This window comes from Streptomyces sp. NBC_00122 (assembly GCF_045160845.1).
GTDB lineage: Bacteria > Actinomycetota > Actinomycetes > Streptomycetales > Streptomycetaceae > Streptomyces.
On sequence record NZ_CP108191.1, the window covers coordinates 3,040,036 to 3,264,403 of the forward strand.

The following is a 224,368-nucleotide window of genomic DNA, read 5'->3' on the forward strand; positions in this document are numbered from 1 at the left end:
GCTCTATCCGTAGCAGGCTCTCCTCCGTTTGTGCCGGCGCCCGGGTCTACGCGGGCAAACCGGCCTCCACGGAGCATCGGGGGATGCACATGACCAGCGCTCCGCACCTGCTGACCGAAGACCGGCCCGAGTTCGATCGGCTCCTCGACGAGGCGCTGCGCACCGCACACGAACGGCCCGAGCTCGCCACCCTCGGCGAACGCCTGAACGCCGAACAACTGCGCACCATGGCCCTGGGGGCCAGCGCACTGCTGACGGCTGCGGCCGCCGCGGAGTACGACTACTACGTGAAACTCCGCGAGGAACGACGCGACGAGGCCCTCTCCGCTCCCGGGACCCTGGACGAGGAGGACGGCGGACAGGGAGGCGCGGGCCTCGGCGCCGTGATCGCGGTCCTCGCGCCCGTTCTGGCGGGCACCGCCATGCTGATCTTCCTGCTCGTGGGCTACATCCTGAAGATGATCGAGCCCGAACCGGCCTTCGCCGAGACCATGCTGACGGCGGGTTCGTTCTTCGGGGTGCTCACCGCCGCCGCCCTGATCTTCGCCGTGATCGGCCTGCTGGTGACCGCGCTGCGCAACAGCGCGACCGAGGTGGCCGTGGACGGGGCGGAGGCGATATCCGACGAGGTCGCGCAGGCCCGGGAGGCCTGGCGCAACGCGCTGCTGGAGCGCGGGATCATGCCGTTCCTGCGGGACGCCCTGGCCGATCCGGGTATGGGGCCGGAACATCCGGCGCCCCGCACGCCAGGGGCCGGGCGCATCCCCAACCTGGGATACACCCGGCCCGACTTCACCAGTCCGGGATCCCCGTCACAGGGTCCCCGGCCGGGCTACACGCCTCCGGACTTCACGGGCCCGAAGTTCACGGGCCCGGACTTCGGCGGCCCGGAGCACGAGCCGGAGTGAACCTCCCGGCCGCCCGGCCTCGCGCCCCGCTTACCTTCCTCTGCTGCCCCTACTTCATTGCTTTCGGCAGGTAGTTGGGATCCATCGGCCGAATCGGCGGCGCGTTGGCCGCCCGGCGGGCGACGTCCGGGTCACCCGGGTCGGGCTGGGGGTTCGCCTCGGTCCACACCCCGTTGCACGTGAGGGTGCCGGGACCTGGGTTGACGGCGCAGTTGGTCTCCCAGATCACCCCTTCCGTCGTCACCACCTCGACCAGCAGCTGGTTGGCCTGATGGCTGATGGAGATCGCACAGGCGTCGTCCGGGAAGTCGCCCTCCTGGTTGAGGGTGAGGTCGTACCAGGTCCAGAGACCCGGGGTCGGCTGAAGCCCGCGGATGCCCGCGTACGCACGGGTGTCGCCGGGGAGTACCGCCTTGAACTCCCGTGCGTTGCTGTCCCGGACGGAGTCGATGTCCACGCACTGGGACGCACCGGTGGCTCCGGTCGCACCCGTGGCTCCCGTGGCCCCGGTCGCGCCCGTGGCACCCGTCGCGCCGGTCGCGCCCTGGGGACCCCTGGGGCCCGTCGGACCCGTCGGACCCTGCTTGCACTCGTCGTCGCCGCCACCACCGCGCGGGCCGGCTTGGGCGGCCACTCTCGGATCGTAATCGTGCTTGTCCGACTTTTCGTGCTTGTCCGACTTGCAGTGGTCACCCGTGGGGGCCGCCGCGCGGACCGCCGCGGTCGCCTGGATGGCCTGAGCCGTGGCGAACGCGGGGCTGGAAATTCCCGTCACCACCAGGGCGAGTGATGCGAGGGTGCCGCCAGTCAGCCAACCGCTCCGCCTGGGCAGCGGACCAAGGCGTGACCTGGTCCTGTTCTCGGGGCTCATATACGCCGCTCCTTCTCGAAACCGGATCGAACGATGTGCGATGGGCCGTCTCGGGCCACCTCGGTCATCGTGGGTATCGCGGTCGCAAGTGGTGGAACGCCTCGCGGATAAGTCAACTTATCGGACCAGCAGTATGAGCCCAATGGAGTCTTTTGGGAGGTGGCGGACGCGACGCGCCCAGGCGCGGACGAACCGTGGCCTACCGTCGGCTCACGGTCGTTTTCATCACCACAGGGGATGGAATCCTTGAGAGCAACAGTCTGCCTGAACATGATCGTCAAAAATGAGGCACCGGTGATCCGGCGCTGTCTCGAATCGGTGCGCCCTTTGATCGATACATGGGTGATCGTGGACACGGGCTCGACGGACGGCACCCAGGACATCATCCGGGAATTCTTCGGCGATCTGCCCGGTGTCCTGCACGAACGGCCGTGGAAGGGATTCGGCGACAGCCGCAGCGAGGCGATCGACCTTGCCCGCTCCAGCGCGGACTACCTGCTGTTCATCGACGCCGACGACGTGATGCAGGTACAGCCCGGCTTTCGCATGCCCGACCTCACTCTCGACGCGTACCGCATCGCGGTGCACCACGAGCCCGTCATCCACTGGCGGCCCGCTCTGGTCTCCACCCGCTTGCCGTGGAAATACGTCGGCGTACTCCACGAGTACATCGACTGCGAAGTCCGGCACAGCAGCGGCGTGCTCGAAGGCGCCAATATCCTCATCATCGGCGGCGGGGCACGCCTCAGGGAATCGGGCGAGCGGGAAAAGTACCTGCGCGACGCGGCGGTACTCGAACAAGGTCTGGCCAAGGAACCCGGAAATGCCCGGTACGCGTTCTACCTGGCCCAGAGCTGGCGCGACGCCGGAGAACCGGAGAAATCCCTCGCCGCCTACGACCGCCGCGCGGACATGGGCGGCTTCGCCGAGGAAGCCTTCTGTGCCCAGCTGTACGCGGCACGCATCGCGGCGAACCTCAAGAAGCCGTCGGCCGAGGTGATGGACCGCTTCCTTCGCGCACACGAGAGCCGTCCCACGCGCGCCGAGGCGATCGGCAGCCTCGCCCGCGTCTGCCGGCTCGAGAGCCGCTGGCCGCTGGCGTACATGTTTGCCCGGCAGGCGGTCCGGATCCCCCGCCCGGACGACATCCTGTTCGTCGAGTTCGACTGGCACGACTGGCGCGCGCTCGACGAACTCGCCGTGGCCGCCTACTGGGTCGGCGAGTACCAGGAGTCGCTGGACTGCTGCGAGCGCCTCCTCCAGGACGGCAGGCTTCCCGTCGAGCAGCACGACCGGGTCACTGCCAACCTCGAATTCGCACGGCGCAAGCTGGACCCGCAGTACCAGGTGGTCGCCTGACCGCCGCTCCCACGCACGAGACTGGAGGGCGTCGCCCCGGCCGACAGGCCGTGGAGCGGCGCCCTCCAGTCGTCCCGCCGGGCCGTCGCGTCGGCCCGGGCTTCCCTAGCTAGGGGAGGCGGTTCCGGGAGGCTCCGCGCACCAGGTCTCCCTTGAACTCCTTGCCGCGCAGGGTTCCGGGAGTCGGGGAGGGGGTCAGTTCGATCCACCCCTCGTCCCAAGTGAAGTTGGCGCCGTTGGTGTCACCGTGAGTCTGGAAGATCTTGCCGTCCGTCGTCACGACCTTGATGTACGAGTTGCTGCCCTGCTCGATGATCGAGATGCCGCAGGCCTTGCCGAAGGGGAATCCCGGGTTGTCCGCGTTCGTAATGTCCTGCCAGACGGGCACACCTCCGGCCGTGGTCGCGCGGCCTGCGTAGGCGATGCCGTTCGTGAGAGCGGCACTGAACGACAAGGTGTTCGAAGGCGCGTAGCTGTCCATGTCGTCGCAGGGCCCGGTACCCGTCGCGCCCGTACCACCTGTCGCGCCCGTGGCACCTGTCGCACCCGTAGCGCCCGTCGTACCCGCACCGCCCGTTGCACCGGTCGCACCCGTACCACCCGTCGCGCCGGTTGCGCCCGTGGCACCGTCCGCGCCGTTCACACCCGGAGCGCCCGTACTGCCTGTCGCACCCGTCGCACCGGTCGCGCCCGTGGCACCGTCCGCGCCGTCCGCGCCGTCCGCGCCCGGGGCGCCCGTCGCACCCGTACCGCCCGTCGCACCGGTCGCGCCCGTGGCGCCGTCCGCGCCGTCCGCGCCATCCGCGCCGTCCGCGCCATCCGCGCCATCCGCGCCCGGGGCGCCCGTACCGCCCGTCGCACCGGTCGCGCCCGTGGCACCGTCCGCACCGTCCGCGCCGTCCTCGCCCGGGGCGCCTGTACCGCCTGTCGCACCCGTCGCGCCTGTCGCACCCGTCGCGCCCGTGGCACCGTCCGCACCATCCGCACCCGGAGCACCCGTCGCACCCGTCGCCCCGCCACCCAGACCCGTCGCGCCCGTGGCACCCCTGGCGCCGGGTGCACCGTTCAGGCCCGGCGCACCCGTGGCGCCGGTCGCGCCGTCCACGCCGTCCACGCCCGGAGCACCCGTCGCACCCGTCGCACCCGTCGCGCCCGTCGCACCGGTCGCGCCCGCGGCACCCCTCGGCCCCGTCGGCCCTGTCGGCCCCGGCCTGCCCTCTTCGCACCTGTCGTCACCGTCGGGCCCGGCCTCGATGCCCGCGGCCTTCGGGTCGTCGTCCGGATCCTGGTCCGGTCGCTGGTCCGGGCGATGGTGATGCCCGTTCGGCTTGCAGTGGTCCCCACCCGTGGGGCTCGCCGCGTTCACCCGCTCGGCCGCCCGGATGCTCTGAGCAACGGCGAAGGCGGGGCTGGCGACTCCCATCATGACCAGGGCAAGCGAGGCGAGGGTGCCGCCCGTCAGCCATCTGCTCCTTCTCGGCAGCGGTCCAAGCGTCGTTGACCTGGTCCTGTTTTCGGGGCTCATACCACTCCTACTCGAAACCGATCGACCGATGTGTGGTCGGGCCTCCCAGGCCACACATCGTCAGCGTGGGAAGCACTGCCGCGAGTGGCGGGACAACTCGCAGATAGGTCCACTTATCGGATTAGCGATGCGACACCAACGGCCGCCATGACGGACACGAAGGGCGCGAGCCGTCAGGACGCGGTGGGCGACGACCAGCCGGCCGTGGCGAGTGGGAGCACTCCGGCACCAAAAAACGGAGCGGACCCGCGACTCCCCCCTTGGGTCGCGGGTCCGCTCCGTGGCTCCTGTCGAACGGCTCAGTCGGCCAGCGGCAGGTAGACGCGGTTGCCCGAAGCCGCGAACTCGGCGGACTTCTCCGCCATGCCCGCCTGGATCTCCTCGGCCTTCAGGTCGCCGCCGTGCTCACGGCGGATGTCCTGCGAGATCTTCATCGAGCAGAACTTCGGACCGCACATGGAGCAGAAGTGCGCGGTCTTGGCCGGCTCGGCGGGAAGCGTCTCGTCGTGGAACTCGCGGGCCGTGTCCGGGTCGAGGGCCAGGTTGAACTGGTCCTCCCAGCGGAACTCGAACCGCGCGTCCGACAGGGCGTCGTCCCACTCCTGGGCACCGGGGTGCCCCTTGGCCAGGTCGGCCGCGTGGGCGGCGATCTTGTACGTGATGACGCCGGTCTTGACGTCGTCGCGGTTGGGCAGGCCCAGGTGCTCCTTGGGCGTGACGTAGCAGAGCATCGCGGTGCCCCACCAGGCGATCATCGCGGCGCCGATGCCCGAGGTGATGTGGTCGTACGCGGGCGCGACGTCCGTGGTCAGCGGGCCGAGCGTGTAGAACGGCGCCTCCTCGCAGATCTCCTGCTGGAGGTCGATGTTCTCCTTGATCTTGTGCATCGGGACGTGGCCCGGGCCCTCGATCATCGTCTGCACGTTGTGGCGCTTGGCGATCGTGTTCAGCTCGCCCAGCGTCTTCAGCTCCGCGAACTGCGCCGCGTCGTTGGCGTCCGCGATCGAACCGGGGCGCAGGCCGTCACCCAGCGAGTACGTGACGTCGTACGTCGCGAGGATCTCGCAGAGCTCCTCGAAGTTCGTGTAGAGGAAGTTCTCCTTGTGGTGCGCCAGGCACCACGCGGCCATGATCGAGCCGCCGCGCGAGACGATGCCGGTCTTGCGGCGGGCGGTCAGCGGCACGTACGGCAGCAGCACGCCGGCATGGACCGTCATGTAGTCGACGCCCTGCTCGGCCTGCTCGATGACCGTGTCCTTGTAGATCTCCCAGGTCAGGTCCTCGGCGCGGCCGTCGACCTTCTCCAGCGCCTGGTAGAGCGGGACGGTGCCGATGGGGACGGGGGAGTTGCGCAGCACCCACTCGCGCGTGGTGTGGATGTTGCGGCCCGTCGAGAGGTCCATGACCGTGTCGGCGCCCCACTTGGTCGCCCAGGTCATCTTGTCGACCTCCTCCTCGATGGAGGAGGTGACCGCGGAGTTGCCGATGTTGGCGTTGACCTTCACCAGGAACCGCTTGCCGATGATCATCGGCTCGATCTCCGGGTGGTTCACGTTCGCCGGGAGTACCGCGCGACCTGCGGCGATCTCCTCGCGGACGACCTCGGGGGAGACGTTCTCGCGGATCGCGACGTACTCCATCTCCGGGGTGATCTCGCCCCGGCGGGCGTACGCGAGCTGCGTGACGGCGGCGCCGCCACGGCCCCGGCGGGGCTGGCGGGGACGGCCAGGGAAGACGGCGTCGAGGTTCTTGAGCCCGCCCCGCGGCGAGGTGTGCTTGATGCCGTCGTCCTCGGGACGCACGGGACGTCCCGCGTACTCCTCGGTGTCCCCGCGGCCGATGATCCAGTTCTCGCGCAGCGGCGCGAGACCCCGGCGCACGTCCGTCTCGATCTGGGGGTCGGTGTACGGACCTGACGTGTCGTAGAGCGTCACGTCCTTGCCGTTGGTGAGGTGGACCTGGCGGACCGGCACCCGGATGTCGGGGCGGGAGCCCGCCACGTACCCCTTGTGCCAGCCCGGCTGGCGCTCGGTCTGGCCGTCGGCGTCCTGGCTGACGGCAGGCGTGCGTGCGTCCTGAATGGTCATGAGACCTATCTCCCTACGCCGGCATTACCCGGTAACAGGTTCGGCGGTCGACGCAGCCTCCTCCCGTACGCATCCGTGATGCGCGTACGGTGATCAGCGTCCTCTCAGCCCGGTGCTCCGAGCTCCCGCGTTGTGCAAAGTAGCCCCCACGCTAGCGCCATCCATGGCGTGCTGAACAGTGGGCCCCCGCATCTCTTGCGATGATCTGCTGGTGACGATCTCGCCGCAGCCCCCCACTGAGCCCGTGGACCCCACCAGCCACGCTGACCACGCGCACTCCCACGAGCCTGGCCATGGACACGGTCACGGGCACAGCCACGGGCACGGTCCGGCGGCCCCCGTCTCGAAGCACCTGCGCAAGGTCATCGCGGCCGTGCTGATCCCCTTCACCGTGGCCGTCTTCGCCGGCATGGTGGTGCTCTGGCCGGGCGGCGCGCCCGCCCACGAGCGCACGGGTGTCGGTTTCGACCGGCAGACGCAGCAGGGCTCGGTCGTGTCGCTCGAACAGGTCGACTGCAAATCGGTGAACGCCTCGCAGGTGCCGCCCACCGGTGACACGTCCACGCCCGAGGGCCGCGAGGCCCAGGCCGCGCAGACCGGCGAGTGCAAGAAGGCCACCGTCGAGGTCGGCACCGGACCGGACAAGGGCCGCACCTTCGTGGAGATCGTCCAGCCGGGCGCGCCACGGCAGTTGGCGAAGGGGCAGGAGGTGGTGGTCGCGTACGCGCCGGACGCCCCCCGGGACCTCCAGTACTCGGTCATCGACGTGAACCGCAAGTTCCCCCTGGCGCTGCTGGCCGGGATCTTCGCCCTCGCCGTCGTGCTGGTCGGCCGGATGCGCGGGGTGTTCGCACTGATCGCGCTGGTCATCAGCTTCGGCGTGCTGACCCTCTTCATCCTCCCGGCCATCCTGCAGGGGTCGAACCCGCTCGTCGTCGCCGTCGTAGGGGCGAGCGCCATCATGCTCATCGCCCTGTACATCTGCCACGGGCTGACCGCCCGCACCTCGGTCGCCGTCCTCGGCACGCTCGTCTCGCTGCTGCTGATCGGGCTGCTGGGCTCGGTCTTCATCGACTGGGCGTTCCTCAGCGGCAACACCGACGACAACACGGGCCTGATCCACGGGCTGTACCCGGACATCGACATGAGCGGTCTGCTGCTCGCGGGCATCATCATCGGATCGCTGGGCGTGCTCGACGACGTGACGGTCACCCAGACCTCCGCGGTCTGGGAACTCCACCAGGCCGACCCCTCCATGGGGTCGCGCGCCTTGTACCGGGCGGCCATCCGGATCGGTCGCGACCACATCGCGTCGGTGGTCAACACGCTCGTACTGGCCTATGCGGGTGCCGCGCTGCCCCTGCTCCTGTTGTTCTCGATCGCGAACAGCAGCATGGGGTCGGTGGCCAACAGCGAGCTGGTCGCGGTGGAGATTGTACGGACCCTCGTGGGCTCGATCGGCCTCGTGGCCTCGGTTCCCGTGACGACGGCGCTGGCCGCCCTGGTCGTGTCGGCCGACCGGCCGAGGACCCCGGTCGCCGGGACGGCCTCGGGGTAGCCCGCGGCGGCCGGGGCCGCCGTCGCAAGCGCTGAAAGGTGTTCGCGGGATGGTGGGATTGCGGGAGAACTGAGCGGCCGGCGCCGCGCGTCGGTGGGCGCGGCACGCGTCAGTGAACGCGGCAGCGCGTCAGCCCGCGTTCTGCTCGTTCTGCCGGGATTCGGCCAGGATCTTGCCGAGCGCCTCGTCGAGGTTCTCCTCGAAGTCACCCAGGTTGCGCTCCTGACCGAGCGGAACGAGCCGGTCGGTGCGGTCGAGGAACGCGACGAGCGGGGCCGCGCTCGCGCGGAACAACGCCCGGTCGCCGCCGACCTGGAGGCGGATGTGGACATCGGACAGGTCCTCGGGATCGGTCGGGGCGATGTGCACATCGCCGTCGCCGCACGGCTTGTTGATGCCGTCGAGGAGGAGCTCCCGGCCGAACGCCCAGGTCACGGGCGCGTCTCCGGGAAGGTGGAAGGTCAGGCGGACTGCGTAGGGGTCCCGAGCGTCGTACCGGAGTTCCACCGGAATCCGGAACGAGAGCTCCTCGGAAACGAGGAAGCTCATCATGACCTCTGCCTGTACCGACTCGCGCATTGCCTACCCCGCTGTAGTGGAAGTGGCCAGGAATGACCCCCAGGGCCCTCTTGACAAGGGTGGTGGAAGCGCTGCCAGATCACAAGGAGTGAGTTTTCAGATACTGATAGAGAACGAGAGGGTGCTCAACAGCGCGCCTACTTCACTCCGTAGCCGATCGACCACACACAGCAATCGATTTTCCTGGTGCAGGGGGAGGGAAATCGCCATGGTCGCGACGGTGTCGCCCGCGGTGATGGGGATCGCCGCACATACCGTGCCCAAGGCATATTCCTGACGCTCGATCACGGGCTGCATTCGCTCCAGGGAACCGATCCGGTGTTCCAGGGAACGTTGATCCGACACGGTGTACGGAGTGATGGCCTCGACCGGGTGCCGGTCGTAGTAGTCCTTGCGCGTCTTCTCGTCGAGCTGGCCGAGCAGGCACTGCCCGATGGCGTGCGCATGGCCGGTCTCACGGAAATCGGCCCACTCCTCGCAGGCCGGGCTGGCCGGGGTGTCCGAGACGCCCACGACCTCGATCTCACCGTCGCGGAAGACCGCGAAGTAGACGGGGGCCCCGACCGCGTCGCGGAAGTGCGCGAGGGAGTCGAGGATCATGCTGCGACGTTTCTGCTGGAGCCCTCCGCCGACCAGCCGCTCAGCCGCGTCGCCGAGGACGAAGACTCCGCTCTCCCGGCGCAGATAGCCCTCGTGCGTGAGGGTGCGCAGCAGGTGGTACGCGGTGGGGAGCGGGAGGCCGGCCTCGCGGGCCAGCTGTTTCGCCGGCGCTCCCGCTCCGTGCGAGCCCGCCGCTTCGAGCAGCCTCAGCGCCCGCTGAACCGAACCGATCAGAGTCGGCACACCGGCGTTGGGAACCGAAGACACAGCTCACCCCCAGGCGTGGCGGCGGGCTTTGGGGGCCCGCCCTGCGGGGGCCTCCCCCGCGCATGCCGTGACTCCTGGGGGTTGTGCTCGGCGGGTGCTCAACGCGACCGCAGGTCAGAGCGGTGGTACCGGCTTTCGGTGCCCAGGGAACGGCACAGATTGCCACTCTATCCACCGACTCCCGGAGTATGAGTGGTTTCGCGCGCCATGTTCCCCCGCTTGGCTCAATCCCGGGAGCGCCCGGGCCGAGTCCTCCTACCACTCACCGGAGGAGGACTTCGTACCGCCGCCGACCTTCTTCACCACGAAGATCAGGCCGCCGACGAGGGCGACGAAGAGCAGCAGCTTGAAGACGAAGCCGATCAGGGCTCCCAGGATGCTCGTGATCACACCGCCGAAGACGAACAGCGCCAGCAGCGGAACGGCGACCCACTTAACCCACCAGGGCATGCCTGCGAAAATCTGTCGGATGCCGTCCATGTCCTCGTCCTCTTCCTCGTCCGTGACTTCCTGCTCTCGATGCTAGGAGTCCGCGGACTGCCCCGGGGGCCCGCGAGCCCCCGCAGTCCCCTGATCCGCCCCCTAGGGGGACCAGGGGCGCGACCCTCATCCGGCCGTGGCCGCTCAGCTCTCCGGCGGGGAGAAGACGACCATCACGCGCAGGTCCTCGCTGATGTGGTGGAACTTGTGCGGGACTCCCGCCGGGACGTAGACGACGCTGCCGCGCGCCACCGTCGTCGTCTCCTCCCCGACCGTGATCGAGGCCCGGCCGCTCACGACGAAGTACACCTCGTCCTGACGGTGCGGCTGCTGCGGATCGCTCTGTCCGGCGTCGAGCGCGTACAGCCCGACCGACATGTTCCGCTCGCGCACGAACTGCAGATAGGCGCCGTCGTTGGCGACCCGCTCCGCTTCGAGCTCGTCAAGGCGAAAGGCTTTCATCGTCGTTGCGCCCCTTGTACTCAATCGTTCCCGCACATCCGCTGATCTGCGGATGTCCCACCGGGATCTTCTCTGCCACGATCAGACACATGACCAATTTCGTAGTCAAGACGCTCGCCAACGCGGCGGCCCTGGCCGTCGCCATCTGGTTGCTCGCCGGCATCACCCTCGACGACGGCAGCAGTCTGGGCCGCAGGACGCTCACCCTGTTGCTGGTCGCCCTGGTGTTCGGCCTGGTCAATGTCATCGTCAAGCCCGTGGTGAAGCTGCTCTCGCTGCCGCTGTTCATCCTCACCCTCGGCCTGTTCACCCTGGTCGTGAACGCCCTGATGCTGCTGCTGACCTCCTGGCTGGCCGACCTGCTCGACCTCAGCTTCCACGTCGACGGTTTCTGGACGGCAGTCGTCGGCGGCCTGATCATCTCCATCGTCTCGTGGGCCGTGAACATGGTCCTGCCCGACAAGAACTGAACGGGCTGACATGTACCGCGTGTGCTTCGTCTGCACGGGCAACATATGCCGCTCGCCCATGGCCGAGTCCGTCTTCCGTGCCCACGTCGCCGAAGCCGGGCTCGACGCCCTGGTCGAGATCGACAGTGCCGGAACCGGTGGCTGGCACGAGGGCGACGGCGCCGACCCGCGCACCGTCGCCGTCCTGGAGGCCGCCGGATACGAGCAGGACCACCGGGCCCGGCAGTTCCTGTCCTCCTGGTTCGACCGCCTCGATCTGGTCATCGCGCTCGACGCCGGGCATCTGCGGGACTTGCGTGCACTCGCGCCCACCCCTCGGGACGCCGCCAAGGTCCGGCTGCTGAGGTCCTACGATCCGTCGGCCGCGGCCGACGAGACCGACGTGCCGGATCCCTACTACGGCTCGCTCGACGGGTTCGAGGAGTGCCTGGAGCTGGTCGAGGCAGCGAGCCCGGGCCTGCTGGACGCCGTACGCGAGGCCATGAAGGAGCACACCGCGTGAACTCCCCCCACCACGACGACCACGACCACGGCCCCGGGGCGGCCCGGCTCGGCGACGGCACCCTGGCCGTCCGCGCCGGGCTGCCCGAGCCCGTCAAGAACGAACCGCCCGTGCCCGGACCGGTCTTCGCCGCGCACTTCCACCTCCCCGGCGACGTCGAGGGTCCGTACACCTACGGCCGTGACACCAACCCCACCTGGACCTTGCTGGAAGGGGCCGTCGGGGAGCTGGAAGCCCCCGGCCAGGACGTGCACACCGTCGTCTTCGCCTCCGGCATGGCCGCGGTCTCCGCCGTCCTCCTCTCCCAGACGCACACCGGCGACACCGTGGTCCTTCCCGACGACGGCTACCAGGCCCTGCCCCTGCTGCGGGAGCAGCTGGAGGCGTACGGGATCCACGTACGCACCGCCCCGACCGGCGGCGACAGGCAGCTCGCGGAGCTCGACGGCGCCCGGCTGCTGTGGATCGAGACGCCTTCCAACCCCGGGCTCGACGTGTGCGACGTACGCCGCCTCGTCGACGCGGCGCACGCCGGCGGAACCCTGGTCGCCGTCGACAACACCCTCGCCACCCCGCTCGGCCAGCGGCCCATCGAACTCGGCGCGGACTTCTCCGTCGCCAGCGGCACCAAGGGCCTCACCGGCCACGGCGACCTGCTGCTCGGGTACGTCGTCTGCCGCGACGCGGAGCTCGCCGCCCGCGTCCGCAAGTGGCGCAAGATCGTCGGAGCGATCCCGGGTCCCATGGAGGCCTGGCTCGCCCACCGCTCCCTGGCCACCATCCAGTTGCGCGCGCAGCGCCAGTGGGCCAACGCGCTGGCCGTCGCCGAGGCACTGGCAGGCCGCACGGACGTGACGGGGCTGCGCTACCCGGGCCTGGCCTCGGACCCCTCCCACAAGACGGCCGCCCTGCAGATGCGGGGCTTCGGCTCGGTGGTCTCCTTCACGCTTCCCGACCGCGCGCACGCCGAACGGTTCATGGCGGCCCTGCACCTCGTCGAGGACGCGACGAGCTTCGGCGGCGTACGGTCCACCGCCGAGCGGCGCGGACGGTGGGGCGGTGACGCCGTGCCGGAGGGCTTCATCCGCTTCTCCGCCGGAGCCGAGGACACCGCGGACCTCGTCGCGGACGTCCTGCGCGCACTCGATCTCGCGGCGGACGGCGGCTGACCAGGCTGTTGAACGGCGGTCCGAGCCTCCCCCCTCGTGGCTCGGACCGCCCCGGGTTCCGCATGTGAAGAACCACGCGACAAGGCTAGTTGACTCTGTGTCAGAGTCCAATCACGGTAAAGACAGGGGGCTATCGGCATATTTATAGTTGAAGGCCCCCACCGAGAGGTGCCGCGATGGATCTGGCACTGCTGCGCACCTTCATCGCCGTGCACCGGGCGGGCTCCTTCACCCGGGCCGCCACGCTTCTGGGACTGTCCCAGCCGGCCGTCACCTCGCAGATCCGCACCCTCGAACGCCAGCTGGGCCGACCCCTGTTCCACCGCCGCGCCCGCGGTGTCACCCCCACCGCCGTGGGCGACGAACTCGCCCACAAGGCCGCCCCGCACCTCGACGCCCTGCTGCGGATCACCGAGGCCGGACGGGAGGCGGCCGGCACCCTGCGCTCCCTGCACGTCGCCGGGCCCCCGGAGTTCCTGTGCCTGCGGGTGCTCCCGGCGCTGGCGCCCCTCGTCGGCCAGGGCCACACCCTGCGCGCCGCCCTCCAGAGCGGCGCCGAGGAGACCCTCGACGGGCTCGCCGCCGGCCACCACGACCTCGTCGTCACCACCGCCCACCCCCGGGGCGGGCTGTTCACCGTCACCGCGCTGTGCGACGAGGAGCACGTCCTGGTCGCCGCGCCCTACTGGGCCGCCCTCGTGGGCCAGGACCGGGTCCGCGAAGAAGGCCCCGCCGCTCTCGCCGGCGTCCCGCTCGTCGAGGTCCACGAGACCCTGCCGCTCGTCACCCGCTACTGGGCCGCCGTCTTCGACACCCGGCCCGATGCCGGCGCCCTCGCCGCCACCGTGGTCGCCCCCGACCTGCGGGCCGTACTGGAATGCGTCCAGGCCGGCGCCGGGCTCGCCGTCCTTCCCCGCTACCTCTGCCAGGACGCTCTCGACAGCGGCCGGATCGTGGCCCTGGCGGATCCTCCGGTCCCCCCGCTGCGCACCTGGTTCCTGGTCGTGCGGACCGGCAGCCTCGCCCTCGCCCACCTCGCCCGGGCCCACGACCGGCTGCTGCGCGCCGCTGCGCACTGGTAAGCCTCCGTTTCCGGCCCCTGGCGCGTTTCAGAAGCGGAGTGGTGGGCCACGCTTCTCCCATGACCGAACGTCCCGTGGTCAAACGCACCGCCCGCGCGATCCTGCTCGACGGTGACGACCTGATCCTCATCAAGCGCACCAAGCCCGGCGTCGATCCGTACTGGCTCACCCCCGGCGGCGGAGTGGAGTCCACGGACGCCACCGTCGTCGACGCCCTCCACCGGGAGGTCCACGAAGAACTCGGCGCGAAGATCACCGATGTGGTGCCCTGCTTCGTCGACACCGTCGAGCACATCGCCGACGGGGGAGTGACCGGCGTCAAAGTGCAGCACTTCTTCGTCTGCCACCTCGAATCGATGGACCCAAGCCAACGGCACGGCCCCGAGATCGACCATCCCGAGGGCGAGTACGAGATCGTCCGCGTGCCCTTCAGCCGGGTCGGCATCGCAGCCGTCCACCTCGTCCCGCTGTCCCTGCGGCACTACCTCGACGGGAACATCGAGGGCGTCCGCGCCATGCACGCACCCGACCTGGGCTGAGGACCCGGACCTACCGAGACCGGCGGAACGCCCGCCGGTCTCAGCCGGCCACGCCCGCCAGCCCCTCGACCGCGTCGTACCGGATCCGCTCACCCGGTATCCCGATCCGCTTGAGCTCGTCCACCCCGCTGCGGATCATCGCGGGCGGCCCTGAGATGAACGCGTCGTACGAACTCCACGGCCCGTGCTCGCCGACCGCCTGCGGCAGCTGCCCGGAGAGCCAGTCGCCGATCACCGGGCGCACCGACAGCCACGGAAGCGACCGCTGCAACCCCAGCAGCGTGTCCTTGTCGTACAGGTCGTGGTCACTGCGCGCCCCGAAGAACACCTCCACCGGCCGCCGCTCACCGTGCTCGGCCACGTCCTCGATCAGCGCCTTGATCGGGGCGATTCCGGTGCCCCCGCCCAGGCACAGCATCCCGTTGTCCGTCGTGTGGTCCACCACCATCGAACCGGCCGGCGGACCGAGGCGCAGCACGTCCCCCGGGCGGGCATGGCGTACGAGCGCGTTGGAGACCCACCCCGCGGGCACGGCCTTGACGTGAAAGGACAGCAGTCCGTCGGCGCGCGGCGCCGAGGCGAAGGAGTAGTGCCGCCACACCTGGGGCCACCACGGGGTCTCCAGGCTGGCGTACTGGCCGGCGACGAAGGCGTACGGCTTGTCGGGGCGGACGGTCAGCACGGCGATGTCCGAGGTGCGCAGATCGTGCGAGACCACCTCCGCGTGCCACCACGCCGGGGTCCTGGCCTCGTCCTCCGCCGCCGCGTCGATCATGATCTGGGAGATCGCTGTGTAGACCCGCACCCACGCGGCCTCCGTCTCCGGCCCCCAGGTGGCCACCGCGTAGCGGGCCAGCGCACTCACGAGGGCCTCACCCACCGCCGGATAGTGGCCCGCCATGGTGCCGTACTTGCGGTGCCCGGTGCCCAGTTGGCGCAGATAGGGGGTCAGTACCGCGGGATTGTCGATGTGCTCGGCGGCGGTCAGCAACGCCTTCAGCAGCCGGTCGCGCTGGGTGTCCATGGCGGCGGGGAACATGCCGCGCACTTCGGGGTGTCCGGTGAAAACCAGGGCGTAGAAGTATGAGGTCACCTTGTCGGCGACGGGTGCGATCTCCGCGAGGGTCCGGCGGATGAGCACGGCATCCGGCGAGGGCTGGATCGCACCGCCCTCGACGGGTATCCGGGACGTCACCCGGCTGGCCGATCTGGTGGGCGGAACGTCCATGCGGTGCCTCGCTTCGAGCATCTCGGTCGGTCTGCACACGCCACGGCCTGTGATTCCGTGGTTCCGGGCTCCACAGCGTGCCAGCCGACTCGGAGGCCTGCGGGGAAACGCGGAAAATCTGCGCTTCGAACCCACTTTCCTCCTAAGATGCCTCAACTCCCGGGCGTGGCACCCCGACAAGCTGGTATGCCTCCCGAAGGTCCCGCCCCTGGTAGACGTGTGTCGCGCGCTCCGCCAGATAGGGCCTCGCGTTGACCGCCACCGAGACCGGCACCGCTTCGAAGAGCACCGCGTCGGTCATCGAGTCCCCATACGCGACGCAGTCGCCCCGGCTCAGCCCGAACCGCTCGCACAGCCGGTCCGCGACCGTGACCTTGCCCTCGGGCGTGAGGATCCCGGACACCTCCATGGGCCCGGTGAACGGCACCGCCGGGAAGACCGATCCGTGTGCGGCGTGCGCGCCCCACTCCATCAGCAGTTCCACGAAGAAGGACGGCGACAAGGAGATCACCGCGCAGTAGTCCCCACGCTCGCGGATCTCCCGCCACACGTCCTTGATGCCCGCCAGCCAAGGGGAACCGTCGAACGCCGCCCGGACATGCGCGGGCGTCAACTCGGCCCACAGCGCATGCACCGCCACCGAGAACTCCTGCGGCCCGATCTCCCGTGCGCCGAAGGACCGCTCCAACTCTGCGATCTCGGTACTCAGTCCGAGCTGCCGGGAGATCTCGACCGGGGCCGCCGAGCCGAACATCAGCGTCCCGTCGAGGTCGAAGAGGTGCAGGGTGGTCATAGCCGTCGAGGCTAGCTCTCCCCCGCCCGCCGCGGGGAGACCGAAGCCGATGTTTCACGTGAAACATCGGCTTGTTTCACGTGAAACATCGACGCGCAAATCCCCTGGACGGCTCCTGATCGATGATCCAGTCTGGGCCGGTGACACCACCACACCTCAACAATCTGCCGATCCGCGCGCTGACCATGGACGATCTCCGCCTCTGCGCCGACCTGTCCGAAGACCGAGGCTGGCTCCGCGAGGACCACAAATGGGGCCTCCTCCTCGCCGCCGGAAGCGGCTACGGCGTCGATGCGCCGGACGGAGTAGGACTCGCCGCCGCCTGTGTCGTCACCCGGTACGGAGGAACCCACGCCGAACCGGAGCTCGCCGCCATCGGGATGGTCCTCATCGCCGACCGCTACTCCCGCCAGGGCCTGGGACGCCGCCTGATGACGTACGTCTGCGACGACGTACTCAAGGGCATCCCCCTCACCCTGCACGCCACCCCGTACGGCCGCCCCCTCTACGAGGAGCTCGGCTTCGAGACCACGGGCCGCGCCGAGATGCTCCGCGGGGACTTCCAGGCAGCGGGCACCCCTGGCACCTACGGCACCTCCCGAGTACGGCCGGCCCGCGCCGAGGACCTCCCGCGCATCCTGCGGCTGGACGCCGAGGTCTTCGGCAGCGACCGCACCCACATGATCACCCGGCTGCCGGCCTTCGCCGACCAGCTCATCGTCGCCGAAGACCGCAGCGGCGACGGCACCCTCACGGGCTACGCCGCGGCCTGGCCCAACATGGACACCCACGTCATCGGGCCGCTGATCGCCCGCGACACCGCCACCGCCCAGTCCCTCGTCACCGCACTCGCCCAGGGCACCGACCGGCCGCTGCGCACCGACGTCGATGTACGCCACGAGGAACTCCTCGCCTGGCTCAAGGACCGCGGCCTCGGCTCCGTGGCCTTCAACGACGTCATGACCCGCGACATCCCCGGCCTGCCCGGTGACTGGACCCGCCGCTGGGCACCGCTCACCGTGGCCGCAGGCTGAGACAAGGAGCACCCCGACGTGACCGACGCTCCCGAACTCACCATTCGTCCCGCCACCGAGGCCGATCTGCCCGCCATCGTCGCCATGCTCGCCGACGACCCCCTCGGCGCCACCCGCGAATCCCCGGACGACCTCACCCCGTACCGCGCGGCCCTGAAGCGCCTCACCGACGACCCGAACCAGCACCTGGTCGTCGCCGTCCGCGCGGACCGGATCGTGGGCACGCTCCAGCTGACGATCGTCCCGGGCCTCTCCCGCAAGGGATCCACCCGCTCCATCATCGAGGGCGTCCGCGTCCACGCCGACGAGCGCGGCAGCGGCCTGGGCACCCGCTTCGTCAAATGGGCCATCGACAAGTCCCGCGCCGAGAACTGCGACCTCGTGCAGCTGACCTCGGACGTGAGCCGTACCGACGCCCACCGCTTCTACGAGCGGCTCGGCTTCGCAGCCTCCCACGTCGGGTTCAAATTGCGGCTCTGACCGGCCCGATCGGCAGGCCGGGCCCCTGTGTCGGCGGCCCGGCCTACGATCGGGAGGATGAGCCCCAGCCTCCCCCTCATCAGCACCGCCGAGCGCCGCCACCGCCTCGGCCGGCGCCACCGCCTGGCTCCCTCGACCCGCGCCACCACGGTTCCCGAGGCCGCGGACGCCGTCGTCGCCCTGCACGCGACCGACGCCGCGACCATCTTCCTGTCCGCCCGCGCGCGGCTCACCGAAGGCGGACCCGGCGCGATCGAGCGGGCGCTCTACGAGGACGTGAGCCTGGTCCGGCTGCTGAGCATGCGCAACACGCTCTTCGCGGTCTCCACCGACCTCGCCCCGTACGTCGATTCCTCCACCGCCCGGGGCATCGCGGTCAAGGAGCGCCGCACCCTGGTCAAGCACCTCGAAGAGGACGGGCAGGGCCTCGACGCCGACTGGCTGGCCCAGGCGGAGGCCGCCGCGCTCGACGCCCTCGACAGCCGCGGGCCCTCCACCGGCAGCCAGCTGTCCGCCGCCGTCCCCGCCCTGCGGCAGAAGATCACCGTGTTCCGGGGCAAGAAGCACGAGACGCAGACCGGTGTGGCCAGCCGCGTCATCCGGCTGCTGGCCGCCGACGGCCGGATCCGCCGCGACCGCCCGCGCGGATCATGGACGTCCAGCCAGTACCGCTGGGTCCACACCGCCCCCTGGCCCGCCGTACCCGCAGCCGAGGCTCGCGCCGAGATCGCCCGCCGTTGGCTCCACGCATACGGTCCGGCAACCGAGGCCGACCTCAAGTGGTGGACGGGCTGGACCCTCACCGATGTCCGCAAGGCCCTCGCCGTCGTCGGCCCCGACCAGGTACGCCTCGACGACGGGACCACCGCCCTCGTCAGCCCCGGCGACACCGCGCCCGAACCGGCCCCGGAGCCCTGGGCCGCCCTGCTGCCCGGCCTCGACCCCACCGGCATGGGCTGGGCCGACCGCGCCTTCCACCTCGACCCCGCCCACAAGCCCGCCCTCTTCGACTACGCCGGCAACATCGGCCCCACCGTGTGGTGGAACGGCGAGATCGTCGGCGGCTGGGCCCAGCGCCCCGACGGAGAAATCGTCTGGCGGATGCTGGGCAGCCCCGGCGGCGCCGCCGAGAAGGCGATCGCGGCCGAGGCCGCCCGTCTCGGCGCATGGGTGGGCGACGCCCGCATCACCCCGCGCTTCCGCACCCCGCTGGAACGCGAACTCGTCGCATGAGCGGAGGCTTCAGCCGATGCCCCGCCAGCCCTGCGGGTCCACCCCGCCGGGCACCGGGGCCCCGGCCTCGTAGGGCTCCCGCGTGAACACGAAGGACGCCAGATCGAGGTGGCTCACCGAGCCGTCCTCGCGGCGCACCGCCCGCAGCGTCTCCCCCGCGTAGTAGCCGTTCAGGCCCGTCCAACTGCCGTCCGGCTCCGCCCGGAAGCGGGCCGACCGCCCCATCGCGCCGACCGGTCCCAGCTCCAGCGACCCGTCCGCCTTCAGTCGCACCACCTGCGCGGAAGTCCCCCAGTACCAGGGGCCGCACAGCTCCAGCGGCACCTGGTCGGACTCCGCGAAGGGCCGCCACGGCTTCGGGATCCGCGGCTCGGCCTCCGCGACGATGCCCACGAGGTCCGCTGCCAGCGCCGCGGCCGCGAGCCCCGAGGTGCAGTTCGCCAGCGCCACCGCCGCCACGTCGTCCGCCTCGCTCAGCCACAGCCCCGCGACGAACCCGGGCAGTGATCCGCTGTGCCCCGCCAACCGGTACGCGCCATGGGCCACCAGTTGCATCCCCAGCCCGTAGCCGAGATCGGCGGAACCGGGCTCCGGGGGCGCGGCCGGCGTACGCATCTCCCGTACCGACTCCACGTTCAGCACCCGCTCGTCACCCCGGAGCAGGAAGTCCGCGAACCGCGCCAAGTCCCTTGTCGTGGACCACAGCTGACCCGCCGGAGCCATCAGCCCGAGGTCCTCCAAGGGCTCGGGCATCATCACGTCGGCCCACGGATGCACCGCCCAGCCGCCCGCGTTCGGCGCCTGCGGCAGCACACTCGTCCGGTCGAGCCCGAGCGGCTCCAGGACCTCGGCCCGCAGCACCTCTTCCCACGGCTTCCCGCGCAGCGCCTCGACGAGCGAACCCAGCAGCGTGTAACCCGGGTTGGAGTAGTGGTGCCGGGTCCCCGGCGTGTGCTTGAACGGCTCTTCACCCAGCACGTCGGCGAGCTCGGGCCGCAGTTCACCGGGCGTACGCTCCCACCACGGGCCGGGCGTCTCCGCCGCCAGTCCACCGGTGTGGGACAGCAGTTGGGCGATGGTCACCTCACCGGCGCCGGCGCCCGGCAGGTGCTTCTCCAGCGGATCCGCGAGCGCCAGCAGCCCCTCGTCGCGCAGCCGCATCACCAGTACGGCGGTGAAGGTCTTGGTGATCGACCCGATCCGGTACTGGACGTTCCCGTCCGGGCCGTGGCCCTCCACCGAGGTCCGGGAGCCCTCCCAGACCACCTGCCCGCCGCGAGCGACCGCCGCCACCACGGAGGGCGCCCGTCCTTCGCTCTGCGCGACGGCGATCCGGTGCCTCAGCGCACGCCGGGTGGAAGGGAGAAGTTCCAGGTCCTCAGAGAGCTCATCCATGATCGGATGCTACGTGTTGGCCATGTCCACGAACCGCGAATAATGGCCCTGGAAGGCCACGGTGATCGTCGCCGTCGGGCCGTTACGGTGCTTTGCCACGATCAGGTCCGCCTCGCCCGCGCGGGGGGACTCCTTCTCGTACGCGTCCTCACGGTGCAGCAGGATCACCATGTCCGCGTCCTGCTCGATCGAACCCGACTCACGCAGGTCGGAGACCATCGGCTTCTTGTCGGTGCGCTGCTCGGGACCACGGTTCAGCTGGGAGAGCGCGATCACCGGGACCTCCAGCTCCTTCGCCAGCAGCTTGAGGTTTCGGGACATGTCCGAAACCTCCTGCTGCCGGCTCTCGGGACGGCGCGAGCCACCCGACTGCATCAGCTGGAGGTAGTCGATGACCACGAGGGAGAGGTCGTTGCGCTGCTTGAGCCGACGGCACTTGGCCCGGATCTCCATCATCGACAGGTTGGGGGAGTCGTCGATGTACAGCGGCGCGGCGGACACGTCCGGCATCCGGCGGGCCAGCCGGGTCCAGTCGTCGTCCGTCATCGTGCCGGAGCGCATGTGGTGCAGCGCCACCCGGGCCTCCGCCGAGAGCAGGCGCATCGCGATCTCGTTGCGCCCCATTTCGAGGGAGAAGATCACGCTGGGCAGGTTGCTCTTGATGGAGCAGGCACGGGCGAAGTCCAGCGCGAGCGTGGACTTGCCCATCGCGGGACGGGCGGCGATGACGATCATCTGGCCCGGGTGCAGGCCGTTGGTCAGCGAGTCGAGGTCCGTGAAGCCGGTCGGCACGCCCGACATCTGGCCGCTGCGCGATCCGATCGCCTCGATCTCGTCGAGCGCGCCCTCCATGATGTCACCCAGCGGCAGGTAGTCCTCGGAGGTCCGCTGCTCGGTGACTGCGTAGATCTCGGCCTGGGCGCTGTTGACGATCTCGTCGACGTCGCCGTCGGCCGCATAGCCCATCTGTGTGATCTTGGTGCCAGCCGCGACCAGCCGCCGCAGGACGGCCCTCTCGTGGACGATCTCCGCGTAGTACTCGGCGTTCGCGGCCGTCGGGACGGACTGCACCAGCGTGTGCAGGTACGAGGCCCCGCCGACCTTGCTGATCTCCCCGCGCCGGGTCAGCTCGGCGCCGACGGTGATCGGGTCGGCCGGCTCGCCCTTGGCGTACAGGTCGAGGATGGCCTGGTAGATCGTCTCGTGCGAGGGCCGGTAGAAGTCGTGGCCCTTGAGGACCTCCACGACATCGGCGATCGCGTCCTTGGACAGCAGCATGCCGCCGAGCACCGACTGCTCGGCGTCGAGGTCCTGCGGGGGGACGCGCTCGAAGCCGCCGGCACCACCGCCGCCGTCCCAGGAGCCGCCCTCGCGGCCCCGGTCGTGCTGTTCGTCCCCGCGGCCACGGCCTTCGCTGTTGCGGCGGGTACGGGCGGGCAGACGGTCGCTCGGACCACTGTCGGCCCAAGGGTCGTCCATGGGCTCGGGCATACTCACCGGGCCGCCTCCTCCCGTCCGCAACGCGGACCTCGCCGTGCCATTCTTTCTACGACACGGCTCTGACATATGGGGCACCCGAATCGGCTGTCGTCGAGTCGGGCAACGCACCACGGTAGGGCCGCGAGCGGCGTCAGCCAATCTTGTTATCCACAGGGTGTGTGGATGAGATGTGGACGACGGCGCCAATGCTGTGGGTAAGTCCCCGGAAGCTGTGCACGGACCGGGGGACGAGGCTGTGGACAAAATCACCTGACCCACCCCGACACCCCACCTGACCTGCAATTTCCTTCTCCACGGACCGTGGGTCGGAAAATTCTTGGCCACTGTCTCAAGATCGCCTCCAACGGGTTGCGGAGAACGCGCAAGTCAGCGGCCCGGTAAGGATCCAAAGGGCCTTGCATCTATTACCTGTGGAAGATTAGATTGAGCACATGACACAGGCCCCCGTCGCACCGAAGGCTGCTCCGAGACGGCACGACCGAGAGATCTTCGCGCTCGCCGTCCCCGCCTTCGGCGCCCTCGTCGCCGAACCGCTCTTCGTGATGGCCGACAGCGCCATCGTCGGGCATCTCGGGACACCCCAGCTGGCCGGCCTCGGCATCGCCGCCGCTCTGCTCACCACCGCCGTGAGCGTCTTCGTCTTCCTCGCCTACGCCACCACCGCGGCCGTCGCCCGCCGGGTCGGAGCGGGCGACCTGCAGGCGGCGATCCGGCAGGGCATGGACGGCATCTGGCTCGCCCTCCTGATCGGCGCGGTCGTCATCGCCGTGGTCCTGCCCGCGGCCCCCGGGCTGATCTCTCTGTTCGGGGCGTCCGACACCGTCGCCCCGTACGCGATCACATATCTGCGGATCTCCGCGCTCGGCATCCCGGCCATGCTCATGGTCCTGGCCGCCACCGGCGTCGTCCGGGGCCTCCAGGACACCCGTACGCCGCTCTACGTGGCCGTCGGCGGCTTCGCCCTCAACGCTGCCCTGAACGTCCTCCTGGTCTACGGTGCGGGACTCGGGATCGCCGGCTCCGCCTGGGGCACGGTCATCGCCCAGTGCGCCATGGCCGCCGCCTACCTCGTCGTCGTCGTACGCGGCGCCCGGCGGCACAGCGCCTCCCTGCGCCCCGACATCGCGGGAATCCGGGCCTGCGCACAGGCCGGCGCGCCCCTGCTCGTCCGCACGCTGTCCCTGCGCGCCATCCTGATGATCGCGACCGCCGTGGCCGCCCGGCTCGGCGACGCCGACATCGCGGCCCACCAGATCCTGCTCGCGCTGTGGAGCCTGCTCGCCTTCGCCCTGGACGCCATCGCGATCGCAGGCCAGGCGATCATCGGCCGCTACCTGGGCGCGAGCGACACCGAGGGCGCCAAGGCCGTCTGCCGACGGATGGTGCAGTGGGGTATCGCGGCGGGCATCGTGCTCGGCCTGCTGGTCGTCCTGGCCCGCCCCGTGTTCATTGCGCTGTTCACCAGCGATCCGGCGGTCGAGGACGCCCTGCTGCCCGCACTCCTGGTCGTAGCCCTCTCCCAGCCCGTCTCCGGCATCGTCTTCGTTCTCGACGGGGTCCTGATGGGTGCGGGCGACGGCCCCTACCTGGCCTGGGCGATGCTGCTGACACTGGCCGTGTTCACCCCGGCGGCGCTCCTCGTGCCGGCCCTGGGGGGCGGCCTGACGGCGCTGTGGTGGGCCATGACGCTGATGATGCTGGTCCGGATGGTCACCCTCCAGCTCCGGGCCCGCTCGGGCCGGTGGCTGGTCGCAGGAGCCACCCGCTAGCCGACGGCCGCCAGCCGCCGGCGATGTTTCACGTGAAACATCGCCGCCCCGACAACGACGAAGGGCCGCACCCCGGTGGGGTGCGGCCCTTCATGCGCAGCCCTTAGGCGGCGACGACCTCGATGCCCACGTTCGCGGCCACGTCGGCGTGCAGACGCACGGAGACCTGGTACGAACCGAGGGTCTTGATCGGGGAGCCCAGCTCGACGCGGCGCTTGTCTACCTTCGGGCCGCCCGAGGACTCGATCGCCGTGGCGATGTCGGCCGGGGTCACGGAACCGAAGAGACGACCGGCGTCACCCGCGCGGGTGGCCAGACGGACCTTCACACCCTCGAGCTTGGCCTTGACCTCGTTGGCCTGCTCGATGGTCGCGATCTCGTGGATCTTGCGGGCGCGGCGGATCTGCGCCACGTCCTTCTCGCCACCCTTGGTCCAGCGGATCGCGAAACCACGCGGGACCAGGTAGTTGCGAGCGTAACCGTCCTTGACGTCGACGACATCGCCGGCGGCACCGAGGCCAGAAACCTCGTGGGTCAGGATGATCTTCATTAGTCGGTCACCCTTTCCTTATCGCGCGGTGGACGTGTAGGGCAGCAGCGCCATCTCACGGCTGTTCTTGACGGCCGTGGCGACGTCACGCTGGTGCTGCGTGCAGTTGCCGGTAACGCGGCGGGCACGGATCTTGCCGCGGTCGGAAATGAACTTCCGCAGCATGTTCGTGTCCTTGTAGTCCACGTACACGGTCTTGTCCTTGCAGAACGCGCAGACCTTCTTCTTAGGCTTGCGCACAGGCGGCTTCGCCATTGTGTCTCTCCTGTGAAATCAAGAAGTGGGGATGCGAGCTGCCCTAGAAGGGCGGCTCGTCCGAGTAGCCACCGCCGGAGCCGCCGGAGCTTCCGCCCCAACCGCCCCCGCCGCCGCCCTGCTGCTGGCCACCGGCCGGCGCGCTGGACGCCCACGGGTCGTCGGAGGGAGCTCCGCCGCCCTGCGGCTGCTGGCCACCGGGGGCTCCGCCCCAGTTGCCACCGCCGCCGCCCTGCTGCTGACCGCCGCCGAACCCACCCTGACCACCGCGACCGGTGGTCTTGGCGACCTTGGCCGTGGCGTTCTTCAGGCTGGGGCCGACTTCCTCGACGTCCAGCTCGTAGACCGTGCGCTTGACACCCTCACGGTCCTCGTACGACCGCTGCCTCAGCCGGCCCTGCACGATGACGCGCATGCCCCGCTGAAGGGACTCGGCGACGTTCTCGGCCGCCTGCCGCCACACCGAGCAGGTCAGGAACAGGCTCTCGCCGTCCTTCCACTCATTGGTCTGGCGGTCGAAGGTGCGGGGGGTGGACGCGACACGGAACTTCGCGACCGCCGCACCCGAGGGGGTGAAGCGCAGCTCGGGGTCGTCGACGAGATTGCCGACGACCGTGATGACGGTCTCGCCTGCCATGGATGAACCTCTCGGCGGGGATTGCTGCTGGGCTGCTGTGCTACTCGGTCCCGATTACCGCTGAACCGAAGTTCAGTGGGTCTCGGGGCGAAGGACCTTGGTCCGGAGAACCGACTCGTTCAGGTTCATCTGTCGGTCAAGCTCCTTGACGACCGCAGGCTCGGCCTGAAGGTCGATGACCGAGTAGATGCCCTCGGGCTTCTTCTTGATCTCGTAAGCGAGACGACGACGGCCCCAGGTGTCGACCTTCTCGACCTTTCCGTTGCCCTCACGGACGACGGAGAGGAAGTTCTCGATCAGCGGGGAGACAGCGCGCTCCTCGAGATCGGGGTCGAGGATGACCATCACTTCGTAGTGACGCATGTGGAACCCACCTCCTTTGGACTCAGCGGCCACGGTCGTTCCGTGGCAGGAGGGTCGTGATGCGTGCGCACGGCATCCGCAGAGCAGACACCGCGCAGACCGTACAGACTACCTGCTCGACTCCTTCCGGTTGAAATCCGGCAGGGGGAGGCCACAATCTGTATCCATCGGGTGTGCTCGGTGCTATGCCTTCGGCCCCCGCCGGAGACAGCCCGCAGCACCGCTCTGCTTCAGCCAGGAGGTGCCTTCCGATGGCACAGGCAATGCGGCCCCAGTCCTCGCCCCAGTCCCCGCCCCCGTCGATCTCCCTCTTGTCCACCGACGGCAAGCCCCACCCGCTGCAGGACACCCTGATGGCGGCCACCTTGATCCTCGGAGCCGTGGCGTTCGTCACGGCGTTCTTCCACAACCTGCACCTGCTCACCACGTGGGCCGGACTGATCGGGATCCTGACCGGCGCGTACGGACAGTTCGTCTCCGTCACGACACGCGAGCGCTTCGCGCTGATCATCGGCCTTGGCGCGTCTGCCATCGGCTTCTTCCTCGGCATGTTCCACGGCGGCCTTTTCGGCGGCTGACCGGGCTGACCGGGGTACCTCCGCGACGGGGCACCGGCCGCAGCGCGGCCCGGGCCCCGGCCCGTCCCCCAGATGGGTGGCGCCCCTGTCGCAGTAGGCTTCGCGCCATAGCCAGCGAAGTCGCCGGAGGAGCACCCCGCATGAGCCTGTCCCTGAGGACCATCAGCCGAGAGCAGCATCTGGCCTACCTCCAGAGCCTGCCGTCGGCTAGCCACTGCCAGGTCCCGGCATGGGCCGACGTCAAGAACGAATGGCGTTCGGAGAACCTCGGCTGGTTCGACAAGTCCGGCGAACTCGTCGGTGCCGCACTGGTGCTGTACCGGCAGCTGCCCAAGGTGAAGCGATACCTCGCGTACCTGCCAGAGGGCCCGGTCATCAACTGGTACGCCCCGAACCTGGAGGAGTGGCTCCAGCCGATGCTGGCGCACCTGAAGAACCAGGGCGCCTTCACCGTGAAGATGGGCCCGCCCGTCGTCATCCGCCGCTGGAACTCCACCGCCATCAAGGCCGGCATCCAGGACCCGGAAGTCAAGCGCCTGCGCGACGTGGAGGCCTCGCACATCGAGCCCCGCGCCTTCGAGGTCTCCGACAAGCTGCGCCGCATGGGCTGGCAGCAGGCCGAGGACGGCGGCGCCGGATTCGGCGACGTCCAGCCCCGCTACGTCTTCCAGGTGCCGCTGGCCAACCGCTCGCTGGACGATGTCCTCAAGGGCTTCAACCAGCTGTGGCGCCGCAACATCAAGAAGGCCGAGAAGGCCGGCGTCGAGGTCGTCCAGGGCGGCTACGAGGACCTGCCGACCTGGCAGCACCTGTACGAGATCACGGCCGAGCGCGACAAGTTCCGCCCGCGCCCGCTCAGCTACTTCCAGCGCCAGTGGACGGCCCTCAACTCCGAGGACCCCAACCGGATGCGGCTGTACATCGCCAAGCACGAGGGGGAGCCGCTGGCAGCCGCCACGATGCTCACCGTCGGCCAGCACGTCTGGTACTCGTACGGCGCCTCCGCCAACCACAAGCGCGAGGTACGTCCCTCGAACGCGATGCAGTGGCGGATGCTGCGCGACTCCTACGCGCTCGGTGCCAGCGTCTACGACCTGCGCGGTATCTCTGACACGCTGGACGAGAACGACCACCTGTTCGGCCTGATCCAGTTCAAGGTCGGCACGGGCGGCGAAGCCGTCGAGTACGTCGGCGAGTGGGACTTCCCGCTCAACAAGGTGCTGCACAAGGCGCTCGACATGTATATGTCGCGTCGCTGACCCCACCCCTCACCCCCACCCACCCACGCACCGCTGCATCCCGCAGCCATTCAGGAGAGGTTCCGGACGGGCATGGCGCTCACGCTCTACGTCGACACCGCGCGCTGGCGTGCGCACCAGAAGCAGATCCAGGACCAGTTCCCCGGGATGATCCCGGTCTGCAAGGGCAACGGCTACGGCTTCGGCCACGAGCGGCTGTGCGAGGAGGCGACCCGGCTGGGCGCCGACGTCCTGGCCGTCGGGACCACGTACGAGGCCGCCAGCATCAAGGACTTCTTCGGCGGCGACCTGCTCGTCCTGACCCCGTTCCGGCGGGGCGAGGAGCCGGTGCCGCTGCCCGACCGGGTCATCCGATCGGTGTCCTCGCTGGACGGGGTCCGCGGCCTGGTCGGTGCCCGCGTGGTCATCGAGTGCATGAGCTCGATGCGCCGCCACGGCATCTCCGAGCAGGACCTGGGACAGCTGCACGCGGCGATCGAGGACGTCCGGCTGGAGGGCTTCGCCCTGCACCTGCCGCTGGACCGCCCCGACGGCTCGGACGCCGTCGAGGAGGTCATCGGCTGGATGGACCGGCTGCGCGCGGCCCGGCTGCCGCTGCACACCATGTTCGTCAGCCACCTGCGGGCCGAGGAGCTGGCGCGGCTTCAGCAGCAGTTCCCGCAGACCCGCTTCCGCGCCCGCATCGGCACGCGCCTGTGGCTGGGCGACCACGACGCGACCGAGTACCGCGGCGCGGTCCTCGACGTCACGCGCGTGGCCAAGGGCGACCGCTTCGGCTACCGCCAGCAGAAGGCCGCGTCCGACGGCTGGCTGGTCGTCGTGGCCGGCGGAACCTCGCACGGCGTGGGCCTGGAGGCCCCCAAGGCCCTCCACGGCGTGATGCCGCGTGCCAAGGGCGTCGCCCGGGCGGGCCTGGCCACGGTCAACCGGAACCTGTCGCCGTTCGTGTGGGCGGGCAAGCAGCGCTGGTTCGCGGAGCCGCCGCACATGCAGGTGTCGATCCTGTTCGTGCCGTCGGACGCGACCGAGCCGAAGGTCGGCGACGAGCTCGTGGCGCACCTGCGCCACACCACCACGCAGTTCGACCGGGTGCTCGACGCCTGACAGCCGTGTGCCGGTCCAGGGCCGGCACACGGGGTCAGTCCTCGGGGTGCGTGCCCCAGTCGACCCGCTGTCCGTCCGAGGGCGTCGCGTACCGCGGCGCCCTCGCCGCGTCCGACAGCACGAACACGTCCCGGGCACCGTCCAGGACCCCGCCGGAGGGGTCGTCCGAGCCGTCCCGGCGCACGACGTCCCGTTCGGGCATCAGGATGTCGCGGACGATGACCGCGCACAGGTAGAGGGTGCCCAGCAGGTGGGCAGTGATCGCCAGCTGGTAGCCCTCCACGGGCAGGCCCTGGTGCTTGTCGCCGCTGCTCGTGTAGGCCAGGTAGAACCAGATCCCGAGGAAGTAGACGACCTCGGTGGCCTGCCAGATCAGGAAGTCCCGCCAGCGCGGCCGGGCCAGCGCCGCGAGCGGGATGAGCCACAGCACGTACTGCGGCGAGTAGACCTTGTTGCACAGGATGAAGGCGGCGACGACCAGGAAGGCCAGCTGCGCGAACCGGGGGCGCCGGGGCGCGGTCAGGGTCAGCAGGCCGATGGCCCCGCACAGCAGGAGCGTCAGCCCCGTGGCGTACGTGTTGGCGTCCTCCAGCGGGTTGCCCGAGCGCTGGGAGATCAGCAGCCACACGGAGCCGAAGTCGATGGGGCGCTCTTGGCTGAAGGTGTAGAACTTCGTCCAGCCGTCCCAGGCGAAGAGCATGACGGGCAGGTTCACCAGGAGCCACGCCCCGGCCGCGCCGAGGGCGGCGGCGCCGAAGGCCCGCCACTTCCCGGCCCGCCAGCAGAGCACGAACAGCACCCCGAGCAGCAGCACGGGATAGAGCTTCGCGGCGGTGGCCAGGCCGATGAAGACGCCGAAGAGCACCGTGCGGCCCCTGGACCACATGAGCATCCCGGCGGCGGTCAGGGCGATGGCCAGCAGGTCCCAGTTGATCGTCGCGGTGAGCGCGAAGGCCGGTGCGAGGGCGAAGAGCAGGGCGTCCCAGGGCCGGCGGCGGTGGGTCCGTGCGACGCACACCGCGATGACGGCCGCGCAGGCCATCAGCATGCCCGCGTTGACCATCCAGTACATCTGCTCGCGGTGCTGCATGGAGCCGCTGCCCGGGGTCAGCCAGGAGGCGATCTCCATGAACAGCCCGGTGAGGACGGGGTACTCCAGGTACTCCATGTCGCCGGGGAGCCGGTCGAAGTAGGGCGTCAGGTTGTCGGCGAAGCCGCGTACCGCGTAGAGGTGCGGGATGTCCGAGTAGCAGGCGTGGGTGTACTGCGAGCCGGCCCCGCGGAACCACGCCCAGTCGTAGCAGGGCAGCTTCTGCACCATGCCCAGCGCGAACATGCCGATGGCGATCAGGGCCACCACGCGCACCGGTCCCAGCCAGTGCCCTCCCAGCCGGGCGTAGCGGCCGAGCGGGCCGCCGATGAACTCACTGCCCGCCGCGGCGACCTCGTCCTGCTGCGTGGGCAGTACGGGGTGGTCCTCGTGCACCTTGGTCATGGGCTCATCCTGCCGTACCGGGCCGGACATGGGGGAAGGCCGTCGCACCCTGTGCGACGGCCTTCCCTTACTCGATCACTCGGGCACTCGGTCCGCGGTCAGTTGGCCGCCATGCCGGTCGGCCAACCCGTGGTGCCGCCCGGGCGACCGGGTCTTCCGGTGGGCGTCGGGGACGGTGATCCGCTGGCTCCGCCGTCGGCGCCTCCGATGACCCCGGAATTCGTTCCCCCGTTGTTGTTCCCGCCGGTGGTGTTCGGGTCGCAGTACAGCTCCCACGACGGCTTGCACGACGGCTTGCCGCCCTTGGACGGGGACGGGGACGGGGACGGGGAACTCGACGGAGACGGCGACGGAGACGTGGAAGGCACCACAGGGGCCGAGGGGGTGGGGGAGGGCGCGCCGGCCGAGTCGGCCACCACACCGATCTCCTCGGGCTCGGGGAACTGCTTGACCGGGGCGCCCTTGAGCGCCTCGCGCATGTACTCGGTCCAGATCACGGTCGGGATGTCACCACCGTGGATGGAGTCGGTGCCACCCACGCCGTTCATGGACATCAGCTTCTTGTCGGCCGAGTTCGGGTCGGTGCGGAAGAGGGTGACGGCGGTCGACAGCTCCGGGGTGTATCCGACGAACCACGCCGACTTGTTCTGGTCGGTGGTGCCGGTCTTGCCCGCGGCGGGCCGGCCCAGAGCCTTGGCCTTCTTGCCGGTGCCGTTCTCGACGACGTTCTCCAGGACCTTGGTGACGTTGTCCGCGACGGCGTTGTCCAGCGCCCGTTCGGCCTTGGGCGCCTCGAAGCCGGACAGCTTCTCGCCGTTCTTCATGACCTCGGTCACGGAGTAGGGCTCGTGGTGCGTGCCGGACCCGGCGAAGGTGGCGTACGAGTCGGCCATCCGGATGGCGCTGGGCGTCGAGGTACCCAGGGCGAAGGAGGCGTCGTCGCCGGGGCTCATCGTCTCCTTGAGGATGCCGGTGGACTTGGCCACGTCGCGGACCTTGGTGTGGCCCACGTCGAAGACGAGCTGCGCGAACGGCACGTTGATGGACTTCTCCATCGCCTCGTTGAGGGTGACGTAGCCGAAGGCGGCGGAGCTCTCGTTCTTCTGCCGGAACGGCTTGCCGGAGTTGTCCAGCAGGGGCTTGCCCTGACGGTTCTTGATCACCGTGAGGTCGTCGGCCATGTACTTGCTGTTGGCCGACAGTCCCTGGCCGTTCGAGTTCTGGGTGCCGTACTCCATCGCCGCCGCCAGGACGTACGGCTTCCAGGTCGAGCCGACCGGGACACCAGTGGTGTTGGCGTTGTTGCTGAAGTGCTTCTTGTCCATGCCGGCACCGCCGTACAGGGCGACGATCGCCCCGGTCTTCACATCGACGGAGGCGGCGCCGAACTGCACGAAGGTGTCCAGGTCGGGGCGCTTCTTCTCGTCGAGGAAGTCGTTGCGGGTGTCCTCGACGGACTTGACCAGGGCGTCGACCCTGGGCTTCTCGAAGGTGGTCTTGATCTGGTAGCCGCCTAGGGCCATCTGCTCCGGCGTGATGCCCTTGGTCTTCATCACGTACTGCTTGGCCGTCTCGACCAGGTAGCCGATCTGGCCGGACATGGCGCGGGCCTGCTCCGACTCGACCCGGGCGGGGAACTCCTTGTACGTGGCCCGCTCGGTCTTGTCCATCCGGCCCACCTCGACCTCGCGGTCGAGCACCCAGGCCCAGCGCTTCCGGGCACGGTCCTCGTTGAGGACGGGGGTGGCCGCGGACCCGATGCCGCCGTCGGGGTTGTACAGGTTGGGGCCCTTGAGCACCGAGGCCAGGAAGGCGCTCTCGGACGGGTTCAGGTCCTGGCAGTCCTTGCCGAAGTAGGCGCGGGCCGCGGCCTGGATCCCGTAAGCGTCGCGACCGTAGTACGCGGTGTTGAGGTAGCCCGCGAGGACCTTGTCCTTCTCCTCGGAGACACCCAGCTTTATCGCGATGAAGAGCTCGGTGACCTTCCGCTTGAGCGTCTGCTCGGAGTCCAGGTAGGTGTTCTTCACGTACTGCTGGGTGATGGTCGAGCCGCCCTGGGTGGAGCCGCCCGTGGCCATGTTGTAGACGGCCCGGGCGATGCCCATCGGGTCGACGCCCTTGTCCGTCTCGAAGGACTCGTTCTCCGCGGCGATCACGGCGTCCCTCATCGACCGGGGGATCTTGTCGATGGGCACGATCTGCCGGTTCATCGACCCGCCGGTCGCGACCATCTGCTCGCCGTTGGCCCAGTAGAAGACGTTGTTCTGCGCCTGGGCCGCTTTGTTCTCGTCGGGCTTGTTGACCATCGCGATGCCGATGCCGGCCCCGGCGATGATGACCGCGAAGAAGCCCAGGACCGTGCCGGAGACGAACTTCCAGGACGGTACGAAGCGCTTCCAGCCGTCCCTGTCGGACCGCGGGTAGTTGATGAGGCGCTTGTCCGGGCGGCCCGTGCCGCGAGCGGCTCTGCCCGAGCCCCTTCCGGGGCCCGCGGGCCCTCTCTGCGCGGACCGGCGGGTGTCGGCGCGGCTGCCCTGGGGGGGCCGCTCGGCATGGGGCCCACTGGGTGACGCCGTGGGGACGTCACGCCGGGCATCGGCGCCCCGGCCGGGGCGCGGCTGGGCGGCCCGGCGGGCCGAAGCTCGCCCGCCACCTTGGGGCTGCGGCGGTTTGCGGCGGTGCTCGCTCATCGAACGACTACTCCTCGGGCAGGCGAGTGGCCTGGAAGCGGCAAATGAATTCCGGTTCCCCCGGTGTCATGGCGCACAGACTACGCACGGTCAAAACCTAACCAGTGCCGAAGTTCACCCCAAAACGGGCAACTTGCCTGGCACGAATTCGCGATGTGACGCCGGTCACCATGTCACCCCTTGTCGCCGGACGCGCACCGTTCTATCGTCTGGATGTATCGAGTCGATACATCAGCTCGGTATAAAGACTCAGAGTCGGAAGAGAGGCAGGCGGATGAGCAGGCGCTCAGGCATCCTCGAATTCGCCGTCCTCGGCCTGCTTCGCGAATCCCCCATGCACGGGTACGAGCTGCGCAAGCGGCTCAACACCTCACTGGGAGTGTTCAGGGCCTTCAGCTACGGGACGCTCTACCCCTGCCTCAAGACGCTGGTCGCCAACGGCTGGTTGATCGAGGAGCCGGGCAACGCCCCGGAAGACGCGCTCGCCGCTTCACTCGCAGGGCGCCGCGCCAAGATCGTCTACCGGTTGACGGCCGCGGGTAAGGAGCATTTCGAAGAGCTCCTCTCCCACACCGGCCCCGACACCTGGGAGGACGAGTCCTTCGCCGCCCGCTTCGCCTTCTTCGGCCAGACCGAGCGAGACGTACGCATGCGGGTACTGGAGGGCCGCCGCAGCCGACTCGAGGAGCGCCTGGAGAAGATGCGCGCCTCACTGGTCCGCACGCGGGAACGCCTCGACGACTACACGCTTGAGCTGCAGCGGCACGGCATGGAGTCCGTGGAGCGCGAAGTGCGCTGGCTGAACGAGCTCATCGAGAGCGAGCGGGCTGGACGGGATCGCAGGCGACCCGGTCCGTCCGACGAAACTGCAAAATGAGGCCTGCATCTCGCAGACCTCGTCCGAGAACAAACAGGGAGCAACCGGAATGGGTTCGGTTCGCGTAGCCATCGTCGGCGTGGGCAACTGCGCCGCCTCGCTGGTGCAGGGCGTCGAGTACTACAAGGACGCCGACCCGGCGGCCAAGGTCCCCGGGCTGATGCACGTCCAGTTCGGCGACTACCACGTGCGTGACATCGAGTTCGTCGCCGCGTTCGACGTCGACGCGAAGAAGGTCGGCCTCGACCTTTCGGACGCCATCGGCGCCAGCGAGAACAACACCATCAAGATCTGCGACGTCCCGAACGCCGGCGTGACCGTGCAGCGCGGCCACACCTACGACGGCCTGGGCAAGTACTACCGCATGACCATCGAGGAGTCCGCCGAGGCTCCGGTCGACGTGGTCCAGATCCTCAAGGACCGCCAGGTCGACGTCCTGATCTGCTACCTGCCGGTCGGTTCCGAGGACGCGGCGAAGTTCTACGCCCAGTGCGCCATCGAAGCCAAGGTCGCCTTCGTCAACGCCCTCCCGGTCTTCATCGCCGGCACCAAGGAGTGGGCCGACAAGTTCACCGAGGCCGGTGTCCCGATCGTCGGCGACGACATCAAGTCGCAGGTCGGCGCCACCATCACGCACCGCGTGATGGCGAAGCTGTTCGAGGACCGCGGTGTCCGTCTTGAGCGCACCATGCAGCTCAACGTCGGCGGCAACATGGACTTCAAGAACATGCTGGAGCGCGACCGCCTGGAGTCGAAGAAGATCTCCAAGACGCAGGCCGTCACCTCGCAGATCCCCGACCGTGAGCTCGGCGAGAAGAACGTCCACATCGGCCCGTCCGACTACGTCGCCTGGCTCGACGACCGCAAGTGGGCCTACGTCCGCCTTGAGGGCCGCGCCTTCGGCGATGTCCCGCTGAACCTCGAGTACAAGCTCGAGGTGTGGGACTCCCCGAACTCCGCCGGTGTCATCATCGACGCCCTGCGTGCCGCCAAGATCGCCAAGGACCGCGGTATCGGCGGCCCGATCCTGTCGGCGTCCAGCTACTTCATGAAGTCCCCGCCGGTGCAGTACTTCGACGACGAGGCCTACGCGAACGTCGAGAAGTTCATCAAGGGCGAGGTCGAGCGCTAGTCGAGCCCCCAAGGTCGTCGATGACACCTGGGCTTCGGCTGTTCTTCCGCGGAGGGTCCCCGGGCAATGTGCCCGGGGACCCTCCGCGTATGTGACCCTTGCCCTCATGCCTGTCGTACGTGATCTGCGCGTACTCCTGCGCCTGAGGGACTTCCGCAACCTGCTCGCCGTACGGCTGCTCTCCCAGGCCGCGGACGGCGTCTACCAGGTCGCGCTCGCCACCTACGTGGTCTTCTCACCGGAGAAGCAGACCTCGCCCGCGGCCATCGCCTCGGCCATGGCGGTCCTGCTGCTGCCGTATTCGGTGATCGGCCCCTTCGCCGGGGTGCTCCTCGACCGCTGGCGCCGCCGCCAGGTCTTCCTCTACGGCAACCTGCTGCGCGCGTTCCTCGCCTGCATCACCGGCATGCTGATCGTCGCGAACGTGCCCGACTGGCTGTTCTACGCCTCGGCACTGTCCGTGACCGCCGTCAACCGCTTCGTCCTGGCGGGGCTCTCCGCGTCCCTGCCCCACGTCGTCGGCCCCGGGCAGCTGGTCACCGCGAACGCACTGTTCCCCACCGCCGGAACCCTCGCCGCGACCGTCGGCGGAGGGCTGGCCTTCGTCGTCCGGCTGCTGGCCTCCGACTCCAACGCCGTCGTCGTCCTCCTCGGGGCCGGGCTGTACCTGTGCTCGGCCCTCGTGTCCCTGCGGCTGGCCGTCGGCCTGCTCGGGCCCGACCACCCTCCTGGCCGGCTCAACCCTTCGGTCGCCGAGGGGATCGCCCTCACCGTCCGGGGCATGGCCGAAGGCCTGCGGCACCTGGCCACCCGTCGGGAGGCCGTCCGGGCGCTCACCGCGATGACCATGATGCGGTTCTGCTACGGAGCGCTGTTCGTGATGCTGCTCACGCTCTGCCGCTTCTCCTGGTCGGACAACGAGTCGGACGGACTGGCTCTCCTGGGCGTCGCGGTCGGTGTCTCCGGGGCCGGGTTCTTCACGGCTGCCGTGATCACTCCCTCGCTCGTGGGCCGATTGGGACCGTTGGGCTGGATCACCGCCTGCTCAGCGGGAGCCGCGGTCCTGGTCCCGGCGCTCGGCCTGTTCTTCGCCCCCGGCCCGATGGTGATCGCCGCGTTCGTCCTCGGCCTCGCCACCCAGGGCGCCAAGATCTCCACCGACACGGTCGTCCAGTCCCGCGTGGACGACGACTACCGCGGCCGTGTCTTCTCCCTCTACGACGTGCTCTTCAACGTCGCCTTCGTCGGCGCCGCGGCGGTGGCCTCGCTCATGCTCCCGCCGGACGGGCGGTCCGCGGCCCTGATCCTCTCCGTGGCCGCCCTCTACGCAGCCACCGCTGCGCTGCTGGCACGGCAGAGCCGACGATTCACCGGGGGCGCCTCCAAGCGGTAGCCGCGGGCTCCGCCGCCCCATGCGTCCGGGTCGATGGGTCGATGTTTCACGTGAAACATCGACCCGGACGCCCTGCGTCAGGCCTGAGCGGCCCACCACTCCTTGAGCGCGGCGACAGCGGCATCGCGCCCCATCGGGCCGTTCTCCAGCCTCAGCTCCAGCAGGAACGCGTACGCCTTCCCGATCACCGGGCCGGGGCCGACCTCCAGCACCTGCATGATCTCGTTGCCGTCCAGGTCGGGCCGGATCGCGTCGAGCTCCTCCTGCTCCTGCAGCTGTGCGATGCGCTCCTCAAGCCCGTCGTAGGTACGGGAGAGGGCGTTGGCCTTGCGCTTGTTGCGCGTGGTGCAGTCGGACCGGGTCAGCTTGTGCAGGCGCTCCAGCAGCGGACCGGCGTCGCGGACGTAGCGCCGCACCGCGGAATCGGTCCACTCGCCGTCCCCGTAGCCGTGGAAGCGCAGGTGCAGCTCCACCAGCCGGGACACGTCCTTGATCATGTCGTTGGAGTACTTCAGAGCGGTCAGGCGCTTCTTGGTCATCTTCGCGCCCACCACCTCGTGGTGGTGGAAGGAGACCCTGCCGTCGCTCTCGAAGCGGCGGGTACGGGGCTTCCCGATGTCGTGCAGCAGTGCCGCGAGCCGCAGCACCAGGTCCGGCCCGTCCTCCTCCAGCGCGATCGCCTGCTCCAGCACGATCAGCGAATGGTCGTAGACGTCCTTGTGGCGGTGGTGCTCGTCACGCTCCAGCCGCAGCGCGGGCAGCTCGGGCAGGATCCGGTCGGCCAGCCCGGTGTCCACGAGCAGGCCCAGGCCCTTGCGCGGGTTCGCGGAGAGGATCAGCTTGTTCAGCTCGCCCTGCACCCGCTCTGCCGAGACGATCTCGATCCGGTCGGACATGGCCTTCATCGCCTCGACGACCTCGGGAGCGACCTCGAAGTCCAGCTGCGCGGCGAACCGCGCCGCCCGCAGCATGCGCAGCGGATCGTCGGAGAACGAGTCCTCCGGGGTCCCGGGGGTGCGCAGCACACCGGCGGCCAGGTCCTCCAGACCGCCGTGCGGGTCGATGAACCGCTGCTCCGGCAGGGCCAGCGCCATGGCGTTGACCGTGAAGTCGCGCCGGACCAGGTCTTCCTCGATCGAGTCGCCGTAGGAGACCTCGGGCTTGCGCGACGTGCGGTCGTAAGCCTCCGAGCGGTAGGTGGTCACCTCGATCTGGAAGTTCCGGTCGACGTCTCCGACACGGGCGTGCTTCTGCGCCCCGACGGTGCCGAAGGCGATGCCGACGTCCCACAGCGAGTCGGCCCACGGGCGGACGATCTTCAAAACGTCCTCGGGGCGGGCATCGGTGGTGAAGTCCAGGTCATTGCCGAGACGCCCGAGCAGCGCGTCGCGGACGGACCCGCCGACCAGGGCGAGGCGGAAGCCCGCCTCCTGGAAACGGCGGCCGAGCTCGTCGGCGACAGGGGCGACCCGCAGCAGTTCACTCACCGCCCGGCGCTGCACGTGATTCAGGGCACTGAGGTTGTCTTCGTTGGCGTTCGGCACAACAGAAAAGGGTACGTGCCCCGCCCGGCGCGGGCTTCCGCGTTTTCGGCGACCCCGGTACACGGCCGTCCCCGGGCTGCGCCGATCATGTGGAGCAAGGTGCGGCACTCGCGCACGGCGGTCCTCGTTACCATTCGTGGACGCACAGACGACGACCACTGACACTTCGAGGGACGGGCTAGCGCGTGGCCGAGGCGGCAGACATCCTGGGGGCCTCACCCGCCCCTGCCCGGCGCCGATGGCTGCGGCGCGCAGTCGTCCTGCTCGCCGGGACGCCGGTGATGGCCGCTCTCGTCTACTCTCCCGCCCCCAAGGCCCAGGCCGCGCAGGCGGCCTCCGTCGACATCCAGCTGACCTCGATGACCCCCGCCGCCCCGGTCAAGAGCGACACCCTGACCATCTCCGGCACCGTGGTCAACAACAGCTCCGAGACGATCAACGACGCCCACGTGGGCCTGCGGGTCGGCCCCCTCCTCGCGGACCGGTCCTCGATAGACGAGGCGGCGGAGCGCACCGGCTTCCGGGCCGGCACGGACCCCGGGGAGATCGACCCCGCCTACGCCGTGAAGATCGACTCGCTGCCCTCCAAGGTCGGCCGCCAGTTCAGCCTCACGGTCCCGGTGAACAAGCTGGACCTGGACAAGGACGGCGTCTACCAGCTCGGCGTCTCCCTGTCCGGCGTGACCGAGAGCCGCCCCTCCGAGCAGGTCCTCGGCATCAAGCGGACCTTCCTCCCCTGGCAGCCTGAGGCCGCCGCCAAGCGCTCCCAGCTCACGTACGTGTGGCCGCTGATCTCCACCACCCATGTGACCGCGGAGACCGGCTCGGACGAGACCCAGACCCCCGTGTTCCTCGACGACTCCCTCGCCGACGAGCTGAAGCCGGGCGGCCGTCTGGAACGGATGGTCGCGCTCGGCAAGGAACTGCCCATCACCTGGGTGATCGACCCCGACCTGCTGTACACGGTCGACGCGATGACCAAGGGCTACCGGGTCCGCGTCCCGGGCGGCAAGCCCGTACAGGGCAAGAACAAGGCCGTCGCCGAGCAGTGGCTGAGCTCCCTGGAAGCCGCCGTCCAGGGCAAGAAGGTCGTCGCCCTTCCCTTCGCCGACCCCGACCTGGCCTCCCTCGCCCACCACGGCAAGGACGTCTCGGGCACCCTGGGCCAGCTGCGGCCCGCCACCGACAAGGCGAAGCAGGCCGTCGAGACGGTCCTGCACGTCCCCGCGTCCACCGACTTCTCCTGGCCCCTGGACGGCGCGATCGACCCCTCGATCGTCAACGTCGCCACCTCGGCCGGCGCCCACAACATCCTCACCCGCAGCGACAGCCTCTCGGAGAGCGGAGCCCTCGGGTACACCCCCTCGGCCGCCCGCCCCATCGGCGCGGGCGCCACCGCCGTCGTCGCGGACGCGGAGCTCTCCACGGCGTTCGAGGGCGACATGCTGAACGCCGGGAACTCCACCCTCGCCGAGCAGCGGTTCCTCGCCCACACCCTCGCCCTGAACCTGCAGCACACCGACGAGCAGCGCAGCTTCGTCGTCGCCCCGCAGCGGATGCCCACCGCCAGCCAGGTGGAGACTATGGCCCGGGCCGTCCGCGCCCTCCAGGCGGGCCGCTGGACCCAGCCCGGGGACCTCGAAGCCGCAGCGGCCGCCAAGCCCGACCCCGCGGCCGCCACCCAGGTGCCGGGCGCCGGCCAGTACCCCGAGGCCCTGCGCAAGCAGGAGCTCCCCGTCACGGCCTTCGAGAAGGTCCGCACCACCCAGAACACCCTCGATCACTTCAAGGTGATCCTCGCCGCACCCGACCGCGTCGAGATCCCCTTCGGCAACACGACCAACCGGGAGATGTCCACCTCCTGGCGCGGCCACCCCGCCGAGGCCGACCTCTACCGGGACCAAGTCCAGAACTACCTGATCGGTCTCACCGAGAAGGTCAAGGTCATCCCGAAGTCCGACGCCACCCTGTCCGGACACAGCGCCACCATCCCGGTGAGCGTCCAGAACAGCCTCGTCCAGGACGTCCACAACCTCGTCCTGCGGGTGAAGTCCGCCAACCCCACCCGCCTGATGTTCGGCGACAAGGGCGAGGCGGAACAGCAGGTCACCGTCCAGGGCGACCACACCCAGACCGTCAAGTTCCCCGCCAACGCGACCGCGAGCGGCCCCGTCGAGGTCACCGCGCAGCTCTTCACCAAGGACGGCGCCCCTTACGGCAAGGAACGCAAGTTCACCGTGAATGCCACCGAGGTCACCCCCACTGTCATGCTCGTCATCGCCGGCGGTGTGCTCCTCCTGGTCCTCGCGGGCATCAAGATGTACGCGAGCCGCAAGCGCGTCGCGGCCCGCGCGGCCACCGAGGAGAGCACGCAGCCGAGTGACGAGTCCCCGGACACCGGACCGCAAAGCACCGAGGGGTCCGGCACGAGTGAGACAGTGGACCGTTGAGCGATGCCGTGGCCGGTCGGCCTGGGGACGATGAGGTGGGGTTTCGATGAACGCGCCGTACGACGGTGACCGCGCGCAGGGCACTGGTGGGCCCGCGCCCTCCCAGGGCACTGCCCCGAGCACTCCGGTGCCCGGGCAGGTTCCCGCGCCCGCGCCCGCGCCGGACCACGACCCGTACGTCCAGGACGCCTACGACCACGACCCCTACCGGTCGCAGGACCTGTCCGCCCAGGACCCCGTCGCCGAGGTCCTCTACGACCGGGCCGCACACCCCCCGCCGCCGCCCGGTACCTACCAGGAGCCCGGCCCGCTCTACGCCGCCCCGACCGCGCCCTCCTACTCCCCCGACCCGCGCGTCTGGGCCCAGACCCCGCCGCCCGAGCCGGACGGGCCCTCCCGCCACCTGCCGTACGGCGACCACGCCACCACCACCGAGTTCGTCGGCGTGGACTCCCTCGTCACCAAGGCGGCGGACGCGCCGTCCGAGCCCGACGCCTTCGCGCACCTCTACCGGGACCAGGAGGCGGCTCCCCGTACCCCCGCCGAGGACGCCCCCGTCGCCGCCCCGGCGCCGAGCAAGCCCGCCGGACGCGCGTCCAGCCTCCTGAAGTCCAGCGCGCTCATGGCCGCCGGCACGATCGTCTCCCGCATCACCGGATTCCTGCGCACCCTGGTCATCGCCGGCGCCATCGGCGTCGGCACGTTCAACGACACGTACCAGATCGCCAACACCCTGCCCACGATGATCTACGTGCTGGTCGGCGGCGGCGCCCTGAACGCCGTCTTCATCCCGCAGCTGGTCCGGGCCATGAAGAACGACGACGACGGGGGAGAGGCGTACGCCAACCGGCTGCTGACCCTCGTCGTGGTCCTCCTGGCCGCCATCACGACCATCTGCGTCCTCGCGGCACCGGTCTTCATCACGATGATGTCGCCGAAGATCGCCTCCGACCCCCAGCAGATGGACGTCGCGGTCGCCTTCGCCCGCTACTGCCTGCCCACGATGTTCTTCATGGGCGTCCACGTGGTCCTCGGTCAGATCCTCAACGCCCGCGGCCGCTTCGGCGCGATGATGTGGACCCCGGTCCTCAACAACATCGTCGTCATCGCCACCTTCGGCGCGTTCATCTGGGCGTTCGGCGGCTTCACCACCTCCGGCGTCAACGCCACCACGGTCACCGCCGAGGGCGTCCGCCTGCTGGGCCTGGGCACCCTGCTGGGCCTCACCGTCCAGGCCCTGGCCATGCTCCCCTACCTGCGCGACGCGGGCTTCAGGCCGCGCCTGCGCTTCGACTGGAAGGGCCACGGACTCGGCAAGGCCGCCGGCCTGGCCAAGTGGACGTTCTTCTTCGTCCTCGCCAACCAGATCGGGCTCGTCGTCGTCACCCAGCTCGCCACCTGGGCCGGATCCGTCGCCGAGCAGCAGGGTCACCCCGGTACCGGCATCACCGCCTACAACTACGCGCTTCTGCTGTGGCAGATGCCGCAGGCCATCATCACCGTCTCCGTCATGACGGCCGTCCTGCCGCGCATCTCCCGCTCCGCCCACGACGGAGACGCCGCCGCCGTCCGCGACGACATCTCCTACGGGCTGCGCACCTCGGCCGTCGCGATCGTGCCCTGCGCCTTCGCGTTCCTCGCCCTCGGCGTCCCGATGGCCACCCTGCTCTACGCGGGCTCCGGCGCCGGCGCACAGAACATCGGCTACGTCCTGATGGCCTTCGGCCTCGGCCTCATCCCGTACTCGGTCCAGTACGTGGTCCTGCGCGGCTTCTACGCCTACGAGGACACCCGCACGCCCTTCTACAACACCGTCATCGTCGCCGCCGTCAACGCGGCGGTCTCAACAGCCTCCTTCTTCGTCCTCCCCGCCCGGTGGGCCGTCGTCGGCATGGCCGCCGCCTACGGCCTCGGCTACACCGTCGGAGTCGGCGTCGCCTGGCGCCGGCTGAAGACCCGCCTCGGCGGCGACCTCGACGGCGCCCACGTGATGCGCACCTACGCCCGCCTCACCGGCGCCTGCGTCCCGGCCGCCGCCGTGGGCGGCGCCGCCGCCTACGCGGTCACCCAGTGGCTGGGCAGCGGAGTCGTCGGCTCCGCCGCCGCCCTCGTGGCCGGCGGCATCGCCCTCGCGGCCGTGTTCCTCATCGCCGCCAAGCGGATGCGAATCGAAGAGCTCAACTCGATGGTCGGAATGGTCCGCGGACGTTTGGGGCGCTGATGCGCACAACCGTCGCCCCCCTTCGTGTGTCGTGCATAGCGTCGGACTGTGGGCACAATTGGCATGGCTTCGCAGACTGGCCGACAGCGTGCAACGGATGGGGAGGCGGGAACGACGGTGGCGGAACGTAGCACGGCCGCCGTCGACGTGGCCGACAACAGTGGCGACAAGCCGCTGGCCGCAGAAGCGGACAAGGCCACGGCCGACGGGGTGGACATCCAGAACGGACGAGCCGCGGACGGACCCATGCCCGAAAAGGACGGCGAACGCACGACCGCGGCCCCCGCGGCCGCACCCGAACTCCACAGCGGCCACAAGCTCGCCAGACGCTACCGGCTCGAAGAGTGCGTCACCCGTGTGGACGGATTCAGCAGCTGGCGCGCGATGGACGAGAAGCTGCGTCGGGCCGTGGGCGTGCACCTGATCCCCGCCGACCATCCGCGGGCCCGTTCCGTCCTGGCCGCAGCGCGCTCCTCCGCCCTGCTCGGCGACCCCCGGTTCGTCCAGGTGCTCGACGCCGTGGAGGAGAACGACCTCGTCTACGTCGTCCACGAGTGGCTGCCCGACGCCACCGAGCTCACCGCGCTCCTCGCCGCGGGCCCCCTGGAACCCCACGAGGCCTACCAGCTCGTCAGCCAGATCTCCCAGGCCATGGCCGCGGCACACCGCGAAGGCCTGGCCCACCTGCGCCTGACGCCGAGCGCGATACTGCGCACCTCCACGGGCCAGTACCGCATCCGCGGCCTCGCGGTGAACGCCGCCCTGCGCGGGATCACCAGCGAGACCCCCCAGCGTGCCGACACCGAGGCCATCGGCGCACTCCTGTACGCCGCCCTCACCCAGCGCTGGCCGTACGAGAGCGACGCCTACGGCCTCACCGGCCTGCCCAAGGGCGTCGGCCTGATCGCCCCCGACCAGGTCCGCGCCGGTGTCCACCGGGGTCTGGGTGAGCTCGCGATGCGCGCCCTCGCCAACGACGGAGCCACCGCCTCCCGTCAGGAACCGGCCTGCACCACCCCCGAGGAGCTGGCCAAGGCCGTCGCCGCGATGCCCCGCATCCGGCCGCCGGAGCCCGCCTTCACCGCCCCGCCCGAGTACCAGCACACCACCTACCAGCAGGGCAGCTACGGCCGCCCCACGCCCCCCGGCGTGCCCTCCTCGCAGACCGTCACCGTCGCTCCCCCGCCGCCCCCGCTGCAGAGCCGCACCGGCCGCGCCCTGAAGTGGGGCGTCGCCGCCCTGCTCATCGCCGCCCTCGGCCTCGGCAGCTGGCAGCTCGCGGACACCCTGCTGGGCCACGGCACCCAGAAGGGCAACAGCGGCACCACCAACAACAACACCAAGACGGGCCCGGACGACACCCCGAAGGAGCCGGAGCGTACCCCTCTGTCCATCAAGAAGGCCGAGGAGTACTACCCGGACGGCAAGCCTCAGAACATCGAGGGCGCCTCTAACAGCCACGACGGCGACCCGAACTCCTTCTGGCGGACCTACGCGTACACCGACGGGCCCGACCTGGGCGCCTACAAGGAGGGGGTGGGGCTCGTCTTCGACCTCGGCTCGGAGCAGGATGTGACCGCCGCCTCGATAGCGTTCAAGTTCAGCGGCGACCACACAACGGCGACGATCTACGCGGCACCCAACATGTCGCCGTCGACCCCGGTCAGCAGCCTGCAGAAGATCGCCACCGGGACCACCTCCGACAAGCAGCTCGACCTCGTCACGAAGACTCCGGTCAAGACGCGCTACGTGGTCCTGTGGCTCACCGCCATGCCGAAGTCCGGCGTCTCCGACTACAGCGGCGCCGGCTACAAGCAGGGCATCACGAACGTCTCGTTCTCTCGAACCTCATAGCGAAGGGGGGCTGCGAGAGCAAAGCTCTCGCAGCACGGCGCCAACCAGGAGGGGAATCATGAGGCCTGCGGCTGAGGACCCCGTCTCGGCACAGGACCAGGAACTCCTGGCGATGCACGTCGCCGGAGACCCCGACGCCTTCGGTGAGCTCGTGCGGCGGCACCGCGACCGGCTGTGGGCGGTGGCCTTGCGCACGCTCGGCGACCGGGAGGAGGCCGCCGACGCGGTGCAGGACGCCCTCGTCTCCGCCTACCGGGCCGCCCACACCTTCCGCGGAGATTCCGCCGTCACCACCTGGCTGCACCGCATCACCGTCAACGCCTGCCTGGACCGGGCCCGGAAAGCCGCCTCGCGCAGGACCGCCCCCCTCGACGACACGGACCGCCTGGAGCGCCTCCTGGAGCCCCATGAGTCCGCCGAGGCCCCCGCGGAGCGCCAGGACCTCCATCGCCAGCTCCTGGCCGCCCTCAGCACCCTCCCGGCCGAACAGCGGGCCGCACTCGTCCTCGTCGACATGCAGGGATACCCCGTCGCCGAAGCCGCCCGCATCCTCGACGTGCCCACCGGCACCGTGAAGAGCCGCTGCGCACGCGGCCGGGCGAAACTCCTGCCGATGCTCACTCATCTGCGCACGAATGCCGGGGATAACACCGCCACCGAGCGGGGAAGGAACCGGACGCCGGGCGCAGCCGTCCCACCAGCGGCAGACCCCAGGCACCCAGACCCAGACGCAGTGAAGGGCGGAGGTGGACGACCGTGACCCCCCCGGCAAGCACGACCGGCACGACCGGCGCCATTCGGCACCCGGACGTCTCGGAGATCTCCGACCTCACCGAAGGACTCCTCTCCCCGGCCCGCAGCGCCGAAGTCCGGCGCCACCTCGGCGACTGCGCCCTGTGCGCCGACGTCCGCGCCTCCCTGGACGAGATCCGCGCCCTCCTGGGCACCCTCCCGGGCCCCGCCCGGATGCCCGCCGACATCGCCGGCCGCATCGACGCGGCCCTCGCAGCCGAAGCCCTCCTCGACTCCACCACCCCCCAGGCCTCCGACGAGGACACTCGGCCCGCGTCCGCCGCCCGTCCCCGGCCGACCTCCCGCGATGTTTCACGTGAAACATCGCCCGCCGGCCACCCGAACGGCCCAAGCGGACCCGGGCGACGCCGCGCCCGCCGCCGAATCGCCGTCCTCACCGGCCTGGCCGGGGCCGCCGCCTGCGCGCTCGGGATCTTCCTGTTCGGCGACCTCTCCGGCCCGTCCTCCCACGACGCCACAGCCCGCCATGAAACAGCGACCTCCGCCGCCCAGCCCCCCACCGACGGTGCCTACACCGCCCAGGGCCTGCGCGGCAGCGTCGAGCAGCTCCTCGGCTCCGGGCAGGGCGCCAAGGCAGCCACCCAGGGGGAGCAGAACAACACCTACGGGTTGGAGAACACTCCGGCCCCCGGGATCGCCCCCAACGACCGCCAGGCGGCCTCCGTCCCCGCCTGTGTCCAACGCGCCACCGGCCGCCCGGAGACCCCGATCGCCTTCGAACGCGGCAGCTACCAGGGCACTCCCGCCTACCTGCTCGTCCTGCCGCACCCGGGCGACGCCTCCCTCGTCGACGCTTACCTCGTCGACACCGGCTGCGAGAACACCGCTCCGGCGACCCCTGGAAAACTCCTGCTGACGAACACCTATCCCCGTTAGCGACACGTAAGGCCGCACCGGGACAGGCAGGGAATGCATGCGCCGTAGGATCAGTTGGGTGGGGTGAGAGTCCGCACCGGCCCCCGGTAGGCAGCACGCAGTCCGCAGAAACGAGGAAGAAACCCGTGAGCGACGTCCGAACCGTGATCATCATCGGCTCCGGGCCGGCCGGTTACACCGCCGCCCTGTACACCGCACGCGCTTCGCTCAAGCCCCTGGTGTTCGAAGGTGCCGTCACCGCCGGTGGCGCCCTGATGAACACCACCGAGGTGGAGAACTTCCCGGGGTTCCAGGACGGCATCATGGGCCCGGACCTCATGGACAACATGCGTGGCCAGGCCGAGCGCTTCGGCGCCGAACTGGTCCCGGACGACATCGTGTCCGTGGACCTCACCGGTGAGATCAAGACCGTCACCGACACCGCCGGCACCGTCCACCGCGCCAAGGCCGTCATCGTCACCACCGGCTCCCAGCACCGCAAGCTCGGCCTCCCCAACGAGGACGCCCTCTCCGGCCGCGGCGTCTCCTGGTGCGCCACCTGCGACGGATTCTTCTTCAAGGACCACGACATCGCCGTCGTCGGCGGCGGCGACACCGCGATCGAGGAAGCCACCTTCCTCTCCCGGTTCGCCAAGTCCGTCACGATCGTCCACCGTCGCGACAGCCTGCGCGCGTCGAAGGCCATGCAGGACCGCGCCTTCGCCGACCCGAAGATCAAGTTCGCCTGGGACAGCGAGGTCGCCGAGATCCACGGCGAGCAGAAGCTCTCCGGTCTCACCCTCCGCAACACCAAGACCGGCGAGACCTCCGCGCTGCCCGTCACCGGCCTCTTCATCGCCGTCGGCCACGACCCGCGCACCGAACTGTTCAAGGACCAGCTGGACCTCGACGACGAGGGCTACCTCAAGGTCGACGCCCCCTCCACCCGGACCAGCGTGACCGGCGTGTTCGGCGCCGGCGACGTCGTGGACCACACCTACCGTCAGGCGATCACCGCCGCGGGCACCGGTTGCTCCGCGGCCCTCGACGCCGAGCGCTTCCTCGCCGCCCTCGCGGACGCCGAGAAGGCTCACGCGGCCGTCTGACCCTCACACCAGCCCCACCCCACACCCCGCAGGAAGAAGAAGGAGGCCGCTGTGGCCGGCACCCTCAAGAACGTGACCGACGCTGACTTCGACGCCGAGGTCCTCAAGAGCGACAAGCCCGTACTGGTGGACTTCTGGGCCGCCTGGTGCGGACCGTGCCGCCAGATCGCGCCGTCCCTCGAGGCGATCGCCGCCGAGTACGGCGACCAGATCGAGATCGTCAAGCTCAACATCGATGAGAACCCGGCCACGGCCGCTAAGTACGGCGTCATGTCCATCCCGACGCTGAACGTCTACCAGGGCGGCGAGGTCGCCAAGACCATCGTCGGTGCCAAGCCGAAGGCTGCCATCCTGCGCGACCTCTCGGACTTCGTCGAGGTCAAGAGCGCCTGACGTCCAGGGGCCCCACCCAGCGGTAGCCAGGGAGGGTTTCACGTGAAACGGGGCCGCCCCCTGTCAGGGGGCGGCCCCGTTTCACGTTCCCCGGTTCACAGGGGACGCAGCGCCGGCTCCTTGCGCGCAGCCCCCAGCAGCCGGTCCAGCGCCAGCTCCACGTCTTCCTTCCACGACAGCGTCGACCGCAGCTCCAGCCTCAACCGCGGATGCAACGGGTGGGGACGCACGGTCTTGAAGCCCACCGAGAGCAGATGGTCCGCCGGCAGGAGGCACGCCGGCCCTTCCCAACGCGCATCCCCGAAAGCCTCGATGGCACGGAACCCCCGGCGCAGCAGGTCCTTCGCCACCGTCTGGACCATCACCCGCCCCAGCCCCTGCCCCTGGTACCCCGGCATGATCCAAGCGGTGATCAGCTGAACGGCATCCGGCGAGACCGGACTGGTCGGAAACGCCGTTGCCCTCGGTACGTACGCGGGCGGCGCGTACAGCACGAACCCGACCGGGACCTCGTCCACGTAGACCACACGGCCGCACGATCCCCACTCCAGGAGGACGGCGGAGATCCAGGCCTCTTTCTCCAGCGCCGGCGTACCCGCCTTCACGGCGGCCTCACCACTGACCGGATCCAGTTCCCAGAACACACAGGACCGGCAACGACGGGGCAGGTCCTGGAGGTTGTCCAGCGTGAGCGGTACCAGCCGACGACCCATGGAGGCATCGTATCCACTGGCCCCCGCTCTTTCGACAGCAGCAACACGGCGAAGGGGCGGACCGCGACGGTGGGAACCGCCACGATCCGCCCCTCGGCGGCTGCGGGATCACTCCCCCGACAGCCCCTGCTCCAGAACGCGGCCCTCACCCGGCGCCAGCGTCCCCAGAATCCGCTCCAGATCCTCCATCGACGCGAACTCGACGGTGATCTTGCCCTTCTTCTGGCCCAGATCCACCTTCACCCGCGTCTCGAACCGGTCCGACAGCCGCGTCGCCAGCTCGCTGAGCGCCGGAGCTACCCGGGTACCCGCACGCGGGCCCTTCGGCTTCGCCACACTCGCCGGATCCGAATCCATCAGCTTGACGATCTCCTCGACCGCCCGCACCGACAGCCCCTCGGCCACGATCCGGTGCGCCAGCCGGTCCTGCTGCTCGGTGTCCTCCACCGACAGCAGCGCCCGCGCATGTCCCGCCGACAGCACTCCGGCCGCCACCCGACGCTGTACGGGAGCCGACAGGTTCAGCAGCCGCAGGGTATTCGTCACCTGCGGACGCGAGCGACCGATCCGGTCCGCCAGCTGGTCATGCGTGCAGTTGAAGTCCTGCAGCAGCTGGTCGTACGCCGCCGCCTCCTCCAGCGGGTTCAGCTGAGCCCGGTGCAGGTTCTCCAGCAGCGCGTCCAGCAGCAGCTTGTCGTCGTCCGTCGCCCGGATGATCGCCGGAATGTTCTCCAGACCGGCCTCCCGGCAGGCCCGCCAGCGCCGCTCACCCATGATCAGCTCATAGCGGCCGGGCGACGACTGCCGCACCACCACCGGCTGGAGCAGACCCACCTCCTGGATGGAGGTCACCAGCTCGGCGAGCGCGTCCTCGTCGAACACCTCGCGCGGCTGCCGCGGGTTCGGCGTAATCGCGTCCATCGGAAGCTCCGCGAACGTCGCTCCCGCCACCACATTGGTCTCCGGCGCCGCCGGCACCGGCTCCTCCACCGGCGCGACGACGGATGTTTCACGTGAAACATCCGCCTGCGTCAGCGAAGCCAGCTTCGCCGCCGCGATCCCACGCTCCGAGGTCAACACCGGCACCGCCGCCGGAGACGTCGACCCGGCAGCGATCACCGGCGGCGTCTTCTCCTGCGGCGCAGCGGGAATCAGCGCACCGAGCCCTCGTCCCAGACCTCTACGTCGCTCGCTCACTGGATCCCCTCCGCCGCACTCTGCGTGCTGTTCATGCCCGCGCCCAGATGGGCCTGCTGGGCGTCGTACTGCATCCCCACCCCTCGGAACGCGATCTCACGCGCCGCCTCCAGATAGGAGAGGGAACCACTGGACCCCGGATCGTACGTGAGTACCGTCTGCCCATAGCTCGGCGCCTCGGAAATACGCACCGATCGCGGAATGCTCGTCCGCAGCACCTCCTTGCCGAAGTGGCTGCGCACCTCCTCCGCCACCTGCGAGGCCAGCCGGGTCCTGCCGTCGTACATCGTCAGCAGGATCGTCGACACATGCAGCGTCGGGTTCAGATGGGCCCGCACCAGATCGACATTGCGCAGCAGCTGACCCAGACCCTCCAGCGCGTAGTACTCGCACTGGATCGGGATCAACACCTCCGCTCCGGCCACCAGGGCGTTCACCGTCAGCAGCCCGAGCGACGGAGGGCAGTCGATCAGGATGTAGTCGAGCGGCTGCTCGTACGCCTGGATCGCCCGCTGCAGCCTGCTCTCCCGGGCCACCAGCGACACCAGCTCGATCTCCGCACCTGCCAGGTCGATCGTGGCCGGAGCACAGAAGAGCCCCTCCACATCCGCCACGGGCTGGACGACCTCCAGCAGGGGGCGGCTGTCCACCAGCACGTCGTAGATCGACGGCACGTCCGCGTGGTGGTCGATACCCAGCGCCGTCGAGGCATTGCCCTGCGGGTCGAGGTCGACCACCAGGACCCGCGCCCCGTGCAGTGCCAGCGAGGCCGCCAGATTCACGGTCGTCGTGGTCTTACCCACGCCGCCCTTCTGGTTGGCGACCACGATGACCCGGGTCTGCTCCGGCCGGGGCAGACCCTGGCCGGCACGCCCCAGGGCCTCGACGGCCAGCTGGGCGGCTCGGCCGATGGGGGTGTCGTTGTCTACAAGGGGGGTCGATGTTTCACGTGAAACATCCTCGCCCGCCGATTCAGAGCGGGGACCGGGGACCGGGTCGGCCATCGGCCCCGCGAGGTTGGCGTCGGACCGCACGGTGTCACTCTCCTCGACATCAGGCTCGCGATGAACAGAGCCTGCCATGTCACCCGGGTCGCGAACCAGCGGGGCCCGTACTCCTGTGGATGAATCCACCGATGTGGACAACTCCGTCCCCCCTTCGTGCTTGCGGTGACGGGGGGACGCGGCCGCACGACCGCGGCTGATGATTCCGTGCAGCAGAGAGCGACGTTTCACGTGAAACACGATGCCGGGACGGAGTCACCAGGCCGCTACGACACTCCGAAATCCATACCTATAGGGCCCAACACACCCTAAATCTCCGCAGGAAACGCCGACTGTCGGCGCCTCAGCGGCGCCGACGTGTACGGCTGGTCCGCGCAGCCTTAGCCCGCTTGGCCGCGAACCTCACCCCACCGGGGCTCTCTCCGACCTCGACCCGCACCACTGTCGACAGCGGGTCCACCACGCCCTCGCCCACCTGCAGCACCGAGGTCTTCACCACACCGAGCTTCGTCAGTGCCGTCTTCGCCGACACCAGCTCCTCCTCAGCGGTATCGCCCTTGAGCGCCAGCATCTCTCCGTACGGACGCAGCAGGGGCACGCCCCAGCCGGCCAGCCGGTCCAGCGGAGCAACCGCGCGGGCCGTCACCACGTGCACCGGCTGCAGCTTGCCGAGAACCTCCTCGGCCCGACCGCGCACCACCGTGACGTGGTCCAGGCCCAGCAGCTCCACGACCTCCTGGAGGAAGGTCGTCCGCCGCAGTAGCGGCTCAAGCAGCGTGATCTTCAGATCCCGCCGCACCAGCGCCAGCGGGATTCCGGGCAGACCCGCACCCGAACCCACGTCGCACACGGTGACGCCCTGCGGCACCACCTCCGACAGCACGGCGCAGTTCAGCAGATGCCGCTCCCACAGCCGCGGAACCTCACGCGGCCCGATCAGGCCGCGCTTGACTCCCGCATCGGCCAGCAGCTCCGCGTACCGCACAGCTTCCGGGAAAAACTCACCGAACACCGCGCGCGCCTCTTCAGGCGCCGGGGGAAGCTCAGCTGCCTCCGTCACGGGGACCGTCCCTTCCGTACCGCATGGTTCTGAAGAACCACGTCTTCAAAATGGCGCGTCGTTCACATGCCAGGCTGACAAACATCGGCCCCGCCTGCGACACAGACGGGGCCGAACACTCGCACTACAGGTCAGGCCGGGAGCACAACGACGAAGCGCTGCGGCTCCTCGCCCTCGGACTCGCTCTTCAGACCCGCGGCCGCCACGGCGTCGTGGACGACCTTCCGCTCGAACGGGGTCATCGGGGCCAGCTTCAGCGGCTCGCCGGACGCCTTCACGTCCGCCGCCGCCTGAGCGCCCAGCGCCGCCAGCTCCTCACGCTTCTTCGCGCGGAACCCGGCGATGTCCAGCATCAGCCGGCTGCGGTCCCCGGTCTCCCGGTGCACGGCGAGGCGGGTCAGCTCCTGCAGAGCCTCCAGAACCTCACCGTCGCGGCCCACGAGCTTCTGCAGGTCGCGGCTGGCGGAGTCACTGACGATCGACACCGCGGCCCGGTCGGCCTCGACGTCCATGTCGATGTCGCCGTCGAGGTCGGCGATGTCCAGCAGACCCTCAAGGTAGTCGGCCGCGATCTCACCCTCCTGCTCGAGGCGGGTCAGGGTGTCGCCACTCTCAGCGGCGGCGGTGGTGGTGCCTTCCGTCACGGGAGGGACTCCTTCTTACTTCTTGGAGGGCTTGCTGGGGGGCGTCTGACGCTTCGACTTCGACTGCCGCTTGGGCTGCTGCCGCTTCGTGGCGACACCGCCGCTCGCCGCGTCCGCGTCGGCCGTGGCTTCAGAACTCTTGATCACCGAGCCGTCCGTCTGAGCGGCCATGCCCTGCTTGGTCAGCGCGGTGATGAACTTGCGCTCGTTGTCGTTGCGGTCCGGGCCCTTGGCCACGATCGCCGCGACGATCTTCTTCTTGCCCCGGCCCTTGACCTCACCGTGCGAGCTGACGTGCTTCAGCAGGCGCGTCAGGTACTGGTCCTGAGCCTTGCTGCCCGGCGTCGGGTTCTGGTTGATCACGTACATCTGCTGGCCCATGGTCCACAGGTTCGTGGTCAGCCAGTAGACGAGAACACCGACGGGGAAGTTGATGCCCATGACCGCGAAGATCACGGGGAAGATGTACATCAGCATCTTCTGCTGCTGCATGAACGGCGTCTTGACCGACAGGTCGACGTTCTTCTGCATCAGCTGACGCTGGGTGTAGAACTGCGACAGCGACATCAGGACGATCATGATGGCGGTGACGACACGCACATCGGTGATCGAAGCGCCCAGGGAAGCGGCCTTCTCCGCGCTGTCAGTGAACTTCGCGGCCAGCGGCGCCCCGAAGATGTGCGCCTGACGCGCGCTCTCCAGCAGCGACTGGTTGATGACGCCGATGGTCTTCCCGTTGGCGATGGCCGACAGCACGCTGTAAAGCGCGAAGAAGAACGGGGACTGCGCCAGGATGGGAAGGCACGAGGAGAGCGGGTTGGTACCCGTCTCCTTGTACAGCTTCATCATCTCTTCGGACTGACGCTGCTTGTCGTTCTTGTAGCGCTCCTGGATCGCCTTCATCTTCGGCTGGAGCGCCTGCATACCGCGCGTCGCCTTGATCTGCTTCACGAAGAGCGGGATCAGGCAGATACGGATCAAGACCACCAGGGACACGATCGACAGGCCCCAGGCCCACCCGGTGTCCGGGCCGAAAATCGCGCCGTACAGCGAGTGGAACTGGACGATGACCCACGAGACGGGCGTGGTGATAAAGCTGAACAGATTGGCAATCGTGTCCACTAATCAGGCTCCTTGAGCATTGCGAGATCTACGCAACGCACTGCGCAGCTGCTCGTGCCAACGCGGGCGTTTACGGGGTGGGACATGGTCCACGCCACCGGGGGACCACGGATTGCACCGCAGGATCCGCCAGGCGGTCAGGACCGTCCCCTTGACCGCACCATGCCGGTCGATGGCCGTGTATCCGTAGTGCGAGCACGACGGGTAATAGCGGCACACCGGCCCGAGCAGCGGACTGATCGTCCACTGGTACAGCTTGATCAAAGCGAGCAGCGGGTACTTCATCGAGCCACGCCTCCCAGGAGCCGCACCAGAGCGGCATCCAGGTCCCGGGCCAGCTCGTCGGGGCCGGCATCACCCGCTCCGGGCAACGCACGTACCACCACCAGGCTACCGGCGGGCAGCTGAGACAGCCGCTCCCGGACCAGATGGCGCAGACGGCGCTTCACCCGGTTACGTATGACGGCGTTGCCGACAGCCTTGCTGACGACGAAACCCGCACGCGTCGAGGGATCGATCTCCCCCGGCTCGTGCGGGTCCGTTGCACCGCTTGTACGTAGGTGGACGACGAGGAGTGGGCGACCGGCCCGACGTCCTCGACGTACCGCGCTCGCGAAGTCCTCGCGCCGCCTCAGCCGATTTTCGGGAGACAGCACGACGTCACGACCTGCGTGCTTGTTACGCGGAAAGGGCGGCGCGGCCCTTGCCACGACGGTTCGCGAGGATCGCGCGACCGGCACGGGTACGCATCCGCAGGCGGAAGCCGTGGGTCTTGGCGCGACGGCGGTTGTTCGGCTGGAAGGTGCGCTTGCTCACTCGGGGGCTCCAGAGAATGAATCGTTGTGGCGGGACATCGCCTGGCTGTCACCGTGCGCCCACGAGGAAACTCGCGTGTTCGCCCGAGTGGCACCGCTAAACGATCACTAAAAGTGATCTTCGCCCATCGGTAGGCAGGCGGCAGCAGCCATCGACAACTCGACCTCGTTACGGTACGCGCGGCTACGCCATCCGGTCAAACCGAGGCGATGCTGCCCCACACTGTGCACAGGCTGTGGACAACGACTTGAACCGTACCCGCTGGCCTGACTACCGTTGTCTGATCCCGGATTTTTCGTCCCGACCGTCCCAAAGAACCACACATTCGTGGGACCCCTGTGAGAGAGCGTGCTCTGTGGCTGACGTACCTGCCGATCTTGCCGCAGTGTGGCCAAGGGTGCTCGAAAAGCTCCTCGGGGAGGGACAGCCGGGGATCGAGCCCAAGGACAAGCAGTGGGTCGAGCGGTGCCAGCCCCTGGCACTCGTCGCCGACACCGCACTGCTGGCCGTCCCCAACGAGTGGGGCAAGCGGGTCCTCGAAGGCCGCCTCGCCCCGCTGATCAGTGATGCCCTCAGCCGGGAATGCGGCCGCCCCATCCGGATCGCCATCACCGTGGACGACTCCGCCGGCGAGCCCGCGCCCCCCGCCCCGCCCGTCCAGCAGCCGGGCGGGTACGAGCCGTACGCCGGCCAGCGCCCCGGCGGAGGCCCCGACGATCAGCTCCCCACCGCCCGCCCCGCCTACCCGGACTACCAGCAGCAGCGCCCCGAGCCCGGCGCCTGGCCCCGGGGCGGTCAGCAGGACGACTACGGCTGGCAGCAGCCCCGCCTCGGCGGATTCCCCGAGCGCGACCCGTACGCCTCCCCGCAGCCGGGCTACCTCCAGCAGCCCGAGCCCTCCGGCTACGACCAGGGCTCCTACGAGCAGCAGCAGTACGAGCAGTCCCCGTACGACTCCCAGCAGCACCAGCCCCATCAGTACGAACAGCAGAAGTACGAACAGCCCGCGCCCCGCCAGGCTCCCGGCCGGCCCTCCCCGGCCCCGGCCCCGTCCGGCGGTTCCTCCTCGGGCCCGCTCGAACCGACCGCCCGGCTGAACCCCAAGTACCTCTTCGACACCTTCGTCATCGGTGCCTCCAACCGCTTCGCGCACGCCGCCGCGGTGGCCGTCGCCGAGGCGCCCGCGAAGGCGTACAACCCCCTTTTCATCTATGGCGAGTCGGGTCTGGGCAAGACGCACCTGCTGCACGCCATCGGGCACTACGCGCGGAGCCTGTACCCCGGCACCCGCGTGCGGTACGTGAGCTCCGAGGAGTTCACCAACGAGTTCATCAACTCCATCCGCGACGGCAAGGGCGACGCGTTCCGCAAGCGCTACCGCGAGATGGACATCCTGCTCGTCGACGACATCCAGTTCCTCGCGAGCAAGGAGTCGACGCAGGAGGAGTTCTTCCACACCTTCAATACGCTCCACAACGCCAACAAGCAGATCGTCCTCTCCTCCGACCGGCCGCCCAAGCAGCTCGTCACCCTGGAGGACAGGCTCCGCAACCGCTTCGAGTGGGGCCTGATCACCGACGTCCAGCCGCCCGAGCTGGAGACCCGCATCGCCATCCTGCGCAAGAAGGCGGTCCAGGAGCAGCTCAACGCCCCGCCGGAGGTACTGGAGTTCATCGCCTCCCGCATCTCGCGCAACATCCGCGAGCTGGAGGGGGCGCTGATCCGGGTCACCGCCTTCGCGAGCCTCAACCGGCAGCCGGTCGACCTGGGCCTGACGGAGGACGTCCTCAAGAACCTGATCCCGGGCGGTGAGGACAGCGCACCGGAGATCACGGCCTCCGACATCATGGCGGCCACCGCCGACTACTTCGGGCTCACCGTGGACGACCTGTGCGGATCCTCGCGCAGCCGGGTCCTGGTGACCGCACGGCAGATCGCCATGTACCTGTGCCGGGAGCTCACGGACCTCTCCCTGCCCAAGATCGGGGCGCAGTTCGGCGGCCGCGACCACACCACCGTCATGCACGCGGACCGCAAGATCCGCGCTCTGATGGCCGAACGCCGCTCCATCTACAACCAGGTCACGGAGCTCACCAACCGCATCAAGAACGCCTGAGCCGACTGCCCCGGACCGCCGGGGAGAGTCACGCCAAGGCCCCTTCAAACGCATTCAGAGGGCGCTCCCGGACCACAACGGGGGCGCCCTTCTTCGTTCGCGCGCCCCTGGCCTGTTCGAATACGCCCCCTCCGGAGCAACTCATCCACAGATTGGGGGACTTTCTTCCGTCCACACCCTGGGGACGGGTTCCGTCGCCCACAATCTGTCCACAGGGGTGCCTCATGAGGCCCCATCAGGCCAGGTCAACGGGCTGTGGAATTGTGCGCAAGCTTCATCCACAGGCTGTGGACAGATTTTTCGTCCACAGCACTGTCCACCACGTTGTCCACCGTCCGCCCACAGCTTCGCCGATCCTGTGCACAGGATCCGATGCCTTCTCCACACCCTTGTCCACTGTTCGGCAACGCACCACCCCATCTCACTGCCCCGAGTGAAAGCCGTCACACGCAGGTGGACGTTTGGGTTGTGGAGTACCGGGGGAAAGCTGGGGACACACCTGTGGAGTAGTCGGGGTCGCCTGGGGACGGCCTGTGCAGAAGTTTTCGTTCTCCACAGAGACACCGTGTTGTCCACCGGTGCCACCCACAGGCTGTGGGGATAAAAAACGGGGGGTGACCTGGGAAAACGGGGTTATCCACCGTTTCCACAGGCCCTACTACTACCCCCATAGAGAGTTAGGCCGGTTTCGGTTTTCAAGCAGGTCCTGTGCACAACTCGGTGGGCAGCCGTCCCAGGCACCTCGCTCCCGACTTGACCGCCAGCCGCACCGACTGTCGGCGCCGTACGTCAGACTGGTCCCCGGCATCGGTCGAGGCATCGACGAGCCGACGACGAAGGCCGGCAGACGAGCGAGCAACAGCAGGAGGCGGTTCCGGTGAAGATCCGGGTGGAGCGCGACGTACTCGCGGAGGCGGTGGCCTGGGCTGCCCGTAGCCTCCCGGCCCGGCCGCCGGTGCCCGTTCTCGCGGGCCTGCTGCTGAAGGCCGAGGAGGGCACGCTGTCCCTCTCCGGCTTCGACTACGAGGTCTCGGCCCGCGTGTCCGTCGAGGCGGACGTCGAGGAGGACGGCACCGTCCTGGTCTCCGGCCGGCTGCTCGCCGACATCTGCCGGGCCCTCCCCAACCGCCCGGTGGAGATTTCCACAGAGGGTGTACGGGCGACCGTGGTCTGCGGCTCCTCGCGATTCACACTCCACACCCTGCCTGTGGAGGAGTACCCGGCGCTGCCGCAGATGCCGACCGCGACCGGCACCGTGCCCGGCGAGGTCTTCGCCTCCGCGGCCGCCCAGGTCGCCATCGCCGCCGGCCGTGACGACACGCTGCCCGTGCTGACCGGTGTCCGCATCGAGATCGAGGGCGACCGCGTCACCCTGGCCTCCACCGACCGCTACCGCTTCGCGGTCCGCGAGTTCCTGTGGAAGCCGGAGAACCCGGACGCCTCCGCCGTGGCCCTGGTGCCCGCGAAGACCCTCCTGGACACCGCCAAGTCCCTGACCAGCGGCGACACGGTCACCCTGGCGCTGTCGGGCTCCGGTGCCGGTGAGGGCCTGATCGGTTTCGAGGGCGCCGGCCGCCGCACCACCACCCGCCTCCTCGAAGGCGACCTGCCGAAGTACCGCACGCTCTTCCCGACGGAGTTCAACTCCATCGCCGTGATCGAGACCGCCCCGTTCGTCGAGGCCGTCAAGCGCGTGGCCCTGGTCGCCGAGCGCAACACCCCGGTGCGCCTGAGCTTCGAGCAGGGCGTGCTGATCCTGGAGGCCGGTTCCAGCGACGACGCACAGGCTGTGGAGCGCGTGGACGCCAAGCTGGAGGGCGACGACATCTCGATCGCCTTCAACCCGACCTTCCTGCTCGACGGACTGAGCGCGATCGACTCGCCCGCCGCGCAGCTCAGCTTCACCACGTCCACCAAGCCGGCGCTGCTCAGCGGCCGCCCGGCGGTCGACGCGGAGGCCGATGAGGCCTACAAGTACCTGATCATGCCGGTACGCCTCTCCGGCTGATTCTTCGCAGGTCAGGCCCGGTCTCGCACACCGCGAGACCGGGCCTGACCACGTTTGGAGCAGCCGGGTAGGGGCACCGCGCGCCCCGTGGAGCCGGGCAGCCGGGCAGCCCGGCCCGGCGTAGGCTCGGGGCCTGGGATGTCCTCCGGGCAAGCAGGGGGCCCCGGCAAAGACGGCCACAACGCTTAAGGAACCACCTGATGGAGCTTGGTCTCGTCGGTCTCGGCAAGATGGGCGGCAACATGCGCGAGCGCATCCGCCGCGCAGGCCACACCGTCATCGGATACGACCGCAACCCGGACCTCGCGGATGTCCACAGCCTGACGGAACTTGTGAACAGCCTGCCGGCCCCCCGCGTGGTGTGGGTGATGGTCCCGGCCGGCGAGGCCACCCAGTCCACCGTCGACGAGCTCGCCGAGCTGCTCTCGATCGGCGACATCGTCGTCGACGGCGGCAACTCCCGCTGGACCGACGACGAGAAGCACGCCGCGGAGCTGGCGGCCAAGGGCATCGGCTTCGTCGACTGCGGTGTCTCCGGCGGCGTGTGGGGCCTGGAGAACGGATACGCGCTGATGTACGGCGGCGAGAAGGACCACGTGGCACGGGTCCAGCCGATCTTCGACGCGCTGAAGCCCGAGGGCGACTTCGGCGCCGTGCACGCCGGCAAGGTCGGTGCGGGCCACTTCGCGAAGATGGTTCACAACGGCATCGAGTACGCCATGATGCAGGCCTACGCCGAGGGCTGGGAGCTCCTGGAGAAGGTGGACTCGGTGACCGACGTCCGCGAGGTCTTCCGCTCGTGGCAGGAAGGCACGGTCATCCGTTCCTGGCTGCTGGACCTGGCCGTGAACGCCCTCGACGAGGACGAGCACCTCGAACAGCTGCGCGGCTTCGCGCAGGACTCGGGCGAGGGCCGCTGGACGGTGGAGGCGGCGATCGACAACGCCGTCCCGCTGCCCGCGATCACCGCCTCGCTGTTCGCGCGGTTCGCGTCGCGCCAGGACGACTCCCCGCAGATGAAGATGATCGCCGCGCTGCGCAACCAGTTCGGCGGCCACGCGGTCGAGAAGGCGTAGCCGAGAAGGCTCCGTCGGGAAGAGACGACGGAGCAGAGAAGAGAACGGTGCAGCTCACAGTGGCTGCACAGCACCACGCAGAGCAGTAGGGAAGCCGGGGGAGGTCGGCGCCGTATGCATGTTTCGCATCTCTCGCTGGCCGACTTCCGCTCGTACGCCCGGGCCGAGGTTCCCCTCGACCCGGGCGTCACGGCTTTCGTGGGCCCCAACGGGCAGGGGAAGACCAACCTCGTCGAGGCCATCGGTTACCTGTCGACGCTGGGCAGTCACCGGGTCTCCTCGGACGCTCCGCTCGTACGGATGGGCGCGGACCGGGCGATCATCCGGGCGGCCGTCACCCAGGGCGAGCGCCAGCAGCTGGTCGAGCTGGAGCTGAACCCGGGGCGGGCGAACCGGGCCCGGATCAACCGGTCCTCGCAGGTCAGGCCGCGGGATGTGCTGGGGATCGTACGGACGGTGCTGTTCGCGCCGGAGGACCTGGCCCTGGTGAAGGGCGACCCCGGGGAGCGGCGCCGGTTCCTGGACGAGCTGGTCACGGCGCGTTCCCCGCGGATGGCGGCGGTCCGCTCCGACTACGAGCGGGTGCTCAAGCAGCGCAACACCCTGCTGAAGTCGGCGGCGATGGCGCGCCGGCACGGCGGGCGCTCCATGGACCTCTCCACCCTCGACGTGTGGGACCAGCACCTCGCGCGCGCGGGCGCGGAGCTGCTGGCGCAGCGGCTGGATCTGATCGCGACGCTGCTGCCGCTGGCGGACAAGGCGTACGAGCAGCTCGCGCCCGGCGGTGGCCCGCTGGGGCTGTCGTACAAGTCCTCCGCGGGCGAGCCGGTGGACAGCGGGGCGGCGCGCGGCCGTGAGGCGATATACGAGGTGCTGCTGGAGGCGCTGTCGCAGGTGCGCAAGCAGGAGATCGAGCGGGGTGTGACGCTGGTCGGTCCGCACCGCGACGATCTGCTGCTGCGGCTGGGGGAGCTGCCGGCGAAGGGGTACGCGAGCCACGGGGAGTCGTGGTCGTACGCGCTGGCCCTGCGGCTGGCCTCGTACGAGCTGCTGCGCTCGGAGGGTGCCGAGCCCGTGCTGATCCTGGACGACGTGTTCGCGGAGCTGGACGCGCGGCGCCGGGAGCGACTGGCGGAGCTGGTGGCGCCGGGTGAGCAGGTGCTCGTGACGGCGGCGGTGGACGATGACGTTCCGGGTGTGCTGGTGGGGGCGCGGTTCGGGGTGTCCGGCGGTGAGGTGACCCGGCTGTGAGCGATCAGGGCGGTCAGGGCGGTCAGGGCAAGGAGCCCCGTAAGGCGCCGGAGCCCTCCGGTGTGGATCTGGCGCGGCAGGCGCTCGCCGCGGCGCGGGAGCAGGCGCGGGCCCGGGGCAACGCGGCGGGCGGGAAGAAGCGCCAGCAGGGTCCGGGGCTGCGCTCGGGGGCCCGTGCGGACGGCCGGGACCCGATGCCCTTGATGGCGGCGCTGGACCGGTTGCGCACGGAGCGCGGCTGGGAGATGCCGATGGCGGTGGCGGGTGTGATGGAGCGCTGGCCGGAGATCGTCGGCCCGGAGATCGCGGCGCACTGTGAACCGGAGCGGTACGAGGACCGTGAGCTCGTCGTGCGGTGCGATTCCTCGGCGTGGGCGGCGCAGCTGAAGCTGCTCGCTCCGCAGCTGGTGGCGCGGCTGAACGCGGACCTCGGGCAGGGCACCGTACGGCTGATCAAGGTGCAGGGGCCGGGCGGGCGGCCGAAGCGGTACGGGCCGTGGCGGGCGCCGGGGAGCACGGGTCCGGGGGACACCTACGGGTGAGGGCGGCGTCGGCGCGGGTGGTGTCCCTCACGGTAGTGGGAGGTTGACAGGCCGAAGCGCTGGGTGCCCGCGTGAGCCTCTTTGAGCCCCTTCCCGGATATGGGGAGTCGGAAGGTAGAGGTTCAGGGCGGCACATGCGGACTCAGGTACCGGCAAACCCCCATTCATGTCGGTGGTACCGGTAGACTGGAGCCAATCCCGCCCATTCGCGGGATCACGCAGACAACGCAGATCGACGCGGCCGCTCCTCCGGCGCACTCGCTGGTCCGGAGTACGGGCTGCGCTGTGCCAGAGAGGGCGCTTCGTGGCCGATTCCGGCGACTCCAACGAGAAGAATTACGACGCCAGTGCGATCCAGGTCCTCGAGGGCCTGGACGCGGTCCGCAAGCGGCCAGGCATGTACATCGGCTCGACCGGCGAGCGCGGCCTGCACCACCTGGTCCAGGAAGTCGTCGACAACTCCGTCGACGAGGCGATGGCCGGTCACGCGGACACGATCGACGTGACGATCCTGGCCGACGGCGGCGTCAGGGTGGTCGACAACGGTCGCGGTATCCCGGTCGGCATCGTTCCGTCCGAGGGGAAGCCGGCCGTCGAGGTCGTCCTGACGGTCCTGCACGCGGGCGGCAAGTTCGGCGGTGGCGGTTACGCCGTCTCCGGCGGTCTGCACGGCGTCGGTGTGTCCGTCGTGAACGCCCTTTCGACCAAGGTCGCGGTCGAGGTCAAGACGGACGGCCACCGCTGGACCCAGGACTACAAGCTGGGCGTGCCGACGGCTCCGCTGGCCAAGAACGAGGAGACGGAGGAGACCGGCACCTCGGTCACCTTCTGGGCCGACGGCGACATCTTCGAGACGACCGACTACTCCTTCGAGACGCTGTCGCGGCGCTTCCAGGAGATGGCCTTCCTGAACAAGGGCCTGACCCTGTCGCTGACCGATGAGCGCGAGTCGGCGAAGGCCACGGTCGGCGCCGACGACCCGGACGCGGAGGCGGCCGAGCCCGCGGCGCGCACGGTGAAGTACCACTACGAGGGCGGCATCGTCGACTTCGTGACGTACCTGAACTCGCGCAAGGGCGAGCTCATCCACCCGACCGTCATCGACGTCGAGGCCGAGGACAAGGAGCGCATGCTCTCGGTCGAGATCGCGATGCAGTGGAACTCGCAGTACACGGAGGGTGTGTACTCCTTCGCGAACACGATCCACACGCACGAGGGCGGTACGCACGAGGAGGGCTTCCGCGCGGCGCTGACCGGTTTGGTGAACCGTTACGCGCGCGACAAGAAGCTGCTGCGCGAGAAGGACGACAACCTCGCGGGCGAGGACATCCGCGAGGGTCTGACGGCGATCATCTCGGTGAAGCTGGGCGAGCCGCAGTTCGAGGGCCAGACGAAGACCAAGCTGGGCAACACGGAGGCGAAGACCTTCGTGCAGAAGGTCGTCCACGAGCACCTCAACGACTGGTTCGACCGGAACCCGAACGAGGCCGCGGACATCGTCCGCAAGTCGATCCAGGCGGCCACGGCGCGCGTCGCGGCCCGCAAGGCCCGTGACCTGACGCGTCGCAAGGGTCTGCTGGAGAGCGCCTCGCTGCCGGGCAAGCTGTCGGACTGCCAGTCGAACGACCCGACGCAGTGCGAGATCTTCATCGTCGAGGGTGACTCGGCCGGCGGCTCCGCGAAGTCCGGCCGCAACCCGATGTACCAGGCCATCCTGCCGATCCGCGGCAAGATCCTGAACGTCGAGAAGGCCCGGATCGACAAGATCCTCCAGAACACCGAGGTCCAGGCGCTGATCAGCGCCTTCGGTACCGGTGTGCACGAGGACTTCGACATCGAGAAGCTCCGCTATCACAAGATCATCCTGATGGCGGACGCCGACGTCGACGGCCAGCACATCAACACCCTGCTGCTGACCTTCCTGTTCCGCTTCATGCGGCCGCTGGTCGAGGCCGGTCACGTGTACCTGTCCCGTCCGCCGCTCTACAAGATCAAGTGGGGCCGCGACGACTTCGAGTACGCGTACTCGGACCGCGAGCGCGACGCCCTGGTGGAGCTCGGCAAGCAGAACGGCAAGCGGATCAAGGAAGACTCGATCCAGCGCTTCAAGGGTCTGGGCGAGATGAACGCCGAGGAACTGCGCGTCACCACCATGGACGTGGACCACCGCGTGCTCGGCCAGGTCACCCTGGACGACGCGGCCCAGGCCGACGACCTGTTCTCGGTGCTGATGGGTGAGGACGTCGAGGCGCGGCGCTCCTTCATCCAGCGCAACGCCAAGGACGTTCGGTTCCTCGACATCTGAGTCGGCTCAGCTGACTGCCTGAAAGGACTTCTGACCAGCAATGGCCGACGAAACCACCCCCACCGCAGAGAACCCCGCGGAGGAGCAGCCCGTGCTGCGCATCGAGCCCGTCGGGCTCGAGACGGAGATGCAGCGCTCCTACCTCGACTACGCGATGTCCGTCATCGTCTCGCGCGCCCTGCCGGACGTGCGTGACGGCCTCAAGCCGGTGCACCGCCGTGTGCTGTACGCGATGTACGACGGCGGCTACCGGCCGGAGAAGGGCTTCTACAAGTGCGCCCGCGTCGTCGGTGACGTCATGGGCACGTACCACCCGCACGGCGACTCCTCGATCTACGACGCCCTGGTCCGCCTGGCGCAGCCGTGGTCGATGCGCATGCCGCTGGTGGACTCGAACGGCAACTTCGGCTCCCCGGGCAACGACCCGGCGGCCGCGATGCGCTACACCGAGTGCAAGCTGATGCCGCTGGCCATGGAGATGCTCCGGGACATCGACGAGGAGACCGTCGACTTCACGGACAACTACGACGGCCGCAACCAGGAGCCCACCGTCCTGCCGGCGCGGTTCCCCAACCTGCTCATCAACGGCTCGGCCGGTATCGCTGTCGGCATGGCGACCAACATCCCGCCGCACAACCTCCGCGAGGTCGCGGCGGGCGCGCAGTGGGCGCTGGAGCACCCGGACGCCTCGCACGAGGAGCTGCTCGACGCGCTCCTGGAGCGCATCAAGGGCCCCGACTTCCCGACCGGCGCCCTGGTCGTCGGCCGCAAGGGCATCGAGGAGGCGTACCGGACCGGTCGCGGCTCCATCACGATGCGCGCGGTGGTCGCGGTCGAGGAGATCCAGAACCGCCAGTGCCTGGTGGTCACGGAGCTTCCGTACCAGACCAACCCCGACAACCTCGCGCAGAAGATCGCGGACCTGGTGAAGGACGGCAAGGTCGGCGGCATCGCCGACGTCCGTGACGAGACCTCGTCGCGGACCGGCCAGCGCCTGGTGATCGTCCTCAAGCGCGACGCCGTCGCCAAGGTCGTGCTGAACAACCTGTACAAGCACACCGACCTGCAGACGAACTTCGGCGCGAACATGCTGGCGCTGGTGGACGGCGTGCCGCGCACGCTGTCGATCGACGCGTTCATCCGTCACTGGGTGCAGCACCAGATCGAGGTCATCGTCCGGCGGACGAAGTTCCGCCTGCGCAAGGCGGAGGAGCGGGCGCACATCCTGCGCGGCCTGCTCAAGGCGCTGGACGCCATCGACGAGGTCATCGCCCTCATCCGGCGCAGCAACACCGTCGAGATCGCGCGCGAGGGCCTGATGGGCCTGCTGGAGATCGACGAGATCCAGGCGAACGCGATCCTGGAGATGCAGCTGCGGCGCCTGGCGGCACTGGAGCGGCAGAAGATCGTCGCCGAGCACGACGAACTCCAGGCGAAGATCAACGAGTACAACGCGATCCTGGCCTCGCCGGAGAAGCAGCGCTCGATCGTCAGCGAGGAACTGGCGGCGATCGTCGAGAAGTTCGGCGACGACCGGCGTTCCAAGCTGGTGCCCTTCGACGGCGACATGTCCATGGAGGACCTGATCGCCGAAGAGGACATCGTCGTCACGATCACGCACGGCGGCTACGTCAAGCGCACCAAGACCGAGGACTACCGCTCGCAGAAGCGCGGCGGCAAGGGCGTGCGCGGTACGAAGCTGAAGCAGGACGACCTGGTCGACCACTTCTTCGTCTCCACCACGCACCACTGGCTGCTGTTCTTCACGAACAAGGGCCGGGTCTACCGGTCCAAGGCGTACGAGCTCCCGGACGCCGGCCGTGACGCGCGCGGGCAGCACGTGGCGAACCTGCTGGCCTTCCAGCCGGACGAGAAGATCGCGCAGATCCTCGCCATCCGCGACTACGAGGCGGCGCCGTACCTGATCCTGGCCACCAAGGGCGGCCTGGTGAAGAAGACGGCGCTGAAGGACTACGACTCGCCCCGTTCGGGCGGCGTCATCGCGATCAACCTCCGGGAGACGGGCGCCGACGGCGGCGACGGCACTGCCGACGAGCTGATCGGTGCGGAGCTGGTGTCCGCCGAGGACGACCTGCTGCTGATCAGCAAGAAGGCGCAGTCGATCCGCTTCACGGCGACCGACGACGCGCTGCGCCCGATGGGCCGCGCCACCTCGGGCGTGAAGGGCATGAGTTTCCGCGAGGGTGACGAACTGCTCTCCATGAGCGTTGTCCGGCCGGGTACGTTCGTCTTCACCGCGACCGACGGCGGCTACGCCAAGCGGACGCCGGTCGACGAGTACCGCGTCCAGGGTCGTGGCGGTCTGGGCATCAAGGCCGCGAAGATCGTGGAGGACCGCGGGTCGCTCGTCGGGGCGCTCGTGGTGGACGAGACGGACGAGATTCTCGCCATCACGCTCAGCGGTGGTGTGATTCGTACGCGAGTCAACGAAGTCAGGGAGACCGGCCGTGACACCATGGGCGTCCAGCTGATCAACCTGGGCAAGCGCGATGCCGTGGTGGGCATCGCCCGTAACGCCGAGGCCGGTCAGGAAGCTGACGAGGTCGAGGCCGACGAGATCGAGACCGCGGCAGCCGATGGACAGGCCGCCGAGGCCGCCGAGGGCACGCAGCCTTCGGCTGGGGAGCACGAGGAGTAAGTCGTGAGTGGAGCCACGGGCGCCGGACCGGCCGAGACTGGAGCGAATGGTGCCCGTGGCCCCGCCGCGGACTCCCAGGGTGGGGGCACCGCCACCGAAGGCAGAGGGAGCACTGTGACGGACACCCGAGGACCGCAGCCGCAGGCCGGCGCGGAAGCCGGTCAGGAACGGCTCGCACAGCCCTACCACCCGCCGCAGGCCTATTCGGCGCCCTCGGGCCCGGGTGCGCCGCGCGGCGGCGCGGCGGGCGCTGTGCAGCGCAAGCCGCGCACGGGGGCCCGGATGACGCCCAGGACGCGCAAGGCGCGGCTGCGGGTGGCCAAGGCCGACCCGTGGTCGGTGATGAAGGTCAGCTTCCTGCTGTCGATCGCGCTGGGCATCTGCACGATCGTGGCGGCGGTGGTGCTGTGGATGGTCATGGACGCCATGGGCGTCTTCTCGACCGTCGGCGGCACGATCAGCGAGGCGACCGGCTCGAACGAGAGCAACGGCTTCGACCTCCAGTCGTTCCTGTCGCTGCCGCGCGTTCTGATCTTCACATCGGTGATCGCGGTCATCGACGTGGTGCTGGCGACGGCTCTGGCGACGCTCGGCGCGTTCATCTACAACCTGTCGGCGGGGTTCGTCGGTGGTGTGGAGCTGACGCTCGCCGAGGACGAGTGACCTGCGCAGACGTTCTCGGGGCAGTGTCCATGGGGGCTTCGCCCCGGGGATTTTGGACCTCCCGGGTCTGTGCGCTAACCTTCAGGAGTCAGCGCGCAGCGCGGATGGGGCTATAGCTCAGTTGGTTAGAGCGCATCCCTGATAAGGATGAGGCCACAGGTTCAAATCCTGTTAGCCCCACAGTGTCGAAGACCCTCAGGCCCATGGCCTGGGGGTCTTTGTCGTTGGGCCAGTTGGTGGGTCGGTAGGTCACCGATCGGTATCGGTCGGTGTGTATTGTTGGGCGCCAGAAGTCCCCTACGTCAACGAAAGACGAGGTCGCGCGGTGAAGAAGCTGCTCCTGGTCGCACTGGCCGCCATCGGCGGGCTCCTCGTGTACCGCCAGATCCAGGCGGACCGCGCCGAGCAGGACCTGTGGACGGAGGCAACTGACTCCGTGCCCTCTGGTTCCGGTGTGTGAGACCGAAAGCTGATCTCATGAAGCCCCGGCTGCCGCTGCGGCCGGGGCTTTGTGCTGTTCTGTGACAAAAAGTTACGTTATGCAAAGATTTGGCTTGCGCTAGCAAAGTCGGGGTGGGCGTGATGAGTCGGGTACGGACGGCGCTGCGGGCGGGAGCCGTGGTGGGGGCGGCGGCCCTGACCATGGCCGCGGGCGCGGCGGACGCCGCCCACGCGGACGGGACCGCCCCGCAGCCGGTCCCGGCGTACCGCGCGGCGGACGGTGCGAAGGCGGTCGAGGGCAAGACCTCCAGCGCGGACGCCCCGCTCCTGGAGGCCGGCAACTTCTACAAGGACACGCTCGCCCCCGGTGAGCGCCTCTACCGGCTCGTCCTGGAGAAGGACGAGTCCGACGTGTACGTCTCCGCCGTGCTCCGGCCCGCCCCGGGGGCCAAGGTCTCCTCCAGCGACGGCATCGAGGTGGAGATCATGACCACCGCCGGGCGTTCCTGCCCGGGCAGCACCGGCCGCGCGAGCTTCAACTACGACCCCGCCCCCGTCAGCGCCGCCGGTGTCCGGCGGGGGGCGGAGGACGAGGACTGCGCGCCGGCCGGCGTCTACTACGCGAAGGTCACCCGTACGTCGGCCAAGGGCTCCGACCAGAGCCCCTGGCCGCTCGAACTCCGGGTCCAGCGGGAACCCGGCCGCGGCGCGGGCGGCCCCACCGCCGCGCCCAGCGGCTGGCCCTCGGGGGCCCCGGCCCTGCCCGGCAGCGAGGCGGTGGCCCGCACCGGGGGCACCGGCTTCAACGACGCCCGCGCGCTGGGCGCCGGTGTGTGGCGCGACGAGATGCGGCCGGGACAGACCCGCTACTACCGGGTCCCGCTGGACTGGGGTCAGCAGCTGGGCCTCAGCGCCGAGCTCGCCGCCGCCAAGATGACCAAGCCGTACGGTTCCGCCTCGGGCGGGCTCGTCGTCTCCCTCTACACCCCTTACCGGAGCCTGATCTCCGACAAGGACACCTCGTACGACGGCAAGCAGGCCGGGATCACCCTGGAGAAGACGCCTCCCGTCGCCTACGAGAACCGCTTCGCCAGTGACCGGGCCGTTCAGTCCGTGCGCATCGCGGGCTGGTACTACGTCGCGGTGACGATGGGCGGAAAGGTCGCCGACTTCACCGAGGACGCGGTGCCCGTGCCGCTGACCCTGCGGATGGACGTGACCGGCACCCCGGTCAAGGCGCCCGCGTACAAGGAGGGCCTGGCCGTGGGCGGGTTCGGGGTCGGGGCCGAGGACCGGGCCGCGGCGAAGGCGGGGCTCACCGCCCCGGAAGCCGCCGACGCCGCGGGGAACCGCTCCGTGATGCGGGTGGTGGCGGGTGCCGGGTTCGGCGCCGGGACGCTGCTGCTGCTCGTGCTGGGCGGCTGGATCCTGCTCGCCCGCAGGGGCGCGCGTACTACAGCTGGGTGAGGGCCCAGATGCCGACGGCGAAGCAGAGCAGCGCCGCGGCGAGGATGCCGGCCGTCACCTTCCCCGGCGGCGGGGCGATCCCGCCGGCCCGGGCGGGCGGCGCGGCCGGGGTGTGCGCCACGGGCGGCTGGAGGTGGAAACTCCCGGTCTCCGCGGGACCCGCGTAGCCGCCGGGCACGGGGACGGTCTGGCTTCCGGTGCCGCGCGGATCGGGGCGGGTGGCCTCCGCCACAGTGGCCGACGCCGCGTACGGGGACGCGTAAGGGCCCGGGGCCGGGACGGCGTACGGGTTCGGGGTCGCGTACGGGTTCGGGGACGGCATCGGGTTCGGGGACGGCATCGGGATCGGGGACGGCGTCGGGATCGGGGACGGCGTCGGGATCGAGGCCGGTGTCCCGGTCGGGGTCCGAGGTCCGTCCGGCGGCGGTGCCGCGGCCGTCGTGGGTCCGTCCGGGGCCGCCGTCGGCTCCGGACCCTGGGGGCCGAAACCGGAGGGGAGCGGGCCGAGTTGGTCGAACACTTCCACCGGATCCTCGCCCGGCGCGGCCGGCGCGAGCAGCTCCACGGCCTCGGCAAGGGCCTTGCGCGCCCCCGTGGCGGTCTTGAACCGGCTGTGGGGCTCCGGCTGCAGGAGACCGGCGATGACGTCCCACAGCGGCGCGGGGACGCCTTCCGGGGCGCCCGGGGTGCCATGGGCGAGGAAATGCTCCACCAGGGCCTGCGAGTCGGGCTTGCGCCCCTGGAGCAGGTACAGGGCGACCAGCCCGACGGCGAAGAGGTCGGCGGGGAAGTCGGGCTCGGCACCCAGCAGTTGCTCGGGGGCGAAGTAACCCGGGGTGCCGACGACGTAGTTCGTCTCGGTCAGCCGGGGCTCGCCCTTGCGCATGGAGATGCCGAAGTCGGACAGCCGCAGGTGCGGCCGCCCGGTTCCGGTGGCCTCCATCAGGATGTTGGCCGGTTTGATGTCGCGGTGCACGACGCCCTCCGCGTGCACCGCAGCCAGCCCCGACAGGAGCTGGTCGAGCAGGGTGCACACGAACCGCGGCGGGAGGGGACCGTAGTCCCCGATGACGTGGCCCAGGGAGCCGCCGCTGACCAGGTCCATCGTGAAGAGGACCTTGTCGTCGTCGGCCGCCCAGCTGGCGGGGGCCAGTACGTGCGGGTGATCGATGCGCAGGGCCTGCTCCCGTACGAACCTCAGGAGCGTGTGGGCGTCGCTCTGCAGGAGGACCTTCGCGGCGACGTACCGGCGGCGGCGGTGGTCCCAGGCGCGCCATACGGCGCCGGCGCCACCACGCCCGATCGGATCGATCAGTTCGTACCGACCGGCGAAAACCTCACCCATCGCTGTGCCCGTCCCCCGTCACCCGTAGTCCGCCGCCCTGCTCGTCAGTTCTGGTGGGCCTCGTAGTGGGCGACCGCGTCGGCGGTGCGGCCCGCGCCGTACACCCGGAGGAACTCTGCCAGTTCCGGGTGGCTGGGGGCGAGGCCGTCCGCCGCGTCGATGATGTCGCCGGCCGCGGAGACCGAGCGCAGCAGCGACTGGATCTCACGGACGACGCGCTTGACGGTGGGCGCGCCCGAACTGGTGGTGGTCTGACCGTTGTTGCTGAGGACGGAGCCTCCCTGGGTCTTCTTGATCTCGTCCATCCGGTCGGTGGCCTCCGCCGCACTGACGCTCCCGTCGGCCACCTGGCCGGCGAGATCCTGGAGCGCCTGGACGCGCTGCACCACGGCAGGGTTGCCGATCTTGGCGCGCTGGCCGCTCATCAGCTGGGACAGCATGGGCGCCGACAGTCCGAGGACGGCAGCGAGGCGGGCCTGGTTCAAGCCGAGGTCATCTATGAGCCGGCGGAAGAGCGCTCCCAGCGGCTCCCCGTACCAACTGCGCTGAAGCTCTCTGGCTCTGGCCGTGGCCTCTTGCTGAACAGCGTCCACTCTTACTTCTCCCCTACTTCGCTGGTGCGAACCTCGCGAGCATCTTACGGAGAGTGGTCGCACGGCGGGAGTCCCTATCATTTTGCGAGATGAGGGGGTACACCCGGTACTCTGTTCTGCGGAACACCCGCTCCCCGCACGGGGAGAGGCGTGTGCCGACCCATGGGGCCTTAGCTCAGTTGGTAGAGCGCTGCCTTTGCAAGGCAGATGTCAGGAGTTCGAATCTCCTAGGCTCCACATACAAGACCCTCCTTGACCTGCGGAAACGCGGTCAAGGAGGGTCTTTTTCGCGTCCGGGGCCGTGGCGGCGGCACGTCGGCCGGACAGGCCGCGGGGGTGTCTAGAGGTCGATCCAGTAGCGGTACTTGGGGCCGATCAAGGTCTCGCGGAGATCTTCGAGGACACCGCCGCCCCGCTCGATCGTGCGCACCGACGCGGTGTTGTCCGGGTCGCAGGTCAGCAGGACCCGGTCCATCCCCATCACGCGTGCCTCGTGGAGCACCGATTCCAGCGCCCAGCCGGCCAGCCCGCGCTGCCGGGCCGAGGGGCGCACGCTGTAGCCGATGTGGCCGCCCGCGTCGAGGAGGAAGGCGTTCAGGTGGTGGCGCAGGTCTATGGCTCCGAGATAGGTGTCGCCCTCGGCGATCCACCAGTACGTGGCGTGGACCCGGCCCTGCTCGACCGGCACCGTGCGGTCCGCGTACCCGTGCAGCCGCTCCACCCAGGCCGCGAATCCCCCGGGGCTGTCGACGTCGTCGTCGGAGCCGAGGCCGGCCCCGTCCATGTGGGCGTCGGATCCCCATTCCTCTCGGGCGGAGAGCCAGGAGGAGTGCAGGCGGGGAGTGGGCCGTATCAGCTCGGGCATGTTCCGGACGCTATCAGCCGGTCCGGAGCGGGCCCGGGCCCCACCGTTCGGCCGATGTTTCACGTGAAACAGCCGAGGCACCGGGGGGCAGGAGCGTGGCGGCCGGGTCCCCCGGACGGCCTTGCCGCAGGGCCGCCCGGCGCCCGGTGCCAGACAGTGGGGGAAGGCACCGAGCCCGGGGGGCATCACCACGCCGGAGGCGTACACACATGGGACTCTTCGACTTCCTGAAGTCCGACAAGAAGAAGGAACACGAGGCCGCCGAGAAGGCGAAGGAGCAGGTCCAGCAACAGGCTTCCGCGGCGACGGCACGTCCCGGGAGCCAGGCGGCCGACGCCGCGTCGGCCACCCGCGCGGCCGCCGAGCGCATGGCGGCCGCCGCGCCGCCGAAGCCCAAGCACGCCCCCGCGGCCCCGACCCCGGCCTCGGCCGCGCACAAGGCCGTTCCCGTCGCCCCCAACCCCGCCCCCATGCCGCCCGCGCCGGCTTCGGCCCCCACCGCGCCCGGCGCTCGGCACACCCCGACCCCCGCGTCGGCCGCGCACAAGGCCGTACCCGCGGCTCCCAAGCCGACACCCATGGCCAAGAAGCGCACGTACACCGTCAGGCCCGGCGACTCGCTCTCGGACATCGCCCGCCGCGAGCTCGGCAACGAGGCCCGCTGGCGCGAGCTCTACGCCATGAACAAGGGCGTCATCGGCTCCAACCCCGACCTCGTCCGCCCGGGCATGGTCCTGACCCTGCCCGGCTGACCTGCCGGATGACGGCCGAAGGGGCCCGGATCCTGGTGGATCCGGGCCCTTCTTCCGGCTTCTTCGGCTCTTCGGCCCGGGTCAGCGCTGCTCGTCCTCCGAGCCCGGTCCCGAACCCGGGCCCGAACCCCCCTCGCGCTCCTTCTCCGCCAGCTCGTCGTCGAAGCTCGCGGGCTGCCCGCCGTCGCGCGCCGGAACCTCCGTGGCCGCCGGGGGCTCGACGAGCCAGTCCGGGTTCGACTGCTGGTCCCACCACCTCCACGCCGCGTAGGCGACGCCCGCCAGCACGGCGGCAAGCGTGACACCGCGCAGCACCCGGCCCCTGCGCGCCCGCCGTTCGTGGTGCGCCACCATCCGCTGCACCTCCTTGGCCGACACCTGGCCGCGGAGCGCGGCCAGGGCCGCCGCCGACGCGGCCGCCGACCGCGCTGCGGCCTCCTCGGCCACCGGCGAGGCCACGGCGATCGCGCTCTCGATCCGAGGCTGGGTGTAATCGGCCGCCTGACGCGCCGCCAGACGCGTCTGCTCCACGGCCTTCTTCGCCGCCCGGTCGACATGCGGCGGCACGTGGGCGCGCGCCGACATGATCCGGGGATGTACGTGGCAGTCGTATGTCGTACGCGCCTGCCGCGCGGCCTCGTTGGCCGCCTGCGACACCATCGGCGCCAGCCGCTCATTCGCCTCATGCGCGTAGTGCACCGCGGCGTCCTTGGCGGATTCCGCGTACGGCGCCACCACTTCCGCCGCGTGCCGCACACTCTCCCTGGCGCTCTCGGCTGCCAGGCGCATGCTGTCCTTGCCGGTCACGGGATCCTCCTCCTCGGTGGCGGACACAGTTCACCTTTCCACCCTTTGTCGGATCATGCCTGCCATACCGCCGACCGGCATGCGTGACAGGGCATACGGGTGGACGATTTCTGTGCCGCGCTGCGCTGCGTGCGACCATCTGGACCGACAGTGATGACTATGGAAGGCAGATCCGTGGCCGAGAAGCTCTACGCCACCCTGAAGACCAACCACGGCGACATCGTGATCGAGCTGCTGGAGAACTTCGCTCCGAAGACGGTCCGGAACTTCGTGGAGCTCGCCACGGGCGCGCGTGAATGGACCCGTCCCACCGACGGCCAGAAGACCACGGACCCGCTCTACGACGGCACCGTCTTCCACCGTGTCATCAGCGGTTTCATGATCCAGGGCGGCGACCCGCTGGGGAACGGCACCGGCGGCCCCGGCTACCAGTTCGGCGACGAGTTCCACCCCGACCTGGCCTTCACCAAGCCCTACCTGCTCGCCATGGCCAACGCGGGCCCGGGCACCAACGGCTCGCAGTTCTTCATCACCGTCGCGCCCACCGCGTGGCTGACCCGCAAGCACACCATCTTCGGCGAGGTCACCGACCCGGCCAGCCAGAAGATCGTGGACGCCATCGCCTCCAGCGCCACCAACCCGCGCACCGAGCGCCCGGTGGACGACGTGATCATCCAGTCGGTCGTCGTCGAGAAGCGCTGACCCCGGAGGACCCCGGAGGGAACCTTTGGGCCCCGCCCGTCCGTCCTGCATGCATACGAAGTGTGGGGCCGTACCGGCGGGGAGTGCCCGCGCCTCGCCGCCGATCGAGGGAACCGATGGACACCGACCGTCTGCCGGGCTGCTACCGCCACCCGGACCGCCACACGGGGATCAGCTGCACCCGCTGCGAGCGCCCCATCTGCCCCGAGTGCATGATCAGCGCCTCGGTCGGCTTCCAGTGCCCCGAGTGCGTCCGTGAGGGCTCCGGCACCGGCCACCGGCCGACCGCGAACGCGCCGCGCAACATCGCGGGCGGGGTGGTGGCCGCGGATCCCCACCTGGTCACCAAGACCCTCATCTGCATCAACGCCGCCGTGTTCCTCGCGGGTCTGGTGGCCCCGGCGGTCGTGGTCCAGCTGGAGCTGCTCGGCCGCTATGTGGAATTCGTCGGCGCCCCCGTCGAAGGCGTTTCCACCGGCCAGTACTACCGCCTGCTGACGTCGGTGTTCCTGCACGCCGAGTGGTGGCACATCATCGGCAACATGATCGGCCTGTGGGTGATCGGCGGCCCGCTGGAAGCGGCGCTGGGCCGGTCCCGCTATCTCGCCGTCTACCTGCTCTCGGGCCTCGGCGGCAGCGCCCTCGTCTATCTGCTGACCGAACCGAACACGCAGACGCTCGGCGCCTCGGGCGCGGTCTTCGGGCTGCTCGGCGCCACCGTCGTCCTCGCCCGCCGGCTGCGCTACGAGATGCGGCCGGTGATCACCATGGTCGTGCTGATGCTGGTGCTGACCTTCGTACCGATCGGCGGCAGCCTCACCGTGTCCTGGCAGGCGCACGTGGGCGGGCTGGTCACCGGCGCGCTGGTGGGCCTGGGCATGCTCCGGCCCGCCGCCGGCAGGTACCGCGCACTCATCCAATGGGGGACGTGCGCGGCCGTATTCCTGCTGGCGGCAGCGGTGATTCTGATCCGGACCGCCGAACTCACCTGATCACACCGGCGTCAACTCTCCACAGAGTTATCCACAGATCTTCTGTCTTTTCCTCAGGTGTGGATGACGCTGTGGATAACTCCTGGGGAGAGCTTCCCTCAGCGGGCGGCAGGTGCTACTTCCACTGCGTGGATACGCCGAATCCCGCCGCGATAAATCCGAATCCGACTACAATGTTCCAATTGCCCAGCGATTCGATCGGCAGCTGGGTCTCGGTCACGTAGAAGACGACGATCCACGCGAGACCGATCAGGAAGAGCGCCAGCATGACCGGAGCGACCCAGCTGCGGTTCGTCAGCCTGATGGACTGCGGCGTCCGCGTGGGCGGAGGCGTGTAGTCGTCCTTCTTGCGGATACGTGACTTCGGCACGAGGGGCTCTCCTGTCGATGCGCTGGGGACCTTGCCTGCCCCGGGCGTCCGTTAGCGTAGTGGACCTGTGGCGTTGAAGGAGAAGGGTACGTTGAGCAATTCCGACGACTCCTCCGTGGGTCCCCGTCGCCGGGCCAGAGTGGTCCGGCTGCTGACCGCCGCCGTCTTCGCCCTGGCCGGGCTGCTCTTCGTCACCAGTTTCAACACCTCCAAGGGTACGAACATCCGGACGGACGCCTCGCTTCTCAAGCTGTCGGACCTCATCGAGGAACGCAGTCAGAGCAACGGGGAGCTGGAGGAGAGCCTCGGACCGGTACGCCGACGGGTGGACGCCCTCGCCGAGCGCGACGACGGCAGCACCAAGGCCGAGGACGCCAAGCTGGCCGCTCTGCGCACCGCGTCGGGCACCGAGGAACTGCCCGGCAAGGGCCTGACGGTCACCCTCAACGACGCCCCGCCGAACGCCACCGCCCGGATCCCCAACGTGCCCGAGCCGCAGCCCAACGACCTGGTGATCCACCAGCAGGACCTGCAGGCCGTGGTGAACGCCCTCTGGCAGGGCGGGGCCCAGGGCATCCAGGTCATGGACCAGCGGCTGATCTCCACCAGCGCGGTCCGCTGCGTGGGCAACACCCTGATCCTCCAGGGCCGGGTGTACTCGCCTCCGTACAAGGTCTCGGCGGTCGGCGACCCGGGCGCGTTGCGCAAGGCCCTCGCCGCCTCCCCGGCCCTGCAGAACTACCAGCTGTACGTGAACGCGTACGGGCTCGGCTGGAAAGTGGACGAGCACAAGGCGCTGACACTTCCCGGCTACTCCGGCACAGTGGACCTCCACTATGCGAAGCCGCTGGCCCCTTCCTCCGAGACCGGCTCGCCCTGACGCCGTACTCCGCCTGGTGGTACGGACGTCCAGTGAGGTGTGCCTGACGGCGGGCACGCTGATCGTGCTCTTCGTCGCCTACGTCCTGCTGTGGACCGGGGTCAAGGCCGACAGGGCCATGGACGGCGAGATGGCCCGGCTGCGCGACGGCTGGGCTGCGGCCCCGGCGGCAGCCCCGGCCCCGGCTTCGTCCCCGGACGCCGCACCGCTGCCGGAACCGCCCCGGCCCGCGGCACCGGAGGGCTACCCCGCCGGCCGGGCCTTCGCCGAGATGTACATCCCGCGGTTCGGCCCGGACTGGAACAAGCCCGTCCTGGAGGGCACGGGCACCGAGCTGCTGAAGAAGGGCCTCGGCCACTACGCCGGCACCGCCCCGCTCGGCGCCACCGGGAACTTCTCGGTGGCGGGCCACCGGCGCACGTACGGAGACCCCTTCAAGGACTTCCCCGAACTGCGCCCCGGCGACGCCGTGATCCTCAAGGACGCGACGACCTGGTACACCTACACGGTGCGCGGCGAGCCGCTGCGCACCCTGCCGACGGACGTCGGGGTGGTCGACCCGGTGCCCCGGAAGTCCCCCTTCACGGCGCCCGGCCGGTACCTGACGCTGACGACCTGCGACCCCGAGTGGGGCCACAGCCACCGGCTGGTCGTGTGGGCGGAGCTGACCGGCACGCGCCTCGTGGGGCAGGGCGGTCCCGAGGGTTTGCCGAGGTGACTGACCCGGCCGGGCCCGTGCCTTTAGTCTGTTCGCGTACCGCCCCTGCGGTGCGTGGAGCGAGAGGGACGCGGACGGAATGTACGGCTGGATCTGGCGGCATCTGCCGGGCAACGCGTGGGTACGCGCGCTGATCTCACTCGTACTTGTCCTCGCGGTGGTGTTCGTGCTGTTCCAGTACGTCTTCCCGTGGGCCGAGCCGCTCCTTCCGTTCAACGATGTGACGGTGGACGAGGGATCGGGAGCCACTCCGTGAGCGCGCGCATTCTGGTTGTAGACAACTACGACAGCTTTGTCTTCAACCTGGTCCAGTACCTCTACCAGCTCGGCGCCGAATGCGAGGTGCTGCGCAACGACGAGGTCGAGCTCTCGCACGCGCAGGACGGCTTCGACGGTGTGCTGCTCTCCCCCGGGCCGGGGACGCCGGAAGAGGCGGGAGTGTGCGTCGACATGGTCCGCCACTGCGCGCGGACGGGCGTTCCGGTCTTCGGTGTCTGCCTGGGCATGCAGTCGATGGCGGTGGCGTACGGAGGGGTCGTGGACCGGGCTCCGGAGCTGCTGCACGGCAAGACCTCGCCGGTGGTGCACGAGGGCATCGGCGTCTTCGCCGGCCTGCCGTCGCCGTTCACCGCGACCCGCTACCACTCCCTCGCCGCCGAACCCGGGACCCTCCCCGACGAGCTGGAGGTCACGGCGCGCACCGAGGACGGGATCATCATGGGCCTGCGGCACCGGGAGCACGACGTGGAGGGTGTGCAGTTCCACCCCGAGTCGGTGCTGACGGAGTGGGGCCACCGGATGCTCGCGAACTGGCTGGTGCGGTGCGGTGACGCGGGTGCCGTGGAGCGCTCGGTGGGGCTGGCCCCGGTGGTGGGCAAGGCCGTCGCGTGACCGCGCTCGCGCCGTCCGCGCCCACAGGGGGCCGGGCCGCGCGGCGCAGGGCAGCTCAGGAAGCCGCGAAGCGGGCCGCGAGGAACACCCGCAGGCGGGGCGGGAGGCGGCGCAGACGGCCGGCCTCGGGTGGCCCGGTGGTCATCGCGAGCCGCCTGGGCGGGGAACTGTTCATCACACTGGGCCTGGTGATGCTGCTGTTCGTCGCCTACCAGCTCTGGTACACGAACATCGTGGCGGAGCGGTCGGCGAACGGGGCCGCGGGCTCGCTCCAGCAGACGTGGCAGCGGGAACCGGGCGCGGGCGGGCCCGCCGCTCCGGCGGTGTCGGCGTTCGAGCCGGGCCAGGGCTTCGCCATCCTGTACATCCCGAAGCTGGACCTGAAGGTGCCGGTGGCGGAGGGGATCAGCAAGCCGAAGGTGCTGGACCGGGGGATGGCCGGGCACTACGGGGAGGGTGCGCTCAAGACGGCGATGCCGGGGGACGCGCAGGGCAACTTCGCGGTGGCGGGCCACCGCAACACCCACGGGGAGCCGTTCCGCTTCATCAACCGGCTGGTGCCGGGGGATCCCGTCGTGGTCGAGACGCGGGACGCGTACTACACGTACGAGATGACCTCGGCGCTGGCGCAGACACCGCCGACGAACGTGTCGGTGCTGAAGCCGGTGCCGGAGGGATCGGGCTTCACCTCTGCGGGCCGGTACATCACGCTGACGACCTGCACCCCGGAGTTCACCAGCACCTACCGGATGATCGTATGGGGCAGGATGACCGATGAACGCCCCCGCAGCCAGGGCCCTCCGCCCGCGCTGAACAGCCCGTAGCCGCCCTAAGGACGAATCAGCAGTGTCTCGTGCCCGCCGCCGCGCCGCGGCCCCGCCCGCCGGCCGCCGCAGTGTGCTCGCCGGGTTCCTCAGCCTGCTGGGCGAGCTCCTGATCACGGTGGGCCTGGTCCTGGGCCTGTTCGTGGCCTACTCGCTGTGGTGGACGAACGTGCTCGCGGACCGGCAGGCGTCGGCGCGGGGCGACCAGATGCGCCAGCAGTGGCTGACGCCGGGCCCGGAAGCGGCGAAGCCCGCGGAACCGGGGGCGCTGGACACCAAGGACGGCGTCGGCTTCCTGCACGTGCCGGCGATGAAGAACGGCGACGTGCTGGTCAAGCCGGGCACGGACCCGGACATCCTCAACGACGGGGTCGCGGGCTACTACACGGACCCGGTGAAGTCGGCGCTGCCGTGGGACGAAAAGGGGAACTTCTCCCTCGCCGCGCACCGGGACGGCCACGGCGCGAAGTTCCACAACATCGACAAGGTGAAGAACGGCGACGCGATCGTCTTCGAGACCAAGGACACCTGGTACGTGTACAAGGTCTTCGCGGAGCTCCGGCAGACGTCGAAGTACAACGTGGACGTGATCAACCCGGTCCCGAAGGAGTCGGGCAGGACCGCCCCGGGCCGCTACATCACGCTGACCACGTGCACACCGGTGTACACGTCGAAGTACCGGTACGTGGTGTGGGGCGAGCTGGTCCGCACGGAGAAGGTGGACGGCAAGCGGACGCTGCCGATCGAGCTGCGCTAGGTGTTCCTTCCGAGCCGCAGGCCGCGGCTCGGGAAGAGCGCGGGACCTGGAGCCCGACTCCCGCGCTCCGGGCCTCCAGAAGGCCCCTGTGGGCCGCTGTGACGCCTCTCTGGGCGGCGATGGCTGCGATGGCCAGGGCTTGGACGTGCGTCCGTTCCAGCACGCACGAAAAAGGTCCGGCCCTTCTCCGAGGAGAAGGGCCGGACCTTTGGTCCTGCTTCTAGCGGCGGCCGCCGGTCAAGCCTCCGAAGAGGCCGCCGTCCTGCTGGCCGCCCTGCGTCGTGTAGACGTTGACCACCGAGCCGGTGTTGACCGGGAAGCCGGCGAGCGGGTCGGACTGGAACACGACCGCGTTGTCGTCCGTCGGGCCGTTGATGACCCTGCCGAACGTCAGGCCCTTGGAGGCCAGTTCCTGCTTCGCCTGGGCCACGGTCCGGCCGGCCAGGTTCGGCACCTGGGTCTGCTGCGGCGCGGCCTTGGAGATCGTGATGTTGACCGTCTTGCCCGGGTCGAGCTGCTCACCGGGCTGGTTCCCCTGATCGACGACGGTCCGCGGGGCGGCTCCGGGGAAATCGATCTCGGTGACGGAGCCCAGCTTGAGCTTGACGGCCTTGAGCGCCTTCTCCGCGTCGTCCTTGGTCTTGCCCTTGAGGTCCGGGACGACCGCCTTGGCCTGCTCCTTGGCGACGGTCAGCACGATGACGCTGTTCTTCTCCGCCTCGCCACCGGCCTTGGGGGTCTGGTCGATGACCGTGCCGGCGGTGCGCTCGGACTCCTGGAGCTTGCGGTCGACCTGGAAGCCCTTCTCCTTCAGTGCCGCCTCGGCCTGCTCGTACGTGAGGTTGAGGACGTTGGGGACCGGCGCCTTGGGCGCGCCCGAGGAGATCGTCACCGTGACGGTGGAGTCCTTCGCGACCTTGGTCTCGGCTGCCGGGTCCTGCTTGCAGACGCTGCCCTTGGGCTGGTCGCAGGGTTCGTCGGCGCCCTTGACGACCTTGAGGCCGACGTTCTCGCCGCTCTTCTGTGCCTGCTCGAGGGTCGAGCCGACGAGCTTGGGCACACTGGGCCGGTTGTCGGCGGTGTTGAAGAGGGAGCGGCCGATGAGGATCGCGCCGACCAGGACGAGGACGCCGGCCACCACGAGCAGGATCGTGGAGGCCTTGCTCTTCTTCTGGCGGCGGTGCGGCCCCTGGTCGTAGCCGCCCTGGTCGCCGTACCCGTAGCCGCCTTCACCCGGGGGCGTGGGCGGCATCATCGAGGTCTGGCCGGAGTCGGCGGCGCGCAGGGCGGCGGTGGGCTGGTCGTAGCCCTGGTGTCCGTAGCCGCCCGGGTCGGGGTAGCCGTAGCCGGACGTGCCCATGGAAGCGGCGGCGACGGGCTGGCCGTCGAGGCAAGCCTCGATGTCGGCGCGCATCTCGTCGGCGGACTGGTAGCGGTAGTCGGGATCCTTGACCAGCGCCTTCAGGACGATGGCGTCCATCTCGGGCGTGATCTCGGGGTCGAAGTTCGACGGCGGCTGCGGCTCTTCCCGTACGTGCTGGTAGGCGACGGCCACGGGGGAGTCGCCGACGAACGGGGGCCGCACGCTGAGGAGCTCGTAGAGCAGGCAGCCGGCGGAGTAGAGGTCGGAGCGCGCGTCGACCTGCTCGCCCTTGGCCTGCTCCGGCGAGAGGTACTGGGCGGTGCCGATGACGGCCGCCGTCTGCGTCATGGTCATGCCGGAATCGCCCATGGCGCGGGCGATGCCGAAGTCCATGACCTTGACCTGGCCGGTGCGGGTCAGCATCACGTTGGCGGGCTTGATGTCGCGGTGCACGATGCCGGCGCGGTGGGAGTACTCCAGGGCCTGGAGGATGCCGATGCACATCTCCAGGGTGCGTTCGGGCAGCAGCTTGCGCCCGGAGTGCAGCAGCTCGCGCAGGGTGGACCCGTCGACGTACTCCATCACGATGTACGGGATGGAGATGTTGTCGACGTAGTCCTCGCCGGTGTCGTAGACGGCGACGATCGCCGGGTGGTTCAGCGACGCGGCCGACTGGGCCTCGCGACGGAACCGGGCCTGGAAGGACGGGTCGCGGGCGAGATCGGCGCGCAGAGTCTTGACGGCGACGGTACGGCCGAGCCGGGTGTCGTGGGCGAGGTAGACCTCGGCCATGCCACCGCGGCCGAGCACGTGGCTCAGCTCGTACCGGCCGCCGAGGCGACGCGGCTCTTCCATAACGTTGCAGCCCTCTCCGTCAGTCCCGACCGCACCTGTGTGTGGTCCGGCGGTGTGCTGTTCGCGCAAAGGCTACCGGCCGATCGTCTGTGATCGGATCGTGGCCACAGGCTGATACAGGACCGGTACCGTACGCGCGGATCCGCCCGGGAGCAGTGATGTGGATCACTGTGTTCCGGTGGTCCGTCGTCCCTGGATCGTTCCGGGACGACCGCTTGGTCATCGCTGGCTCTTCAGTACGGCTTCCATGACCGCCTTGGCGACCGGGGCGGCGAGGCCGCCGCCGCTGATGTCGTCGCGGGCGGTGCCCTCGCTGTCCTCGATGACGACGGCGACGGCGACGGGCGAGGTGCCGTCCGGGTTCTCGGCGTACGAGATGAACCAGGCGTAGGGACGCTTCTTGTTGCCCTCGCCGTGCTGGGCGGTGCCGGTCTTGCCGCCGACCTTGACGTCCTTGATCTTGGCCTTGGCGCCGGTGCCGCTGTCGACGACGTTGACCATCATCTCCTGGACCTTCTGGGCGTTGGCGGCGGAGAGCGGCCGGCTCATCTCCTGCGGCGAGTGCTTCTCGATGACGTCGAGGTTGGGCGCGGTGAGCTGGTCGACCATGTAGGGCTTCATCAGCTTGCCGTCGTTGGCGATCGCGGCGGTGACCATGGCCATCTGGAGCGGGGTGGCGGCCGTGTTGAACTGGCCGATGGCGCTCTGGGCGTTGCCGTCCTTGCCCATCTTCTTGTCGTAGACGCTGGCGAAGGCGCGGACGGGAATGTCGATCTTGTCGTTGTTGAAGCCGAACTTCTCGGCGGTCTCCACCATGTTGTCGCGGGTGACCTTGTCGCCCATGTTCGCGAACACGGAGTTGCAGGAGATGCGCAGGGCCTCGTTGAGGCTGGCCTTCTCGCAACCGGCGTGGGAGTTCGGCAGCTGGGTCTTGGTGCCCGGCAGGAAGTACGGCTCCGGCGTGTCCGTCGGGTCGTTGATCTCCTTGACGACGCCGTGTTCCAGCGCGGCGGCCGCGGTGACGACCTTGAAGGTGGAGCCCGGCGGGTAGGTCTCGCGCAGGGCGCGGTTGACGAGGTTCTTGTCCTCGCTGTCCTTCAGTTCGACCCAGGCCTTCTCGTCGGTCTTGGAGTTGCCGGCGAAGCGGGAGGGGTCGTAGGAGGGGGTGGAGACCAGGGCGAGGATGGCGCCGGTGCGCGGGTCGATGGCGGCAGCCGCGCCCTTCTTGGTGCCGAGCGCCTGGAAGGCGGCCTTCTGGGCGTCGGGGTTGAGCGTGGTGACGACGTTGCCGCCCTGCTTCTTCTCCCCGGTGAACATGCCGATGGTGCGGTCGAAGAAGAGCCGGTCGTCGTTGCCGGTGAGGATGCCGTCTTCGAGGGATTCGAGCTGGGTGGAGCCGAAGGCCTGCGAGGCGTACCCGGTGACGGGGGCCCAGAGCTGGCCGTCGGCGTAGGTCCGCTTGTACTTGTAGTCGCTGCCGTCGGTGACCGCCGACCCGGTGATCGGTTCGCCGTTGACGATGATGTTGCCGCGTTCGGTGGCGTACTGGGCGATCTGGACCCGGCGGTTTTCCTTGCGGGTGCTGAGTTCCTCGGCCTGGACGTACTGCAGCCAGTTGGTGCGGATCAGCAGCGCGAGGACGAGCAGCCCGCAGAACAGCGAGATGCGGCGCAGGGGCTTGTTCATGACGGGCGGACCACCTGGGTCATCTCGGAGTCGGGGGACGGGGCGGGGGCCGGCGCAGGTCGGCGTGCGGTGTCGCTGATCCGGATGAGGATGGCGATGAGGATCCAGTTCGCGAGGACGGAGGAGCCGCCGGAGGCGAGGAAGGGCATGGTCATGCCGGTGAGGGGGATGAGGCCCATGACTCCGCCGGCGACGACGAAGATCTGGAGGGCGAAGGCGCCGGACAGGCCGATGGCGAAGAGCTTGCCGAAGGGGTCGCGGGCGGCCAGGGCGGTGCGGACGCCCCGCTCGATGATGAGGCCGTAGAGCAGGAGGAAGGCCATCACGCCCGCGAGGCCGAGTTCCTCGCCGACGGTGGAGAAGATGAAGTCGGAGTTCGCGGCGAAGCCGATGAGGTCGGAGTTGCCCTGTCCCCAGCCGGTGCCGAGGACGCCGCCGGAGCCGAAGCTCATGATCGACTGGCCGACCTGTTCGCAGGCTCCGGACTTGGAGTAGCAGGCGAAGGGGTCGAGCCAGGCGGTGACGCGGACCTTGACGTGGCTGGCGGTGGCGCCGACGACGGTGGCGCCGCCGACCGACATGAGCAGGCCGATCACGATCCAGCTGGTCCGCTCGGTGGCGACGTACAGCATGATCACGAACATGCCGAAGAAGAGCAGCGAGGTGCCGAGGTCGTTCTCGAAGACGAGGACGAGCAGGCTCATCGCCCAGATCATCAGGATCGGGCCGAGGTCGCGGCCGCGCGGCAGGTAGAGGCCCATGAAGCGGCGGCTGGCCAGTGCGAGGGCGTCGCGCTTCACCATGAGGTAGCCGGCGAAGAAGATCGCGATGACGATCTTCGCGAACTCGCCGGGCTGGATGGAGAAGCCGCCGACGCTGATCCAGATCTTGGCACCGAAGACGTCGGCGCCCAGGCCCGGGACGACGGGCAGGATCAGCAGGACCAGGGCGCCGGCCATGGAGATGTAGGTGAACCGCTGCAGGACGCGGTGGTCCTTGAGGATCAGCAGGACCGCGGCGAACAGGGCGACGGCGACCGCCGTGTACATCATCTGGCGGGGCGCGGAGGGGTTGAAGGCGCCGACGGAGCGCTTGGCGAGGTTCTGCAGCCGCTCGGACTGGTCGAGGCGCCAGATCAGGACGAGGCCCAGCCCGTTGAGGAGCGTGCCCAGCGGCAGCAGCAGCGGGTCGGCGTACTTCGCGTACCGGCGTACGACGAGGTGCGCGATCCCGGCCAGGGCGCCGAGGCCGAGGCCGTAGAGGAACATGCCGGGGGGCAGCTCGCCGTGGATCGACAGGCCTACGTTGGCGTAGGCGAAGATCGGGATGACCACGGCGAAAACGAGCAGCAGGAGCTCGGTGTTCCGCCGGCTCGGCAGCTCGATGGCGCCGATGGTGGTCGTGTTGGTGACAACGCTCATGGTGTGGCAGGCCCCCTGTGCCCGCGAGTGTCTACTGCTTGCCGCAGAGGCTGACCACTTGCTGCTCCGCGGGAGTCAGAGTGGAGCCCGGTGTCTGGTTCTGCGCCTCGGCGTTGCGGCGTTCCTCGTCCTTCTTGCAGGCCGAGACCTGGACGCCGAGGTCGTCGAGCTTCTCGCGGGCGCCGTCCAGGCTGCCCTCGCTGATGGTGGCCTCGACGAGCTTCCGCTTGAAGGGCGGCAGGTACTTCAGTTCGATGTCGGGGCGGTCGGTCTCCACCTTGGAGAGCTCCAGCGGTCCGAGCTTCGGGCTGATGCCGCGGAAGAGCGCGACGTGCTCGCCCTTCACGCCGACGTAGAACTGGGTCTGGGTCCAGCGCCAGCCGGCGTAGAGGCCGCCGCCGACGGCGCCGGCGACGAGGAGCAGGACCAGCGTACGCGTGGTCCACTTGCGCCCTTTGCTGCGGCGCCTGCGGGGGTGGTCGTACGTGTCCTCGTAGCCGGAGTCCGCGTCGTAGGCCTCGGCCTCGCCGAAGCTGCCGTAGGCGCCGCCCTGGCCCTGGCCCTGGTCGCCGTATCCGTAGCCGCCCGGCTCGCCGCTGCCGGGGGGGCCGAAGGCGCCGGCGGGCGGGGCGGCCTGGCGGCCGAGGCCCGAGGCGCGGCCGGCCGGGGTCTGCATGGCGTTGCCGCCGTCGAAGAGCTGGTGCTGGTTCTCGGCGACCGCGCCGACGACGACCGGGGTGTCGCTGACCTGGGCGGCGAGGGTGTCGCCGCTGTCGGTGTCGAGGACGTCGGCGACGATGCAGGTGATGTTGTCGGGTCCGCCGCCGCGCAGGGCGAGCTGGATGAGCGACTGCACGGTCTCGCGGGGGCCGTGGTAGTCGGCGAGGGTCTCTTCGAGGGTCTGGTGGGAGACCACGCCCGAGAGTCCGTCGGAGCAGATGAGGTAGCGGTCGCCGGCCCGGACCTCGCGGATGGAGAGGTCGGGTTCGACGATGTCGCCGCTGCCGAGCGCCCGCATCAGGAGGGAGCGCTGCGGGTGGGTGGTGGCTTCCTCTTCGGTGATGCGGCCCTCGTCGACGAGGCGCTGCACCCAGGTGTGGTCCTGGGTGATCTGGGTGAGGACGCCGTCGCGCAGCAGGTAGGCGCGGGAGTCGCCGACGTGGACGAGGCCGAGGCGCTGTCCGGTCCACAGCAGGGCGGTGAGCGTGGTGCCCATGCCTTCGAGCTGGGGGTCCTCCTCGACCATGACGCGCAGCTGGTCGTTGGCGCGCTGCACGGCCGTGGCGAGGGAGGTGAGGATGTCGGAGCCCGGGACGTCGTCGTCGAGCTGCACGAGGGTGGAGATCACCTCGGAGCTCGCGACCTCGCCGGCGGCCTGGCCTCCCATGCCGTCGGCGATCGCGAGGAGACGGGGTCCGGCGTAGCCGGAGTCCTCGTTCCCCTCGCGGATCATGCCTTTGTGCGATCCGGCGGCGAACCGCAGGGACAGACTCATGCGCACCTCGCCGGTCGGCTCCGGGTACAACCGGTCTCGAGCCACACTGCCCACCCTCCGGTCGGGAGCGCGCACGTGTCCGTGTCCAAGGTGGGACGGATCACCACCGCGCGCTCGCTCCGCTCGCTCATTCTCGTACTACTTCCGCAGCTCGATGACGGTCTTGCCGATGCGGATCGGGGCGCCCGGCGGAATGGGCGTCGGGGTGGTCAGCCGGGTCCGGTCGAGATACGTGCCGTTGGTGGACCCGAGATCCTCGACGATCCACTGGCCGTCACGGTCGGGGTAGATCCTGGCATGGCGGCTGGACGCGTAGTCGTCGTCCAGCACGATCGTCGAGTCGTGGGCGCGGCCCAGCGTGATCGTCTGGCCGGCGAGGGCCACCGTGGTTCCCGTGAGGGTGCCCTCGGACACGACGAGCTTGGTGGGCGCACCGCGGCGCTGGCGCTGCTGCGGTGGCGCGGCCTGGCGCCCCGGCTGCTGCGGGGTGTTTCCCGCGCTGCCGCGGCGGGAGCCGCGCTGCGTCACTCTCGTTCCGAAGAGGTCGCTGCGGATGACCTGTACGGCCACGATGACGAACAGCCACAGAACGGCTAGGAAACCCAGCCGCATGACCGTCAGGGTCAGCTCTGACATTGCCCCCGCTTCACCCTTCGGCTTGCCGGTAAATGATGGTGGTGCTGCCCACGACGATCCGCGAGCCGTCGCGGAGCGTAGCGCGGGTGGTGTGCTGCCCGTCCACCACGATGCCGTTGGTGGACCCGAGATCCTGGATCGTCGAGGGCGTTCCGGTCCGGATCTCACAGTGCCGGCGCGATACGCCGGGGTCGTCGATCCGCACGTCGGCTTCGGTGCTTCGGCCGAGTACGAGCGTGGGGCGCGAGATCTGGTGGCGGGTGCCGTTGATCTCGATCCAGTGGCGCTTGGGTGCGCCGGAGGCCGGTACGGGTGCGGCCGCGCCGGGCCCGCCGGGGGCGGGCCGCCGGGCGCCGGGTCCGCCGGGGGGCGGGGCGCTGGGCATGGGCGGTGCGGCGACCGGGGGGTAACCGTATCCGCCCTGGACGGAGGGTCCGCCCTGCGGCCGGCCCTGGGAGGCCTGCGGCTGGGAGGTGCTGGCGGCGAGGGTGCGGCTGCGGACCCGGTAGAGCCCGGTGTCGAGGTCGTCGGCCTTCTCCAGGTTGACCTTGATGGGGCCCATGAAGCTGTAGCGCTGCTGCTTGGCGTAGTCGCGGACGAGGCCCGCGAGCTCGTCGCCGAGCTGCCCGGAGTAGGGGCTCAGGCGCTCGTAGTCGCCGGCGCTGAGCTCGACGATGAAGTCGTTGGGGACGACGGTCCGCTCGCGGTTCCAGATGGTGGCGTTGTTGTCGCACTCACGCTGGAGGGCTCCGGCGATCTCCACCGGCTGGACCTCGGACTTGAACACCTTGGCGAAGGTGCCGTTCACCAGACCTTCGAGTCGCTGCTCGAACCGCTTCAGAACTCCCATGGGGCACCTCCTCCGTCGTTGTCGCCCTGTACTGCTTACTGATCGTATCCACGCGTGGCGGATTCGGGTGGTTCCCCATCGGTCCTGTGCGGACGAGTGTTGGTCCTCACAAGGGATCGTAGGGGCGCCCCAAGGACAGTGTCCCGCACCAGGGGCGGAGTGCGGGAGGGGCCGTCCCGGGCGGGGTGCGGGGGCGTCGGGAAAGCGATGTGATTCCACCCCGTCCTACGTGCTAATGTTTCGACGTCGCCAGGGGAACGGCCCGAAAGGGAAGAACCACTGGGACGCTACTCGGGCGAGTGGCGGAACGGCAGACGCGCTGGCTTCAGGTGCCAGTGTCCTTCGGGACGTGGGGGTTCAAATCCCCCCTCGCCCACATCGACGAAACGGTCGTCATCGCGAAAGCGGTGGCGGCCGTTTCGTGTTGTGCGTCCGGGATCCGGTTCCGGAGGTCCGGCGCGGGCGGTGGAAGTGACGTAGACCACGGTGGGGCGCCGCCGCTGACGGCTGGTCAGTCGCCGGGTGGCCGGGGCCGTCGTCGCGCCCGATCCGGCTTTCGTCGCGCATGGTCCGACTTTCGTTGCCCGGGGCGAGACGAAAGAGGGCGGCCGGGGGCGCGGCGGGATGTCTAGGGTCGGCCGGGTGGATGCGAAGGCGATGACGCGTGCGGGCTGGGACTGGCTGAAGGGGCCGGAGCCCTGGACCTGGCGGATGCTGGCGGGGGATCTGGCGCTGGCCGGGATCCTGGCCCTGCCCGGCCTGGCTGTCGAGGAATTCGACCACGGCTCCGGGCGGCGGATGCTGGCGAGTGTCGTGGTCGTGGTGGTGCTGACCCTGCTGCGGCGGCGGATGCCGGCGACGACGCTCGTGGTGGGCTCGGCGGCGAGCGCGTTCCTGCCCGGCACGGTGCTGATCACGGGTCTGCTGGGCTGGTCGGCGGGGCGCCGGATCGTCGGGGTGGGCCGGGCGGGGGTCGCCTTCACCCTGGCGTTCCTGGCGTCGGTCGGCCTGAGCGTGGTGCACGAGCGGGCGGAGATGCGACCGCTCCTGGTGGTCGTCTTCTCCGCGCTGATGTTCCTGGCGACGACGGTGATGCCGGGTCTGGCCAGCCGGTACTGGTCGCAGCGCCGGACGCTGCTGCGCGCGCTCCAGGAGCGCAACGGGCAGTTGCTGCGCGAGCGGGCGATGGTCGCGGGGCAGGCGAGGCTGCGCGAGCGGCAGCGGATAGCCCAGGACATGCACGACAGCCTCGGCCACCAGCTGGCGCTGATCTCGGTGCACACCGGTGCGCTGGAGGTGGATCCGAAGCTCACCGACCGCCAGCGCGAGGCGGTGGGGGTGCTGCGGCAGGCGTCGGTGGCGGCGATGCACGAGCTGCGCGAGGTCGTCGGCATCCTGCGGGACGGGGTCGCGGCGCCGGTGCCCGTGGAGGAGGCGGCGCAGCCCGCGGCGCGCGGGGTGGCCGGGATCGCGGGGGTCGTGGAGGCGGCGCGCGGCGCGGGGACCGATGTGCGGATGTCCGTCTCGGGTCAGCCGCGGCCGCTGGTGGCGGCCTGCGACCACGCGGCGTACCGGATCGTGCAGGAGGCGCTGACGAACGCGTACAAGCACGCTCCGGGGGCTCCGATCACGGTGGAGCTGCGGTACGAGGACGACTCGCTGGTGGTGGAGATCGCCAACGGTCCGGCGGCCGGCCCGGGCGCCGGTGAGGTGGTGTCGGGCGGGCAGGGGCTGACGGGGCTGCACGAGCGGGCCCGCCTGGTCGGCGGGATGGTGCACGCGGGGGCGGTCGAGGGCGGCGGGTTCCGGGTGGCCGGGGTGCTGCCGTACGGGGCGGAGCCGGCCGGGGTGGAGGACGTCGCCGACGATTTCGGGCAGCAGGCGCAGGCGCGGGGGATGCGGGGCGGGCCGCCGATGGACTGGGAGGCGGTGGACCGGGAGCTGGCCGTACGGGTGCGCAGCCGCAGCGGTGGTCTCGCGGTGGGCTGCGGGATCGCCTTCGCGGCCTTGGTGCTCATGGTGATCGTGATCGGCGCGGGGGTGGCTCTGCTGGTGGGCTCGCTGAGCGATGCCGTGCTCGCGCGGGAGGAGTTCGACGCGGTGCGGGTGGGCGAGTCGGAGCAGGCCGTGCGGGACCGGCTGCCGAGCGGTGAGAGCTTCCTGACCGCCGGGGCGGAGCGCAAGGGGCCGCCGCGGCCGGAGGGCTCGAAGTGTCTGGCGCTGCTGGCGTCGGACGACTCGGCGGCCCTCGGGACGGACCTGGTTTTCCGGTTCTGCTTCAAGGACGGCAAGCTCGTGGACAAGCAGGCTTATGAGGTCAAGCAGTAGGAGCGCGGGTGCAAGCCGAAGTGATCCGAGTGGTGATCGCCGATGACGAGCCGCTGATACGGGCCGGGATCAGGATGATCCTGACCTCGGCGCCGGACATCGAGGTCGTCGCGGAGGCGGCGAACGGCCGGGAGGCGGTGGACCTGGCCCGTGCGCACGTGCCGGACGTGGTGCTGCTGGACATTCAGATGCCCGTGATGGACGGGCTGACCGCGCTGGGCGAGCTGGGGCGGGCCGTGCCGGAGGTGCGCTCGCTGATCCTGACGACCTTCGGGGAGAAGGAGAACGTGCTGCGGGCGCTGGGCCAGGGCGGTGCGGGGTTCCTGCTGAAGGACTCGGCGCCGGGCGAGCTGATCGGGGCCGTCCGGGCGGCCGCGGCCGGGGACGCGTACCTCTCGCCGTCGGCGACGCGCCATGTGGTGGACCAGCTGGCGTCGGGGAAGGCGGTGGTGCGGGGCGAGGAGGCCCGGCGCCAGGTCGCGGCGCTGAGCGAGCGCGAGCGCGGGGTCCTCGCGCTGCTGGGCGAGGGCCTGTCGAACGCGGACGCGGGGCGGCGGCTGCACATGAGCGAGGCGACCGTGAAGACGTACGTGAGCCGGATCCTGGCCAAGCTGGGCTGCGAGAACCGGGTGCAGGCCGCGCTGCTGGCCAGGGACGCCGGGCTGTAGATACGGTCAGCCCGTTCCGGAAGCGATCAATGTACGGGTGGGGGCGGCGCGCATGGCGACGGTAGTGGGACAGCGGATACCGCGGGTGGCGGGGTTCGCGCCGCGGGTGGTGGCGGGCTCGCCGAAGCAGGAGGGCAAGGCGCTGCGGGTACGTGTGCCGCGGGCGGCGCACGCCGCCTTCGAGGCGCCGGCCGGGCGCCCGGACGCCGTGCGGGCGGTGGAGGAGTCCAATGTCGGCCGGGTCTCCGATCTGACGCCGATACGGGTGGGCCGGATGGCCGCCAACCCCTTCGCGTTCCTGCGCGGCGCGGCCGGGCTGATGGCCCACGACCTGTCCGGCGGTCCGGTGACCGGGGTAGGCGCGCAGATCTGCGGTGACGCGCACGCGGCGAACTTCGGGCTGTACGGGGACGCGCGCGGCAACCTGGTCATCGACCTGAACGACTTCGACGAGACCGTGTTCGGTCCGTGGGAGTGGGACGTGAAGCGGCTGGCGGCATCGCTGGTGCTGGCCGGCCGGGTGGCGGGCGCGTGCGAGGACACCTGCCGGGCGGCCGCGCTCGACGCGGTGGGTGCCTACCGGCGGACCATGCGGCTGCTGGCCAAGCTGCCCGCGCTCGACGCGTGGAACGCCATCGCGGACGAGGAACTGGTCTCGCACACCGATGCCCGCGATCTGCTGGGCACCCTGGAGCGGGTCTCGGAGAAGGCCCGCAACAACACCTCGGCGCGGTTCGCGGCCAAGTCGACGGTGGTCGGCGCGGACGGCAGCCGGCGCTTCGTGGACGCGCTGCCGGTGCTGCGGCGGGTCGGGGACGGGGAGGCGGCGGCCGTGGCGGCCTCGCTGGGTCCGTACCTGCACACGCTCCAGGGGGACCGGCTGCCGCTGCTGGCCCGGTACGCGATCCACGACGTGGCCTTCCGCGTGGTGGGGACGGGGAGCGTCGGCACGCGTTCGTACGTGGTGCTGCTGCTGGACCACCGGGGGGAGCCGCTGGTGCTGCAGGTGAAGGAGGCGCGGCCCTCGGTGCTGCTGCCGCACCTGCCCGCGCTGGGCTTCGTCTCGGCCCCGGAGGAGCACGAGGGGCGCCGGGTGGTGGCCGGGCAGAAGCGGATGCAGGTGGTGTCGGACATCATGCTGGGCTGGACCACGGTGGAGGGCCGTCCGTTCCAGGTGCGGCAGTTCCGCAACCGCAAGGGCAGTGTGGATCCGGCGGCGCTGGCCGTCGACCAGATCGACGACTACGGGCGGATGACCGGGGCCCTGCTGGCCCGGGCACACGCTCACAGCGTCGATCCTCGGCTGCTGGCCGGGTACTGCGGGAAGAACGAGGAGCTGGACGAGGCGATGGCCGCCTTCGCCGTGGCCTACGCGGACCGGACCGAGGCCGACCACGCCGACCTGGTGACGGCGGTCCGTACGGGTCGGATCGCGGCGGAGGCGGGGGTCTAGAGCGCCGCTCCCGGCGGGCGTGGAGCGGGCGGGCGATGTTCCTCCCCCGGCTACCGCCGGGAGGTGCCCCCGGTGAATCGCGGGCGGATGTTTCACGTGAAACATCCGCCCGCGCGGGGTGGCCGTAGGCTGGCCGGGTGAGCGAGCAGACCGAGCAGACAGTCCCTGGCGAATCCGGCGAAGTGGGCGAGGAGCGTCCCGAGGCGCGCCTGGAGCGGGCCGTGCGGGCCGCCGAGCAGGCGCTGATCGAGTTCGAGATCGCGGTGGAGACCTTCCGGGTCGAGGTGGAGAACTTCTCCCGCCTGCACCACCAGAAGCTCGGCCCGATGTACTCGCGCCTCGACGAGCTGGACGCGCTGATCGCCGAGGCGAAGGCGGCCCGTACCGGGGATCCCGAGGACCTGCGGCGTGCGCGGGACGCGCGGTCGCTGGTGATGCCGATGCCCGGGGTGGACGAGCTGTTCCACGACTGGCTTGGCTCGGACGGGATCTCCGACGACGCGGCCGCGATGCTCACCGACCGGCCCGTGCGGCCGCCGGAGCGGGTGCGCCCCTCGGAGGAGGTGCGCCGCCTCTACCGCGAGCTGGTCCGCAAGGCCCACCCGGACCTCGCGCAGGACGACGCGGAGCGGGAGCGCCGCGACGCCTTCATCGCGCGGGTCAACGCGGCGTACGGGCGGGGCGAGGAGCAGCTGCTGCGCGAGCTGGCCGAGGAGTGGGCTGCCGGTCCGGCGCCCGAGGAGGCGGCGCCGGGTGGGAGCGGGGAGCTCTATGCCCGCCTGGAGTGGCTGGCGCGCCGCAAGGAGCTGCTGTCGCTGGTGGCCAAGGAGCTGGAGGACAGTGCCATCGGGTCGATGCTGAGGATGGCCCCCGAAGACCCGGACCGGCTGCTGGAGGAGATCGCGGAGCAGCTGCTGGCGCAGGTCTCCGAGCGCGAGGCGGAGCTGGCCGCGGAGCTCGCCGCGCAGTGACGGGGTCGGGGTCCGGGGCGCCGTCGGGGCTGAATCTTGCCGGGCGCGTCGGATAGGTTGGCAGCAGATCCGTGACGAGAGAAGGCGACAGCTATGAACTTCGGACCGCTTCCCTCGGTGGACGCAGCCGCGGTGCCCTCCGAAGGCTTTGTCCTCGACGTCCGTGAGGACGACGAATGGGCTGCCGGGCATGTCGAGGGTGCTCTGCACATCCCGATGAGCGACTTCGTGGGCCGCTTCGGTGAGCTGACGGAGGCCGTCGAGGACGGCCGCCGGGTGTACGTGATGTGCCGGGTCGGCGGCCGCTCCGCGCAGGTGACCCAGTACCTGGTGCGCCAGGAGATCGACGCGGTGAACGTCGACGGCGGCATGCAGGCCTGGGACGGCGCCGGTCGCCCCATGGTGACGGACAGCGGGACCCCGGCCTTCGTGCTGTAGACGCCGTAGCTGTTGTCAGGCGAGGGGGTGGGCGGCCAGCAGGTCGCCCAGGGCCTCCTCGTGCGCGGCGGCCGGGCCGAGCTGGAGTTCCAGCTGTTTGGCCCACGCGTGGTAGCGGTGCAGCGGGTAGTCGGTGTCGGCGCCGAAGCCGCCGTGCAGGTGCTGGGCGGTCTGCACGACCCGGCGTACGCCCTCCGAGGCCCAGATCTTGGCGACGGCGACGTCACCGGAGCTCGGCAGCGGGCCACCGGCGACGCCGGTCGCCGCGTCGAGCCGCCAGGCGGCCTGCCAGAGGGTGACCTCCATGGCGCGCAGGTCGATGTAGCGGTCGGCGGCCTGGACGGCGACGGCCTGGAAGGTGGCCACCGGGAAGCCGAACTGCTCGCGCTTGCTCGTGTATCGGCTGGTCATGGCGAGGACGCCCTCGCCGAGGCCGAGCGCGAGGGCGCAGGTCCCGGTGGCGAGGAGCTGGCGGAGCCGGTCCCAGGCGCCGGGTGCGTCGATGAGGTGCGCGGAGGCCACCCGTACGCCGTCCAGGGCGAGTTCGGCGAGCCGCTCGCCGCTGGTGGAGACCTGTTCGGCGAGGGCGAGGCCTTCCGCGGTGCGCGGGACGAGCGCGAGGACGGCCTCGCCTTCCCCGGTGTGGGCGGGTACGGCGATCCAGTCGGCGCCGTGCGCCCAGGGGACGGCGGTCTGTGTGCCGTCCAGGATCCAGTCGCCCCCACTGCCCTCGCGGCGGGCGACGACGGCGAGTTCGGCCGGGTCGTGGCCGGAGCGGCCGTGCGCGGCGGCGGTGAGTACGAGGCTTCCGCTACCGGCGCCGGGCAGCAGGGCGGCGGCCAGTTCGGGGCTGCCGTGGGCCTGTACGGCCATGGCGGTGGCGCAGTGTTCCAGCAGCGGCACCCGGGCCAGTACCTTCGCGGCTTCGCGCAGCACCAGGCACAGGGCGATGGCGTCCAGGCCGGCGCCGCCGTGCTCCTCGGAGAGGACCAGGCTCAGCAGGTCGGATCCTGCGAGCCTGGCCCACAGCCGGCGGTCGAAGTCGTCGGCGACGGCCCCCGGGGTGAGTGCGGGACTGGGCACGCCGTCGGGTGCGACGTCCGCGAACACGGCCCTGGCCGCCTCGACGGCCGCCTGCTGCTCCTCGGTGAAGGTGAAGTCCACTGCCGGTCCTCCCGTTCTGATCTGACGGTGCGTCAAGATAGAACAGGTTCTTTGAAATGGACAGGCCCGGAAAATGGACAGGGCCGGGGCTACCGGTCGAAGTCGATCTCCACTTCCTCCGTCACCGGGTGCGACTGGCAGGCCAGTACGAACCCGGCCTCCGTCTCCTCCGCCTCCAGCGCGAAGTTCCGCTCCATCCGGACCTCTCCCGTCACCAGGAACGCCCGGCAGGTGCCGCACACCCCGCCCTTGCAGGCGTACGGGGCGTCCGCGCGGTTGCGGAGCACCGCGTCCAGCAGGGACTCCCCGTCCTGGACCGGCCAGGTACCGGAACGGCCGTCGAGCCGTGCGGTGACCCGCCCGTGGGAGGGGGCGGGCCCGGACGCGGCGCGGGCCGGCGCCGTGATGTCCTCGACGTGGAAGATCTCCTCGTGCACCCGGGTCCGTGCGACGCCGAGTGCGCCCAGGGTCCGCTCCGCACCCTGGACCAGGCCGTACGGTCCGCACAGGAACCAGCCCGTCACGTCGGCCACCGGCAGCAGCGCGGGCAGCAGGGCGGCCAGGCGCTCCTCGTCCAGGCGCCCCGAGGGCAGTCCGGACTCCTGCTCCTCCCGGGAGAGGACCGTGACCAGCTGGAACCGCGCCGGATAGCGGTCCTTGAGGTCGGCGACCTCCTCCAGGAACATGGTCGACGCCGCCGTACGGTCGCTGCGCACGAGGCAGAAGCGGGCGTCGGGGCGGGCGGCCAGCAGGCTCGCCGCGATGGACAGCACGGGGGTGATCCCGCTGCCGCCGACGATCGCCGCGTAGTGCGCGGCGGCGGGGGCGGCGGCCGGGTCCAGGACGAACCGGCCGGCCGGGACCATCACGTCCAGCACGTCGCCGGCGGCGATCTCCTTGTGCGCGAAGGTGGAGAACTCGCCGCCCTCCACGAGCCGCACTCCGACCTGCAGCTGTGCCGGGCCCGGGCCGTCCGGCCCCGGGGCGGGGGAGCAGATCGAGTAGGTGCGCCGGATCTCCTCGCCCTCTGCGGCGGTGCGTCGCAGGGTGAGGTGCTGGCCGGGGGCGTGCCGGTAGTCCTCGCGCAGCTCCTGCGGGACCCGGAGGGTCAGAGCCACCGAGTCGTCGGTGAGCCGGTCGACTGCCGCCACCGTCAGCGGGTGGAACGCGCCGTGGCGGGGTGCGGCCATCTACAGCTCCTTGAAGTGGTCGAACGGTTCGCGGCAGGCGGTGCAGCGGCGCAGCGCCTTGCATGCGGTGGAGGAGAACCGGCTGAGCAGCTCGGTCTCGGTCGATCCGCAGTTCGGGCAGCGGACCGACAGGGTGAGCGGGACCGGCCCGCCGGCCGCGTGGGGGCGCGGCGGGGCGATGCCGAACTCGGCGAGCTTGCGTCGGCCCTCGGCGCTGATGTCGTCGGTCGACCAGGCGGGGGCCAGCACGGTGGTCACCTGCACCTCGGGTATGCCGTGGCCGGTGAGGGCCCGCTCGATGTCGGCGGACATGGCCTCGATGGCGGGGCAGCCGGTGTAGGTGGGGGTGAGGGTGACCTCGGCGCGGCCGTCCTCGTGCACCCGCACTCCGCGCACCACGCCGAGCTCGCCGAGGGTGAGCACGGGCAGCTCGGGGTCCGGTACGGAGCCGGCCAGCTCGGCCAGCTCGGCCTCCAGGCGGGTCGTCCCTGCGTCGGCGGTCACCATGACGCCCCCGGATGGCTGCGGTGCAGGTGCTGCATCTCGGCGATCAGCCGGCCGAAGGGCTCGGTGTGCAGGCCCTGCCGTCCGGCTCCGGCCGCCCAGGCGCCGGTGCGCGGCCCCTCGGGCAGTGCGAGCGCGGCCCGCTCCAGTACGCCGGTCAGCGAGGCGAGCCAGCGCTGCTCCAGCGCGGCCCAGTCCAGGCCGTCGAGCCCCTCCACCGGCTGGAACATCTCGCCGGTGTACTTCCACAGGGCGTCCAGGGCGGCCCGCATGCGGCCGTGGCTCTCCTCGGTGCCGTCGCCGAGCCGCAGGGTCCACTGCTCGGCGTGGTCGCGGTGGTACGCGGTCTCCTTGACGGCCTTGGCCGCCAGCGGGGCGATCGGGCCGTTCCCGCGCGCCAGTTCCCCGTAGAGCTCGTGCTGGTAGAGGGAGAAGTAGAGCTGCCGGGCGATGGTGTGGGCGAAGTCGCCGTTCGGCTGCTCGACCAGCTGGAGGTTGCGGAAGGAGCGCTCCTCGCGCAGGAACGCCAGCTCGTCCTCGTCGCCGGCCATGGACAGCAGGATGCGGGCCTGGCCGAGCAGGTCGAGGGCGATGTTGGCGAGCGCGACCTCCTCCTCCAGGACCGGGGCGTGCCCCGCCCATTCGCCGAGGCGGTGGGAGAGGATCAGGGCGTCGTCGCCGAGGGCGAGGGCCGCCGCCGTGGCCGCGGTGGTCGCTGCGGTGGTGTCGGTGCCGGTCACAGGTGGCTCACCCCCTCCGGGATGTCGTAGAACGTCGGGTGCCGGTAAGGCTTGTCGGCGGACGGGGCGAAGAACGGATCCCGCTCGTCCGGCGAGGAGGCGGTGATCTCGGTTGAGGGCACCACCCAGATCGAGATGCCCTCGTTGCGCCGGGTGTAGAGGTCGCGGGCGTTGCGCAGGGCCATCTCCGCGTCGGGGGCGTGCAGGCTTCCCGCGTGCGTGTGCGACAGACCGCGCCGCGAGCGCACGAACACCTCCCACAGTGGCCAGTTCTGCGTCATACCCGTGCCTCCTCGTTCTTCTCGGCGTGCTGTGCCGCCTGCTTCTCCGCATACGCCGCGGCCGCGTCGCGCACCCAGGCGCCTTCCTCGTGGGCCCGGCGGCGCTGGCTTATGCGCTGCTCGTTGCACGGGCCGTTGCCCTTGAGCACGTTCCAGAACTCCGCCCAGTCGATGGCGCCGAAGTCGTGGTGCCCGCGCTCCTCGTTCCACTTCAGGTCCGGGTCGGGCAGGGTCAGGCCGAGGGCCTCGGCCTGCGGGACGGCGATGTCGACGAACCGCTGGCGCAGCTCGTCGTTCGAGTGCCGCTTGATCCGCCAGGCCATCGACTGCGCCGAGTGGGCCGACTCGTCGTCCGGCGGGCCGAACATCATCAGCGAGGGCCACCACCAGCGGTCGACCGCGTCCTGGGCCATCGCGTGCTGCGCCTCGGTGCCCTTGGACAGGGTCATGAGGAGCTCGAAGCCCTGGCGCTGGTGGAAGGACTCCTCCTTGCAGATCCGGACCATGGCGCGCGCGTACGGCCCGTAGGAGCAGCGGCAGATCGGTACCTGGTTGGTGATCGCCGCGCCGTCCACGAGCCAGCCGATGGCGCCGACGTCGGCCCAGGTCAGGGTCGGGTAGTTGAAGATCGAGGAGTACTTCTGCTTGCCCGCGTGGAGCTTGTCGAGCAGCTCGTCGCGGCTGGTGCCGAGGGTCTCGGCCGCGCTGTAGAGGTACAGCCCGTGGCCGGCCTCGTCCTGCACCTTGGCCATCAGGATCGCCTTGCGGCGCAGCGAGGGCGCGCGGGTGATCCAGTTGGCCTCGGGCTGCATTCCGATGATCTCGGAGTGGGCGTGCTGGGCCATCTGGCGGACGAGGGAGGCGCGGTACTCCTCGGGCATCCAGTCGCGCGGTTCCACGCGCTCCTCCGCCGCGACGGCCGCGTCGAAGGCCGCCGCGAGCTGTGCGCCCAGATCAGCAGCCATGTCCGTCCCATCCGTCCCGTCTGTCCCGAGGGCCGTTTCCGGCCCCGTCTCCGGGGTCACTGCAACCATCCCGGCCCCTTGTCAGTGTTTGTCGGCTGGCCGTCTTCCCACCCGACCGACCGATCGTTCGGTTCATCCTCTTCAATGGTGAGACGGCGGCCCGTAGGGTGTCAACCTCTGAGGTCAACCCTGTGGAAGCCGGACGATCGGGGCGGGATGGATTCGAACGAGCACGAGCCCGCCGGAGGGGCCGCTCCTCCACCCCCGCGGGCGCCCGGAATGGCGGGTCTGTCCACCCCGTACCGGATCGTCGCCGCGCTCGCCCTCGGGGTCCTCGCGGTCGCCGCCTGCGGGCATCTCGCGCTGGTGTTCCTCCACGTCGCCCCGGCGAACACGGTGAGCCGGCAGCAGGCGAAGACGGTCGACGGCTGGATCTACCCCGAGTTCGAACAGAACTGGAAGCTCTTCGCCCCCAACCCGCTCCAGCAGAACATCGCGGTGCAGGTGCGCGCCCAGGTACGCACCGCCGGCGGCGAGCTCACCACCACCGGCTGGCGGGACCTGAGCGCCGAGGACGGCGCGGCCATCCGGCACAGCCTGCTGCCGAGCCACACGGAACAGAACGAGCTCCGCCGGGCCTGGGACTTCTTCACCGGATCCCACGACGAGGACAACAAGCCGATCGGCGAGCGCGGCACGCTGTCCGAGGCGTACCTGCGGCGGATCGCGGTGAACCGGCTCACCCCGGCGTACCCCGGCGGGCACGTCCTGCGGATCCAGCTGCGCTCCGCGACGCGGGCGGTGGACGCGCCCGAGTGGAGCGGCGAGGCGACCGACACCCAGACCTACTACCGGGAGCTGCCGTGGTGGACGGTGTGAGGCTCCGGGCCTCCGCGGGGCGGGCGCTGGCGAAGGTCACCGGGCGGGCCCTGGGCCCGTACCAGAGCGCCGTGATCCGCATCGGTTTCGCCGGGACCTGGCTCTTCTTCCTGCTGCGCGAGTTCCCGAACCGCGGGGAGATGTACGGGCCGGACGGGCCGTGGAGCTGGGAGCTGGCACAGCGGCTGACCGCCTCCAACGGGGCCTTCACGGTGCTGATGTGGTCCGATTCGGCGGTGTGGTTCGAGATCGTCCACGCGGTGGCCGTGCTGGCGAGCGTGGGGCTGCTGCTGGGCTGGCGGACGCGCGCCATGTCCGTGGTGTTCATGGTCGGGGTGCTCTCGCTGCAGAACCGCAGCGTGTTCATGGGTGACGGCGGCGACAACGTCATCCACCTCATGGCGGTCTACCTGGTGCTGACCCGGTGCGCGCAGGTGTGGTCACTGGACGCGCGACGGGCCCGGCTGCGGGGGTCGGCTTCCGCCGGGGCCGCCGGGCCGGTGCTGTGGACGGTGCTGGGCGCGGCGTTCGCGTACGGGGCCGTGACCGGGGAGTTCGGTTACGGCTGGCTGGCGGCCTTCGCGGCGGTCTGGGTGGTCTGCGCGCTGTGGTGGGTGGTGGACCGGTACGACCGGGAGGGCGAGGGGCGCGCGACGCTCGACGTGCTGGCCAACCTGCTGCACAACGCGGGGATGCTGGTGATCATGGCGGAGGTCTGCCTGATCTACGCGACGGCGGGCTGGTACAAGATCCAGGGCTCGCGGTGGCAGGACGGGACGGCGCTGTACTACCCGCTGGGGCTCGACTACTTCACCCCGTGGCCGGGCCTGTCGGCGCTGCTGGCGGGCAGCGGGACGCTGGTCATGCTGCTGTCGTACGGGACGGTGGCGGTGCAGGTGGCGTTCCCGTTCACCGTGTTCAACCGGCGGATCAAGAACGTGCTGCTGGGCGTGATGATGCTCGAGCACGCCGGGATCGCGGTCCTGCTGGGCCTGCCGTTCTTCTCTCTGGCGATGATCACCGCCGACGCGGTGTTCCTGCCGACGGTGTTCCTAGTCTGGCTGGGTGCCCGGGCCGCAGCGCTGCGGCCCCGCCGGATTCCGGGCCGGCCGGCCCCGTCGGACGCCGAACCGGCCCCGGTGGCCGCCGGGGCCGCCCTGACCTGACCTGCGGCGCCGTCTTCCGGGGCTCCGCCCGGACCGTAGGGTCGGGGTATGAGTGAGGACCAGAGCCCCGAAGAGATCGTGCGGCAGTGGCGGGAGGCCGTCGAGCGGGGGGATCTCGTCCTGCTCGACGGGTTCCACGCGCTGAAGCACGCCCTGCGGTTCGGGGCCGATGTGCGCATGGCCGTCGCCGACGACCCCGGGGCGGTACGGGCGCTCGCCGGCGAGCTGGCCCCGGACGTCGAGGGGGACGTGGCCCGGCTGGTGCGGCCGGCGTCGCTCAAGGGGCTGCTGCCCCGCGTGCACCCCACCGGGGTCGCCGCCCTCGCCGTGCGGCCCGACAGGGACGCGGGGCGGGCCGGGCTCGACCGGATGCCGCGCCACGCGCCCGTCGTCGTACTCGACAACCCCCGCAACCTCGGCAACGTCGGAGCCGTCGTGCGGCTCGCCGCGGGCTTCGGAGCCACCGGTGTGGTGACCCGCGGCGACCTCGACCCCTGGCACCCGAACGTGGTCCGGGCCGGGGCCGGGCTGCACTACGCCACCACCGTCGACCGGCTGGAGCTGGACGAACTGCCGCCCGGGCCGCTCTACGCGCTCGACCCGGAGGGCGAGGACATCCGCACCCTCACCCTCCCGGACGACGCGCTGCTCGCCTTCGGCTCGGAGAGGCACGGCATCTCACCCGAGCTGCGTGAACGAGCCGACCACCTGGTCGCACTTCCGATGCGGCCGCAGGTCTCCAGCTACAACCTGGCCACCAGCGTGGCCATGACCCTGTTCCACTGGGGCGGGCCCAAGGACACGGCTTAGCCCTGGCGGCGGACCTCCACCACGCGGAAGCGGTTCGACACGAAGGCGCCGTCGCACAGGGCCGCGTTGGCCGCCGGGTTGCCGCCCGAGCCGTGGAAGTCCGAGAACGCCGCGGTCTGGTTGACGTACACCCCGCCGGTGAGGTTCAGGGAGAGCTGCGCGGACTCCTCCAGGCAGACCTCCTCGATCGCCCGCTCGGTGTCCGCGGACGTCGTGTAAGCGCCCACGGTCATGGCGCCCTTCTCGCGGACCGTACGGCGCAGGAGGTCGAGGGCGTCGGCGGTCGAGTCCACCGCCACCGCGAAGGACACCGGGCCGAAGCACTCCGAGAGGTACGCCGCGTCCGGGTCGGGCTTGGAGGCGTCCAGCTTCACCATGACCGGCGTGCGGACCACCGCGTCCGGGAACTCAGGGTTCGCGACCTCGCGGGAGGCCAGCGCGACCTCGCCCAGGCCGGCCGCCGCTTCCAGCCGGGCCTTGACGTCCGGGTTGACCAGCGCGCCCAGCAGCGCGTTGGCCCGGGCGTCGTCGCCCAGCAGACCGCCGACCGAGGCGGCGAGATCGGCGACGACCTCGTCGTACGTCTTGTGCCCGGCGTCCGTGGCGATGCCGTCGCGCGGGATCAGCAGGTTCTGCGGGGTGGTGCACATCTGGCCGCTGTACAGGGACAGGGAGAACGCCAGGTTGGAGAGCATCCCCTTGTAGTCGTCCGTGGAGTCGAGGACGACGGTGTTGACGCCCGCCTTCTCCGTGTAGACCTGCGCCTGGCGGGCGTTGGTCTCCAGCCAGTCGCCGAACTCCGTGGACCCGGTGTAGTCGATCAGCTTGATCTCGGGGCGGAGCGCGAGGGTCTTGGCGATGCCCTCGCCCGGGCGCTCGACCGCCAGCGCGACCAGGTTCGGGTCGAAACCGGCCTCGGCGAGGACCTCTCGGGCCACCTGGACCGTGAGCGCCAGCGGGAGGACGGCGCGCGGGTGCGGCTTCACCAGCACCGCGTTGCCGGTGGCCAGGGAGGCGAACAGGCCCGGGTAGCCGTTCCAGGTGGGGAAGGTGTTGCAGCCGATCATCAGGGAGATGCCGCGCGGGACCGCCGTGAAGGTCTTGCCGAGCTCCAGCGGGTCGCGCTTGCCCTGCGGCTTCGACCAGTCGGCCTGCCCGGGGACACGCGTCTGCTCCTCGTACGCGTAGGCCACGGCCTCCAGGCCGCGGTCCTGCGCGTGCGGGCCGCCCGCCTGGAACGCCATCATGAAGGCCTGCCCGCTGGTGTGCATGACCGCGTGGGCGAACTCGTGCGTGCGGGCGGAGATGCGCGACAGGATCTCGATGCAGACCAGGGCGCGCGCCTCGGGACCCGCGTCGCGCCAGGCGGCCATGCCGGCCTTCATCGCGGGCAGCAGTACGTCCGGGTCGGCGTGCGGGTACTCGACGCCGAGAGCCGGGCCGTACGGGGACACCTCGGCGCCGGTCCAGCCGTCCGTGCCGGGCTGCCCCAGGTCCAGCCGGGTGCCGTGGAGGGCTTCGAAGGCGGCGAGGCCGTCGGCCGGGGCGGTCTCCCCGTAGGCCTTGGGGTGCTCGGGATGCGGGGACCAGTAGGCGCGGCTGCGGATCGCCGACAGGGCCTGGTCCAGGGTGGGCCGGTGCTTGGCGGACAGCTGGGGGACGGTGAGCTCGGCGGCCATCAGGGACCAACTCCTCGTTGAGCCGGGCGAAGGAGAGCAGACTGGAGTTAGAGTAACCGAACGATCGGTCGGGACAAGAGGGCCCGGCGGACCTGTGGATAAGTCGGTGCGGGAGGATCAGGACATGACAGCAATCGAGCGGTCCCGCACTGTGGCGGTCGTCGGCGCGGGCACCATGGGCCAGGGAATCGCCCAGGTCGCCCTTCTCGCAGGTCACCGCGTGCTGATCTACGACATCGACGCCGCCCTCGCCGCCGACGGCGTCGGCATGGTGCAGGACCGCGTCGAGCGGATGGCCGCCAAGGGCCGCCTGGATCGCGCCGAGGCCGAGGACGCGATCGGCCGGATCGGTTCGGCGGAAGTCCTCGCCGACCTCGCCGGGGCCGCGCTCGTCATCGAGGCGGTGGTCGAGAACGTCTCCGTCAAGCAGACGCTCTTCGCCGCACTCGAAGACGTGGTTTCGCCGGACGCGCTGCTGGCCACCAACACCTCCTCCCTCTCCGTCACCGAGCTCGCCGCCGGTCTCGCGCACCCCGGCCGCTTCCTCGGCCTGCACTTCTTCAACCCGGCCCCGCTGCTCCCGCTCGTCGAGGTGGTCAGCGGTTTCGCGACCGACCCGGCCGCCGCCGAGCGCGCGTACGCCACGGTCCTCGGCTGGGGGAAGACCCCGGTGCGCTGCGCCGACACCCCCGGCTTCATCGTCAACCGGATCGCCCGCCCCTTCTACGCCGAGGCCTTCTCGGTGTACGAGGAGCAGGGCGCCGACCCGGCCACCATCGACGCCGTGCTCCGCGAGAGCGGCGGCTTCAAGATGGGCCCGTTCCAGCTGACCGACCTGATCGGCCAGGACGTCAACGAGGCCGTGACCCGGTCCGTGTGGGAGTCCTTCTTCCGCAGCCCCAAGTTCACCCCCTCCCTCGCGCAGCGCCGGCTGGTCCAGTCGGGCCGCCTCGGCCGCAAGTCGGGGCACGGCTGGTTCCCGTACGGCCCGGACGCCGCCGTGCCGCCGCCGCACACCGCCGCGCCCGAGGACGCCCCGGACAAGGTCACGATCGTCGGCGACCTCGGGCCCGCGGCGGAGCTGGCCGACCTCCTGGAGGAGGCCGGGATCGCGGTCGACGCCACCGGGCAGGGGGGCCCGTACATCCAGCTGCCCGGCGAGGGCCAGCTGGTCCTCGCGGACGGCAAGACCTCCGTGGAGTTCGCGGACGTCGTCTACTTCGACCTCGCCCTCGACTACCGGGGCGCCACCCGCATCGCGCTCTCCGCCAGCGAGGACACGAGCGAGCGGACCCTCGCCGAGGCCGTCGGCCTGTTCCAGAAGCTCGGCAAGAAGGTCTCCGTCATCGGCGACGTGCCCGGCATGATCGTCGCCAGGACCGTGGCGATGCTGATCGACCTCACGGCCGACGCGGTCGCACGCGGCGCCGCCACCGCCGAGGACATCGACACGGCGATGAAGCTCGGCGTCAACTACCCGCTCGGACCGGCCGAATGGCACGACCGGCTCGGCCGGGACTGGGCCTACGACCTGCTGCACCACCTCGACGAGCGCTGTCCCGGCGGACGGTACGCGCCCTCGCTGGCGCTGTTCAAGCTGGGCTACGCCGCCGGTGAAGAGGACGGGACGGACGAGGCGGGGGAGACCGAGTGACCACGGCGAAGCGGGACACGTACACCCCCGAGACCCTGCTGTCCGTCGCCGTCCAGGTCTTCAACGAACGCGGCTACGACGGCACCTCGATGGAGCACCTCTCCAAGGCCGCGGGCATCTCGAAGTCCTCGATCTACCACCACGTCACGGGCAAGGAGGAGCTGCTCCGGCGCGCCGTGAGCCGCGCCCTCGACGGGCTCTTCGCCGTCCTGGAGGAGCCGGGCGCGATACGCGGCCGGGCGGTGGACCGCGTGGAGTACGTGACGCGCCGCACGGTGGAGGTGCTCGTCGGCGAACTGCCGTACGTGACCCTGCTGCTGCGGGTCCGCGGCAACACGCGGACCGAGCGCTGGGCGCTGGAACGCCGCCGCGAGTTCGACCACCAGGTCGCCGACCTCCTCAAGGCCGCCGCCGCCGAGGGCGACCTCCGCGCGGACGTGGACATCCGCCTCGCCACCCGCCTGCTCTTCGGCATGGTGAACTCCCTGGTCGAGTGGTACCGCCCGCACCCGGGCACGGGCCCCGACCAACTCGCGGACGCGGTGGTCACCATGGCCCTGGACGGCCTGCGGACCGCTCGCTGACCACTCGCCGACCCCGGTGGGTGGACCACGGCGCCCCGGGAACGGCCTGCGGGCCGTCCCGGGGCGCCGTCGCGTCCGGCTACTCCTCGGTGAGCGCCGTGGGCCCCGCCGGACCCGGGCCCGTGTCCAGCAGATCCGTTTCCTCGAAGACCAGCAGGGTGCGCGTGGAGAGGACCTCCGGGATGGCCTGGAGCCGGGTCAGGACCAGTTCGCGCAGGGTGCGGTTGTCCGGGGTGTGGACCAGCAGCAGTACGTCGAAGTCGCCGCTGACCAATGCGATGTGCGCGGCGCCCGGGAGCTCGCGCAGCTGTTCGCGGACCGTGCGCCAGGAATTCTGGACGATCTTCAGCGTGATGTACGCGGAGGCGCCCTGACCGGCGCGTTCGTGGTCGACGCGGGCCGTGAACCCGCGGATCACCCTGTCGTCGATGAGCCGGTTGATGCGGGCGTAGGCGTTCGCGCGCGAGACGTGCACCTGTTCCGCCACCGAGCGTATCGACGCGCGGCCGTCCGCCTGGAGCAGTCGCATGATGGATCTGTCGATCGGGTCCAGGGGACGGGGTGGCACGGATGGGACTCCAGAGGTACCCCCCGGCGGGACCGGTGCGGAACCCGCTCCGGCCATTTGTTCATCCGGCATTGCCCGATGCCTCCCTCTTCTGGACGTCCTGCATCCATCCCAGGGCCCCGGCGCCAGTTTGTCCACAGCCTGGAGCCGCCTGTAGCCAAATTGCGCGAACGACCGAACAATCGGTAGGTGAGGCGCCTCACATTCCCCCGGCCACCGCCGGGGGTGTCCCCGGAGCGCCCAGTCGACTTCCCACGAGGAGGTGTACGCCGCCATGACGGTCCAAGAGCTGCCCGGTGCCGGTGCGTCCCACCGTCCCACCCCGCCGCCCGCCTGGAGGCCCCGTACGGACGCCGCTCCGCTGCTGCCGGACCCGGAGCCCTACCGGGTGCTGGGCACACCGGCGGCCGACCGGCTGGACCCCGCGCTGATGCGCCGCTGCTACGCGGAGCTCGTGCGAGGCCGCCGGTACAACGCGCAGGCCACCGCGCTGACCAAGCAGGGGCGGCTCGCCGTCTACCCGTCCACCGTGGGCCAGGAGGCCTGCGAGATCGCGGCGGCACTCGTCCTGGAGGACCAGGACTGGCTCTTCCCGAGCTACCGCGACACCCTGGCGGCCGTCGCGCGCGGGCTGGACCCCGTACAGGCGCTGACGCTGCTGCGAGGCGACTGGCACACCGGCTACGACCCGCGCGAGCACCGCATAGCCCCGCTCTCCACCCCGCTCGCCACCCAGCTGCCGCACGCGGTGGGCCTGGCGCACGCGGCCCGCCTGCGCGGCGACGACGTCGTCGCCCTGGCCATGGTCGGCGACGGCGGCACCAGCGAGGGTGACTTCCACGAGGCGCTGAACTTCGCCGCCGTCTGGCAGGCGCCGGTGGTCTTCCTCGTGCAGAACAACGGCTTCGCGATCTCCGTCCCGCTGGCCAAGCAGACCGCCGCCCCGACGCTGGCCCACAAGGCCGTGGGGTACGGGATGCCCGGCCGGCTGGTCGACGGCAACGACATCGCGGCGATGCACGAGGTGCTGACCGAGGCCGTCCGGCGGGCCCGGGCAGGCGGCGGCCCGACCCTGATCGAGGCCGTCACCTACCGGATGGAGGCCCACACGAACGCCGACGACGCCACCCGCTACCGCGGCGATGCCGAGGTCGAGGCCTGGAAGGCGCACGACCCGGTCGACCTGCTGGAGCGCGAGCTGACCGCGCGCGGGATCCTCGACGAAGCGGGCATCCAGGAGGCGCGTGACGCGGCCGAGACGATGGCCGCGGAGCTCCGCGAGGGGATGAACGCGGACCCGGTGCTGGACCCGATGGACCTCTTCGCGCACGTCTACGCGGAGCAGACCGGCAGGCTGCGCGAGCAGGCGGCCATGCTGTGCGCCGAGCTCGACGCGGAGGGAGACGCATGACCACGGTGGCGGCGAAGGCGGCGAAGTCGGGGGCCAAGCCCGCGACGATGGCCCAGGCACTGACCCGGGCGATGAGAGACGCGATGGCCGAGGACCCGACGGTCCACGTCATGGGCGAGGACGTCGGGACGCTCGGCGGGGTCTTCCGGATCACGGACGGCCTGGCGAAGGAGTTCGGCGAGGACCGCTGTACGGACACCCCCCTCGCGGAGGCGGGGATCCTGGGCGCGGCCGTCGGCATGGCCATGTACGGGCTGCGGCCGGTCGTGGAGATGCAGTTCGACGCGTTCGCGTACCCGGCGTTCGAGCAGCTGATCTCGCACGTGGCGAAGATGCGCAACCGTACGCGGGGCGCGATGCCGCTGCCGATCACCATCCGCGTGCCCTACGGCGGCGGGATCGGCGGCGTGGAGCACCACTGCGACTCCTCCGAGGCGTACTACGTGGCGACGCCCGGCCTGCACGTGGTGACCCCGGCGACGGTCGACGACGCGTACGGCCTGCTGCGCGCGTCGATCGCCAGCGACGACCCGGTGATCTTCCTGGAGCCGAAGCGGCTCTACTGGTCGAAGGCCGACTGGTCGCCCGAGGCGCCGACGGCCGTGCCCGGGATCGGGAAGGCGCTGGTCCGGCGTACGGGCCGGAGCGCGACCCTGATCACGTACGGGCCCTCGCTGCCGGTGTGCCTGGAGGCGGCCGAGGCGGCGCGCGAGGAGGGCTGGGACCTGGAGGTCGTGGACCTGCGCTCGCTGGTCCCCTTCGACGAGGACACGGTCGTGGAGTCCGTGCGCCGGACCGGGCGCGCCGTGGTCGTCCACGAGGCGAACGGCTTCGGCGGACCGGGTGCGGAGATCGCCGCCCGGGTCACGGAGCGGTGCTTCCACCACCTGGAGGCTCCGGTGCTGCGGGTGACGGGCTTCGACATCCCGTACCCGCCGCCGATGCTGGAGAAGCACCACCTGCCGGGAGTGGAACGGATCCTGGACACCGTCGCGCGCCTGCAGTGGGAGAACTGATGCCGCAGGTCATGGAGTTCAAGCTGCCCGATCTCGGTGAGGGCCTGACCGAGGCCGAGATCGTGCGCTGGCTGGTGGCGGTGGGCGATGTCGTCGCCATCGACCAGCCGGTCGTCGAGGTCGAAACGGCCAAGGCGATGGTGGAAGTGCCCTGCCCGTACGGCGGCGTGGTCACCGCCCGTTTCGGGGAGGAGGGGCAGGAGCTTCCTGTCGGGGCCCCGCTGATCACCGTGGCCGTGGGTGCGGAGTCGATGCCGGAGGCCCCCGAGGCCGCGCAGGCCCCGGAGGCTGATGCCGAAGGCTCCGGCAGCGTGCCCCGGCCCCTGATCGGCTACGGCACGGACCACTCGCGCCCGGCGCGACGGCGACGGGTGCGACCCGTCACCGCCGCGGTGTCGGCGCCCGTCGCGGCTCCGGTCGCGGCCCCGGCTCCTGCCCCGGCTCCCGTTCCCGTCGCGGCGGCTCCGGCCGCTCCGGCGGGTCCGGTGCCGGTGATCTCGCCGCTGGTGCGCAAGCTGGCCAAGGACAACGGGGTCGACCTGCGTGCCCTTCGCGGGTCGGGTCCGGAGGGCCTGATCATGCGGGCGGACGTCGAGGCGGCGCTGCGCGCACCCGAGCCGGTGGCGGCGGTCGCGGCCGCGGCACCCGTCGCCGCGACCGCGGGTGAACGGATTCCGCTCAAGGGAGTGCGCGGGGCGGTCGCCGAGAAGCTGTCGCGCAGCCGGCGGGAGATCCCGGACGCCACCTGCTGGGTCGACGCGGACGCCACCGAACTGATGGCGGCCCGGGCCGCGATGAACGCCGTGGGCGGGCCCAAGATTTCGGTGCTCGCGCTGCTGGCGCGGATCTGCACGGCCGCGCTGGCCCGGTACCCGGAGCTCAACTCCACCGTGGACCTGGAGGCGAAGGAGATCGTCCGGCTGCCATCCGTGCACCTGGGCTTCGCGGCGCAGACGGACCGGGGTCTGATGGTCCCGGTGGTGCGCGACGCCCATACGCGCAATCCGGAGTCCCTGTCGGCGGAGTTCGCCCGGCTGACGGAACTGGCGCGGGCGGGGAAGCTGGCTCCGGCCGATCTGACGGGCGGCACGTTCACCCTGAACAACTACGGGGTGTTCGGGGTCGACGGTTCCACGCCGATCATCAACCACCCGGAGGCCGCGATGCTCGGGGTGGGGCGGATCATGCCGAAGCCGTGGGTCCACGGTGGGGAGCTGGCGGTCCGCCAGGTCGTACAGCTGTCCCTGACGTTCGACCACCGGGTCTGCGACGGCGGGACGGCGGGCGGGTTCCTCCGCTACGTCGCCGACTGCGTGGAGTCCCCGGCGGTGCTGCTGCGCAGCCTGTAGTCCGGCGGGGACGGGGTGGGGCGGGGCCGCTGCGCGGCGCCTCCCCACCCCGTCCTTTTCCGGAACTGGCCCCGAACCGGGCCCCGAACCAGGGGCTCAGTCCGTCGCCGTCCCCGTCGGCGCGACGAGCAGCAGCTTGCCCACATGGCTGCTCGACTCCATGACCCGGTGCGCCTCGGCGGCCTCCGGCATCGGGAACGTCGCATGCACCACCGGCCGCACCCGCCCCGCCGACACCAGGGGCCACACGTGCTCCCGTACGGCCGCGACGATGGCCGCCTTCTCCTCCAGCGGCCGGGCCCGCAGGGAGGTGGCGGTGATCGCGGCCCGCTTGGCCAGCAGCGCGGCGAGGTTCAGTTCGGCCTTCACGCCGCCCTGGAGCCCGATGACCGCCAGCCGGCCGTTGACGGCGAGGGCGTCCACGTTCCGCGACAGGTACTTCGCGCCCATGATGTCCAGGATCACGTCCGCCCCGGCTCCGCCCGTCGCCGCCCGCAGCTCGGCCACGAAGTCCTGCTCGCGGTAGTCGATCAGGATGTCGGCGCCCAGCTCCTTGCACCGCGCGAGCTTCTGCGGACCTCCGGCCGTCACCGCGACCGTCGCGCCCACCGCCTTCGCCAGCTGGACCGCCATCGTCCCGATGCCGCTGGATCCGCCGTGCACCAGCAGGGTCTCGCCGGGACGCAGCCCGGCCACCATGAACACGTTGGACCACACGGTCGTGACGACCTCGGGCAGCGCGGCCGCCGTGACCAGGTCCACGCCCGCCGGGACGGGCAGCAGCTGGCCGGCCGGTACGGCCACCTTCTGCGCGTACCCGCCGCCGGCCAGCAGGGCGCACACCTCGTCGCCCACCGACCAGCCGGACACACCCGGACCGACCGCGGAGATCCGCCCGGAGCACTCCAGCCCCGGGTACCGGGAGGCCCCGGGCGGAGGGTCGTAGAACCCCTGGCGCTGGAGGATGTCGGCGCGGTTCACGGCGCTCGCCGCGACCTCGACGACGACCTCGCCCTCGCCCGCCACCGGATCGGGTACGTCGGTCCAGACGAGGGCCTCGGGGCCGCCGGGCTGCTCGATCGTGATCGCATGCATGGCCCGGAGGCTACGCGAAGCGGCGGCTACTGCGCAGGACCCAGTATCACCGGCGGCGAAGTCGGCGGTGCCGCCCGCACGATGGTGATGAGACGGTCCGTCAGCTGCAGCGGGCTCGCGTGCGGGTCGTCGTACGGGAGCAGCCGGTGCCCGCGCAGCACGCTCACCACCAGGTCGTCGGTCTCCCGTACCGACTTGCCCACCTCGGCCCGGTTGACGGGCCGTTCGACGAGGTCGAGGCCGCTGCCCTGCTGGATCAGGTCCTCCATCACGGTGCCCGCGCTGGGGCTGAGGACCGAGAGGCCCAGCAGCCGGCCCGCCGCGCTCGCGCTCGTGATCACGGCGTCCGCGCCGGACTGCCGCAGCAGCGGCGCGTTCTCCTCCTCGCGGACCGCCGCGACGATCTTCGCGCCCCGGTTGAGCTGCCGCGCCGTCAGCGTGACCAGCACCGCCGTGTCGTCCCGCTGGGTGGCGATGACGATCTGCCGGGCCTTGTGCAGCTCGGCGCGGAGCAGTACGTCGGAGCGGGTGGCGTCGCCGACCACGCCCGTGAAGCCCTCCGCGTTGGCCATGTCGATCACCTTGGTGCTGGGGTCGACGATGACGACCTGCTCCTTGGCCAGGCCGGTGGTCAGCAGCGTCTGCAGGGCCGAGCGGCCCTTGGTGCCGAAGCCGACGACGACCGTGTGCTCGCGCAAGTTCTTCCTCCAGCGGTTCAGCCGCCACTCTTCCCTCGTCCGCTCCGTCAGGACTTCCAGGGTGGTACCGACCAGGATGATCAGGAACAGCACGCGCAGCGGCGTGATCACCAGGATGTTGATCAGTCGTGCGCTGTCGCTGTACGGGACGATGTCGCCGTAGCCCGTCGTCGACAGCGTCACGGTGGCGTAGTAGAAGCAGTCGAGGAGGTCGACCTGCTCGTTGGCGTTGTCGTGGTAGCCGTCGCGGTCCAGCCACACGACGAGGACCGTCAGGAAGAGCACGAACAAGGCCATCAGGAGGCGCTTGCCGACCTGCCTGAGCGGCTTCTCGACGACGCGCCGGGGCAGCTTGATGCGCCGGGAGACGAGTTTCTCGTCGGCGCCACGGGCCATGGCGTCGGAACCGTGAAGTTTCACGTGAAACATCCTCCCGACGCCCATGGCAGATCCAGGATCTCCAGCTCCTGCCCCGACCGGGCGCCGTGCGGCGGTACGACGGCCAGCGCGTCGGCGGCCGCCACGCCGCGCAGCATGGCGGGGCCGTTGTAGCGCAGCGGCACCGCGTGCTCGCCGCTCAGCAGGACCGGGACCAGCCGGGTGTCGTGCGGGTGGCCCGGTACGTCGCCTTCGACCGTGGCCGTGCAGCGGGGCCGTCGGCGGCGGCCGGCCAGGGCGCGCAGCAGCGGATCGGCCAGGGTCAGCAGCCCGGAGACGGCGGCCAGGGGGTTCCCGGGCAGCCCGACCAGGTGCCGGACCGTGTCCCGGCCGGGGGCCTCGCCGATGCGGGCCAGCAGCATCGGGTGGCCGGGGCGTACGGCAACGCCGTCGACCAGGAGTTCGGCGCCGGCCCGGCGCAGTACGGGGTGGACGTGGTCGACGGGCCCGGAGGCGGTGCCACCGGTGGTGACGACGACATCTGCGGCGGAGGTGGTGACGGCCTTGAGGAGGGCCTCGGCCCCCGCGGGGTCGTCGCCGAGCCGCCGCGTGCCGATGACCTCGGCGCCGAGGCGGGTGAGCCAGGGGCCGAGCATGGGGCTCAGCGCGTCGCGGATGAGGCCGTCGTGCGGACGGCCTTCGGTGAGGAGCTCGTCGCCGAGCACCAGGATCTCCACGCGGGGCCGGGGCCGGGTGGTCAGCCCGTCGTACCCGGCCGCCGCGGCGAGGCCCAGCACGGCGGGGGTGACCAGGGACCCGGCGGGCAGCAGCAGGTCGCCGGAGCGGCACTCCTGGCCGCGCGGGCGGATGTCCTGGCCGGTGTGGACGGGGCGGGCGGCGAAGAGCTGCGTGCCGCTCTCGCGGCAGTGCTCGCTGCGGATGACGGCGGTGGTGTCGGCGGGGATCCGGGCGCCGGTGGCGATCTGGACGGCCTCGCCGTCCGCGAGGGGCTCGGGCCGCCCGGAGCCTGCCAGTACGCCGTCACCGGCGCGGATGGTCCACGGGCCGGGACCGGCGACGGCCCAGCCGTCCATGGCGGAGGTGTCGAAGGAGGGCAGGTCGGTCAGGGCGTCCAGGGGCTCGGCCAGCACCTCGCCGAGGGCCTCCGGGAGGGGGACCTGGTGGGTGCGGGCCCGCACCCCGCTCCCGGCGTGCACGGCGATGTCCCGGGCCCGCGCCCAGACGCTGGCGCGGTGGCCGCCGGCGCCGCCCGCCTCGGGGGCGCGACTGACCAGGGCCAGGGCCTGGTCCAGCGCGTGTTCGGCGTCGGTGGGGGTCATCCGGAGCCGTTCTCTCGAGATGTGGCGTCGGCCTCCGCCTCGGCGGCCCAGCGCAGCGCCAGATCGGCCGCCTTGCGGGAGGCTTCGGCGACGGCCTGGGCAGGGTCGGCTCCGGCGGCCTCGGCCCGCGCCGCCGCGTAGCCGACCAGGAAGGTGGTCAGCGGTGCGGCGGGCCGGGCGACGCCGTGTGCGGCATCGCGGGCGAGGTCGAGCAGGGCCTTGGTGTCGACGGGGAGGTCGAGGCCCAGCTCGTTCTTGACGGCGGTGATCCATTGGTCCAGCACGGTTCCATGCTCCCTGATCCGGGCGCGGGCGGCGGCAAGATCTTCCCAGGTGTCGCAGTCGAAGGAGGCGAGCGGCTGCGCCGCGACGCGGGCGAGGTCCAGTTCGGCGGTGACCGCGCGCAGCGGGAGCCCGGCGAGGCCGCCGTGCTCGGCGGCGAGGAGGGCCAGCTCGCGGCGGAGCGGTTCGGCCCGGTAGACGGCGATGAGCGGCTGGTCCCGGCCGGTCGGATCGCGCAGCAGCGCGCCGTCGCGCCCGCCGGGCGCGGTCAGCAGGGACCGTACGGTCGCCCGGTCCAGGAACGGCAGGTCCGCGGAGAGTACGAGGACCAGCTCGGCGGCGGTCTGCCGCAGACCGGCGTCCAGCGCGGCCACGGGACCGCCGCCGGGCGGATCCTCGCGGGTCCAGCGCACCGGGCGGGCGGTGGCCCGGCGGCCGCCGACCACGACGGTGCTCCGGGCGTCCGGGCAGGCGTCCAGGACACGGTCCAGGAGGGGCCGGCCGCCGACGCTCAGCGCGGGCTTGTCCGCCCCGCCGAGGCGCTGCGCGGCTCCGCCTGCCAGGACGATCGCGTCGTAACTCATGCCCCAGAGTATGCGGCGGGCCCTTCCCGGCGGGCCCTTCCTGGACGGCCCTCCCCGGACGGCCCTCCCCGGCGGGGCCGAAAAGACGGAGGCGGGTCCGCATCGCCGTGAAGGCGATCCGGACCCGCCGTGGTGCTGCTGACCGCTGGGTGGCTCTAGAGGTACGGGCCCGAGCGGATCGCCCCGTGGCCGCTGTCGTCCTCGTCGTCGTGCGGGGCGCCGGCCGGCAGGGCCCGGCGCATCTGCTCCAACTGGGCCCGCGCCGCCATCTGCTGCGCGAACAGGGCCGTCTGGATGCCGTGGAACAGGCCCTCCAGCCAGCCCACCAACTGCGCCTGGGCGATGCGCAGTTCTGCCTCGGAAGGAATGGCCTCGTTGGTGAACGGGAGGGACAGGCGCTCCAGTTCCTCCACGAGCTCGGGGGCCAGGCCGTCCTCCAGTTCCTTCACCGAGGCGGCATGGATGTCCTTGAGCCGGACCCGGCTCGCCTCGTCGAGAGGCGCGGCGCGTACCTCTTCCAGGAGTTGCTTGATCATGCTGCCGATCCGCATGACCTTGGCGGGCTGTTCGACCATCTCCGTCACCGGGACCTCGCGCGACTCGTCATCGGCGCCGCCGACCGTCATCCCGTCCTGTCCGACGATCAGGACGTGCGGGGGACTGTCCTGCGACCGTTCACTCCTCGGCATCTCCATGCCGTCATTCTCTCGCACACCTTCGTTAGCAGACGGTGTGCCCCCGTACGAGCGTGATCCACCCTGTACGGAGGCAACTCGTCACTCCGTGCTCACTACCCGGCGGCCCGCCGGGCGAGCGCCCCGTTGGACCGGGTGACCAGGGCGGCCAGCAGCGCCGCGCCCAGCGGGACCGCGATCAGCAGCCCGCCGAGGGTCTCCCAGGGCACCGCGATCGGCACGTAGATCTCGGTGTCCGAGGACTCGTACCCCATCGTGATGGCCCGCTCCAGGAACCGTTCCGTCTCGCGGGCCTGGGCGAGCCGGAGTCCGACCGCCGGCAGGATGCCGGCCGCCGAGCCCAGGACGACGCCCATCAGGGCGATCACCCCGCACTGGAAGCCGCTCAGCGTGCGCCGTACCCGCGGGGGCGCGCCGACCGCGGCCAGCGTCTTCAGGTCGGCCTCGGCGTCGGCCTGGGCGAGCCCGGTGGCGATGCCGGCCGCGCCGATGGTGACCAGGCCCGCGAAGATGGCCAGGGCGAGCATCTCGATGCTGTTGTCTCCCTGGTAGCCCTGCTCGATCTTGACGTTGGCGTCCACGCCCATCCTGTCGAAAAGGCCGTCCAGCCGCTGGCGCTGCTCGCTGCTCGGCGCGCCGTCGAGCGCGAAGTACGAGCCGTACGGAGCCGTCGCCATCCCGGCGGCCTTGGCCGTCGCGGCGGGCAGCACGAGCTTGAAGCCCCAGCCGTTGACGCCCTCCGGCACCTGGTAGACGGGAAGGACCTTGTCCTCGCCCGGCGCCTCCTCGCGCTTGCCGCGCGCGTTGTCGGCCGCGTCCGGGTCGGTGATGAGCCGGATGGTGACCTTGCCGTCCTTCACGTTCTGCTTGTCGAAGGAGACGGGCTTGCCCGACTTCAGTGCGGCCGCGGCGCCCGGGTCGGTCACGGCCAGCGCGGTCAGCAACTGCTCGTCGGCGACGACCGCGTCGTTCTCCAAGAAGTTCTGGTGCCGGGGCATCGCGCAACGCCAGTCCTTGCGCAGCTCCTTGACCTGCTCGGGGGTGAAGTCCGCGGGTCCGTGCGGGGATTCGGAGAACGGGCACCGCTGATCCTTGGGCACGACGATCTCGGCGCGCCCGCAGCCGGCGTCGTTCGAGTACGAGTCGCAGCCCGGCCTGCCGACGACCAGGCGCTCCACGTCGGCCCGTACGGACGGCGAGAACTCCTTGGACAGGGCTTCGCGCACGGCCGGCACGTCCTTGTAGGCGCTGTTGTCGGCGAGCGAGACCACCCCGGCGTTGTGCGGCAGGTCTGCGACGTACTCGTGCCGGGACTGGACGTCCTGGCTGTGCTGGTACGTCGCCACCGCGACGGTGCCGGCCACGGCGGCCAGGACCGCGGCCACGGCGGGCGCCGTGCGCCCCCGGTTGCGCACGGCGTCGCGCAGCGCGAGCCGCGGCGACAGCGGCAGCCAGCGCCCGATCCGCCCGAAGAGGCCGACCAGCACCGGCGTGAGGGCGACCACGCCGAGCTCGGCGATGGCGCTGCCGCCCGCGATGACCAGGGAGCCCATCTCGGACACCGTGCCGTACAGGGCGATGGCGGCGCCGCCCGCGAGGGCGATCAGGCCGATGACCGGCAGCACCCGGTTGGCCCGGCGGATGCCGCGGCGCCCGGTGAGCGAGGCCAGCACGGTCTGCCGCGAGGCGGTGACCGCGGGGGCGATGGCGGCCAGCAGGCCGGTCACCACGGCGAGCAGGGCGATGGCGGCCAGCTCCAGCGGACGGAGCTCGAACCCGCCCCAGCGCAGGCCGAGGTACTCCTCCAGCAGGGGCCGCAGCCCGAGGGTGAGGGCGATGCCGATGACGGTACCGACGACGGCGGCGGCGGCGCCGATGACCAGGCCGCCGGAGAGCACGATGGCCCGGATGTGCCGCCGGTCGCCGCCGTTGGCGCCGACGAGCCCGAGCTGGCGGCGCGAGCGCCGCGCGCCGACCGCGAAGGCGGGTCCGGCGAGCAGGCAGATCTCCAGCATGGCGAGACCGACGACGGTGGCCAGGACCGCCGTTTCGAGGGCGCGGGACGAGCCGTCGGTGAACCGGTCCTTCGGCTCCTGCGCGTACAGCGGCACGTCGGAATCGGCGGGCTTGTGGAGGGCGACGGCACGCGAGATGGCGATCACGCCCTTGCCGTTGGCCTCCTTGACCATGTTCCACGTGAAACCATCGGCGCCGCCGACCTTCACGAGGTACTTGTCGTCGGCCCGTACCCCGGGCACCCCGGCGGCCTGCAGGGCCTTGTCGACCGGGGTCAGCAGGGTCCCCGGCTGCGCGATGAGCTGCACTTCCTTGAGCGCGTTGGGCAGTTCGTAGGCGCCCACGATCTTGTACTCGTGGTCCGTGCCGCGCGGGTTGACGCTGGAGCCGACGAAGTAGCCGGACTCCTTCAGGAAGGCGGTGGTGGCGATGACCTCGCCCGCCGCCTCGGGCAGCCGGCCCCGGTCGAGGGTGAAGCGGCCCTCCACCAGCGGGCTATGCGTGTCGATCTCACGCAGGTTGGTGACGAGGAGCCCGTGCGTGGTGCGCAGTTTGGCTTGCCCGGTGCTGTCCTTGACGGCCTGGGCGCCCGCCGGGAGGGACTGCGGCAGCAGTTCCGGGTTCTCCTCCTGGGGTGGTTCGTACGAGTCGTAGCCACCGACCGGAGCGAAGCGCTCGCCGTCCGGGCTCTGGTAGATCGGCACGTTCATGCGGGACAGGCGGAGCTCGGCGTCGGCGGCGCCGAGGCGGCGCTGAAGGTCCTGCTCCACGGAGAGTTGGGCGCTGCGCATCGTCAGGTCCGCCGCACTCACTCCGACGATCGGCAGGGCGATCATCGCGAGGACGAGGATGCTGCGGCCCTTGGAGCGCCAGGCGTCGCGGCGGGCTATGCGGATGGCCGCGACCCAGGAGTGGTACCAGGAGATCACTGGCCGGCCGCCTGCCCCGAGAGGAGGGAGTCGGCCTGGCTGCGCAGCGTCTCGTCGACCACGGTGCCGTCGCGCAGGAAGACCACGCGGTCCGCCCAGGCGGCGAACCGCGGCTCGTGCGTGACCAGGACCCCGGCCGCGCCGGCGTCGCAGCGGGAGCGCAGCAGGGCGAGGACGGATTCGCCGGTCTCGGAGTCGAGGGCGCCGGTGGGCTCGTCGGCGAGGACCAGGCGGCGGTCGCCGACCAGCGCGCGGGCGATGGCCACGCGCTGCTGCTGGCCGCCGGACACCTCGTCGGGGAAGCGGTCGGCGAGCCGGCCCAGGCCCATCTCCTCCAGTGCGGCGAGCGCGGCGACACGGGCCTTGCGGGCGGAGGTGCCGTCGAGTTCCAGGGGCAGGGCCACGTTCTCGGCGGCGGTGAGGGCCGGTATCAGGTTGTAGTCCTGGAAGACGTACCCGATGCTGCGCCGGCGCAGCGCGGCCAGTTCCTTGCGGCCCGCGGTGGTGATGTCGGTGCCCTCGACGAAGACCCGGCCGCTGCTGGGTGTGTCGAGTCCGCCGGCGAGGGTGAGCAGCGTGGACTTGCCGGAGCCGGAGGGGCCCATCACGGCGACGAGCTCGCCGGGGAAGACGGAGAGGTCGATGCCGCGCAGGGCGTGGACCTCGGTGGCTCCGCTGCCGTGGGTGCGGACGAGCTGCTGCAACTGGAGTACGGGGTGCTGGGCGTTGCGCTGATCAGGCATGAAGGGTTCCCCCCTGAAGGCGGTTCAGCCGCGCCGCGTGCGGGCGCTGCGGGGTCGGGCGGTGGTGGCCGGGGCGGCGGCCGGGACGGATTCGTCGGCTTCGGTCCCGGTGTCGGCGGCCTGGGGCGGTGCGGCCGCGGCGGCTCTCCCGTCGGCCGTCAGGGAGAGCCGGACGAGCCGGGATTCGCAGTGGTCGAGCCAGCGGGCCTCGGCCTCGGTCTGGAAGATGAGCTGTTCGAGGACCAGCAGCCAGGCCACGTCGTCGCGTTCGCGGGACTGCCCGCTCTCGACCGCGGCGAGCGCCGTGGCCTTGAGCCGCGTGTAGTCCTGCATCGCCTTGATCGTGGCGTGCCGCTGGGACTGGATGACGGCGCGGATGTCCACGCCGGGGGCACCCACGGCCATGGCGAGCTTGATGGACAGCTCGTCACGGGGCGGGTTGGCGCGGTCGACGGGGCGCTCGTACCACTCGCGCAGTTCCGTGCGGCCGGTGTCGGTGATGGCGTACAGGGTGTGCCCGGCGGCGTCCTCGCCGCCGGGGGCGACCAGGCCGTCCCGTTCCAGGCGGGCGAGGGTGGTGTACACCTGCCCGACGTTGAGCGGCCAGGTGGAGCCGGTGCGTGATTCGAACTCGGTGCGCAGCTGGGAGCCGTACCGAGGACCCCGTTCGAGCAGGGCCAGAAGGCCGTGGCGGATCGACATACTCAGTATGTATACCGAGTATGTTCACTCTGGGCAACCAACTCCGGTCGTACGTCTGAAGGGGGACGCGCCGGCCGGCGGGGGCTAGAGCCCTCGCCGCAGCCGTACGCCGAGGTAGCCCAGCCCCAGTCCCATCAGGGCGAATCCGGTGCCCAGCGGCAGTATGTGGGCGGCCAGGTCGGCGGCCCGGTCGTTCGGCTCGGTGCCGATCGCCCGGACGACGGCCTCGGGCGGGGTCGGTGCGACCTGCGGCGGGTCGGGGAGCGCGGGGGGATCGAGGTGCGGCGGCCGGACCGGCAGCGGGCGCGAGGCGACCAGCATCTCCGGGTTCGCGGGCTCGGTGGCGGGCCTGCCGGGCCGCTCCCGCCCGGACCCGGCGGCGCTGCCGGCGAGCCCCTCGCGCACGTCGTCCGGCACGTCGTCCAGTACGGGCGCGGGATCGGTCAGTACGGGAACGGCGAGCGCGGGAACGGCGAGCGCGGGAGCGGTGAGTGCGGCAGTGGTGAACACGGGAACGGCGAGCGCGGGAACGGCGAGCGCGGGAACGGCGAGCGCGGGAACGGCGTACACCGGGCCGGCGGCCGCGAACGCGGCGGCGGTCAGGACGGCCCGGGCCAGCCGGCGCGGCGGGCGGAAACCTTGGATCACGGGTGCCCCTCCCGTCCCGAGAGACCGAGCTGTCCCGCTTAGATTTACATAATGGGGCAAAACCGGCATCCCGGGCCCCTTATCGGGTACCCGGGATGCCGGTGTGTCGCGCCCTGACCGGGCCGAGGAGCCTGAGCCGCTACTCCGGATTGCCGGTGGACACGGTCAGCGTGTACTCCGTGCCCTCCTTGTTGATCGGGTCGTCGGGGCGCGGGTTCTGCTCCAGCACCATGTCCTTGCCGTACACGGCCTCGTCCTTCTCGACGATCGTGTACTTGCCGCCCGAGGCCTGGATGCACTCCTTCACGGAGAGCAGGTTCTTGTAGCGCAGGTCCGGCGCCTGGTACTTCCCCGCGTCCTTGTAGTGCTTCGTCGGCTCCTTGCACTTCTTCGGGTCGATCGTGCGCGAGGGGTCCGGCCCCTTGAACCCGGCCTTGGCCGAGCCGGACGGCGCCGCCGAGCCGCCCGCGGTCGCCGCGTTGTCCTTCTTGTCGTCGTTACCGTTCAGCGAGATCGCGGCGATCAGGCCGCCGACGGCCAGCAGGGCCACCGCGATCGCGCCCACGATCACCGGCATGTTCCGCTTGTCGCCCCCGGCCCCGCCGGCGGCCGTGCTCGCCGTGGTCGCCGGCGAGATCGTGTACGGCGGCGGGGTCGGCGGCGCGTACTGCTGGTGCGGCGGGGGAGTGTGCGGGTAGGCGTAGCCGCCCTGCGGCTGCGGGGCGGGCGTCGGCGCGTACGGGGACGGCGCCTGGGTGTGCGGCTGCGGCTGGTACGGCTGCTGCACGGACGGCGCCGTCTGGAACCCGGAGTCCACCGGCGGGAACACGGCCGAGGCCACGCCCGCGCCGCTGCCGCCCGTGGGGGCGCCCTGGACGATGACCGGGGCCCCGGTCTGCCCGGAGCCCAGCACGCGCGCGACCTCGTCGCCCATGGCCGCGGCCGTGGGGAAGCGCTCGTTCGGGTTCTTCTTCAGGGCCCGCGCCACCAGCGCGTCCATCGCCGGGGTCACCGAGCGGTTGATGGAGGACGGCGCGACCGGCTCCTCCTGCACGTGCGCGTACGCGATGGCCAGCGGCGAGTCGGCGTCGAACGGGATCCGCCCGGTCAGCAGCTGGAACAGCATGATGCCGACCGAGTACAGGTCGGACCGGGCGTCGACCCCGCGCCCCAGCGCCTGCTCCGGCGACAGGTACTGCGGGGTGCCGACGACCATGCCGGTCTGCGTCATCGAGGTGACGCCGGACTGCATGGCGCGCGCGATGCCGAAGTCCATCACCTTGACCACGCCGCGCTTGTTCACCATGACGTTGCCGGGCTTGATGTCGCGGTGGACCAGGCCCATCTCGTGGCTGGTCTCCAGCGCGGCCAGCACATCGGCCGTCACCTTCAGCGCCTTCTCCGCCGGCATGGCCCCGTACTGGCGGATGTCCGCGTTGAGCACCGAGCCGAGCGGCTGGCCCTCCACGTACTCCATGACGATGTACGGCATCACCGCGCCGTCACCCGCGCCCGTGCCGAACGTCACCTCGCCTTCACCGGTATCGAATACCGAGACGATGTTCGTGTGCGACAGTTTGGCTACAGCCTGGGCCTCGCGGCGGAAACGCTCCCGGAAGGACTGCTCGCGGCCGAGGTCGCTGTGCAACGTCTTGATGGCGACCTGCCGGTCGAGCGCCGAGTCGTAGGCCAGATACACGGAGGCCATGCCGCCCGCACCCAGCAAGTCCCTTAGCTGGTAACGGCCACCGGCCAGAGAGCCGCCCGCGTACTGGCCCTGAGTGCCGTCCTGGCTCATGACTGTTGCTTCCCCTCGGGATGTGTCCCTACGCGTCTGGCTGAGCGCATGTCGGGCCCAGTCTGCCGGAGGGCAAGCACACGTCAAGCCAGGTACCCGTTCCGTGACCACACGCGTACACGGAGCCTTGTCCGAACGGTGACCGGTTCCGAGGCTGTAGCGTTCATCGGAGCATCAAAGAAGAGGACACCGCTGAGCGGCGGCCGAGAGAGACGACGGCGAGGACTGATGGCACCCGAACCCGAGGGAAACGGCGCCGGGATGGCCGATGGTCCTGAGCACTGGGGCGCCGGCGGCCTGGTGGGGGACGGCCGTTACCGGCTGACCCACAGGCTGGGCCGCGGCGGCATGGCCGAGGTGTTCGCCGCCGAGGACGTGCGCCTCGGCCGCACCGTCGCGGTGAAGCTGCTGCGCGCCGACCTGGCCGAGGACCCGGTGTCCAAGGCCCGGTTCACGCGCGAGGCGCAGTCCGTGGCCGGGCTCAACCACCACGCCGTCGTCGCCGTGTACGACTCGGGCGAGGACCGGGTCGGCCCGAACACCGTCCCGTACATCGTGATGGAGCTGGTCGAGGGCCGCACCATCCGCGACCTGCTGATCAGCGCCGAGGCCCCGGGCCCCGAGCAGGCGCTCATCATCACGTCGGGTGTGCTCGAAGCGCTCGCGTACTCGCACCAGCACGGCATCGTGCACCGTGACATCAAGCCGGCGAACGTCATCATCACCGAGACCGGCGCGGTCAAGGTGATGGACTTCGGCATCGCCCGCGCCCTGCACGGCGCCCAGTCGACGATGACCCAGACCGGAATGGTCATGGGCACCCCGCAGTACCTGTCGCCCGAGCAGGCCCTCGGCAAGGCCGTGGACCACCGCTCCGACCTGTACGCGACCGGCTGCCTGCTGTACGAACTGCTCGCGCTGCGGCCGCCGTTCACCGGTGAGACCCCGCTCTCGGTGGTCTACCAGCACGTCCAGGACTCGCCCGTGCCGCCCTCGCAGCTGCCGGAGGGTCAGCACCTTCCGCAGGAACTCGACGGCCTGGTCATGCGATCGCTGGCCAAGGACCCGGACGACCGGTTCCAGAGCGCCGAGGAGATGCGCGGGCTGGTCCAGTACGCGCTCCAGATGCTGCACGACCAGGGGCCCAACACGGGCACCTGGAACACCGGTCCGGTCGCCATGGCCCTGCCGCACGGGCGGGGCGGGGCGGCGGCCACCACGGCCATGCCCGTGAGCGGCGCCGGCGGGCAGCAGAACTACTCCTCGAACGCCTCGACCTCGCAGTTCCAGCGCGCGATGGTGCCGCCGCTGAACCCCGACGACGGCTCGGCATTCCCCGGCGGGGGCGGCAACGGCCAGGGCAGCCACGGCCACGGCGGCTACGACGGATACGAGGACCGCGGCACCGGCCGCTGGAAGATGTGGCTGTTCGCGGTGCTCGCGATCATCGCGGTCGCCGGCGGTGTGGCCTACGCGGTCAAGACCGTGGGCGGCGGCAAGAACGACCAGAAGAGCCCGCCGAGTAACGTCCAGACCTCCACCGGCGGTCAGCCGAGCGCCTCCGGTACCCCGTCGACGGCGTCGTCCCAGGCGAGCCCCGACGACAGCCCGACGTGGAACACCTCGCCCACGTCGAGCCGTACCCGGTCCCAGACCTTCAGTTCGCCGCCCTCGCCCACGGTTTCGACCTCGCCCACGGTTTCGGCCTCGTCGTCGAAGTCGGCCACGTCCTCCCCGACGCCGACGGTGTCGAAGTCGGTCACGAACTCGCCGTCGAAGCCCGTGGAGACGGGCGGCGTCACTTCCGAAGAATGACCTGGTCAGAGTGCCTGCTGGTATTCACGGCCGGGATTGTCGGCAAGAGAGTGCACGGTGACGAACTGAGGTTCGATACATACGTGGACCGGGTGGAAGTCCGCTCCGTCCACGAATTGCGGATCGGGATCGAATAGTTCCGGTTCGGTTTCCAGTTCGGCGGGGGCCGGAACCGGCGCGCATTCTCAAGCCGGCCCGGCCGTACGGCACCCGGCGCAGCCGCCTAGCGGCTCTTCTCCGCCTGCAGGCGGGCCACGTACGCGGCGGCCTGCGAGCGGCGCTCCATGCCCAGCTTGGAGAGCAGGCTGGAGACGTAGTTCTTGATCGTCTTCTCGGCCAGGTGCAGCCGTTCGCCGATGGCGCGGTTGGTCAGGCCCTCGCCGATCAGGTCGAGGATCTTCCGCTCCTGATCGGTGAGGTTGGACAGGCGGTCGTCGTTCTTGCCGTTCTTGCCGTCGCGCAGCCGCTCCAGCACCCGCGCGGTGGCCACCGGGTCGAGCAGCGATTTTCCGGCCGCGACGTCACGTACGGCGCTGAGCAGCTCGTTCCCGCGGATCGCCTTGAGCACGTAGCCGGAGGCGCCGGCCATGATCGCGTCGAACAGTGCCTCGTCGTCGGCGAACGACGTCAGCATCAGGCATTTGACGTCCTCGTTGTGGGAGCGGACCTCGCGGCACACCTCCACACCGCTGCCGTCGGGCAGGCGCACGTCGAGGACGGCCACGTCGGGACGGGTGGCGGGGATGCGGACCATGGCGTCGGCGGCGGTACCGGCCTCGCCCACGATCTCGATGTCCTGTTCGACCGACAAGAGCTCGTGGACGCCCCGACGTACCACTTCGTGGTCGTCCAGGAGGAATACCTTGATTTTTCCGTCTTCGCGCACGAAGTCAGTTTCACACACTCACCCCTTCCCTGCCGGAGTTACCCGGGATAACGTGCCGTTGTTCCCGGCCCCTGCAAGGCTGTGACCAGTGGTTGTTCCCGCGGCCGCGGATTTACTTGGAAATCCAAGCAAAAACGCAGGTCAAACGGGGTTTCGCAGTTATGCGGCGCACTGGGTAACGTGCATTGCGCAGGGCACTCGCCGGGGCACCTGTCACGCCTGAATCCCGAACGCGTTGCGCACCCACCCCGTGCGCTCGTTACGGATACAGGTGAGCCGCACTGGACCCCGGAGAACCCGGGTGCCGGACCGACGGAGGAGCACACGTGACCGTGGAGAGCACTGCCGCGCGCAAGCCGCGACGCAGCAGCGGCACCAAGCGGGCGGCAGGCGCGGCAAGCGCCGCCAAGCCCGCCGCTGCCACCGCGCAGACGCATGACGCCGTACCTCAGCTCGTACAGCTGCTGACGCCCGAAGGGGACCGGGTAGAGAACGCGGACAACGCGGAATTCGCCCCCTTCGTCGCGGACATCACGACCGAGGACCTGCGCGGGCTGTACCGCGACATGGTCATGACCCGCCGCTTCGACGGTGAGGCGACCGCGCTGCAGCGCCAGGGAGAGCTGGGCCTGTGGGCCTCGCTCCTCGGCCAGGAGGCAGCGCAGATCGGCTCCGGCCGGGCGCTGAACGACGAGGACTACGTCTTCCCGACCTACCGCGAGCACGGTGTGGCCTGGTGCCGCGGGGTCGACCCGACGAACCTGCTCGGGATGTTCCGCGGTGTGAACCACGGTGGCTGGGACCCGAACACCAACAACTTCCACCTCTACACGATCGTGATCGGCTCGCAGACGCTGCACGCGACCGGTTACGCGATGGGTGTGGCCAAGGACGGCGCCGACTCGGCCGTCATCGCCTACTTCGGCGACGGCGCGTCCAGCCAGGGCGACGTGATGGAGGCCTTCAACTTCTCCGCCGTCTACAACTCCCCCGTGGTGTTCTTCTGCCAGAACAACCAGTGGGCGATCTCCGAGCCGACCGAGCGCCAGATGCGCGTGCCGCTCTACCAGCGCGCGCAGGGCTTCGGCTTCCCCGGCGTCCGCGTCGACGGCAACGACGTGCTGGCCTGCCTGGCCGTGACCCGCTGGGCCCTGGACCGGGCGCGCCGCGGCGAGGGCCCGACGCTGGTCGAGGCGTTCACGTACCGGATGGGCGCGCACACCACCTCCGACGACCCGACGAAGTACCGGCGGGACGAGGAGACGGCGGCCTGGGAGGCGAAGGACCCGATCCTGCGCCTGAAGGCCCACCTGCTGGCCACCGGCGGCGCCGACGAGGCCTTCTTCGCCGAGCTGGAGACCGAGAGCGAGGCCATGGGCAAGCGCGTCCGCGAGGCCGTGCGCTCCATGCCCGACCCGGACACCATGGCGATCTTCGAGAACGTCTACGCGGACGGGCACGCGCTCGTCGACGAGGAGCGCGCGCAGTTCGCCGCCTACCTCGCGTCCTTCGAGTCGGCCGAGGAGGGTCACTGATGGCTGTCGAGAAGATGTCGATCGCGAAGGCGCTCAACGAGTCGCTTCGCAAGGCCCTGGAGCAGGACCCGAAGGTCCTGATCATGGGCGAGGACGTCGGCAAGCTGGGCGGTGTCTTCCGGATCACCGACGGCCTGCAGAAGGACTTCGGCGAGGAGCGGGTCATCGACACCCCGCTCGCCGAGTCGGGCATCGTCGGCACCGCCATCGGCCTGGCCCTGCGCGGGTACCGGCCGGTCGTGGAGATCCAGTTCGACGGCTTCGTCTTCCCCGCGTACGACCAGATCGTCACGCAGCTCGCGAAGATGCACGCGCGCGCCCTGGGCAAGATCAAGATGCCGGTCGTCATCCGCATCCCGTACGCGGGCGGCATCGGCGCGGTCGAGCACCACAGCGAGTCCCCCGAGGCGCTCTTCGCGCACGTCCCGGGCCTCAAGGTGGTCTCCCCGTCGAACGCGAGCGACGCGTACTGGATGCTCCAGCAGGCGATCCTCAGCGACGACCCGGTGATCTTCTTCGAGCCGAAGCGCCGCTACTGGGACAAGGGCGAGGTGGACGTCGAGGCCATCCCCTACCAGCTGCACAAGGCGCGCGTGGCGCGCGAGGGCTCCGACATCACCCTGGCCGCCTACGGTCCGATGGTGAAGGTCTGCCTGGAGGCGGCGGCCGCGGCGGCCGAGGAGGGCAAGTCGGTGGAGGTCGTCGACATGCGGTCGATGTCCCCGGTCGACTTCGACGGGATCCAGGCCTCGGTGGAGAAGACCCGCAGGCTCGTGGTCGTCCACGAGGCGCCGACCTTCCTCGGTATGGGCTCGGAGATCGCCGCTCGCATCACGGAGCGGTGCTTCTACCACCTGGAGGCGCCGGTCCTGCGCGTGGGCGGTTTCCACGCCCCGTACCCGCCGGCCCGCCTGGAGGACGAGTACCTGCCGGGCCTGGACAGGGTGCTCGACGCCGTCGACCGCTCGCTGGCGTACTGAGGAGCCACGTTCATGACCATCCGCGAATTCAAGATGCCCGACGTGGGCGAGGGCCTCACCGAGGCCGAGATCCTCAAGTGGTACGTCCAGCCGGGTGACACGGTCACCGACGGCCAGGTCGTGTGCGAGGTCGAGACGGCCAAGGCCGCCGTGGAGCTGCCGATCCCGTTCGACGGCGTCGTGCACGCGCTCCTCTTCGAGGAGGGCACCACGGTCGACGTCGGCCAGGTGATCATCTCGGTGCAGACGGAGGGCGGCGCCGCTGCCGAGGCCCCGGTCCAGGAGGCGGCCCCGGCCGTCGCCGCCGAGGAGCCGGCCGCGCCCGAGGCGCGCCAGCCCGTCCTGGTGGGCTACGGCGTCTCCACCGCGTCCACCAAGCGCCGGCCGCGCAAGGCTCCGGTGCCCGCCGTGGCCGCGCAGAACGGCACGGCGGCCCCCGCGGCTCCGGCCGCCCCGGTGCTCCCCGCCGTCCCGGCCCAGCCGGCCGGCGAGCGGCCCCTGGCCAAGCCGCCCGTGCGCAAGCTGGCCAAGGACCTCGGCATCGACCTTGCCGTCGTGGTGCCCACCGGCGACGGCGGGGTCGTGACCCGGGAGGACGTCCACGCGGCGGCCGCCGCGGCGCTCACCCCGCAGGCCGCGCCGGCGCCCGCTGCCGCCTCCGTACCTGCTCCGGCCCAGGCCCCCGCCGCGGCCGAGGTGCCGGTGCGGGAGGCCCGTGAGACCCGTATCCCGGTCAAGGGTGTCCGCAAGGTCACCGCCCAGGCCATGGTCGGCTCCGCCTTCACCGCGCCGCACGTCACCGAGTTCATCACCTTCGACGTGACCCGCACGATGAAGCTGGTCCAGGAGCTCAAGGCCGACCCGGACCTCGCGGGGCTGCGCATCAACCCGCTGCTGCTCATCGCCAAGGCCGTCCTGGTGGCCATCCGCCGCAACCCGGACGTCAACGCGTCCTGGGACGAGGCGGCCCAGGAGATCGTGCTCAAGCACTACGTCAACCTGGGCATCGCGGCGGCCACCCCCCGCGGGCTGATCGTCCCGAACATCAAGGACGCCCACGCCAAGACGCTCGGCGAGCTGTCGACGTCCCTGTCCGAGCTGGTCGCCACGGCCCGCGACGGCAAGACGTCCCCGGCGGACATGCAGAACGGCACCATCACCATCACCAACGTGGGCGTCTTCGGCGTCGACACCGGTACGCCGATCCTGAACCCGGGCGAGTCCGCGATCCTCGCGGTCGGCGCGATCAAGCTCCAGCCGTGGGTCCACAAGGGCAAGGTCAAGCCGCGCCACGTCACCACCCTGGCGCTGTCGTTCGACCACCGTCTCATCGACGGCGAACTCGGCTCCCGCTTCCTGGCCGACATCGCGGCGGTCCTGGAACACCCCCGCCGCCTGATCACCTGGTCGTAGCGGCACGCACGACGCCCCACCCGATGGCCGGTCTCCCCCGCGGAGGCCGGCCATCGGCCGTGGGCCGCCGAAAATCCCTGTCCGGCGAGGACGCTTGATGTGATCATCACCGGATGTTCTTCCGCGCTGCCACCGCAGACCCCGCTGACCTGGACCGCGCCGTCGCCTACCCGGCCGACGGCCCCGTCCCCGCCCTGACCGCCGAGAAGATCCGCGAGGAGCTCGCCGCCGGACAGTTCCGCCCCGAGTGGATCTGGTTCGCCGAGGACGAGGACGGTGAGGTCCTGGCCCGCGCCCTGTGGTGGGGCCGCGCCGACAGCGAGCGGCCCATCGCCCTCGACTGCCTCCAGGTGCGGGCCTGCGTCACCGACCCGGCCGCCGTCGCCGCCGGGCTCCTGGCCGCGGGGCACGCCGCCTTCGGCGGGCTCCCGCTCTACAACCTCTCGCTCCCCCGGGGATGGCGGACCGATCCGGCCCTGGCCGAGGCCGTCGCCTGGCGCCGGGAGGCAGCGTACAAGGCCGGGCTGACCAGCACGATCGAGCGCCTGCGCTACGAGTGGACCCCAGCTGCCGGGACGGCCGGGCCGACCGGGCGGCTGGTCTTCCGCGAGGGCACGGACGAGGAGTTCCTGGACGCCTTCGCCCGCCTGTCCAGCGGCAGCCTCGACGAGCACACCCGGACCGAACTGGCCTCCATGGACGCCGGGCAGCTGGCCCGTGAGGACTTCGCCTACTACCTCGACTGCCCCGGCGAGCGCTCGTGGTGGCGCCTCGCCGAGCTCCCGGACGGCACCCTGGCCGGCATGGCGATCCCCTCGGCGACGCCGTACCACCGCAACGTGGGGTACCTGGGCGTCGTACCGCAGCAGCGCGGACAGGGCCTGATCGACGAGATCCTGGCCGAGATCACCCGCTTCCACGCGGCCGAGGGCGCCGACCGCATCACCGCGACCACCGACACCGGCAACGTCCCGATGGCGGCCGCCTTTGACCGCGCCGGCTACGAGGTGACGGAGATCCGCCTCGTCCTGGAGGCGCCGTCCGCCGCGTGACGGGGTAGCGTCCCGGCCGGGGAAGGGGGGGCCGTGGTGCCCATTGCCGCATTGCAGGTGTACTCCGTCGAGGAGGCCGACGTCACGGGCGGGGTGTGTGTCGTCCGGTGCGTCGGCGGGGTGGCGCGCGCCGGGCAGGTCTACGCGGTCGGGGAGCTGCGGCTGTGGCTGCGCCGGATCGAGCGGTACGGGCGGCCCGTCGCCTCCTTCGACGCCGGGCACACGGCGAGGGTCCGCCTCACGGGCCCGGTGGTCGCGCTGCTCGGCCGGGGCCAGGTACTGACCTCGGTGCCGCCCGACGGACACTCGCTGGCGGAGCTGGAGGTCTGGCTGGCCACCGGACCGCCGCTGGGCGACGAGCCCCGTCCGCGGACCCTGCGCATCCTGGCCGTGGGGCGGATGCAGGACGACCGGGTGCCCGACGGGATCCGGCTGCGCTGGGGGCGGGTGGCGCTGGCCGCGACCCACCGCTGCGCGCAGGACGAGGGCGGGAGCGACCTGGCCCGCGGGGCCGAGCTGGCCGCCGTACGCGGTTACCTGATCGGGGAGTTCGGCCCGGAGCGCGGCGGGGACCCGGCGGCCCTGTGCCGGGAGCTGCTGGACCTGATCGACCTGACCCCCGAGGCGGCGGTGGCGCAGGCCCGCGTCTGGCGCGATCTCCCGCACGCGCGCATCCTGCACCTGCGCCGCATCAAGAACCTGATCGCCCGGATGGCCCTCGTACGCCCCCACCTCCCGGACGCGGGACCCCTCGCGGAGGCGGTCGACGCGTGGTCGGCGGTCCAGCCCCGCCTTCCCTGACCGGAAGCCTGTTGTACCGGGCTGACCTGCGGCTATGCTCCGCTGTCATGAACATGGGTGGGGGCCGCGTGCAGCAGTCGACCGGGCAGGTCACCTTCGTCTACGAGCCGACGCGGGCCGACTACGCCAAGGCCGTGCGGCGCTTCACGTTCGGGACCTGGCCGGGGCTGCGGGGCCAGGTCTTCCTCGCGCTCTTCACCCTGGCGCTCTCGTGGACGCTGCCGACCCTCAAGGGGTTCTCGCCCACCGCGACGGCCTTCGTGATGGCCTGCGCCGTGGTCGCCGTGCTGGTGACGCTCCCCCGGGTCCTGGCCCGCGTCGCGCGGGAGCAGTACGCGGACGTGGAGGAGTACGGGGCCTGTCGGACGGTCGTCCGCGAGGACTGGCTGACCACCACGGGCGGCGAACTGTCCAGCGCCATCGAATGGCGCGTGTTCCCCTGGTACTTCGAGACGGACGAGTTCTTCGCGATCAAGACCAAGAACACCCGCGGCGTCTTCGTGCTCCCCAAGCGCGGCGCGCAGGATCCGGCCGACGTGGACCGGCTGCGGGCCCTCCTCGACCGGAACCTGCGCCGGATCTGACAGCCGCGCCCTAGCCTGCGGCCTTGGCGGCGTTGCCGAGGACCTTGGTCGGGGTGATGCGCAGGACGACGCGGACCTCCTCGGCCGGAAGGTCCTGGTACTCCTTGCCGGCGCCCGGGCCGAGGTACTCCTCGGCGATCCGGGTGGCGACGGCCCGGCCGGCGTCCTCGGTGACCGTGGCCGTGCCGCGGATCTCGGCGTAGAGGAAGGGATTGGCCAGGTCGAAGACGGTCAGTCCGACCCGCCCGTCCCGGACGATGTTGCGCTCCTTGCGGCGGCCCTGCTCGGTGGAGATCAGCAGATCGCCGCCCTCGCGGGACACCCAGACGACGGAACTCTGCGGGCTCCCATCGGGGTTGATCGTGGACAGCACCGCGGGGTGCGGGGAGTCCAGCAGCGTACGCACGGTGTCGTTCAGCTCGACAGTCATGTGGGGAAGGCTAGTTGCCCCTGTCCGGGCGGCGCCGGGAATGCGCCGGGCCGGACACGTCTTCGTCACGTCCAGGCGATGTTGAGCCACGGGCTGCCGGGATCGGTCGTCAGCGCCCGGTGCGTGGCGACCATCTCCTCGTACCAGTGCCCGAACTCCTCCTCGTCGAAGTGCAGGCAGCGCCCGAGGACGAAGCCGACGGACAGGTCCTCCCACGAGCGGTACGCGAGCTTGCAGACCCTTCCGGCCCGCACGACGGCGTCCTCGGTCTCGGCGAGGCTGCCGAAGCGGGCGCCGAGGCCCCAGCGGGCCATCTGCGAGGCCCGGCCGTAGTCCCAGGCCTCGACGGACCGGACGTACTTGCCTTCGGCGAGCAGCCCGTCGGCGCGGAAGCGCTGCTCGTAGCGGGCGATGCGGCCGATGACCCGCTGTATGCCCGCGATCTCGCCCTCGACCTCGGCGGCCGGGCGCGGCTCGGCCATGGTGACGCCGTCGGGGGTGATCCGGGGCTCGGCGGCCCGTTCGGCGTTCGCCCGGAGGATGGAGGCGGTGGCGTGCCGCCAGTGCTCGATGTCCACGGGCCCCGCGAACTCCTTCGCCAGGGCACGGCGGACGCGGAGGGCGAACTCCCATACGGAGCTGACCATGTCGGCGGTCAGGAGCTGTTCGGTGCTGCTCAGCCACTCCTCGCGGGTGGTGATGCCCCACCATTCCTTGAGCTTGCGGCGCTCGTCGCTGTAGCCGCCGCCGTGGTAACCGATGGCGTTCCAGAACATCCCGTTGTTCACGGACAGGTGCGCGCCGCAGGCCAGCCCGAAGGCCACCGGCCCGTGCAGCGGGCCGCCGAGGTGCAGGGCGTGGACCCTGTGCCGCTCCAGGCCGGTGGCGCGGGGTCTGCGGTCGCGGTGGAAGGCCCAGGTGGCGCGGTGGGCCGGGGTGGCGGGGAGGAACACCTCGAAGGGGGTGCCGGGGTTGACGGCCAGGAACGCGGGGCCGCCGGAGGCGGGGAAGGCGTCGACGAACCAGCCGAGGGACTCGCGCTCGAAGACCAGGTCGGGGGTCGGGACGGGAAGCATGCCGGCCGTGAAGGCGACGTAGGCGTCGGCGCCGACCTGCGGGAAGTAGGAGCGCTCGCGGCGGATCATGTCGGGATGCGCGTCCTGATAGGCGCGGGACTGGGGGATGAAGAGCTCGGTGAGCGCGAGGGCGTCGAAGAAGGCGGCCCAGTCGCCGCGCTCCTTGGCCTCTGCAAGTTCTCGTTCGATCGCGCTCGGAGCGGTCCAGTTCCCCATGCGGAAACCCTAGCCGGAGCCGTCGCTCGCCAGTTCGGCCCGGGTCACGGACACCGCGCGGGCGGCCTTCGCCGGAGCCCGGTGAACGGGAGCGGCCGGCTGAGGACGAGGTTGGTGGTCGTGCTCCCGAACTGGGCCAGCTCGTCGACGATTTCCTCCAGGTGGGCCATCGAGGTGGTCGCCACCTTGAGGACGTAGCAGTCGTCCCCGGTGGTGCGCAGGCACTCCAGGATCTCCACGCGCTCCTCCAGCAGGCGGCGCAACGGCTCGTGCCGGGTGCCCGGCCCCGGGTACTTCAGCCGGACCACCGCGAGTACGCCGTGCCCGGTCCGCTCCAGGTCCACCTCCGCCCGGTACCCGGTGATCACCTCGGCCGCCTCCAGTCGCCGTACCCGCTCCTTCGTCGCCGACGCGCTCAGGTTCACCCGCCGTGCCAGTTCCGTGAACGCGATCCGGCCCTCCCGTTGGAGTTCTGCCAGGATCGCCCAGTCCGTCGCATCGAGACTCTCGGTCATCCGGCCAGATTACCGGCGAATCCACGGGTGAACCGGTCCTGAACAGGCGGGAGTTACTTCTGCAGGCCCCTGCCGCCTGGCTAGGCTCGGGGTTGTGAAGATCGGAGTCAACGTCCTCAATTTCGGCCCCGGCACCGACCCGGGAGTCCTGCGGAGCTGGGCCCAGACCGTGGAGGGCCTGGGCTTCGACCTGCTGATGGTGTCGGACCACGTCGCCATCACGCCCGATGTCGCCGAGCGCTATCCGGCACCCTTCTACGAGCCCTTCACCACCTTGTCCTGGCTGGCCGGCCTCACCACCCGGGTCCGGCTCGGCACGACGGTCCTGATCACTCCCTACCGGCACCCGCTGCTCACCGCCCGGATGGCGGCCAACGTGGACGAGCTGAGCGGCGGCCGGCTGGTCCTCGGCGTGGGGGTCGGCTGGGCGCGGCAGGAGTTCGCCGCCCTCGGCATCCCCTTCGAGCAGCGCGGGCGGCTGACCGACGGGCACCTGCGGGACATCCGGGCGGCCTGGGCGGACACCGCCTCCTACGGCGACCGGAGGATTCCGGTGTGGGTCGGCGGCAACAGCGACGCGGGGCTGCGCCGGGCCGTGCGGCTCGGGGACGCGTGGCATCCGCTGCGCTGCACCGTGCCGTGGCTGCGCGAAGCCGTGGTCAGGCTGCAGGCGCACGCCGACGAGCAGCACCTCCCCGTGCCCGCGCTGGCCCCCCGGATCGCCCTCGAACTCACCGCGGCGCCGGTCGACGGACCGCAGCGGCTCGCCGGTCAGGGCACGATCGACCAGGTCATGGACGACCTCGGCCAGCTGCGGCGCCTCGGCGCCGAGGCCGTCGTCCTCGACCCGTACCGCGGCGACCCCCGCGAGACGTGCCACCCGCAGGCTGCCTGGCAGGCACTGGCCACGGTGGCCGCGCACCTCTTCCCGCCCCGCACCGGAACGGAGCAGTCATGACCACACCCGACGACCACGCCCTCCTCCGGCGGGCCATCGCGCTCGCGGCCGAGGCGCTCGCGGGCGGCAACCCGCCGTTCGGATCACTGCTGGCGGGACCGGACGGGACGGTGCTGGCGGAGGAGCGCAACACGACCCTCACCGACAGGGACATCACCGCGCACCCCGAGCTGAAGCTGGCGAGGTGGGCCGCGCGGGAGCTGGACCCTGACACGGCGGCGGGAACCACGATGTACACCAGCTGCCGGCCGTGCGGGATGTGCGAGCCGGTCATCCGGCAGGCCGGACTGCGGCGGGTGGTGTTCGCCCTGTCCGACGAGCAGCTCCTGGACATCAGGCCGGGCAGTGGCCGGCCGCCCGTGCCGCAGGAGGGGCCGGCGCTGTTCGACGAGGTGCGGGCCGTGGTCGAGGGGTACTACCGCTGAGCGCCTACCGTCCTTCGACGACGGGGGTCAGGCCGTCGAGGAGGGCTCGCAGGCCGCGTTCGAAGAGCGCGTCCAGCCGCAGGTCGTAGCCGTCCTCGAAGGCGCCGACGACCTTGGCGAAGGTCGGGAAGCGGCCGGATTCCATCAGGTCCCGCAGGGCGGGGGCCCGGCTGTCCATCCACTGGTCCTCCGACTGGCCCGTGGCGGCCTCGGCGTGCGCCTCCATCTCCAGGTGCACCGCCAGGCCCTGGACCTGGCTGTAGAGCAGGACGTGGATGTCGAACAGCGTGGTCGGGTCGAGTCCGTGGCCGTCGAGGGCGCCGAGCACCCATTCGCCGTGGACGATCAGATTGGGTACGAGCAACGGGCGGGTGAGGGAGCTGAGCTGGGCCAGCCACGGGTGCCTGCGGTACAGCTTCCACAGGGTCCGGGCGCCCAGCTCGATGCGTGGACGCCACTCCTCGGGCGAGTCCGCGGGATAGGACTCTTCGCCGAACGCGGCGTCGGCCATGTGCAGGACGAGGTCTTCCTTGCTCGGGACGTACCGGTAGGTCGACATCGCCGCTACGCCGAGCCGGGCCGCGACGCCGCGCATGGAGAGCGCCGAGATCCCCTCGGCGTCGGCGATCTCGATGGCGGCCCGGACGATCCGGTCGAGGCTCAGCTCCTGCTCGGGGTCCGCGGCGGGTGACGGGCGCCTGCGGGTCGGCGTGACGGGCGCAGCGGTGGCGGCGGCGGTGGCGGCCCCGGCGACGACGGTGCCGATCCGGGGCCGGGCCTCGACGAGTCCCTCCAGGCGCAGGGTGGTCAGGGCCTTGGTGGCCGTGGCGAGTGCGACGCCCCATTCCGCGGCGATCTGCCGGGTCGAGGGGATCCGGTCCCCGGGGGCGAGTTCACCGTTTGCGATGCGTCTGCGGATGGCGGCGACGATGCGCAGGTAGGGCGGATCGCCCGGTGTGCCTGTGGTCTGCGTCACGTGCCGCCGCCTTCCTGTCCTGTACTAGTGCAGAGGGTAGCAGCGGCAACGTCGGAAGGAGAGGTGCCTGTCCTAGTGCAGGGCGTGTTTTGAGCAGTTGAAGGGGCTGCGCGTACGTCGTACGTTCAGAGCGCGTACACCGTACAAGCGGCTGAAGGAGCGTCCCATGCAGACCGTACTCATCTCCGGCGGCGGAATCGCCGGGCCCGTCCTCGCCCACTGGCTGCGCCGCCACGGCTTCGCGCCCACCGTCATCGAACGCGCCCCGGGCCGGCGCCCCGGCGGCCAGGCCGTGGACATCCGCGGCGTCGCGCTCGACGTCGTGGAGCGCATGGGCCTGCTGGAACAGGTGCGGGGCCTGCGGACCCGGATGCGCGGCATGTCGGTCCTCGACCCCGACGGCCGTGAGATCGACCGCTCCACCGAGGCGACCTTCAGCAGCGGCCGGCTCGACAGCGAGGACGTCGAGGTGCTGCGCGAGGACCTGGTGGAGGTGGTGTACGAGCACACCCGCCCGCACGTCGAGTACCTCTTCGGCGACACCGTCACCGCGCTCGACGAGGACGGGAGCGGCGTGCGCGTCGACTTCGCGCACGCGGCGCCGCGCACCTTCGACCTCGTCGTCGGGGCCGACGGCCTCCACTCCACCGTGCGGCGCCTGGCCTTCGGGCCGGAGGAGGATTTCGTCCACCACCTGGGCAGCTACCTCTCGGTGTTCGGCGCGGACAACTTCCTCGCCCTGCAGGACTGGCAGATGTGGCTGCGGGCCGGTGACACGGGCTTCGGCATCATGCCCGTGCGCGACAACACCGAGCTCAGGATCGCCTTCGGCTTCGAGTCCGAGCCCCTCGCCCCCGCCCTCCGCGACGGCGGCGCCCTGCGGCAGCTCGTCGTGGACAAGCTCGCCTCCATGCGGTGGGAAGGGGCCCGCCTCGCCGAGGCCGCCCGGAAGGCGCCCGACTTCTACTGCGACGCGATGGCGCAGATCCGCATGGACCACTGGTCGCGGGGCCGGGTGGCCCTGCTCGGGGACGCCGGCTACTGCCCGTCCCCCCTCTCGGGGCAGGGCACCAGCCTGGCCCTCGTGGGCGCCCACGTGCTGGCCGACAGCCTCGCCCGGGCCGGCGGCGACCACCGCGCCGCGTACGCCCGGTACGAGCGCCGGATGCGCCCCTACGTCACCCTCAACCAGGCCCTGGCCACCGAGAATCCCGGCGGACCCGCCTCGGAGGAATCCGTCGCCCACGCCAAGAACGCGATGTCGCTGGACAGCTGACCCGGGCAGCGGGGCCGCCGTCCAACGAGCCCCCTTCGTGCCACCGCGCGACCGTACGGCCCCCCTTGACGCTCCCCGGTGGCAGCGGGAGGCTCCCCGGGCCGGGATCCGAACGGTTGCAGCTGGGGGGCCGCCATGCCGGAGGAATCTGTCCAGACCGTGGGAGAGCTGCGGGCACGGCTCGCGGAGCTCGGGGCCCGGTGGTCGGTCCTCGAGCACCTGGTCGACGAGGAGCCGGTGCCGCGCCCCTCGCTCGGCCTGGAGCCCGGCGCGAACCTGACTCCCGCCGAGGCGGTACGGACCGTCGACCTGCGGGCGCTCGTCGGCCGGGAGAGCGCCAACCCGCACCTGACCCGGCGCCGGGCCGCGCACGGGCTGCTTGCGGGAACGCGGTCGGCCGCGGGCCCCGCCGCCCGGCCCGCCGCCGTGGACTGGCGCAGCCGCTGGGGCCGGCCCTGGATCACCAGGGTCAAGGACCAGAACCCGTGCGGTTCCTGCTGGGCCTTCGGCGCGGCCGGCCTGGTGGAGTCCATGGCCCGCATCGAGCACGGGGTGTGGGCCACGCGCTCCGAGGGGGACGTGCACGACGGCCTGAAGTTCAGCTGCGGGCAGGGGAGCAACCCGGAGACCGCGCTGGACTGGATCAAGGACAACGGCGGGCTCGCCGACCCGGACTGCTGGCCGTACAGCACCCCGCCCGCCGGACTGCCCGCCGCCCGGCGCGACGCCTGGCGCGCCGAGTACACGCCCAGCTGGGACCGTTCGGGCCGGACCGTGCGGATCACCGACTACGTCCGCCTCGGCGACGTCGAGCAGCAGAAGGTCTGGCTGGACACGGTCGGCCCGCTGACCGCCTGCTTCGACGTGTACGACGACTTCTTCGCCCTGGGCTCCGGCGTCTACCACCGCACCAGCGACCGACTCGCGGGCGGCCACTGCGTGCTGATCGTCGGCTACGACGACGCGGCGGGCTGCTGGCTGTTCAAGAACTCCTGGGGGACGGGCTACCACGTCGGCGGCTACGGCCGGATCGCCTACGGCGAGGTCAACATCGACTACTGGGCCAAGTGCGGCCTGCGGGGCACCAACATCGACCCGTGGACCAAGCGCCGCCTGCACACCGGCAACGTCTACGAGAGCGGCAACGGCCGCGCCCACCGCAACTTCGAGCTCCTCGCCCGGGCCGGCGGCGGCCGCCTCCAGCACTGGTGGCGCGAGGGCGACGCCCCCTTCCCGTGGGGCCGCGCGGGCACCTTCGCGAACGACGCCTCGGGCCAGCCCGCCTTCACCGGGACCACCTACAACCGGAACATGGAGTCCCTGCACGTGACCACGGGCGGCCGGCTGCGCCACTGGTACTACGAGCAGTCCGCGGGTGTCTGGCGCGACGGCGGAGCCTTCGGTCCGGGCGACGCGGCCATCGGGTCGACCCCGGCGTTCATCCAGAGCGACTACGGCAAGCCGGGCAACTTCGAGGTGGTCGTGCGGACCGCGGACGGCCGCCTGAACCACTGGTGGCGGATCAACGGCGCCCCCTGGACCTGGAACGACGGCGGCCGCTTCGCCTCCGGCATCTCCCACTACGGGCCCGCCCTCGTCCAGACCCGCGGCCGCCGCCTCGACCTCGTCGCGACCCGCACCGACGGCCGGATGCAGCTGTGGTGGCGGGACGACGCGAACGCCTTCGTCTGGCGCGCCGGGGAGGTGTTCGGCGAAGGGGCCACCTGCGCGCCGTGCCTGGTCGAAGGGCAGTACGGAGCCGTCGACGAGGACACCGCCGGGAACTACGAGCTGTGCGTGGCCGTCGCCGACGGACGGGTCGAGCACTGGTGGCGCGGCAACGCGGCCGGCTCGGCCTGGAGCCGCAGCGCGGTCTTCGGGCACGACGTCGTCGCGGTCACCGGGATGCTCCAGGGCAGTTTCGGGTTCAACCTGGAAGTCGTGGTCCTGCGCACCGACCGCCTGCTCCAGCACTACTGGCGTGGGGGCACCTCCCGGACGGAGTCCGGGGGAGGGGCGGGCTGGCACGAAGGGCCGGTGATCGGCCCCGCCTGAGACGGCCCGGGAGGAACAGGGTGGAGGTACGGAGCGTCGTCCTCGGCCCCGGTGAGCCGTACGAGCTGCGGCTCACCGGCCGCGGGGCGCGCGGGTACGTGTGGACCTGGCAGGTCAGCGGGGACACGGAGGCAGTGGCCGTCTCGGCGGGGCCCGCGGTGTCCGACGAGAGCCTGCCCGGGGCGGCGGTGGAGCGCACGTACGTCGTCCGGGGCCGTGCTCCGGGCGGCGGCCGGGCCCGGATCCGCTTCGCCCAGGTCCGGCCGCCCTACCCGGACGAGGCCCCGTACGACGAGTTCGTGCTGGACGTGGAGGTCACCGCCGCGGACTGAGCGCCGCGTGCTGTACGTACTCCAGCGGGCCGCGGCCGAAGCGGCGCAGCCACAGCCACGACCCGGCCGTCAGGGTCAGCGCGACGGCCGCCCACAGACCCATCACCCACCAGGGCCCGGTCCCGGCGAGCCGGTCGGCCAGGCCCAGCCCGATCCCGTAGCAGAGCAGCATGCAGAGCAGGTTCTGGGCGACGTAGCAGGACAGGGCGGTGCGGCCGACGGAACCGAGGGCGGTGGTGACGGGCTTCGGGATCCACAGCCGGTCGAGGGCGACGCCGATCAGGCCGATGTAGCCGACGGCGACCAGGGGGGCGACCCCGTAGCGGCCCAGGGCGAAGAAGTCGTCGCCGCCGAGGGCGGTCGCCGCGTTCAGCGGCAGTCCGAGGCCGAGGCCCCAGATGGCCATCCGGGTCCGGATGCGGCGGCCCTCGGCGGTGGCGGTGAAGGCGCCCGCGCGGTGCAGGCGCACACCGAGGAGGAAGAGGAAGACCAGCAGGCCGAAGGAGAAGACGGGCTCGATGCGCAGCGCGGCGAAGTTCTCCAGGCGGAAGGCGATCTGGGCGCCGTAGCCGCCCTCGGCGTACAGCTCGACGGCGTCGGCGGACGGGGCCTTCGGCGTGTCCTGCGTCGCGCGCCCCGACTTCACCACGGCCGCCAGGGTCACCAGGGCGACCAGGGTCAGGTGCACCGCGGCGGCCGCCCCCATGGCGCGCCGGCGGACCTTCTCGGAGCGGGCCAGCAGCCAGGCGACGAGGAGGGCGGTGACGGCGTACCCCATCAGCACGTCCCAGGCGAAGACGAGGACGAAGTGGACGGTGCCCTCGACGAAGAGGAAGGCGGCGCGGCGCGGGTAGCGGCCCGGCCAGGGGTCGCCGCGGCGCGCGGCGGAGTCGTACTGGATGGCGAGGCCCACCCCGAACAGGACCGTCAGCAGGGCCAGGAACTTGCCGTCGGCGAGGAAGCGGAAGACGGACTCCGCGACGGTCGCGGCGGAGGGGTCGGCGAGCGGGTCCGGGGAGGCGAGCCCGCCCGTGAGGACGCCCCACTCCGAGCCGGGCGAGGCGAAGATCCATACGTTGGTCATGAGGGTGCCGAGGATGGCGGCGCCGCGCAGGACGTCGAGGAGGGGCAGCCGGGCGGTCGTCCGGTCCACCGGGGCGATGAGTGTGTCGGCCATTCCTTCAGCGTCGCGGGGCGCGCGGCGCCGTACGTCGTGCCCTTGGACGAAGTCGCGCTACATCCTTCGATGCAGTCCTCACCGCGGACTTGGACCGGGCTTCGCACGGTCTTGGATGCTGAGACGTGATACGGGTGTACCGATCACGTATCTATGCTGTGCCCATGCCAGCATCCGCACCCGCACCGGCCGCCGACCGCGTCTACCGGCACATCAAGCAGAGCGTGCTCGACCGCCGGTACGAAGGCGGCACGCTCCTCACCGAAGGCGAGGTCGCCGAGGCCGTGGGCGTCTCCCGCACGCCGGTGCGCGAGGCACTGCTGCGCCTGGAGACGGAGGGGCTGATCCGGCTCTACCCGAAGAAGGGCGCGCTGGTCCTGGCCGTGTCGGCGCAGGAGATCGCGGATGTCGTCGAGACCCGGCTGCTGGTCGAGGAGTTCACCGTACGCAGGGCCGTCCCGGCCCCGGCCGCGCTGCTCGGGCGGCTGGAGGAGCTGCTGCGGGCGCAGGAGCGGCACGCGGACAGCGGCGACCTCGCGGCGTTCGCGGCCTCGGACCGCTGCTTCCACGCCGAGATCGTCCGGCACGCCGGCAACGAGATCCTCTCCCGCCTGTACGACCAACTGCGCGACCGGCAGCTGCGGATGGGCGTCGCGGTGATGCACGCCCACCCGGACCGGGTCGCGCAGAGCCTCGTCGAGCACCGCGAGATCCTGACGGCGCTGCGCGCGGGCGACGCGGACCGGGCGGCGGCGTGCGTACGGGCGCACGTGGGCCGGGTCGGAAGCCTGATGCGCGGCGACGCCCGGTGAGCGCCCTCGATCCTCCCGGCGGCCGCAAGGCCCTCGCCGTCTGGGGCATCGGGGTCGCCGTCTACTTCGTGGCGGTGATCTTCCGGACCAGCCTGGGCGTCGCCGGACTCGACGCGGCCGACCGCTTCCACGTCAACGCCTCGGCGCTGGCGACCTTCTCGCTGCTCCAGCTGCTGGTGTACGCGGGGATGCAGATACCGGTGGGGCTGATGGTCGACCGGCTCGGCACCAAGAAGGTGCTGACCCTGGGCGCGGTGCTCTTCACCGTCGGCCAGCTCGGCTTCGCGCTCTCGCCCTCGTACGACATGGCACTGGCCGCGCGGGCCCTGCTCGGCTGCGGCGACGCCATGACCTTCATCTCGGTGCTGCGGCTCGGCACCCGGTGGTTCCCGGCCCGGCGCGGGCCGTTGATGGCGCAACTGGCCGGGCTGGTGGGCATGGCGGGCAACCTCGTCTCCACGCTGGTGCTGGCGCCCGTCCTGCACGGGGCGGGCTGGGTGGCCGCCTTCGCGGGGAGCGCGGTGGCGGGTCTGGTCGTCCTGGTCCCGCTGGTGCTGTTCCTGCGGGACCACCCGGAGGGCCACGGGCCGCCTCCCCCGACGCGCGCTGCGGGGGCTCCCGGAGGGTTCGTACGCCGCCAGATACGCGAATCGTGGAGCGAACCGGGCACCCGGCTCGGCCTGTGGGTGCACTTCACCACGCAGTTCCCGGCGATGGTGTTCCTGCTGCTCTGGGGAATGCCGTTCCTCGTCGAGGCGCAGGGGCTGTCGCGGACCACCGCGGGCGGGCTGCTGACGCTGGTGGTCGCCTCGAACATGGCGCTCGGCCTGGTCTACGGACAGGTCGTCGGCCGCCGGCAGTCCGCGCGGATACCGCTGGCCCTGGGCACGATCGGCCTGACGGCCCTGCTCTGGGCGTCGGTCCTGGTCTACCCGGGCGACCGGGCGCCGATGTGGCTGCTGGTCACCCTGTGCCTGGTACTGGGCTCCTGCGGCCCGGCGTCGATGATCGGCTTCGACTTCGCCCGGCCCGCCAACCCGGCGGAGCGCCAGGGCACCGCCTCCGGGATCACCAACATGGGCGGCTTCATCGCCTCGATGACCACCCTGCTGGCGGTGGGCGTCCTGCTCGACGCCACCGGGGACGACTACCGCCTGGCCTTCTCGACGGTGTTCGTCCTGGAGGCGTTCGGCATCGCGCAGATCCTGCGCCTGCGGGGCCCGGCCCTGGCGCGCGAACGCGAGCGGCGACCGGCCGCCCCGGTCACGGAACCGGTCACGGAGCCGGTCACGGAGCCGGTCACCCGACCGGTTCCGGAACCGGTGCCGGGCGTCCCTGCGTGTCCCCTCCCGGAATCAGGGGGCCGCACGGCACGGTAGCGCCGTCCCGTCGGGGGAGCGGGCACCGTGGAGGAGGGATCCGGGGGATGTGGGCCAAGCTGTCCGCGGACATGGTCGCGCCGAAGGAGAGGTTCGACTTCCCCGCCGAGGCCCGGGCCCGCGCCCTGCGCGAGCGGATCGACGCCTTCATCGAGCACAACCTGGGGGATCCGGCGCTCACCCCGGGCCTGATCGCCGCCGCCCACGGCATCTCCGTACGCGCCCTGCACCTGCTGTTCCGCGATCAGCCGCAGAGCGTCGCGGCGACCGTCCGCCACCGGCGTCTGGAGCGCTGCCGCAGCGATCTGGCCCGACCCGAGCTGGCCGCCCGGTCCGTCCGCGACATCGCCGCCCGCTGGTGCTTCTCCAGTGCTCCGGTCTTCGGCCGTTCCTTCCGCGAGGCGTACGGGACCAGCCCCGGCGCGTTCCGCCGGGAAGCCGCCCGGGCGTCCGGGCGGTGACGCGGGCGGCGGCTACGGGGTGACGGCGAAGTTGGCCAGGATGGCGCCCGCGAGCTCCGCGTCGCCCTCGACCTTCACCCGGTCCGCGACGGATTGCGCCCGGACCCGGCCCGCGGCGAGGCGGACGTACGTCTCCCAGTCCAGGGTCAGGGTCACCGCGGGGCCCAACGACGGCGACTTGTCCACCGTCCCCCGCCCCTCCGCGTCGACCCGGACCGTCCGCAGGAACTCGACCGGCCCGTGCACGTCGATCACCACGGCCGAGTTCGCCGGCGCGCCGGCCAGCTTCGCGACCACCTTGGGCAGCCCGGCCAGGAGGATGTCCCGCGCCACGAACGCCCCCGGGGAGTCCCAGTTCCCGGGCACGCCCAGCGCCGTCCGCAGGTCCTGCTCGTGGATCCACACGTCGAACGCCCGCAGCCGCAGGGCGAATTCCAGCGTCACCTGGTCACCCAGCGGCCCCCGCACCATCGTGGCCGGATCCCGCTTCTCGTTCCGCAGCTGCCGCGAGCGCCGGATGACCGTGTACTCGAGCTCCGAGGTCATCTCCGGCGCGGTGTGGTGGCGCCGTACGTCGACCTGCACCTCCATGTACCGGCTGAACTCGTCCACCACGTGCCGCAGGTCCCTGGCCACGGTGTGGATCGGCCGCGGGTCTCCGAGCTGCTCGCATTCGATGCCGATGATGTGCGACACGACGTCGCGGACCGACCAGCCCGGGCAGGGCGTCGCCCGGTTCCACTCGCCCTCCGTCAGCGGGAGGACCAACTCTGATATCGCCTCGATGGAGTGCGTCCACGCGTCGGCATAGGGCTGAAGGCTGGGATGGACGGTCAACGGGACCCCTCGCGGTGCTGTTCAGTGGCGCGTTCTGGAAGCTTGGGACATCAGACTCGGTTTCCAAAACTACGCTGCCGGTGAGCGCCCCGGCAGTGCTTTCGTGTGACGATCGTGGGCCCGAGTTGACAGCTTGAACGCCAGGACGGTGGTAATGTGCGCGCCTCGCTAATCCAAATCGCGGTGAATGAGGGCGAGTCGGTATCTTCCCGGCGTGCCCGAGCAGCCGATCTCGTACGGGAGCAGTCCGCCTCCGATCTCGTCGTCCTGCCCGAACTGTGGACGGTCGGGGCCTTCGCCTACGAGCAGTTCGAGACCGAGGCGGAACCGCTGGACGGACCGACCTTCGAGGCCATGTCGAAGGCGGCCGCCGACGCCGGGGTCTGGCTGCACGCGGGCTCGGTCGTGGAGCGCGCCGGCGACGGCTCCCTCTACAACACCACCCTCGTCCTCTCCCCGGAGGGCGAGCTGGCCGCCACCTACCGGAAGATCCACCGGTTCGGCTTCGACCAGGGCGAGGCCGTGCTCATGTCGGCGGGCGAGTCCCTGACCACGGTGGAGCTGCCTGAGCAGACCCTCGGCATCGCCACCTGCTACGACCTCCGCTTCCCCGAGCTGTTCCGCGGTCTGGTCGACGCCGGGGCCACCACCATGGTCGTCGCGGCCGGCTGGCCCGCGCGGCGCCGCGCGCACTGGACGCTGCTCAGCCGGGCGCGCGCGGTGGAGGACCAGTCGTACGTGCTGGCCTGCGGGCTGGCCGGCACCCACGCGGGCGTCGAACAGGCCGGACACAGCCTGGTGGTCGACCCGTGGGGAGAGGTCCTGGCGGAGGCGGGCCCCGGTGAGGACGTCCTCACGGTCGACCTCGACCCGGCCAAGGTCCGCGACACCCGCACCCAGTTTCCGGCCCTCAAGGACCGCCGCCTGGGCCTCTAGTACCGCCGCCCGGGCCTCTGGCGGGTACGACTACCCTCGCGGACATGACAACGGCAGCGGGCGCGGCGGAGGCCGATCAGGCGCGGACACAGGTGCATCCCGTCCAGCGGGCGATCGCCAGCGCCGCGCTGCTGCTGGGCTGCCTCGCGACGGTCTGGAGCCTGGGCGTGGGCACCGCGGGCGCGTTCGTCGTCCCCCTCCTCGCCCTCACCGCCCCCGTCCTCGTGCGGAGCGGCGTCGGGTTCCGGCGTCTCTGCACCTGTCACGAATCGCGTGCAACCGTGCAAGCGGCCGCGTTCGGGGTACAACACGCCCTGCAACGCGCGGGTGCAACAGGCATCTGTTGCGGCCCTGACCTGCGATAACACCCCGCGTTCCCATCGTGAGCGCCGTGTTGCACCTCGCGTTGCACCCTCGGGTTCCAGCTGCTCACCCAGCCTCTGGCCGCGCGGCCCGGCGGGCATACGCGATCCATCGGGGGGCCGACTGGCGTAGGCCCCTCCTGAACAACCAGCCGCGGCTGTGCCCGACCGTGTCACGCTGATGGTCCGTGAGTGTGACACCTGCTGTCACGCTCCCTCGGGGGAGTGTCACGCCGCCTGGAATCCGTCCCTGTATGTCCGTTTCTCGGAACCTGGAGGAGTCTCCAGGCCCGGTTTCGCCGGCGGAGCGTGACACATAAAAGTTGATCTCCCGCGCGCCTACGAGCACCACGGAACGTAGTCGCGAAGGCGGTTTCGGTCGGAGTGGTCCCGGGCCCCGTGGCCCGGCGATCGCGCGCTGACCTGCTGTCCAGCTGGCCGGTGCACCCGCTGACGTAGCACGCCCCCGGATCCGGTAGCTTGAACGCGTTCAAGTCATCGGGTCCGGGGGTTGGTCATGCAGGCCGCTGCGCGAGCGAGTATTCATCCATGGCAGTTCGGCCTCGTGCTGTGCGCCGTGGTCACCCCCCTACCGGTGCTGATCGTGTGGTTCGCGGGTTTCGGCATCCCGGCGCTCGCCTTCGCGACCGCCGCGGTGGTCTCCGTGCCGTTGTTCCTGTACGCCCGGCCGTCCGGCTTCGTCTACGTCGCGGGCACCATCGCGGCGCTGCTGGTGCTGTGGTCGTTCATCGGCGCCATGGCCGGGATGTTCCTGTTCTTTCCCTCGGCGCTGCAGCTCCTGCTGGCCACCGGGGCGGACCCGCGCGAACGCCCGACCGCCGCCAAGGTGATGGCCGGTGCCGGACTCCTGCTGTCGGCGGCGGTCGTGGTGCAGTCGTTGAGGCGCTGAGCGCTCCCAGGGCGTGTCCGGCTAGCGGGTGCGCGGCTGGTTGAAGCGGAGCATGTTGCCGGCGGGCTCCGCCTACTGTGACGTCGTACTCCGCTTCTATGCTCCTGCGATGACGTCTTACGAAGGCACGCATCCCACCGTTCTCGTCCGGGTGGGCAAGCTCCACGCCCAGATCGACGAGCAGCTCGCACCAGCTATCCAGGCGATCTGGGAGTGTGGCATCGACACGTTCACCTGCTGCCAGGACTTGGCCGAGAGCAACGCGGATTGGCCAGCGAAGTTACCGCACATGGCGGAGTGGGTGGAGTCCCGCCGCGGCTGGATGCTCATCGACTTCCCGGTCGACAGCGGACTCTCCTTCCTCTCGGCCGTAGCAAATGCCGGACCGCGGGATGCCTTCTACGTGCGGATGACGCACTGGGCCGCCCCCGACGCCTGGGACGTGAAGATCAAGCCGATGGACGCGGCAATGTTTCAGGGCGACCAGCCGTCGGAGTTCGCCCTGCGCCTCCTGCAGGTCAGCTTCCCTGCCTACGATCTGCCAGAACTGACCCGGCGCCTCCGGGCGTGCTGCACGGCCGGGCACGCCGTGCAGCAGACAGCAGTTGCACCCGGGGCGGCTACGCGTTCACGGGCGCTGCCACCGACGTGCTGCTCGCGGCGGCCGGCCCCGGGAACGCTCCTACGGGCTGCCCGCCTGCGGCTTCCTAGTCTTCTGAGTCGGGAATTCTGTTCAGATAGCTGGCGAGGCGTTCGAGGATCTCGTCTGCGGTCTTGGTCCAGACGTAGGGCTTGGGGTCGGTGTTCCAGGCGGCGATCCAGTCACGGATGTCCTTCTCGAGGGCCTGGACTGACTTGTGGACGCCTCGCCGTATCTGCTTGTTGGTGAGTTCGGCGAACCATCGCTCGACCAGGTTCAGCCAGGACGACCCGGTCGGGGTGAAGTGCAGGTGGAACCGGGGGTGGCCGAGCAGCCACTTCTTGATGTCCGGGGTCTTGTGGGTGGCGTAGTTGTCGCAGATCAGATGGACGTCCAGGCCTGCCGGCACTTCCTTGTCGAGCTTGACCAGGAACTTCTTGAACTCCTCGGCCCGATGGCGGCGGTGCAGGGAGCCGATCACCTTGCCGGTGGCCACGTTGAGTGCGGCGAACAGGGTGGTCGTGCCGGCCCGGACGTAGTCGTGCGTTGACCGCTCCGGGACCCCGGGCATCATCGGCAGCACCGGCTGGGACCGGTCCAGGGCCTGGATCTGCGACTTCTCGTCCACGCAGAACACCAGCGCCCGCTCGGGCGGGTCCAGATAGAGGCCGACGACATCGTGGACCTTGTCGACGAAGTACGGGTCGGTCGACAGCTTGAAGGTCTCCGAGCGGTGCGGCTGCAGGCCGAACGCCCGCCAGATCCGTGAGACCGAGGACTGGGACAGGCCCATTTCCTTCGCCATCGACCGCGTCGACCACTGCGTCGCGTTCTTCGGCTTGGACTCCAAGGTCCTGGTGACCACCGCGGCAACCTGCTCGTCCGTCACCGATCTGGGGCCGCCGGAACGCGGCATGTCTCCCAGGCCCGCGATCCGGTACTGCACGAAACGGGCCCGCCAACGGCCGACCGCCTGAGGCGTTGATCCGAGACGGACGGCCACGTCCTTGTTCGAGACACCCTCGGCGCAGGCCAGGATGATCCGGCACCGCAAAGCCCACGCCTGCGGCGTGGAACGACGCCGCACCCACCCCTCCAGTGCGACCCGTTCCTCGTCCGACAGCGTCAACTCGGCCTTCGGCCGCCCCATCCGCGCCATAGGCCAACCCTACACATCTGAACAGAACTCAAGACTCAGAACACTAGCAACGGCGGCATGGCTTGTTCTGGAGAACCAGAACAAGCCGGTTCACCTGGTGCTACCGGCCGCCGTTCTCGCTCAACGCCGGACCGCGGGGTTCGCCTGCTGGTTGTTCTGCTGCCCCAGAACAAGCCGGTTTAGCTAGTGCTACCGGCTTGATCGCGGGTACGAAGAAAGCGCTGCACCTGGGGTGCAGCGCCTTGGCGGCTTCGCGGGGTCGGGAGGCCGCTGGAGGGCCTGTCGTGGCCCTCGGTGGGGTGTCAGCCGGCGGCGGCGAGGTTGGCCACCTGGGCGGCGTACCGGGCCCGTCGCTGCTCGGTGAAGCGCTCGGGTTCGGCGGCCTTGATCTCCGGGATCGGCATGACGGGGGAGGAGGCTTTGCCGCCGGTAAGCAGCGGGTGGAGTTGGTAGAGGCCGTCTTCCAGGCTCCAGGCGAGTCCGCACTCGCGCAGCTCCTTGAAGCCGCGGTTCACGGTGGGCTTGCTGGCGCCCAGCTCGGCGCACATCTCGTTCTGGCTGATCGCGGCGGTGCCGGTCTCTGGGTCGCTCAGGTACATCAGCTCGTCCAGGACGCGGCGGCCGGCGGTGGTGATGTCGACCAGGGCCAGGAGGCGCAGAACAGCACGGGGGATCTCGACGGGTGCCTCTGTGGGAGGGCTGGGGACGTAAGAGCTGCTCACGGAGCCTCACCACTTCCGATCAGGTCGACGCTGCAACAACGAGGATATGCCGCGCGAGATCACGCGCTCGCCTTGCGCACGGGGCGCCGCTGCCGGAGCGTGACGACCTTCTCCTTGCGACGGGCGGCCTCGGCGGCCTTCTTCTCCGCCTCTCGGGCCTGGCGCCACTCGGCGGGGTAGTCGGCGTGCGGGATGACACAGGCCGGGCCCTCGGCGGTATTCCAGAGCTTCTGCCACTTCTCCTGCTCGCCGGAGGTGCCGGCCATCGTCAGCCACGGGTTCAGCTGGAGGACGCCGCGCTTGGCGGTGCGCATCCAGCCGACGTGGGCGAAGAACTGCGACGAACCTGTCGGCGGCCTCCGTGAACGAGGCCTGGTCGTCGGCGCGGTTCGCGTTCTGCAGCGACACCAGCTTGCACCAGACCTGGAACCAGGAACCGGGCATCTTGAGGCTGCCGAGTACGTCCATCAGCAGCCGGGCGTCCAGCACGTAGCCGCTGACCTCGGCGCTCGCGGCGAACTCGCGGCCCTGGATCTTCTCCACGCCCAGGATCAAGCCGCCCTTGCCGTCCGCCGGCCTCGTCCTCTTCCTCATCGGCATGTTCCTGATGATCCCGTCGGCCGTGCTGTTGCTGCTGGCCCGCGGCGCCGACCCCCGCCGCCACCCGGTGGGGGCCCGGGTTCGGGCCGGCATCGCGGGCGTGATCGGCCTGTGCGCGGCCCCGGGGTTGGTCTACGGCATCGTCGCGGTGGCCTCTCAGTCCTGAGGGTCCTAAGGGCTCCCGATTGCCAGTACTTTGTCCCTTACGAGGCATTTCGTGCGCTGATCCGTGCCCGCGATAGGTTGCCGTCATGCCTCTGCTCTACGTGACCGACCTGGCGTACCCGGCGCGCGGCCGCCGGTACTGCGACGAGGACATATTCCTCACGTCCCGGCTGCGCGCCCGCTTCGACCTGGCCCTGTGCCACCCCGAGGACGCGGAGGCACTCCTGCCGCTGGGCTTCGACGCGGTGATCGTCCGCAACAGCGGCCCGGTCCTGCACTACCAGCAGGCCTACGACTCCTTCCGCGCCGCCGCGCTCGCCGCCGGCACCCGGGTCTACAACCCGCTGACCGGCCGCGGCGACATGGCGGGCAAGCAGTACCTCCTCGACCTGACGGCCGCCGGCTACCCGGTGATCCCGACGATCGACGACCCGGCGCGGCTGCCGGAGCTGCCGCAGGTGCCCCAGTACGCGGTCAAGCCCAAGCAGGGCGCCGACTCCATCGGCCTCACCTTCACCGCCGACCCGACCGGCCCGGCGGGGGAGATCCTCATCCAGCCGCGCATCGACTTCGCGTACGAGGTGTCCTTCTACTTCGTCGACGACGCCTTCCAGTACGCCCTCTACGCACCCGACCCGGCCCGGCGCTGGGAGCTCGTGCCCTACGCCCCGACCGACGCGGACCTGGCCTTCGCCCGCGCCTTCGTCGCCTGGAACACCCTCTCCCACGGCATCCAGCGGGTGGACGCCTGCCGGGCCCCTTCGGGCGAACTCCTGCTGGTCGAGCTGGAGGACCTGAACCCGTACCTCTCCCTGGACCTCGTCCCGGCCGACGTCCAGGACCGCTTCATCACATCGCTCACGGAATCTCTCCACTCCTTCCTGACCTGATGTCAGAGGCGGGTGCGAGGCTCGGTCCATGGACAAGCAGACCTTCTGGAAGCTGATCGACACGGCCCGCGCGCAGGCGCCGGACGACCAGGTGGCGGAGCACGCGGCGGCGCTGCTCGCCCGCCTCCCGGAGGCGGAGATAGCCGCGGCCCAGCAGGTGCTGTGGGACCTGCTGGCGGAGTCCTACCGCAGCCCGCTCTGGGCCGCGGCCTACGTGATCAACGGCGGCTGCTCGGACGACGGCTTCGACTACTTCCGGGGCTGGCTGCTCACCCAGGGCGAGGCGGCCTTCGAGGCGGCCCTGGCCGACCCCGACTCCCTGGCGGCCCACCCGCCGGTCCGCGAGGCCGCGGCGCAGGGCCTGGAGCTGTGGGACGAGGAGGCGCTGTCCATCGCCTGGACCGCGTACGAGGCCGCCACCGGCCACGAACTCCCCTCGGACTCCTTCACGATCAGCTACCCGCCCCTGGACCCGTCCTGGGACTTCGACTTCGACGACGAGGACGAGATCACGGCCCGGCTGCCGCGCCTGAGCGCCCTTTTCGACTACTCGTAGCGGTGGAGCAGGGACTCGCGCTCGTGCCGCTGGATCTCCTCGATCGTCAGACCGGGGAGATCCAGGTGGGAGAGCGTGACCTCGGCGGAGCTCGGAACGGCGTCCTCGGCGAGCCACTGCGCGGGCTTCCACGCGTCGCTGCGCAGGAATGCCTTCGGGCAGTGCTGGTAGGCCTCCTCGACCTCCACCACGATCGCGCTGCGCGGGGGCTTGCCGACGGCGGTCAGCTGCTCCAGCAGACGCGGATCGGCGGACACGCAGGCCCTTCCGTTCACGCGCAGCGTCGTGGCCCGGCCGGGGATGACGAAGATCAGCCCGGCCCGGCCCGTCTCCACGATGTTGTGGGAGGAGTCGAGCCGCTTGTTGCCGGTGGCGTCGGGAATGGCGAGGGTGAACTCGTCCAGGACGGCCACGAATCCGGGCGGACCGCCCCGGGGCGTCACGTCGCAGCGGCCGTCGGCGCCGGCGCTCGCGACGAACACCAACGACGATCGCCCGATGACCGCACGGGCGGCGTCGTGGATCCGGTCCACGGCCTTGCGCCGGACCAGCTCGCTCGGCTCCTCGTAGAGCTCCCGCAACTGGGCCGTGCTCCGGACGGCGGTGGCGTTCACGGCATCGAATATCCGCCCGCTCGGCGGCGTGGTGGCTGTCACGTACACGCACGCTACCGGGTGATCACGACCTAGAGCCCGCTGGTGTCGAGGTCGATCCCGAACGGCTCCGGCAGCCGCACCGGCGTCCCGAACGGGTGCGGACCGTCCACCTTCGTGTATCCGAGCCGCCCGGGGTCGGTGAACACCGTGACCGTCTTCTCCATGCGGTCGACCAGCAGGTAGAGGGGCGCGCCGTACTCCGCGTACCGCTTGCGCTTGACGACGCGATCGGTTTCGGCGTTGGACTCGGAGGTGACCTCGACGACGAGCAGCACCTGGTCCGGCAGGAGGGCGCTGCCCCCCTTCGCCAGCGCCTTGGGAACGACGGCAAGATCAGGCACGTACCAATTCGGCGAGCCTGGCAGGTCCAGGTTGCCAGAGCCGGTGACGCAGTCCAGTTCCTTGACCCGCGGCCGGATCTGATCGCGAATCTCTTCGGCTGCGTTCTCGTGGTCCCAGCTCGGCGTCACGTTGCTGATGACCCCTTCCACGATCTCGGTGCGGTCTCCGCTGTGGTGCTGGATGGCGTACTTCAGGGCGCGCTCGGGATCGATGCCCTCGCTGTAGTCGTGCGCGGTGGTCATTCCGGACGCCTCCTCCTTTGCTTACTGCGACCAGACTCCCACGGGGTCCCGCCGCCCGTCGTCACCCCTGCGGGTGCACGTGTCCGGGGGTGGCAAGCTTGAAACATGAACGATGCTGCCCCGGCGCCCACCCCCGCGCCCGCGCCCCGCCGACGTGCCCGTGTCCGTGCCCCCGAGCTGATCGGCAAGGGGGGCTGGCTGAACACCGGGGGCAAAGAGCTGAGCCTCGCCGACCTGCGAGGTAAGTGCGTTGTTGTCGATTTTTGGACCTTCTGCTGCATCAACTGCCTGCACGTCCTCGACGAGCTGCGCGAGCTGGAGGAGAAGCACCGCGACACCGTCGTGATCATCGGCGTGCACTCGCCGAAGTTCGCGCACGAGGCCGAGCACGCCTCCGTCGTCGATGCCGTCGAGCGGTACGAGGTGCACCACCCCGTGCTGGACGACCCGGAGCTCGCGACCTGGAAGCAGTACGCCGTACGGGCCTGGCCCACGCTCGTCGTGATCGACCCCGAGGGGTACGTCGTCGCGCAGCACGCCGGTGAAGGGCACGCGCACGCCATCGAGCGGCTCGTCGAGGAGCTGGAGGCCGTGCACGAGGCCAAGGGGACGCTGCGGCGCGGCGACGGGCCGTACGTGGCGCCCGAGGCCGTGGCGAGCGACCTGCGGTTCCCCGGGAAGGCGCTGCTCCTGCCCTCCGGGAACTTCCTGGTGTCGGACTCGACGCGGCACCAGCTCGTGGAGCTGGCCGCCGACGGGGAGAGCGTCGTACGGCGCGTCGGCAGCGGGAAGCGCGGCTTCACCTCCGACAGCTTCAGCGAGCCGCAGGGGCTGGCGCTGCTGCCCGACGGGACCGTCGTCGTCGCCGACACGGTCAATCACGCGCTGCGCCGCTTCGACCCGGCCACCGGGACCGTCGAGACCGTGGCCGGCACCGGCCGGCAGTGGTGGCAGGGCTCGCCCACCTCCGGCTCCGCGCTGGAGGTGGACCTGTCCTCGCCGTGGGACGTGGCCTGGTGGCAGGGCCGGGTGTGGATCGCGATGGCCGGCGTCCACCAGCTGTGGACCTGGGACCCGCAGACCAACACGGTCGAGGTCGCGGCCGGGACGACCAACGAGGGACTCCTCGACGGGCCCGCCGCCGAGGCCTGGTTCGCCCAGCCCTCCGGCCTCGCGGCCGCCGGGGACCGGCTGTGGATCGCCGACTCCGAGACGAGCGCCCTGCGGTACGTCCACCCCACCGGCACCGGCACCGGCTACGAGGTCGTGTCCGCCGTCGGTACCGGGCTCTTCGACTTCGGCCACCGGGACGGGGACGCGGGCCAGGCCCTGCTCCAGCACCCGCTCGGGGTGACCGCCCTGCCCGACGGCTCGGTCGCGGTGTGTGACACGTACAACCACGCGCTGCGCCGCTACGACCCCGCCACCGGCGAGGTTTCGACGCTCGCCACCGACCTGCGCGAGCCGAGCGACGCCGTGCTGGTCGACGACGACATCGTGGTCGTCGAGTCCGCCCGGCACCGGCTGACCCGGCTGCGCCTCCCGGAGGAGGCGGTACGGGTGGACTCGGTCGCCCATCGGACCCAGCGCGCCGCCACCGAGGTGGCCCCGGGCACGCTCCGCCTCGACGTGGTCTTCCAGGCCCCGAGCGGGCAGAAGCTCGACACCCGCTACGGGCCCTCGACGCGCCTGCTGGTCTCCTCGACCCCGCCCGAGCTCCTCGCCGGCGGCGAAGGCGCCGGGACCGACCTGTTCCGGGAGCTCGCGCTGAACCCGGACGTCACCGAGGGCGTGCTGCACGTCTCCGCGATGGCGGCGTCCTGCGACGACGATCCGGCCAACGAGTACCCGGCCTGCCACGTCCACCAGCAGGACTGGGGGGTACCCGTGCGCGTCACCGACGGCGGCGCCGCCCGGCTGCCCCTCGTCCTCGCCGGGATGGACGACGAGGGGTAGCCCGGACCGCGAACCCGGTGGCGCCGCGGCGCGCGGCCTTCCTGGGGGCTCAGTCCTCCAGGAAGGCCAGCAGGGCGTTCGCCAGCAGGAACGGGTCGTCCGCGCCGCACAGTTCGCGGGCGCTGTGCATCGAGAGGATCGCGACGCCGATGTCGACGGTCTGGATGCCGTGGCGGGCGGCCGTGATCGGGCCGATCGTCGTGCCGCACGGCATCGAGTTGTTGGAGACGAAGGTCTGCCACGGCACGCCGGCCCGCTCGCAGGCGCTGGCGAACACCGCGCGCCCGCTGCCGTCCGTCGCGTACCGCTGGTTGACGTTGACCTTCAGGATCGGTCCGCCGTTGGCCCGCGGGTGGTGCGAAGGGTCGTGCCGCTCCGCGTAGTTGGGGTGTACGGCGTGCCCGGTGTCGGAGGACAGGCAGATGGTGCCCGCGAAGGCGCGCGCCCGGTCCTCGTACGAGCCCCCGCGCGCGAAGACTGAACGTTCCAGCACGTTCCCCAGGAGCGGCCCGTCCGCGCCGGTGTCCGACTGCGAGCCGTTCTCCTCGTGGTCGAAGGCGGCCAGCACAGGGATGTGGTCGAGCTTCCCGGCGGTGGACGCGGCCGCCAGCGCGGCGACGCCCGCGTGCACCGACAGCAGGTTGTCCATCCGGGGACCGGCGAGCAGTTCGCGGTCGCGGCCGAGGTAGGCGGGGGGCTCGATCGAGTGGACCATCAGGTCCCAGCCGGCCACCGAGCCCTGCTCCAGGCCCTCTTCCTCCTCCAGGAACGCGATCAGGTCGCCTTCCTGGACATCTCCCAAACCCCAAATGGGCTGCATGTGCCGCTGCTTGTCGAGCTTGAGGCCGTCGCTGTTCACCGACCGGTCGAGGTGTACGGCGAGTTGGGGGACGCGCAGCAGCGCGCGGTCCACGTTCACCAGGCGCTCGGTGCCGTCCCGCAGGGTCAGCCGGCCGGCGAGGCCGAGGTCGCGGTCGAGCCAGGTGTTGAGCAGGGTGCCGCCGTAGATCTCGACGGCGATCTGCCGCCAGCCCTGTGAGCCCGTGTCGGGCAGCGGCTTGACCCGCAGGTTGGGCGAGTCGGTGTGCGCGCCGACGATCCGGAACGGGGTGTGCGCGGCCGTGCCTTCGGGGACGAACCAGGCGATGAGCGCGCCGCCGCGGAGCACGAACTTGCCCCCGGTGCCCGCATCCCAGGCGTCCGTTTCCGACAACTGCCTGAAACCTGCCTTTTCCAGCCGCTCGGCCGCGTTGGCCACGGCGTGGTACGGCGACGGACTGGCCGTCAGGAAGGTCATCAGATCGTCGGTGTGGCCGCGGTCGAAGCGGGCGGGAGAGCTCATGTGGTTCACCTTAACGACGGTCGTGTACGCCATGGCCGGACTGCGGCGGATAGCCGAGGGTCGGGGACCGCGGGGTGTGTGATCTGCGGTCGCGTCGATTCTCAGCCCGGCGGGCGCTCGAATCTGCGGTGCAGTTGTCTGCGCTCGCCCCGGCGGATGCGCGGGAGCATCTCCGGGGTCTGCGCGGAGCGCTGCGCGCGTCTCTTGCGTCCGGCGCAGAAGATACAGGCCTCGCCGGGGGGTGCGTCGGGATCGATGGGCGCACCGGGGTGCTCGGAGCAGCCCGAGGCGTTGCGGGGCCGGGACAGTTCGCGCGCGACGATGAAGGCGCGGTGGAGGTCGTCGGCGATGCGGACGAAGTCCTCGGCGGGTGAGGACAGGCTGAGGTGGAAGCGCTGGTCCTCGACCGTACGCAGGCACGCGCGCAGGGCCGGCAGCGTGTACGGGCCCTCGGGCACGGGGTAGCCGAGGCGCCGCTGCTCCCCGGCGGGTCCGGCCGTCCGGCCGCCCTGCAGCCGCCGGCCGAGGCGCCGCCGGTCGTTGCAGATGAGGCAGCGGCCCCAGCCTTCGGGCGCCTCGGGGTCGAGGGCGCCGTTGGGGTGCTCGGGGCAGCCGGTGTAGCTCTTGGCGGGTGCCAGCCCGGCGGCGGTCTGGAAGGCCACGTAGAGGGCGTCGGCGATCCCGTCGTACTCGGCGGGGTGCGAGCCGTCGTACAGCTCGCGCAGGTGGTCGCCGAGGCTGCCCAGGCTCGCCTGCAGCTCCTTGAGGGCGTACGGCCGCCCGGTGGGGACGGAGTACCCCCTGCTGCCGTGCTGATCCTGTGGACTCATGCGTACGAGCGTCCCATGAACGACCGACAACGGGGGAAAGCCGCAGGACACAGGCCTGTGGCGAGGTACGGCAGCGGCCGGGCCCCCGTGCGGAGGACCCGGCCGCTGGACGTTCGGTGCGCGGTGCGGGTTAGAACGCGGCCTCGTCGAGCTCCATGAGGGAGTTGTCGACGACCTCGGCCAGCTGGCGCTGGACCGAGACGCCCGGGAGGACCTCCGCGGCGAAGAACTTCGCGGCGGCGATCTTGCCGGTGTAGAACGGCACGTCCTTGGGGGAGGCGCCTCCCAGCTTCTCGGCGGCCACGGCCGCGCCCTTGAGCAGCAGGTATCCGACGACCACGTCGCCGGAGGCCATCAGCAGGCGGGTGGTGTTCTGGCCGACCTTGTAGATGTTCTTGACGTCCTCGCCGGTGGCGGTGAGGTCGACGATCATCTGGCCGACGATGGCCTCCAGGTCCACGGCGGCCTTGGCGAGCGCGTCGCGGGCGCCGGCGAGCTCCTCGCCGCCGACGGCCTCGGCCAGGAACTTCTTGATCGTCTCGGAGAGGACGTTCAGGGAGGCGCCCTGGTCGCGGACGATCTTCCGGAAGAAGAAGTCCTGGCCCTGGATGGCCGTGGTGCCCTCGTAGAGGGTGTCGATCTTGGCGTCGCGGATGTACTGCTCGATCGGGTACTCCTGGAGGTAACCGGAGCCGCCGAAGGTCTGCAGGGACTGCGCGAGCTGCTCGTACGACTTCTCCGAGCCGTAGCCCTTCACGATCGGCAGGAGCAGGTCGTTCAGGCCGATGAGGGACGAGGCGTCCTCGCCCGCGGCCTGCGTCAGCTGGATCTCGTCCTGGACGGAGGCGGTGTACAGGACGAGGGCGCGCATGCCCTCGGCGTACGCCTTCTGCGTCATGAGCGAGCGGCGCACGTCGGGGTGGTGCGTGATGGTGACCTTGGGCGCGGTCTTGTCCATGAAGTTGGCCAGGTCCGGGCCCTGCACGCGCTCCTTGGCGTACTCCAGCGCGTTGAGGTAGCCGGTGGAGAGGGTGGCGATGGCCTTCGTGCCGACCATCATCCGGGCGAACTCGATGATCATGAACATCTGGCGGATGCCGTCGTGCTTGTCGCCGATCAGCCAGCCCTTGGCGGGGTGCTGGTCGCCGAAGGTCATCTCGCACGTGTTGGAGGCCTTGAGGCCCATCTTGTGCTCGACGTTCGTCGCGTAGACGCCGTTGCGCTCGCCCAGCTCGCCGGTCTCCCAGTCGAAGTGGAACTTCGGGACGAGGAAGAGGGACAGGCCCTTGGTGCCCGGGCCGTGGCCCTCGGGGCGCGCGAGGACGTAGTGGAGGATGTTCTCCTCCATGTCGTGCTCACCGGAGGTGATGAACCGCTTCACGCCCTCGATGTGCCAGGAGCCGTCGGCCTGCTGGATCGCCTTGGTGCGGCCGGCGCCGACGTCCGAGCCGGCGTCCGGCTCGGTGAGGACCATGGTGGAGCCCCAGCGCTTCTCGACGGCTATCTGCGCGACCTTCTTCTGCGCCTCGTTGCCCTCTTCGAAGAGGATGCCGGCGAACGCCGGGCCGGAGGAGTACATCCAGATGGCCGGGTTCGAGCCGAGCAGCAGCTCCGCGTAGGCCCAGATGAGGGAGCGGGGCGAGGTGGTGCCGCCGATCTCCTCGGGCAGGCCCAGGCGCCAGTACTCCGAGTCCATGAAGGCTTCGTAGCTCTTCTTGAAGGAGGCCGGGACCGGCGCGGTGTTGGTGGCCGGGTCGAAGACCGGCGGGTTGCGGTCGGCGTCCGTGAAGGACTCGGCCAGCTCGTTCTCGGCGAGGCGGGTGAGCTCGGACAGGACGCTCTTGGCGGTCTCGGTGTCCATCTCCTCGAACGGACCGGTGCCGTACAGCTTGTCGCGGCCGAGCACCTCGAAGAGGTTGAACTCGATGTCGCGGAGATTCGACTTGTAGTGCCCCATGGCGACGGCTCCGTTAAGGCTCGGGGAGACAGGTTCCTCGTACATACCAATCGGTAACGTAATGATGCTACCCGCGGGTAATAAGGCGCAACCCTTGGCGGGCAATGTGACCAGCGTCAAAGCTCGCACCAGACGGTCTTGCTGTCCGGGCCCTGCTCGACGCCCCAGCGCAGGGCTACGGCGTCGAGCAGGGCCAGCCCCCGCCCGGACTCGTCGCCGTCGGTCGCCTGCCGCGGTACGGGCCACACCCGCGGCTCGGGATCGGTGAGCTCGACCCGCGTACGGGTTGCCCTTCCGGTGATCCGCAGGGTGACGGGCGTGCCTTCGCCGAGGTGGATGATCACGTTGGCCAGCAGCTCGCTGACGCAGAGCTCCGCGTCGGGGCAGGCCCGACCGTCCCCGAGGTGCTCGCGCACGGCGTGCCGCAGGAGCCGGGCCGCCTTCGGGGCGGCGAGCAGCCGGATGGTGAGGTCGTTCACCGGTCGCCCAGGGCGGTGGCGAGGAGCCGGGCGGTGGCCGGGTTGCAGTTGCCGAGGGCGATCAGGGGCGGGGTGCGGTGGCTACTGGCGTAGGAGGGGAGGTGGAGGTCGAGGGAGGGCAGCGTGATGCCGTGCGCGGCGAGGGCGGCGCGGAGCCGGGTGAGCGCCTCGATGGCCTCGCGGTCGTGGGTGTGGTCGCTCATGGGGGCCTTCCTGTTCCGGCATGTGCGGACTGTGACGAACTGCTCACAGCCTGGCGGCGGTCGGCGTACCGTGGAAGGGTTTCTGGCTCCACGGTGCGAAGTGTGGAAGGCGGGCGATTGTGGCCGCGAGCAAGGACATCGACGGCTCCGAGAGCGTTCCGGCCTTCTACGGCAAGGAGCTGCGCTGGAGGCGGGAGGAAGCAGGGCTCACGCTTCAGCAGACGGTGGAAGGAAGCTTCTACGGCGTGAGCTACCTGAGTGAGATCGAGCGTGCTCAGCGCCGGATGCCGGTTGATCTGGCGCGGCATGTGGATCAAGTGCTGCGGACGGACGGCTTCTTCGAGCGGCGCTGCGAGGACGTTCGGAAGGCCCGGAAGGGCGCACATGCGGAGTACTTCGCGCCGGTCGCGGAGGCTGAGACGCGGGCGCGGGCCATCGAGGAGTGGAACAGCGCGCTCATTCCCGGTCTGCTCCAGACCGAGTCGTACGCACGCGCGGTCATCCGGTCCACGCATTCCCTGGACCTCAAGGAAGAGGTCGACGCGAAGATCAGTCAGCGCCTGGGGCGGGCCAAGCTCTTTGACGACCCGAAGAAGCCGGAGTACTGGGTCATCCTTCATGAGTCCGTGATTCGCGAACCGATCCTCCCGCCAGCTGAGATGGTCGAACAACTGGACCGCATCGCCGCCCTGGCGGATCGCAACCGCATCGTTCCACAGCTCATGCTGTGGAACGCGCCCACCCGGCCTTTCATGGAGCTCTCGCTCCTGTTCATGGAGTTCGATGACGAACCGCCGCTGATGTACACGGAGGGGCCGTACCACGGCCAGACGATCGACGATCCGGCCCTCGTGAGGCAGTACCGCAAGGCATACGATCTGCTCAGGGCCGCCGCATTGCCGCCGGAGGCGTCCCTCGCCAGGATCAAGGATGCGGCTGAGGATTACCGAAATGGCAACCAACAGCACTGACTTCCGTACTGCTGTCTGGCGTAAAAGCAGCTACAGCAACGGCGATGGAGGCAACTGCGTCGAGGTCGCCGACGGCCTGGTCGGGATCGTTCCCGTCCGGGACTCGAAGAGGCCGAACGGGCCCGCAGTGATCGTCGCGGCCGGTGCGTGGGGGCCGTTCGTGCGGGCTCTGAAGGCCGCGGAACTTCCCGCCTGAGGCCGACCCCCGCCGCCCGCCCCCGGAGGGACCGGCCGGTACCGGCCGGTACGGTCCCGGTCGCTCGGTAGGGTGGGCCGCATGTACGGCTACGACCAGAACCCGGGTGCCCAGCAGCAGTATGCGCAGCAGCCCCCGCAGGGCTACGCGCAGCAGACGCCGCCGCTGTACCCCGAGCCGTCCCCGCCCTCCCTCGCGGACGCCGTGCGGGCCTTCACGACCGGGTCGCTGTCCGCCGAGGACTTCCAGCAGATCTTCGCCACCTCGAAGGTCTACTGCCCGCGCGGCGAGACCCCGGGCTTCCTGGCGCTGCACAACACGCAGCAGCCGGTCATCCCGATGTTCACCACGCTCAAGGAGCTACGCCGGTACGCCGGCAAGGAGTCCAAGTACTTCGTGATCACCGGCGCGGAGGTCATCGACCTGCTGCCGACCGGGTACGGCTTCGTCCTCGACATGGAGGGCGACCACCGGATGGTCTTCGACGCGAAGGCGGTAGAGCAGATGGTCGACTTCGCGATGCGCCGGATGTACGGCTAGTCCGCCTCCCGGACCACCCTTTTCGGGGCCTGCCGACCTCCCTCGCCGGAACCTTCCGCCTTCCGGGCTTTCCCGCCCCGCCCCGCCCTGCCCTGCCCGGCTCGTGGGAGCCGCCGTGTGCCGCCGATCCTTTCGGCGGTGGTCGAAAGGATCGCGGCGGCGGTCGCGGCTCCCGAGTATCGGTGCTGCGGGGGAATCCACGGGGGGTCCCCCGCCTCGTCCACGAGGAGGCAGTGATGGCTCGTATGCCGATCCGCACCAAGCTCGGCGCAGTGGCGGCCACGGGGGTGCTGGCGCTGGGCACGGGGGTCCTGGCGGCGGCGCCCGCCGAGGCGTCGGCGGCCGCCTGGTGCGGTGTGAGCGGCGGGAAGCTGTACTGCGGCAACGCCGCGCCCGTCGACATGTACCGGGGCGCCAGCTACGGCGCTCCGTGGGTGGACACGCTGAAGACCAACCCGAGCGTGTTCGACTGCTGGACCAAGAACGAAGGCACCACCTGGTACGGGGCCTACGGAGACGTGACCGGCCGCTTCGGCTTCGTGCCCGCGTCGGTCGTCTGGACGTCGGCGGCCTTCGACTCCAACCCGGGCGCGTACGGGATGAACCACTGCTGACCTGCACTTCTGTGCGACAGGCCCCCGGGGGAATGCCCCCGGGGGCCTGCGCGTTCTGTCGGGTGTGGCAGAAAGTTCGAGTTTCAACTAAACTCGATGCAGAAGGAGGTCCTGACCATGCCCGCAGTGACTGTTGAGAACCCGTTGACGCTTCCTCGCGTGGCCGAGCCGCAGGCGGTCGTTCCGCGCAAGGTGCTGGCCGTCACCACCGCTCCCGGTGGGTTCGAGGGTGAGGGATTCCCGGTGCGCCGCGCGTTCGCGGGGATCAACTACCAGTACCTCGACCCGTTCATCATGATGGACCAGATGGGCGAGGTGGAGTACGCCCCGGGCGAGCCCAAGGGCACCCCGTGGCACCCGCACCGCGGCTTCGAGACCGTCACGTACCTGATCGACGGAACCTTCGTCCACCAGGACAGCAACGGCGGCGGCGGTGTCATCAACGGCGGCGACACGCAGTGGATGACCGCCGGTTCGGGCCTGCTGCACATCGAGGCTCCGCCGGAGTCCCTCGTCGTGTCCGGCGGGCTGTTCCACGGCCTCCAGCTGTGGGTCAACCTCCCGGCCTCCGACAAGATGATGCCCCCGCGCTACCAGGACATCGGCGGCGGGCAGGTCCAGCTGCTGACCACCCCCGACGGCGGCTCCCTGCTCCGCGTGATCGCCGGTGAGCTCGACGGCCACCAGGGCCCGGGCATCACCCACACCCCGATCACGATGATCCACGCGACCGTCACGCCGGGCGCGCAGATCACCCTGCCGTGGCGCGAGGACTTCAACGCCCTGGCGTACGTGCTGGCCGGGCGCGGGTCGGTCGGCGAGGACCGCAGGCCCGTCCACACCGGGCAGACGGCCGTCTTCGGCGAGGGCGGCTCGCTCACGGTGCGGGCGGACGAGTCCCAGGACTCCAGCGCCCCGGACCTGGAGGTCGTCCTCCTCGGCGGGCGTCCGATCCGGGAGCCGATGGCGCACTACGGTCCGTTCGTCATGAACAGCAAGCACGAACTCCAGCAGGCCTTCGACGACTTCCAGGCCGGCCGGCTGGGGCGCATCCCCACCACCGCCCGCACGGGGCTCGGCCACCGAGGCGCGGGCGACGCGCAGGACTGACCGGTCCGGACGGTCTCCCGGCAGGGAGTCCGCCCGGGGAGTCCGTTGCGCTAGGCGGGATCCACGGGCCCGGGCCGCGGCGACGCGTCGCCGTACCGGGCCCGCAGTTCCGAGATCACGCCGAAGACGGCCGCGGTCAGCGGTACCGCCAGCAGCATCCCCAGGACCCCGGCGATGCTCGCCCCGGCGGTGATGGCCAGCATCACCACGGCCGGGTGCATCTGCACCGTGCGGCTCTGCACCAGGGGCTGGAGCACGTACCCCTCGATCATCTGCACCGCCAGCACCAGACCGAGCGCCCACAGGCCGATGGCCCAGCCCCGGTCGGCGAAGGCGACGAGGACCGCCACGGCGCCCGACAGGAAGGCGCCGAGGTAGGGGATGTAGGCGGTCACGAAGACCAGCGAGGCCAGCCCCAGGGCACCCGGTACGTCGAGGATCAGCAGGCCCGCGCCGATCAGTACGGCGTCGACCAGGGCCACGAAGGTGGTCCCGCGCATGAAACCCTCGACGGCGTCGAAGGCGCGCCGCCCCATGGCCTCCATCAGGTCGCCCGACCGGTTCGGGACCAGCGAGCGCAGCGTCCCCACGGCCCGGTGGGAGTCGCGCAGGAAGAAGAAGATCAGCACCAGCGAGAGCAGGGCCATCGCGAGCATCGAGCCGACCACGCTGAGCCCTGCGACCACGCCCGACGCGGCGGTGCTGCCGAACTTCGTGAGCAGGTCCTTGGAGTTCGCGGTGATGTCCTCCAGCGAGGTGCCGACCGCCCCGAAGTGCTCGGCGAGGGCCTCGCCGGCCCGCCGGAGCGCGTCGACGATCTGATCGCCCGTCTCGATGAGCGCGAGGACGACGACGTACGTGGCCCCGCCGACGACGGCGACCACGGCGAGGCAAGTCAGGGCCGCGGCGAGCGAGCGGTTCATCTTCATGCCGACCAGGCGCCGGTGCATCGGCCCGAGCAGGGCCGTGCCGAGCACGGCCAGCAGTACGGGTGTGACGGCGGTCTGGAAGACGATGCACAGCCACACGCCGACGGCGAGGACCGCGGTCACGAGCAGGGCGACCGCGCACCAGGCGGCGAGCCGCCGCACGGGCTCGGGCAGGAGGGGATCGGGCACCGCTGTATCCAATCACGGTCCGTCAGCCCGCCCCCGGTGCACGGGCTCAGAGCGCCGGGACGGCGTCCTCCTCGGACTGCTCGTGCAGTTCGAACCAGATCGACTTGCCCTCGCCCTGCGGGTCCACGCCCCAGGCGTCGGCCAGCATCTCCATCAGCAGCACGCCGCGGCCGCTGGAGGCCATCTCGCCGGGGTGCCGCTTGTGCGGGAGCTCGTCGCTGGAGTCCGCGACCTCGACGCGCAGCCGGCGCCCGCCCAGCTCGCCCGCCGCCTCCGCGACCAGGAGCGCGTCGCCGTCGGTGTGCACCAGTACGTTCGTCACCATCTCGGAGACCATGAGCACCGCCGAATCCACCTGCTCGGGGTCGGCCCAGTCGTGCAGCAGCTCGCGGATCTGGCGGCGGGCGCCCGCGATCCGTTCCGGTTCGGCCTGGGCCACGGTCAGCATCGTGCGGCGGGCCGGCCGGCCGGGGTGGAGCTGCGGGGAGCCGCAGCCGCAGCCGCCGCCCTCGCGGCACAGCAGCACCACGGCTATGTCGTCCTCGCGGCGGTCGGCCAGCGGGCCGGTGGTGTGGTGCGAGGACGGCCCGTGGACGGCCTGGACGAGCAGGTCGGCCAGCTTTTCGAGGTGGCCGCCGTCGAGCTCCGTCTCGGTCTCCAGGATCGCGCGCAGCCGGGCCCAGCCGGTGTCCAGGTCGTGCCCGCCGGTCTCGATGAGCCCGTCGGTGCACAGCATCATCGTCTCGCCGGGTTCCAGGGTGAACCGGGTGGTCGGGTAGTCGGTGTCCGGGACGATCCCGAGGGGGAGGCCGCCCGCCGTGGGGCGCATCAGAACGGTGCCGTCCGCCATCCGGATCGCTGGGTCGGGGTGGCCGGCGCGGGCCACCTCCAGCAGTCCGGTCCGCGGGTCGCACTCCACGTACAGGCAGGTCGCGAACCGCGGGCTCTGGAAGTCCGGGTCGGCGCCGGGGTCGAGGTCCGGGTCCTCGGGGGAATCGGACTCCTGCGAGGAGCACAGCCCGGCCAGGAAGCGGGAGGCGCGGGAGAGCACGGCGTCCGGGCGGTGGCCCTCGGAGGCGTACGCCCGTACCGCGATCCGCAGCTGGCCCATCAGCCCGGCCGCGCGTACGTCGTGGCCCTGCACATCGCCGATGACCAGTGCGAACCGTCCCGATGGCAGCGGGATCATGTCGTACCAGTCGCCGCCGACCTGGAGCCCGCCGCCGGTCGGGACGTACCGGGCGGCGATCTGCATGCCGGGGATCTCGGGGCCGAGCTGCGGCATCATCGACCGCTGCAGGCCCGTGGTGAGTTCCCGCTCCGATTCGGCCACCCCGGCGCGCTGGAGGGCCTGCGCGAGCATCCGGGCCACCGTGGTCAGGACGGACCGCTCGTCGGGGGAGAAGGACACCGGGTGCTTGAAGGCGGCCATCCAGGCGCCCATGGTCCGTCCGGCCACGATCAGGGGCAGGAAGGCCCAGGACACCCGGTCGAAGCGCTGGGCGAGCGGCCAGGTGGCCGGGAAGCGCCGTTTGTAGTCCTCCGGACTGGGCAGGTAGATCGCCCGGCCGCTACGGACGACCTCCGCGGCCGGGTAGTCCGTCTCCAGCGTCATGTCCGTGAAGGGCCCCTCGTCCCCCGGACCGTGCCCGTGGTGCCCGATGACCGACAGCCGGTCCCCGGCCACGCCGAAGACGGCCAGGCCGTCCGGGCTGAAGCCGGGCATGGACAGCGAGGCCGCGACCCGCAGCACCTCCGCCGTGGAGCGGGCCTCCGCCAGCGCCCGGCCGGCGTCCAGCAGGAAGGCTTCGCGGGAGCGCCGCCAGTCACCGGTGATCGGGGTGTGCGCGGCGGTGGTGCCGGGCTGCGGTTCGGCGATCTCCTGGATGGTGCCGATCAGCTCGTAGTCGACGCGGCCGTCGGCGCCGCGGTTCTCCAGCGGTTTGGAGCGGCTGCGCACGGTCCGCAGGACCCGCCCGTCCTCGTCCATGATCCGCAGCCTGGCCTCGGCGAGCGTGCCCTCGGCGACGGCCAGGTTCACGATGCCGTTGATCTCGTTCCAGTCCACCGGGTGGAACCGCGACCGTACGGCGACCTCCGGCAGCACCACGGGCTCGGCGGGCAGCCCGAGCAGCCGGGCGGCCTCGTTGTCGAGGGTGACCGTCCCGGAGGCGTTGTCCCATCTCCACAAGCCGGTCGCGATGGCGGTCAGGACGTCCTCGGTGCGCACCCGGCCATCTTTACAGGTCATCACTCTTACGTGCCTGTTCACCCGGCCCGGCGGGCGGCATCCGCGAGGCCGGGCGGGCGTGCCCGACCCGGCCGCCGCCCGGACGGTAACCTTGTGACGGTTGAATCCACCCTGGTATCGCGAAGAACTGGATGACTGATGCATCGGTACAGGTCCCACACCTGCGGCGAGCTCCGCGCCTCTGACGTCAACGCCGACGTCCGGCTGAGCGGCTGGCTGCACAACCGTCGAGACCTGGGCGGCATCCTCTTCATCGATCTGCGTGACCACTACGGCATCACGCAGCTCGTGGCCCGTCCCGGCACCGCCGCGAACGAGGCGCTGAGCAGCGTCACCAAGGAGACCGTCGTCCGTATCGACGGCAAGGTCGTCTCCCGTGGCGCGGACAACGTCAACCCCGAGCTGCCCACCGGCGAGATCGAGATCGAGGTCTCCGAGGTCGAGGTGCTCGGCGCGGCCGCCCCGCTGCCCTTCACCATCAACACCGACGACGGTGTGAACGAGGAGCGGCGCCTGGAGTACCGCTTCCTCGACCTGCGCCGCGAGCGCATGCACCGCAACATCATGCTGCGCTCGGCCGTCATCGCGGCCATCCGGCACAAGATGGTGGCCCTCGGCTTCAACGAGATGGCGACCCCGATCCTCACCGCGACCTCCCCCGAGGGCGCCCGTGACTTCGTGGTCCCGTCCCGCCTGAACCCGGGCAAGTTCTACGCCCTGCCGCAGGCCCCGCAGCAGTTCAAGCAGCTGCTGATGATCTCGGGCTTCGACCGGTACTTCCAGATCGCGCCCTGCTTCCGCGACGAGGATGCCCGCGCCGACCGCTCGCCGGGCGAGTTCTACCAGCTCGACGTCGAGATGTCCTTCGTCGAGCAGGAGGACGTCTTCCAGCCGATCGAGCGCCTGATGACCGAGCTCTTCACCGAGTTCGGCAACGGCCGCGAGGTCACCTCCCCCTTCCCGCGGATCCCGTTCCGCGAGTCGATGCTGAAGTACGGCAACGACAAGCCCGACCTGCGCGCCAAGCTGGAGCTCGTCGACATCTCCGACGTGTTCGAGGGCTCGGAGTTCAAGGCGTTCGCCGGCAAGCACGTGCGCGCGCTGGCCGTCCCGGACACCGGCGACCAGCCGCGCAAGTTCTTCGACGGCCTCGGCGACTACGCGGTCTCCCTGGGCGCGAAGGGCCTGGCCTGGGTCCGCGTCGGCGAGGAGAACGCCCTCACCGGCCCGATCGCCAAGTTCCTCACCGAGGAGAACGTCAAGGTCCTCACCGAGCGCCTGGGCCTGGTCCCCGGCCACGCCGTGTTCTTCGGCGCGGGCGACTTCGACGAGGTCTCCAAGATCATGGGCCCGGTCCGGGTCGAGGCCGCCAAGCGCGCCGGCCAGTTCGAGGAGAACGTCTTCCGCTTCTGCTGGATCGTCGACTTCCCGATGTACGAGAAGGACGAGGACACCGGGAAGATCGACTTCTCCCACAACCCCTTCTCCATGCCGCAGGGCGGCATGAAGGACCTGGAGGAGAAGGACCCGCTCGACATCCTGGCGTGGCAGTACGACATCGTCTGCAACGGCATCGAGCTGTCCTCCGGCGCCATCCGCAACCACGAGCCCGAGGTCATGCTGAAGGCCTTCGAGATCGCGGGCTACGAGGCCGAGACCGTCGAGCGCGAGTTCGCCGGCATGCTGCGCGCCTTCCGTCTCGGCGCCCCGCCGCACGGTGGCATCGCCCCGGGCGTGGACCGCATCGTGATGCTGCTGGCCGACGAGCCGAACATCCGCGAGACCATCGCCTTCCCGCTGAACGGCAACGCGCAGGACCTGATGATGGGCGCGCCCACCGTCCTGGAGGAGACCCGCCTGCGTGAGCTGAACATCGCGCTGCGGGGGCCGGTGGAGACGAAGCCGGCGGAGGCCAAGCCGATCGCCGAGGCCGTCCACCCGGACGCCGCGCGCTGACCGAGGCATGAGCAAGGGCCCGGGATCCGATGGATCCCGGGCCCTTCGCTTCGGCTCAGAAGCTCTGGAGCAGGCCCTTGACCAGCGCGGCGGAGGTCAGCTCGGCCGGGGCGGGGCCGGCGTGGAAGAAGCCGGCGTTCTCGGCGTCCAGCTTGCGCAGGAAGTCGAAGGCCTTCGCGTCGTGGTCGCCGAAGGCGACGAACTGCCAGTGGATGCCGGGGGCGGTGGCGGCCGCCTCGGTCAGGGCCGCCTTGGCGGGCTGCCGGTTGTCGGGGGCGCCGTCCGTCTGGAAGACGACGAGGGCCGGGCCTTCGCCGCCGTCCTTCCGGTAGTGCTCGACGACGGCCTCGACGGCGACGTGGTAGCTGGTGCGGCCCATCCGGCCGAGCTCGGCGTGGCGGGCCTCGACCCAGCCCTCGTCGTGGCTGTCGAGGGCGAGGTCGGCGGTGCCGTCCAGCTCCGTGGAGAAGAACACCGTGTGGACGGTGGCCTCGTCGTCGAGGTGCGCGGCCAGGGCGAGGGCGTGGTCGGCGAGGTGCTGGGCGCTGCCGTCCTTGTAGAACCCGCGCATCGATCCGGACCGGTCCAGGACGAGGTACACCTTGGCGCGCGCCCCGGCCTTGCCCTTGCCCCGGAGCACCTGCCCGGCAGCCTTGTAGGCCCCGGATACCCCGGGAGCCCGCTTGCGCACCGCGGCCGCACCGTGCGCGGGCCCCGCCTCCTCGGCCTCGACGGCCTCGGCCTCGGCGGCCGGCTCGGGCTCGGCCACGACCTCGGGGGCGGCGACCAGGGGCTCGACCTCGGGCTCGGCCTCGGCCTCGACGGCGAGGGGTTCGACCTCGGCGGTGACCTCGACCTCAACCTCGGCCTCGGGCTCCGCCTCGGGGGCGGCGGCCTCGGCGGCTACCGGCTCCGGGGTGGTCTCGGGCTCGGCCTCGACCTCGGGTTCCGCCTCGGGGGCGGCGGCCTCGGCGGCTACCGGCTCCGGGGTGGTCTCGGGCTCCGCCTCGACCTCGGGCTGCGCTTCCGGCGCGGCGGCCTCGGGCTCGGCCTCGACCTTGACCTCTGCCTCAACGGGCTCGGCCTCGGGGGCGGCGGCCTCGGCGGCTAGCGGCTCCGGGGCGGTCTCGGGCTCGGCCTCGACCTCGGCCTCGGCCACGACCTCGGCCACGATCTCAACGTGCTCGGCCTCGGGCTCGGGGTCCGTCTCCGGCGCTTGCGCCGGTACGTCGGCCTCCGCGGCCACCGGCTCCGCTTCGGGGGCGGCGGCCTCGGGCTCGGCCGCGACCGGCTCGGCTTCCGCTTCGGGCGCCACCGGCTCGGTGGGCTCCTGCTGAACCGCCGGAGGCATGGGGCGGCGGGCCTCCGGGACCGTGGCTTCCGCAGGCGGTGCGGACGCGGGGGACGGGTCCGGAGCCGGGGCCGTGAGGACCGTACCCGGCTCCCGGTCCCGCGGTGCGGACTGCGGCGGAACGGTGGGGTTGTCGAAGGACGCGGCGACCAGCTCGGCCGCCACGTCCAACGGGGTGCGTTCCGTCTGGCTCGGGAGGTTCGCCGAGGGGGCGTCCGAAGTCTCCGGAACGGGTTCCGCCGACCGTCCGAACACCTTGCGCAACAAGCTCCGAATACCCATGGGCCAGGCCTTTCGCATGAGTGCGTGCGTCATTTGTCCGTGCTGTGCGGATGATCCCTGCCCAGAGTGGACACGTAAGGTTATCGGCCGCCCGGCTGGATCTTCGGGAGGGGCACCTTTCGTGGTGTCCGACTTCCGGACGCATTCACTCCCGTCCCGAACTCCCGCTCCGACGCGCCGGGTTCACCGATCGTTCATCCCCGCGCCGCCGCTTCGGCGCAACTCCCGCCTAGCGTCACCGCTGGATTGTTCCGACATGTTGTCGGCGCCCACGCAGCTACTCGGAGGACACTCGTGCGCAAGCTCCTGCCGCTCATCGGCAACCCGCATGGGAGCGGCCGTTCCGCTCTCACCTGCCGCTACCGCTGTGGCGACGCCTGCTTCCACGAGGTGCCGAACACCAGCGACAACGAGTACGTCGGCGATGTCATAGCCCGCGCGTACTCCCGCCGCTCGATGCTGCGTACCGCCGCCGTCGTGACCGTCGCCACCGCCGCCGGTACCGCCGTCGCCCTCAGCGGCCCCGGCCAGAGCGCCAGCGCCGCGCCCGCCGGCGAGGCCGAGGCCGCCGGCGCCTCCAAGAGCGGCGAGGCCGCCCGTGGTCTGCGCTTCAAGCCTGTCGCGCCGAACACCGACGACCGGGTCACCGTCCCCGAGGGCTACGAGCAGAACGTGGTCATCCGCTGGGGCGAGCCCATCGTCAAGGGCGCCCCGGGGTTCAACGCCGACAAGCAGACCGCCGCAGCCCAGGCCGGTCAGTTCGGCTACAACAACGACTTCCTCTCGCTGCTCCCGCTCGGTGGCGACTACGAGCGCCAGCAGCTGCTCGTGGCCAACCACGAGTACACCGACGAGAACCTCATGTTCAAGGGCTACGACCCGGCCAACCCGACCCGCGAGCAGGTCGAGATCGCCTGGGCCGCGCACGGCCTCGGCATCGTCGTCGTCCAGGAGGACCACCGCAGCGGCAAGCTGACCGCGGTCACCCGCCACCAGCTCAACCGCCGCCTCACCGCGACCAGCGAGTTCAAGCTCACCGGCCCGGCCGCGGGCAGCGCCCTGGTGAAGACCTCCGTCGACGCGACCGGCACCAAGGTCCTCGGCACGCTCAACAACTGCTCCGGCGGCACCACCCCGTGGGGCACCACGCTGCACGGCGAGGAGAACTTCAACCAGTACTTCGCCAACGCCGGCCAGGTCACCGACGCGACCCAGGCCGCCCGCCTGAAGCGCTACGGCGTCTCCACCGGCGCCACCGAGCGCAAGTGGGAGCGCTTCGACAAGCGTTTCGACGTGCTCCAGGAGCCCAACGAGTCGCACCGCTTCGGCTGGGTCGTCGAGCTCGACCCGTACGACCCGAACTCCACCCCGCGCAAGCGCACCGCGCTGGGCCGCTTCAAGCACGAGGGCGCCCAGCCCCGCCTGACCGAGGACGGCCGCCCGGTCGTCTACATGGGCGACGACGAGCGCTTCGACTACTTCTACAAGTTCGTCTCGTCGAAGCAGATGAAGAAGGGCAACTCGCGCGCGGCGAAGGAGCACAACCTCACGCTGCTCGACGAGGGCACCCTGTACGTCGCCAAGCTGACCGGCGACTCCCCGGCCGCCGAGATCGATGGCACCGGCAAGCTCCCCTCCGACGGCCAGTTCGACGGCTCCGGCGTGTGGATCAAACTCCTCACCTCCTCCCCGTCCGGCAACGTCTCGCACGTCGAGGGCATGACCGCCGAAGAGGTGGCCGTCTTCACGCGCCAGGCCGGTGACAAGGTGGGCGCCACCAAGATGGACCGCCCCGAGGACATCGAGCCCTCGCCGCGCACTGGCCGCGTGTACGTCGTCCTCACCAACAACACCGACCGCGGCAAGGCCGGCAAGGCCGGTGCGGACGAGGCCAACCCGCGCAACCTGAACAAGCACGGCCAGATCCTGGAGCTCGCCGAGAACTTCGACGACCCGGCCGGCGACGGCTTCGCCTGGCGCCTGTTCCTGGTCGCCGGTGACCCGAAGGACCCGGCCACGTTCTTCGCGGGCTTCCCGAAGGAGAAGGTCAGCCCGATCTCCTGCCCGGACAACGTGACCTTCGACCCGCACGGCAACCTGTGGATCTCCACGGACGGCAACCAGCTCGGCTCCCACGACGGCCTGTTCGGTGTCGCCACCGCCGGTGAGCGCCGCGGTGAGCTGAAGCAGTTCCTGACCGTCCCCCGCGGCGCCGAGACCTGCGGCCCGCTGGTCCAGGACAAGCGCGTCCTGGTCGCCGTCCAGCACCCGGGCGAGATCGACGGCGCGTCCGTCGAGAAGCCCCAGTCGGTGTGGCCCGACGGCCCCGGCAAGATCGTCCGCCCGGCGGTCGTGTCCGTCTGGCGCAAGGACGGCAAGAACATCGGCGTCTGACCCAGCCGATGAGCACGCCCGGTTGAGGCAGCGCGAGGGGATGTTTCTCCCCCAGCTAACGCTGGGAGGTACCCCCAGTGAAACATCCCCTCGTGCATGCCGTCGTTCATGCCCCCGCGCTTGCTTTCGCTCTGGTCAATTCCCGTCCGGCAGTCGCCCGACGGGAAGCCGGAGCGTGGTCACCGCGCCCCCGTCAGGGGCGTTGGAGAAGCCGAGCGTGATCTCCAGGACCGCGGCCTGGCCTGCCACGATCGTCAGCCCCAGCCCGTGGCCCCGGCCGCGCCCCGGGTCCCCGGTGCGGAACCGCTGCGGGCCCTGCTCGATCAGCTCGGGCGGATAGCCGGGCCCGTGGTCGCGGACCACCACCACCGGGCCCTCCACGGTCACCTCGACCGGCGGCCCGCCGTGCCTGTGGGAGTTGACCAGCAGGTTGGCCAGGATCCGGTCCAGGCGGCGCCGGTCGGTGAGCACCACCGTGTCCCGGAGCACCCGTACGGAGGCGTCCAGGCCGGTCGCGGCGACGGCCCGCCGCACCGCCCGGCCCAGCTCCACCCGGGCGAGCTCGGCCTGTTCGACGCCGGAGTCCAGCCGGGAGATCTCCAGCAGGTCCTCGGTGAGCAGGTGCAGGGCCTTGAGCCGGTCGTTGATCATCTCCTTGGGGCGGCCCTCCGGAAGCAGTGCCGCCGCGGCCAGCGAACCCGTGAGCGGAGTGCGCAGTTCGTGCGCGACATCCGCCGTGAAGCGCTTCTCCGCCTCCAGCCGGTCCTGGAGCGACCCGGCCATCGAGTCCAGCGCGTGTGCCACGTCCCGTACCTCGTCCCGGGAGCGGGCCGGCCGCGGACCGTCTCCGCCGTCCTTCGCACGGGCGTCCCCGCCGGCCGGGAAGTCCACCCGGGCGTCCAGGTCCCCGGCGCTGATCCGGCGGGCCACGGCGGCCGTGGTCGTGAGCCGCCGGCTGATCCGGTCGGCGAGGAACAGGCCGGCCAGCGCGACCACCCCGGCCGCGAGCACCGAGGAGGCGAGGATCGCCGTGTCGATGTCCCGCAGCCGGACGCGGGTGTTCTCGTACGGGATCCAGACCGCGAGGGCATGGTTGTCGGCGGGTGCGGCGGCCCACATGACGGGCTTGGCCCCGTGCTCGCCGACCATGCTTCCGGTGTCCCCGCGGGCGACCAGCTCACGCAGTCGCTCCGGCAGGTCGGGCGGGTCCAGGGTGGCGTTCACGTCGCCGTGCGCGGTGCCGTACTCGTAGTGGCCGAGGGCGTGGTCCAGATCCCCGTCCGCCTCCTTGCGGACCTCCCCGACGATCTGCCGGGCGACCACGTTGTGCACCAGGATCCCCAGTGCGGCGGCGACCATGCAGCACACCATGGTGGTGGTGAGGGCGATCTTCCAGCGCAGGCTGCTCAGCGCGCGCATCGCGATCTGCCCCCGCTCAGCGGTATCTCCGTGAGCGTCGGGCACTCGTCGAGGGTGAGCTGCGTCAGGTTCATCAGCCCGGCGCCCGGGTCCCAGACGTAGTCGGAGACGGCGACGTACTTCGGGTTCGACGTGGGCTCGCGTACCGCCAGGTGCTCGGCGGCCACCTCCACTCCCTCCAGCACCCCGCGCCGGGCCAGGACCCGGGCGACGGAGCCGTCGTCGCGGGCGGTGTAGACGCGCAGCTCGCTGACGCGGCCGTCGACGTCCAGGGCGGTGATCAGCTCGTCCTTGCCGTCGCCCGTCAGGTCGTGCAGGACGCCCGGGCGCACCGGGCAGTCGGGGCCGCCGTCCACAGCCTGTGTGCAGAGCGCGAGCCGCTGTACCGCCCGGGGGTCGACGAGGCGGCCCGTGCCGCCGTCCTGGGTGGTGGCGGCGGTGATGTCGGCGCGTACGACGGCGAGCGCGTCGACGCCGCGCATGCCCTTTCTCTCGTCCGGGACCTTGGGGAGCCCGGGCACCAGGGCGGCCGTGCCCGGCTGCTGCCCGGGGTCGGGCGGGTCGGGGTGGATGTCCTGCCACAGGGTGCGGGGGGCGTGCACCGCGCCGAGGTCACCGTCGCTCTGCAGACCCTCCACGTCGGCGCACCCGGCCGTCGCCGCCAGAACAGCGGCGAGGACCGGTATGGCGGCCAGCGCGCGGTGCATGTACCGATGCTCTCCCGCCGGGGTGCGTTCGGCCCGGCCACTGGGCCATCCGGGGCCGGGAGGGAGCCGGGTCAGCCGCCCGGGTCGGTGATGGCGCGCGCTGCCGCCAGTTCCTGGTGGAGCGGGGACAGGACGCTCGACTCGTCGTCCGTGGGTTCCGGTTCGGAGCGGACCGGGGTTGTGGTGCTGCGGACGGCCTCGGCCAGGGCGCGGATCCGGCGGGTGATTCCGTCGACCTCGGCCGGCTCCGGTGGGCGTGCGCCGTGGTCGACGCGGACGCGGGCGGCGGTGGTCGCGTCCACGATGCGTTCGACGGCGACGACCAGGGGCCACCACGCGGCGGCCCGCGCTCCCGTCGGGGGCGGTTCGGTCAGCGCCCGCTGGAACTCGCTGCGCACGTCCGACAGGTCGCGGTAGATCCGGCGCCGTGCCTGGAGGCGGGCCGTGCGGGCCGCCCGCAGGCCCGCCTCCGTCGGCGGTTGGGCGCCGAACGCCCGCTCCACGTACCGGGCGGCGTCGTCCACGGTGTGGGCGAGCCGGTCGCCGATGCGCGTGTGCCAGCTCTCGGGCCACAGCAGGTAGCCGGCGACGAGGACGATGGCGCAGCCGATCAGGCTGTCCACCAGCCGGGGGCGGATCAGGTCGAAGCCCTGGTGGTTGAGCAGGTCCGAGAGGAGGAGGATGACCGGCGTGATCGCCGCGGTCTGGAAGGCGTAACCCTTCGCGGAGAAGGCGGGGATCAGGGCGGCCAGGACCATCATCACCGGTACGTCCCACCAGCCGCGCGGTACCTCGGCCAGCACGGCCGCCGCGATGACCAGCCCCAGCGCCGTGCCCAGCGCGCGCAGCACGGCCCGGGAGAACACCGAGCCGAAGTCGGGCTTGAGGACGAAGGTGACGGTCAGCGCGACCCAGTAGGAGCGCTCTACCTCGATGAGCGAGACGAGGGACTGCGCGAGCCCGATGCACAGCGCGAGCCGCAGCCCGTACCGCCAGGAGGCCCTGGACAGCATCATGTCGCGCACCGCGTGCCGGGCCCGGACCCGCAGGGCGGCGGGCCGGCCGAGCCGGTCGTCGAGGACGTAGGGGTCCGGTTCGGCGAGGAACACGTGGGTCGCCGCGTGCCGCAGGGCCGAATCGACGGCCCGCTCGGCCGGCGTGTGCGGGGCGGGCAGCTCCAGTACGGGGCTTCCCGTGCGCCCTTCCTCGACGGCGGCCGCCAGGTCCCGTACGGCCGCAGGGATCTCGGGCGGCAGCGGCCGGCCGCGCAGGTGTGCGGCGGGCGCGGCCTCCACCAGCGGGATCACCACATTGAGCTGGGCCAGCAGCCGCACCAGCGAGGGGCTGCGCCCGTGGACCCGGGCCCGTCGGCCCAGAACCAGGTCGTAGGCCTGGTTCAGGGCCTGGGTGAGCTGCTGGCGGTGCTCCGTGTAGTCGGGGCCGCCGGCGGCCTCCAGGGTGTCGGCCAGGGCCCGGTAGGTGGCGGCGACCGCGGCGCGCTCCGGCTGACGGCCGCGCAGCGGCCAGCCCAGCAGGGTCAGGGCGAGGACGAACAGTCCGCCCGCGCTCATCAGCAGGGGCGCCGTCCACCAGGGCTGCGGCAGCGGCAGGCCGGCCCCGATCACGGCGTTGAGCAGGAGCAGCAGTCCGGACACGGAGGCGACCGTGCCGATCGAGGAGATCATCCCGGAGACGAGGGCGATGAGGGTGAGGACGCCGACGGCCACCCAGCCGTGTCCGAAGACCAGGGTGCCCAGTGCCACGCCCACGGCGCCGAAGAGCTGGGGTACGGCGATGTTCAGGATCCGCATCCGGTAGGCGTCGGCGGTGTCGCCGATGACTCCGGCGAGGGCGCCCATGGAGACGAGCGCGCCGTACTCGGGCTCGTCCAGGGCGAATCCCACGGCGAGCGGGACGGACAGCGCGACCGCCGCGCGCACCACGGCGGCCCAGGGGATCGGTGCGGTGCTCGGCCGCAGTCCGTTCAGCAGCCAGCCGGGTGGAGCCGGCGGGCGGTGCCGGTCTCGCCCGGACGGTATGTGTTCGGTGCGTTCGGTGCTCATTCCGCTTCCGTGCCGCCGCTCGCGAATCGGTTCTTCTGGGCTCTTCTGCGTCGTTCTGCGTACGTTGGTACCTTCCGAGCTTATGGGGTGCGGCGCAGTCGGCCCGTCAGCCAGGCGCCCAGCGCGGCGGTGACCCCGATCGCCAGGACGACCCAGGAGCTGGTGCGCAGGAACACGGTGAGCGCGTCGTACACGGCCCCGGCGGCCGACCGGTCGATGTCGCCCGGCAGGTCGTCCAGGGTGAGCCGCCGGCACAGGTCCACGGCGATCCGCAGGAGGACGGCACCGCCCGCGAGCCCGAGTCCGGTGGCGATGACGGCGCGTCGGCGGCGGACGGCGACCGCGACGGCCGTCGCGGCCAGGACCACGGTCAGTACGGGAAGCCAGATGCCGGCGATCTGGAGCATGCCGAATCCCCTCCGGAGAGCGCCGAGGTTGTCGTACTCCATGACCTTCACGGAGACGTGGGTCTGCGGAATGCGGTCGGCGAAGGGCACCCCGTCGGCGACGAGTTCCTCTTTGACCTGCGCGATGACGGGCGCGAGGTCGATGGTGACGGCGTTGCCGTGGTCGGTGGTGAGCGCCTTGAAGAAGGCGGCGTGGGCGGCGCGGTTGGCCGCGTCCCAGGCGGTGCGGTAGGCCGGGGTGCCGGAGAAGGAGCTCAGGGCCTCGCCGAGCAGGGCGTCCAGGTCGCCCTGGAAGGGGCCCGCGTCGATCTGCCCGGAGAGGGCGCGGCCGGCCTGGGTGACGACGACGCCCTGTACGGCGGGGGCCGCGGCGAGCGGGGACATGGCGGCGGTGTAGCGGTCGGCGTCGCCCAGCTCGCGGTCGGCCCAGTACGCGACGGCGCTCGCGGGCACGAGGAGGGCCGCGAGCACGATGAGGACCGCCGACAGGATGGTGCGCACGTCACCAGGGAATGCCGGGGCGGGGCACCGGCGCGAGCCTTGTTGCTGCGGGCGGGTGCGGGTATCACCCTTGCGGGTTTTAATCTGGATATCTAATATCCAGATTATGAAGATGAGTGAGGGCGTCGAGTGGGCGCTGCACAGCTGCGTCAACCTGGCGTGGAGCGGCCCGGAGCGAGCCGTGTCGGCGGCGCGGCTCGCCGCGTGGCACGACCTGCCCGCGGCCTACCTGAACAAGCAGCTCCAGGCGCTGGCCCGGGCGGGCATCCTCACCTCCGCACCCGGCCCCCGCGGGGGCTTCCGGCTGGCCCGCCCGCTCGCCGCCATCACGCTCATGGACGTGGTCGCCGCCGTCGAGGGGCCCGAAGAGGCCTTCAGGTGCGCGGAGATCCGGCAGCAGGGCCCGGGCGCCGGACCGGCGGCCGGTCGTGACGCGGACGCCGCGGAGTGTGCCGTCGCGCACGCCATGGCCCGGGCCGACCTGGCCTGGCGCAGGGCCCTGGCCGCGCAGGACCTCGACGAGATCCGGCAGCAGGCCGAACGGCAGGCCCCCGAGGCCCCGCAGCGGCTCCGAGCCTGGCTCGCCGCGCAGTAGGCCCCTCAGACGTGCGGCAGTCGCACCACACATACGTACGTACGGATACGGAACCAGGGAGCTCGGCATGACGCGCAGCATCATCAACCCGGCAGGTCTCCACACCCCGACCGGCTACGGCTACAGCCACATCGTCTCCGCCCCCGGAGAGCAGGTCTTCATGGCGGGCCAGTACGGCTCCGACGAGAACGGCCACGTCGTCTCCGAGGACTTCGCCGACCAGGTCGCGCAGGCCTTCGCCAACCTCCGGACCGCCCTGGCCGCCGTCGGGCTCGGCCCTGCCGACGTCGTCCGCATCGGTACGTACATCGTCGGCCACGACCAGCGGAAGCTGGAGGTCCTTCTCAAGGAGCTGCACGCCACCTGGGGCACCGAGCTGCCCGCGCAGACCTTGACAGGGGTGGCTGCCCTCGCCCTGCCCGGCATGCTCTTCGAGATCGACGCCGTGGCGGTGCGCCCCTCCTGAGGGGGCCGTGATCCACTTGCCGGTCCGGGTCCGCGGGTGTGCCCTGGAGGATGGGAGAGAGGAGCCCGTCATGGCACATGCGGCACCCACCGCCTTCCGGCGGCAGCCCTACCGCCAGTCGGCGGTCACGGACCACTCCGCACGGAACGCCCTCATCCGCGCCCTGCTCCTCGGACTCGTCTACGGAGTCTGGGCCGCCTTCATCAAGCGCGACACGGGCCCGGTGGACGCGGGCAACGTCTTCTACGGCATCCTGTGCGGCGCGATCTTCGCCGGCTGCATGTTCGGACTCAACCGCGTAGGTCCCCGCCTCATGCGCGAGATCCACGCCTCCGCGTACGGAGCCTTCGCGGGCATCGCCGTGGGCTACCTGCACAGCCTCACGGGTGCGAGCGTGTTCACCTCCACCGTCATCGGCCTCTTCTCCGGCATGGGCATCGGCTTGGCGGCGTTCTACCGCTACTACACACGGGAGCCCTAGCCCCAGCTCCTGCCCGTACCGCCCGGCCGTCCTTTCGGCCGGGCGGTTCTTCCGTGTCTGCGGCGGGCTCCTACGCGGCCGAGTCCGGCGCGGTCGTGTGCTGCGGCTCGCTCGTGCTCTCGGACTCGGCGGCGGCCGGCGACTTCAGCGGCGCGGCCGGATCGCTCTGGCGTACCGGCGGGGTGAAGCGGGCGGCCTCGGCGCGGAGCATGGCGTTCAGGGCGGTGTACGGGTCGATGGGCATGGCGGAACCTCACGGTGCTCAAGGGGTGTGGGGGGACTGCGCTGCTGCCGGGGCCGGGGCCGGGCCGGGTCGATTCGGGCGGGACCCCGGGGCACGGGCCGGCTCAGCAGCGCAGGACCACACTCCGCACCGTCGGCGGGGCCTGCGCCGGCTCGGTCCTCTCCGGGCCCGGTGCGGGCGCGGGCCGGTCCCCGTGTTTCACGTGAAACAACGGCAGCGGTGTCCGGCGCAGGCCCGGCACCCCGCGCGGCAGCCACCGTACGGCGGCACGTACCTCGGGGTCGGCGGCCGGATCCGACTGTCCTTCGGAGGGTTCGGCGGGCGCGGCGGAGGAGGGCTGGGACTCGGCGACCGTCGCGGCGGCCGGACCGGCGCCGAACACGCACAGCAGCACGACACAGGCCGCTGTCAGGGCCCGGGTCAGTGCCGCACGCGTGCGCCGCCTCCCGCTCATGCGGGGGGTGTGCCCCGCCACACCGGGCGGCTCCCGTCCGGGTGCGCAGAAGCCCCCGACCGGAGGACGAAGTCACCCCCCACGGATGACGGCTCGCGAGGGCGGGTCAGCGGCCGCGCCGCTGTCCCGTCAGCCGGGCCAGTACGGCGGTTTCGCCGCCGATCAGGCGCAGTTGGGCCCGTCCGGCCCGGTCCTCGTGGCCCGTGGCCTCACCGGGTGAGATCCGGATGACGGTGAACACGGCCGTACGCCCGTCCGCGCGGGAGATCTCGACGGTCCGGCCCCGCTGGAGTCCGGCCAGGTCCAGGCCCGACCCGGTGATCACCGCGGTGCCGGCCGAGCCCGGCGGTGGACCGGCGGCGTCCCAGGCGGCTTCCTCGCGACCCTCATGTCCCTCAAGCCCCTCATGACTCTCACGCCCCTCGCGCGCCAAGGCCAGCGGCACGTCGATGTCCAGGCTCGGGACGCGCAAGCGCACCGGCCGCGCGGGCCGCATGGGCCCGGTGACCGGCCGCAGCGGGCCGGGGGCCGTCCTCGGCGAGCGCGCGCCCTGGCCGGGGGTGTGCTCGCCGGAATGTTCCCGCTGCCGGGCGAGACGCCGGTGGTCGGACAGCCCCAACGCCCGCGAGGGCAGCGCGTCGTCGGTGGCCGCGGCCGAGGGAGCGGCACCCTCGGTGCGCTGCAGGACGCTGATGCCGGTGGACAGCAGAACCACCGTCAGGGCGGCGACGACCCACTTGGCGCGGGGCATGGGAATCCCTCTCCTCCTGTCCGGCCGGGGCGGCCGGGTCATGTGAGCAGTGGACACCTCCTCTGCCCGTCAGCACGTGGTGAAACACGGGAGACTGACAGGACGTCACGGGTGTGTCGCATCGGGATTCCGGCGTCTTCGCAGCTGACGGCCGGTACGGCCACCCGCTTCGGAGGGCGCGGGACCATACGTCCGAACGGGTGAGCTCACGGGTCTGCGCGCCAGGCCCTACGGCCCCTCCAGCCGGTGCCGTTCCCGCTTCTCGGTACGGCGCCGCGCGGCGAAGACGGCGTGGGCGGCGCAGCTCATGCGGCCGTCGTCAGCACACCGCGACCATCGTCGCCGTCGTCGCGCCCATCAGGATGGCGGCGAGGTGGACGGCCGGGTGGCCGTAGTCGCCGAACCAGAGGTGCCGGGCCAGGCCGCCCAGCGCGGCCAGGGCCGCGATCACGCCGATCTGGCCGAACAGAGTGACGGCGGTGAAGGGGGCCAGGAGCAGCAGGAGCGAGTTCAGCCAGAACGGGGCGGCGCCCGTCCAGCCTCGCCACTGTCTCACCGCCGTCGGCACGTACGGCATGTACTACCGGCCCCCTCATGGTCAACTCGTCGGCTGCACAGCCTCCTTGGGTGCGGCGCCCGGCACAAGGGCCCGTTCGGCTAGAAAACCGAAGGCGAGGCCGAAAGTCGTCCACAGTGCCGCCTGGATGGCCAGGGACGCGAGGCGGAAGTTCCAGATCAGCGCGGCCGGGAAGTCGGCCGGAACCTCGTTGATGCCGGGCAGGAAGGCGTACGAGATCCCGACGGCGAGGACGAAGAACGCGCCCGCCAGGGCCGACGCGTTCCAGTTGCCGAGCTTCGGGGCGAGCCGTCGGCCCAGGATCAGCGCGCCCGCCGCAAGCAGCGCGCTCAGAGCGATCATGAGCAGGTAGAGGGCGGTCCGCCGGGCAGCCGTCTCGGGGTCGCCGACGGCCGGCGGATTGGCGGGGTACTTGAAGAACGGCACCAGTGTGATGGTGACGAACAGCCCGCCGGTGACCAGTGCGGCCGTGGCCCGCGGGCCGAAGCGGCCGATGCGGCCCAGCGCGAAGCAGAAGACGAGCGCGGCGATGCCGCCGAGCGCGACCCCGTACAGCAGGACACCGGTGCCGAGGCCGGCCGTGGCCTGGAGGGCCCGGCTGACCGGGGCCTCCTCGGCGCCGTGGTCGTGGCCGGCCGCGAGGTGGCCGGCCTCCTCGATGGCGATGGCCGCGTCCACCTTGGACTCACCGAGGAGGTACGCGACGAGGAAGGCGGCGACGCCGGCCAGCAGGCCGGCGAGCATGCCTCTGACGAGAAGGACGCGGGGGGAGAGAGAGTTCATCTGTGTCCGGGTTCCCTTGCGGCGAGGAGATCAGTGGCAGGGGAAGCCGAGCAGGTGGCGGCCGTCGTGCAGCCATTCGTGGATGGTCTCGCCCTGGAAGACCGCGGTGGCGCCCTGTTCGATGCCGACGAAGTACAGCAGGACGAGCATGAGGACGGCGACGAAGGCGGCCCAGGGAGCGAGCGCGGAGAGCGAAATCGGGGCGACGGCGGGAGCCGTCGTGGGCACGGCGGTGTGAGCGGCCATGGCAGGTACCTCCAGAGGGAACACGCGTCCCGGTCAGTGGTGCTCGCGACGACGGCGGCGGGTCTGACTTGCCTCCCTTGCGGGGAGGATTCACAGTGGCGCGACCGTGCCGGATTTTCACCGTGCTTCCGTCGTACCGTCGTCATGTAGTTATGTCGTCCGAGACCGTACCGCGCTTACGCTCCCTTTATGAACCCCCAGTCGGTACGAGTTCACCTGGTTACCCCGGCGCTTGACGCCTCGATGCGGCAGCACCGCTTCGGCCACGGCGGGCCGTACGCCCTGGAAACCGGGCAGTGGGCCGGCCGGACCCTGGACGAAGTGGCCGCCGAGGACCCGGCCGCGGTGCACGGCTGGCTCACGGACCCCGCGTACGCCCCGCCCGGCGGCGAGTCCGTCGAGGCGCTCGTCGCCCGCGCCGGAAGCTGGCTGACCGGCCTCGCGCCCGGCACCCACCGGGTCACCGCCGATCAGGCCTTCGTCCGGGCGGCCGTCGTGCACGCGCTGGAGCTGCCGCCGCACACGTTCTGGCGGCTGGACGCACGACCCGGCACGCTCACCGAACTCAGTGGGCGCGCGGGGCGGTGGAATCTGCGCATCGGGAACCGGTACCCGGAGCCCGAGGAGGCCTAGGCGACGATCCAGTCGGAGGTCGCGATGACCGGCTGCACGCCGTCGCGGTGGACGGTGCCCTCGATCAGGCCGTACATCCGGTCCGCCGCGAAGTAGACCTCGTTGTCGTTCTTGAGGCCGAAGGGCTCCAGGTCGACGAGGAAGTGGTGCTTGTTGGGGAGGTTCAGGCGCACCTCGTTGACCTTGGGGCAGTTGTCGAGCACCCGCTCGGCCATCTGGTTCAGGGTCTGCTGCAGCGAGTACGAGTACGTCTCCGCGAAGGCTTCCAGCATGTTCTTGCGGACCTTCTTGTACGACTGGTCCCAGTCGTACCCGGCGTCGTCGGCGGCCAGCGCCGAGTGCGCCCAGCGCGCGGTGACCTTGGTCGCCAGGATGCGGTCGTACGCCTCCTGGAGGGTCGTGTACTTGTCCTTGATGTAGCCGTGGAACTCGGAGTTGGTCGAGTTCATCACCGTCAGGTCCTTCAGACCCGAGATGACCTGCAGGCCCGTCGTCTCGCTGTAGGTGATCTGCGCGGTGCGCACCTCCTGGCCCTTGCGGACGAAGGAATGCTGCTCCTTGCGCGTCGGGACCGGGATGCGGTCCCACGCGTACTCCTCGATGCGGATCTGCGCCTCGCGGATGGGCTCCTGCGAGGAGACGAAGTGCTTGGCGAGCAGGATGCCGAAGGCCTCGGGGGAGTCGATGCCGTGCTCCTTGCCGAAGGCGTACACCGTGTTCTTGGTGGTGTCGGTCGGCAGGCAGTTGGCGTTGTCGCCGGTCAGGTGGACGTCCCGGAACTCACCGCGGAGCGCGACCGAGACGTTGAGGTCGCGGATCTCGTGCCACGAACCTTCGGCGCCCTTGCGGGTGACCTTGACGATGCGGTTCTCGGCCTTGCCGTACTGGTTCTGGGCCAGGACGTGCTTGCTCATGGGCTGACTTCCTTACGGGTACACGGAGTCCGGCTGGCGGGATCCCGTACGCCCGGCGTCCAGCGGTCGGACCGCTCCCCGCCGTTCGGTCACGCAGGACCGCCCCGGGACTGACGTGCATCCCGGTCCGTAGGTGCTCTTTCGGATTTCAGCACGTTCACGTGCTGTTCGTAATGCCGCGGATCCTCCGAGAGCCGCACCCACGGATTGGGCGACCGTATGTCTGAGCAGGTCAGACCGTGTGCGCGTCGGCGACCGACAGGGCCTCGTCGAGGATCGCCAGGCCCTTGGCGACGTCCTTCGGCGAGATGTTGCACGGCGGCGCGACGTGGATGCGGTTCCCCGCGAGCAGCGGCCACAGGCCGCCCTTCTTCAGGGCCGCCCCGAACTCCGCCATGGGCGCGTTGTCGGCGCCCGAGGCGTTGTACGGAACCAGCGGCTCCCGCGTCGCCGCGTCCCGTACGAGCTCCAGCGCCCAGAAGGTGCCGAGCCCGCGGACCTCACCGACCGAGGGGTGCCGCTCGGCGAGCTCGCGCAGCCCGGGCCCGAGCAGCTCGGCGCCGGTACGGGCGGACTGCTCGACGATGCCCTCCTCCTCCATGACGTTGATCGTGGCGACGGCGGCCGCGCAGGCCAGCACGTGCCCGGAGTACGTCAGCCCGCCCGGGTAGGGCCGGCGGGCGAAGGTCTCGGCGATGGCGGCCGAGATGGCGACCCCGCCGAGGGGTACGTAGCCGCTGGTGACGCCCTTGGCGAAGCAGAGCAGGTCGGGGCGCACGTCCCAGTGCTCGGAGGCGAACCACTTACCGGTCCGGCCGAAGCCGACCATGATCTCGTCGAGGATGAAGACGATGCCGAAGCGGTCGCAGAGCGCGCGGACCCCGGCCAGGTAGCCGTCCGGGTGGACGAGCACGCCCGGGGCGCCGCCGACGGTCTCCAGGATGATCGCGGCGATGGACTGCGGACCCTCGAAGACGATCGTGTCCTCGAGGTGGCGCAGGGCGCGCTCGCACTCCTCGGCCTCGGTGGTCGCGTAGAAGGGCGAGCGGTAGGCGAAGGGGCCCCAGAAGTGCACGACACCGGCGGTGGCGGTGTCGTTGCCGAAGCGCCGCGCGTCACCGGTCAGGTTGATCGCGGTGGAGGTGGCGCCGTGGTACGAGCGGTACGCGGAGAGCACCTTGGGCCGGCCGGTGTGCAGCCGGGCCATGCGGACGGCGTTCTCGACGGCCTCGGCCCCGGCATTGGTGAAGAAGATCTTGTCCAGGTCGCCGGGAGTGCGCTCGGCGATCAGCCGGGCCGCCTCGGAGCGGACGTCGACGGCGAAGCCGGGGGCGACCGTGCACAGCTTGGCCGCCTGCTCCTGGATGGCCGCGGCGACCTTGGGGTGCTGGTGGCCGATGTTCGTGTAGACGAGGGCGCTGGAGAAGTCGAGGAAGCGGTTGCCGTCGTAGTCCCAGAAGTACGAGCCCTCGGCCCCGGCGACGGCGAGCGGGTCGATGAGCTCCTGCGCCGACCACGAATGGAAGACGTGCTTCCGGTCGGCTTCCTTCACTGCGTCTTTCACTGCGTCTCGCACCGCGCGGTCTTCCGCGGCGGCGAGGGCACCGGCTTCTGCGTTCATAAAACGAGAGTAGTTGTCCACGATGCGGAACGGCGGCCGTGTCCGATGGGCGGGCGGACTCGGACGATGGGGCGACCGCCGCGGAGTGGATCTCAATTTACCGCATTGTGGAATCTGATTTCCGAGATGCGAAATCTGTGGCGGAGTGGGTGACGGTCGCAGCCCTAGGATTGGCGGCCCGGGGTAGGGGTAGGTGCGGCGCTGAGCGGCGCGCGCGGAGACGGGAGGCCCTGTGGCCGAGCAGACGCGGAGGCTGGTCCTGGGAGGCGCCACGGCCGGTGTCGTGGGCCGGTGCCGGGACTTCACCCGCCGGGCGCTGGCCGACTGGCAGTGGCCGGCCGGGACCGACGCCGTCGAGGACGTGCTGCTGCTGGTCTCCGAGGTGGTCACCAATGCCTGCCTGCACGGCGGCGGCCCGCGCGAACTGGTCCTTCGGCACACCCCCGAGGTGCTGCGCGTCGAGGTCAGTGACGACAGTTCCGAGCCGCCGCGGCGGCGGCCGCCCCGCGACCGCGCGCTGCCGGGAGGGCACGGGCTGATCGTGCTGGAACGGCTCTCGCGAGGCTGGGGCTGGGAGCCGTCGGCCGACGGACGGCCGGGCAAGACCGTCTGGCTGGAGGTACCGGTCAGCGCACCGCGGGCTCCGCAGCCGTAACGCCGACCCCGCCCGCCCCCGCCGGCAGCCCGGCCGCTTCCGGCCCTTCCGGCGCTTCGTCGGGCTCGTCGGTGAGCAGCCCGGTGCGCAGCCGCTCCAGGGTGCGGGCCAGCAGGCGGGAGACGTGCATCTGGGACAGCCCCAGCCGGTCGCCGATCTCGGACTGCGTCAGTTCCTGCCCGAAGCGCAGCGAGAGCAGGACGCGCTCGCGCTCGGGCAGGCCGGCGAGGATCGGCTTGAGGGACTCCAGGCACTCGATGCGGTCGTACGCCGCCTCCTCCTCGCCGAGCGAGGGCCGGTCGGCGCCGCCGTCGTGGTCGCCGTCCTCCTGGAGCGGCGCGTCCAGGGAGCGCGCGGAGTACGCGGACGCGGCCTTGCGGCCCTCCGACAGCTCCTCGGGCGGCACGTGCAGGTGCCCGGCGAGCTCGGTGTCCGTGGGTTCGCGGCCGAGCTCCTGCTCCAGGACGTCGTGCGCCTTGGCCGAATCGATGCGCAGTTCCTGGAGCCGCCGCGGGACCTTGACGGCCCAGCTGGTGTCCCGGAAGAACCGCTTGATCTCCCCGGTGATCGTCGGCATCGCGAACGAGGTGAATTCCACCCCGCGCTCCGGGTCGAAGCGGTTGATGGCCTTGATCAGGCCGATCGTGCCGACCTGGACGATGTCCTCCATCGGCTCGCTCCGCCCGCGGAACCGGCGGGCGGCGTACTTCACGAGGCTGAGGTTCAGCTCGACGAGGGTGTTGCGGACGTACGAGTACTCCGCGCCGCCTTCCTCCAGCTCGGCCATTCTCCGGAACAGGGACACGGACAGGGCCCTGGCCTCGTCTGTCGAGACGTCTGTGAGGTCTGTACGGTGCATGGCGCTGCGCTCCTCCGACGGGTGGACCCCGGGTGGAGTGCCCGGGGTACGTCGTTGCGCTGTCCCAGGGGATATACCCCTACGAATTATCCCGTACCCCCCGTGTCCTCGCTCATCGGCTCGGCCCACCGCCTCGCCGTACAGCCGGAACAGCCGGAACAGCCGGAACAGCCGCGGACCGCTATTTGTCCGAGTAGCTGAAGTCCCCGACGGTCCAGGCACTGACGTCCGCGAGCGCGATCCGGTACATGCCGCCGGTTTCGGGGATGCCCAGGGTGCCCTGGAGGATGCGCGCCACGTGGAAGTGCAGGTGCGAGGGCGGCCCGGCGGCGGCCGGGCCGGTGGGGCCGGTCTGTCCGGAGGTTCTGAAGACCTTGGCGAACGGCGCCAGCTGGTCGGAGTCCTGGAGGACCTCGGCGACGCGCTGACGCCAGACGCTCTCGGGGGCGAGGCGGCCGGTGATGACGGCGCCGTTGATCACGACGGTGAGGGACATCTGATTGGTTTGCTCCGACTCGACCATGGCGGCGAGATCGATGAGCAGGTCATCAGGGATCGACATGGGCACGGACTCTAGCAAGCGTTCAGGCCCTGGCCGGCGTGTATCGAGGAGTTCCCGGTGGGGGGATTCGCGAGAGCGTGTCGAAGCAAAGATGGGGAAAATGCAACGAGCTGGGGCCCGCACCCCGAGGTGCGGGCCCCAGCTCGTATGCGTCAGCGATTAGGCGGGAACGATGTTCTCGGCCTGCGGGCCCTTCTGGCCCTGCGTGACGTCGAAGGTAACCTTCTGGCCTTCCTGAAGCTCACGGAAGCCGGAGGAGGCGATGTTCGAGTAGTGGGCGAACACGTCAGCGCCGCCACCCTCCTGCTCGATGAAGCCAAAACCCTTTTCCGCGTTGAACCACTTCACGGTGCCAGATGCCATAGTGAATCTCCTTTGGGGCAATGCCCGGGATCGCACTGTGCGAGCGCCGGAGTCGCCGAGATGATTGCCCCGACCGGAAACTCAACCGGTAAATAAAAAAAGCGCCCGCCCGAAAAATCCGGTGAGAGCACTTGTAAGTTTTTGGGAACCACAACTGCAACTGGCGTCACCGTAGCACAGGGCGAAGGTCAGGGCGTGGGAATGTCAGCCATTCGGGGTGGGCGCGGTTCTTAAACCTCCCTGCGCGTAGTCGTAATTCTGCACCGGTGGTAACAGGTATTTGCGCACGGAAATCATATGAACGCTGCCGGCGGCCTCAGGCTTTTCGTGTCCGCGGCGCATCCCGTCGTTCGGCCGGAGGGTTTCTTCGGGCCGGTCCTCCGGCGCGACGATCCGGCAGGCTGCCCCGCATGTCCGGCCCCAACCCCCTTGTGATGCGGGTCACATGGAATGTTCGGAGGGTTCGCGGCCTCTTCCCGTTCGAGACGCGGTCGAGGAGGAAGTCATGAGGATCCCGGGGGCGACCGAGGAGGGGCTGTCGGCGCTCGTCCGGTCCGCCCAGCGCGGCGACCGGATGGCCGTCCAGGAACTGCTCGACCTGCTGACCCCGTACGTCGGGCGGCTGTGCGGGCCGATCGCGCTGCAGGACGGGCCGGACGCCACACAGGAGGCGCTGATCGCGGTCTTCCGGAACATCGGGCGGCTGCGGGAGCCGGCCGCGCTGTTCGGCTGGGTGCGCGTGATCGCCGTACGGGAGGCGGTGCGCATGGCCCGGGCCGGCGCGCGGACCGTGGCCGACCCGCTCGACGAGGTTCCGGCGCGCGGCGATCCACAGCTCTCGGCCGACGTGCGCGACGTGCTGGAACGGCTCTCCCCGGCGCACCGCGCCGTACTGGTCCTGCGCGACCTCGAAGGGCTGGACGAGCACGCGGTCAGCGCTCTGCTCGGGGTGCCCGAACCCACCGTGCGGACCCGGCTCTTCCGGGCCCGCCGCAACTTCCGGAAGGCGTGGGAACGTTGAACGACTCCTGGCCGGTCGCCGAACTCGACGCCGTCCGCAGGCTGCGGGTGATCGCCCGCACCACTCCGGGCGCCGGCTTCGCCGAACACCTCCTCGCCGCGCCCTTCGACCGGGTCTGGGACCTCGCCTCGGATCTGGAGGACCAGCTGCCCCGGCTCATCACCGACATCAGCTCCTTCACGGTGACCTCGGCCGCCGGTGAACGCCTCGAAGCCCGGGCCCGCAGCCCGCTCGGCATGCGGGCGCGTTTCGACGTCGTGCTGCGGCCGGGCTGGTGCCTCATGCAGAGCCGGTTCGTGGTCGGCGGCATGGCCGCCGTGCCGGAGGGGGACGGGACCCGCTTCGCCTTCTTCGGCGGCCTGCGCCTGCCCGGCATCGGGCCGGCCGACCGGGTGCTGCGCCCGCTGATGGCGCCGCTGGCCGCGAGGGCGCTGGGACGCCTCTCTGACCAGCTGGAACCGTGAACGGGCACCCTCCGTGGAGGCCGCTCCGGGGCGCTGTACTCTGTGCGGGATTCTGTCCTGAGCGTGTTCAAAAACATCACAAATGGGGGTTCGGTGCGCAACCGCCGACTCGTTCTCTCCGCCGCCTTCATCGCGGCCGGCGTCGGTCTCATACCGGGCATGGCCCAGGCGGATCCCGCCGCGTCCGGTACGGCTGGTGCGCCCGGAATGAGCACTCCGGACGTCAACCTCGACGACGCCGCGGCGCCCAACTTCAAGACGTTCACCAGCCCCGCGGACCGTACGGTCCGAAAGACGCTGTCCGCCCCGCAGAACAAGGCGGCCGCCGCCCCGCTGACCGTGGGTACCGCCCAGGCCAACCCCAACCTCGCGGTCGCCCTGGGCGCCAAGACCAGCAGTGCGCACGGGCTGGAGCTGAAGTCCACCATCACGAGCGAGGCCGCCTCGCTCAAGGTCACCATCGCCTGGGGCGACGGGACCACGGACACGGCCGACGCCGCCGGCTCCACCGTGCTGACCACGCCGCACATGTACGCCGAGGTCGGCGAGTACGCGATCAAGGTCACCGTGGCCGACGCCGCGAACAACATCACCGCCGAGAACGATCTCTACATCACCACGCCGGGCTCCGACTTCACCCCGTACGCCCCGACCCGCCTCCTGGACACCCGGTCGGGCATCGGCGCGCCGAAGGGCAAGGTGCCCGCGTACGGCACGACCCGCGTCAAGGTCGAGGGCAGCGGCTCGATCCCGGACAACGTCACCGCCGTCGTCCTCAACGTCACCGTCACCAACACCACCAGCGGCGGGCACATCACCGCCTACGCCAAGGGCGCCGACCGGCCGACCTCGTCGAACGTCAACTTCTCGGCCGGCCAGACGGTCCCGAACCTGGTGATCGTGCCGGTCAGCCTGGACGGCTACGTCGAGCTGTACAACGCCGGCTGGGAGTCGGTCGACCTGCTCGCGGACGTCACCGGCTACTTCACCCGGACCGCGTCCAGCGGCTACACCCCGATGGCGCCGACCCGCTTCGTCGACACCCGCGACGGCCTCGGCACCGCGAAGGGCCAGGTCGCCGGCCAGGCGACCTTCAGCACGCAGATGAGCGGCCTGCGCGGCGTCCCCCAGGACGTCAAGGCCGTCGCGCTCAACGTGACCGTCACCAACCCGAAGGAGGACGGCCACCTGACCGTCTTCCCGAGCGGGCAGGCGGCTCCGTCCACCTCCAGCGTGAACTTCACCGCCGGCCAGACCATCGCCAACTCGGTGATCGTGCCCGTCGGCCCCGACGGCAAGATCAGTGTCCGCAACGGGGCCTGGGCCGGGACCGACGTGGTCGTCGACGTCGTCGGCTACTACAGCCTCGACAGCAAGGGCGCCTACATGCCGCTGGCGCCGCAGCGCCTGGTCGACACCCGTGACCCCGCCAGCCCGGTGTACGGGCCGCTGGAAGGCCAGAGCTACATCTACGTGCCGTTCTCCGACGACGAACCCAGCATCTCGGGCTTCGTGCTGAACACCACGGTCACCAACACCCGGGGCGGCGGGTACCTCACGGTCGCCCCGGACCCGAACACGTCCGGCCAGTACCAGAACGGGACGGAGACCTGGCCGACGCCGCCCAACTCCTCCAACCTGAACTGGACGACGGGCAAGACCGTCCCGAACCTGGTCCAGGCGAGCACCGGGGCCAACGGCATCGTCGACTTCTGGAACCGGGGCTGGGACGACATCGACCTCGTCGTCGACGTCTTCGGCTTCTACGACACCAAGTAACCGCGGTCCGGGGCGCGCCGGGGCGTCAGGCTCCGGCGCGCAGCCGCTCCGCCTCCTCGGTGAGCCAGGCCGGGCGGACCATCTCGACGTTGCGCCCGGTGCTGTCGGCGGCCCGGACCAGCGCGTCGGCGGCCTCCCGCGGGCCGGGCACCGCCCGGGCGCGGGCCGCCTCGGCGAGCGCTCCGGCCGCCGCGGCCTCCGCCGCCCCGGCGAGCTGCAGCGAGGCGGCCGCGCGCTCGGCCGCCTCGGCCGCCTGCCCGTACCGGCCGCCGGTCCAATGCGCCCACGCCGTGTTGTAGAGGCAGACGCCCTCGGTGCGCGGGTTCTCCATCGCCGACGCCGCGCCGAGCGCCGCCTCCAGCGACGCCAGGGCCTCGTCGACCCGCCCCAGCGCGAGGAGCGCCACGCCCTTGGCGTTCAGCGCGTAGTCCGTCGCTTCCTGGACGCCCGCGTCCCGGTAGGCGGCGACGGCCCTGTCGCCCGCCGCGATGGTCTCCTCCCATCGGCCCAGGGTCAGCAGGGCCGTGAAGCGGGCGTTCCACGAACGGGCCTCGGTGAGCGGGTCCCCCGACGTACGGGCGAGTTCGCTCAGCCGGTCGGCGCCGGCCAGGGCCGCCGCGCCGTCGCCCAGGGTGCTGTGGGCGAGGCTGAGGCCCAGGAGTGCGTGCACCTCGGCTTCGGCGTCGCCGTTCTCGTGGGCCAGGTCGCCGGCCCGGGCCAGCGGGCCCATGGCGGCGTCGAGGCGGCCCAGCTGGCGGTGGGTGTCGCCCAGGCCGAACATGGCGTCCTGCAGTGCCCGGCGGTCGTCGAGGCGCTCGGCCAGATCGGCTGCCTCGGTGAACAGTTCGGCCGCCTGTGCCAGCGGGCCTCCGCTCAACCGGGCGTGTCCGAAGCTGATGAGATGGGCAAGACGTGCCCGGTCGTCGGTCAACTGTCCCTCCAGTGTCAGGTGCATCGAGATGGCCGCGAGCACCGATCCGTGCCGGACCATCCATCGGCTGATCGCTCCGAGGACCAGCGCGGCGTCGTCCATGTCACCGGCGCGCACCCGGTGGTCGAACTCGCGCCGGTACGGCTGTATGTCGTCCAGGCCGCGCCAGTCCGGGCGGGGCGGCGCGATGCTCGCGTACCAGTCGGCGGCCCGCCGCTCCAGGGACCGCCGTCCGAGGGCTCCTTCCCGCGGCATGGCGCCGTACGCGAGGTCGGCGTCCATCGGGTGCAGCGCGAGGGTGCGGGTGGCCCGGTCCACCGACAGCATGCGCATGCGCAGCAGGTCGGACAGGACCGGTGCGACGGCGGAGCGGCCGGGACCCGGGCCCGTACCGAGGTCGGTACCGAGGCTGCCCACGATCCACTCGACCGCCTCGCGCGGTACGGGCGTGCGCAGCACCGCGAGGACGTTCAGTACGCCGCGGCCTTCGGGGCCGAGCCGCTGGTACTGGTCCTGGGCGAGCCCCGCGACGACGTCGCCCCGCAGGGTGAAGTCCTCCAGGACCTCCTGCAGCGTCGGCAGCGCCAGTGTGTCGTCGGCCATGGCGCCCACCAGCAGCTCCAGCGCACGCGGTACCCCGTGGACGTGGACCGCGGCCCGCAGCAGCTGCTCGTCGGAGAGCTGCGCCACGCCGAGGCTTCCGTCCTGGTCGAGCTCGCGCAGCAGCGCGACGGACTCGCCGGGCGGCAGGCCGTCGGACAGTTCGACCTCCGCGGCGAAGCGGCGCAGCTCGGGGGCGAGTCGTAGCGGTATCTGCGAGGTGACGAGCAGCCGGGGCGTGGACCGTGCCCGGAAGAGGCAGTCGAAGAAGACGGCGAGTTCCCCGTCGGTCTCGTCGAGCGTGCCGTCGTCCTGGAGGCGGTCCTCCAGGTTGTCCATCAGGAGGACGACGAGCCGGTCTCCCATCGCGGCGAACAGCTCGCCGATCTTGTCCTGTACGGGGCGGCCCGTGGCCCAGACGTCCAGCAGCCGTGCCTCGTCCTCGGGGCCGAGCGCGCGGGCACAGTCGAAGTAGACGCGCTCCAGCGAGATGCCCGACGTACGGGTGCTCAGGTTGACCAGCCCCGACGGAGCGGGCGCCCGCGCGTGGCCCGGCCACTCGCCCCGCTCCAGCAGTTCCATGACCTTGGCCGCGACGGCGCTCTTGCCCATGCCCCGGCGGCCGGTGACGGTCACCATGCGGACGGCGGGGTCCGAGAGGAGCCGGCCGATCGTCTCGCGGGCCTCGGTGCGGTCCTTGAACAGCTCCAGACCGTGCGTGACGGGCAGCCCGATGACCCTCGAACCCGCCTGGCGGGGGCGGGGTCCGGCGGGCCCCGGGCCGGGAACCACGTCCGGCAGGGCCTGCGGGTCGCCGATCGACAGCAGCGCGGCCAGCTCGGCCCGGTGCTGCTCGCCGACCCGGTGCAGGGTGTGGTCGATGCGGGCCGCCGCCAGTCGGCCCATCCCTTCCCAGCGGTGGTGTTCGGCGACGACCCCGACGATGTGGGGCCCGGCCCATACGGCGGCGCCCGACATCCCCGACCACGGCGACGCCTTGGGGTCGGGATCGGCGGCCGCCACCGGGACGGTGATCTCCAGGGTGCCGGTCCGCAGGTTGGACAGGGCCGCCACGGTCCCGTCCGCCTGGTGCAGCTCCCGGAACTGCCGCCCGTCGGGGGTGCGTCGCCGCTTCCACAGCGGGAATCCCGCGGCGTGCACACCGATGACGGCGTGCCGGTCGTCGCCGACGCGCCCGAACCGGGCGGGCGGGACGGGTGCGTCGCCCGGCCGGGGCGCGAAGGCCAGTACGGACACGTCGGTGTCGGCGTCCGACCAGGCCACCGTCGCCTCGGCGGCCCACTGCCCCGGCCGGCCCGCGTCGAAGCGCACCTGGACGCCGGTGGCCCCGGCCACCACGTGGTGGGCGGTCAGCACCACCGCGTCGCCGACCCGGTAGCCCGATCCGCGCCGCCCGCCGCCGTCGGCGGTGGTGACGATGACCTCCGCGATGCGGTGCGGATCCAGTCCGCCGCTCCCGTCCGAGCCGTCAGCGCTCACCGTCATACCTCATCCAGCAGCTCGTTCCCGGAGATCAGTGCCATCTGGTCCGGCGCGTCCGCCCGTACCGGCTGCAGCGTCAGCGTCAGCTTCTGCGTGACCGTGGTCGACCGCTTGGCCGTGGCGCCGGCGTCGAACACCCAGAACCTGACCTTCACCCCCGGTTCGGTGGACCGCTCCACCCCGACGGTCAGTTCCAGCTCCACCCGCTCCGCCTTGAACCGCAGGCCGGATTCGTCGCCTTCCGACATCGCCCGGCTCAGCTCCTGGCGCAGCTGCGCGATCATGTCCGCCAACTCGACCGCATCGTTCACAAGCAGGGCCCCCAACCGGCTCTTCTGGTCAACTGCCCACTCGGGCACGCCACATCATCACGCATCGGCCCCCTGCCCCGTCCACCCAGGGCCGGGAGGGCGCGGTGGGCGGCGACCGTGCGGCATTGACCGTGCGTGAGAGCAAGGATGCGAAACGTAGTCGACTGTGCATATTGTGCGATAGGTGGCGAAAGATCCCCTACGCCAGCTCTGTCTCGTCGAGGAAGGTCTCTCATGAAGCGTTTCCCGGTGATCGGCGTGCTCTGCGTCAGCGCGGTGTTCGGTCTCGCCGCGTGCTCCGACGACACCTCGCCCGCCGAAGAGGCCACCAAGGCCGCGGCCGACCTCTGCACCGACCTGACCTCGCTCAAGGCGGACAACGCCAAGCTGAAGGCCCTGAACCCCGCCACCGCGACCAAGGACCAGATCAAGGACGCCGTCAACGCCGTCCAAGAGGACTGGGCCAACGTCAAGGAGAACGCCCAGCAGCTGAAGGAGGCGGAGCGGGCAGCCGTCCAGGACGCCGCCGAGAACCTCAAGAAGGCGTACGAGGACCTGCCGGGAGACACGACCGGCAAGGACGCGCGCACCCAGCTGCAGCCGCAGATCGAGAAGCTGGACCAGGCCACGACGGCCGCCGCCACCGGCCTCCGGTGCCGCTGAACACGGGAATGTGACGGCAGGCCCCTAGGGCAGGACCTCACGCCCGGGAGGCAGCAGTTCGGTGACGACGAAGGCGGCCACGGCCGCGAGGATCACCACCGGCATCATCGTGTAACTGCCGAGCAGCAGGATCACCAGGACCGCGCTGCTCACCGGCAGCCGCAGCGTGGCGGCCGCTGCCGCCGCCATGCCCACCGCCATCCCGGGTACGACCCCCAGGCCGGGCAGGGGCGAGAGCAGGACGCCCACCGCGGCTCCGATGAAGAGCGCGGGGAACACGGGGCCGCCGCGCAGGCTGCCGAGGCAGAGTGCGTAGGCGGCGCCCTTGAACAGCACCACGGCGAACAGGGCGCCGATCCCCCAGGCGTGCGGGTCGGCGGCCAGCGCGGCGAGGCCCGCCTGGCCGGACGAGGCGACCTCGGCGGGGGAGCGGCCGGTGAACAGCGCGTAGAGGCAGGCGCAGACCGCGGCGCCCAGGGCGCACTGGACGGTCCGTACGAGGTGTCGCTCCGACGTGACGTACGCGGCGAGCCGCCGGGCCCCGGCCAGCAGGGGATGGAGGGCGGCGGCGAGGACCACGGCGATGACCAGCGTCCAGCCCACGTCCGCCAGGTCCAGGCGGGGGGCCGGGGCGTACAGCTTCAGGGTCAGGTCCCCCGTCTCCAGCCCGGTCCAGCGTCCGAGTCCGGTGAACACGAGGGCCCCGATTCCGCTGGACAGCATGACGGGCAGCATGACCGCGAACAGCCGCGGCCCGCCCACGCCCGCCAGCTCCATCAGCAGCACCGCCGCGATCAGCGGGTTGCCGAAGATGGCGGAGACGGCCGCGGCGGCGCCGGCCGCGCCCAGCAGGGCGTTGCTCTGCGGGGTCGCGGGCGCCTGAGTGAGGTCCCGGAACACCAGGGCCAGTCCGCCGCCCAGGGCGATCAGCGGGGCCTCCGGTCCCAGTACGGCGCCGAACGGCAGGCTGGCGGCCGTCGCGAGCACGACCCCGGGCAGCGCGGCGGGCGAGGCGCCCACCGTATGGAGTCCGGCCGCGGGTACGTGGCCGCCCGCGCCGGGCAGGTGCGTGGCGATCAGGCCCACCGCGATTCCGGCGAAGAGCAGCAGGGGGAGCGGCCACCACCAGGGCGGGATGTCCCGGCCCATGGCCTGCGGGAGGTCCGTCCACAGCACCTGCTCCAGTTCGTGCAGCGCGGCGAGGAACCAGAAGGAGGCGAGGGACACCAGGATGCCCACGAGGGCGGAGAAGGCGAGTGTCTTCAGGTAACCGGCGCTGCGGAGCATGTGGCGCAGGACGTCCGCCTCTTGGGGCTGGGTGCCGCTGACGGGCGGGTCGGATCGGGGTCGCTGCTCCGTCATGGGTCACTTCCTTTCCCCCTCGATGGTCCACCCGGGAGGTCCCCTGCGCCGCCGGGGGCCGGGGCCGCCGTGGCCCGCCGCCGGATCCCGATCCTGACGGCGCTGAAGAGGACCTTGGCGATCACTCCCACGAGGATCAGGTCGACGATCATCTGACCGGTGACGATGATGCGGGAGGTCTGGGTGGTGGCCGTGATGTCCCCGAAGCCGACGGTCGCGAACACCGTGACCGTGAAGTACAGCGCGTCCGTCCGGTTCAGGGGCTCCGAGAAGGAGTGCGGCACCTTCTCTTCGAGCACGTAGTACGCCGCGGAGAAGAGCAGCAGGAACAGCGGCACGGCGGTGGAGAGCGCTTCGATGGCACGCAATCGCGGATACTCCGAACGGGTGACGGCGGTGATCTGCCAGGTGATGAGCCCGCCGAAGACCGCCAGGCCGAGCGAGAGCGTGACGACGATGGAGACGTCGAGCTCGCCGCTCAGGGGGGCCAGGTAGTACAGCGCCGTGAGCACGCCGACCGAGCCGAGCGAGCGGATCAGGTGACCTGTCAGCACGCGAAGCCGCCGCCGGGACGCCGCGCCGGTGCGGATCCGCCGCCCGGATGCGTTGCGTTCCATGGATTCAGGAGAAGGGGACGGAGCACATCGCGCGACCGGAGCGGCCCCGGGTCCGTGCCTCAGCGCGTGAGCTCGTACAGGCTCCTGCCCACCAGCCACACTCCGAGGACGAGGCAAGTGACCACGATGGCGGGGTCCTTGTGGTCCGACAGCCACGTGCGCAGGCCCGTCAGCGCCCGCCCGGCCTTCTCGGGCGCGAACACCATGTACAGCTCCATGGCCAGGAGGCTGGCGGTGGCGAGGAGGCAGAAGGCCAGCAGGGCCAGGAACGACTCGCTGTGGCCGAGGTTCGCGTCCACGACGGTGGCGGCTGCCGCACCGACCATGCCCCAGGGCTGCAGGAGCACCGCGAGCCCGGCCGCCGACCACGCGGTGGCCTGGTCCATCCGGGACGTGAGCGAGCTCTGGGAGGCGTCGGATCCGGCGTCCGGTGCGGCGTCCGGTGCGGTGTCCGGTCCACCGCGGCTCCGGCGGCGGCGCCTGTGTTCGCTGTAGACGACGAGCCCGATGCCGATGGCCAGTTTCGCCGCCAGTGCGGCGGTGGAGGGAGGCGACTTGGGCGCGGGCGGCTCGCCGCCGGTGAGGAGGAGGACGAGGGCGATCACCGTGACGAGGCAGGCGAGCCAGGCGAGGATGAATGCGAGCCCTTTCCACACGCCCCTCGGCGCGGACACCACCAGCACGAAGGCCATGATCGGCAGCGGATAGAGGGTGATGACGAGGCCGATGACGAACAGGTCAAGCAGCATGGTGACCATGGTCGCCCGGCCTGGCGGCCGGTTGCAAAAGATACGAAATGTGCTCCGAAATGCGGACATTGAGTACCGGCTGTATCAATGAAGTAACCGCATGCATGATCGGAGCGAGCATGGACGACTATCCGCTTCTCAACATCTTCTGGACGATGCTGTGGCTCTTCCTGTGGATCCTGTGGTTCTTCCTCCTCTTCAAGATCATCACGGACATCTTCCGCGACCACAGCCTCGGTGGCTGGGGGAAGGCGGGATGGCTCATCTTCGTGATCCTGCTGCCGTTCCTCGGCGTGTTCGTCTACCTCATCGCCCGCGGGTCCGGCATGGGACAGCGGGACGTGAAGCAGTATCAGGAGAGTGAGCAGGCCTTCCGCAGCTACGTCCAGGAGGCGGCTGGATCCGGGGGCGGTTCGGCGGAGGAGCTGAGCAAGCTCGCCGCGCTCAAGAGCAAGGGCGACATCACCCAGGAGGAGTACGACCGCGCCAAGGCCAAGCTCCTGGCGTGACCGGTCGCGTCATCGCCACTTCGACGGCAGCGGGCCCCGCCCTTCCCGGGCGGGGCCCGCTGCCGTCCTCCGGACTCGGCCCCTCACGCGCCGATGCGCACCAGGGCGAGCGTGATGTTGTCCGGACCTCCGGCTTCGATGGCCGCCTTCCACAGCTCGAAGGCGGCCTTGCCGTCGTCGTGCACGCGCAGCAGTTCGTCGATCACGTCGTCGGGCAGCGGGTCGGTCAGCCCGTCGCTGCACACCAGGTAGCGATCGCCCGTGGACAGCGGGAAAGCCGCCACGTGGGGGGTGATGGGGCTGGGCCCGGGGCTGCCGCCGAGCGTCTGGGTGACGGCCGACGTAGTGCGATGGCCGGGCGCGGGCGGCGGACTGTCGTCCACGCTGACCTGGTGCAGCCCGTCCTCGGTCGCGTGGAACACCTTGCTGTCGCCGACGTTGAACGCCAGCAGCGACTCCGCCAGTACGAGGGCCCCGGCGACCGTGGTTCCCATGGCGGCCAGATCCGGACGGCCGTCGGTGGCCGAGTACACCGCGTCGTTGCAGCGGTTCAGAGCGTCACTGATCGCCTCCGCGCTGTCCAGCGCCGGGCCGAGCGAGGCGAGCTCGCGGACGACCAGCTCACTGGCGACCTCGCCGGCCGGCTGCCCGCCGAGCCCGTCGGCGACGGCGACGACGAGCGGTCTGCCGAGGGGGAACAGCAGCGTCTGGGGGCTCAGGGTCACGGTCCCGCACAGCGTCCACGGGCCGACGGCGAGGCTGTCCTCGTTGTGGTCGCGGATCAGCCCGACATGGCTCAGGGCGGTCACAGCTATGTACGCCACCACGACGACCCGCCTCTCCGCAACGGCAGACGCAGCACTCCCTCCCATTGTCACGCTGCTCGGCGCTCACGCCGCTCGGCATGCGGTGGACGACCGGCCGGAGCACGCTGGTCGTGGGGCCCGAGAAAGGACTGGGCGATGTTCGCGAGGCTGAGCACCTACCAGGGATCACCGGTTCCGGCGTCGGGAGACCTGAGCGCGCATTCGGAGGCGATCGTCCAGCAGGTCCAGGACGTTCCAGGCTTCCGGGGCGTGTACTACCTCGTCGACCGGGCCTCGGGAAAGGCCACGTCGCTGACCTTGTGGGAGGACGAGCAGACCATGCGGGCGAGCGAGGACCGGGCCGCCCGGATCCGTGAGGAGACGGCCCAGCGCGAAGGCCAGCGGATCGTCTCGGTCGAGCACTTCGAGGTGGCCTTCAGCCGCCTCCAGCCATAGCCGCGACAGGTCGTCCCGGGCGCGGATTGGCCCAGGATTCCCGCGGGGAATTGGCGCTGCTGACAGGGCTGCCCCGCTCCTAGCCTGAGCCGGTGACCAACAGAGTCGATTTCTTCTTCGATCCCATCTGCCCGTTCGCCTGGATCACTTCCCGCTGGATGCTGGAAGTCGAGCGCCACCGCGACCTCGACCTCACCTTCCGCGTCATGAGCCTGTCCGTACTCAACGAGGGCCGCGAGGACCTCCCCGAGCGCTATCGAAGGCTCCTCACCACCGGCTGGGGGCCCGTACGCGTCTGCATCGCCGCGGCGCAGCAGCACGGCGACGAGGTTCTGCGCGGCCTCTACACGGCACTCGGCACCCGCCTCCACGACGAGGACCGGGCCGCCGACACCACCGTCATCAGGGAGGCCCTGGCCGAGGCCGGCCTCCCCGAGGACCTGGCCGACGCGGCGGACAGCACCGGGTACGACGACGCGGTGCGAAAGAGCCACCACGAGGGCATGGACCCCGTCGGCGAGGAGGTGGGTACACCCACCGTCCACATCGACGGCACCGCTTTCTTCGGCCCGGTCCTCACCTCGATCCCGCGCGGCGAGGACGCGGTCCGCGTCTTCGACGGCGTCCGGCTCCTGGCCGGCTACCCGAAGTTCTTCGAACTCAAGCGGACGCGGACGGGAGCGCTCGACTTCACCTGACCGGACCCGGTGTCGGCGCCCGCCCCGCCCGCGGAGTGATCTGGGTCACGTGCTGTCACAGGGGCCGGCCGCGCGGTGTCTTGAGGTCGAACCCCTGAAGACGGAGGAGACACCATGACTGGGCACACCGATGTGGTCGTGATCGGCGGCGGGTACGCGGGCGTCATGGCCGCCAATCGCCTGACGCAGCGCGACGACGTGACCGTGACGCTGATCAACCCGCGCCGGACCTTCGTCCACCGCATCCGTCTGCACCAGCTGGTGGGCGGGTCCGACGACGCGGTCGTCGACTACCGGTGGGTCCTGGCCGAGGGCGCGCGGCTGGTGGTCGACACCGTGACCCGGATCGACGCGGCCGGGCGCAGCGTGACGCTGGCGTCGGGCAGCACGGTGGGCTACGACTACCTGGTCTACGCGGTGGGCAGCGGCAGCGCCGACCCGCGCGTGCCCGGGGCGGCCGACTTCGCCTACCCGATCGCCGACCTGGAGGAGGCGCAGCGGCTGCGGCCGGTCCTCGACGCCGCGCCCGCGTCGGCCGAGGTGACCGTCGTCGGAGCCGGTCCGACCGGCATCGAGACCGCAGCCGAGCTGGCGGAGCAGGGTCGCGCGGTGACCCTGGTGTGCGGCGGGGTGCTCGGCCCGTACCTGCACCCGCGCGGCCGACGCTCGGTGGCCGCACGGCTGAAGGCGCTCGGGGTGACCGTGGTCGACGGCCCCGACAGCAAGGTGACGGCGGTGACCCGTGACGCCGTGCGGCTCGGCGGAGGCCGCGAGCTGCCGAGCACGGTGACCATCTGGACCGTCGGCTTCGGCGTGCCGGACCTGGCCGCGCGCAGCGGGCTGACCACGGACGCCCTGGGCCGCCTGCTCACGGACGAGACGCTGACCAGCGTGGACGACGAGCGCATCCTGGCGGCCGGGGACTCGGCGGCGCCGTCGAACCTGCCGCTGCGGATGAGCTGCCAGGCCGCGGTGCCGCTGGGCGCGCGGGCCGCCGACACGGTGCTCAGCCGGATCGCCGGTGAGCAGCCCTCGACCCTGAACCAGGTGTTCGCCGGCCAGTGCATCAGCCTGGGCCGACGCGCCGGCATCTTCCAGTTCGCCCACAAGAACGACACCGCGCTGTGGTTCCACATCGCCGGCCGCCCCGGCGCGAAGCTCAAGGAGTTCGTGTGCAAGGGCGTCGTCAAGCACCTGGCGGACGAGGCGCACAAGCCCGGTGGGTACGGCCTGCACCGCGTCTCGGGAGGGGACACGCGCGAACAGCTGCTGGAGACCGGTCGCGGCGAGGCGTTGGCCACTTCCTGAACGGGAACGGGCAGGCTGAGCTACCACCGGCACCACCGCCGTAGGCGAAGAGGGGACCCAACCGTGGATGCACGACCGGCCGTCGTCGGCCGCCAGGACCGGCCGCGAAGAAGGGGGTTCGCGATATGAGCGACCATGCCACCGAGCCGGCGACCGAGACGTTCGTGGCCCACCGCAATCTGCTCTTCACCGTCGCGTACGAGATGCTCGGATCGGCTGCCGACGCCGAGGACGTCCTCCAGGAGACCTGGCTGCGGTGGGTCCAGGTCGACCTGGAGCAGGTGCGCGACCAGCGCGCCTACCTGGTCCGGATCACGACCCGGCAGGCGCTCAACCGGCTGCGCACCATGTCGCGCCGCAAGGAGTCGTACGTCGGCCCGTGGCTGCCGGAGCCGTTGCTCACCGCGCCGGACGTCGCCCAGGACGTCGAGCTCGCCGAGAGCGTGTCGATGGCGGTCATGCTCGTCCTCGAAACGCTGTCGCCGACCGAGCGCGCCGTGTTCGTGCTGCGCGAGGTCTTCGACGTCGGCTACGACGAGATCGCGGCCGCCGTCGACAAGAGTCCCGCGGCCGTCCGCCAGATCGCCCACCGCGCCCGCCGGCACGTCGATGCCCGCCGCCCCCGCGAGGTGGTCTCCCAGGGCGAGACGCGGGCGGCTCTGGAGTCGTTCAGGCGCGCCCTCGACGGCGGGGACCTGCAGGGCCTGCTCGATGTGCTCGCGCCCGAGGTCGTCCTGATGAGCGACGGCGGAGGCATCAAGCAGGCCGCGGTGCGGCCGATCGTCGGCTCCGACAAAGTGTCCCGCTTCATGGTCGGCGGTCTCGGCAAGAACCGGATCCCGATCACCGTCGGCATCAGCACGGTCAACGGCAGCCCGGCACTGGTCGTACACCTGGACGGGGAGCTCGACGGCGTCATGGCGGTCCGCGTCGAGGACGCCCGCATCACCGGCCTCTACTACGTCCGCAACCCGGAGAAGCTCTCCCACGTCCAGTCCGAGATCCCGCTCACCCTGCGATGAAATCCCGCTGGCACAGGGGTCCTTCGGGGCGCTCACGGGCGTGCCGGGTGCCTGGCGCCGCGCGCCGGGCACCCGGCCGCGGGCACCCCGGCCCGTCGCAGCACCCGGCGGAGGTCCCGTGGTGACCACGCCCGGCCCACGGTCTCGCCGGCGACGCCGACCTCGCGCAGCCCCCGGCCGTCGGGTGCGTGCACGATGACCTGCGGTCGGCTGGACGTCATGCCATCAGGATCGGCGCGGCGCGGGGGCGTCGCAGCGGGCATGGGCATCCGGGTGACCCCGCGCCGCGCCGCGCGAGCGCGGGCGGAGCGGCAACCGCTGCTCCGGCAGGGCGAATTCACACCCGGCCGCGGGTCCTACGCGTCGACCGCGGCCGGGTCGAGGGAGTCGACGTCCTCCATGAAGCTGAGCATCCGGGCGTTGACCAGGTCGGGGTGGTCGATCTGCGGGCCGTGCCCCGTCGCGGCGATGATCTCGGCGCGGGCCCCGGGGATCAGGCGCGGCACCCGCTCCAGCTGCCGCTTCGGGTGTACGAGCAGGCTGCGCTTGCCCATGATCAGGTAGAACGGCGTCCGGATGGAGCCCAGCTCCTCGTCGGACAGCGGCAGCGGGGCGGGGCGGCGGATCCGGAAGGCCCGCACCCCGGCCTGGATCCACCTGCGCAGCTCCGGGACGACGAGGACCGGCTGTTCGAGCCACGCGGCGAGGCGCGGGCGCAGTGCCTTGGGGGCGAAGGTGGCGAAGAGGCTGGCGAAGATCCAGACGAAGAAGCGCAGGCCCACCTTTTCCAGCCCGCCCGGGTCGAGGGCGGTGACCGAGGCGAGCCGGCCGGGCCGCAGGTGCACCTGGTTGATGACCAGCCAGCCTCCGTAGGAGGAGCCGACGAGGTGGACCCGGTCCAGGCCGAGCGCGTCGAGCGCCTCGTCCATCCACTGGGCGGCGCGCTCGGGCTGCCACATGGGCTCGCGCTGGACGCTGCGGCCGGGGTCTCCGGGGGTGTCGAGGGCGTAGACGGGGCGTTCGGCGCTGAGTGCGGGGGTGTTGGGGTACCACTGGGCGGAGCAGCCGCCGGAACCATGGATCAGGACGACCGGCGTACGGGACTCGGCCGCCGGGTCCGTGGGCCCGTACCGGTACACGTGCGTGGTGCCGAAGCTGGTCTCCACGTCCGTCTCGGAGCGGGCGGGCGCACCCATCGCGTAGATCGCGTCGCAGGCGGCGAAGTAGCGGTCGCGCAGTTCGTCGTTCACGTAGCGGCCGATGTCGCGGCGCACACGGGTCGTGTTCTCGGGCACGGGGCACCTCCGGAAGGATCGTTCTTCGTGATACGAGCGTACCATGATGATGGTACGGCGGTACCATAAAAAGGTCCGGCGCGAGCCGGACCGCGAACCCACCACCGACGGGCGGAGACACCGGCACATGCCAAAGCGCGTGGACCACGAGGAACGGCGCGCCCAGATCGCCGAGGCGCTCATCCAGGTCGCCGGACGGCGCGGGCTGCACGCCGTCGGCATGCGGGACGTGGCCGCCGAGGCCGGCGTGTCACTCCGGCTGGTGCAGTACTACTTCGAGACCAAGGAGAAGCTGCTCTTCTACGGGCTCCAGCACCTGACCGACCGCTTCACCGCGCGGGTGGGCGCCCGCCTCGGTGCCGCCGGTCCGAACCCGGGCCCCCGCGCGACCATCGAGGCGCTGCTGCTGGCCTCCCTCCCGACGGATGAGGAGAGCCGCACCTTCCACCTCCTCTACAGCTCCTACTCGATCCTGTCCGTGACCGACGAGGCACTGGCCGCCCAGCCCTTCATCGACAACCCCGACGCCGCCGAGAACGCCGTGACCGGCCTGCTCGAACAGGCCCAGGCGTCAGGCCTGGCCGATCCCGGCATCGACGCGCGCACGGAGGCGATCAGCCTGCTCGCAATGGCGGCGACCATGGGCACCAGCATCCTCGTGGGCCAGCGCGGCGCCGAGTCGGCCATCGCGGTACTCCATCACCACCTGGACCGGATCTTCGCGACCGCCGAGCGGAGAGATCCGGACAGCGAAGCAGGCCCAGGTCGCTGACCTGGGCCTCGGCGGCCGGGAGTGCTCGTCTACGAACTCGCGCCGCGGCTCACGGCCTTCCGGCCGGCCGGCGGTCGCCCGAGGGCGAGGACGACGAGCAGGGCGAACGCGATGAGGGCGGTGAGCGAGCGCAGGTTGTTGAAGGGTTCCCAGCGCCGCAGGACCTCCGCGTGACCGGCGGGGGCCGAGTCCGGCCAGCTCGTCGTCGAAGCTCTCGTCCACCATCAGCTCGGCACCGCTGCGGGCGCCGTCGAGGTAGGTGAAGGCGACCAGCCGTTCGGCGGCGTCGTTGCCCAGCAAGACCGGGCCGCGCAGTGCGTGGGGCGGGAGGGTGACGGCGAACCGCTCGAAGGCGAGCAGGCGCCGCATCCGGTTGCGGACGTCGTCGTCGGTTCCGACGAGCCTTTTGGCGAAGACGTTCCGGCCGATTTCCGTGCTGCCGGCCCAGATTTCGTTGCGGCCTATCGGTGCGGAGACCGACTTCCTGTCGAAGTGGCCGAATCCCATGCGGTCGAGAAAGGATTCCACCGCCGGAACTCCGTCGAGATCGACGGGAGCGAATGTGGTCGACATCGGGTGACCGGCCTCAGATGCTCTGCGTCGCGGTACCGGTGGCCGACGGGCCCTGCCAGCCCGGGATGTACGGGGTCGCTACCTGCGGCGTCGGCGGGCCGGCGGGGCTCTCCTGGGCCACCGTGACGGCGGTCGCGGTGGTCTGGTGGAGGCCGGCCGGTGCGGCGGAACGGTCCTCCGAGTCACCCGAATTGGTCAGGGTCGCGGCGGCGATTCCGGCGATCAGTCCCAGTGCGGTGAATACGTAGGCGGAGCGCTTCTTCGAACGTTCCTTGGCGGTGGCCGACTTCGGCATTTCGTTTCCCCTCGTGGTGTCGTTTCCTTCTCGACGTGGACAACTCTGCCGCGTCGGAAGGGCCCTCAGAGGGAAAAGCGTTCAGCTTCCTGTATGGATGGTTCAGCTTCCTGCACGGCCCGGGCGGGGGTTGTCGTGCCGCTTCCTGCAGCCGTTTCCGTGCCTGTTCCGGCACCGGTTCCGGCAGTCCTGGACGGCAGCGGGCACCCGTCCAGGACCGCCCGGACCATGCGCCGGGCGGCCCTGGACGGCCACCCCGCCACCGGGTCCGTACGCACCTGAGAACGGCCGGCACGCCGCGGCCACCCCGATGCCTTCGGCCCGTGGTTATGTGCCGTCGAAGACCCTTGGTGACCGCTGTGCGCCGCCTTCGAGGGCACGCTCCGGGCAGGGGCCTGCAGGGGCTGGAGTCAGGGCTTCACGGATCTCGAGTTGAGGCCTCGCGCCATCGGCGTAGCGTGAGGAGGACCGAGCTCGGTGACAGGGCGCGTGGCGGGGTGTGACGTGGCGGGGTGTGACGTCCCGCGGAGAGTCCAGATGCCCGCTTCTGTAGGCGTCGCGCCTTCCTGGCAGAGCCGACGGGGTACAGGCACGAGGAGCGGTTGCTATGGCCAAGCTCTCGATGGAGCAGTTGCGTGAACGTGTCCACGGGGCGGTCGTCACCCCTGACGACGATGACTACGACGAGGCGCGCAAGGTCTACAACGCCATGATCGACAAGAGGCCGACCGTCGTCGTGCGCTGCGTCAACGCGGGCGATGTCATGGCCGCGGTCGACTTCGCACGGGAGAACGAGCTCGACCTGGCGGTGCGCGGTGGCGGGCACAGCGTGCCCGGCTTCGGTACCTGCGACGGCGGCGTCGTGGCGGACCTGTCCGGGATGCGTGGCGTGCGTGTCGACCCCGTGCGACGGACGGCACGGGCCGAAGGCGGCGCGACCTGGGGCGACTTCAACGCGGCGACGCACGCCTTCGGTCTGGCGACGACCGGGGGGATCATCTCGACCACGGGTGTCGGCGGGCTCACCCTCGGTGGCGGCATCGGCTATCTCTCCCGCGGACTCGGGCTGAGCTGCGACAACCTGATCTCCGCCGACGTGGTGACCGCGGACGGCCGGTTCCTTCTCGCGAGCGAGGAGGAGCACGACGACCTCTTCTGGGCCCTTCGCGGCGGCGGCGGCAACTTCGGCGCGGTGACCTCCTTCGAGTTCCGGCTCAGCCCCGTCAAGGACATCTACGGCGGGCCGATCCTCTACGAAATGGCGGACGCCGCCACCGTGCTGCGCTCCTTCAGCGACTACATCGCGGATGCGCCCGAGGAACTCGGCGCCTTTCCGGCCTTCCAGCTGGCCCCGCCGCTCCCGTTCATCCCGGAGAACCGGCACGGCGACCCCTTCATCCTGATCGTGTCGTGCTGGGCCGGGCCGCTGGACGAGGGGCAGCGCGCCCTCCAGGCCTTCCACGACTTCGCGCCGGTGGTCGCCGAGCACGTCGGGCCCATGCCGTATCCCGCGCTCAACACCGCCTTCGACGGGCTGGTACCGCCCGGCCTCCAGCACTACTGGAAGGCCAACTTCGTGACCGAGCTCAGCGACGCCGCGATCGCGGCGCACGAGCAGCACGCGCCACGGCTGCCTGCCCTGAACTCGACGATCCACATCTACCCCATCAACGGTGCCTGCCACCGAGTCGCACCGGAGGCCACGGCCTTCGCCTACCGGGACGCCTCGTTCGCCACCGTCATCGCCGGCATGTGGCCCGACCCGTCCGCCAACGAGGCCAACATCGCGTGGGTGCGCGACTACTACGACGCGACCGCCCCGCACTCGGAGGAAGGCGGATACGTCAACTTCATGGCCGACGACGACCAGGACCGGATCAGGGCCAACTACAAGACCAACTACGACCGCCTCGTCGAGGTCAAGGGGAAGTACGACGCGGGAAACCTGTTCCACCTGAACCAGAACATCAAGCCCTAAGCGGCCTCCCCGAGGCCGCTTAGCACTCCGCTGGACGACGAAGCAGGCCCAGGTCGCCGACCTGGGCCTGCTCTCAAGGGGCGGGCGGTTCCGCGCGGTTCACGCGGAGACGGGCCGCCCCTCCCGGCCGGCCGCGTCGAGCAGCAGCTTCGCGGCCACCGTCGCCCCGTCCGTGCGGATCGTCCCGGCCACGGCGGCCGCCCGTGCGCGGGTCTCGGGGGTCAGGGCCGTCTTGAGCGCGACCGACAGGGACTCGAAGGTCGGGGTCGGGCCGTCGTGCGCCGCACCGATGCCCAGGTCGGCCACGCGGCCGGCCCAGTACGGCTGGTCCGCCATCTGCGGGACCACCACCTGAGGCGCGCCGGCCCGGGCGGCCGTCGTCGTCGTGCCCGCGCCGCCGTGGTGCACGACGGCGGCCACCCGGCGGAACAGCGCCTGCTGGTTGACCTCGCCGATGACGAAGCAGTCGTCGGCGTCGTCGATCAGACCCAGTTCGGCCCAGCCGCGCCCGATGAGTACGCGGCGGCCCTGCGCGCGGACCGCCTCGATGGCCGCCCGAGCGACGCCCTCCGCGTCACGCACGGGGATGCTGCCGAAGCCCACGTATACGGGCGGTGTTCCGGCGTCCAGGAACGCCTCCAGAGCGGTCGGCAGCCGGCGTTCGTCCGGCCGGACCCACGCGCCGGTCTGCACCACGTCGAGGTCCGCCGGCTCCTGCCACGGGCTCAGGGCCGGGTCCGTCGCCAGCCACGGCCGTCCGGTGAGGACGTGGTCGCGGACGTTGTCCACCAGCGGCAGGCCGAGCGATGCCCGGTGGGTGTTGACCGCCTCGCCGAACAGCATGTTCAGGCTCTCGGTGTTCAGGTCCCACAGCACCCGGTTGTCGGTCTCCTCCGGCGGGAGCGGCCGGCCCGGCCACGCGAGCGGCGGGTGGTGCGGCGACGGCAGGTAGGTCGGGAAGTAGGCCACGAACGTGTAGGGGATGCCCAGCTTCTCGGCCGCCGCCCGCGCGGCGGCCGCGGCCGGGAGCGAGCCGGTCGCCACCACCGCGTCACAGCCCTCGGCCACAGCGGCGACCGCGTCGTAGGTCGAGCCGAACAGCGCGGCCGCACGCTGGGGCAGGGTCGCCGCCGTCGGCGGCGGCGCCGTCCCGGTCACCGCCGCCGTGACCGTCGCCCGCAGCGAGGCGCCGATCGGCGCCAGGGGCAGGCCGACACCGTCGAGGAAGTCCGCGAAGTCCGGTGGCGCGCACACCCGCACCTCCGCGCCGAGCGCCCGCAGCTGTACCCCGAGCCCCGCCATCGGCTCGATGTCCCCGCGCGACCCGTAGGCCATCAACAACACACGCATGTCACAACTCTCGTTTCCGTAGTGTCCGGGCGGGGCCGTCGTTCCGGCCCGAGGGGTGTTCGGGGGCGGCCCCAGCAGATCCTTCAGCTCCGCTCGCCCGCCGAGGGCGGCACCTTCGAGAAGGTGGTGATGGTAAAGCCGGAGTCGAAGGTTCGCGTGGTGCCCGGGACGAAGCTCGTCGGGGTGAAGGGGCCGTCGAACAGGGGGATGCCGGATCCGATGACGATGGGGTGCCGCTTGATGATCAGCTCGTCGATCTCGTCGCGCAGGGCGCCCGCCAGTTTGCCGCCGCCGCACAGCCAGATGTCCATGCCGTCCTGCTCCTTGAGCCCGCGAACGAGCGCGGCGGGGTCGTCGACGACGGTCACCGCCGGATCGGGGCTGATGAGCGTGCGGGAGACGACGTACTGCTTCAGGTGGGCGTACGGGCTGGTCCACCCCAGCTTCAGGCCCGGGTCGTAGGTGGCGCGGCCCATGATGACCGTGTCGAACCGCTGGGCGGCCCGGTCGGCGATGCCCAGCGGCTCACGTGCGGGCGTCGGCATGGTCTCGGGGAAGTCCGCCAGGATCGCGGCGGCTTCCTCGCCCTCGAAGGGGAGGAAGTCGTACTGGTCTTCGGGACCGGCGATGTAGCCGTCGAGGGTGGCGGAGATGTAGTAGGTCAGCTTGCGCATGGGCTCTCGCTTGTTCGATACAGATGGAGGGTGCGGGTACGGGCACGGATCAGGTCGTGGGCACGTCGAGCTGGAACTCGCGGGTGCGCCGGTAGGAGCGGAAGCCCAACTCCCGGTTGACCGCGAGCATGTGGACGTTGTCCTCGGCGTTGTCGGTCTCGATCTCGACGACGCCGGGGTGCTCGGCGCGCAGCCGGCGCACCATGGCCGCCTTGAGCCACAGCCCCAGACCGTGGCCGCGGTGCGCGGGTACGACCGCGGTGTCGTACTGCTGCACCCGGGCCGGCGTTCCCCGGGGGACCAGGATCTCGGTGTAGCCGGCCATGGCGCCGTCGTCGTGGACGGCGGCGACGGTCAGCAGGGTGTCCCCGCGGTCGGCGATCACCTTGGCCATGGCCCGTACGCGGTCGGCGTCCCAGTCCACGCTGCCGTAGTCCAGGTCTCCGACGGGCATGTCGTTCATCGCGTTCTTGGCCGTCGCGAAGGCGGCGGCGAGGTCGTCGGGCACCGTGCCGGTCCAGCCGGTCAGCCGGTAGCCGGGGTGCCCGGTCTCGCCGAGCCGGCGCATCCTGGCCTCGCCCGTCTCATCCGTCCCGTGCGTCTCGTCCATCCCGTCCATCCCGTCCAGGCGCAGGAGCAGGTGGTCCAGGGTCAGTGCCGGGCGGAAGCTCCACCGTTCGCAGAAGGCTTCGCCCGGGCTTTCGGCGGGAGCCGTGACGACCAGGCTGCGCCGGTTGTCGGTGCGGCAGGCCGCCACGACCGCCGACAGCAGGCGGGAGCCGGCTCCCCGGCGCCGGTGCGCGGGGTCGACGTGGAGTTCCATCTCGGCCAGGTGGTCCCTCCCCGGGGAGGCGAACAGCCGTAGGCCCGCGACGCCGACGGGGACGCCGTCCGCCCCGGTGGCCAGCCAGGTCAGCCGCCGGCTGTCCAGCGTCGGATTGGTGAGCTGGGCATGGATCTGCCCGGGGTCGGGAGGCGGTACGCCCGGCAGGTCGTGGGCCATCGAGGCGGCGACGACCTGGTGCCACGCGGCGGCGTCGGTGATCGAAATACGGTCCAGCGGAGTGAGGAGGACGTGCTCGGACAAGGCGATGACTCCCGCGGTCGAGTGGGTCGTACTTCCGGGTGTTGTGAAGGCGGGCTCGGGCCGGTCGGCCGCCACAAGCGCTGTCTGTCGGGTCAGGCCCCCGTTCCGGCCGACGCGTCGCTCTGCGGGTCGCGGCAGCCGGTGGCAGTGCGTCAGAACGCAGTGCCTGGAACCCAGCGGTCCAGGGCGGTGTAAGCCGGCACCCACCGGTCGGTGCAGGCGGCGCGCGTGGGCGCGGGCAGCGGAGCGAGGAGTTTCTCCACCGTCGGCTCGTCGGCGCCGTCCAGCAGCCACGGCAACAGCACCGGTGCGTCAGGGGCGAGCCGCCGGGCATGGACCTGGCCGAAGTGGTTCCACTGCTCGGCCGTCAACGCCCGCTGGATCAGCGGCAGAACCGCTTCCTCCTCGTGTCTGAGGTGCCCGGCCAGGCCGGTGGTCAGCGCGTCCGTCAGGGCGCCCAACCGCAGCGGATCCGCCTGCGGATCGGCCAGCGCCGCGTCGATGGCGTCGATCACCGTGTCGATGGCGGCGTGTTCGGCCTCCACCGCCTCCAGCAGAGCCAGATCCTCCGGGCGGTCGGCCAGACTGTGGCGCAGCGCCGGCAACAGCGCTTCGTCTTCGGCCGTGTGGTGGGCGCGTAGAGCCTTTTTGAACAGCTTCCATCCGGCAGCGGTGGCCAGTACATGCCGGGGGTCACGGTCCGCCCGGGTGGTGACCCGGTCCAGATGGACCAGTTCCCGGCGCAGGGCGTCATGCATCGCGTACATCGCGGTCGGGTCGATACGGTTGCTCACGGTCAGATCCAGGACGTGGTGCCGGTCGGCGCACGGACCACGGCGTCGACACGGTTGAACGGGTCCGTCCTGCCGGTCAACACGGCCCGTGCGAACGGCTGTTGCCCGGCTAAGTGGGGCGACAGGCGCTTCCGCGGGCGGGGGCTGCCGGTGCCCGTCATCGTGTCCGGCAGTACGAGGGAAGGGTTCTTCGTGCGTGTTTGCATGCCCTCAAGCTTCTTGCGGGCAGCAGCGATGATCAATGTAAACTTCCGCGCGGTTCGATAACCGCAGGGTTATCAGGGGGGGCTTGGGAGCCGGTGGAGCTGCGAGACATCGAGATCTTCCTGGTGCTGGCGGAGGAGCTGCATTTCGGCCGGACCGCACAGCGGCTGCACGTTTCCCAGGCGCGCGTCAGTCAGGCGATCAAGAAGCAGGAGCGGCGCATCGGCGCCGAGCTGTTCACCCGCACCAGCCGCACGGTGCGCCTGACCGAGGTCGGCCGACAGTTCCGCGACGACCTGCAACCGGTCTACGCGGGCCTGCACGATTCCCTGGAGCGGGCCCAGCTGGCGGCCCGCGGCATCACCGCTCAGCTCCGCGTCAGCCTGATGCCCTTCAACGTCGCCGATCTGCACCCCTACTGGAAGGCGTTCCGCGCGCGGTATCCGCACTGGGGACTCCAGATCCGTCAGGCAACCTTCACCGATGTGTTCGGCCAGCTCCGAAGCGGTGCCATGGACGTCCTGGTCGTCTGGCTGCCGGTGGAAGAGCCGGACTTCACCGTCGGGCCGACCCTGTGCACCGACTCCCGGATCCTTGCCGTGGCCGCCGACCACCGGCTCGCGGGACGGGACTCGGTGCCACTGGAGCTGCTCGCCGACTTCCCGCACGGCACTGCCCTCGGCCTGCCGGACTACTGGGAGGACAGCTACCTGCCCTTCCACACCCCACGAGGCCGGCCGATCGAGCGCATCATGTCCGCGGCCTCGGACACCTCCGATGAGCTGATCAGTCACGTCGGCATGGGCGAGATCATCCACACCTTCCCCGGCCATGTCACCAGGTACTGGGGCATGTCGAACATCCGATGGCTTCCCCTCCCCGACATGGCCACCATGAACTTCGCCCTGGTCTGGCGGACCGAAGCCGAGAACGACCTCATCCGCGCGCTGGCCGACACGGTGCGAGACCTCGGCGTGTTCCGGTTCTGACGGCACCTGCGGTGTGAAGCGCCGGGGCGAGAGGCCTGGGCGACGACGAAGGCCCAGGTCTGTGACCCGGACCTTCTTGTCGGAGCGGATGACTACCCGCAGTCGCCCAGGACCGACCCCGAGCCGTCGGGGGTGTGCACATGGCCCACAGCATGAACAGCTCGGACGAGCAGCGCCGTGATCACAGTGCCGGGCGTCGTGACCGAACGCTGCCGCGCGGTGTCGTGGAACGCGGCGGCGGTGGGGGAGGTCATCACTTGATGGCGGTGTCGCCGAGTGTCTCCAGTACCTGGCGGAGGCCCTCGGCGGTCTTGTCGACCAGGTCGCGGTCCACGTCGGCGAGCAGCTGTGCGTAGCTCGCCAGATGGTCGGCGAAGGCGGCCCGGGTGACCTCGTGTCCGTGTTCGGTGAGGCGGATCTTGATGGTGCGCCGGTCGTCGCCATCGCGTACGCGCTCGACCAGGCCCTTGGCCTCCATCTTGTCGATGCGGTTGGTGATCGCACCGGAGGTCACCATGGATGCCTTGAGGAAGGCCCCGGCGGTGAGGGTGTAGGGCGGCCCGGAGCGCTGCAGCGTGGTGAGCACGTCGAACTCGCCGTGCTCCACGCCGTGTGCGGCGGCCGATGCCCTGGCGGACTTGTCGACCACCCGGGCCAGCCGCTGGATCCGCCCGAAGAGCTGCACCGGCCAGAGGTCGTCCACCACGTCGGGGCGTTCCTTGGCCCACTGGCCGATGATCGCGTCCACGGCATCGCTCATGGCCGTCACTCCTCTCAATGGACATCTTCTCAACGTTAAGACACTTGACGTTGAGAGAGTCGAGCTGCTTTTATTTCAACGTTGAGATTATCAAGACTGAACGACAGGAGCATCCCCGATGTCCGAGCTCGCTCTCCACCCCACCGCCCAGGACCTCCTCTTCCGCCAGGCCCGCACCGCCAACACCTTCACCGCCGAGCCGGTGACCGACGAGCAGATGCAGGCGGTCTACGACCTGGTCAAGTACGCCCCGACCGCCTACAACCAGTCGCCGCTGCGGGTGGTCCTGGTCCGCTCCGACGAGGCCCGCGAGCGGCTCGTGGGCCTCATGGACGAGGGGAACCGGCGCAAGGCGGCGGCCGCGCCGCTGATCGCGGTCCTCGCCGCCGACAACGAGTTCCACGAGGAGCTCCCCGCACTGCTCCCGCACTTCCCGCAGGCCAAGGACCTCTTCTTCGCCGACCGCCCGGTCCGCGAGGAGTCCGCGCTGCTCAACGCGACGCTCCAGGCGGCGTACTTCATCCTCGGCGTGCGTGCGGCGGGGCTGGCCGCGGGGCCGATGACCGGCTTCGACTTCCGGGGTGTGCAGAAGGAGTTCCTGGACGACGACCACACGCCTCTGATGGTCGTGAACATAGGCCGCCCCGGTGCGGACGCCTGGTTCCCGCGCTCGCCGCGGCTCGCCTACCACGAGGTCGTCACCACGGTCTGAGCCGCCTGAGCCGCCTGAGCTGCTCGGCCTGCCTGAGCCGTCTTCCCGCCTTCCCCGAGCCCTCCACGCCGTCCCCTCAGCATCCGGAGCCCGCCATGTCCCTGCTCGCCCGAACCCGCCCCCGCCCCGCTGCGCCGGCGACGGCCGCCGCTACTCCGGCTTCGCGCCATGTCCCGTCCGCATGGCTGGCGTTGCTGGCCGCCCCGGTCGCCGCGAGCGCCAACAGCCCGGTCCTGATCCTGCCCGACATGGCCGGCTCGGCGTCCGTACGGCCACGGCGACCTGGCTCGTCACGGTCTTCGCCTGGGCCATGGCCGTCGGCACCCCCTTGATGGCGGGCCTGCTGCGCCGCCGCGGCCTGGGCAGCACGCTCCGGCTGAGCGCGGCCCTGATCGTGGCCGGCGCCGCGGTCGTCGCCGTGGCGCCCTGGCTGCCGCTGGCCATGGCGGGCAGGGCGGCCCAGGCGGTGGGCGGCGCGGGCCTGGTCACCGCGGCGATGAGCCTGGCGGGTTCGGTACGCCGCATGGGGGTGATCACGGCGGGCTTCGGGGTGCTGGGCGCGGTCGGACCGCTGCTCGGTTCGGCGATCGCCGGCCCGGCCTCCTGGCGGGTGTCCCTCGCCGTCGGGGCGGTCGCCCTCCTGGCCCTGCCGGCGGTCATGCGCCGCGCCGACCTGTCCGCACCCGAGCAGACCACCCCCTTCGACGGCCGGGGCGCCGCCCTGCTGGTTCTGACGGCGACGGCCCTGGTACTCATCCCGCGCTACCCGCTCCCGGCGGTGGTCGCCTCGCTGCTGACGGCCTCGCTGCTGGCCCTGCACATCCGGTCCCATCCCACCGGCTTCGTCCCCGCAGCGCTGCTGCGCACCCGGGCCTTCGCCCTCTCCGCCCTGCTCGCCTGCACCTTCGCGACCTCGTACTTCACGCTGCTCTTCACCATCCCGCAGCTGCTGCGCGACCGCACCGACTGGTCGACCTCCACGATCGGCACCGGCCAACTGGTCGCCCTCCTCACGGGCTCCGTGCTCTCCATGGTGCTGGCCGCGGCCTCGGCCCGGCTGAGCCGCCCGCGGGTCCTGACGATCCTGCTCACGGTCGGAGCGCTGGCCCCGCTCACCGCCGTGCTGACCCCCTGGGCGCCGCTGCTCCTGCTGGTAGCGACGCTGGCCGTCTTCACGACGAGCGCGGGGCAGGCCACGCTCGCGGTATACGCCACCCAGTCCACTACGCCCACTCAGCGCCCCACGGCGATCGGCCTGTTCAACCTCTGCTATCAGCTGGGCGGCGCCTTCGGCCCGGCGATCGCAGCCCTGATCACGCTGGGCGGCTGACCCGCCGCGTCGCGGTCCCGTCCCACTCCGGTCCCCAGGCCGGGGCGGGCGGGGCAGCGGCGTTACTCCCGGGGGAGTACGGGAGGATCCGTGAAGCCCGGGGGAGTAGGGGCGATCTCCTGCCCGGGCGTGAGGGAACGGCCCTTCGGGGGCGGGACGCTGGAGGTGACCGGGCGGGCCATCGGGGCCACCGGGCTGAGTCCATGCGGAGGGCCCGAGATGGGGCAGACAGGGCAGACGGGGCGAGCAGGCGTATACCGCAGGGTGATTCCGTGGGGTGTGCTGGTGCTGTGGGTGATCGCGCTCGCCGTCGCCGGGTCGTTCGCGGGCAAGCTCGCGGACGTACAGCGTGACCGGACGGCGGACTATCTGCCGTCGGGAGCCGACTCGACGCAGGTGGCCAGGCTCCAGGAGGAGCTGCCCGGCGGCGAGGTGACCGGCGTGCTGCTCGTCTACCACCGCGACGGCGGGCTGACCGCCGCCGACCGGGGCGCCGCCGAACGGCAGGTCGCGGAGGTCACGGTCCCGGCGGGTACGACGGATACCGTCGCCGCCAAGCCCCCCGTGCAGCTCGCCGGGTGGAAGGATCCCCGGGACTTCGGCGCGATCCTCCGCGGACCCGGCATTCCGTCCGGGGACGGCACCACTCTCATGTACGCGGTGTCCACGGCCGCGCCCGGCACGGACGACGCGGCGAAGAAGGCCTTCGTCGAGGGTGTACGGGCCCATGCGCGCGGTACCGACGGGCTGACCGTGTGGGTCGGCGGCGACGGCGCCGTCGAAGTCGACGCCAAGGAGGTGTTCGGCTCCATCGACGGTACGCTGATGCTGGCAACCGGCCTGGTGGTGGCCCTGCTCCTCGTCCTCACCTACCGGAGCCCGGTGCTCTGGCTGGTGCCGCTGGTGGTGGTCGGGGCGGGGGCGGTCTGCGCGCGGGCCGCGGTGTACGGGCTCGCCTCGGGCCTCGGGCTCACCGTGACCAGCCAGAGCGCCGGGATCATGACGGTCCTGGTCTTCGGCGCGGGCACCGACTACGCACTGCTGCTCGTCGCCCGCTACCGCGACGAACTGCGCCGCACGGCCCTTCCGTACGACGCGATGCGCACCGCGCTGCGCGGTTGCGGGCCGGCGCTGCTGGCCTCCTGCGGGACGGTCGTGGCGGGGTTGGCCTGTCTGCTCGCCGCCGACCTCAACAACATCCGCGGCCTCGGCCCGGTCGGCGCGGTGGGCGTACTGTGCGCGCTGATCGCGATGACGACGCTGTTGCCGGCGGTCCTGGTGCTGCTCGGACGGCGCGTGTTCTGGCCGCTGATTCCCGCGTACGGCAGCGAACCCACGCAGCGCCGACTCAACGTCTTTGCCGCGATGGGGAGTTCGGCGGGCAAGCGGCCGGTCGCCGTGCTCGTGACGGGAATCGTCCTGCTCGGCGCGCTGGCGCTCGGTGTGTTCAACCTGCCCGGGGCGCTCAAGAGGGAGGACAGCTTCACCAGCAAGCCCGAGTCGATCGCCGCCATGGGAACGCTGGCCAAGGCCTTCCCGGAGCGCAGCAGCCGGCCCATCGAGGTCATGGCGCCCACCGGAACAGCCGACCGGATCCTCGCCCAAGCCAGGTCCGTCGAAGGCGTCGCGAGCGCCGAGAGGGGCCGCAGCGGCGGCGGCTGGACCGAGATCGCCGTCACCGCCAAGGCCGCGCCCGAGTCCGCGGGGGAGAGCGCCGCCATCGAACGGCTCCGGGCCCGGCTCGACGGCGCGCACGTGGGCGGCGCGAGCGCCCGGCAACTCGACCTGGCCACCACCAACGCCCACGACCGCCTGACCGTCATCCCCCTCGTCCTCGCCTCGGTGCTGCTCGTCCTCATCCTGTTGCTGCGCAGCCTGGTCGCCCCGCTGCTCCTGGTCGCCGCCGTCGTGCTGGTGTGGGGCGCGGCGCTGGGTATCGGCGGACTGGTCTTCGGCCCGGTGTTCGGCTTCACCGGCGTCGACCCGGGGCTGCCCCTGCTGACGTTCGTCTTCCTGGTCGCCCTCGGCGTCGACTACGGCATCTTCCTGATGCACCGCACCCGCGAGGAGACCCGGGGCGGGGCCGAGCCGAGGCAGGCCGCGCTGACCGCGTTGCGCACCACCGGCGGAGTGATCGCCTCGGCCGGGATCGTCCTTGCGGCGACCTTCGCGGTGCTCGCCTCGCTGCCCCTCGTGATGTTCGTGGAGATGGGCACGGTCGTCGCGGCCGGGGTCGTCCTGGACACCTTCCTCGTCCGCACGTACCTGGTGACGAGCGCCAGCGTGCTGCTCGGCCGCAGGGTGTGGTGGCCGGGCCGGCCTTCCGGTACCCCGACCCCGGTTGCCGGATCCGTGCCGGAACTGGTCGGCGACCGGCGATGAGCAACGATGTCCGGGTGGCAGAAGTGACCGACCCCCCGAGCGCGGCCGAGCGCGTACTGCGCGTACTGCACCAGGACCCCCTGGCGGCCCCGCACCCGACGCGGAACGACGCGGTGATCGCGGCCGGTGTCGCCCTGCTCGGCGGGGCCCTCGCGTACGCCGACACCGCGATGCGACCGGACGCGCTCGGGTGGGTGCTGCTCGCTGGCTCGGCCCTGTTCCTGGTGTGGCGGCGGCGCCACCCGGTCGGGGCGACGATCGCGACCGTCGCCTGCATCGCCCCCTACCAACTGCTCGACAACGCCCACGCCGCCCCCTTGCCGGCCGGAATGCTCGCCCTGTACACCGTGGCCGCCACCGGCACCGTCCGCCGGACGGTGCTGGTCGGCGGGAGCATCGTGGGCTTCGCGGTGAGCGCCATGTCGTCCAACGGCGTCCACCGCGCCCTGGACGTACTGCGCACGTCCGGCTGGCTGGTGGCGGCCCTCGTGCTCGGCGTCGCCGTCCGCAACTACCGCAAGTACCTGGCCGAGGAGCGCGCCCGGGTCGGACAGGCCACCGACCGCAAGATCGCGGAGGAGCGCCTGCGCATCGCCCGCGACCTGCACGACCTGCTGGCCCACAGCATCACGCTGATCGGTGTCCGTACATCGGTCGCCGCCCACGTCCTCACCGTGGACCCGGACCGGCTCGACCGGGCGGCGATCGCCGAGGCGCTGGACTGCATCGCCGACACCTGCCGCGAGGCCCGCGCGGAGCTCCGTACCACCCTGACCGTGCTCCGCGCCGACGAGCACGGGCCGCTGCCGGACCTCGCGGGGCTGCCCGATCTGGTCCGTACGGCCGAGGCGGAACTGACCATGGACACCGGCGGGGTCCATGTCCCGCCGGCCGTGGGTGCCGCCGCCTACCGCATCGTCCAGGAGTCGCTGACCAACGCGGTCCGCCACGCTGGTCCCGCCGCCACAGTCCGGGTCCGTCTGGCGGCGACGGGCGGGGCTCTGCGGCTCACTGTCAGTGACGACGGACGGGGCCCGGGAGCGGGTTCCACCACCCCGGGTTTCGGCATCGTCGGCATGGGCGAGCGGGCCCGCAGCGTCGGCGGCACCGTGCGGACGGGCCCCCGCTCCGGCGGCGGCTTCGAAGTCGCGGCGAGCCTGCCGCTCCCACCCCGTTCCCTGGAGGCATCCCCGTGACCACACCACCGGACGGTCAGGACCGCGTCATCCGGGTGCTGCTCGCCGACGACCAGACGCTCGTACGGGCGGCCTTCGCGATGCTCGTCGAATCGGCTCCCGACATGGCGGTCGTCGGACAGGCCGGCAACGGGCGGGAAGCGGTGGAACTGGCCCACGCCGAGCGGGCCGACGTGGTCGTCATGGACATCAGGATGCCGGGTACCGACGGCATCGAGGCGACCCGGCTGATCGCCTCCGCCGAGGACCTGGCCGGGGTGAAGGTCCTGGTCCTCACGACGTACGACACCGACGAGAACGTTGTCGAAGCGCTGCGGTCCGGGGCCTCCGGCTTCCTCGTGAAGGACACCAGGCCGGCCGAACTTCTGGCCGCCATCCGCACGGTGGCCAGGGGTGAGTCGCTCCTTTCACCGGGCCCGACGGCGCGGCTGATCGCCCGGGTCCTGCGCACCCCGCGCTCTGCCCCGGCCCCCGCAGCCCTCGACCCGCTCTCCGGCCGGGAGCGGGAAGTCCTCACCCTCGTGGCCCGGGGCCTCAACAACACGGAGATCGCCGACGCGCTGGCCCTGAGTCCCCTCACCGCGAAGACCCATGTGAGTCGGATCATGGGCAAGTTGGGGGTACGCGACCGGGCGCAGCTGGTGATCGTGGCGTACGAGTCAGGGCTCGTGGTGCCCGGAGACTGAGAGCCAACGAAGAAGGCCCAGGTCGCTGACCTGGGCCTTCCTATCTGAGCGGATGACGGGAATCGAACCCGCGCTATAAGCCTGGAAACCACCGATCTTGCCCGCAGGATCTGGCCCCCGACCTGCGCAAACGGGCGACAGAGACAACCTGAGGCTCGCTCTGGCAGTCGCCGTTGACCGCTGTTCCCCGCCCTACCTGGCACGCGTCCGGCACGGCCAACCTTCTGATCGGTAGCTCTGGCCAGATCGGCCAGTGACGGCCATTCCGGCCGCTATCAGGCCCCGGAGGGACGCTACCGGACGCGGGCGATTGCCGGGGTTGCGGTACATGGCTGCTGTACCGCAACGCTGCCGACAACCGCTTCATACGTACCGCAGCAGCCCTTGTGTCGCCGCCTTGGGAGTGTCGCACCTGGAGTGTCAGCCAGTCCGGGGTAGACGTCTGAGGATGAACAATCCCGACACCTCCGGTGAAGCCTCGCCGTCCATGACCGACTACGAGGCGGTCTTTCGCGCGTTCCCGGGGCCTGCGCTGCTTCTCACCCCTGACCTGGTCATGATGGACGCCAATGACGAATTCCTGGACCGGTCCGGTCGCGGGCGTAGGGACCTAGTGGGCCGTTCTGTATTTGAGGTGTTCCCTGTGGACTCCTCAGATTCGGAGGCACCAGGCAGCCAGCTGCGCGCATCGATTGACCGGGTGCTGGCCACAGGGCGGCAGGACGCCATGCCGTTGCACCGGTACGACTTGGAAACGCCGGGGCGGTCAGGGGTGTTGGAGAAGCGGTACTGGAGTCCGGTCAATGCGCCGGTTCTCGGCCCGAACGGCCAGGTGGCCCTGATCATTTCCCGGGCGGAAGAGGTCACCGAGCTGGTCCGCATCCGTGCCGCCTTGCAGGTAGCCGGTGAGGCGCTCCGTGATGAGGAGACGACGACGGCCGGGCTGCTCGCGCGGTCCGAGGATCTAAAGGAACTCAACGAACGGCTACGCCTCGCCCATTCACGCGACCGTGAGATCGCCATCAGCCTGCAGCGCGCCATGCTGCCGGCCATCCCTGCGGGATTCGGCAATGTGGCGGTGCGCTACCGCCCCGCCTCCAGTTCACTCAACGTCTGTGGCGATTGGTATGACGTCCTCGACCTCGGGCGAGACCGCCTCGCCGTCGCTGTCGGCGACGTGGTCGGCCACGGCCTGGAAGCCGCAGGGGTCATGGGCCAGCTCCGCAGTGCCCTCAGCGCTGCCATCCGCGCAACCGGTGAGCCAGCCGCCGCCCTCAAGACACTCGCCATGCAGGCCTTCACGATCGAGGGCGCACTCGCCGCCACGGCCCTCCAAACAATCATCGACCGAGCCAGCCGCACCATCACGTACAGCCGAGCGGGACACCTGCCCCCCTTGCTGCTCCACCCGGAGGGCTGCATTGCCGAAGCCCTGGACGAAGTTGTGGACCCTCCCCTTGCGACGTGGGAACTCGACGCGGTCAGAAGCCAGGCATCGCTCTCCTACGAGCCCGGAGCAACCCTCGTGCTCTACACCGACGGACTTATCGAACGCCGCGGCGAAGACATCGACACCGGACTCGAGCGCCTCATGGACAGCCTCATGCGCCATTGCGACCTTGGCGCCGAAGAGCTCGCCAGCGCCCTGCTCGCCGACGTGCGTCCCACCGGCGACGGCCCGGACGACGACACCGCCCTGGTCGTCGTACGGCTATGAATGAACAGTCCGCACGGCACGGGCCCCGACTGCTGGTAGATAATCGCTGCTCGCCAGGTCCGTGTTCTCCCACCGGCCTCCCTCGCCGACGGCTACGCAGCCGCAGCACCCCACGGGGGCGGAGCGAGCCGAAGGCGGGAGCGTCGCCCCGAGCGGAGCCGGGAAGCCCGCCCGGCGGAGCGGAGCGCAGCCGGGTGCTTGATGAAGTAGGGAAACTCTCACTGCACGGGGAGCAGCTGGCGCCCGTCATGGCTCCGCACGTGAGGCCCGTCCCCGTCCAGGGCGTCCAGCAGTCTGATCCCATGGACATGGGACATCCGCTCGGACACTTCTGCGGGCGTGAGCCACTGGACTGCCGTGGTTTCGTCGGACGTGCGCTCGGTACCGCTGGAAGGCTTGCACCTGAACACCAGGGCCACGACGCCGACAACGACGTTCTTGTAGACCCCGGTCAGCTCGTCGACCTCGGCGTGGACCTGCGCGGCCTCGAGTCCTGAAGCCGGATCTGCGGGTCACGTCCCCCCACGCGGGCCATCGTCTCCGCAACCAGCGGGCCGACCAAATGGGGTGGCAGCTCGTGCGCCCCGTCCAGGAGTACCCCGAGCAGTTCCTCCCCCGGGTCCGCGCGGCCTCCGACGGTCATCCTGTTGCCTCCAACCAGGCGGCGGGCCGGCGCCCGCCCTCAACGGCACTGCCGGGGCGCGCGGTCGCTGCCGCGCGCGCCCCGGCTGATGATGGGAGTACGGCAAAACACGCGGAGCTGACCATGACGGGGTGGCATGTCAGGGACTACACCCAGGACGATCTCGAAGCGGTGCTCCGAGTCGACGCGGAGAGCGGCACGGCCGAAGAGTCACCGCTCTTTCCGCTCTCGGACGCCGTGGCGGCCCTCCAGGCCCTCCACCCGGCGGTGGTGGCCACCGCCGACGAGGAGGTGGTCGGCGCCGCGGTGAGCAGGGTGGACGGTGACCGGGCGTGGATCCTGCGCATCAGCATGGCGCCCGCCTGGCGGCACCAGGGGCTGGGCAGCGCCCTGATCACGGCCTTGGAGCACCGGCTGTTCACCGCTGGCGTCCGAACGGTGCATGCGGTCCTGCCCGACGGCGAGACCGGTGCCACCGCCCTGCACAACTGCGGCTTCGGCGCCCGTCCGGGCCTGGTCTTCTTCGAGAAGCGCGGGCGCGTGACCCCGCAGGCGGTCAGCATGCTCGCGTCGCTGGGAGCGGAGCTACCGCCCGGGGGACTGTGGCAGAAGGTCGCGGGCATGCAGAAGGAGAAGGAGCTCATCGAGCGGCGCCTGGTCCTGCCACTGGCCCATCCCGAAATGGCCGCCCAGCACGGCGTGGAGCTGCCGCGGGCCGTGATGCTGTTCGGGCCGCCCGGAACCGGCAAGAGCACGTTCGCGCACGCCATCGCCAGCCGCCTGCAATGGCCCTTCCTCGAACTGTTCCCCGCCCGGCTGGCAGCCGAATACGGACTGGCCAGCGGGCTGAACCGGCGCTTCGACGAGATCGCCGCGCTCGACCACGTCCTGGTCTTCATCGACGAGGTCGAGGAGATCGCCGGGACCCGGAGCGGCGCGGACGCAACCGCCGTCGGCGTCGTCAACGAACTGCTCAAGGCGATCGTCCGGTTCCGGGGCCAGGACGGGCGGCTGCTCGTCTGCGCCACGAACGACGTGACCACGCTCGACTCCGCGTTCCTGCGGCACGGCCGTTTCGACTACGTACTGCCGATCGGCCCGCCCGACGACCGCGCGAGGACCGCGCTGTGGGAGAGCTACCTGGCCCGGGCGGGCGCGCAGGCCGACAGCACGGCGCTGGCGACCGCCAGCGAGGGGTTCACCCCCGCCGACATCGCCCATGTGGCGCGCACCGTCTCCCAAGTCCAGTTCGAGCGCACCTTCGACACCGGAGCCCGGGCCCGCCCCACCACCGAGGACTACCTGCGCACGATCGGCGAAACCAGGCCCACGGTCAGCGCGGCCATGGCACAGGAGTTCGCCGAGCAGACCGAGAAGTTCGCCCGCATCTAGGCCGTCTCTCCCGGATCAGGGCGGGCCCGTGGCCGTCCCTTCCTCCTCTGCCTCCATGCGCCGGATTCCCTCGTGGGTGAGGGTGACCATCGCCGGGGTGTTGCCGGGTTCCCAGTCGACGGTGATCAGCCCTTCGCCCGCCAGGTAGGTGCAGGCGGCGGCCAGGTCCTGTTCCGGTACGTGGAGGTCGCGCCGCAGCTGTGCTCCGGTGATGCCGAGGAGGCGGTTGCCCTCGACGGCTTCGTACAGGACCCGGAGCACCTGGTCGCGGTAGGTCTTGCGTTCGCGCAGTGTGGCCATGACCGCGTCCTTTCGTGTGGGGTGGACGAGTGGGGCGGGCTCCGGGCCGGTCGGGGATTGCTCAGATCTCGTCGGAGTGCGCGCCGGTGCCGGCCGGGGTCCTGCTGGCGGCCAGCCACGAGCGGGCGGGCCCCGAGGGTGTCGCCGTGTCTACGGTGAGGTGGAGGCGGGTGTTGCCGTCGAGGGCGGGGTAGCTGCGCTGTTCCGCGCCTGCGAAACAGCGGCGGAGCGCCTCCGCGACCGCCCGGGCGGCTTCCGGAGTGTGCGCGATGATCCGGACCTCGGCGTGCCCGAGCGAGGGCAGTGTCTGGGTCTCGATGTACTTCACGTGGGCGTGTTCCCTTTCGGAGTGGGCGAGAAGTCGGCGGGTCGGGGCACCGAGGCACCCCGACCGCTGCCCCCGGTCGGAGGAAGGCTGTTCCTCACCGGTCGGCACCCGTGTGGTGGGCTCGACGACCGGTGTCGTCCGGCAGGCCGGGAGGCCTCGGCAGGGGGTCACTGAACCGGTAGGCCTCGATCCGCGCGTCGTGCTGAGCGTTCAGCAGGTGGATCCAGCCCATTCCGATGCCGATCATGAGGATGATCACCGCGATGAGGACGATGGTCTCCACGGAGCTCACCTCCAGCCGTTTCCGGGCAGCGGCAGGGCGGTTCGGCCCATCGGCTCCCCGAAGGGGGACATGCAGGCCCCGCCCTCGTCCTCCCAGGTGGCTTCCCGGCGGCGGGCGTCGCGGATGCCGCGCCCGATGACGGTTTCGTTGGCCATCAGGACGTCTGCGGCCAGGACGCTGCCCGGGATCGCGGCGGCGGCCATCAGCCGGGCCGCGGCCGCGGGCTCGGTCTCGGGCGGGATCACCAGGAGGTCCCAGCGGCCGACGGTGTAGGAGAGCAGGATCAGCTTGTCGGGGTCCTGTTCGGTGAACCAGCCCACGTGCAGCACGTGCCCGGCCACGGCAACCGTGCGCGGGACGACCGGCCAGCGGCTGGGGTTCACGCTGACGCGGGTGATGCGCCCCCAGGTCTCGTCCAGCGCGGCGGCGAGAGCGGGGAGCTCGGCTTCGAGGTCACGAGAGTACGGCCACCAGGCGCCGTCCAGCCGGCCTGCCAGAGCGGACTTCGGCGTACGGGACAGGCGGGCCGGGCGCAGGACAACAGCCGGCTGCGCAGGGTCGAGGGTCGTGGTCATGTCGCGGACCCGTCCCCGGACCGTTCGTGAACGGCCCGGTGCAGTGATCGCCGGAAACGACGTCCGCGTGGGAGCGGGTGTGCGAAATACTCCCGGTCTCTTCACCGTACTCCGGTTCGCGATCCAGGAAGCCGCTTCTGACCAGGTATTTTCCGGCGCAGACGGCGAGAGCGGCGCAGTCGGTTCCCCTCGCCGCACCGTGAGGGTGGGCGGAGTACCGTGAAACGACGGAGACGTTCCCCAGCTCAACAGCCTTTTCGACGCCGCTGCCGGCCGTTGAACGGGGTGCCGCCGCACCGCGAGACAGGCGGAATCACCATGGCCGCATCCGACAACCCCGCCCCTTTGAAACTCCTCCCGGACGCGATCCACCAAGCGGTCAAGCCTGGCGCCGCCCTGCTCCGGCTGGAAACCACACAATCCCGCCAAGGGCTCCTGGACGGCGCCTGGTGGCCGCGCTCCAGGGACGTCACGATCGAGCTGCCCGCACTGATCACGGCACTGACCTCGCACCTCGGGCCCATCACGCGGGTTGGCCTGGACACCTCCGCCTGGCAGGACGTCCCGACCCGTCTGGTCATCGACGGCCAGGTCGTGCACCTGGACGCCGACCCCGTCGGCGACGACACCGTCCTCGTCACTCGCGGCCACAACGACCACTTCGCCCTGCTGGTGGTCCCCCCGGACACCACCGCCGACGCCGCCCGCGAAGCGATGGCCCGCGCCGTCCGCGCCGACAACATCACGCAGGCCACTCAGATCCTCATCGCCACCACACTCGAACCTGAGGAGCCCGCCGCCGAGGCGGCGGGCTGACCCCGAATCCTCAGTGGCCGAGTGGCCGAGGGGTGCGCCGGTCAGAGCCCCTCGTCGTGCAGGTCCTCCTCGCGCAGAAGATCGTCCTCGCCGCGGCGCGAGGTCTCCTTCTGACCGGGCTTGTGTCCCTTCTCGCGGGAGGACTTGCCGGGCTGGGGCTGCGCAGGGTCTCCGGGGCGGCGGTGTTCCTGCGCCTCGCGCCCCTTGCCCGGCTCCTGGCGCTTGTCCTGCGTACCGTCCATGACGGCGACTCCTCTGGATGCGTGGGGTACGGATTCCTCTCCGATCACGCTGACACGTGCCGCGACGGTCTGCATCATGTCGACTGCGAAGCGAGGCACACGG

The 224,368-nt window shown here is 70.9% G+C and carries 219 protein-coding genes, 3 tRNA genes, 7 pseudogenes and 1 riboswitch; of the genes and pseudogenes, 115 read left to right on the plus strand and 114 right to left on the minus strand.

What is annotated here, in order from left to right:
* The first annotated feature begins 83 nt into the window (after nt 1-83).
* A complete protein-coding gene (locus OG737_RS14330) occupies nt 84-908 on the plus strand; it encodes a hypothetical protein (protein WP_405921588.1) in 825 nt (274 codons plus the stop codon).
* Between the two features lie 49 nt (nt 909-957).
* Here OG737_RS14330 and OG737_RS14335 read toward each other — a convergent pair whose 3' ends face one another.
* Complete coding sequence (locus OG737_RS14335; RefSeq protein WP_405921589.1) at nt 958-1,542, minus strand: hypothetical protein; 585 nt, start codon at nt 1,540-1,542, stop codon at nt 958-960.
* Between the two features lie 396 nt (nt 1,543-1,938).
* Here OG737_RS14335 and OG737_RS14340 point away from each other — a divergent pair, with 396 nt between their 5' ends.
* A complete protein-coding gene (locus OG737_RS14340; protein WP_405679448.1) occupies nt 1,939-3,138 on the plus strand; it encodes a glycosyltransferase in 1,200 nt (399 codons plus the stop codon).
* Between the two features lie 109 nt (nt 3,139-3,247).
* On the opposite strand, the gene OG737_RS14345 is transcribed toward OG737_RS14340, so the two are convergent.
* Both OG737_RS14345 and thiC read right to left on the minus strand, forming a co-directional pair.
* Nucleotides 3,248-4,561, minus strand: coding sequence for a hypothetical protein (locus OG737_RS14345; RefSeq protein ID WP_405921590.1), 1,314 nt, complete (start codon nt 4,559-4,561; stop codon nt 3,248-3,250).
* A gap of 401 nt (nt 4,562-4,962) precedes the next feature.
* The gene (thiC, locus tag OG737_RS14350; RefSeq protein ID WP_388558092.1) at nt 4,963-6,750 is read right to left on the minus strand and encodes a phosphomethylpyrimidine synthase ThiC; all 1,788 of its coding nucleotides are present in this window, start codon (nt 6,748-6,750) and stop codon (nt 4,963-4,965) included.
* A riboswitch (TPP riboswitch) is annotated at nt 6,744-6,889 on the minus strand. Its footprint overlaps the gene before it by 7 nt.
* Nucleotides 6,890-6,928: 39 nt before the next feature.
* On the opposite strand from thiC, the pseudogene OG737_RS14355 reads away from it, so the two are divergent.
* A pseudogene (locus tag OG737_RS14355) lies at nt 6,929-8,343 on the plus strand (YibE/F family protein).
* A 94-nt stretch (nt 8,344-8,437) separates the two neighbouring features.
* On the opposite strand, the gene OG737_RS14360 reads toward OG737_RS14355, so the two are convergent.
* The 4 genes from OG737_RS14360 to OG737_RS14375 all read right to left on the minus strand — a co-directional run bounded on the left by OG737_RS14360 (nt 8,438) and on the right by OG737_RS14375 (nt 10,696).
* On the minus strand, nt 8,438-8,887 hold the full coding sequence (locus OG737_RS14360) for an SsgA family sporulation/cell division regulator (protein WP_328926566.1): 450 nt from the start codon (nt 8,885-8,887) through the stop codon (nt 8,438-8,440).
* A 96-nt stretch (nt 8,888-8,983) separates the two neighbouring features.
* Complete coding sequence (locus tag OG737_RS14365) at nt 8,984-9,730, minus strand: helix-turn-helix domain-containing protein (protein ID WP_328926567.1); 747 nt, start codon at nt 9,728-9,730, stop codon at nt 8,984-8,986.
* A gap of 279 nt (nt 9,731-10,009) precedes the next feature.
* Nucleotides 10,010-10,234: a DUF5326 family protein gene (locus tag OG737_RS14370; RefSeq protein ID WP_328926568.1), complete on the minus strand. Its 225-nt coding sequence runs from the start codon at nt 10,232-10,234 to the stop codon at nt 10,010-10,012.
* 144 nt (nt 10,235-10,378) lie between these two features.
* Nucleotides 10,379-10,696, minus strand: a complete 318-nt coding sequence (locus tag OG737_RS14375) for a cupin domain-containing protein (RefSeq protein ID WP_328926569.1) — start codon at nt 10,694-10,696, stop codon at nt 10,379-10,381.
* 89 nt (nt 10,697-10,785) lie between these two features.
* Here OG737_RS14375 and OG737_RS14380 point away from each other — a divergent pair, with 89 nt between their 5' ends.
* The 5 genes from OG737_RS14380 to OG737_RS14400 all read left to right on the plus strand — a co-directional run bounded on the left by OG737_RS14380 (nt 10,786) and on the right by OG737_RS14400 (nt 14,458).
* The gene (locus tag OG737_RS14380; RefSeq protein ID WP_328926570.1) at nt 10,786-11,166 is read left to right on the plus strand and encodes a phage holin family protein; all 381 of its coding nucleotides are present in this window, start codon (nt 10,786-10,788) and stop codon (nt 11,164-11,166) included.
* Between the two features lie 10 nt (nt 11,167-11,176).
* Entirely contained in the window at nt 11,177-11,668 is a 492-nt protein-coding gene (locus OG737_RS14385) for a low molecular weight protein-tyrosine-phosphatase (protein ID WP_328926571.1), read from the plus strand.
* Complete coding sequence (locus OG737_RS14390) at nt 11,665-12,837, plus strand: cystathionine gamma-lyase (RefSeq protein WP_405921591.1); 1,173 nt, start codon at nt 11,665-11,667, stop codon at nt 12,835-12,837. Before OG737_RS14385 ends, OG737_RS14390 begins: the two co-directional genes overlap by 4 nt.
* 176 nt (nt 12,838-13,013) lie before the next feature.
* On the plus strand, nt 13,014-13,919 hold the full coding sequence (locus OG737_RS14395; RefSeq protein WP_388558112.1) for a LysR family transcriptional regulator: 906 nt from the start codon (nt 13,014-13,016) through the stop codon (nt 13,917-13,919).
* Between the two features lie 59 nt (nt 13,920-13,978).
* Entirely contained in the window at nt 13,979-14,458 is a 480-nt protein-coding gene (locus tag OG737_RS14400) for an NUDIX hydrolase (protein ID WP_328926574.1), read from the plus strand.
* A gap of 40 nt (nt 14,459-14,498) precedes the next feature.
* On the opposite strand, the gene OG737_RS14405 is transcribed toward OG737_RS14400, so the two are convergent.
* Together OG737_RS14405 and OG737_RS14410 are read right to left on the minus strand one after the other, a co-directional pair.
* A complete protein-coding gene (locus OG737_RS14405; RefSeq protein ID WP_405679438.1) occupies nt 14,499-15,686 on the minus strand; it encodes a globin domain-containing protein in 1,188 nt (395 codons plus the stop codon).
* Nucleotides 15,687-15,828: 142 nt separating this feature from the next.
* Complete coding sequence (locus tag OG737_RS14410; RefSeq protein WP_328926576.1) at nt 15,829-16,479, minus strand: HAD-IB family phosphatase; 651 nt, start codon at nt 16,477-16,479, stop codon at nt 15,829-15,831.
* A gap of 140 nt (nt 16,480-16,619) precedes the next feature.
* Here OG737_RS14410 and OG737_RS14415 point away from each other — a divergent pair, with 140 nt between their 5' ends.
* The 3 genes from OG737_RS14415 to OG737_RS14425 are packed head-to-tail and all read left to right on the plus strand — an operon-like array spanning nt 16,620 to nt 19,226.
* Nucleotides 16,620-17,513: a GNAT family N-acetyltransferase gene (locus tag OG737_RS14415; RefSeq protein WP_405679435.1), complete on the plus strand. Its 894-nt coding sequence runs from the start codon at nt 16,620-16,622 to the stop codon at nt 17,511-17,513.
* 18 nt (nt 17,514-17,531) lie between these two features.
* The gene (locus OG737_RS14420; RefSeq protein WP_328926578.1) at nt 17,532-17,993 is read left to right on the plus strand and encodes a GNAT family N-acetyltransferase; all 462 of its coding nucleotides are present in this window, start codon (nt 17,532-17,534) and stop codon (nt 17,991-17,993) included.
* A 57-nt stretch (nt 17,994-18,050) separates the two neighbouring features.
* Nucleotides 18,051-19,226, plus strand: a complete 1,176-nt coding sequence (locus OG737_RS14425) for a winged helix DNA-binding domain-containing protein (protein ID WP_405679433.1) — start codon at nt 18,051-18,053, stop codon at nt 19,224-19,226.
* A gap of 9 nt (nt 19,227-19,235) precedes the next feature.
* Here OG737_RS14425 and OG737_RS14430 read toward each other — a convergent pair whose 3' ends face one another.
* Both OG737_RS14430 and dnaB read right to left on the minus strand, forming a co-directional pair.
* Complete coding sequence (locus tag OG737_RS14430; RefSeq protein WP_405921592.1) at nt 19,236-20,621, minus strand: serine hydrolase domain-containing protein; 1,386 nt, start codon at nt 20,619-20,621, stop codon at nt 19,236-19,238.
* 9 nt (nt 20,622-20,630) lie between these two features.
* The gene (gene dnaB / locus OG737_RS14435; RefSeq protein WP_328930346.1) at nt 20,631-22,100 is read right to left on the minus strand and encodes a replicative DNA helicase; all 1,470 of its coding nucleotides are present in this window, start codon (nt 22,098-22,100) and stop codon (nt 20,631-20,633) included.
* 452 nt (nt 22,101-22,552) lie between these two features.
* On the opposite strand from dnaB, the gene OG737_RS14440 reads away from it, so the two are divergent.
* Nucleotides 22,553-23,890 (plus strand): MATE family efflux transporter, encoded by a 1,338-nt coding sequence (locus OG737_RS14440; protein WP_328926581.1) that lies wholly within the window; start codon nt 22,553-22,555, stop codon nt 23,888-23,890.
* 103 nt (nt 23,891-23,993) lie between these two features.
* Here the strand turns inward: OG737_RS14440 and rplI are convergent, their stop codons facing one another.
* From rplI to rpsF, 4 genes are all read right to left on the minus strand, one after another.
* On the minus strand, nt 23,994-24,440 hold the full coding sequence (gene rplI / locus OG737_RS14445) for a 50S ribosomal protein L9 (protein WP_030008386.1): 447 nt from the start codon (nt 24,438-24,440) through the stop codon (nt 23,994-23,996).
* Nucleotides 24,441-24,458: 18 nt separating this feature from the next.
* Entirely contained in the window at nt 24,459-24,695 is a 237-nt protein-coding gene (gene rpsR, locus OG737_RS14450) for a 30S ribosomal protein S18 (protein WP_003956534.1), read from the minus strand.
* A gap of 43 nt (nt 24,696-24,738) precedes the next feature.
* The gene (locus tag OG737_RS14455; protein WP_328926582.1) at nt 24,739-25,332 is read right to left on the minus strand and encodes a single-stranded DNA-binding protein; all 594 of its coding nucleotides are present in this window, start codon (nt 25,330-25,332) and stop codon (nt 24,739-24,741) included.
* Between the two features lie 72 nt (nt 25,333-25,404).
* Nucleotides 25,405-25,695 carry a 30S ribosomal protein S6 gene (rpsF, locus tag OG737_RS14460; RefSeq protein WP_004950685.1) on the minus strand — a complete coding sequence of 97 codons (291 nt, stop codon included), beginning with the start codon at nt 25,693-25,695 and terminating at the stop codon, nt 25,405-25,407.
* A 251-nt stretch (nt 25,696-25,946) separates the two neighbouring features.
* Between rpsF and OG737_RS14465 the strand changes: the two genes are divergently transcribed.
* The 3 genes from OG737_RS14465 (at nt 25,947) to OG737_RS14475 (ending at nt 28,636) form a co-directional block, all read left to right on the plus strand.
* Nucleotides 25,947-26,273 (plus strand): hypothetical protein, encoded by a 327-nt coding sequence (locus OG737_RS14465; protein WP_328926583.1) that lies wholly within the window; start codon nt 25,947-25,949, stop codon nt 26,271-26,273.
* A 140-nt stretch (nt 26,274-26,413) separates the two neighbouring features.
* Entirely contained in the window at nt 26,414-27,532 is a 1,119-nt protein-coding gene (locus OG737_RS14470) for a peptidoglycan bridge formation glycyltransferase FemA/FemB family protein (protein WP_328926584.1), read from the plus strand.
* Nucleotides 27,533-27,604: 72 nt separating this feature from the next.
* A complete protein-coding gene (locus OG737_RS14475) occupies nt 27,605-28,636 on the plus strand; it encodes an alanine racemase (RefSeq protein ID WP_328926585.1) in 1,032 nt (343 codons plus the stop codon).
* A 34-nt stretch (nt 28,637-28,670) separates the two neighbouring features.
* Here the strand turns inward: OG737_RS14475 and OG737_RS14480 are convergent, their stop codons facing one another.
* Both OG737_RS14480 and OG737_RS14485 read right to left on the minus strand, forming a co-directional pair.
* On the minus strand, nt 28,671-30,131 hold the full coding sequence (locus OG737_RS14480; RefSeq protein ID WP_328926586.1) for a glycosyltransferase 87 family protein: 1,461 nt from the start codon (nt 30,129-30,131) through the stop codon (nt 28,671-28,673).
* A 98-nt stretch (nt 30,132-30,229) separates the two neighbouring features.
* Nucleotides 30,230-32,821, minus strand: coding sequence for a transglycosylase domain-containing protein (locus tag OG737_RS14485; RefSeq protein WP_328926587.1), 2,592 nt, complete (start codon nt 32,819-32,821; stop codon nt 30,230-30,232).
* 274 nt (nt 32,822-33,095) lie between these two features.
* On the opposite strand from OG737_RS14485, the pseudogene OG737_RS14490 reads away from it, so the two are divergent.
* The 3 genes and pseudogenes from OG737_RS14490 to OG737_RS14500 all read left to right on the plus strand — a co-directional run.
* Nucleotides 33,096-33,695, plus strand: a pseudogene (locus tag OG737_RS14490) (helix-turn-helix transcriptional regulator); the annotation flags it as partial.
* Nucleotides 33,696-33,747: 52 nt separating this feature from the next.
* On the plus strand, nt 33,748-34,830 hold the full coding sequence (locus tag OG737_RS14495) for an inositol-3-phosphate synthase (protein WP_405921593.1): 1,083 nt from the start codon (nt 33,748-33,750) through the stop codon (nt 34,828-34,830).
* Nucleotides 34,831-34,936: 106 nt separating this feature from the next.
* On the plus strand, nt 34,937-36,223 hold the full coding sequence (locus OG737_RS14500; RefSeq protein WP_328926589.1) for an MFS transporter: 1,287 nt from the start codon (nt 34,937-34,939) through the stop codon (nt 36,221-36,223).
* Between the two features lie 77 nt (nt 36,224-36,300).
* On the opposite strand, the gene OG737_RS14505 is transcribed toward OG737_RS14500, so the two are convergent.
* Nucleotides 36,301-37,767, minus strand: a complete 1,467-nt coding sequence (locus tag OG737_RS14505) for a CCA tRNA nucleotidyltransferase (RefSeq protein WP_328926590.1) — start codon at nt 37,765-37,767, stop codon at nt 36,301-36,303.
* Nucleotides 37,768-37,952: 185 nt separating this feature from the next.
* On the opposite strand from OG737_RS14505, the gene OG737_RS14510 reads away from it, so the two are divergent.
* The 7 genes from OG737_RS14510 (at nt 37,953) to trxA (ending at nt 47,459) form a co-directional block, all read left to right on the plus strand.
* Complete coding sequence (locus tag OG737_RS14510) at nt 37,953-40,217, plus strand: DUF6049 family protein (RefSeq protein ID WP_405921594.1); 2,265 nt, start codon at nt 37,953-37,955, stop codon at nt 40,215-40,217.
* 46 nt (nt 40,218-40,263) lie between these two features.
* Nucleotides 40,264-42,438, plus strand: coding sequence for a murein biosynthesis integral membrane protein MurJ (gene murJ / locus OG737_RS14515; RefSeq protein ID WP_405921595.1), 2,175 nt, complete (start codon nt 40,264-40,266; stop codon nt 42,436-42,438).
* 117 nt (nt 42,439-42,555) lie between these two features.
* Entirely contained in the window at nt 42,556-44,292 is a 1,737-nt protein-coding gene (locus tag OG737_RS14520; RefSeq protein ID WP_328926593.1) for a protein kinase family protein, read from the plus strand.
* 58 nt (nt 44,293-44,350) lie between these two features.
* Entirely contained in the window at nt 44,351-45,052 is a 702-nt protein-coding gene (gene sigM, locus OG737_RS14525) for an RNA polymerase sigma factor SigM (protein ID WP_328926594.1), read from the plus strand.
* Nucleotides 45,049-45,981: an anti-sigma factor family protein gene (locus tag OG737_RS14530; RefSeq protein WP_405921596.1), complete on the plus strand. Its 933-nt coding sequence runs from the start codon at nt 45,049-45,051 to the stop codon at nt 45,979-45,981. Before sigM ends, OG737_RS14530 begins: the two co-directional genes overlap by 4 nt.
* Before the next feature lie 125 nt (nt 45,982-46,106).
* Nucleotides 46,107-47,066: a thioredoxin-disulfide reductase gene (gene trxB / locus OG737_RS14535; protein WP_405921597.1), complete on the plus strand. Its 960-nt coding sequence runs from the start codon at nt 46,107-46,109 to the stop codon at nt 47,064-47,066.
* Between the two features lie 51 nt (nt 47,067-47,117).
* The gene (trxA, locus tag OG737_RS14540) at nt 47,118-47,459 is read left to right on the plus strand and encodes a thioredoxin (RefSeq protein WP_328926597.1); all 342 of its coding nucleotides are present in this window, start codon (nt 47,118-47,120) and stop codon (nt 47,457-47,459) included.
* 95 nt (nt 47,460-47,554) lie between these two features.
* On the opposite strand, the gene OG737_RS14545 is transcribed toward trxA, so the two are convergent.
* The 9 genes from OG737_RS14545 to rpmH form a co-directional block, all read right to left on the minus strand.
* Nucleotides 47,555-48,172: a GNAT family N-acetyltransferase gene (locus OG737_RS14545; RefSeq protein WP_328926598.1), complete on the minus strand. Its 618-nt coding sequence runs from the start codon at nt 48,170-48,172 to the stop codon at nt 47,555-47,557.
* Nucleotides 48,173-48,280: 108 nt separating this feature from the next.
* The gene (locus tag OG737_RS14550; protein ID WP_328926599.1) at nt 48,281-49,369 is read right to left on the minus strand and encodes a ParB/RepB/Spo0J family partition protein; all 1,089 of its coding nucleotides are present in this window, start codon (nt 49,367-49,369) and stop codon (nt 48,281-48,283) included.
* On the minus strand, nt 49,366-50,451 hold the full coding sequence (locus tag OG737_RS14555; RefSeq protein ID WP_328930347.1) for a ParA family protein: 1,086 nt from the start codon (nt 50,449-50,451) through the stop codon (nt 49,366-49,368). Before OG737_RS14555 ends, OG737_RS14550 begins: the two co-directional genes overlap by 4 nt.
* A gap of 265 nt (nt 50,452-50,716) precedes the next feature.
* On the minus strand, nt 50,717-51,433 hold the full coding sequence (gene rsmG / locus OG737_RS14560) for a 16S rRNA (guanine(527)-N(7))-methyltransferase RsmG (RefSeq protein WP_328926600.1): 717 nt from the start codon (nt 51,431-51,433) through the stop codon (nt 50,717-50,719).
* Between the two features lie 131 nt (nt 51,434-51,564).
* The gene (locus OG737_RS14565) at nt 51,565-52,077 is read right to left on the minus strand and encodes a R3H domain-containing nucleic acid-binding protein (RefSeq protein ID WP_030153171.1); all 513 of its coding nucleotides are present in this window, start codon (nt 52,075-52,077) and stop codon (nt 51,565-51,567) included.
* Nucleotides 52,078-52,092: 15 nt separating this feature from the next.
* On the minus strand, nt 52,093-53,199 hold the full coding sequence (gene yidC / locus OG737_RS14570) for a membrane protein insertase YidC (protein WP_328926601.1): 1,107 nt from the start codon (nt 53,197-53,199) through the stop codon (nt 52,093-52,095).
* 3 nt (nt 53,200-53,202) lie between these two features.
* Nucleotides 53,203-53,484: a membrane protein insertion efficiency factor YidD gene (gene yidD, locus OG737_RS14575; RefSeq protein WP_075970728.1), complete on the minus strand. Its 282-nt coding sequence runs from the start codon at nt 53,482-53,484 to the stop codon at nt 53,203-53,205.
* The gene (gene rnpA / locus OG737_RS14580) at nt 53,481-53,855 is read right to left on the minus strand and encodes a ribonuclease P protein component (RefSeq protein WP_328926602.1); all 375 of its coding nucleotides are present in this window, start codon (nt 53,853-53,855) and stop codon (nt 53,481-53,483) included. Before rnpA ends, yidD begins: the two co-directional genes overlap by 4 nt.
* A 22-nt stretch (nt 53,856-53,877) precedes the next feature.
* On the minus strand, nt 53,878-54,015 hold the full coding sequence (gene rpmH, locus OG737_RS14585; protein WP_008741645.1) for a 50S ribosomal protein L34: 138 nt from the start codon (nt 54,013-54,015) through the stop codon (nt 53,878-53,880).
* 355 nt (nt 54,016-54,370) lie between these two features.
* Between rpmH and dnaA (OG737_RS14590) the strand changes: the two are divergent.
* The 12 genes and pseudogenes from dnaA (OG737_RS14590) to OG737_RS14645 all read left to right on the plus strand — a co-directional run.
* Nucleotides 54,371-54,956: pseudogene (gene dnaA / locus OG737_RS14590) on the plus strand (chromosomal replication initiator protein DnaA); the annotation flags it as partial.
* A 62-nt stretch (nt 54,957-55,018) separates the two neighbouring features.
* Nucleotides 55,019-56,131: pseudogene (gene dnaA / locus OG737_RS14595) on the plus strand (chromosomal replication initiator protein DnaA); the annotation flags it as partial.
* An 877-nt stretch (nt 56,132-57,008) separates the two neighbouring features.
* Nucleotides 57,009-58,139, plus strand: coding sequence for a DNA polymerase III subunit beta (dnaN, locus tag OG737_RS14600; RefSeq protein WP_328926604.1), 1,131 nt, complete (start codon nt 57,009-57,011; stop codon nt 58,137-58,139).
* Between the two features lie 200 nt (nt 58,140-58,339).
* A complete protein-coding gene (gene gnd / locus OG737_RS14605; protein WP_328926605.1) occupies nt 58,340-59,215 on the plus strand; it encodes a phosphogluconate dehydrogenase (NAD(+)-dependent, decarboxylating) in 876 nt (291 codons plus the stop codon).
* 114 nt (nt 59,216-59,329) lie between these two features.
* On the plus strand, nt 59,330-60,466 hold the full coding sequence (gene recF, locus OG737_RS14610; RefSeq protein ID WP_328926606.1) for a DNA replication/repair protein RecF: 1,137 nt from the start codon (nt 59,330-59,332) through the stop codon (nt 60,464-60,466).
* Nucleotides 60,463-61,008, plus strand: coding sequence for a DUF721 domain-containing protein (locus OG737_RS14615; protein WP_405921598.1), 546 nt, complete (start codon nt 60,463-60,465; stop codon nt 61,006-61,008). Before recF ends, OG737_RS14615 begins: the two co-directional genes overlap by 4 nt.
* Before the next feature lie 283 nt (nt 61,009-61,291).
* A complete protein-coding gene (gyrB, locus tag OG737_RS14620; RefSeq protein ID WP_405922422.1) occupies nt 61,292-63,313 on the plus strand; it encodes a DNA topoisomerase (ATP-hydrolyzing) subunit B in 2,022 nt (673 codons plus the stop codon).
* Nucleotides 63,314-63,353: 40 nt separating this feature from the next.
* A complete protein-coding gene (gene gyrA, locus OG737_RS14625; protein ID WP_328926608.1) occupies nt 63,354-65,972 on the plus strand; it encodes a DNA gyrase subunit A in 2,619 nt (872 codons plus the stop codon).
* A gap of 3 nt (nt 65,973-65,975) precedes the next feature.
* Nucleotides 65,976-66,635: a DUF3566 domain-containing protein gene (locus OG737_RS14630; RefSeq protein ID WP_405921599.1), complete on the plus strand. Its 660-nt coding sequence runs from the start codon at nt 65,976-65,978 to the stop codon at nt 66,633-66,635.
* A 106-nt stretch (nt 66,636-66,741) separates the two neighbouring features.
* Nucleotides 66,742-66,815: transfer RNA gene (locus OG737_RS14635), tRNA-Ile, on the plus strand.
* Between the two features lie 145 nt (nt 66,816-66,960).
* Nucleotides 66,961-67,095 carry a DLW-39 family protein gene (locus OG737_RS14640; RefSeq protein ID WP_208809277.1) on the plus strand — a complete coding sequence of 45 codons (135 nt, stop codon included), beginning with the start codon at nt 66,961-66,963 and terminating at the stop codon, nt 67,093-67,095.
* 122 nt (nt 67,096-67,217) lie between these two features.
* On the plus strand, nt 67,218-68,543 hold the full coding sequence (locus OG737_RS14645; protein WP_328926610.1) for a hypothetical protein: 1,326 nt from the start codon (nt 67,218-67,220) through the stop codon (nt 68,541-68,543).
* Here the strand turns inward: OG737_RS14645 and OG737_RS14650 are convergent.
* The gene (locus tag OG737_RS14650; RefSeq protein WP_405921600.1) at nt 68,530-69,888 is read right to left on the minus strand and encodes a protein kinase domain-containing protein; all 1,359 of its coding nucleotides are present in this window, start codon (nt 69,886-69,888) and stop codon (nt 68,530-68,532) included. The two genes, OG737_RS14645 and OG737_RS14650, sit on opposite strands and share 14 nt — an antisense overlap.
* Nucleotides 69,889-69,932: 44 nt before the next feature.
* Nucleotides 69,933-70,481 (minus strand): DNA-binding protein, encoded by a 549-nt coding sequence (locus OG737_RS14655; RefSeq protein ID WP_328926612.1) that lies wholly within the window; start codon nt 70,479-70,481, stop codon nt 69,933-69,935.
* 164 nt (nt 70,482-70,645) lie between these two features.
* On the opposite strand from OG737_RS14655, the gene OG737_RS14660 reads away from it, so the two are divergent.
* Nucleotides 70,646-70,718, plus strand: a tRNA-Ala gene (locus tag OG737_RS14660).
* A gap of 103 nt (nt 70,719-70,821) precedes the next feature.
* Here OG737_RS14660 and OG737_RS14665 read toward each other — a convergent pair.
* On the minus strand, nt 70,822-71,346 hold the full coding sequence (locus OG737_RS14665) for a GNAT family N-acetyltransferase (RefSeq protein WP_328926613.1): 525 nt from the start codon (nt 71,344-71,346) through the stop codon (nt 70,822-70,824).
* A gap of 209 nt (nt 71,347-71,555) precedes the next feature.
* Here OG737_RS14665 and OG737_RS14670 point away from each other — a divergent pair, with 209 nt between their 5' ends.
* Entirely contained in the window at nt 71,556-72,098 is a 543-nt protein-coding gene (locus OG737_RS14670) for a LysM domain-containing protein (protein ID WP_328926614.1), read from the plus strand.
* 81 nt (nt 72,099-72,179) lie between these two features.
* Here the strand turns inward: OG737_RS14670 and OG737_RS14675 are convergent, their stop codons facing one another.
* The gene (locus OG737_RS14675) at nt 72,180-72,905 is read right to left on the minus strand and encodes a DUF5324 family protein (RefSeq protein WP_405921601.1); all 726 of its coding nucleotides are present in this window, start codon (nt 72,903-72,905) and stop codon (nt 72,180-72,182) included.
* Between the two features lie 174 nt (nt 72,906-73,079).
* Here OG737_RS14675 and OG737_RS14680 point away from each other — a divergent pair, with 174 nt between their 5' ends.
* Together OG737_RS14680 and OG737_RS14685 are read left to right on the plus strand one after the other, a co-directional pair.
* Nucleotides 73,080-73,607 carry a peptidylprolyl isomerase gene (locus OG737_RS14680; RefSeq protein ID WP_328930350.1) on the plus strand — a complete coding sequence of 176 codons (528 nt, stop codon included), beginning with the start codon at nt 73,080-73,082 and terminating at the stop codon, nt 73,605-73,607.
* Nucleotides 73,608-73,723: 116 nt separating this feature from the next.
* A complete protein-coding gene (locus OG737_RS14685; protein WP_328926615.1) occupies nt 73,724-74,599 on the plus strand; it encodes a rhomboid family intramembrane serine protease in 876 nt (291 codons plus the stop codon).
* Nucleotides 74,600-74,714: 115 nt separating this feature from the next.
* Here the strand turns inward: OG737_RS14685 and crgA are convergent, their stop codons facing one another.
* The gene (gene crgA / locus OG737_RS14690; RefSeq protein ID WP_328926616.1) at nt 74,715-74,969 is read right to left on the minus strand and encodes a cell division protein CrgA; all 255 of its coding nucleotides are present in this window, start codon (nt 74,967-74,969) and stop codon (nt 74,715-74,717) included.
* Nucleotides 74,970-75,060: 91 nt separating this feature from the next.
* Between crgA and OG737_RS14695 the strand changes: the two genes are divergently transcribed.
* The 6 genes and pseudogenes from OG737_RS14695 to OG737_RS14720 all read left to right on the plus strand — a co-directional run bounded on the left by OG737_RS14695 (nt 75,061) and on the right by OG737_RS14720 (nt 79,039).
* Nucleotides 75,061-75,849, plus strand: coding sequence for a DUF881 domain-containing protein (locus tag OG737_RS14695; RefSeq protein ID WP_328926617.1), 789 nt, complete (start codon nt 75,061-75,063; stop codon nt 75,847-75,849).
* Entirely contained in the window at nt 75,806-76,567 is a 762-nt protein-coding gene (locus tag OG737_RS14700; protein WP_405921602.1) for a class E sortase, read from the plus strand. The genes OG737_RS14695 and OG737_RS14700 overlap by 44 nt, the downstream gene beginning before the upstream one ends.
* Nucleotides 76,568-76,646: 79 nt before the next feature.
* A complete protein-coding gene (locus tag OG737_RS14705) occupies nt 76,647-76,823 on the plus strand; it encodes a hypothetical protein (RefSeq protein WP_030011120.1) in 177 nt (58 codons plus the stop codon).
* Nucleotides 76,820-77,458 carry an aminodeoxychorismate/anthranilate synthase component II gene (locus OG737_RS14710; RefSeq protein ID WP_328926619.1) on the plus strand — a complete coding sequence of 213 codons (639 nt, stop codon included), beginning with the start codon at nt 76,820-76,822 and terminating at the stop codon, nt 77,456-77,458. Before OG737_RS14705 ends, OG737_RS14710 begins: the two co-directional genes overlap by 4 nt.
* Nucleotides 77,428-78,282: pseudogene (locus tag OG737_RS14715) on the plus strand (class E sortase); the annotation flags it as partial. The gene OG737_RS14710 and the pseudogene OG737_RS14715, both read left to right, overlap by 31 nt.
* A 22-nt stretch (nt 78,283-78,304) precedes the next feature.
* The gene (locus OG737_RS14720) at nt 78,305-79,039 is read left to right on the plus strand and encodes a class E sortase (protein WP_328926620.1); all 735 of its coding nucleotides are present in this window, start codon (nt 78,305-78,307) and stop codon (nt 79,037-79,039) included.
* 220 nt (nt 79,040-79,259) lie between these two features.
* Here the strand turns inward: OG737_RS14720 and pknB are convergent, their stop codons facing one another.
* From pknB to OG737_RS14750, 6 genes are all read right to left on the minus strand, one after another.
* On the minus strand, nt 79,260-81,257 hold the full coding sequence (gene pknB / locus OG737_RS14725) for a Stk1 family PASTA domain-containing Ser/Thr kinase (protein WP_328926621.1): 1,998 nt from the start codon (nt 81,255-81,257) through the stop codon (nt 79,260-79,262).
* A gap of 219 nt (nt 81,258-81,476) precedes the next feature.
* Entirely contained in the window at nt 81,477-82,943 is a 1,467-nt protein-coding gene (locus OG737_RS14730; protein ID WP_328926622.1) for a penicillin-binding transpeptidase domain-containing protein, read from the minus strand.
* Entirely contained in the window at nt 82,940-84,364 is a 1,425-nt protein-coding gene (locus tag OG737_RS14735) for an FtsW/RodA/SpoVE family cell cycle protein (protein ID WP_328926623.1), read from the minus strand. Before OG737_RS14735 ends, OG737_RS14730 begins: the two co-directional genes overlap by 4 nt.
* A gap of 31 nt (nt 84,365-84,395) precedes the next feature.
* Nucleotides 84,396-85,859, minus strand: a complete 1,464-nt coding sequence (locus OG737_RS14740) for a PP2C family serine/threonine-protein phosphatase (protein WP_328926624.1) — start codon at nt 85,857-85,859, stop codon at nt 84,396-84,398.
* 138 nt (nt 85,860-85,997) lie between these two features.
* Nucleotides 85,998-86,495, minus strand: a complete 498-nt coding sequence (locus tag OG737_RS14745) for an FHA domain-containing protein (protein WP_328926625.1) — start codon at nt 86,493-86,495, stop codon at nt 85,998-86,000.
* A 10-nt stretch (nt 86,496-86,505) separates the two neighbouring features.
* Nucleotides 86,506-87,345 (minus strand): DUF3662 and FHA domain-containing protein, encoded by an 840-nt coding sequence (locus tag OG737_RS14750; RefSeq protein ID WP_328926626.1) that lies wholly within the window; start codon nt 87,343-87,345, stop codon nt 86,506-86,508.
* Nucleotides 87,346-87,638: 293 nt separating this feature from the next.
* Here OG737_RS14750 and OG737_RS14755 point away from each other — a divergent pair.
* From OG737_RS14755 to OG737_RS14780, 6 genes are all read left to right on the plus strand, one after another.
* Nucleotides 87,639-87,721 (plus strand) — tRNA-Leu (locus OG737_RS14755).
* Nucleotides 87,722-88,002: 281 nt separating this feature from the next.
* Complete coding sequence (locus OG737_RS14760; RefSeq protein WP_328930351.1) at nt 88,003-89,673, plus strand: histidine kinase; 1,671 nt, start codon at nt 88,003-88,005, stop codon at nt 89,671-89,673.
* Between the two features lie 20 nt (nt 89,674-89,693).
* Nucleotides 89,694-90,341 carry a response regulator transcription factor gene (locus OG737_RS14765; protein ID WP_328930352.1) on the plus strand — a complete coding sequence of 216 codons (648 nt, stop codon included), beginning with the start codon at nt 89,694-89,696 and terminating at the stop codon, nt 90,339-90,341.
* Nucleotides 90,342-90,393: 52 nt separating this feature from the next.
* Complete coding sequence (locus OG737_RS14770; protein WP_328926627.1) at nt 90,394-91,794, plus strand: DUF2252 domain-containing protein; 1,401 nt, start codon at nt 90,394-90,396, stop codon at nt 91,792-91,794.
* Between the two features lie 137 nt (nt 91,795-91,931).
* Nucleotides 91,932-92,765, plus strand: a complete 834-nt coding sequence (locus OG737_RS14775; protein ID WP_328926628.1) for a J domain-containing protein — start codon at nt 91,932-91,934, stop codon at nt 92,763-92,765.
* 93 nt (nt 92,766-92,858) lie between these two features.
* Nucleotides 92,859-93,203, plus strand: coding sequence for a rhodanese-like domain-containing protein (locus OG737_RS14780; protein WP_328926629.1), 345 nt, complete (start codon nt 92,859-92,861; stop codon nt 93,201-93,203).
* 15 nt (nt 93,204-93,218) lie between these two features.
* Here OG737_RS14780 and OG737_RS14785 read toward each other — a convergent pair whose 3' ends face one another.
* From OG737_RS14785 to paaA, 6 genes are all read right to left on the minus strand, one after another.
* Nucleotides 93,219-94,367, minus strand: coding sequence for an acyl-CoA dehydrogenase family protein (locus OG737_RS14785; protein WP_405921603.1), 1,149 nt, complete (start codon nt 94,365-94,367; stop codon nt 93,219-93,221).
* An 89-nt stretch (nt 94,368-94,456) separates the two neighbouring features.
* On the minus strand, nt 94,457-95,557 hold the full coding sequence (locus tag OG737_RS14790) for a 2Fe-2S iron-sulfur cluster-binding protein (protein ID WP_328926631.1): 1,101 nt from the start codon (nt 95,555-95,557) through the stop codon (nt 94,457-94,459).
* Entirely contained in the window at nt 95,558-96,064 is a 507-nt protein-coding gene (gene paaD, locus OG737_RS14795) for a 1,2-phenylacetyl-CoA epoxidase subunit PaaD (protein ID WP_328926632.1), read from the minus strand. It lies immediately after the preceding gene.
* Nucleotides 96,058-96,801 (minus strand): 1,2-phenylacetyl-CoA epoxidase subunit PaaC, encoded by a 744-nt coding sequence (paaC, locus tag OG737_RS14800; protein ID WP_328926633.1) that lies wholly within the window; start codon nt 96,799-96,801, stop codon nt 96,058-96,060. Before paaC ends, paaD begins: the two co-directional genes overlap by 7 nt.
* Nucleotides 96,798-97,082 (minus strand): 1,2-phenylacetyl-CoA epoxidase subunit PaaB, encoded by a 285-nt coding sequence (gene paaB, locus OG737_RS14805; RefSeq protein ID WP_030817166.1) that lies wholly within the window; start codon nt 97,080-97,082, stop codon nt 96,798-96,800. Before paaB ends, paaC begins: the two co-directional genes overlap by 4 nt.
* Nucleotides 97,079-98,116 carry a 1,2-phenylacetyl-CoA epoxidase subunit PaaA gene (paaA, locus tag OG737_RS14810; protein WP_376677778.1) on the minus strand — a complete coding sequence of 346 codons (1,038 nt, stop codon included), beginning with the start codon at nt 98,114-98,116 and terminating at the stop codon, nt 97,079-97,081. The genes paaB and paaA overlap by 4 nt, the downstream gene beginning before the upstream one ends.
* 147 nt (nt 98,117-98,263) lie before the next feature.
* Between paaA and OG737_RS14815 the strand changes: the two genes are divergently transcribed.
* Genes OG737_RS14815 through OG737_RS14825 form a run of 3 tightly spaced genes read left to right on the plus strand, consistent with a single transcriptional unit; the run spans nt 98,264 to nt 100,902 of the window.
* A complete protein-coding gene (locus tag OG737_RS14815; RefSeq protein ID WP_328926635.1) occupies nt 98,264-98,926 on the plus strand; it encodes a DUF5819 family protein in 663 nt (220 codons plus the stop codon).
* On the plus strand, nt 98,923-100,092 hold the full coding sequence (locus tag OG737_RS14820; RefSeq protein WP_405681389.1) for an HTTM domain-containing protein: 1,170 nt from the start codon (nt 98,923-98,925) through the stop codon (nt 100,090-100,092). The genes OG737_RS14815 and OG737_RS14820 overlap by 4 nt, the downstream gene beginning before the upstream one ends.
* A 48-nt stretch (nt 100,093-100,140) precedes the next feature.
* The gene (locus tag OG737_RS14825) at nt 100,141-100,902 is read left to right on the plus strand and encodes a TrmH family RNA methyltransferase (protein WP_328926636.1); all 762 of its coding nucleotides are present in this window, start codon (nt 100,141-100,143) and stop codon (nt 100,900-100,902) included.
* On the opposite strand, the gene paaN is transcribed toward OG737_RS14825, so the two are convergent.
* A complete protein-coding gene (gene paaN / locus OG737_RS14830) occupies nt 100,899-102,581 on the minus strand; it encodes a phenylacetic acid degradation protein PaaN (protein WP_328926637.1) in 1,683 nt (560 codons plus the stop codon). The genes OG737_RS14825 and paaN overlap by 4 nt on opposite strands.
* Before the next feature lie 124 nt (nt 102,582-102,705).
* Here paaN and OG737_RS14835 point away from each other — a divergent pair, with 124 nt between their 5' ends.
* Both OG737_RS14835 and OG737_RS14840 read left to right on the plus strand, forming a co-directional pair.
* On the plus strand, nt 102,706-104,235 hold the full coding sequence (locus tag OG737_RS14835) for a 3-hydroxyacyl-CoA dehydrogenase (protein ID WP_405921604.1): 1,530 nt from the start codon (nt 102,706-102,708) through the stop codon (nt 104,233-104,235).
* Nucleotides 104,232-104,819 carry a TetR/AcrR family transcriptional regulator gene (locus tag OG737_RS14840; RefSeq protein ID WP_328926639.1) on the plus strand — a complete coding sequence of 196 codons (588 nt, stop codon included), beginning with the start codon at nt 104,232-104,234 and terminating at the stop codon, nt 104,817-104,819. The genes OG737_RS14835 and OG737_RS14840 overlap by 4 nt, the downstream gene beginning before the upstream one ends.
* A gap of 79 nt (nt 104,820-104,898) precedes the next feature.
* Here the strand turns inward: OG737_RS14840 and OG737_RS14845 are convergent, their stop codons facing one another.
* Nucleotides 104,899-105,459, minus strand: coding sequence for an Lrp/AsnC family transcriptional regulator (locus tag OG737_RS14845; protein ID WP_405679398.1), 561 nt, complete (start codon nt 105,457-105,459; stop codon nt 104,899-104,901).
* 202 nt (nt 105,460-105,661) lie between these two features.
* Here OG737_RS14845 and pdhA (OG737_RS14850) point away from each other — a divergent pair, with 202 nt between their 5' ends.
* From pdhA (OG737_RS14850) to OG737_RS14860, 3 genes are read left to right on the plus strand one after another with little or no spacing between them, the layout of a single operon-like run.
* On the plus strand, nt 105,662-106,798 hold the full coding sequence (pdhA, locus tag OG737_RS14850) for a pyruvate dehydrogenase (acetyl-transferring) E1 component subunit alpha (RefSeq protein ID WP_328926640.1): 1,137 nt from the start codon (nt 105,662-105,664) through the stop codon (nt 106,796-106,798).
* Entirely contained in the window at nt 106,795-107,814 is a 1,020-nt protein-coding gene (locus OG737_RS14855; RefSeq protein WP_328926641.1) for an alpha-ketoacid dehydrogenase subunit beta, read from the plus strand. The genes pdhA (OG737_RS14850) and OG737_RS14855 overlap by 4 nt, the downstream gene beginning before the upstream one ends.
* On the plus strand, nt 107,814-109,163 hold the full coding sequence (locus OG737_RS14860; protein WP_328926642.1) for a dihydrolipoamide acetyltransferase family protein: 1,350 nt from the start codon (nt 107,814-107,816) through the stop codon (nt 109,161-109,163). The genes OG737_RS14855 and OG737_RS14860 overlap by 1 nt, the downstream gene beginning before the upstream one ends.
* 96 nt (nt 109,164-109,259) lie before the next feature.
* On the opposite strand, the gene OG737_RS14865 is transcribed toward OG737_RS14860, so the two are convergent.
* The 10 genes from OG737_RS14865 to OG737_RS14910 form a co-directional block, all read right to left on the minus strand.
* On the minus strand, nt 109,260-110,258 hold the full coding sequence (locus OG737_RS14865; RefSeq protein WP_405921605.1) for an NAD(P)H-quinone oxidoreductase: 999 nt from the start codon (nt 110,256-110,258) through the stop codon (nt 109,260-109,262).
* Between the two features lie 26 nt (nt 110,259-110,284).
* The gene (locus OG737_RS14870) at nt 110,285-111,385 is read right to left on the minus strand and encodes a potassium channel family protein (protein WP_328926644.1); all 1,101 of its coding nucleotides are present in this window, start codon (nt 111,383-111,385) and stop codon (nt 110,285-110,287) included.
* A complete protein-coding gene (locus OG737_RS14875; protein ID WP_405921606.1) occupies nt 111,373-112,674 on the minus strand; it encodes a molybdopterin molybdotransferase MoeA in 1,302 nt (433 codons plus the stop codon). Before OG737_RS14875 ends, OG737_RS14870 begins: the two co-directional genes overlap by 13 nt.
* Nucleotides 112,671-113,540, minus strand: coding sequence for an NTP transferase domain-containing protein (locus OG737_RS14880; protein ID WP_328926646.1), 870 nt, complete (start codon nt 113,538-113,540; stop codon nt 112,671-112,673). Before OG737_RS14880 ends, OG737_RS14875 begins: the two co-directional genes overlap by 4 nt.
* A 155-nt stretch (nt 113,541-113,695) precedes the next feature.
* Nucleotides 113,696-114,235 carry a bacterial proteasome activator family protein gene (locus OG737_RS14885; RefSeq protein WP_328926647.1) on the minus strand — a complete coding sequence of 180 codons (540 nt, stop codon included), beginning with the start codon at nt 114,233-114,235 and terminating at the stop codon, nt 113,696-113,698.
* Between the two features lie 95 nt (nt 114,236-114,330).
* On the minus strand, nt 114,331-117,180 hold the full coding sequence (locus OG737_RS14890; RefSeq protein ID WP_405921607.1) for an FtsX-like permease family protein: 2,850 nt from the start codon (nt 117,178-117,180) through the stop codon (nt 114,331-114,333).
* A complete protein-coding gene (locus OG737_RS14895) occupies nt 117,177-117,923 on the minus strand; it encodes an ABC transporter ATP-binding protein (RefSeq protein ID WP_328926649.1) in 747 nt (248 codons plus the stop codon). Before OG737_RS14895 ends, OG737_RS14890 begins: the two co-directional genes overlap by 4 nt.
* 24 nt (nt 117,924-117,947) lie before the next feature.
* Entirely contained in the window at nt 117,948-118,625 is a 678-nt protein-coding gene (locus OG737_RS14900) for a PadR family transcriptional regulator (RefSeq protein WP_405921608.1), read from the minus strand.
* 84 nt (nt 118,626-118,709) lie between these two features.
* A complete protein-coding gene (locus OG737_RS14905; RefSeq protein ID WP_405921609.1) occupies nt 118,710-119,273 on the minus strand; it encodes a hypothetical protein in 564 nt (187 codons plus the stop codon).
* A gap of 139 nt (nt 119,274-119,412) precedes the next feature.
* A complete protein-coding gene (locus OG737_RS14910) occupies nt 119,413-121,071 on the minus strand; it encodes a protein kinase domain-containing protein (RefSeq protein ID WP_405921610.1) in 1,659 nt (552 codons plus the stop codon).
* Between the two features lie 228 nt (nt 121,072-121,299).
* Between OG737_RS14910 and OG737_RS14915 the strand changes: the two genes are divergently transcribed.
* Nucleotides 121,300-122,886, plus strand: a complete 1,587-nt coding sequence (locus OG737_RS14915) for a protein kinase domain-containing protein (protein WP_405921611.1) — start codon at nt 121,300-121,302, stop codon at nt 122,884-122,886.
* Between the two features lie 223 nt (nt 122,887-123,109).
* On the opposite strand, the gene OG737_RS14920 is transcribed toward OG737_RS14915, so the two are convergent.
* Complete coding sequence (locus OG737_RS14920) at nt 123,110-123,772, minus strand: response regulator transcription factor (RefSeq protein ID WP_328926654.1); 663 nt, start codon at nt 123,770-123,772, stop codon at nt 123,110-123,112.
* 326 nt (nt 123,773-124,098) lie between these two features.
* On the opposite strand from OG737_RS14920, the gene pdhA (OG737_RS14925) reads away from it, so the two are divergent.
* The 6 genes from pdhA (OG737_RS14925) to OG737_RS14950 all read left to right on the plus strand — a co-directional run bounded on the left by pdhA (OG737_RS14925) (nt 124,099) and on the right by OG737_RS14950 (nt 130,137).
* Entirely contained in the window at nt 124,099-125,307 is a 1,209-nt protein-coding gene (pdhA, locus tag OG737_RS14925) for a pyruvate dehydrogenase (acetyl-transferring) E1 component subunit alpha (RefSeq protein WP_328926655.1), read from the plus strand.
* Nucleotides 125,307-126,287 carry an alpha-ketoacid dehydrogenase subunit beta gene (locus OG737_RS14930; RefSeq protein ID WP_328926656.1) on the plus strand — a complete coding sequence of 327 codons (981 nt, stop codon included), beginning with the start codon at nt 125,307-125,309 and terminating at the stop codon, nt 126,285-126,287. Before pdhA (OG737_RS14925) ends, OG737_RS14930 begins: the two co-directional genes overlap by 1 nt.
* A gap of 12 nt (nt 126,288-126,299) precedes the next feature.
* Nucleotides 126,300-127,700, plus strand: coding sequence for a dihydrolipoamide acetyltransferase family protein (locus OG737_RS14935; protein ID WP_328926657.1), 1,401 nt, complete (start codon nt 126,300-126,302; stop codon nt 127,698-127,700).
* 113 nt (nt 127,701-127,813) lie between these two features.
* The gene (locus tag OG737_RS14940; RefSeq protein WP_328926658.1) at nt 127,814-128,752 is read left to right on the plus strand and encodes a GNAT family protein; all 939 of its coding nucleotides are present in this window, start codon (nt 127,814-127,816) and stop codon (nt 128,750-128,752) included.
* A 36-nt stretch (nt 128,753-128,788) separates the two neighbouring features.
* Entirely contained in the window at nt 128,789-129,553 is a 765-nt protein-coding gene (locus tag OG737_RS14945) for a hypothetical protein (RefSeq protein ID WP_405921612.1), read from the plus strand.
* A 47-nt stretch (nt 129,554-129,600) separates the two neighbouring features.
* Nucleotides 129,601-130,137: a YcxB family protein gene (locus OG737_RS14950; protein WP_405921613.1), complete on the plus strand. Its 537-nt coding sequence runs from the start codon at nt 129,601-129,603 to the stop codon at nt 130,135-130,137.
* A gap of 10 nt (nt 130,138-130,147) precedes the next feature.
* On the opposite strand, the gene OG737_RS14955 is transcribed toward OG737_RS14950, so the two are convergent.
* From OG737_RS14955 to OG737_RS14965, 3 genes are all read right to left on the minus strand, one after another.
* A complete protein-coding gene (locus tag OG737_RS14955; protein WP_328926661.1) occupies nt 130,148-130,567 on the minus strand; it encodes a PPOX class F420-dependent oxidoreductase in 420 nt (139 codons plus the stop codon).
* A 65-nt stretch (nt 130,568-130,632) separates the two neighbouring features.
* Nucleotides 130,633-131,859 carry a DUF1266 domain-containing protein gene (locus OG737_RS14960; RefSeq protein WP_405921614.1) on the minus strand — a complete coding sequence of 409 codons (1,227 nt, stop codon included), beginning with the start codon at nt 131,857-131,859 and terminating at the stop codon, nt 130,633-130,635.
* Nucleotides 131,860-131,903: 44 nt separating this feature from the next.
* The gene (locus OG737_RS14965) at nt 131,904-132,374 is read right to left on the minus strand and encodes an Lrp/AsnC family transcriptional regulator (RefSeq protein ID WP_328926663.1); all 471 of its coding nucleotides are present in this window, start codon (nt 132,372-132,374) and stop codon (nt 131,904-131,906) included.
* Nucleotides 132,375-132,468: 94 nt separating this feature from the next.
* On the opposite strand from OG737_RS14965, the gene OG737_RS14970 reads away from it, so the two are divergent.
* Nucleotides 132,469-133,332: an LLM class flavin-dependent oxidoreductase gene (locus tag OG737_RS14970; protein WP_328926664.1), complete on the plus strand. Its 864-nt coding sequence runs from the start codon at nt 132,469-132,471 to the stop codon at nt 133,330-133,332.
* Entirely contained in the window at nt 133,329-133,757 is a 429-nt protein-coding gene (locus tag OG737_RS14975) for a nucleoside deaminase (protein WP_328926665.1), read from the plus strand. Before OG737_RS14970 ends, OG737_RS14975 begins: the two co-directional genes overlap by 4 nt.
* 4 nt (nt 133,758-133,761) lie before the next feature.
* On the opposite strand, the gene OG737_RS14980 is transcribed toward OG737_RS14975, so the two are convergent.
* Nucleotides 133,762-134,733: a GntR family transcriptional regulator gene (locus OG737_RS14980; RefSeq protein WP_405921615.1), complete on the minus strand. Its 972-nt coding sequence runs from the start codon at nt 134,731-134,733 to the stop codon at nt 133,762-133,764.
* Nucleotides 134,734-134,899: 166 nt separating this feature from the next.
* On the opposite strand from OG737_RS14980, the gene OG737_RS14985 reads away from it, so the two are divergent.
* The 3 genes from OG737_RS14985 to OG737_RS14995 all read left to right on the plus strand — a co-directional run bounded on the left by OG737_RS14985 (nt 134,900) and on the right by OG737_RS14995 (nt 138,396).
* Nucleotides 134,900-136,009, plus strand: coding sequence for an FAD-dependent monooxygenase (locus tag OG737_RS14985; protein WP_405921616.1), 1,110 nt, complete (start codon nt 134,900-134,902; stop codon nt 136,007-136,009).
* Between the two features lie 135 nt (nt 136,010-136,144).
* The gene (locus OG737_RS14990) at nt 136,145-138,064 is read left to right on the plus strand and encodes a C1 family peptidase (RefSeq protein ID WP_328926668.1); all 1,920 of its coding nucleotides are present in this window, start codon (nt 136,145-136,147) and stop codon (nt 138,062-138,064) included.
* A gap of 20 nt (nt 138,065-138,084) precedes the next feature.
* Nucleotides 138,085-138,396: a protease inhibitor I42 family protein gene (locus OG737_RS14995; protein WP_328926669.1), complete on the plus strand. Its 312-nt coding sequence runs from the start codon at nt 138,085-138,087 to the stop codon at nt 138,394-138,396.
* Here the strand turns inward: OG737_RS14995 and OG737_RS15000 are convergent.
* Nucleotides 138,380-139,573: a DUF418 domain-containing protein gene (locus tag OG737_RS15000; RefSeq protein WP_328926670.1), complete on the minus strand. Its 1,194-nt coding sequence runs from the start codon at nt 139,571-139,573 to the stop codon at nt 138,380-138,382. The two genes, OG737_RS14995 and OG737_RS15000, sit on opposite strands and share 17 nt — an antisense overlap.
* A gap of 164 nt (nt 139,574-139,737) precedes the next feature.
* Here OG737_RS15000 and OG737_RS15005 point away from each other — a divergent pair, with 164 nt between their 5' ends.
* Genes OG737_RS15005 through OG737_RS15015 form a run of 3 tightly spaced genes read left to right on the plus strand, consistent with a single transcriptional unit; the run spans nt 139,738 to nt 142,225 of the window.
* Nucleotides 139,738-140,385: a GntR family transcriptional regulator gene (locus OG737_RS15005; protein ID WP_328926671.1), complete on the plus strand. Its 648-nt coding sequence runs from the start codon at nt 139,738-139,740 to the stop codon at nt 140,383-140,385.
* Nucleotides 140,382-141,764, plus strand: a complete 1,383-nt coding sequence (locus OG737_RS15010; RefSeq protein ID WP_405679382.1) for a nitrate/nitrite transporter — start codon at nt 140,382-140,384, stop codon at nt 141,762-141,764. The genes OG737_RS15005 and OG737_RS15010 overlap by 4 nt, the downstream gene beginning before the upstream one ends.
* Before the next feature lie 47 nt (nt 141,765-141,811).
* Nucleotides 141,812-142,225, plus strand: a complete 414-nt coding sequence (locus OG737_RS15015) for a helix-turn-helix domain-containing protein (RefSeq protein ID WP_405679380.1) — start codon at nt 141,812-141,814, stop codon at nt 142,223-142,225.
* 12 nt (nt 142,226-142,237) lie between these two features.
* On the opposite strand, the gene OG737_RS15020 is transcribed toward OG737_RS15015, so the two are convergent.
* Complete coding sequence (locus OG737_RS15020; protein WP_328926674.1) at nt 142,238-143,062, minus strand: maleylpyruvate isomerase family mycothiol-dependent enzyme; 825 nt, start codon at nt 143,060-143,062, stop codon at nt 142,238-142,240.
* A gap of 156 nt (nt 143,063-143,218) precedes the next feature.
* Here OG737_RS15020 and OG737_RS15025 point away from each other — a divergent pair, with 156 nt between their 5' ends.
* From OG737_RS15025 to OG737_RS15035, 3 genes are all read left to right on the plus strand, one after another.
* A complete protein-coding gene (locus OG737_RS15025; protein WP_328926675.1) occupies nt 143,219-143,998 on the plus strand; it encodes a carbon-nitrogen family hydrolase in 780 nt (259 codons plus the stop codon).
* Between the two features lie 44 nt (nt 143,999-144,042).
* Nucleotides 144,043-144,363: a hypothetical protein gene (locus OG737_RS15030; RefSeq protein WP_328926676.1), complete on the plus strand. Its 321-nt coding sequence runs from the start codon at nt 144,043-144,045 to the stop codon at nt 144,361-144,363.
* 514 nt (nt 144,364-144,877) lie between these two features.
* Nucleotides 144,878-145,270 (plus strand): hypothetical protein, encoded by a 393-nt coding sequence (locus OG737_RS15035; RefSeq protein ID WP_405921617.1) that lies wholly within the window; start codon nt 144,878-144,880, stop codon nt 145,268-145,270.
* 707 nt (nt 145,271-145,977) lie between these two features.
* On the opposite strand, the gene OG737_RS15040 is transcribed toward OG737_RS15035, so the two are convergent.
* The 3 genes from OG737_RS15040 to OG737_RS15050 all read right to left on the minus strand — a co-directional run bounded on the left by OG737_RS15040 (nt 145,978) and on the right by OG737_RS15050 (nt 148,105).
* Complete coding sequence (locus tag OG737_RS15040) at nt 145,978-147,060, minus strand: IS630 family transposase (RefSeq protein WP_328930173.1); 1,083 nt, start codon at nt 147,058-147,060, stop codon at nt 145,978-145,980.
* 311 nt (nt 147,061-147,371) lie between these two features.
* Nucleotides 147,372-147,791 carry a helix-turn-helix domain-containing protein gene (locus OG737_RS15045; protein WP_328926679.1) on the minus strand — a complete coding sequence of 140 codons (420 nt, stop codon included), beginning with the start codon at nt 147,789-147,791 and terminating at the stop codon, nt 147,372-147,374.
* Between the two features lie 59 nt (nt 147,792-147,850).
* Nucleotides 147,851-148,105 (minus strand): hypothetical protein, encoded by a 255-nt coding sequence (locus tag OG737_RS15050; protein ID WP_328926680.1) that lies wholly within the window; start codon nt 148,103-148,105, stop codon nt 147,851-147,853.
* Between the two features lie 248 nt (nt 148,106-148,353).
* Here OG737_RS15050 and OG737_RS15055 point away from each other — a divergent pair, with 248 nt between their 5' ends.
* From OG737_RS15055 to OG737_RS15065, 3 genes are all read left to right on the plus strand, one after another.
* Entirely contained in the window at nt 148,354-148,557 is a 204-nt protein-coding gene (locus OG737_RS15055; RefSeq protein ID WP_328926681.1) for a hypothetical protein, read from the plus strand.
* A gap of 85 nt (nt 148,558-148,642) precedes the next feature.
* Entirely contained in the window at nt 148,643-149,446 is an 804-nt protein-coding gene (locus tag OG737_RS15060; protein WP_328926682.1) for a hypothetical protein, read from the plus strand.
* Nucleotides 149,447-149,474: 28 nt separating this feature from the next.
* Nucleotides 149,475-150,002, plus strand: a complete 528-nt coding sequence (locus OG737_RS15065; protein WP_328926683.1) for a DUF4240 domain-containing protein — start codon at nt 149,475-149,477, stop codon at nt 150,000-150,002.
* On the opposite strand, the gene OG737_RS15070 is transcribed toward OG737_RS15065, so the two are convergent.
* Together OG737_RS15070 and OG737_RS15075 are read right to left on the minus strand one after the other, a co-directional pair.
* Nucleotides 149,993-150,658: an MSMEG_1061 family FMN-dependent PPOX-type flavoprotein gene (locus tag OG737_RS15070; RefSeq protein ID WP_328926684.1), complete on the minus strand. Its 666-nt coding sequence runs from the start codon at nt 150,656-150,658 to the stop codon at nt 149,993-149,995. The two genes, OG737_RS15065 and OG737_RS15070, sit on opposite strands and share 10 nt — an antisense overlap.
* Before the next feature lie 29 nt (nt 150,659-150,687).
* A complete protein-coding gene (locus OG737_RS15075) occupies nt 150,688-151,242 on the minus strand; it encodes a Uma2 family endonuclease (RefSeq protein ID WP_328926685.1) in 555 nt (184 codons plus the stop codon).
* 105 nt (nt 151,243-151,347) lie between these two features.
* Here OG737_RS15075 and OG737_RS15080 point away from each other — a divergent pair, with 105 nt between their 5' ends.
* Nucleotides 151,348-153,198 carry an NHL domain-containing thioredoxin family protein gene (locus OG737_RS15080; protein ID WP_328926686.1) on the plus strand — a complete coding sequence of 617 codons (1,851 nt, stop codon included), beginning with the start codon at nt 151,348-151,350 and terminating at the stop codon, nt 153,196-153,198.
* A 49-nt stretch (nt 153,199-153,247) separates the two neighbouring features.
* Here the strand turns inward: OG737_RS15080 and OG737_RS15085 are convergent, their stop codons facing one another.
* The 5 genes from OG737_RS15085 to OG737_RS15105 form a co-directional block, all read right to left on the minus strand.
* A complete protein-coding gene (locus OG737_RS15085) occupies nt 153,248-154,540 on the minus strand; it encodes a M18 family aminopeptidase (RefSeq protein WP_328926687.1) in 1,293 nt (430 codons plus the stop codon).
* A gap of 101 nt (nt 154,541-154,641) precedes the next feature.
* On the minus strand, nt 154,642-155,370 hold the full coding sequence (locus tag OG737_RS15090; protein WP_328926688.1) for a hypothetical protein: 729 nt from the start codon (nt 155,368-155,370) through the stop codon (nt 154,642-154,644).
* 130 nt (nt 155,371-155,500) lie between these two features.
* Nucleotides 155,501-157,327, minus strand: coding sequence for an acyl-CoA dehydrogenase (locus tag OG737_RS15095; RefSeq protein WP_328926689.1), 1,827 nt, complete (start codon nt 157,325-157,327; stop codon nt 155,501-155,503).
* Between the two features lie 116 nt (nt 157,328-157,443).
* The gene (locus OG737_RS15100) at nt 157,444-157,806 is read right to left on the minus strand and encodes an ATP-binding protein (RefSeq protein WP_328926690.1); all 363 of its coding nucleotides are present in this window, start codon (nt 157,804-157,806) and stop codon (nt 157,444-157,446) included.
* Nucleotides 157,803-158,009 carry a hypothetical protein gene (locus OG737_RS15105; RefSeq protein WP_328926691.1) on the minus strand — a complete coding sequence of 69 codons (207 nt, stop codon included), beginning with the start codon at nt 158,007-158,009 and terminating at the stop codon, nt 157,803-157,805. Before OG737_RS15105 ends, OG737_RS15100 begins: the two co-directional genes overlap by 4 nt.
* A gap of 119 nt (nt 158,010-158,128) precedes the next feature.
* Here OG737_RS15105 and OG737_RS15110 point away from each other — a divergent pair, with 119 nt between their 5' ends.
* From OG737_RS15110 to OG737_RS15130, 5 genes are all read left to right on the plus strand, one after another.
* Nucleotides 158,129-158,980, plus strand: a complete 852-nt coding sequence (locus OG737_RS15110) for a helix-turn-helix transcriptional regulator (protein ID WP_405921618.1) — start codon at nt 158,129-158,131, stop codon at nt 158,978-158,980.
* A complete protein-coding gene (locus OG737_RS15115) occupies nt 158,961-159,176 on the plus strand; it encodes a DUF397 domain-containing protein (protein ID WP_328926693.1) in 216 nt (71 codons plus the stop codon). Before OG737_RS15110 ends, OG737_RS15115 begins: the two co-directional genes overlap by 20 nt.
* Nucleotides 159,177-159,257: 81 nt before the next feature.
* Complete coding sequence (locus OG737_RS15120) at nt 159,258-159,716, plus strand: SseB family protein (protein ID WP_328926694.1); 459 nt, start codon at nt 159,258-159,260, stop codon at nt 159,714-159,716.
* 236 nt (nt 159,717-159,952) lie between these two features.
* On the plus strand, nt 159,953-160,330 hold the full coding sequence (locus OG737_RS15125; RefSeq protein WP_328926696.1) for a hypothetical protein: 378 nt from the start codon (nt 159,953-159,955) through the stop codon (nt 160,328-160,330).
* A gap of 117 nt (nt 160,331-160,447) precedes the next feature.
* Complete coding sequence (locus OG737_RS15130; protein WP_328926697.1) at nt 160,448-161,440, plus strand: pirin family protein; 993 nt, start codon at nt 160,448-160,450, stop codon at nt 161,438-161,440.
* A 50-nt stretch (nt 161,441-161,490) separates the two neighbouring features.
* On the opposite strand, the gene OG737_RS15135 is transcribed toward OG737_RS15130, so the two are convergent.
* Together OG737_RS15135 and OG737_RS15140 are read right to left on the minus strand one after the other, a co-directional pair.
* Nucleotides 161,491-162,558 carry an AI-2E family transporter gene (locus OG737_RS15135; RefSeq protein WP_328926698.1) on the minus strand — a complete coding sequence of 356 codons (1,068 nt, stop codon included), beginning with the start codon at nt 162,556-162,558 and terminating at the stop codon, nt 161,491-161,493.
* A 46-nt stretch (nt 162,559-162,604) separates the two neighbouring features.
* Entirely contained in the window at nt 162,605-164,788 is a 2,184-nt protein-coding gene (locus OG737_RS15140) for a SpoIIE family protein phosphatase (RefSeq protein ID WP_328930355.1), read from the minus strand.
* A 159-nt stretch (nt 164,789-164,947) separates the two neighbouring features.
* Between OG737_RS15140 and aspS the strand changes: the two genes are divergently transcribed.
* Nucleotides 164,948-166,765 (plus strand): aspartate--tRNA ligase, encoded by a 1,818-nt coding sequence (gene aspS, locus OG737_RS15145; RefSeq protein ID WP_328926699.1) that lies wholly within the window; start codon nt 164,948-164,950, stop codon nt 166,763-166,765.
* A 55-nt stretch (nt 166,766-166,820) separates the two neighbouring features.
* Here the strand turns inward: aspS and OG737_RS15150 are convergent, their stop codons facing one another.
* A complete protein-coding gene (locus OG737_RS15150) occupies nt 166,821-168,398 on the minus strand; it encodes a VWA domain-containing protein (protein WP_328926700.1) in 1,578 nt (525 codons plus the stop codon).
* A gap of 294 nt (nt 168,399-168,692) precedes the next feature.
* Here OG737_RS15150 and OG737_RS15155 point away from each other — a divergent pair, with 294 nt between their 5' ends.
* Nucleotides 168,693-170,792, plus strand: a complete 2,100-nt coding sequence (locus OG737_RS15155) for a PhoX family phosphatase (RefSeq protein ID WP_328926701.1) — start codon at nt 168,693-168,695, stop codon at nt 170,790-170,792.
* A gap of 135 nt (nt 170,793-170,927) precedes the next feature.
* Here OG737_RS15155 and OG737_RS15160 read toward each other — a convergent pair whose 3' ends face one another.
* The 4 genes from OG737_RS15160 to OG737_RS15175 all read right to left on the minus strand — a co-directional run bounded on the left by OG737_RS15160 (nt 170,928) and on the right by OG737_RS15175 (nt 175,889).
* A complete protein-coding gene (locus OG737_RS15160) occupies nt 170,928-172,211 on the minus strand; it encodes a HAMP domain-containing sensor histidine kinase (protein WP_328930356.1) in 1,284 nt (427 codons plus the stop codon).
* Complete coding sequence (locus OG737_RS15165; RefSeq protein WP_328926702.1) at nt 172,199-172,918, minus strand: hypothetical protein; 720 nt, start codon at nt 172,916-172,918, stop codon at nt 172,199-172,201. Before OG737_RS15165 ends, OG737_RS15160 begins: the two co-directional genes overlap by 13 nt.
* Before the next feature lie 71 nt (nt 172,919-172,989).
* Nucleotides 172,990-174,981 (minus strand): FUSC family protein, encoded by a 1,992-nt coding sequence (locus tag OG737_RS15170; protein WP_328926703.1) that lies wholly within the window; start codon nt 174,979-174,981, stop codon nt 172,990-172,992.
* An 80-nt stretch (nt 174,982-175,061) separates the two neighbouring features.
* The gene (locus OG737_RS15175) at nt 175,062-175,889 is read right to left on the minus strand and encodes a hypothetical protein (protein ID WP_328926704.1); all 828 of its coding nucleotides are present in this window, start codon (nt 175,887-175,889) and stop codon (nt 175,062-175,064) included.
* A 112-nt stretch (nt 175,890-176,001) separates the two neighbouring features.
* On the opposite strand from OG737_RS15175, the gene OG737_RS15180 reads away from it, so the two are divergent.
* The 3 genes from OG737_RS15180 (at nt 176,002) to OG737_RS15190 (ending at nt 177,431) form a co-directional block, all read left to right on the plus strand.
* Nucleotides 176,002-176,484 (plus strand): Rrf2 family transcriptional regulator, encoded by a 483-nt coding sequence (locus tag OG737_RS15180; RefSeq protein WP_328930357.1) that lies wholly within the window; start codon nt 176,002-176,004, stop codon nt 176,482-176,484.
* A gap of 67 nt (nt 176,485-176,551) precedes the next feature.
* Nucleotides 176,552-176,950: a RidA family protein gene (locus tag OG737_RS15185; protein WP_328926705.1), complete on the plus strand. Its 399-nt coding sequence runs from the start codon at nt 176,552-176,554 to the stop codon at nt 176,948-176,950.
* 70 nt (nt 176,951-177,020) lie between these two features.
* Nucleotides 177,021-177,431, plus strand: coding sequence for a hypothetical protein (locus OG737_RS15190; RefSeq protein ID WP_328926706.1), 411 nt, complete (start codon nt 177,021-177,023; stop codon nt 177,429-177,431).
* 70 nt (nt 177,432-177,501) lie between these two features.
* On the opposite strand, the gene OG737_RS15195 is transcribed toward OG737_RS15190, so the two are convergent.
* From OG737_RS15195 to OG737_RS15220, 6 genes are all read right to left on the minus strand, one after another.
* Nucleotides 177,502-177,675 carry a hypothetical protein gene (locus OG737_RS15195; protein ID WP_328926707.1) on the minus strand — a complete coding sequence of 58 codons (174 nt, stop codon included), beginning with the start codon at nt 177,673-177,675 and terminating at the stop codon, nt 177,502-177,504.
* A gap of 103 nt (nt 177,676-177,778) precedes the next feature.
* On the minus strand, nt 177,779-178,129 hold the full coding sequence (locus tag OG737_RS15200) for a hypothetical protein (protein ID WP_328926708.1): 351 nt from the start codon (nt 178,127-178,129) through the stop codon (nt 177,779-177,781).
* 106 nt (nt 178,130-178,235) lie between these two features.
* Nucleotides 178,236-178,880 carry a class F sortase gene (locus OG737_RS15205; RefSeq protein WP_328926709.1) on the minus strand — a complete coding sequence of 215 codons (645 nt, stop codon included), beginning with the start codon at nt 178,878-178,880 and terminating at the stop codon, nt 178,236-178,238.
* 319 nt (nt 178,881-179,199) lie between these two features.
* Nucleotides 179,200-179,457, minus strand: coding sequence for a hypothetical protein (locus OG737_RS15210; RefSeq protein WP_328926710.1), 258 nt, complete (start codon nt 179,455-179,457; stop codon nt 179,200-179,202).
* A 21-nt stretch (nt 179,458-179,478) separates the two neighbouring features.
* Nucleotides 179,479-180,240 carry a CbtA family protein gene (locus tag OG737_RS15215; RefSeq protein ID WP_328926711.1) on the minus strand — a complete coding sequence of 254 codons (762 nt, stop codon included), beginning with the start codon at nt 180,238-180,240 and terminating at the stop codon, nt 179,479-179,481.
* A gap of 30 nt (nt 180,241-180,270) precedes the next feature.
* The gene (locus OG737_RS15220) at nt 180,271-180,486 is read right to left on the minus strand and encodes a CbtB-domain containing protein (protein ID WP_328926712.1); all 216 of its coding nucleotides are present in this window, start codon (nt 180,484-180,486) and stop codon (nt 180,271-180,273) included.
* A 189-nt stretch (nt 180,487-180,675) separates the two neighbouring features.
* Between OG737_RS15220 and OG737_RS15225 the strand changes: the two genes are divergently transcribed.
* The gene (locus OG737_RS15225) at nt 180,676-181,119 is read left to right on the plus strand and encodes a histidine phosphatase family protein (RefSeq protein WP_328926713.1); all 444 of its coding nucleotides are present in this window, start codon (nt 180,676-180,678) and stop codon (nt 181,117-181,119) included.
* Here the strand turns inward: OG737_RS15225 and pucL are convergent.
* Both pucL and OG737_RS15235 read right to left on the minus strand, forming a co-directional pair.
* Nucleotides 181,116-182,033, minus strand: coding sequence for a factor-independent urate hydroxylase (gene pucL / locus OG737_RS15230; RefSeq protein ID WP_328926714.1), 918 nt, complete (start codon nt 182,031-182,033; stop codon nt 181,116-181,118). The genes OG737_RS15225 and pucL overlap by 4 nt on opposite strands.
* Nucleotides 182,034-182,265: 232 nt before the next feature.
* On the minus strand, nt 182,266-183,654 hold the full coding sequence (locus OG737_RS15235; RefSeq protein ID WP_328926715.1) for an aspartate aminotransferase family protein: 1,389 nt from the start codon (nt 183,652-183,654) through the stop codon (nt 182,266-182,268).
* 232 nt (nt 183,655-183,886) lie between these two features.
* On the opposite strand from OG737_RS15235, the gene OG737_RS15240 reads away from it, so the two are divergent.
* Entirely contained in the window at nt 183,887-184,309 is a 423-nt protein-coding gene (locus OG737_RS15240) for an ATP-binding protein (RefSeq protein ID WP_328926716.1), read from the plus strand.
* Here OG737_RS15240 and OG737_RS15245 read toward each other — a convergent pair.
* The 3 genes from OG737_RS15245 to OG737_RS15255 form a co-directional block, all read right to left on the minus strand.
* Nucleotides 184,281-185,168 carry a SigB/SigF/SigG family RNA polymerase sigma factor gene (locus OG737_RS15245; RefSeq protein ID WP_328926717.1) on the minus strand — a complete coding sequence of 296 codons (888 nt, stop codon included), beginning with the start codon at nt 185,166-185,168 and terminating at the stop codon, nt 184,281-184,283. The two genes, OG737_RS15240 and OG737_RS15245, sit on opposite strands and share 29 nt — an antisense overlap.
* Nucleotides 185,169-185,349: 181 nt before the next feature.
* Nucleotides 185,350-185,730, minus strand: a complete 381-nt coding sequence (locus OG737_RS15250) for a hypothetical protein (protein ID WP_328926718.1) — start codon at nt 185,728-185,730, stop codon at nt 185,350-185,352.
* Between the two features lie 159 nt (nt 185,731-185,889).
* Nucleotides 185,890-186,093: a cold-shock protein gene (locus tag OG737_RS15255; protein ID WP_030011983.1), complete on the minus strand. Its 204-nt coding sequence runs from the start codon at nt 186,091-186,093 to the stop codon at nt 185,890-185,892.
* A gap of 505 nt (nt 186,094-186,598) precedes the next feature.
* On the opposite strand from OG737_RS15255, the gene OG737_RS15260 reads away from it, so the two are divergent.
* The 3 genes from OG737_RS15260 to OG737_RS15270 all read left to right on the plus strand — a co-directional run bounded on the left by OG737_RS15260 (nt 186,599) and on the right by OG737_RS15270 (nt 189,357).
* Nucleotides 186,599-187,114 (plus strand): RNA polymerase sigma factor, encoded by a 516-nt coding sequence (locus tag OG737_RS15260; RefSeq protein ID WP_328926719.1) that lies wholly within the window; start codon nt 186,599-186,601, stop codon nt 187,112-187,114.
* Nucleotides 187,111-187,578 (plus strand): hypothetical protein, encoded by a 468-nt coding sequence (locus OG737_RS15265; RefSeq protein WP_328926720.1) that lies wholly within the window; start codon nt 187,111-187,113, stop codon nt 187,576-187,578. The genes OG737_RS15260 and OG737_RS15265 overlap by 4 nt, the downstream gene beginning before the upstream one ends.
* 93 nt (nt 187,579-187,671) lie before the next feature.
* Nucleotides 187,672-189,357 carry a hypothetical protein gene (locus OG737_RS15270; protein WP_328926721.1) on the plus strand — a complete coding sequence of 562 codons (1,686 nt, stop codon included), beginning with the start codon at nt 187,672-187,674 and terminating at the stop codon, nt 189,355-189,357.
* A 25-nt stretch (nt 189,358-189,382) separates the two neighbouring features.
* On the opposite strand, the gene OG737_RS15275 is transcribed toward OG737_RS15270, so the two are convergent.
* Both OG737_RS15275 and OG737_RS15280 read right to left on the minus strand, forming a co-directional pair.
* Entirely contained in the window at nt 189,383-192,394 is a 3,012-nt protein-coding gene (locus OG737_RS15275; protein WP_328926722.1) for a tetratricopeptide repeat-containing serine protease family protein, read from the minus strand.
* Entirely contained in the window at nt 192,391-192,750 is a 360-nt protein-coding gene (locus tag OG737_RS15280; RefSeq protein WP_405921619.1) for a trypco2 family protein, read from the minus strand. The genes OG737_RS15275 and OG737_RS15280 overlap by 4 nt, the downstream gene beginning before the upstream one ends.
* Nucleotides 192,751-192,936: 186 nt before the next feature.
* Here OG737_RS15280 and OG737_RS15285 point away from each other — a divergent pair, with 186 nt between their 5' ends.
* A complete protein-coding gene (locus OG737_RS15285; RefSeq protein WP_328926724.1) occupies nt 192,937-193,365 on the plus strand; it encodes a hypothetical protein in 429 nt (142 codons plus the stop codon).
* 24 nt (nt 193,366-193,389) lie between these two features.
* On the opposite strand, the gene OG737_RS15290 is transcribed toward OG737_RS15285, so the two are convergent.
* The 3 genes from OG737_RS15290 to OG737_RS15300 are packed head-to-tail and all read right to left on the minus strand — an operon-like array spanning nt 193,390 to nt 196,093.
* Nucleotides 193,390-194,727 (minus strand): chloride channel protein, encoded by a 1,338-nt coding sequence (locus tag OG737_RS15290; protein WP_328926725.1) that lies wholly within the window; start codon nt 194,725-194,727, stop codon nt 193,390-193,392.
* Complete coding sequence (locus OG737_RS15295; protein ID WP_405921620.1) at nt 194,724-195,344, minus strand: potassium channel family protein; 621 nt, start codon at nt 195,342-195,344, stop codon at nt 194,724-194,726. The genes OG737_RS15290 and OG737_RS15295 overlap by 4 nt, the downstream gene beginning before the upstream one ends.
* A 59-nt stretch (nt 195,345-195,403) precedes the next feature.
* Complete coding sequence (locus tag OG737_RS15300; RefSeq protein ID WP_405921621.1) at nt 195,404-196,093, minus strand: GAP family protein; 690 nt, start codon at nt 196,091-196,093, stop codon at nt 195,404-195,406.
* A 119-nt stretch (nt 196,094-196,212) separates the two neighbouring features.
* Between OG737_RS15300 and OG737_RS15305 the strand changes: the two genes are divergently transcribed.
* A complete protein-coding gene (locus OG737_RS15305) occupies nt 196,213-196,602 on the plus strand; it encodes an SHOCT domain-containing protein (protein ID WP_328926728.1) in 390 nt (129 codons plus the stop codon).
* An 83-nt stretch (nt 196,603-196,685) separates the two neighbouring features.
* Here the strand turns inward: OG737_RS15305 and OG737_RS15310 are convergent, their stop codons facing one another.
* Entirely contained in the window at nt 196,686-197,426 is a 741-nt protein-coding gene (locus tag OG737_RS15310; protein ID WP_328926729.1) for a PP2C family serine/threonine-protein phosphatase, read from the minus strand.
* 138 nt (nt 197,427-197,564) lie between these two features.
* Between OG737_RS15310 and OG737_RS15315 the strand changes: the two genes are divergently transcribed.
* The 4 genes from OG737_RS15315 (at nt 197,565) to OG737_RS15330 (ending at nt 200,892) form a co-directional block, all read left to right on the plus strand.
* On the plus strand, nt 197,565-197,864 hold the full coding sequence (locus tag OG737_RS15315) for a hypothetical protein (RefSeq protein ID WP_328926730.1): 300 nt from the start codon (nt 197,565-197,567) through the stop codon (nt 197,862-197,864).
* 92 nt (nt 197,865-197,956) lie between these two features.
* A complete protein-coding gene (locus tag OG737_RS15320) occupies nt 197,957-198,562 on the plus strand; it encodes a disulfide bond formation protein DsbA (protein ID WP_328926731.1) in 606 nt (201 codons plus the stop codon).
* 114 nt (nt 198,563-198,676) lie between these two features.
* On the plus strand, nt 198,677-199,870 hold the full coding sequence (locus OG737_RS15325) for an FAD-dependent oxidoreductase (RefSeq protein WP_328926732.1): 1,194 nt from the start codon (nt 198,677-198,679) through the stop codon (nt 199,868-199,870).
* Between the two features lie 125 nt (nt 199,871-199,995).
* Nucleotides 199,996-200,892, plus strand: coding sequence for an RNA polymerase sigma-70 factor (locus OG737_RS15330; protein WP_328926733.1), 897 nt, complete (start codon nt 199,996-199,998; stop codon nt 200,890-200,892).
* A 32-nt stretch (nt 200,893-200,924) separates the two neighbouring features.
* Here the strand turns inward: OG737_RS15330 and OG737_RS15335 are convergent, their stop codons facing one another.
* Entirely contained in the window at nt 200,925-201,113 is a 189-nt protein-coding gene (locus OG737_RS15335; protein ID WP_328926734.1) for a hypothetical protein, read from the minus strand.
* A 135-nt stretch (nt 201,114-201,248) separates the two neighbouring features.
* Nucleotides 201,249-202,187: an alpha/beta hydrolase gene (locus OG737_RS15340; RefSeq protein ID WP_328926735.1), complete on the minus strand. Its 939-nt coding sequence runs from the start codon at nt 202,185-202,187 to the stop codon at nt 201,249-201,251.
* 127 nt (nt 202,188-202,314) lie between these two features.
* Between OG737_RS15340 and OG737_RS15345 the strand changes: the two genes are divergently transcribed.
* The gene (locus OG737_RS15345) at nt 202,315-202,959 is read left to right on the plus strand and encodes a TetR/AcrR family transcriptional regulator (protein WP_328926736.1); all 645 of its coding nucleotides are present in this window, start codon (nt 202,315-202,317) and stop codon (nt 202,957-202,959) included.
* Nucleotides 202,960-203,545: 586 nt separating this feature from the next.
* On the opposite strand, the gene OG737_RS15350 is transcribed toward OG737_RS15345, so the two are convergent.
* Nucleotides 203,546-203,827 carry a hypothetical protein gene (locus tag OG737_RS15350; protein ID WP_328926737.1) on the minus strand — a complete coding sequence of 94 codons (282 nt, stop codon included), beginning with the start codon at nt 203,825-203,827 and terminating at the stop codon, nt 203,546-203,548.
* 607 nt (nt 203,828-204,434) lie between these two features.
* On the opposite strand from OG737_RS15350, the gene OG737_RS15355 reads away from it, so the two are divergent.
* Nucleotides 204,435-205,805: an FAD-binding oxidoreductase gene (locus OG737_RS15355; protein WP_328926738.1), complete on the plus strand. Its 1,371-nt coding sequence runs from the start codon at nt 204,435-204,437 to the stop codon at nt 205,803-205,805.
* A gap of 99 nt (nt 205,806-205,904) precedes the next feature.
* Here OG737_RS15355 and OG737_RS15360 read toward each other — a convergent pair whose 3' ends face one another.
* The 5 genes from OG737_RS15360 to OG737_RS15380 form a co-directional block, all read right to left on the minus strand.
* Nucleotides 205,905-207,155, minus strand: coding sequence for a glycosyltransferase (locus OG737_RS15360; protein WP_328926739.1), 1,251 nt, complete (start codon nt 207,153-207,155; stop codon nt 205,905-205,907).
* Between the two features lie 83 nt (nt 207,156-207,238).
* Complete coding sequence (locus OG737_RS15365) at nt 207,239-207,829, minus strand: dihydrofolate reductase family protein (protein ID WP_328926740.1); 591 nt, start codon at nt 207,827-207,829, stop codon at nt 207,239-207,241.
* Nucleotides 207,830-207,878: 49 nt separating this feature from the next.
* The gene (locus tag OG737_RS15370) at nt 207,879-208,916 is read right to left on the minus strand and encodes a GNAT family N-acetyltransferase (protein ID WP_328926741.1); all 1,038 of its coding nucleotides are present in this window, start codon (nt 208,914-208,916) and stop codon (nt 207,879-207,881) included.
* Between the two features lie 152 nt (nt 208,917-209,068).
* Nucleotides 209,069-209,710 carry a hemerythrin domain-containing protein gene (locus OG737_RS15375; RefSeq protein ID WP_405921622.1) on the minus strand — a complete coding sequence of 214 codons (642 nt, stop codon included), beginning with the start codon at nt 209,708-209,710 and terminating at the stop codon, nt 209,069-209,071.
* A gap of 2 nt (nt 209,711-209,712) precedes the next feature.
* On the minus strand, nt 209,713-209,916 hold the full coding sequence (locus OG737_RS15380) for a hypothetical protein (protein WP_328926743.1): 204 nt from the start codon (nt 209,914-209,916) through the stop codon (nt 209,713-209,715).
* 93 nt (nt 209,917-210,009) lie between these two features.
* Between OG737_RS15380 and OG737_RS15385 the strand changes: the two genes are divergently transcribed.
* A complete protein-coding gene (locus OG737_RS15385) occupies nt 210,010-210,903 on the plus strand; it encodes a LysR family transcriptional regulator (RefSeq protein WP_328926744.1) in 894 nt (297 codons plus the stop codon).
* 92 nt (nt 210,904-210,995) lie between these two features.
* On the opposite strand, the gene OG737_RS15390 is transcribed toward OG737_RS15385, so the two are convergent.
* Together OG737_RS15390 and OG737_RS15395 are read right to left on the minus strand one after the other, a co-directional pair.
* A complete protein-coding gene (locus OG737_RS15390) occupies nt 210,996-211,157 on the minus strand; it encodes a hypothetical protein (RefSeq protein WP_328926745.1) in 162 nt (53 codons plus the stop codon).
* Nucleotides 211,157-211,663: a MarR family transcriptional regulator gene (locus OG737_RS15395; RefSeq protein ID WP_328926746.1), complete on the minus strand. Its 507-nt coding sequence runs from the start codon at nt 211,661-211,663 to the stop codon at nt 211,157-211,159. Before OG737_RS15395 ends, OG737_RS15390 begins: the two co-directional genes overlap by 1 nt.
* Before the next feature lie 118 nt (nt 211,664-211,781).
* Between OG737_RS15395 and OG737_RS15400 the strand changes: the two genes are divergently transcribed.
* The 6 genes from OG737_RS15400 (at nt 211,782) to OG737_RS15425 (ending at nt 219,686) form a co-directional block, all read left to right on the plus strand.
* Nucleotides 211,782-212,375, plus strand: coding sequence for a malonic semialdehyde reductase (locus OG737_RS15400; RefSeq protein WP_328926747.1), 594 nt, complete (start codon nt 211,782-211,784; stop codon nt 212,373-212,375).
* Nucleotides 212,376-212,556: 181 nt separating this feature from the next.
* On the plus strand, nt 212,557-213,705 hold the full coding sequence (locus OG737_RS15405) for an MFS transporter (RefSeq protein WP_405921623.1): 1,149 nt from the start codon (nt 212,557-212,559) through the stop codon (nt 213,703-213,705).
* A 219-nt stretch (nt 213,706-213,924) separates the two neighbouring features.
* Nucleotides 213,925-216,087 (plus strand): MMPL family transporter, encoded by a 2,163-nt coding sequence (locus tag OG737_RS15410; protein ID WP_405921624.1) that lies wholly within the window; start codon nt 213,925-213,927, stop codon nt 216,085-216,087.
* On the plus strand, nt 216,084-217,283 hold the full coding sequence (locus OG737_RS15415) for a sensor histidine kinase (protein WP_405679351.1): 1,200 nt from the start codon (nt 216,084-216,086) through the stop codon (nt 217,281-217,283). The genes OG737_RS15410 and OG737_RS15415 overlap by 4 nt, the downstream gene beginning before the upstream one ends.
* An 80-nt stretch (nt 217,284-217,363) precedes the next feature.
* Nucleotides 217,364-217,969, plus strand: coding sequence for a response regulator (locus OG737_RS15420; RefSeq protein WP_405681387.1), 606 nt, complete (start codon nt 217,364-217,366; stop codon nt 217,967-217,969).
* Between the two features lie 448 nt (nt 217,970-218,417).
* Nucleotides 218,418-219,686: a SpoIIE family protein phosphatase gene (locus tag OG737_RS15425; RefSeq protein WP_328926752.1), complete on the plus strand. Its 1,269-nt coding sequence runs from the start codon at nt 218,418-218,420 to the stop codon at nt 219,684-219,686.
* A gap of 218 nt (nt 219,687-219,904) precedes the next feature.
* Here OG737_RS15425 and OG737_RS15430 read toward each other — a convergent pair.
* Together OG737_RS15430 and OG737_RS15435 are read right to left on the minus strand one after the other, a co-directional pair.
* A pseudogene (locus tag OG737_RS15430) lies at nt 219,905-220,159 on the minus strand (NUDIX hydrolase); the annotation flags it as partial.
* 17 nt (nt 220,160-220,176) lie between these two features.
* Nucleotides 220,177-220,329, minus strand: a pseudogene (locus OG737_RS15435) (serine/threonine-protein phosphatase); the annotation flags it as partial.
* 123 nt (nt 220,330-220,452) lie between these two features.
* Between OG737_RS15435 and OG737_RS15440 the strand changes: the two are divergent.
* Nucleotides 220,453-221,721, plus strand: a complete 1,269-nt coding sequence (locus OG737_RS15440; RefSeq protein ID WP_405921625.1) for an ATP-binding protein — start codon at nt 220,453-220,455, stop codon at nt 221,719-221,721.
* Between the two features lie 15 nt (nt 221,722-221,736).
* Here the strand turns inward: OG737_RS15440 and OG737_RS15445 are convergent, their stop codons facing one another.
* From OG737_RS15445 to OG737_RS15460, 4 genes are all read right to left on the minus strand, one after another.
* Nucleotides 221,737-222,021, minus strand: coding sequence for a hypothetical protein (locus OG737_RS15445; RefSeq protein ID WP_328926754.1), 285 nt, complete (start codon nt 222,019-222,021; stop codon nt 221,737-221,739).
* A gap of 61 nt (nt 222,022-222,082) precedes the next feature.
* Nucleotides 222,083-222,349: a hypothetical protein gene (locus OG737_RS15450; RefSeq protein WP_030821669.1), complete on the minus strand. Its 267-nt coding sequence runs from the start codon at nt 222,347-222,349 to the stop codon at nt 222,083-222,085.
* Nucleotides 222,350-222,443: 94 nt separating this feature from the next.
* On the minus strand, nt 222,444-222,632 hold the full coding sequence (locus OG737_RS15455; protein WP_328926755.1) for a hypothetical protein: 189 nt from the start codon (nt 222,630-222,632) through the stop codon (nt 222,444-222,446).
* A 5-nt stretch (nt 222,633-222,637) separates the two neighbouring features.
* Entirely contained in the window at nt 222,638-223,207 is a 570-nt protein-coding gene (locus OG737_RS15460) for a DUF5994 family protein (RefSeq protein WP_328926756.1), read from the minus strand.
* Between the two features lie 318 nt (nt 223,208-223,525).
* Between OG737_RS15460 and OG737_RS15465 the strand changes: the two genes are divergently transcribed.
* On the plus strand, nt 223,526-224,023 hold the full coding sequence (locus OG737_RS15465) for a DUF5994 family protein (RefSeq protein ID WP_405921626.1): 498 nt from the start codon (nt 223,526-223,528) through the stop codon (nt 224,021-224,023).
* A 41-nt stretch (nt 224,024-224,064) separates the two neighbouring features.
* On the opposite strand, the gene OG737_RS15470 is transcribed toward OG737_RS15465, so the two are convergent.
* On the minus strand, nt 224,065-224,265 hold the full coding sequence (locus tag OG737_RS15470; protein WP_405921627.1) for a hypothetical protein: 201 nt from the start codon (nt 224,263-224,265) through the stop codon (nt 224,065-224,067).
* Nucleotides 224,266-224,368 lie beyond the last annotated feature (103 nt).

Excerpts from the sequence above, each read along its gene's own strand:
- OG737_RS14330 (WP_405921588.1), top strand. The coding sequence starts at position 84 with ATGCACATGACCAGCGCTCCGCACCTGCTGACCGAAGACCGGCCCGAG.
- OG737_RS14345 (WP_405921590.1), bottom strand. The coding sequence starts at position 4,561 with ATGGGAGTCGCCAGCCCCGCCTTCGCCGTTGCTCAGAGCATCCGGGCG.
- thiC (WP_388558092.1), bottom strand. The coding sequence starts at position 6,750 with ATGACCATTCAGGACGCACGCACGCCTGCCGTCAGCCAGGACGCCGAC.
- OG737_RS14360 (WP_328926566.1), bottom strand. The coding sequence starts at position 8,887 with ATGCGCGAGTCGGTACAGGCAGAGGTCATGATGAGCTTCCTCGTTTCC.
- OG737_RS14370 (WP_328926568.1), bottom strand. The coding sequence starts at position 10,234 with ATGGACGGCATCCGACAGATTTTCGCAGGCATGCCCTGGTGGGTTAAG.
- OG737_RS14375 (WP_328926569.1), bottom strand. The coding sequence starts at position 10,696 with ATGAAAGCCTTTCGCCTTGACGAGCTCGAAGCGGAGCGGGTCGCCAAC.
- OG737_RS14380 (WP_328926570.1), top strand. The coding sequence starts at position 10,786 with ATGACCAATTTCGTAGTCAAGACGCTCGCCAACGCGGCGGCCCTGGCC.
- OG737_RS14385 (WP_328926571.1), top strand. The coding sequence starts at position 11,177 with ATGTACCGCGTGTGCTTCGTCTGCACGGGCAACATATGCCGCTCGCCC.
- OG737_RS14395 (WP_388558112.1), top strand. The coding sequence starts at position 13,014 with ATGGATCTGGCACTGCTGCGCACCTTCATCGCCGTGCACCGGGCGGGC.
- OG737_RS14400 (WP_328926574.1), top strand. The coding sequence starts at position 13,979 with ATGACCGAACGTCCCGTGGTCAAACGCACCGCCCGCGCGATCCTGCTC.
- OG737_RS14405 (WP_405679438.1), bottom strand. The coding sequence starts at position 15,686 with ATGGACGTTCCGCCCACCAGATCGGCCAGCCGGGTGACGTCCCGGATA.
- OG737_RS14410 (WP_328926576.1), bottom strand. The coding sequence starts at position 16,479 with ATGACCACCCTGCACCTCTTCGACCTCGACGGGACGCTGATGTTCGGC.
- OG737_RS14425 (WP_405679433.1), top strand. The coding sequence starts at position 18,051 with ATGAGCCCCAGCCTCCCCCTCATCAGCACCGCCGAGCGCCGCCACCGC.
- OG737_RS14430 (WP_405921592.1), bottom strand. The coding sequence starts at position 20,621 with ATGGATGAGCTCTCTGAGGACCTGGAACTTCTCCCTTCCACCCGGCGT.
- dnaB (WP_328930346.1), bottom strand. The coding sequence starts at position 22,100 with ATGGACGACCCTTGGGCCGACAGTGGTCCGAGCGACCGTCTGCCCGCC.
- OG737_RS14440 (WP_328926581.1), top strand. The coding sequence starts at position 22,553 with ATGACACAGGCCCCCGTCGCACCGAAGGCTGCTCCGAGACGGCACGAC.
- rplI (WP_030008386.1), bottom strand. The coding sequence starts at position 24,440 with ATGAAGATCATCCTGACCCACGAGGTTTCTGGCCTCGGTGCCGCCGGC.
- rpsR (WP_003956534.1), bottom strand. The coding sequence starts at position 24,695 with ATGGCGAAGCCGCCTGTGCGCAAGCCTAAGAAGAAGGTCTGCGCGTTC.
- OG737_RS14455 (WP_328926582.1), bottom strand. The coding sequence starts at position 25,332 with ATGGCAGGCGAGACCGTCATCACGGTCGTCGGCAATCTCGTCGACGAC.
- rpsF (WP_004950685.1), bottom strand. The coding sequence starts at position 25,695 with ATGCGTCACTACGAAGTGATGGTCATCCTCGACCCCGATCTCGAGGAG.
- OG737_RS14465 (WP_328926583.1), top strand. The coding sequence starts at position 25,947 with ATGGCACAGGCAATGCGGCCCCAGTCCTCGCCCCAGTCCCCGCCCCCG.
- OG737_RS14470 (WP_328926584.1), top strand. The coding sequence starts at position 26,414 with ATGAGCCTGTCCCTGAGGACCATCAGCCGAGAGCAGCATCTGGCCTAC.
- OG737_RS14475 (WP_328926585.1), top strand. The coding sequence starts at position 27,605 with ATGGCGCTCACGCTCTACGTCGACACCGCGCGCTGGCGTGCGCACCAG.
- OG737_RS14480 (WP_328926586.1), bottom strand. The coding sequence starts at position 30,131 with ATGACCAAGGTGCACGAGGACCACCCCGTACTGCCCACGCAGCAGGAC.
- OG737_RS14485 (WP_328926587.1), bottom strand. The coding sequence starts at position 32,821 with ATGAGCGAGCACCGCCGCAAACCGCCGCAGCCCCAAGGTGGCGGGCGA.
- OG737_RS14495 (WP_405921593.1), top strand. The coding sequence starts at position 33,748 with ATGGGTTCGGTTCGCGTAGCCATCGTCGGCGTGGGCAACTGCGCCGCC.
- OG737_RS14500 (WP_328926589.1), top strand. The coding sequence starts at position 34,937 with ATGCCTGTCGTACGTGATCTGCGCGTACTCCTGCGCCTGAGGGACTTC.
- murJ (WP_405921595.1), top strand. The coding sequence starts at position 40,264 with ATGAACGCGCCGTACGACGGTGACCGCGCGCAGGGCACTGGTGGGCCC.
- sigM (WP_328926594.1), top strand. The coding sequence starts at position 44,351 with ATGAGGCCTGCGGCTGAGGACCCCGTCTCGGCACAGGACCAGGAACTC.
- OG737_RS14545 (WP_328926598.1), bottom strand. The coding sequence starts at position 48,172 with ATGGGTCGTCGGCTGGTACCGCTCACGCTGGACAACCTCCAGGACCTG.
- OG737_RS14555 (WP_328930347.1), bottom strand. The coding sequence starts at position 50,451 with ATGGCAGGCTCTGTTCATCGCGAGCCTGATGTCGAGGAGAGTGACACC.
- yidD (WP_075970728.1), bottom strand. The coding sequence starts at position 53,484 with ATGAAGTACCCGCTGCTCGCTTTGATCAAGCTGTACCAGTGGACGATC.
- gnd (WP_328926605.1), top strand. The coding sequence starts at position 58,340 with ATGGAGCTTGGTCTCGTCGGTCTCGGCAAGATGGGCGGCAACATGCGC.
- recF (WP_328926606.1), top strand. The coding sequence starts at position 59,330 with ATGCATGTTTCGCATCTCTCGCTGGCCGACTTCCGCTCGTACGCCCGG.
- gyrA (WP_328926608.1), top strand. The coding sequence starts at position 63,354 with ATGGCCGACGAAACCACCCCCACCGCAGAGAACCCCGCGGAGGAGCAG.
- OG737_RS14645 (WP_328926610.1), top strand. The coding sequence starts at position 67,218 with ATGAGTCGGGTACGGACGGCGCTGCGGGCGGGAGCCGTGGTGGGGGCG.
- OG737_RS14650 (WP_405921600.1), bottom strand. The coding sequence starts at position 69,888 with ATGGGTGAGGTTTTCGCCGGTCGGTACGAACTGATCGATCCGATCGGG.
- OG737_RS14665 (WP_328926613.1), bottom strand. The coding sequence starts at position 71,346 with ATGCCCGAGCTGATACGGCCCACTCCCCGCCTGCACTCCTCCTGGCTC.
- OG737_RS14670 (WP_328926614.1), top strand. The coding sequence starts at position 71,556 with ATGGGACTCTTCGACTTCCTGAAGTCCGACAAGAAGAAGGAACACGAG.
- OG737_RS14685 (WP_328926615.1), top strand. The coding sequence starts at position 73,724 with ATGGACACCGACCGTCTGCCGGGCTGCTACCGCCACCCGGACCGCCAC.
- OG737_RS14700 (WP_405921602.1), top strand. The coding sequence starts at position 75,806 with ATGCGAAGCCGCTGGCCCCTTCCTCCGAGACCGGCTCGCCCTGACGCC.
- OG737_RS14705 (WP_030011120.1), top strand. The coding sequence starts at position 76,647 with ATGTACGGCTGGATCTGGCGGCATCTGCCGGGCAACGCGTGGGTACGC.
- pknB (WP_328926621.1), bottom strand. The coding sequence starts at position 81,257 with ATGGAAGAGCCGCGTCGCCTCGGCGGCCGGTACGAGCTGAGCCACGTG.
- OG737_RS14730 (WP_328926622.1), bottom strand. The coding sequence starts at position 82,943 with ATGAACAAGCCCCTGCGCCGCATCTCGCTGTTCTGCGGGCTGCTCGTC.
- OG737_RS14735 (WP_328926623.1), bottom strand. The coding sequence starts at position 84,364 with ATGAGCGTTGTCACCAACACGACCACCATCGGCGCCATCGAGCTGCCG.
- OG737_RS14740 (WP_328926624.1), bottom strand. The coding sequence starts at position 85,859 with ATGAGTCTGTCCCTGCGGTTCGCCGCCGGATCGCACAAAGGCATGATC.
- OG737_RS14745 (WP_328926625.1), bottom strand. The coding sequence starts at position 86,495 with ATGTCAGAGCTGACCCTGACGGTCATGCGGCTGGGTTTCCTAGCCGTT.
- OG737_RS14750 (WP_328926626.1), bottom strand. The coding sequence starts at position 87,345 with ATGGGAGTTCTGAAGCGGTTCGAGCAGCGACTCGAAGGTCTGGTGAAC.
- OG737_RS14760 (WP_328930351.1), top strand. The coding sequence starts at position 88,003 with ATGACGCGTGCGGGCTGGGACTGGCTGAAGGGGCCGGAGCCCTGGACC.
- OG737_RS14770 (WP_328926627.1), top strand. The coding sequence starts at position 90,394 with ATGGCGACGGTAGTGGGACAGCGGATACCGCGGGTGGCGGGGTTCGCG.
- OG737_RS14780 (WP_328926629.1), top strand. The coding sequence starts at position 92,859 with ATGAACTTCGGACCGCTTCCCTCGGTGGACGCAGCCGCGGTGCCCTCC.
- OG737_RS14790 (WP_328926631.1), bottom strand. The coding sequence starts at position 95,557 with ATGGCCGCACCCCGCCACGGCGCGTTCCACCCGCTGACGGTGGCGGCA.
- paaD (WP_328926632.1), bottom strand. The coding sequence starts at position 96,064 with ATGGTGACCGCCGACGCAGGGACGACCCGCCTGGAGGCCGAGCTGGCC.
- paaB (WP_030817166.1), bottom strand. The coding sequence starts at position 97,082 with ATGACGCAGAACTGGCCACTGTGGGAGGTGTTCGTGCGCTCGCGGCGC.
- paaA (WP_376677778.1), bottom strand. The coding sequence starts at position 98,116 with ATGGTTGCAGTGACCCCGGAGACGGGGCCGGAAACGGCCCTCGGGACA.
- OG737_RS14815 (WP_328926635.1), top strand. The coding sequence starts at position 98,264 with ATGGATTCGAACGAGCACGAGCCCGCCGGAGGGGCCGCTCCTCCACCC.
- OG737_RS14825 (WP_328926636.1), top strand. The coding sequence starts at position 100,141 with ATGAGTGAGGACCAGAGCCCCGAAGAGATCGTGCGGCAGTGGCGGGAG.
- paaN (WP_328926637.1), bottom strand. The coding sequence starts at position 102,581 with ATGGCCGCCGAGCTCACCGTCCCCCAGCTGTCCGCCAAGCACCGGCCC.
- OG737_RS14835 (WP_405921604.1), top strand. The coding sequence starts at position 102,706 with ATGACAGCAATCGAGCGGTCCCGCACTGTGGCGGTCGTCGGCGCGGGC.
- OG737_RS14845 (WP_405679398.1), bottom strand. The coding sequence starts at position 105,459 with ATGCCGGATGAACAAATGGCCGGAGCGGGTTCCGCACCGGTCCCGCCG.
- pdhA (WP_328926640.1), top strand. The coding sequence starts at position 105,662 with ATGACGGTCCAAGAGCTGCCCGGTGCCGGTGCGTCCCACCGTCCCACC.
- OG737_RS14855 (WP_328926641.1), top strand. The coding sequence starts at position 106,795 with ATGACCACGGTGGCGGCGAAGGCGGCGAAGTCGGGGGCCAAGCCCGCG.
- OG737_RS14860 (WP_328926642.1), top strand. The coding sequence starts at position 107,814 with ATGCCGCAGGTCATGGAGTTCAAGCTGCCCGATCTCGGTGAGGGCCTG.
- OG737_RS14865 (WP_405921605.1), bottom strand. The coding sequence starts at position 110,258 with ATGCATGCGATCACGATCGAGCAGCCCGGCGGCCCCGAGGCCCTCGTC.
- OG737_RS14870 (WP_328926644.1), bottom strand. The coding sequence starts at position 111,385 with ATGTTTCACGTGAAACTTCACGGTTCCGACGCCATGGCCCGTGGCGCC.
- OG737_RS14875 (WP_405921606.1), bottom strand. The coding sequence starts at position 112,674 with ATGACCCCCACCGACGCCGAACACGCGCTGGACCAGGCCCTGGCCCTG.
- OG737_RS14880 (WP_328926646.1), bottom strand. The coding sequence starts at position 113,540 with ATGAGTTACGACGCGATCGTCCTGGCAGGCGGAGCCGCGCAGCGCCTC.
- OG737_RS14885 (WP_328926647.1), bottom strand. The coding sequence starts at position 114,235 with ATGGAGATGCCGAGGAGTGAACGGTCGCAGGACAGTCCCCCGCACGTC.
- OG737_RS14895 (WP_328926649.1), bottom strand. The coding sequence starts at position 117,923 with ATGCCTGATCAGCGCAACGCCCAGCACCCCGTACTCCAGTTGCAGCAG.
- OG737_RS14900 (WP_405921608.1), bottom strand. The coding sequence starts at position 118,625 with ATGTCGATCCGCCACGGCCTTCTGGCCCTGCTCGAACGGGGTCCTCGG.
- OG737_RS14910 (WP_405921610.1), bottom strand. The coding sequence starts at position 121,071 with ATGAGCCAGGACGGCACTCAGGGCCAGTACGCGGGCGGCTCTCTGGCC.
- OG737_RS14915 (WP_405921611.1), top strand. The coding sequence starts at position 121,300 with ATGGCACCCGAACCCGAGGGAAACGGCGCCGGGATGGCCGATGGTCCT.
- OG737_RS14930 (WP_328926656.1), top strand. The coding sequence starts at position 125,307 with ATGGCTGTCGAGAAGATGTCGATCGCGAAGGCGCTCAACGAGTCGCTT.
- OG737_RS14935 (WP_328926657.1), top strand. The coding sequence starts at position 126,300 with ATGACCATCCGCGAATTCAAGATGCCCGACGTGGGCGAGGGCCTCACC.
- OG737_RS14940 (WP_328926658.1), top strand. The coding sequence starts at position 127,814 with ATGTTCTTCCGCGCTGCCACCGCAGACCCCGCTGACCTGGACCGCGCC.
- OG737_RS14950 (WP_405921613.1), top strand. The coding sequence starts at position 129,601 with ATGAACATGGGTGGGGGCCGCGTGCAGCAGTCGACCGGGCAGGTCACC.
- OG737_RS14955 (WP_328926661.1), bottom strand. The coding sequence starts at position 130,567 with ATGACTGTCGAGCTGAACGACACCGTGCGTACGCTGCTGGACTCCCCG.
- OG737_RS14960 (WP_405921614.1), bottom strand. The coding sequence starts at position 131,859 with ATGGGGAACTGGACCGCTCCGAGCGCGATCGAACGAGAACTTGCAGAG.
- OG737_RS14965 (WP_328926663.1), bottom strand. The coding sequence starts at position 132,374 with ATGACCGAGAGTCTCGATGCGACGGACTGGGCGATCCTGGCAGAACTC.
- OG737_RS14975 (WP_328926665.1), top strand. The coding sequence starts at position 133,329 with ATGACCACACCCGACGACCACGCCCTCCTCCGGCGGGCCATCGCGCTC.
- OG737_RS14985 (WP_405921616.1), top strand. The coding sequence starts at position 134,900 with ATGCAGACCGTACTCATCTCCGGCGGCGGAATCGCCGGGCCCGTCCTC.
- OG737_RS14990 (WP_328926668.1), top strand. The coding sequence starts at position 136,145 with ATGCCGGAGGAATCTGTCCAGACCGTGGGAGAGCTGCGGGCACGGCTC.
- OG737_RS15000 (WP_328926670.1), bottom strand. The coding sequence starts at position 139,573 with ATGGCCGACACACTCATCGCCCCGGTGGACCGGACGACCGCCCGGCTG.
- OG737_RS15005 (WP_328926671.1), top strand. The coding sequence starts at position 139,738 with ATGCCAGCATCCGCACCCGCACCGGCCGCCGACCGCGTCTACCGGCAC.
- OG737_RS15015 (WP_405679380.1), top strand. The coding sequence starts at position 141,812 with ATGTGGGCCAAGCTGTCCGCGGACATGGTCGCGCCGAAGGAGAGGTTC.
- OG737_RS15030 (WP_328926676.1), top strand. The coding sequence starts at position 144,043 with ATGACAACGGCAGCGGGCGCGGCGGAGGCCGATCAGGCGCGGACACAG.
- OG737_RS15035 (WP_405921617.1), top strand. The coding sequence starts at position 144,878 with ATGCAGGCCGCTGCGCGAGCGAGTATTCATCCATGGCAGTTCGGCCTC.
- OG737_RS15040 (WP_328930173.1), bottom strand. The coding sequence starts at position 147,060 with ATGGGGCGGCCGAAGGCCGAGTTGACGCTGTCGGACGAGGAACGGGTC.
- OG737_RS15050 (WP_328926680.1), bottom strand. The coding sequence starts at position 148,105 with ATGCGCACCGCCAAGCGCGGCGTCCTCCAGCTGAACCCGTGGCTGACG.
- OG737_RS15060 (WP_328926682.1), top strand. The coding sequence starts at position 148,643 with ATGCCTCTGCTCTACGTGACCGACCTGGCGTACCCGGCGCGCGGCCGC.
- OG737_RS15065 (WP_328926683.1), top strand. The coding sequence starts at position 149,475 with ATGGACAAGCAGACCTTCTGGAAGCTGATCGACACGGCCCGCGCGCAG.
- OG737_RS15075 (WP_328926685.1), bottom strand. The coding sequence starts at position 151,242 with ATGACCACCGCGCACGACTACAGCGAGGGCATCGATCCCGAGCGCGCC.
- OG737_RS15080 (WP_328926686.1), top strand. The coding sequence starts at position 151,348 with ATGAACGATGCTGCCCCGGCGCCCACCCCCGCGCCCGCGCCCCGCCGA.
- OG737_RS15085 (WP_328926687.1), bottom strand. The coding sequence starts at position 154,540 with ATGAGCTCTCCCGCCCGCTTCGACCGCGGCCACACCGACGATCTGATG.
- OG737_RS15090 (WP_328926688.1), bottom strand. The coding sequence starts at position 155,370 with ATGAGTCCACAGGATCAGCACGGCAGCAGGGGGTACTCCGTCCCCACC.
- OG737_RS15095 (WP_328926689.1), bottom strand. The coding sequence starts at position 157,327 with ATGGGGCACTACAAGTCGAATCTCCGCGACATCGAGTTCAACCTCTTC.
- OG737_RS15105 (WP_328926691.1), bottom strand. The coding sequence starts at position 158,009 with ATGAGCGACCACACCCACGACCGCGAGGCCATCGAGGCGCTCACCCGG.
- OG737_RS15115 (WP_328926693.1), top strand. The coding sequence starts at position 158,961 with ATGGCAACCAACAGCACTGACTTCCGTACTGCTGTCTGGCGTAAAAGC.
- OG737_RS15120 (WP_328926694.1), top strand. The coding sequence starts at position 159,258 with ATGTACGGCTACGACCAGAACCCGGGTGCCCAGCAGCAGTATGCGCAG.
- OG737_RS15125 (WP_328926696.1), top strand. The coding sequence starts at position 159,953 with ATGGCTCGTATGCCGATCCGCACCAAGCTCGGCGCAGTGGCGGCCACG.
- OG737_RS15130 (WP_328926697.1), top strand. The coding sequence starts at position 160,448 with ATGCCCGCAGTGACTGTTGAGAACCCGTTGACGCTTCCTCGCGTGGCC.
- aspS (WP_328926699.1), top strand. The coding sequence starts at position 164,948 with ATGCATCGGTACAGGTCCCACACCTGCGGCGAGCTCCGCGCCTCTGAC.
- OG737_RS15150 (WP_328926700.1), bottom strand. The coding sequence starts at position 168,398 with ATGGGTATTCGGAGCTTGTTGCGCAAGGTGTTCGGACGGTCGGCGGAA.
- OG737_RS15160 (WP_328930356.1), bottom strand. The coding sequence starts at position 172,211 with ATGCGCGCGCTGAGCAGCCTGCGCTGGAAGATCGCCCTCACCACCACC.
- OG737_RS15165 (WP_328926702.1), bottom strand. The coding sequence starts at position 172,918 with ATGCACCGCGCGCTGGCCGCCATACCGGTCCTCGCCGCTGTTCTGGCG.
- OG737_RS15170 (WP_328926703.1), bottom strand. The coding sequence starts at position 174,981 with ATGAGCACCGAACGCACCGAACACATACCGTCCGGGCGAGACCGGCAC.
- OG737_RS15180 (WP_328930357.1), top strand. The coding sequence starts at position 176,002 with ATGAGTGAGGGCGTCGAGTGGGCGCTGCACAGCTGCGTCAACCTGGCG.
- OG737_RS15185 (WP_328926705.1), top strand. The coding sequence starts at position 176,552 with ATGACGCGCAGCATCATCAACCCGGCAGGTCTCCACACCCCGACCGGC.
- OG737_RS15190 (WP_328926706.1), top strand. The coding sequence starts at position 177,021 with ATGGCACATGCGGCACCCACCGCCTTCCGGCGGCAGCCCTACCGCCAG.
- OG737_RS15195 (WP_328926707.1), bottom strand. The coding sequence starts at position 177,675 with ATGCCCATCGACCCGTACACCGCCCTGAACGCCATGCTCCGCGCCGAG.
- OG737_RS15200 (WP_328926708.1), bottom strand. The coding sequence starts at position 178,129 with ATGAGCGGGAGGCGGCGCACGCGTGCGGCACTGACCCGGGCCCTGACA.
- OG737_RS15205 (WP_328926709.1), bottom strand. The coding sequence starts at position 178,880 with ATGCCCCGCGCCAAGTGGGTCGTCGCCGCCCTGACGGTGGTTCTGCTG.
- OG737_RS15210 (WP_328926710.1), bottom strand. The coding sequence starts at position 179,457 with ATGCCGTACGTGCCGACGGCGGTGAGACAGTGGCGAGGCTGGACGGGC.
- OG737_RS15215 (WP_328926711.1), bottom strand. The coding sequence starts at position 180,240 with ATGAACTCTCTCTCCCCCCGCGTCCTTCTCGTCAGAGGCATGCTCGCC.
- OG737_RS15220 (WP_328926712.1), bottom strand. The coding sequence starts at position 180,486 with ATGGCCGCTCACACCGCCGTGCCCACGACGGCTCCCGCCGTCGCCCCG.
- OG737_RS15225 (WP_328926713.1), top strand. The coding sequence starts at position 180,676 with ATGAACCCCCAGTCGGTACGAGTTCACCTGGTTACCCCGGCGCTTGAC.
- pucL (WP_328926714.1), bottom strand. The coding sequence starts at position 182,033 with ATGAGCAAGCACGTCCTGGCCCAGAACCAGTACGGCAAGGCCGAGAAC.
- OG737_RS15235 (WP_328926715.1), bottom strand. The coding sequence starts at position 183,654 with ATGAACGCAGAAGCCGGTGCCCTCGCCGCCGCGGAAGACCGCGCGGTG.
- OG737_RS15245 (WP_328926717.1), bottom strand. The coding sequence starts at position 185,168 with ATGCACCGTACAGACCTCACAGACGTCTCGACAGACGAGGCCAGGGCC.
- OG737_RS15250 (WP_328926718.1), bottom strand. The coding sequence starts at position 185,730 with ATGTCGATCCCTGATGACCTGCTCATCGATCTCGCCGCCATGGTCGAG.
- OG737_RS15255 (WP_030011983.1), bottom strand. The coding sequence starts at position 186,093 with ATGGCATCTGGCACCGTGAAGTGGTTCAACGCGGAAAAGGGTTTTGGC.
- OG737_RS15260 (WP_328926719.1), top strand. The coding sequence starts at position 186,599 with ATGAGGATCCCGGGGGCGACCGAGGAGGGGCTGTCGGCGCTCGTCCGG.
- OG737_RS15275 (WP_328926722.1), bottom strand. The coding sequence starts at position 192,394 with ATGACGGTGAGCGCTGACGGCTCGGACGGGAGCGGCGGACTGGATCCG.
- OG737_RS15285 (WP_328926724.1), top strand. The coding sequence starts at position 192,937 with ATGAAGCGTTTCCCGGTGATCGGCGTGCTCTGCGTCAGCGCGGTGTTC.
- OG737_RS15290 (WP_328926725.1), bottom strand. The coding sequence starts at position 194,727 with ATGACGGAGCAGCGACCCCGATCCGACCCGCCCGTCAGCGGCACCCAG.
- OG737_RS15295 (WP_405921620.1), bottom strand. The coding sequence starts at position 195,344 with ATGGAACGCAACGCATCCGGGCGGCGGATCCGCACCGGCGCGGCGTCC.
- OG737_RS15300 (WP_405921621.1), bottom strand. The coding sequence starts at position 196,093 with ATGCTGCTTGACCTGTTCGTCATCGGCCTCGTCATCACCCTCTATCCG.
- OG737_RS15305 (WP_328926728.1), top strand. The coding sequence starts at position 196,213 with ATGGACGACTATCCGCTTCTCAACATCTTCTGGACGATGCTGTGGCTC.
- OG737_RS15315 (WP_328926730.1), top strand. The coding sequence starts at position 197,565 with ATGTTCGCGAGGCTGAGCACCTACCAGGGATCACCGGTTCCGGCGTCG.
- OG737_RS15325 (WP_328926732.1), top strand. The coding sequence starts at position 198,677 with ATGACTGGGCACACCGATGTGGTCGTGATCGGCGGCGGGTACGCGGGC.
- OG737_RS15330 (WP_328926733.1), top strand. The coding sequence starts at position 199,996 with ATGAGCGACCATGCCACCGAGCCGGCGACCGAGACGTTCGTGGCCCAC.
- OG737_RS15335 (WP_328926734.1), bottom strand. The coding sequence starts at position 201,113 with ATGACGTCCAGCCGACCGCAGGTCATCGTGCACGCACCCGACGGCCGG.
- OG737_RS15345 (WP_328926736.1), top strand. The coding sequence starts at position 202,315 with ATGCCAAAGCGCGTGGACCACGAGGAACGGCGCGCCCAGATCGCCGAG.
- OG737_RS15350 (WP_328926737.1), bottom strand. The coding sequence starts at position 203,827 with ATGCCGAAGTCGGCCACCGCCAAGGAACGTTCGAAGAAGCGCTCCGCC.
- OG737_RS15355 (WP_328926738.1), top strand. The coding sequence starts at position 204,435 with ATGGCCAAGCTCTCGATGGAGCAGTTGCGTGAACGTGTCCACGGGGCG.
- OG737_RS15360 (WP_328926739.1), bottom strand. The coding sequence starts at position 207,155 with ATGCGTGTGTTGTTGATGGCCTACGGGTCGCGCGGGGACATCGAGCCG.
- OG737_RS15365 (WP_328926740.1), bottom strand. The coding sequence starts at position 207,829 with ATGCGCAAGCTGACCTACTACATCTCCGCCACCCTCGACGGCTACATC.
- OG737_RS15380 (WP_328926743.1), bottom strand. The coding sequence starts at position 209,916 with ATGCAAACACGCACGAAGAACCCTTCCCTCGTACTGCCGGACACGATG.
- OG737_RS15390 (WP_328926745.1), bottom strand. The coding sequence starts at position 211,157 with ATGACCTCCCCCACCGCCGCCGCGTTCCACGACACCGCGCGGCAGCGT.
- OG737_RS15395 (WP_328926746.1), bottom strand. The coding sequence starts at position 211,663 with ATGAGCGATGCCGTGGACGCGATCATCGGCCAGTGGGCCAAGGAACGC.
- OG737_RS15400 (WP_328926747.1), top strand. The coding sequence starts at position 211,782 with ATGTCCGAGCTCGCTCTCCACCCCACCGCCCAGGACCTCCTCTTCCGC.
- OG737_RS15405 (WP_405921623.1), top strand. The coding sequence starts at position 212,557 with ATGGCTGGCGTTGCTGGCCGCCCCGGTCGCCGCGAGCGCCAACAGCCC.
- OG737_RS15410 (WP_405921624.1), top strand. The coding sequence starts at position 213,925 with ATGGGGCAGACAGGGCAGACGGGGCGAGCAGGCGTATACCGCAGGGTG.
- OG737_RS15415 (WP_405679351.1), top strand. The coding sequence starts at position 216,084 with ATGAGCAACGATGTCCGGGTGGCAGAAGTGACCGACCCCCCGAGCGCG.
- OG737_RS15420 (WP_405681387.1), top strand. The coding sequence starts at position 217,364 with ATGCTCGTCGAATCGGCTCCCGACATGGCGGTCGTCGGACAGGCCGGC.
- OG737_RS15425 (WP_328926752.1), top strand. The coding sequence starts at position 218,418 with ATGAACAATCCCGACACCTCCGGTGAAGCCTCGCCGTCCATGACCGAC.
- OG737_RS15440 (WP_405921625.1), top strand. The coding sequence starts at position 220,453 with ATGACGGGGTGGCATGTCAGGGACTACACCCAGGACGATCTCGAAGCG.
- OG737_RS15445 (WP_328926754.1), bottom strand. The coding sequence starts at position 222,021 with ATGGCCACACTGCGCGAACGCAAGACCTACCGCGACCAGGTGCTCCGG.
- OG737_RS15460 (WP_328926756.1), bottom strand. The coding sequence starts at position 223,207 with ATGACCACGACCCTCGACCCTGCGCAGCCGGCTGTTGTCCTGCGCCCG.
- OG737_RS15465 (WP_405921626.1), top strand. The coding sequence starts at position 223,526 with ATGGCCGCATCCGACAACCCCGCCCCTTTGAAACTCCTCCCGGACGCG.
- OG737_RS15470 (WP_405921627.1), bottom strand. The coding sequence starts at position 224,265 with ATGGACGGTACGCAGGACAAGCGCCAGGAGCCGGGCAAGGGGCGCGAG.